This is a genomic window from Microbacterium sp. NPDC012755 (genome assembly GCF_042901325.1).
GTDB classification, from domain to species: domain Bacteria; phylum Actinomycetota; class Actinomycetes; order Actinomycetales; family Microbacteriaceae; genus Microbacterium; species Microbacterium natoriense.
Map to the genome: position 1 here is coordinate 2,548,957 of NZ_JBIBCT010000001.1, position 226,312 is coordinate 2,775,268.

The window sequence follows — 226,312 nt, forward strand, 5'->3', positions numbered from 1 at the left end:
ATCGGCCCAGGAGAGGGGCTCTCCTGATCCGGTGACGTTGTAGACCCCGTAGGCCGCACCTGCGCCCAGAAGGTGAGATACGGCACGGGCGATGTCGTCCGTGAACGTCAGCCGGCCCACCTGATCGTCGACCACCTTCGGATCGATCCCGCGTTCTGCAAGCGAGGCCATGGTGCTCACGAAGTTCTTTCCCTCGCCGATCACCCAGGACGTGCGGAGGATGTAGTGACGGGGAACGGTGCTCACGATCGCGTCGCCAGCGGCCTTGGTCTGACCGTAGACACCGAGTGGTCGTAGCGCGTCGTCCTCGACATAGGCCCCGTCCTTCGTGCCGTCGAAGACGTAGTCGCTCGAGACGTGCACGAGGGTGATGCCGTGCGCAGCGGCGACACGGGCGAGCGCGGCGACGCCGGTGACGTTCGAGGCCCAGGCGTCCTCACGGCCATCGGGCGTCTCCGCGAGGTCCACAGCCGTGTAGGCCGCGGCATTCACGATGGTGTCGTAGTCGCGCCAGCGCCGGGAGGAGACGAACGCGGGATCGGCCAGGTCGATGGAGTCGCGTCCCGCGTAGTCGTAACGGGGAGAGTCTCCGAAGAGGTCACGCAGGGCGAGGCCCAGCTGGCCGTTCGCTCCGACGATGAGGGTCTTCTTCGGAGGGATCGGGGTCACATCGGCCAGGCGCGGATGAGCGAGATCCTTCGCGGAGATCTCCACCTCGGAGAGCGGAATCGGCCACTGGATGGCGACCGTCTCGTCGGCGAGGTTGAGGAAGGAGTACTCGGCATCCGCCGACCAGTGGTCGTTCACGAGGTAGGCGTACGCCGTATCCGATTCGAGGGTCTGGTAGGAGTTGCCGACGCCTCTGGGCACGAAGATCGCGCGAGAGGGGTCGATCTCGGCGGTGAACACCGCGCCGAACGTCGGTCCCTCACGGAGATCCACCCAGGCGCCGAAGATGCGACCGGTCGCGACCGACACCCACTTGTCCCAGGGTTCCGCGTGGATTCCGCGGGTGGTGCCGATCTCATCGTTGAACGAGATGTTGTTCTGGACAGGACCGAAGTCGGGAAGGCCGGCGGCGACCATCTTCTCGCGCTGCCAGTTCTCCTTGAACCAGCCGCGGGAGTCGCCGTGAACAGGGAGCTCGGCGATGAGCAGCCCGGGGATCGTCGTCTCCGTGAAGGAGAGCGACTTGCCGAACTCGGTCATCACTGGCCCTTGGACGCGTAGAACGATTCGGTCGCGTCCTTCGACGGGGCCCACCAGGCCTCGTTGTCGCGGTACCACGCGATGGTCGACGCGAGACCGGACTCGAAGTCACCGAACGTCGGCGTCCAGCCGAGCTCCGTGCGCAGCTTGGTGGAGTCGATCGCGTAGCGGAGGTCGTGGCCCGCACGATCGGTGACGTGGTCGTAGGCGTCGGCGGGCTGCCCCATCTCGGTGAGGATGAGCTCGACGACGGACTTGTTGTCCTTCTCGCCGTCGGCGCCGATCAGGTACGTCTCACCGATCTCGCCCCGGTCGAGGATGGTCAGCACCGCGGAGGAGTGGTCGTCCGCGTGGATCCAGTCGCGCACGTTGAGCCCCGCGCCGTACAGCTTGGGGCGGATGCCGCGGATCACGTTGGTGATCTGACGCGGGATGAACTTCTCGACGTGCTGGTAGGGCCCGTAGTTGTTCGAGCAGTTCGAGATCGTCGCCCGCACGCCGAAGGAGCGGACCCACGCCCGGACGAGGAGGTCGCTGCCCGCCTTGGTCGACGAATACGGGGATGAGGGGTTGTACGGGGTCGACTCGGTGAACCGCTCGGGGTCGTCGAGTTCGAGATCGCCGTACACCTCATCGGTCGAGATGTGGTGGAAGCGGCGATCGTGACGACGTGCAGCCTCCAGCAGCGTGTACGTGCCGATGATGTTCGTGTCGAGGAAGGGCCTCGGGTCGTGCAGCGAGTTGTCGTTGTGTGACTCCGCGGCGTAGTGCACGACCGCATCGACATCGGCGAACAGGCCGTCGACCAGCTCGGCATCGGCGATGTCGCCTTCGACGAAGCGCAGACGGTCGTCTGGAAGTCCGTCGAGCGAGGCGCGGTTGCCCGCGTACGTCAGCTTGTCGAGGACAGTGACATGGGCGTCGGTGTTCTCGATGACGTGGTGCACGAAGTTCGAGCCGATGAATCCGGCACCGCCGGTGACGAGCAGTTTCTGCATGGGATCCAGCGTAGCGGGAGCGTGTCGCAAGACTCGGAGCGTTTGTTCAGGTGGGGACGATCAGGGAGACTAGTCAACATGCGTGGCATCATTCTCGCCGGCGGCACAGGCTCCCGGCTGCATCCGATCACCCTTGGCGTATCAAAGCAGCTGGTTCCGGTTTACGACAAGCCGATGATCTACTATCCGCTGTCGACGCTGATCCTCGCGGGAATCCGCGACATCCTGATGATCACGACGCCGCACGACGCCGAGGCGTTCCAGCGTCTGCTCGGCGACGGGTCGAAGTTCGGCGTGTCGATCACCTACAAGACGCAGCCCTCTCCGGACGGCCTCGCCCAGGCGTTCGTCCTCGGGGAGGAGCACATCGGTTCCGACTCCGCCGCGCTCGTTCTCGGTGACAACATCTTCTACGGCCAGGGCATGGGCACCCAGCTCCGCCAGTACACCGAGCTCGATGGCGGCGTCGTCTTCGGATACTGGGTCGATGACGCGACGGCCTACGGCGTCGTGGAGTTCGACAAGGCCGGCAAGGTGGTCTCCTTGGAGGAGAAGCCCGAGCGGCCGAAGAGCAACTACGCGGTGCCCGGGCTCTACTTCTACGACAACGATGTGATCGAGATCGCGAAGAACCTCAAGCCATCGCCTCGCGGAGAGCTCGAGATCACCGATGTCAACCGCGAGTACCTCGAGCGCGGCAAGCTCAAGGTGCAGCTTCTGACGCGCGGCACGGCGTGGCTGGACACAGGGACGTTCGACTCCCTCGCCGAGGCGACCGACTTCATCCGCACGGTCGAGAAGCGCCAGGGGCTCTCTATCGGCTGTCCTGAGGAGGTGGCGTGGCGTATGGGCTTCCTCACCGACGAGGAGCTCCGCGAGCGTGCCGAGCCGCTTCGCAAGAGCGGGTACGGCGAGTACCTGCTCAAAGCGCTCGCCCAGGGACGCTGAGTGGTGACGAACGGCGTGCTCGCAGCTCCTCGTAGAGCTGTTGTCTTCGCGCTCAGCGGTGACTCTCGTTCTCTCGAGGCGACAACGGTCTCTGCACTCGAGGAGCTCCGCGCCCTCGCGAGCACGGTGATCGTGACCGTGCCTCCAGGAGTGGTGGACGCGGCGTCGGCACTCGCTCACCTCGATGCCCGACTCGTGCCCGTCGAGACGCCTCGCTTCGCTCCGAGGAACTACCGTGAGGGGCTCCACGCGCTGGCGCCCTTCGAGGACGAGATCGACGAGATCGTGCTCACCGGTGACGGGTGGTTCGGCCCGCTCGACTCGTTCGACGCGATGATCGAGCGCATGGACGGCCTCCCGGGGGACGGCTGGCAGGCCGCAGAGATCTCCGGGGAGCTCGACGCCTCGTTCGACGACCAGGGACATCCGCTCCTGGCCATGCCCTGGGCGTGGTTCGTCGCGCGTCGGTCGCTCTTCGAGAGCGCAGACTGGAAGCGATTCTGGGAGGAGCTTCCGAAGCGTCCTCGCGAGGCCGAGCATGAGCGGCTGATCGCCCCCGTGCTCGCCGGGTCAGGGCACCGGATCGAGTTCGCCTTTCCTGCGTCGTCGTACCCCACGAAGAACGCCCCCGCGCACGTGCCGGATCTCCTGATCCAGGACGGCTATCCGTTCCTGGATCGAGGCGTGTTCGGCTGGTACCCCTCGTATCTGGACCGCCACGGGATCATCGGAAGCGACATCCTCGACATCGCGGAGAAGCACGGTCTCGACCGCGACGCCGCGCTCAGCGCCCTTGCGCGCACAGTGCAGCCGAGGACCCTCAATGCGAACGCCGGCCTGCTGGAGATACTCCCGCAGCAGAGCGTCGTACCGGGCACTCCCGTGAAGGGCCTTCGCGTCGCCGCGGTCGTGTACGCGCGCGACCTTCCTGTCTTCGAGCAGCTGTGCGATCAGCTCGCCCACATCCCGGCGGGTTTCGACCTCGTCGTCACGACCACCGACGGGCGAAAGGCCGCACGGATCGAGCGCTTCGTGGAGGCGAGGAGACTCGGCAACGCACGTCTCGACGTTCGGGTCACGCCGTCGCGCAAGGGGAGGGACATGGCCGACTTCTTCGTCGGATGCCATGATCTCCTGCTCGAGCGCGAGTACGACGTGCTCATCAAGGTCCACGCCCGCAAGCACGCGAAGAAGACGCTCAACGTGGTGCGCTACTTCACGCGCTACCAGACGGAGAATCTCCTCGCGTCACCTCACTACGTCGAGAACGTCCTGGGCATGTTCGCGACCAAACCGCACCTGGGAGTCGTCTTCCCGCCGATGATGCACATCGGATACTCGATCATCGGCACCGGGTGGGGAGGCGGACGCTATCGTCTGACGGCATCCCGATTCCTCCGGAGGATCGGTGTGCAGGTTCCTCTCGAGGACCTGTCGCCCCTGGCTCCTTTCGGAGGCATGTGGATGTGCCGCCCCGAGGCGCTCGCCTCGCTCGCCGAGAAGCGGTTGAGCTATCGCGACTACACGTCGAGCGGACCCATCAAGGATTTCGCCCGCGTGCAGGAGCGCGTCGTCGCGCACGTCGCCGGGGACGCGGGCTTCTACGCCCAGACCGTGCTCACCCCTGAGCACGCCGCGATCAGTCACACCGCGATCGACTACAAGGTCGACCAGCTCTTCTCCACGACTCGCGGGTATCCCGTGGATGCGATCCAGTTGATCCAGAGGGCCGGAAGGATGAGCGGAAGCGGCATCTTCGGCCTCTCCAGGATGTACCTCACGCTGAACCACCCCGTGCTCGCAGCCATCGCGAGCCCGGCCTACAAGGCCGCCTATCTGGCGATCCATGTCGCGAAGCTCGGCAGGCGTGCCGTGCGCTACGCCCGCCGTCGGATCAGCAACTACCGGGGAGGGTTCTGATGAGGACCGCCGAGCTCACGACCTACCCTGCCCGTGCGGCGGGGGTCTTCCCCCCCGGGGGACGACGGCTGCTGATCTACGTCGTCTACGATCGTCGCGGAGAGGTCGAGGACTACGTTCCGTACGCGCTCACAGATCTCCGGCGCTTCTGCGATCGCATCCTGGTGATCTCCAACGGCGCGCTCACCGCGGCCGGACGTGCGACTCTCGAGGGCGTTGCCGACGAGGTGCTCGAGCGGGAGAACTCCGGGTTCGACATCTGGGGTTACAAGCACGGGATCGATCACGTCGCGGACGGCATCGGCGAGTTCGATGAGGTGATCCTCGCCAACGACACCTGGTTCGGTCCCGTACGGCCGTTCGACCCGGTGTTCGAGCGCATGGACGGTCAGGAGCTGCACTTCTGGGGCATGACCGATCACCTGCGGGTCGAGCCGAACCCGTTCACCGGACGCGACTACCTCGCGTACCACCTGCAGTCCTACTGGCTCGTCGCCCGCAAGGAGCTCTTCTCCAGCACGGAGTGGATCGACTACTGGGCGAACCTCCCCGTGATGAACGGATACGAGGATGCGGTGGTGAAGCACGAGGCTGTCTTCACCGAGAAGTTCACGTCTCACGGCTTCGTGGGGGAGGTGGCGTTCCCCACGATCACCGACAAGATCGAGAACCATGCCGTCCTCTACGCCGAGCAGCTGCTCGACGCCGGATGCCCGACACTGAAGCGGCGGCCGTTCTTTCAATGGCCGCCCTATCTCGACCGACTCGCGGTCGTCGGACGGTGGACGCTGGAAGCCGCGGCACGATACGGCTACCCGATGCCGATGCTCATGCAGGATCTGGCTCGCAACGTCGAGCCGCGAACGCTGAACGCGGATGCCGCGCTCCTCGACGTGATCTCTGAGCACGACAGGGCCTACGACCCCACATCGCCGTTGCGTACGCTCGCGGTGGCGCACATCTACTATCCGGAGCTCGCTTCGGAGATGCTGGACGGTCTGGACCGGCTTCCAGGCCCCTATGACCTGATCGTGACGACCGCCGACGAAGGACGTGCATCGCAGATCCGTCAGGCGCTGGCCGAGCGGACGCCCCGAGGCAGCGTGGATGTGCGCGTCGTGGACTCCAACGACGGCCGGGACCAGAGCGCGTTCCTCATCGCGTGCCGCGCAGAGCTCCTGAGCGGCGAGTACGAGCTGATCGTCAAGATCCACTCCAAGAAGACTCCACAGGACGAGTTCAACCCCGGGCGTCTCTTCGCGCGTCAGCAGTTCGAGAATCTGCTCGCCGGCGAAGGACACGTGGCGAATGTCGTCGCTCTGTTCCAGCGCGAGCCTGGCCTGGGCCTGGCCTATCCGCCGATGGTGCACATCGGGTACGGAACCATGGGACACGCCTGGTGGGACAACCGCCCGCGCTTCGTCGAGGTGGCGGCCGAGCTGGGCATCCGGGTTCCGATCGATCAGCTCTCCCCGTTGGCGCCATTCGGGTCGATGTACTTCGCTCGCCCGGAGGCGCTGCGACTGCTCCTCGAGCACGAGTGGAGCTATGACGAGTTCGGCGGGGCCGACGCGTACAAGGACGGCGGCCTGGCGCATGTCCTCGAGCGCATGCCCTCGTATGCCGCGGGAGAGCTCGGGTACCACACGCGGACGATTGCGACGCCCGGATACCTCGCCAGAAGCTACACGGCGCTGGAGTACAACCTCGACCAGATGTCGAGCACGATGATGGACACGACGATGCAGCAGATCGAGCGGATGCGCGCGGCCGGCGACTTCGGCGAGGGACGTCTCGAGGACTTCGCGTACATGTACGCGCGGATGAACAGACCCGAACTGGAACCGCGCTTCCGCGCCGTCTTCGAGAGAGTCGCACCGTGGCGACGCCGTCTCGGAAGACTGCGCCCCTCGCGGATCCTGCGCAGACTCTTGCCGACACCCGGCAGCAAGGGAGCATGAAACGAATGACTGAGGCAACGCCGTCGGCGGCCAGCGCGAGGTTCGCGCGGATCGCCACGCTACCGATGCGGAGCATCGGAGCGGTGGGGAAGGGGGCTTCAGGAGGGTTCTTCGCACCTTTCCGAGAGCTCGTCGATCACCGTGAAATGCTCTCGCTCCTGGTGAAACGAGACCTCAAGGCGAGGTACAAGGATTCGGCGCTCGGCTTCCTCTGGGTGCTTGCGCGGCCGCTGATGCAGCTCGCGATCTACTTCGTCGTGCTGGGGCATTTCCTCGGGGCGGCCCGCGGCATCCCCGACTTCGCGATCTACGTGTTCGCAGGACTGACCGCGATGGGGCTGTTCCAGGAGATCCTGGTGGGGGGGACCGGTTCCATCCTCGCGAACTCCGGCCTCGTGAAGAAGGTGTACGTCCCGCGGGAGGTGTTCCCGCTGGCGAGCACGGGCGCCGCCCTGTTCAACTTCGGGGTCCAGCTCGTGGTGCTCGTGATCGCGACCATCGCCATCGGTAAGCCGCCGCTGCACAGCGGTCTCATCTACTTCCTCCCGGCGCTGGCTCTCATCGTCGTGTTCGGACTCGCGCTGGCGCTTCTGTGCGGTGCGATCAACGTCTACCTGCGCGACACGCAGTACCTGGTCGACGTTCTGACGATGATCCTCTTCTGGGCATCGCCTGTCGTGTACGCCTGGCAGATGGTCGCACAGCTCGTGAAGGTGCCGTGGCTTCTCGAGGCGTACACGAACAACCCCCTCACCCTCGCCGTCCTGGGATTCCAGCGCGCGTTCTGGGTGTCCGGCGACGCCGTGGCTTGGCCGGACAATCTGATGCTGAGGATGTTGGTCGCGCTGGCCGTCGGCCTCGTGCTGCTCTTCGTGAGCCACCGGGTCTTCCTGCGGCTGCAGGGCAATTTCGCGCAGGAGCTGTGAGCATGACGGGAAACAACATGGCTGAGATCGAGGTCGCTGCGCCCGAGGTGGTCAGGGTCGAACACGTCTCCAAGCGGTTCACCGTGCGGAAGGACTCCTCGCTCAAGGAGCGCGTCGTGACCCTGGGACGTGCGGGACGCCAGCATCGCCAGGATTTCTGGGGTCTCAGCGACGTCAGTCTCGGCATCAACGCGGGGACCACGATCGGACTCATCGGGCACAACGGTTCCGGCAAGAGCACACTCCTCAAGGTGCTGGGCGGGATCATCCAGCCCACGGAGGGCACCGTCGAGCAGCGCGGTCGAGTGGCGGCTCTCCTCGAACTGGGGGCAGGTTTCCACCCGGACCTCACCGGTCGGGAGAACGTGTACCTCAACGGCTCGGTTCTCGGCCTCAGCAAGGAAGAGGTCGATGAGCAGTTCACTGCGATCCTCGACTTCTCCGGGGTCGGCGACTTCATCGACACTCAGGTGAAGTTCTACTCCTCGGGCATGTACGTGCGACTCGCCTTCGCGATCGCGGTGCACACCGACCCCGACATCCTTCTCGTCGACGAGGTGCTCGCGGTCGGTGACGAGCAGTTCCAGGAGAAGTGCCTCGCCAAGATCAAGGAGTTCCAGGCCGAGGGGCGGACGATCATCATCGTGAGCCACGCGCTGGATCAGATCCAATCGCTGTGCGACCGCGTCGTGGTGATGGACAAGGGCAAGCTCGTCTACGACGGCATCCCCGTGACCGCCATCGAGCGGTTCCGGAAGCTGCTCTCGGAGAACACCGTCGGACAGGCGCGTCCTGACCAGATCTCGCGGGCGCTGGAGATCCGGTCGGTCGAGATCCTCGACGGCGGTGGCGGTCACGTCGAGCAGCTTCGGGCGGGAGAAGACGTGACGCTCCGCGTCCAGGTCGACATGCTCCGGCCCATCGAGCGGTGGGCTATCGGATTCAGCGTGGACTCGTCGCTCGGGCAGATCGCCCTCGCCTCGAACACGGACCTCCTGGACATCGTGCTCGCCCCCTTGAACGCGTCGCGAACCGTGGAGATCACGTTCACGACCGATGGTCTGAGCCCGGGCCACTACTCGGTGAACGTCAACGCCTCGGGAATCAGCGAGCCCACATCTCACGGTCTCATGAACGCCGCGGAGTTCGAGGTGCTCGGCGACACGACGTCCGTCGGACCTGTCGCGACATCCGTGCGGATCGTATGACGGGCGCAGGCCCGCTCGTCTCGATCATCGTCCCGGTCTACGACGCGGGGGAGCATCTCGAGCCCTGTATCCGCTCCATTCTCGAGCAGACGCACTCGGCTCTGGAACTGATACTCGTCGACGACGGCTCCACGGACGGATCGGGAGAGGTGTGCGATCGGCTTGCGGCGCAGGATGTCCGCATCCGCGTCATCCACCAGGAGAACGGCGGCATCGCCGTCGCGCAGAACGCCGGGTTGGATGCCGCCAGCGGGGACCTGATCACCTTCTGCGACAACGACGACCTCATGGCGCCGCGGATGCTGGAGCGGCTCGTCGAGCTGATCGAGTCGACGGGAGCCGACATGAGCTGCTGCCGATGGAAGAACGTCGGCGCGAGTCAGGGTGTCGCCGAGATGCGCAAGCACGCCGATGATCCGTTCGGCGCGTATGAGGTGTTCGATGATCCGGCACGGGCGTATCAGACCGTGTTCTCTCTCGCGCATCGAAAGCTCCTCCGCGTCGAGCTGCGCTACTTCAGCGAGGCGAACTGGGGCAAGATGTACCGCGCTCACCTGTTCGACGGCGTGCGCTTCCCTGCGGGGCGGTACGCACAGGACGTCGCTGTGGCCATGACGCTCTACGAGCGCATGTCATCGGTGGTGTCCTGCGAGGATGCGCTCTACTACTGGCTGCAGCGCGGAGACAGCGTGTCGCATGCGCTTCGCAGCGCGGCATACTACTCGGACATCGTCCATGCGCACGCGCAGTCCTTCGACGTGGCGATCCGTCTCGGGGTGCTTCCCGCTCGGGCGTACACCGGGATGACCGCTCTCCGTTTCGAACGCAGAGCGGCCGGCACGGCCGACGAGCTCCGTCGTCTCGAGGATGACCGGCGGGCGGTCCGCACGCGTGTGCGGCAGTTGAGCATGTGGCAGCGCGTGATCTGTCGCGCGCTCCATCTTCAGCGACTGCTGGAGATCCAGGTATACAACGTCACCGTCCACCGGCGACGTTGAGTCAGCGATCCGGGTTCTGACCGTATCCCGTGGGATTGCTCGACTGCCAGTTCCATGCGTCGCGCGCCATGTCGGCGACGGAGCGCGTCGCTCGCCATCCGAGCTCATCGAGGGCACGGGACGTGTCGGCCCAGGCACGGGGGAGGTCCCCTTGGCGGCGCGGCCCGACCTCGTACGGGATGGCTTCTCCGACGGCGTTCTCGAACGCCGTGATCAGAGCGAACACGGACGTCGGGGTTCCGGTGCCCAGGTTCCACGCGCGCACACCGGTCCTGCCCGCGATCTCCGCGAGGGCTGCTGCGTGACCCTCGGCAAGATCGACGACGTGGATGTAGTCGCGTTCGCCGGTGCCGTCCGCGGTGTCGTAGTCGTCGCCGAAGACGGTCACGTGAGACCGCCGACCGACGGCCACCTGCGAGATGTAGGGCGCGAGGTTGTTGGGCGGCCCCTGAGGGTCCTCGCCGATCAGGCCGCTCGGATGCGCGCCGATCGGGTTGAAGTAGCGGAGGAGCGCGATGCTCCAGCGCGGATCCGCTGACGCGACATCCGTCAGGATCCGCTCAAGCATCACCTTGGACTGACCGTACGGATTCGTCGAGTCCAAGGGACCGCCGTCCTCTGTGTACGGCGGCTCCTGCCCGTCGCCGTACACGGTGGCCGAGGAGGAGAAGACGAGGCGGTGCACGTCAGCGGCGTCCATCGCGCTCAGCAGCGAGAACGTGGTGTCGAGGTTGTGCGCGTAGTAGTGCAGAGGCTGTGCGACGCTCTCACCGACGGCCTTGAGGCCGGCGAAGTGGATGACGGCATCCGGCCGGGCTGTCGTGAGGATCGTGCGGAGCGCGTCCTGGTCCCGCAGATCTGCGGTGTGCGCAGCCGGGCGACGCCCGGTGATCTTCTCGATCCGGTCGAAGACCTCCGGGGAGCTGTTCGAGAAGTTGTCCACCACCGTGACATCGTGGCCGCCCTCCAACAGCGTGACGACTGTGTGGGATCCGATGTAGCCGGCTCCGCCGGTGACGAGGACGTGCATGGGTCTCCTTGCTGCGTGCGTTCCGGCGGATGCGTCAGGCCTGTGAAGGCTGCGAGGGTCGCGTCGAGGTGTCGATCCCATCCTCGACGGTGGCGTGCTCTTCGACAAGTGACGTCGGTGCAGCGTCCACCGACGTGGCGGGCGAGGGCGTGTTCGGTGCAACCGCGTCGACACCGTCTCTGGTGTGGTCGACGGCCCAGAGCACCGCAAGAACGGCGAAGGCGAGCGCACCGACGACGCACACTGCAAGCGGAGTGGGTCCGGCATCCCACCACCAGGCCGTCTTGCCGGCGAGGATTCCCGACCCGGAGTACCGCTTGGTGTTCGTGTAGATCGCCAGTGCCTGAGCGCCGCTGATCAGGGCGACGATCACCCAGAGCTGCATCCCGTTGAGGCGGACGGGCCCATGAGGCGGGCGGTTCTCCGAAACGGTCTCGCCATGGATGCTCGGCGCCAGTGCGGTCGCCAGAAAGAGCGTGAGAAGCGGCAGGAGGTAGCGGGGCTGGACGTTCTCGCCCACCATGGCATTGCCGGTGTAGAGGATGTAGAGGGGAATGACGATGACGGACGCGCCCGTTCCGATGAGGGCGATGAGCTTGCGCCATCCCTGCCAGCGCAGGGCTGCGAACAGCACCCCGACAAAGCAGAAGAGCGTGGCCGCCCAGAGGATCGCGGGCATGCCGGTGTCGAGCCAGCCGAGTCCCCAGCCCATTCCGAGCGCTCCGGTCCACAGGCTCGGGAGAGCAAGGAAATTGTTCACGATCGACATGAGGCCGCCTGACCCCGGTGCGTCATCGGTCCATCCCTCGAGGGCGCGCCCGGTCTGACCGGCGGCCAGGAACGCGATCCCTGCGGCGGCGATGAGTGCGGCCGGGACGATCGCCCGCAGAACGTAGGCCTTGGAGGGGCGGAAGGCGAGCACCATCGCTGCCGCGATCGCGACCGCCGCGTATGCTGCGCTGTCTCCTCGCGAGGAGAATCCGATGAGCGCCGCTATGGCCGAGATGACGGCGAGTCCCACACGCTGCGCTCCCCGTGTCGTGAAGTAGCCGAGCAGCGCGGGGAAGAGCACTGCAGTGGACAGCACAGCCCAGCTGCTCGGATTCGGCGATGCGATGACGAAGAGGCCGAGAGGAACCAGAGTCAGCAGGACGCTTGCGGACATCGTGAACCTGAGCCTGCGGGGCAGGAGCCACCAGGTGACCATGACCAGCACGGTGAAGATCGCCGAGTGGGCGAGCCGGATCGCGATCGTGGACACCGCGATGTTGTCGCTCGTGAAGAGAGAGGACACGAAGTAGAAGCCCGAAGGGTACTGGCCCTCCGAGTTGACGCGATCGGACTCGATGAGGGAGAAGCCCTCATCGAGGAAGTCCTTCCCCTGGCATGCCGCGCTGGTCTGAGGCTGGAAGGCGTAGCAGTTGGCTTCGAGAGCCTTGTCGGGGACGAGTCTCGTCTCGTCCTCATGGCCGGCCTCGCAGAGACCTTCGCGCTCGCCGTTTCCGCACCAGGCGCTGGCGAGGTGGAAGTCCTCGTCGGGGCTCGCGCCGACCGGGGAGGAGAACGCCCACATGCTGAGCGTGAGCATGAGCGCCAGACCGGCGACGATTGTTCCGATGATCTGTTTCGGTCGGCTCATGGTACGAGCGTGTCCTTTCGTTCGGCACTGGGGGCGGAGACCGGCCAGAAGGCGCAGACGCAGATCGCGATCGCGCCGCCTCCTCCACCCACGAGATAACCCATGAGCGCACCCCATTGACCCAGCGTCGGTGACAGAGTCACCATGAGAAGCATTCCGACGACAAAAGATACCAGCCAGATGCGGGCGTACGCGCGCTCGCGTCCGTCTGCCAGCAGCAGTGCGGAGGGCACCGCGGCGATGGAGAAGAGGAAGACGCCGATGATGAGCGCGCGCATGGGCACGTCGGCTCCGACGTACTTCTCTCCGTAGAACACGTCCACGATCCACGGCGACGCCGCTGCGAGCGCCCCGAAGACCAGCGTGAAGAGACCGAGGGTGAGGAGGAAGATCTGGCGGTGGGACGCCCGCCGGGTCACGTCATCGAGCCGAGCGAAGTGCGGGATCAGGACCTGATTCAGCGCGAGGGAGACCATGCTCGCAGGGGTGGCGAGCGTCAACGCGGCAGCGAAGAGACCGGCCGTGTGAGGGGACTCGAATCCGCGAACGAACACGATGGTGATCGGAAGCAGGCCTCCGCCCACCAGCATGCCCACGCTGGTGCGCCACGTGAACGTGAAGATCTGCGAGCGGATCGCGGGCGATGACGGCTCGCTCTTCGTCCGCGAGCGGCTCAGGACCGCGAAGAGAAGGTATCCCAGCGACAGAGGCAGGAGCAGTGCCCAGGAGAGGTGGAAGAGCATGGTCACCAGGAGCGCGGTGATCGCGAGGACGGATGACAGCGTATCCGCGATGACCGCCCACCCCAGCCGGTCTTCTCCGGTGAGCTCGCCGCGGGTGAACATGTACGCGCTGTAGGAGAACATCAGTACGGCGCTCGAGATCCCGAGCGCGACATCACCGGTCACCCACAACGTCATCGGCACGATGAGCGCGGACAGAGCGACGGTTCCCAGGAGCCACGCGCGTCGGATGGAACGCGCTGCCGGACCTGCCAGCTCGGGCGTCGCGTAGTAACGGGTCGCGGCCGTGGCGGCTCCGGCCGGCCACACCAGGCCCAGGTACACCGCGAGGGAGAGGACGGCGGTGATCTCGCCCATCGTCTCCGGACCCGCGAGCCGGCCGATGACGAGGGTGTAGCCGAAACGGGCGATGCCCTGTATGGCCATCCCTGTCGTGGACTGCGCAGCGCGGATGAGGACGGGACTGAGAGCCATCAGCGGTCGCCTCGACGACGCGGATCGTCGATGAGGGGCGCACGGCTCGCCGTCGCGCTCGTGGACTCTCGCAGCAAGGCGCCTCCTGGTCGGATCGGACATGACCGAGTGAGCGCGGCCACATCGGATACGCTCTACATAGTATCCGGGCGTCCGTCCTCGTCCCTGAGAGCGGCTGAGGGGGCGTCGACTCCGTCACGAGCGGCATCGTTCGCGCCGTCGAGATCAGGACGCATTCAGGGGGACAGATGAGATTCGCATTCGTCGTCAACAACTATCCACCGCGAGTCGGCGGCGTCGAGCTGCACGTGCGCAACCTCGCCAGGCGACTGCACGAGCAGGGGCACGATGTGCTGATCGTGACGCTGTCGGAGAGCACGGGGATCGCCGACGAGGACGGCATCGAGGTGATCCGCATGGCGGAGCACCTGCGGGTCGGGGGCATCCTCGGTTTCCCTTCGCCCGGAGCGACGCGACGGATCGCTCGGCTTCTGCGTGAGCGTCACGTGGATGTCGTCTCGATCCACACGCGGTTCTTCCCCATGAGCTGGGTAGGGCTGCGTGCGGCGAAGCGTGCGGGCGCCGCAGTCCTGCACACGGAGCACGGGAGCGACCACGTCGTCTCGTCGAGTGCCGTCGTCACGGTCGCGAGTCGTCTGGTGGATCACACCTTCGGCAAGGCGGTGCTCCGGGCGGCCGACGAGGTGCTCGGTGTGTCGGAGAACGTGGTCGCCTTCGTCGAGCGGCTCTCCGGCCGAGCCGACGCTCACGTCTTCTACAACGCCATCGACCCGGCGCCTGCCGAGATCGAACGCACGCAGCGCAGCCGTGTCGTCTTCGTCGGTCGCCTGGTCCCCGGCAAGGGCGCCGAGGTGTTCGTGGAGACCGTCGCCCGGCTCCGGGGCGAAGGTCGGGAGGTCACCGCCGAGATCCTCGGCGACGGAGTGAGCCGACCCGCGGTGGAGGAGGCCGTGACACGAGCCGGCCTCGGGGACCGAGTGGTTCTTCGCGGACGAGTGGACGTCGACGAAGTGAGCAGCGCGCTCGCCGGTTCGGTCCTCATCAATCCGTCGATCCTTGCAGAGGGCTTTCAGATCACTCTCCTGGAAGCGCTCGAGGTGGGAGGCAGCGTCGTCTCCTACGATCTGCCTGGCGTGCGCACTCTTCGCGAAGCCGGCCAGCCCGTTCGACTCGTCGAGCAGAAGACCCCCGAGGCATTGGCCGAGGCGGCAGGAGCGCTCCTCGACCAGGGGTGGACCGCTCTGCCCATGGACGACTGGCACTGGTCGGTGCGTGCCACGCAGTATGCGGATCTTGCCGGACGCGTCCTCCGGGACCGGTCCAGGAACCCTCGCTAGAATCAATCGATTCGAATGGACGTTGACAGGAACATGCTCGAAAAGTCAGACAACGCGGATACGTGGCTGATCATCCCGCTCTACAACGAGGCGACCGTCGTTCGCGATGTCATCCAGGAGGCGCGAGCCACCTTCCCTCACATCGTGTGCATCGACGACGGGAGCACGGACGATTCGGTCTCGGAGGCGCTCGCAGGCGGTGCAGTCGTGCTGCGGCATCCGATCAATCTCGGTCAGGGTGCCGCCCTTCAGACGGGCATCGAGTTCGCGAGAAGCCAGAAGGGCGCCGAGTACTTCGTCACATTCGACTCCGACGGACAGCACCAGGTGTCGGATGCTCTCGCGATGGTCGAGAGGCTGAGATCCGAGCCGTACGACATCATCGTCGGCTCGCGGTTCCTCGATGACCGCACCAATGCCAGCGCGCTGAAGAAGCTGGTGCTTCGAATGGCCGTGCTGTTCGAGCGCATGTCCACCGGCGTCCGACTCACGGACGCGCACAACGGGTTGCGTGCGTTCAACGCGGTCGCGGCGCGAGCCCTCAACATCCGCCAGAATCGCATGGCGCATGCGAGCGAGATCGTGGCGCAGATCGGTGAGCACAAGCTGCGATACGCCGAGCAGGCGGTCCACATCGTCTACACCGACTACTCCCGGTCGAAGGGCCAGTCCCTCTGGAACTCGGTCAACATCCTCAGCGAACTCTTCATCAAGTAGGACGGTCATGTTCGATCAGATCATCATCAAGGTCCTGCTGATCGGGGCCTTCGTCATCTTCGGCCTCATCCTGCTCCGGCCCGGCGGTTCGGCGCGCACGCAGGCGATCCGCACCATCACGCTGCTGCTCCTGCTCGCCGGGGGCGTGTACGCCGTGCTCTTCCCGGGTGTGATCGACGACCTCGCGCACACGGTGGGCGTCGGTCGCGGCACGGACCTCCTCCTCTACGCGTTCCTCATCGTGTTCGTCGCGAACGCGCTGTCCACTGTTCGCAAGCGTCGCGCTCAGGACGCCCAGATCACGCAGCTCGCACGACAGATCGCCGTGCGCAATCCCGAGTACCCGGAGAAGAACGACTGATGGATCTCCTCGTCGTCGGCTCGGGATTCTTCGGCCTCACCATCGCCGAGCGCGCCGCACAAGCCGGCCGCAAGGTCACGGTCATCGACCGTCGCCACCACATCGGCGGCAACGCCTACAGCGAGGCCGAGCCGGAGACCGGGATCGAGGTGCACCGCTACGGCGCCCACCTCTTCCACACGTCGAATCCCGCCGTGTGGGAGTACGTGAACCGCTTCACGTCGTTCACGAGCTACGTGCACCGGGTCTACACGACGCACAAGGGCACCGTGTTCCCGATGCCGGTGAACCTCGGCACGATCAACCAGTTCTTCCAGTCGGCCTACACGCCCGACCAGGCCCGCGCGCTCGTCCGCGAGCAGGCGGGGGAGTTCGATGCGAAGACCGCGACGAACTTCGAGGAGAAGGGCATCGCCCTCGTCGGCCGCCCGCTGTTCGAGGCGTTCTTCCGCGACTACACGGCCAAGCAGTGGCAGACCGACCCGCAGAAGCTCTCCGGTGACATCATCAGCCGGCTCCCGGTGCGGTACACGTACGACAACCGCTACTTCAACGACACCTGGGAGGGGCTGCCGACCGACGGCTACACCGCCTGGCTCGAGCGGATGGCCGATCACCCCAACATCGAGGTGAAGCTGGGCGTCGACTACTTCGACGAGTCGCAGCCGCTGAGCAGGAGGGTGACGGTGGGGCAGGTCCCGGTCGTGTACACCGGGCCGGTGGACCGCTACTTCGACTACGCCGAGGGCGCGCTCAGCTGGCGCACGCTCGACTTCGAGCAGGAGGTCCTGAACGTCCGGGACTTCCAGGGCACGAGCGTCATGAACTATCCCGACATGGACGTTCCGTACACCCGCATCCACGAGTTCAAGCACTTCCATCCGGAGCGCAAGGACGTCTACGACTCGGACAAGACGGTCATCATGCGCGAGTTCTCCCGCTTCGCCGAGCGCGAGGACGAGCCGTACTACCCGGTGAACACCTCCAGCGATCGCGAGGGACTGCTGGCCTACCGGGAACTCGCCAAGGGGGAGAAGGACGTCCACTTCGGCGGGCGACTCGGCACCTACCAGTACCTCGACATGCACATGGCGATCGGCTCGGCGCTGTCGCTGTGGAACAACACCCTCTCGTAGACTCGACACTGTGAGTCACACTGCGGTCGGGGCACCGGGGACGCCCCGGAGATACCTGCATTCACTGTGGCTGCTCTCGGCCAGAGACCTCAAGGTCCGCTACTCCACCAGCGTCCTCGGATACCTCTGGTCGGTGCTCGACCCGCTGGTGATGAGCGCCATCTACTGGTTCGTGTTCACTCAGGTCTTCCACCGGGATGTCGGGGAAGAGCCGTACATCGTGTTCCTCATCAGCGCGCTGCTGCCCTGGGTGTGGTTCAACGCCTCCGTCTCCGACTTCACGAGAGCGTTCAAGAAGGACGCAAGGCTCGTGCGCTCGACGGCCATCCCTCGGTCGATCTGGGTCAACCGCATCGTGCTGAGCAAGGGCATGGAGTACCTGTTCTCGCTGCCCGTCCTCGTGCTCTTCGTCGTCGTCAACCTGCTCGTGGAGAAGAACCCCGACCAGGTCGTCCAGGTCGGCTGGGGCGTGCTCTGGGTGCCGGTGGCGATGCTGCTGCAGACCGTGCTGCTCGTCGGACTCGGCCTTCTCATCGCCCCCCTGTGCGTCATGTACGTGGATCTGGAGCGCACCACGGCGCTCATCCTCCGTGCGATGTTCTACGCGACGCCGATCATCTACAACGTGACGGACCTGCCGGGCATCGCCCAGATCCTCGGAGCCTTCAACCCGCTCGCCGGCATCTTCATGCTCTATCGGATGCCGTTCTTCCCCGAGCAGTGGAATCCGTTCACCCTCGCCATCAGCGTCGGGATGAGCCTGGCGTTCCTCGCTCTCGGCGCGTGGGTGTTCCGCCGGCTCGAGCGACCCGTCCTGAAGGAGCTGTGATGACGGCGGCGATCGAAGTCCAGGACCTCGGTGTCCGCTTCCGACGGAACCGTCGTGGACGTCGCAGCTTCAAGGATCTGTTCGCCGGGGCGGCGCGCCGGTCGCGCCCCGGTGAGTTCTGGGCGCTGCGCGGCGTCTCGTTCTCCGTGCAGCCGGGGGAATCGATCGGCGTGGTCGGCCGCAACGGCCAGGGCAAGTCCACGCTGCTCCGCCTCGTCGCCGGCGTCCTCCTGTCGGATGAGGGCACGGTCACGGTCAACGGGGGAGTGGCGCCCCTGATCGAGATCACCGGCGGCTTCGTCGGCGACCTCAGCGTCCGTGAGAACGTGCGCCTGACCGCAGGCCTGCACGGCATGTCCCGTGATGAGGTGTCCCGTCGGTACGACGGGATCATCCAGTTCGCGGAGCTCGCAGGCTTCGAGGACACGCCGTACAAGCACCTCTCCAACGGCATGAAGGTGCGCCTCGCGTTCTCCGTGGTGTCGCAGCTCGACGAGCCGATCCTCCTCGTCGACGAGGTGCTCGCGGTCGGCGACAAGGCGTTCCGTGAGAAGTGCTACAAGCGCATCGACGAGCTGCTCGCCGAGGGCCGCACGCTCTTCTTCGTCAGCCACAACGAGCGGGATCTGCGTCGCTTCTGCACCAGGGGGCTCTACCTCGACAAAGGCGCGCTCGTCCTCGATGCGCCCATCGCAGAGGTGCTCGACCGTTACAACAAGGACTACAACGCCGGCTGACGAGCGCAGCCTCGGTCAGGCGCCGAGGACGCTGTTCAGATTCTGAACGGCGCTGCGCGCGGCATCCACCGCTGCGGAGACGCCCGAGTCGGCGGAGATCGCGGAACGCAGTTCGGAGAGCTTCTGGGCGTAGGAGTCGACGGCGTCCCGCCACTGGGCCGAGATCGATGACGGCGCCTGCGCATCGGAGAGACGCTGAGCATCCTCTCGCATGGAATCGACGACGGAGAGCGCGTCCTGGCCGCTGGACCGGGAGATGATGTCCAGGCCGTTCGGTGCCGAGTCCAGCCAGACGCCCACCTTGCTGCGGAAGGCCTCGATGCTCGGGTCGGTCGATGGCGGCACGGTCTCGATCGGGGCCGTCGGCTCCGAGGAGGGCGACGGGGAGGCGGTCGGGGATCCGGACGGGGTCGGGGTCGTGCTCGACGACGGGCTCGGAGAAGCGGAGGAACCCGGTTCAGGGTTCTCGCCGCGGGGGAGGAGGAAGAACAGCAGAACGCCGACGATCAGGAGAGCGGCGACGACGAGGCCGATCACGAGCCACACGCGTCCCTTGCGGGACGGCTTGGGCGGGATCGGCGCCCAGCGGAGCTCGGGCTGCGGTTCTTCGCTCATCGTCATGCCTCCAGGGGTGCCATGGGCTGCCAGGAGCGATCGCGGCTGAGCCGGCCGCCCTCCTTCAACCCGCGGAAGAGGTTGCTGGTTCCGCGCACCGTGCGCTCGACGAAGAAGAGCCGGATGAGCTCCTTCGCGAACGTCATCGACGTGCCGAGACCGAAGAGCACGGGGTTGTAGTTGCCGTGCACGCGGTAGTACTTCTTGATGTACGCGCGGTTGCGCATGATGTAGAAGCGGTACGCGTTGCTCGAGGCGTTCATGTGGCGGATGCCCATGTCCCACTGCTTGATCTCGCGGGTGCGGCGCAGGACGAACTCGTCGACGATGACGGCAGTGGTCTTGCGGGAAGCGAGCCAGCCGTACATCTGGTCATCCCAGTAGATGAAGAACCGGGGGTCGGGGAGTCCGATCTGCGTCACGATCGAACGGTGGATGAACATGCCCTCGAAGCAGCCGCTGTTCATCTCCTTGAAGCCGGAGCCGTCGAATCCGGAGGGTGCGAACGGGATAGGGATGCCCATCCGCTCGGCGATGCGGTACTGCCAGTAGAACTCGCTGCCGTCGTAGTCGTAGCGGCGTCCCTGGATGCTCTTGAACCGAGGCGCCCACTTGCCCATCTTCGCCAGGCCGTCCGGCAGGACCTCGACGTCGTCATCCATCATCCAGATCCATTCGGACCCGAGTTCATACGCCGTGCGCATGCCCTCGCTGAATCCGCCGGATCCGCCGGTGTTGGTGTCGAGGCGGCGATAGACCAGTTCGGTGCCCAGCCGCGGACGGAAGGAGTCGACGACCTCGGTGGTGTCATCGGATGAGGCGTTGTCGATGATCACGACGTGGCCGGGCTTCGGATCCATCGTGATGATGCTCTCGAGCAGGCCGGTGAGGAGGTGCGAGCGGTTGAACGTGACGATGACGATCGTCGCGGATGCCGGGTCGAAGGGGACGTTGGTCACGAGTGGGATCTCCGAAAGCTTTCGGCCCGCAGGACGCCGCGAGCGACCTCAAGCCTACCCGGCGCAGTTCGGAATCCCCCGAGGGCGCGGCGGTGCACTCAGCCCTCGGCGCGCAGGGTGGGGATCACGCCGGTCTGGGCGGCGTCGATGTTCTCTCGCCAGGAGCGCGACTGCCCGGCGCGCAGCGCGCACAGGACGAGCATGAACCAGCCGGCCCCGACGATCGTGAAGCTCTCGAACATGGACTCGACCGCCAGAGTCACGAGCATGAGGGGCGTCCAGGCGTACACGACCGAACGACGCACGCTGGCCACGAGCCAGGAGCGCACCAGGGCGACTCCGCCGAGCAGCAGGAACAGCACCAGACCTGCGGCGCCGAGCTGCAGCAGCACATCGAAGTAGGAGTTGAGGGCGCTCTGGTGGTGGTCGTCGAGCTGGAAGTTGATGTAGGTGAAGGGGTACTCGCCGCGTGCCCAGGAGCCGAACCAGCCCCAGCCCTGGATCGGCTTCACCGCGCTGAAGTCGAGGATCGTGTTCCACAGCGTCGCCCTGATGGAGAAGTCGGAGCCGGCGTCCATCAGCGCGATGATCGGATGCCGCAGCGCGAATGCGGCGGCCAGCGCCAGCGCGACGAGGACGCCGAGCACCCACTGCACGACGTTGCGTCGCTCTGCGGGGGCGTGCCGCACGATCGTGAGCGCGACGGTGACGACGCCGACGGCGAGGGCGAGGACCAGCACGGTGGGGGACGCCGAGAGGATGGCCAGCATGGCCGCGAGGGCGATGGAGGGGATCGCGATACGCGACGTGAGCGACTGGGAACGCCATTCGATCACGAAGGTGATCAGGGCGATGACCGTGACGAAGCCGAGCATGTTGCGGCTGCCGAAGATGCCCTGCACCGGCCCGCCGATGGCGAGGTCGCCCTGGATGCCGAGGAACGTGAACGGGATGTCGAGAAGGACGCCCGACAGGATCTCCAGCCCGAGCGAGATGAGGAGCAGCACGCGCAGCGTGTCTCCGAGCGCCCGCACGGTCTGCAGGGTGTCCCTGATATGCCCGACCGTGATGGCGAGGAAGCCGTATCCGAACAGCGCCATCCAGCCGAACAGCGTGTCGGACCGGTCGGTGGTCCAGACGACGCTGACGAGCGCCCAGGCGAGGAAGACGAGAAGGGAGGTGGGGGCGAGTCGCAGCAGCGACAGCTCCTCCCTTCGCACCCAGAGGATGGCCGCGCCGATCGCGCACAGCACGGCGAGGATCGTCGCCTGGGTCACCGGCGACGACATCCGCTCGATCGTGAACGCCGAGAACACGGCGGCCAACACCGCGATCGTGAAGGCCCTGGCCATCTCGGCCGAGGCGAGCAGCCGCCCCATGCGGTGACCCGGCGTCACGGCACCCGCCGGCGCCGCTCGCCCCGCTCGATCACGTGCTCCCGCTCGCCGATGCCGACGAGCGGCGTCGTCTTGATCTTGAACGACAGCAGGATGAGCAGCATCCACCCCCAGAGCATGATCGGGGTCGACTCGGTGAGACCCTGCACGAGCAGCGCGACGGTGAGCAGGCTCGGCAGCAGCGTCAGGGGAGAGTACTCGCGGTCGGACGCGAGATCCCACCGCGGGCGGTCGATCGCGAAGAACCAGGAGCGCCAGAGCAGGCTGAGGAACGCGATCGCCACGAGGATGAGACCGACGACGCCGAGCTGCATGAACACGTCGAGCCACATGTTGTGGGCGTGGAACACGGTGATGTCGTGGTCTTCGATCCACCCCGCGAATGCGGGATCGGTGGGGAGCCAGGGGCTCGAGAAGCCGTTGCCGAAGACCGGATGCTCGGACGCGCGCTCGATGACGGCGGTCCAGATCTTGTTCGAGCGTCCGGTGAGGTCGGAGTCGCGGCCGAGGAGGGCGAGCAGGGGCTTCTGGAGGAACCAGACCGCGGCCGCCGCGATGGCCCCGCCGCCGAGGAAGACCACATAGAGCCGGGTGCGGGCGCCGGGGGACTTCGCACGACGCATCAGAAGCGCGACGACGAGGACCACGGCTGCGGCAGCGGCGCAGGCGAACGCCGTCGCCGACGAGGCGCGGAGCAGGAAGAAGGCGGCCAGCAGCATCCACAGGGCGAGCGTGGTGCGCCAGCGGGCCCGAGCGGCGAACAGGACGCCGAAGGTGAGCAGGGCGAACAGGCTGATGATTCCCAGCAGGTTCGCGTTGCCGACGATGCCCTGGAGGCGCCCGCCGTCGAAGAGGTTGCCGCGCACCCAGTACCACTGCGGGTCGAGCTTGCCCTCTGGCAGGTCGGCGAAGTTGGGGAGAAGCGGAGCCTTGACGACCAGCGACACCCAGAGCTCCAGGAGGAGCGAAAGCCCGAGGATCCACTTGAAGGCGGACGCCATCGCACGGATGATCTCGCGCCAGGTCAGGACATGGGCGATGAAGAGGGCGTTCACCGTCACCGTGGCGAGCAGGACCCAGGTGATCGCCGTCGCGAAGGGCCAGCGCGACCACGCGAGCGAGGCCAGGGCGAGCACGGTGTAGCCGATCGCGGACCAGGGGAGCCGTCGCCAGGCGAACGTCTGCGGGCGATTCCTCGCGAGCATCGGGATGCCGATCGCGAGCGTCGCGACGAGGAACACGCCCAGCGTGATGCCTGCTCCCTCCATGCCGAGGAGGTTGTACACCGCGGAGTGCGCGAAGGTCGCGAACATCACGAGGATGATGTAACCGCGCAGCAGGAGATGCCCCGTCGACTCGCGCTCTGGCGCGGTGGGCGGGGCGGAGATCGGGTGCTTCGTGTACTGCGCCATCGCGTTCAGGCTACCGCCCCGGGCTGGACTCTCACCTGAGCGCGGCGTCCTTTCTCGCGAGCGGCATCCGTGGCTCTACGCTGGGGGCATGCTGCTGAGCCTGTCGAACACGCCCCGCGACTACGCCTGGGGATCCCGCACTCTCCTCGCCGCTCTCGAAGGCCGTGACCCCGCTGCAGGTCCCGAGGCCGAGGTGTGGTTCGGCGACCACCCCGGCGACCCTGCTGACGTGGCAGGCGGAGGGACGCTCGACGCCGTGACCGGCGGTTCGCTGCCCTATCTGCTGAAACTGCTGGCCGCGGCTTCGCCGCTGTCGATCCAGGTGCACCCCACGATCGCGCAGGCGCAGGCGGGGTGGGCGAGGGAAGCCGGGATGGATGCCGCCGACCCGCGACGCAACTACCGCGACGACAACCACAAGCCGGAGCTGATCGTCGCGCTGAGTGAGCGTTTCGAGTCGCTGAGTGGGCTGCGTCCCGTGGGCGACACGCTGCGGCTGCTCGCGCTGCTCGGCGACGGCTCCGGCGTCGCCGCGCTTCGGGCTCGGCTCCTCGCCGAGGGTGACGTGCTGCGCGACGCGATCGGATGGCTGCTGTCGGGTGACGCGCGCACCGAAGTGGACGAGATCATCGCGGCGGTGCGCGACGCCGCCGCGACGAGCACGGGGGAATGGGCCGAGGGACTGCGTGCGATCGCCGGGATCGCCGACAGCTACCCCGGTGACCCGGGTGTGGTCGTCGCGCTGCTGATGAATCACGTCGTGCTCTCCAGGGGTGAGGGTCTCTTCCTGAGAGCGGGGCTCCTGCACGCGTACGTCTCGGGCCTCGGCGTCGAGATCATGGCCGCGAGCGACAACGTCCTGCGCGGCGGCCTCACGCCCAAGCACATCGACGTCGCCGAGCTGCTGTCCATCCTCGACACGACGCCGGGGGAGGTGCCCGTGCTTCGTCCCGAATCCGACGGAGCGATCACCGACTACCCGGTCGACGTGCCGGACTTCGCCCTGCGTCGTGTCGTGCTGAGCGGAACCCCGGTGCGCGTCGAGGTGTCGGGTCCGACAATGGTGCTCGCGACCGGCGGTCGGGTGTCGGCGAGCACGGCGGACGGGGAGAGCGTCGACGTCGCTGTCGGCGCCGTGGCATTCGCAGGCGTCGAGGAGACCGCCCTGACGATCTCGGGCGATGGTGAGGCCTTCATCGCGACCCCCGGGCGCTGATCGCGACACGCCGATGCGCCGTCAAGAACCTTCAAGATCTGATTGAGGGTTTACCATCCGCGACTTGACCGCAGCGAATGACACGGGTGTAATTAGTTGAGCACGGCCCGCCGGGGGGCGGAGACAAGGGTTGGAGGGATCGACATGACGGGATACCGTTCCGAGGTACCGGAGAACTGGTTCGTCGACCCGGTCAACCTCGGTGTTCCAGGGGTTCGCAGCGTCCAGACCGACGACGACAACGCCCTCGCCTGGCAGAGCGACGCACTGTGCGCGCAGACCGACCCCGAGGCGTTCTTCCCTGAGAAGGGCGGATCCACGCGTGACGCGAAGAGGATCTGCACCTCCTGCGACGTCCGCGGCGAATGCCTCGAGTACGCGCTCAACAACGATGAGCGCTTCGGCATCTGGGGTGGACTCTCCGAGCGCGAGCGCCGGAAGCTCAAGCGCCGCGCCAGCTGATCCACCGCATCGCGCATCACCGCTTCGCGGGCGCGCCGCACCCGCTGCTCCAGCCGCCCCTTGTGCGCGCTTAGGCTGACCACGTCATGCCAGCCCGAGTACACGCCATCATCGTCGCGCGCCCCGGATCATCGGCCCGTGCCCAACTGCTCCGCACCCTGGACGCACTGCGCGCCCAGTCGACCCCGCCCGCGGCGATCACGCTGGTCGTGTGCGGTGATGCGGGATCCATCCGCCAGAGCGAGGTCGTCGCGGCCACGGTCGAGGGGATCATCGCAGCCCGCAGCGGCACGTCGTTCGCCGACGCCGTCGAGCTCGCACGTCCTCGTGTACTGGAGGGCAGCGCGATCTGGCTGCTCGCTCAGGACACCGCGCCCCACCCCCGTGCGCTCGAACGCCTCGTCGGCAGTCTCGAGCGCTCGCCGTCGGCGGCGATCATCGCGCCGAAACTGGTGCAGACCGACAACGATCGGGAGATCGTCTCGCTCGGAGTGAGCATGACCGCCCTCGGGCGCTCCGTGGAACTCGCCGCGGGCGAGCTGGATCAGGGGCAGCACGACGGCAAGGACGATGCGCTGGGGGCCGACATCCGCGGCATCCTGATCCGCGGCGAGGTGCGGGACGCCCTCCGGCCGGATCGTGCGCTCGCGGGGGCGGATGAAGGCCTCGACCTCGGCGTGCGCGCACGCCTCGGCGGGGGCCGTGTCGTCCTCACACCCTCCGCGCGCATCGCCGTCTCACCCGACGGTCCCGCCGCATTGCCCGCAGGGGGCGCCCGTCGCGCGTACGCGACCAGGACGGCCCAGCTGCATCGTCGTCTCGCCTACGCGCCGGCGATCGCCCTCCCGCTCCACTGGCTGACCCTGCTTCCTCTCGCTCTCTGGCGGTCGATCACCCATCTCATCGGGAAACGCCCTGAAGCCGTGGCTCCGGAGTGGGGAGCCGCACTGACCGCGATGTTCCGCTTCGGCGCCGTCAGCCGCTCGCGGCGCGGCATCCGCTCCTTCCGCACATCGAGCTGGGCGAGCGTCGCCCCTCTCCGCGTCACCCGTGGCGACCTCCGGCGCAGGCTGGACGACGGCCACGGAAGCGAGGGCGGCGCAGTCAGCGAACTCCGCTTCTTCTCGGGGGGTGGGGCCTGGGCCGTGCTCGCAGCTCTCGTGGTGAGCATCGCGACGTTCACGACCCTCCTCGCCTGGCCCGTGCTGGGCGGCGGCGCCCTGCTGCCCTTGCGCACGACGGTCGCGGCGCTGTGGGCGGATGCGGCGTGGGGTCTGCGCGGCGTCGGCGTCGATCTGATCGGACCGGCGGATCCGTTCGCGGCCGTCGTCGCCGTCCTCGGCTCCCTGTGGCCGGCCGGACCGTCCTTCTCGCTCGTGCTGCTGTGGATCCTCGCTCTGCCGCTCGCCGTCCTCGGCGGCTGGTTCGCGGCCACCCGGGTGACGGATCGCTCAGGGCTGCGGATCTTCGCCGGCGTCGTCTGGGCGCTCGCGCCCACCTTCCTCGCCGCGCTCATGGACGGGCGTCCCACCGGCGTCCTGGTCCACCTGCTGCTTCCCTGGCTCTTCCACTCCGCCGTCGTCGCGCACCGCTCCTGGGGAGCAGCCGGCGCGGCCTCCCTCCTCTTCGCAGCGGTCGCCGCCTGCTCGCCCTCTCTCGCCCCGGCCCTGCTGCTGCTCTGGGTGGTCGCGATCGGCATCACCCTCGGCGGCGCACGCATCCGGGGCGCGGTCCGGCTGCTCTGGCTGCCGGTGCCCGCGATCGCACTGTTCGCGCCGATCGTCATCTGGCAGCTCCGGCACGGCAGCCTCCTCGCTCTCCTCGGCGATCCCGGTCAGATCTGGGCTGGTTCGCAGGCCGCCGCCGATGCCGCAGGGCGCCTCGCCCTCGCCACAGGCTTCCCGACGGCATCGTTCGGAGACTGGACCGCCGTGGTGGGCACGCCGCTGGGCACATGGGCGGGCGTCCTGCTCGCCCCGCTCGCGCTCCTGGCGCTCGCCTCGGCCGTGGCACCGCGATGGCGGGCCGGGATCACGCTGCTCGTCGTCTCGCTGGCGGGGCTCGCGACCGCGTTCCTGGCCGTCGGCGTCGCCGTCTCCTTCGCCCAGGGGACTCCCGTCGCGATCTGGCCCGGGGCCGGACTCAGCCTCGCCTGGATCGGCCTGACCGGGGCCGCTCTCGTCACGCTCGACACCATGCTCACGATGCCCCGCGTGCGCGTCGTCGCCGCGGTCGTCTCCGCCCTCGCCGTCCTCGTCTGCGCCGTACCGTCGCTGCTCTCGTTCCACGGCGTCCTCGGCGAGAAGCCGGTGCTCACGGACGGTCCCTCCTCGACGCTCCCCGCCTACGTGGCGGCGCAGGCGGAGGGCGAGAAGCCGGTCGGAACGCTCGTCCTCACTCCACAGAACGACGGAGGTCTCGCGGCGGAGGTCGCCTGGGGCGTCAGCGAGACGCTCGGAGCGCAGAGCACGATGCTGACCACAGCGACCGACATCCGCGGAACCGACATCACCACGCTCTCCGTCGATCTGCTGTCGGCACGCGATTTCGACGCGGCGGGGAAGCTCGGTGAGCTCGGGATCGGCTACGTCCTTCTCGCGAAGGTCGCAGACGGGGAGGGGGACCGCGCGCTCACGCTTCGCACGTCGGCGGTCACTGCCCTCGACCAGCGGGCGGGCTTCGTGCAGGCCGGCAACACCGCGCGCGGTGTGCTCTGGCACCTCGAAGCGGATGCCGCCGAACGGGCCGAGCTCTCCGCAGGCGAGCATGCGACGGCGCGCCTCGTCACGACGGTGCAGCTGGTGCTGGTCTTCGCTGCACTGCTGCTCTCCATCCCCACGCGCTCCTCCCGCCGTGCTGCCCGAGCGCAGTCGCGCATCGTGGGACGCACGCCGGACGAGCCGATGGTTCTGCCGCGACACGCGGAGGACAGGGAGTTCGAAGACGCCTACCCCGCGGGCGACCCCGCATTCGATGATCGCGCGACTCAGGATCCGGAGCCGGTCGATGACCCGTCGCCGACGGATGCCGGTGCAGAGGCGGCGTCGACGGATGCCGGTGACGAGCCGGAGCCGGACGAGCCGGTGGTGCGGGATCGCACCGAGACGCCGGAGGAGGAACGATGAGCGGCAACCGGACGATCCGCGTGGTGGCGACGAGCGCCCGCCTTCTCACAGGGGCCGCGGTGGCCGTGGCCTGCGTGGCCGGGGTGGTCGTGGCGATCACCGCGCCCTGGCCGTCGGTGTCCGCCCGACCCGCGCAGGCGGAGGTGACGCCGCTGCCCGGCGACACCGTGCTCGTCTGCAACGGCGACTTCCGCGCGCTCGGGCGTGACACATCCGATCCGCTCCGCATGGACTCCGCGGCGAGCCCCCGCTTCACGATGGAGGGCACGGAGGGCGAACCGGAGATCGGTTCGCTGACCGCGGGAGACCTCGCGGGCGCCGGCGAGGTGCGCCGTCTGACCGGGGCCGTCGAGGGGCGGAAGGCGCCGCTCATCGGCGCGACGGAGTCGGTGACGCTCCAGGCGGAGGATCTCTCCGGGTTCGCGGCGGCGCCGTGCCGCGAGGCGAGTACGGAGTCCTGGCTCATCGGCGGGGCCGTCGTGACGGGCGCCGAGGATCTCGTCGTTCTGACGAACCCCGGTGCGGTGCCATCCACCGTGACCCTCACCGTGTACGGGGCCACGCGCACGTCGACGACGTCGATCGTCCCCGCAGGAGCCCAGGTCGCTCTTCCGCTCGCGGCGATCGCCGGCGGCACCGCTGCTCCCGTGGTCAATGTCACGGCCACCGGGTCTCCGGTCCGTGCGGTTCTGCAGTCGTCGCTCATGCAGACCCTCGACCCCGTCGGCGTGGATCTCCAGGACGCGGTCTCCGCCCCGCAGCAGCATCCGGTGATCCCCGGGGTGCAGATCTTCCAGAACGAGGGCGACGACAGCTCCGCCAACATGCTGCGGCTCTTCTCGCCGGAGACCGAGACCCAGGCCACCGTCACGATCCGTGCGGTCGGCGACGTCGAGGCGTCGGCGGTGTTCCAGATGGACATCCCCGCAGGGGTCGCGACCGATGTCGGGCTCCCCGACCTCGACCCGGGCCTCTACACCGTGCAGGTCGACGCGGAGTCCGCGGTCCTGGCCGGTGTGCGCGTGCAGGACGGTGCGGGTCCTGGCAGCGACTTCGCCTGGGCGATGCCCGCGCCGGAGTTCACCGGTGAGACTCTCGTCGCCGTGCCGTCAGGCCCTGCCGCCGTCCTCGTCCTCACGAATGACGAGGCCGAGGACGTGCAGGTCACCGTCGGCCCGGTGGGCGGAGGCGGAGGGGAGAAGCAGGTGACCGTGCCCGTTGGCTCTTCGGCGTCGGTCGATGTGACCGACGGCACCGTCTACTCGGTTCGCAGCGCGGCGCCCGTGCACGCGTCGGTCTCCATGACCGGTGACGGCGCGCTGGCGGTCTGGCCCGTGTGGCCTCCTGCGGGGGCGGAGAAGAGCGTCGTCGTCTACCCCTGAGCCGCGTGCTCAGTGGTCGTGGCCGAGGTCCCAGGGCTCGCGGCCGACGTACTCCGCCGCTGCGCGGAACACGGCGCCTTCTATGGCCATGCGCCGATGGGCTGCGTCGTCGTGACCGGGCGGCAGCAGCCGTTCGATCGGCAGCCGGAACAGAACGATGCGCCGGTTGTCGCGGTCGAGGTACCAGCGGGGCACCTCGTCTCCCGATTCGTACAGCGGCATGGCGCCGATCTCGAAGCGCACGTCCTGCAGTTCGCTCCACGTGCCGCGCAGGAACTCCACCGCCGTGCCGACGGTGAGGTCGAACCGGTCGATCCGCCCGTCGAGCGGGGCGAGAGGAGGCCGGACCACCTCACTGCGGCCGAGGCGGCCGTGTCGGCCGTGACGGGCGCCCCTCCGCGGAGCGGCGGAGGCGCGATCGGCGCGACGACGGGGCATGTTCAGAAGTCTAGGCGGTGTGCCTCCGCATGCGGCGCGGCATCCCCCGACCGGCGTCCGCCGGACGTAGCCTGGCGGTGATGGACGGAAGACTCTGCTCGAAGGTCGGCTGCGCTCGCGAGGCCGTGGCGACGCTCACCTACGACTACGGCGATCAGATGGCGGCTCTGGGGCCGCTCGGCATCGCGCACCACGCCAACGCCCACGACCTGTGCGCGCCGCATGCCGACAGGCTGTCGGTCCCCGCAGGCTGGCTCGTCGTGAGGCACGAGGCTCTTCGCGCCTGAGCTTTTCTCTATACCCGGAAACCATTTTCTGGTTATGCTGACTCCGGGCGCGCCAAGGTGGCGTGGCCGGAAAGGCAGCCGTGATCGTCTGGCGTCGCTGGATCTTCCCTCTCCTTCTCGTCATCGTGCTCGGCGCGACTGCCGTGGCGCTCGTGAAGATCGCGTTCTTCCCTGACCAGACCGTGACGGCGGTCGTACCCGAGGCGGCGATCACCGATCCGGTCATCGCGGTCGAACGGGGATCCGTCGTCAACGAGCTCTCGCTCAGCGGCAACATCGCGCGCGACGACGCGTTCACCGTGCGCAGCGAGATCACCGGGGCCGTCACCGCCGTCCACGTCGGCGAGGGCGCGACGGTCGCCGCCGGCCAGAAGCTCTTCACGATCACGCAGGACGACCCGAAGAAGGACATCGACGTCCTCGCGCCCGAGGCGGGCGAGATCTCCGAGATCGCGCTCGTGAAGGGGCAGCCCACTAGCGTCGGGACCGAGATCTACAAGATCACCCCGGCCCGGTATCACCTGCTCGCCACCGTCGAGCCCGTGCAGCTCTACCGGCTCGTGAACGCGCCGACCGAGGCATCCGTCACGATCACCGGAGGACCCGCGCCCTTCACCTGCACCGGAGTGCGAGTCGAAGTGAGCCCAGAGGGCACGGCGAGCGTGCGATGCGCGATCCCGACCGATCAGATCGTGTTCGCCGGACTCCCGGCCACGCTCGATCTCGCACTCGGGAAGGTCGATGACGCCCTCGTGATCCCGGTGACGGCGGTGCAGGGCGGAGCGGGCAGCGGCAACGTGTGGGTGGATGCCGGAGACGGCGCCGACCCCGAGGAGCGCGCCGTCACGCTCGGCGTCAACGACGGCACCATCGTCGAGGTGGTCTCGGGTCTCGATGAGGGGGAGTCGATCAGGCAGTTCGTCCCCGGCTTCGTCGCCCCCGTGCAGGAGAACTGCTACGAGGTCGCACCAGGGGTGGAGCAGTGCGACAGCGGGACGAACTGGTGACCCTCGTCAGGCTCGACGACGTCACCAAGAGCGTGACGCTCGCCGACGACTCGACGCTCGAGATCCTGCGCGGCATCAGCCTCGAGGTCGGGGCGGGCGATCACGTCTCGATCGTCGGGCGCTCCGGCTCGGGGAAGTCGACCCTCCTGAACATCCTCGGGATGCTGGACGCCCCGACCGCGGGAACGGTCGCCTTCGAGGGCACGGAGGTCCGGCGCATGCGGGCGGGAAGGCTCGACCGGCTGCGCGGGAACAACGTCGGCTTCGTGTTCCAGCAGTTCAACCTGCTCCCGGGGCGGACGGCGCTCGACAACGTGATGATGCCGCTCGGGCACGCACGCGGTCATCTGTTCTGGAACCGCCGCCGGATCGCGGCCGATATGCTCGAGCGCGTCGGACTCGGGCATCGCACCGGACAGATCGCCGACCGGCTCTCCGGCGGCGAACAGCAGCGGGTGGCGATCGCCAGGGCGCTGGTGCGCAGGCCCGTGCTGATCCTCGCGGACGAGCCCACCGGCGCGCTCGACATCGACACCGGGGCGTCCGTCATGGCGCTTCTCGACGAGGTCGCCACCGAGACGGATGCCGCGCTCGTGACGATCACGCACGATCTCCACGTCGCCGCACGCGCGCGGCGGCACTATCGACTCGATGCCGGACGCCTGGAGACGGCCGATCTCAGCCTCGCGTTCGAGGCGTCGACGCTCGCGGCGTCCGTGCCGTCGTCCGCCTCCGAACCGGAGGAGGCATCGTGACCGGCATCCTCGGTGCTCTGGCCGACGCCTGGGCGGAGATCAGGGTTCACAAGCTGCGGGTGCTGCTCAGCCTGATCGGCATCGCCGTCTCGGTCGCGGCGCTCACCGCGGTCTTCGCGTTCTCGGAATATCAGCGCCAGTATCAGACGGAGCAGTCGGACAGATCCGGTGGGCGCGCAGCGACCCTGGTCGTCAGCCAGATGAGCGAGGACGGCGCACCCGTCGACCTGGACGCCTTCGACGCACGCGTCGCCGGCGCCGCCGCGCGGTTCGACTTCAGTCACGCGGCGAGGGTCGTGCAGGGGCTCAGCGTGCCCGTGGCGCTGCCCGACGGCATCGTCGACGTGTACGCACGGCTGTACGACCCCGTGTACCCGCAGATCCACCGAGAGGAGCTGCTCGACGGGCGCTGGCTCGCCGACGCGGACGTCGAGGCCCTCGCGCCACCGGTGATCATCACGGAGGCGCTGTGGGAGAGGATCGGCAGGGTTCCCCTGGCACAGCATCCGACGCTGTCGCTCGCGGGTCCGGCCGGCGGCGCCTACCAGGTGGTCGGTGTCGTCCCGCGTCAGGGATACATGGACGACTCGCTGCGGGTGGACCTCCTCTTCGACTCCTACCGGGCGAGGGTCGACGCCCTCCCGGAAGGCGCCCAGGTGCAGTACGAGGTGTGGGTCTCGCAGAGCAGGGTCGACGAGATCGCGCCGGTGTTCGCGATGGATCTGCGGGCCGGTCTCCCCGAGGGTCAGACCATCACGGTGAGCCGTTCGGACTGGGCCGCGCAGCCGGGGAACGTGAACGCGATGGCGACGTTCGAGATGGTCGTCGGAGGCATCGCCGGGGTCATCCTCGCGCTCGGCGCCCTGAGCCTGATCAACATCCAGCTCGTCGCCATGCGGCAGCGCGTGCGTGAGATCGGGGTGCGCAGGGCGTTCGGGGCGACCTCGGGGCGGGTGTTCGTCTCGGTGCTGCTGGAGAGCCTGGTCGCCACGACGGTCGCCGGCGTGATCGGGATCGCGATCGTCGTGGCCGTCCTGCGATCGGACTGGGTGGTCACCTCGATGTTCTACGGGATCCAGGACATCCCGCCCTTCCCGATGCGCGCGGCCATGATCGGCCTGATCGCCTCGGTCGCGGTCGGCGCCGTGGCCGGATTCATCCCGGCGATCGTCGCGCTGCGGGTGAAGGTCATCGATGCGATCCGGTTCTGACGGGATGACAGAATAGGGGCATGCCCGAGCTCGAGTACCGCGTCGCCGATCTATCCCTGGCCGAAGCCGGCCGCCACCAGCTGCGGCTTGCAGAGAACGAGATGCCGGGGCTCATGGCCCTGCGCGCCGAGTTCGGTGCGGCGCAGCCGCTCAAGGGCGCGCGGATCGCGGGTTCCCTGCACATGACCGTGCAGACCGCCGTGCTGATCGAGACCCTGACCGCTCTCGGCGCCGAGGTCCGCTGGGCGAGCTGCAACATCTTCTCCACGCAGGACGAGGCCGCCGCTGCTGTCGTCGTCGGCCCGACCGGAACCGTCGACGCCCCGGCCGGTGTGCCGGTGTTCGCGTGGAAGGGCGAGACGCTCGACGAGTACTGGGCCTGCACGGAGCGGATCTTCGACTGGTCGGCATCCGGATTCGACGGACCGAACCTCATCCTCGACGACGGGGGAGACGCGACGCTCCTCGTGCACAAGGGCGTCGAGTTCGAGAAGGCCGGAGCCGTGCCCGCTGCGACGGATGCCGACTCGCACGAGTACACGATCATCCTCGACGTGCTCCGCGCCTCGCTCGCCGCGTCAACCGACCGATGGACGAAGATCGCCGCCGGACTCATCGGCGTGACGGAGGAGACGACGACCGGCGTCCACCGCCTGTACGAGCTCGCGGCCGCCGGCGATCTCCTGTTCCCGGCGATCAACGTCAACGATTCGGTGACCAAGAGCAAGTTCGACAACAAGTACGGCATCCGCCACTCGCTGCCCGACGGCCTGAACCGTGCGACCGATGTGCTGATGGGCGGCAAGGTCGCTTTCGTCTGCGGCTACGGCGACGTCGGCAAGGGCGCGGCGGAGGCCCTGCGCGGCCAGGGCGCCCGCGTGATCGTCAGCGAGGTCGACCCGATCTGCGCCCTGCAGGCCGCCATGGACGGCTTCCAGGTGGCGCGTCTCATCGACGTCGCGGGCGCCGTCGACATCGTCGTGACGGGCACGGGCAACCGCGATGTCGTCACGACCGAGCATCTGCTGGCGCTCAAGCACCTCGCGATCGTGGCCAACGTCGGTCACTTCGACAACGAGATCGACATGGCGGGTCTCGAGGCGCTCGACGGAGTCTCGAAGGTCGAGATCAAGCCGCAGGTGCACGAGTGGCGCCTCCCGAACGGACGCAGCGTGCTGGTGCTCAGCGAGGGCCGTCTGATGAACCTGGGCAACGCCACGGGGCACCCGTCCTTCGTGATGAGCGCCTCCTTCGCCAACCAGGTGCTGGCGCAGCTCGAGCTGTTCACGAACATCGAGGCGTATCCGACCGGCGTCTACACGCTGCCCAAGGCTCTCGACGAGAAGGTCGCCCGTCTGCACCTGGATGCTCTGGGCGTGCAGCTCACGCGACTCAGCGACGAGCAGGCCGCCTACATCGGCGTCCCCGTCGAGGGGCCGTACAAGCTGGAGCACTACCGCTACTGAGCGGGATGCTCAGACGCCGACGCGCCGACCGGTCAGCTTCTCGGCGCGCGCGCCGGCGTTCTCCAGCGCGCGGCGCTCGCGCTCGCGGCGCAGCACGGTGACGCCGACGAGGACGACCTCGGGCGGTGCAGCGGGGATCGGCGAGACGAACGGCGAGGCTTCGGCCAGCAGCTCCCCGGCGACGCGCTCGCGCGCGGACGGCGTGAGTCGCGGAGCGCTCACCAGGAACTGCGAGATGCGGCGGGCGAGTCGATCGGGGAGACGCGCGACGTCGGCGATCTGCGCCCAGCCCGCGAGCATCGGCGGAAGGACGGGCGCCAGGGGGACGAGCTTCGGGGTGCGCACGCGCTGACTGTACGTGCCGGCCACCATGTCGCCCAGGCGCTGCGACCGAGCGCTGAACGCGCCGGCGAGGACGGCGACGCCGCCGAGGGTCATGTAGATCTCCAGCACGCCGAGCAGCGCGCGGATGAAGGCGTGGCGGAATCCGGTCGCTCCGCCGTCGAGGCGCACGATGCGCCCTCCGACGGCGAGCTTCCCGAGGCTGCGTCCCTTCAGGACGACCTCCATCGTGATCGGCAGCACCGCGAAGCTCACGATGATCGCCATGATCGAGGCGATCGTGTCGGTCGCCTCGTCGAGCACGCCGATGCCGAGCAGCCACAGCCGCAGGAAGATCCACATCACGTACACCGCGACGCTGACGAGGATGTCGATGACGGCTCCGGCCGCCCGCAGCACGAAGCCGATCGGCTGCACATCGATCGCCACGGCTTCGCCGGAGAGCATCTCGTCTGACGTATCGAACGGCACGGACATGAGTACAGTAAATCAGGTGGATGCCGATGCGCTGACCGATGCACGCCGCGCCGAGTGGGAACGACTCGACGACCTGAGCCGTGCGCGGCTGGACGGCGCCGGCGTCGACGAGCTCATCGTGCGCTACCGGGCGGCATCCGCGGATCTCGCCGATCTCAAGACCTCGGTCGGAGAGTCCCCGCAGGGCGCGTACCTGTCGACGATCCTGATCAGGGCGCGGCTGCGGCTGACCGGAGCGTCCGACAACGTCCTGACCCTCGCCGCCCGCTTCTTCTCCAGGCAGCTTCCCGCGGCGCTGTACCGGCTGCGCTGGACGACGCTCGTGATCGCCCTGTCGTTCATCGCGATCGCCGTCGGCACCGCCGTGTGGATCTCCAGCGACCCGGCCCTGATCGCGACGCTCGGCACTCCGGCTGACCTGAAGCAGTACGCGGATGAGAGCTTCACCGGGTACTACACCGAGAATCCTGCTGCCGTGTTCATGGGCATGGTGTGGTGGAACAACTTCTGGATCGCCCTGCAGTGCGTCCTGTTCGGTATCACGGGGATCTGGCCGGTCTACGCGATGGTCCAGAATGCGATGGGCCTCGGCGTCTCCGGCGCGGTCATGGCCGCGCATGACCAGGTCGACGTCATGATCCTCTACATCCTGCCGCACGGGATGCTGGAGATGACGAGCATCTTCGTGGCCGGCGCGGGCGGGCTGCACCTGTTCTGGGCGTGGGTCGCGCCGGGCCATCGGACCAGGGGGGAGTCCCTCGCCGCCGAGGGACGGTCTCTCGCGACCGTCGCGATAGGCCTGATCTTCGCGCTGTTCCTCGCCGGTCTGATCGAGGGTTTCGTCACGGGATGGTCGCTGCCCTGGCCGGTCAAGATCGGCATCGGCGCCGCGGCGCTCGCCGTGTTCCTCATCTACATGCTCGTCATCGGAGGTCGCGCCTACCGTCGAGGCGAGACCGGAGACCTCGTGGAGTACGAGGCCGGCACTCCGCGGCTCGTCGCCGGCTGAGTCGACTCCTGCGCGCCGGGCGAAGGCCCCGACGTGCGAGGGATCGACGCGCGGCCGCGCGGCTCAGAGCCGTCCGGCGGCCTTCAGTTCGAGGTAGCGGTCGGCGATGCGCGGGGGGAGCGTCTCGGGATCTGAGGCGATCGCCTCGCCTCCGGCGCGTCGGATCGCGTCGGCCACGTTCTCGGCGTCGCGCATGGTGCGCTCGGCCGCTGCGGCGAGGTAGACATCCTCGCGCGAGTCGCGCCTCCTGGCGAGGTCCGAGATGCCGTCATCCGTCACCGAGCCGACGAGGATCGAGGTCGCCCGCGACGCATCGGGGAAGGCGCCGAGGAAGCCTCGGGCAGACTCCGCGGCATCCTGTGCGGTGAGTACGACGATCAGCGAGGGGCGCGTGGTGAGCGTGCGGACGGCGGCGAAGGCGCTCGGCCAGTCGGTGTCGACGAGACGCGCGTGCACGGGGGCCATCGCGTCGGTCAGCGCCGGGAGCAGCGCGGCGCCGTCGACGCCCGTTACCCTCGCGCGCACGACGCGGTCGTACATGAGCAGGTGCACGTGGTCTCCGGCGCGCGTCGCCAGGGCGGCGAGCAGAAGCGCGGCCTCGAGGGCCGCATCCACCCTGGTGCCGTCGCCGACGCGTGCGGCGGCCGTGCGGCCGGTGTCGATGATGATGACGACGTGACGATCGCGCTCGGGGCGCCACGTCCGCAGCATCGTCGTGCCCGCGCGTGCGGTCGCCCTCCAGTCGATCGAGCGCACGTCGTCGCCGCGGACGTACTCGCGCAGCGAGTCGAACTCGGTGCCCTGCCCTCGGACCTGGATGCTCGTGTTGCCGTCGAGCTCCCGCAGTCGTGCGAGCCGCGAGGGCAGATGCTTGCGGGAGGAGAACGCGGGCAGCACGCGGATCGCACCGCGAACTCGGTGCTTCGACTGCCGGCCTGCGAGGCCGAGGGGGCCGCGCGAGCGGATCACCACGAACTCGCTGACGAGCTCGCCGCGCCGGCGGGGGAGCAGGGGGATGTCCGCGCGGCGGCGTTCGCCCGCAGGGATGTTCAGGCGCTGCCGCTCCGGCCCGGCGCCGGCGGTCGGCTGCCAGGCGTCGCGGATGAGGGCGTGCAGCGTGCGCGAGCCGAGATTGTGCACCGCGACGCTCACCGGGACCTGTTCGCCCAGTCGTGCTCGCGCGGGCACCCGGCGCGTCACCACGGCTCTTGCGGGGCTCGCCGCCGTGAGCACGTCGACCGCGACGAGAACCGCGCACAGTCCCGCCCAGATGCCCAGCGCGGCGTACCCCGAGTAGCCCGCGAGTCCGGCGAGGACCAGCGGGATGATGCCGATGCCGAGAGCGACGGCGAGGCGACCGGTGACGAACACCTAGATCGGCACCCTGGTCTGCTGGACGACGGAGGTGAGCACGGCATCCGCCGAGACGCCTTCCATCTGCGCGTCCGGGCGCAGCTGGAGCCTGTGCCGCCAGACCGGCACCAGCATGGTCTGGATGTGGTCGGGGGTGACCGCGGTGGAGGAGTTCAGCCAGGCCCACGCCTTCGCCGCCGCGAGCAGGCCGGTGGATGCACGAGGGCTCGCACCGAGCTCGACCGACGGGGACTGCCTGGTCGCCCTGGCGAGGTCGACCACGTAGCCGAGCACGTCGTCCGTGACCTCGACGAGGGCGGCCGCGGCCTGCGCGGCGCGGATCTCGTCGGCCGTCACGACGGACTCGACGCCGGTGAGCTCACGCGGCGAGAACCCCGAGGCGTGCCTGCGGAGGACGGAGACCTCCGCGTCGCGCTCCGGCATGCCCACCACGAGCTTCATGAGGAAGCGGTCGAGCTGTGCCTCGGGCAGCGAGTACGTGCCCTCGTGCTCGATCGGGTTCTGCGTCGCGGCGACGAGGAACGGGTCGGGCAGGGCGCGGCTGACGCCGTCTGCGGACACCTGGCGCTCCTCCATGGCCTCCAGGAGCGCCGCCTGCGTCTTGGGCGGAGTGCGGTTGATCTCGTCCGCGAGGAGGATGTTGGTGAACACCGGGCCCGCGCGGAAGTCGAACTCGCCGGTGCGGGCGTCGTAGACGAGGGAGCCGGTGACATCGCCGGGCATCAGGTCGGGGGTGAACTGCACGCGCTTCGTGTCTAGGCCGAGGGCCCGTGCGAACGATCGCACGACCAGGGTCTTCGCCACGCCGGGCACGCCCTCCAGGAGCACGTGCCCGCGGGCCAGCAGTGAGACGAGCAGGCCCGTGACCGTGCCGGCCTGGCCGACGACGGCCTTGTCCACTTCCGCGCGCACGCGATGCATCGCCTGCCGCAGCTCGGCGTCGTTGAAGTTCTCAGCGGTCACGTGTCGTCCTCGGCTTCCGTCGGTGTGGAGAGGGTCATTCCGGCGTGCGCGGGCTACGGGTCGAGTCGTCGACCGAGGTCTCCAACTCGTCGAGCTGACGCGCGAACAGGATCAGCGATGGGTCGTCTGCGGGCGGCGGTCCCGCCAGCAGGGTCTGCAGCGTGCCCCGGGGGATGCGCAGCCGGTCGGATGCGGCGTCCGCGATCTCGTCGGGGGTCGCGGTCACGGCGAGGCCGAGCCGTCGGGCGAGCCGACGTCGGCTTCCGTCGCGCAGCGCCTCGGCGGCGTGTGCGGAATCGGCCGCTTTGGCGGTCAGCCGCGCGCGGCCCTGCATGGTCTCGGATGCCCGCACCGTCACGGGAAGGGTCTCCGCCACCAGCGGGCCGAAACGTTGGCCCCGCCACCAGGCGGCGGCGGCGCCGGCGAGGAAGAGGAGCAGGATCGCCGGTGTCACCCAGCCGGGGGTCAGGGATCCGAGGGTGTCGGGCGACTCGCCCTGGATGTCGGAGTCCTCGAAGGAGGGCACGTACCAGACGACCTTCTCGCTCTGGCCGAGCAGGGCGAGCCCGAGCGCCGCGTTGCCGTCCTCGGCGAGGTACGCGTTGCTGAAGAGGCGTCCGGCCTCGACGACGGTCCGACGGATGCCGTCGTCATCGTCGACCAGCACGGCGGCGGCATCCGCGTCGCCGAAGCACCCCTCGACGCCGTCCGCGGGGGCGAACATCCGGTCGGGGCGGATGTCGCCGACCTTCGCGAACTCGGGAACGGTGCAGTCCGCAGATACCGGGGTGGAGGGGCCATTCGCGCTCGTGCCGATCCCCAGCACGCTGAGCAGGTGCGAGCTCGTCGAGAGGAAGACGACCCGGTCGGCCGGCTCGATCAAGCGCTCCAGCCCCTCGTCGGTGAGGGTGTAGGGGTTGGACATGACGAGAGTCGTGTTCTCGTCGAGTGCGGCGCGGGCGTCGTCGCGGGAGCGGGCGACGGTGACCTCGACCCCCTGGTCGCGGAGGAGTTCAGCCAGCGCCATCGCTCCGGAGTCGCCGACGCCCTGCGGGTCGAGGGATCCGCGTGACGACGGCATGGACACGCCCACCTGGATCGCGACGAACGCCCCGAGGATCACGAGGATCGCGACGATGGCCCAACCGCCCAGCGTGCGAAGACGGCGCCGACGTGGTGGGCGTTCCGCGGTGGACGCCGCAGACGCCGTCGCGGTGTCCTCTGCGACGAGGGTCATGCGGTCACCGCCTCGGGGTGCAGCGCGCAGAGCCGATCATCCACCGCGGCGAGCTGGGCGTAGCTGTCTGCCGTCGCCGGATGCCGCAGGTAGCGGACATCGTCGAAGGAGCCGGCGGCTGTCCGCACGGCGGAGGACTCGGACGCGAACACCGTTCCGACCTCGCGCGCGATCGATTGGGCCGTCGCCCCGGGGGCGGGGTCGATCAGGTCGCGTTCGAGGAGGCCGCGGGCGAGCGCCCGGAACCGGAGGACCGTGGCGTCGTCCCATTCGCCGTCGCGTGCGCTGCGCTCGGCGTCGGCCCGCAACTGCGCAGCGGTGCGGTCGTCGTCCGCTCCGAGCAGTCCGCCCAGGGCTCGCCGCACCGCTCGGGGGCGCTGCGGACGGCCCCAGATGATCAGCGCGGCGACGAGCGCGCCGAAGATCACGACGCTCACGACGATGAGGGCGCTCGGCCCGATGGCGTTCGAGTTGTCGGAGGAGAACAGGTCGGCGAGGAAGCGGCCGATGTCGCGCGCCATGAGATCGAACCACGTCGGCTTCGCATCCGCGTAGCGAGGGTTCGAGAGCTCCTGCTCGGCCCACTGTCGCGCGTCATCCCCATCGGGGACGACGACGTCGTCGAACGGACGGATCATGCCGCCCCGTCGGAACCGGGAGCAGCCCACCCGGTCTCCGGGGCGCGGTCGGACGGAGCGGCTCCCTGTGCGGGCGCGGCGGGCGGCTGCGGCGCCGCGGGCGTCGGATACGCAGGTGGCTGCGACGTCGGAGCAGGTGGCTGCGGTGCGTATGCCGGCGGCTGCGGCGCATAGGGTTGCTGCGGAGCGTAGGCAGGTGGCTGCTGCGGTGCGTATGCGGGCGGCTGCGGGGTCGCCGCGCCGGTCTGCGGGTACGGCTGCGCCGGGGCGTACTGCTGCGGAGCCGGGTATCCCTGACCCGGGTACGGAGCGGTGGGGTTGCTCTGCACGGGATACTGCGCTGCGTACCCCTGTGCGGGGTACCCCTGACTCGCGGCATAGGTGGCCTGCGCCACCGCCCATTCCGGCGGCTGCACGGGCGGGGGAGCGTCGGTGACGGCACGCGCGGGGTCGACGACGAAGGGATCGCCGAGCTGATCCTCTGTCCAGCCGAGGTCGCGCCTCTCGACATGGGCGATCAGCGTCTGATCGAGGCCTTCGTAGCGCATCCGACTGTCGACGTAGACGAGCGTGCCCGCCGTGCTCTGCACGACCAGGGTGATCGCCTGGAGGATCAGGAGGAGGATCTGCGGCACCAGCAGAGCCAGCACGAAGCCGAACACGGCGCCGGGGTCGGCCGAGCTGCCCGTGGGCATGATGACTCCGCCCAGAAGGCCGGAGAACAGGGAGACGGGGATGCTCACCACCTGGGTGGCCACACCCATGATGATGCCGATGAGGATCGTCACGCCCCACGCGACCCAGAAGCGCCCGCGCGTGAGTCGCCAGGAGCGCACGAGGGCGCCACGCAGGGTCGCGCGCTCGAGCACGAGCACGGACGGCACCAGCAGGAGCTTGGTGCTCAGCCAGACCGAGAGCGGGATCATCGCGAGGATCAGGATGATGACGACCGCCACGATGATGCCGATCTGGTCGGTCCCGTTGCCGCCCACGGCGACGATGATCCCGGCGATCACGGCGAACACGACGGCGATGACGCCGAAGACGGCGAGCACGGCCAGCATCGAGAAGCCGGCGAGACGCCAGAAGGACGGCGCCATTCTGCGCCACAGCGTGCCCAGCGACGCCTTCACGCCGACCGCGCCGTATCCGACCTCGGCCGCGACGACGCCCTGCATCATCGCGGTGAAGGCCACCGAGGCCAGCCCGACGGCGATGCCGGCGACGAGATTCATGGCGATGGTCCCCGCGAAGATCGACTCGAAGTCGGGGGACGAGATCGACACGGACTGCAGGCGCGCGAACGTGGTGAAGAACACGTAGCCCATCACGACGGAGCTCAGCACGACGACGAACAGCTGCACGACGACTCCGAAGCCGAACAGCACCTTCGGATTGTGGCGCAGTGCCGAGAACGATCGCCCCAGCAGCATCCCGAACGTCAGCGGATGCAGGGGGATGAGCCCCTTCTTCGGGGCAGGGGTCCAGGTCTGGCCACTCACAGCACTCCCTCCGTCGTGCGCTCCCATCGTGTCACAACACGTCCAAGATGCGCAGACACCGGATCGGTGGTACCGAGTGCCATAAGGTAACTGTTATGACCTCACGCATTCTTGTGGTCGACGACGACACCGCGCTCGCAGAGATGATCGGCATCGTGCTGCGCACCGAGGGCTTCGAGCCGGTGTTCTGCGCCGACGGTGCGCGGGCGGTCGAGGAATGGCGCACCCAGCGCCCCGATCTCGTGCTGCTCGACCTCATGCTCCCGGGTATGGACGGGATCGAGATCTGCACCCGTATCCGTGCGGAATCCGGCGTGCCGGTGATCATGCTCACCGCTCGCAGCGACACCGCCGACGTGGTCCGCGGACTGGAGGTCGGCGCAGACGACTACATCGTCAAGCCCTTCAATCCGAAGGAGCTCGTCGCGCGCATCCGCACGAGGCTCCGTCCGGCCCCGCAGCAGACCAGTGAGCAGTTGCGCGTCGGCGACCTCACCGTCGACGTCGACGCGCACGAGGTGCGCAGAGGAACGGCTCCGATCGCCCTCACTCCGCTGGAGTTCCAGCTCCTGGTCGCTCTCGCCTCCAAGCCGCAGCAGGTCTTCTCGCGCGAGATGCTCCTGGAGCAGGTGTGGGGCTACCACTACAAGGCAGACACCCGTCTGGTGAACGTGCACGTGCAGCGACTGCGCGCGAAGGTCGAGGTCGACCCGGACAACCCCAAGATCGTCATGACGGTGCGTGGCGTCGGCTACCGCGCCGGGAGCGTCGGCTAGGCGCATCATGGCCGCGACGACAGCGACCACCACGGCGGTCGCTGTCCTTCGCGACTGGCGCGGCTGGCCGTCCTCCCTGAGCCTGCTCTGGCGGCGCTCACTGAGGTTCCGGACCCTGACCGTCACTCTTCTGCTGACGTCGCTGGCTATCCTCGTCACCTGCGTCACGATGGCGCTCGTCATCCAGGGGGATCTCTTCGACTCGCGGAAGAACGAGGTGCTGGAGGACGCGCGCAGGGCGGTCGATCAGGCCCAGGCCGTGCTCGACTCCGCGGCGATCAGCGACGACCCCGCTGCGCTGTCCGAGCTGTGGGACAGCGTGCAGAGAGACCTCGCACGCAACTCGACCGCGGAGGGGATCGCGGGCATCCGGATCAACGCGAAGGCCGGGACGGACACGGCCGCCGTGCGCCTGAACGGGTTCACGGCGGGACTGAGCGAGAACCTCATCACGCAGGCGCTGCGCTTCCGCGTCGTCGAGTTCGACGACAGGCAGACCTGGCAGTCCGTCGCACTGACGGTGTCGGGCAGGGAGGTGCCGGGGATCATCGTCGGCCAGCAGATCAAGGTGCCTCAGGCCGGTCCGTTCCAGATGTACTTCTCCTACGATCTCTCCGACGCCGATCAGACGCTGTCCTTCGTGCAGCGGACGCTGTGGATCGCCGGGATCGGCCTCGTCGCGATCGTCGCCGTGATCTCCTTCGTCGTGCTCAGGACCGTGTCGACGCCGATCGTCGAGGCCGCGGAGACGAGTGCCCGGCTCGCCTCCGGTGATCTCGGCGTCCGCCTCGAGGTGCGAGGCGAAGACGAACTGGCGACGCTCGGCCGCTCGTTCAACGCCATGGCGGACAGCATCGAGGCGCAGATCAAGGAGCTCGGTGAGCTCTCGCTCGTGCAGCAGCGGTTCGTGTCCGACGTGTCGCATGAGTTGAGGACGCCGTTGACCACGATCCGCCTCGCGGCGGACATGCTCAACGACCAGCGTGACGAGTTCGACCCCGTGATGTCGCGGACGACGGAGCTGCTGCACACCCAGGTGCAGCGGTTCGAGACCCTGCTCTCCGACCTGCTCGAGATCAGCCGCTACGATGCGGGCTCCGTGCAGCTCGAACTCGAGGCGACGAGTCTCGCGCACCTCGCCGAGGACATGATCGATCAGATGCGACCGCTCGCAGAGGGGCACGACACCGAACTGCGTCTCGTCGCCCCCGGCGGATACTCTCCCGTGGACATGGATCCGCGCAGGGTGCGGCGCGTGCTGCGCAACCTCATCGGGAACGCGATCGAGCACGGCGAAGGACGCCCCGTGGTCATCACGGTGGACAGCAATCAGCACGCCGTCGCCGTCGGGGTCAGGGATTCCGGCCTCGGGATGGAAGCGGACGACGCAGAACGCGTGTTCGACCGGTTCTGGCGGGCCGACCCCTCGCGCCAGCGCACGATCGGCGGGACGGGTCTCGGCCTGTCGATCGCGCTGGGCGACGCGATGCTGCACGGCGGCACCCTCGCGGTGTGGTCGGAGATCGGTGTGGGCACCAATTTCGTCCTCACGCTGCCCCGTCATCAGGGAGTGATCGACGGGCCGTCCCCGGTGCCGCTGGAACCGCAGGAGCCCCTGGCCGAGCTTACCGATGCGACCCAGCCGATCGAGCTCGCCGACCTGCCCCCGCATCTGTTCGACGAGGGGAGCCTCTGATGGCGCGGCGCACGTCACGCATCCTGCGCACGATCGTCGCTGCGGCGGCGGCCGTCCTCCTGCTCTCGTCGTGCACCGGCCTGCCGACCAGCGGAGACCCGAAGCAGGGACTCGCGCTCGGGGAGTCGTCCGAGGTCCCCGAGATCCTCCTGCTCGCGTCGGATCCGCTTCCCGGGGCGAGTCCGAGGAAGATCGTCGACGACTTCCTCGAGGCCGCGGTGACGCCGACCGACGTCTGGGCCGTGGCGAGGAAGTTCCTCACGCCTGAACTCGCGGCGACCTGGCGCCCCAGTGAGGGCGTCTCCATCGACGAGAGCTCGTCCTCGCGGACGTTCGTCTCCGATGCGGAGGACGTCTCCGACGCGAAGAACGGCGACACCGTGGAGATCCAGGTCGGGATCGACATGGTCGCGAGCGTGGACGGAACGGGCGCGTACTCGGCGGCCACGGGTACCTCCTCCCTCACCTTCTCCGTCGTCAAGACCGAGGGCGAATGGCGCATCTCGAAGGCCCCGAACGGCATCGTCATCGACCAGTCGCGCTTCCCGCAGGTGTTCGGCGACTATCCGCTGCAGTACTTCGACGAGGGCTGGTCGCGGCTGGTCCCCGACGTCCGCTGGCTTCCTCGACGCGAGAGCATCGCGACGGCGGTCACGCAGACCCTGATCGAGGGCGCACCCAGCCCGTGGCTGGAGCCGGCGGTCCAGAGCGCGTTCCCGTCCGATGTCAAGCTCGCCCGCGATGCCGTGTTCATCGACGCCGAATTGGTCGCGGACGTCGCATTGAACCGGGACGCGCAGGGACTCGACCCGACGACGCTCTCGCGCATGCGCACGCAGCTCCAGGCGACGCTCAAAGCGGCGGGCATCCACGTCAGTCAGGTGCGGTTCACCATCGACGGACGCACCCTCAACGCCGGAGTGGTGAAGGTCGTCGAAGAGCCTGCGGATGTGGGGAGCATCGTGCTGAAGGACGGCGCGTTCGGGACCATCGTCGGCACCGAGATCACCCCGCTCGCCGGGATCAGCGGGGCGGTCCTCGGCCTCCCGCTGCCCGCGACGGCGATCGACGTGTCCGTGGACGAGTCCCACGCGGCCATCCGGCTCGCAGACGGAAAGGTGTTCCTCGCAGGAGGTGGCAGTCTCGACGAGCTCGACGCGAGGCCGGGGCTGATCGCGCCGTCTCTCGACCCCTATGGTTACACGTGGTCCGTGCCGGCGAACGCGCCGGGACAGCTGTTCGCGGTGGGCGACGACGTCGTGCGTCATGATGTCGCCGATGCCTGGCCGGGCGCGTCCGAGGTGTCGGCGATCCGGGTCTCCTCCGATGGGGCTCGCGTGGCCGCGATCGTGGTGGTCGGCGGGGAGCGGTGGGTCGTCGTCTCCGCGGTGGTGCGGGACGGCAACGGCATGCCGACGAGTCTCGGCGACGCCCTGCAGGTCGCTCGGCTCGACGGACCCGCGAACGACGTGGTGTGGCTCGGTTCCGATCGCCTCGGCATCCTGACGGAAGCGGATGGGCCCAAGATCCTGACGCAGATCGTCGGGGGCCCGGGGACCATCGAGACCGCGCCGGCCGGCGCCGTGTCGATCGCAGGGGCGAAGGGCTCATCGGGCATGCGGGTGCTCGCCTCGAGCGGCTCGCTCTTCGCGCGCAGCGGGTCCGCCTGGCGGGAGTCGACCACGGGCATCCTGCTGCTCGCAACGCGCGCAGGGCGCTGAGAGACTTCTCCTCCCCAGAGTGAAGCGGGATGCAGAGTCTCCACCGATCTCGGTGACCACGACCGCTCTCAGGTCGTCTCCGTGCCGAAGGACGGCAGGATCGATGGATGCATCCTCCACGCTGGCGCGCGATCGGCGCCGAGATCGGGGCGTTCCTGCTCGCCGCCTCGTGCGCCGGCTGCGATCTGCCGGGCGTCTTCCTCTGCGAGGGATGCCGCGAAGCGCTGACGCCCGCTCCGCACGAGCTCCGGACCCCGGCCGGGCTCCGAGTGCGCGCGGCGTTGCCGTTCGAGGGGGTGGCGGCGCGCTGCATTCGCAGCCTGAAGGGAGAGGGCGCAACGGTGCTCGCGCGCCCACTCGGCATCGCGCTGTCGGGCGCTCTCCTCGATGAGCTCGACGAGGGCATCCGTGCGTCGCCGATCCCGACCTCACGCGCGGCCTTCCGCCGTCGGGGGTACCGGGTGCCCGACATGCTCCTCGCGCGTGCCGGTGTCGCTCCGTGGCGCCTGCTGAGGCACGCCGGTGCACGCGCCGACCAGCGCGGGCTGGGGAGGGCGGAGCGCGCGCAGAACGTGCGGGGGAGCATGCGCGCTCGGCGGCGGGGTGAGGGCGCACGCGTCGTGCTGGTCGACGACGTCGTCACGACGGGGGCGACGTTCGACGAGGCCGCGAGAGTGCTCGGTCAGGCTGGGTTCGAGGTCGTCGCGGCCGTGGCGCTCGCGGCGACGGCGCGTCACAGCGGGCTCAGAGGAGACGCACCGACGACACGGAGCAATTGAGTGGTGACAACGGCCGACGAGCGGACTACGGTTGGGCAGAACAAGGCGACCACGGTCCGCCCTTGGCCGGGTGGACCGGGACAAGGAGGCAGCAATGGAAACAAGCATCGTTGGCGTCGGAGTGGGTATCACCGATCGCTTCCGAACCGTTGTCGAAGAGAAGATCGCCAGGATCCAGATGCTCGCGTCCCGAGCGCAGCGGCTGGACGTGAAGGTCACCCACCGTGTGTATCGGAACGGGCACGTACCTGACGAGACCGTCGAGCTGACGCTGGTCGGCAAGGGACCAGTGGTCCGTGCCGAGGCCACGGACGGCGACAAGTTCGTCGCCCTCGACCTCGCGGTCGACAAGATGTCCGAGCAGCTGCGTCGGGCGAAGGAGAAGAGGGTCGACGGGCGCCAGCACCCACGAGGCGCGCACTTCGAGAAGGGCAGCGGAGCCCTGGAGGGAATCGACGTGCAGCCGGCATCCGTCGACGTCCTGCACGCCGTCGCCACCGGGAGCGTCCCGGTGCAGAGCGAGGAAGAAGACGTCTACTCGCCCGTCGTCATCCGCACCAAGAGCTTCGACGCCGAATGGATGACGGTGGAGGAGGCGGTCGACCGCATGGAGCTGGTCGGACACGACTTCTTCCTGTTCGTCGATGTGCGCACCGACCACCCGAGCGTCGTGTATCGCCGCAAGGGATGGGACTACGGCGTCATCGCGCTGAGCACCCAGGCGCCGCCGTCCGAGGCACTCGCCTCCTGAGAGGAATGCGAAAGGCCCGGTCCCTCCACAGGGGCCGGGCCTTTCGGCGTGAGAAGACGCGTCGCCGTGTCAGTCGAAGATCCCGTCGAGGATGCTGCCGATCACGAGTCCACCGAGGATGCCGGAGGCGATGTCGCCGCCCCCGCCCCGACTGCCGCCGCGGGGTCCACCGCCCCATCCGCCGCCGCCCCAGCCCTGATCCTGCGGGCGGGAGGAGTCGATGTCGCGCTGAGCGAGCTGCAGCGCCTCTGACGCCAGGTGGGCCACGCGGCGGGCGCCGGTGAGCGCCTCCTCGCGCGTCTCTTCGGCGGGAAGCAGGTCGGAGAGATCGACGCGCAGACGCTCGGCTTCGGCGAGCCGTGTGCGTGCGTCCGCGCCGATCCAGCCGCGGTGTCCGGAGATGAGACCGCGGGCGACGCCGAGCTGACGATCGGCGTCATCGATGGCGTGCTGCACCTGCTGGATGCTGGGGAGCGGGTTCTCGGCGCGGTACCGTGCCTTGGCGATGGCCTCGTCGAGCGCCGTGTTGGCGGCGCGGAGCTGGGAGAGCTCGCCGAACGGGTCGCCGGGGGTGCCGGCGGGGGTGAGCGCGTCCAGGGCCCTCTGAAGCGCGGTGACGGCGGAGGCCACCGCGGGGACCTGAGGGGCCGTACGCGCTGCGATGAGGTCGGAGCGGGAATCGGCGACGACCTCGGCCAGCGTCGACTCGGCGCGAAGGGCCTCGATCTCGAAGTCCTCGACCGCGTCGAGCAGTGCGGACGCGCGCCGCGTGGCCTCGGTCGCCGTCTCCAGCGCGAGGTTGGCCTCTTCGTTCTGCTTCGACGCGCGGCGTCGCTCCGACACATCGGCGCCGTGAGTGGCGAACGCGATGAGCTGCTCCGCCTCGGCCGCGCTCGCGGTGATCTGGTTCATCGCCGAATCGGCGTATCGGGAGTTCAGGCGCTTGACCGTGTCGTTCGTCTGCGGGATGCGGGCGCTGAGGGCGGCGGCATCCGCGCGCACCTGCGCGATCACCTCGGGAGCTCGCCGCACCTTGGCGATCGACTCCGCCAGCACGGACGTCTTCTCGTCGAGGAGATCCTGAGCCCAGTCGCACAGCTGTGCGATGCGCGCGTTGCGTGTGCGCAGCTCCTCTGGCGTGTCCGGGATCTCGTCGTGGTTGAGCTGGTGCAGCTGGAACGCCTCGCGCAGGTGGGTGCGCACGGCTGTCAGCGCTGCCTTGAGGTCGGCGGTCAGCGACTCGCCGAGCTCTGCCTCCGCGAACGACAGCTCATCGGAGGTCGAACGGATCCGCTCGTCTGTCGCGACCAGTGCCTGTTCCGCCCGCCGTGCGAGATCGGCGTCCTGAGCCGCCAGCTCTTCCTGCTCGCGCTTGCGTCTGCCCCAAATTCCAGCCATGATCCGATCCTAGTAATCCGTGCGAATGCGCAGGCTGTGCATCCGCCTGAGAGCGCGCCGGTTCGCTCACAGCGTGTGTCAGGCGATCGAGGTTCGCCGGATCAGCTCTGGTCTGCGGGGAGGCACGAGCCAGCTCACCAGCGCGATGCCCACCGGCAGAGCGAGCACGAAGAGCGCGAGCACGGTCCAGGGCGCATCAGCCAGGAGAAGGTCGCCGCGCGACTGGATGGCGAACCCGATCGGCGGGAGCACCCCGGCCGCCGCTCCGGCGATCGTGCCGAACCCGGCGATGATCAGGCCCTGCCAGAATCCGATGCGGCGGCGCAGGCCCGCCGTCCCTCCCACAGCGGAGAGCGTGGCGTCATCGGGCCGGCGTTCGACCCGCGCGAGGCTGAGCGCCACCGCGCTGGCGCCGAGGACCAGCGTCGCGACGGCGGCGATGATCGGCGCCATCCACATCGCATCGTCGGGGGGACCCTGCTCCCATGCGGCGGTGAGCGCCCAGGAGGAGGTGCTGAGCGTGTCCGCCTCCGACATGATGCGGTCGCGGGTCTCGGCCGACGGCGGCGAGTCGAAGGACGCGACGAGAGATCGCGGCTGCCAGGCGATGCCGAGCGACGCCGCGGTGTCGGGTGTGATCGCGATCAGGGTCGGCTGAAGGGGGAGCGGCACCGAGATCGCCGGGATCGTCTTCTGCCAGACAGGGGCGTGATCGATGGATTCCGCGGAGATCCAGATGTTGTCCGGCATCCCTCCCTCATACGCCTGCGCGCCCGTCCACGCGGCGAGTTCGACGGACCCGTCGGTGACGAAGCGCGGATCGGCGGAGAGCGCGGCGCCGTCGCGGTAGTCCCGCAGCTGCTGCGGGGTCAGTCGGACACCGAGAGCCGTCTCGATCTCCTCCGGCGCGATCACCGAGAGCGGGTTCGACGGATCCTGTCCGCGAGACGTGTAGGAGTCCTGCTCCGTGGGGTCGATGAGATGCTCGTCGGGCAGCAGGGCGATCGCCGAGACGACGTCGTCGGGTACGTCGTCGGCTGACGGGTAGATCCAGACGGGCACCTGGGCGCCGATGGTCGCGATTCCGGTGGCGCTCGCCGCGTGCGCGAGCTCTCTGGCCGCCGTCTCGGCATCGGCGGCCTGCTCCGTGGTGAGCGCGAAGGGACCGGCCGTATCCGAAGGCTGGAAGGCGACGGACATGCTCCCGACGGGCGCCTGGTAGAACCAGTTCCGCGCGGACTGCGCGTTCTGCATCGAGTACGCGCCGAGCGCGAAGACGCCGATGAAGACGGTCGCGGCGATGGCAGCGAACGCCGGAACGGTGCGCGAGGCGTTCGTCGAGGCGTCCCGCGCGGCGAGACGGGCGGCCAGCCCGATCCGGGACATGGCGCGCGCGGTGATCCAGAGCAGCCAGCGCCCGGAGAGCAGGATGCCGATCTGCGCGACGATCGGGCCGACCACGATGCCGACCGGCGGGATCGTGCGCAGCGGCGAGTCCCACGGGAGAGCCGAGGAGGTCACCGCGACGACCGCGAGTGCCGAGCCGATCGTGACGGCGACGCCGAGGAGCATGAGCGCGGACCCGAGCACCGGTCGGGATGCTCGGGGCGTCTGAGGGCGGCGAGAGCCGCGCAGCGCGCCCAGGACGTCGGAGCGCGCCACGGTGTGCGCAGGAGTCGCGGCAGACACCGTTCCCACGATGACGGCGAACACGAGGATCGCGAGGAGGAACTCCCAGGGGAGGTGGAACCCGGGGAACGCGGTCGCGGATCCGTCGTCGAGCATCCCCAGGATCAGGGCGGCGGCGCCGACGCCGATGACCGCCCCGACGACGCCCCCGATCGACCCGAGCGTCGTGCCCTGCAGGAGCACGATCCTGCGCAGGTCGCCCGACGAGGCGCCGACGCTCGCCGCGACCGCGAGTGCATGCTGCTGGCGCCGGGCGGACACGGCGAACGCTGCGCCCGCGAGCATGACCACCACGTAGGCGGCGAACACCCCGGCGGCGGAGAGGATGATGAGCATCGAGTACCGCGCAGACCAGTACTCGTCGTAGGGGAGCTCCGCGTCCGTGCCGCGGAGGTCGGGCGGGTCCAGAACCACCGCGCGGGAGAAGGCGACGATCCCCTGCTCGTTCAAGGACGTGACGTCGCTCCAGCCCAGTTCGTGCTCGGGGAGGTACCAGCGCTTCTCTCCGGCGAGAGCGTCGGACGATGGTAGGAAGAGAGCGGGGACATCGTCTGCGAGAGGAGCGGCGCTCATCGTCCCGACGACCGTGAACCTCGATCCGCTCTCCGCGAGGGTGACGGCATCTCCGACGGAAATCTGCAGCCGAGTCATCGTCGCCGGTGTCGCAAGAGCCTCCTGGGCGCCGTGCGGCCTCCGTCCGTCGACGAGGTCGAACCGCCCCGACAGTCGCGGATCCCAGGACTCCCCGGACCAGGCGGGCATCCCGGTCACGCCGTCGGGGGTGACGACGCGCACCGTGCCCTCGACGAGGGGGATGGCGGCGGTTCCCTCCGGCAGGAGAGCCATCGGGTCGGCGACGGCGGTCCCGGACGGGGCGTCGACGAGATCCGACGAGTAGCCGGTCCAGTCCGGCTGCGTCGGCGACTGCCAGAAGCCGTCGCCGGGGAGCCCTTTCACCGCGATCCAGGCCTCGGTGCGCCCCAGCTCGCTGGTGACGCGCTCCTGGGGGGTGGCGATCGTGCTGGCCGCGATGATCGCGTACGCGGTCATCGCGGCGATCGGCAGCATGATGAGCACCCCGATGAGGATGCTCGACAGCATCGCCCTGCGCACCTGACGCCGGGCCAGTCGCGCGGCCACGCGCCAGCGCGCACCGGATCCGCCGCGGGTCATCTCCCGCTGCCCGCGAGCAGGACCTCCGCGCCCTGACGTCTGGTCTCGTCCACGATGCGTCCGTCGCGGAGGAACACGATCCTGTCGGCGAACGCCGCGTGGCGGGCCTCGTGGGTCACGAGGATGCCGGCGGCGCCGGCGTCGATCCTCTCCCGCAGCATCCTCAGCACCAACTCGCCGGTGACCGAGTCGAGGGCGCCGGTGGGCTCGTCGGCGAGGATCAGCCTGCGTCCTCCGACGACGGCCCTGGCGATCGCGACCCGCTGCTGCTGACCTCCGGAGAGGTCGTCAGGATAGGCGTCGATCCTGTCGGCGAGGCCAACGGAGAGCAGCGCCTCCTCCGCGGCCCGCCTGGCCACGCCGTTGCGGAACCCGTCGAGCTCGAGCGGAAGAGTCACGTTCTCGATCGCGGAGAGGGTGGGGATGAGGTTGAAGTCCTGGAAGACGAAGCCGAGCGACCGGCGGCGGAGCTGCGCGAGCTCCTTCGGCGACTGCTCGCTGAGGTACGCACCCTCGATGATGACCTCTCCGGTCGTCGGCTTCGCCAGGCCCCCGGCGATCGAGAGAAGAGTCGACTTCCCCGATCCGGAGGCGCCCATGACCGCGACGAGCTCGCCGCGGGATACGTCGAGATCGACGCCGGACAGGGCCGACACCGCGGTCGCTCCCTGTCCGTACTGCTGGGTCACTCCGACGAGTCGGAGCACCGTCTCGGTCATCAGCTCTGCTCGGCGCCGGCGAGTGCGGCATCCGTCTTCGCCGGACGGCCTCGCTTGGGCCGATCAGCGGTGAGCTCGAGTCCCATGGTGTGCCGCGGGTGCAGCGCGAGCCGCTGCTCGGTGTGGTCCAACCAGCGCACCTCCGCCTCGGCCGCGAAGATCATCGAGTCGATGACGAGAGCCCAGGACAGCTCCTCCGGTCCCTCGGGGTCGCCGCCGGCGTACTTCGCGCGCTGCAGGGTCTGCAGCTGCGTGAGCGATGCGGTGCGCTGGGTCTGGATCACGCCGGCCACGTCGACCCCGGGGAGGGTCGCCGCCACGGCCAGCTTGATCGCGAGCTCGTCCCTCGTCGCCTGTGCGCGCACGACCGGGGAGGACAACCAGTCGGCGACCTCCGCCGAGCCCGCCTCGGTGATCTGCCAGTAGATGTGCCCCTGCTCGTCGGCGTCGCCGCGTTCGACGAGGCCGTCGCGTTCGAGTCTCTCCAGGGTGTTGTAGATCTGACCGACGTTCAGCGGCCAGGTCGACCCGGTGCGACGATCGAACTCATGGCGCAGCTGGTAGCCGTAGCAGGCGCCCTGATCGAGGATGGCGAGCAGGCTCTGACGAACCGACATGGGGGACCTCCCTGAGCGTGATGCGGGCATACCGAGTATATGGATACCGGGTATGCAGGGGAACCCCCGCGTCGTCAGGACGTGCGGTTACGCGGTGCGCGGTCCTTCGGGAGTCGGAGCGCCGCGATGATCAACCACACCATCGAGGGGAACCGGGCGATGGGCAGGAGCACGGCGAGAGCGGGCACGGCGACGGCGAGCGTGCCGAGGACGGCGATCCCCGCGAGGACGAGCCCGGTGATCGCGAGCCAGCGGGGGAGCAGTCCTGCGAGCAGCCCCGGAACGGCGATGCCTGCCACGAGAAGGCCCAGAGGGACGACGGCGCCGGGGCCGCCGGAGATGAAAGCGAGGTCGTGGAGCGTGCGCACGAGAGCGTCGTCCGCGAGGGTCGCCGGTCGTGTGAGGCCCCAGGATGCGAACGCCGAGATCGTCATGGCTGCAGAGGAGAGGATGCCGCCGGCGAAGGCGATCGAGACTCCCGGCGCGCGGATCCCGAGACGGTTCAACCGTGTCGTCGAGACCGCCGCGTAGATGGCGAGGGGCAGGGCGGCGGCGAACTGCAGGAGCGCGGTGATGGTCGTGGCGGCGGTGTTCTGGCGGAAGTAGTCCAGGATCGCCCGATCATCGCCGAACGGGGAGGGGTAGGTCGTGCCTGCGAGGAGCAGCGGGATCGTGAGGGACATCATGAACAGCGCCATGGTGACGATGGCGATCGGTGCGAGAGGCGGGCCGGGCTGGCGACGGGTGGATGCCGTCGAGGGTTCAGTCGAAGTCATGAATCATTCATAGCACAGAATGATTACTGTGGGTGGATAAACTGTCGTCATGCCCGCATCCTCCACCCCGCCGTTCCGACGCATCGCGTTCCTGCTCTCCCAAGTGGGATCCGCCGTCGGCCAGCGATTCGCCGAGCGGGTGGCGCCGCTGGGCGTGCAGCCGAGCGATCTCGGCATCCTGCGCCTCATCGCGCAGTCGGACGGGCTCAGTCAGCAGGAGCTCGCCCGCCAGCTCGGCGTCGTGCCGAGCCGCGTGGTGGCGCTGATCGACTCCCTGCAGGAGAAGGGGCTCGTGCGGAGGGTGCGCAGTCAGTCCGATCGGCGGGTCCAGCGGCTCGAGCTGGACGCCCGAGGGCGAGAGGTACTCGCCGAGATGCGCACGGTCGGCGCGGCACACGAAGCGGCGACGATCGAGGTGCTGACGGAGCAGGAGCGCGCGACGCTCGCGGAGCTCCTGGGCAAGCTCGCCGAGGCCCACGGGGTCGACCGCGACGTGCATCCGGGGTACCGTGCGGGCCGCTGAGACGGCGTGCAGACGATCTGCAGGTCACAGACCGGTAACATGAGCACGTATGCCTGCTGTTCGCCGTGCGGCGAGCGGGCTGTTCACCCACTGACAGGGAGATGACATCCGTGGCCAATCCTCTTGAGAAGCTGCTGCGCGCCGGTGAAGGGCGGGTCATCCGTCGTCTGAACCAGGTCGTCAAGGCGGTGAATGCGCTGGAAGAGGACATCTCCAAGCTCACCGATGACGAGCTGCGCGACGAGACGACCGTGCTGCGCGAGCGGTACGCGGCAGGCGAGACCCTCGACCAGCTCATGCCCGAGGCGTTCGCCGCCGTCCGCGAGGCGGCCAAGCGCACACTCGGCATGCGCGCGTACGACGTGCAGATCATGGGCGGCGCGGCCCTCCACCTCGGCAACATCGCCGAGATGAAGACGGGTGAGGGCAAGACCCTCGTCGCCACGTTCCCCGCCTACTTGAACGCGATCGCCGGCGAGGGCGTGCACGTCATCACGGTGAACGACTTCCTCGCCTCCTATCAGGCCGAGCTCATGGGCCGCGTGTACCGCGCGCTCGGGATGACGACGGGCATCATCGTCTCCGGGCAGACGCCTGCCGTGCGCCGTGAGCAGTACGCCGCCGACATCACCTACGGCACGAACAACGAGTTCGGCTTCGACTACCTGCGCGACAACATGGCGTGGCGCAAGGAAGACCTCGTGCAGCGCGAGCACTACTTCGCGATCGTCGACGAGGTCGACTCGATCCTCATCGACGAGGCGCGCACGCCGCTGATCATCTCCGGTCCGTCGTCGGGAGAGGCGAACCGCTGGTTCGCCGAGTTCGCGAAGATCGCCCGGACCCTCGAGGTCGGCGAGGACTACGAGGTCGACGAGAAGAAGCGCACCGTCGGTGTCCTGGAGCCCGGCATCGAGAAGGTCGAGGACTACCTCGGCATCGACAACCTGTACGAGTCCGCGAACACCCCGCTGATCTCGTTCCTGAACAACTCGATCAAGGCGCTCGCCCTGTTCAAGAAGGACACCGACTACGTCGTCATGAACGACGAGGTCATGATCGTCGACGAGCACACCGGCCGCATCCTGGTCGGACGCCGTTACAACGAGGGCATCCACCAGGCCATCGAGGCCAAGGAGGGCGTCCCCGTCAAGGCGGAGAACCAGACCCTCGCCACGGTGACGCTGCAGAATTACTTCCGCCTCTACGACAAGCTCGCAGGCATGACCGGTACCGCCGAGACCGAGGCGGCGGAGTTCATGTCGACCTACAAGCTCGGCGTCATCCCGATCCCGACCAACAGGCCGATGATCCGCAAGGACCAGGCCGATCTCGTCTACAAGAACGAGACCGCGAAGTTCGCGCAGGTCGTCGAGGACATCGCCGAGCGCCACGCCAGCGGTCAGCCGGTGCTGGTCGGCACGGTGAGCGTCGAGAAGAGCGAGTACCTCTCCCGCCTGCTCGCCAAGAAGGGCGTCAAGCACGAGGTCCTCAACGCGAAGAACCACGCTCGCGAGGCCGAGATCGTCGCCCGCGCCGGCCGTCTGGGCGCCGTCACCGTCGCCACGAACATGGCCGGTCGCGGTACCGACATCATGCTCGGCGGCAACGCGGAGTTCCTCGCCGTGCAGGAGCTCAAGTCCAAGGGACTCGACCCGGTCGAGACCCCCGAGGAGTACGAGATCGCCTGGGACGAGGCGTACGCCGCGACCAAGGCCGTCGTCGCCGAGGAGGCCGAGAAGGTCATCGAGGCCGGCGGGCTCTACGTCCTGGGCACCGAGCGCCACGAGTCGCGACGGATCGACAACCAGCTCCGAGGCCGCTCCGGCCGCCAGGGCGACCCCGGTGAGAGCCGTTTCTACCTGAGCCTCACCGACGACCTCATGCGCCTGTTCCAGTCGGGGGCGGCGGAGGCGATCCTCAACCGCACCAACTTCCCCGACGACGTGCCGATCGAGTCCGGCCTGGTGTCGCGCGCGATCCGCAGCGCGCAGTCGCAGGTCGAGGCGCGCAACGCCGAGATGCGCAAGAACGTCCTCAAGTACGACGACGTGCTCAACCGTCAGCGCGAGGCGATCTACGCCGACCGTCGCCACATCCTGCAGGGCGACGACATCGCCGACCGCGTGCAGCACTTCATCGAGGACGCGATCACCGGCGTCGTGAACGACCACACCGGCGAGGGCCACAACGAGAGCTGGGACTTCGACGCGCTCTGGACCGAGCTGAAGACGCTCTACCCGGTCAGCGTCACGATCGATGAGGTCGTCGCCGAAGCGCAGGGGCGCAAGGGCGGGATCACGGCAGACGGGCTGACTCGCGAGCTGCTGTCCGACGCGAAGATCGCCTACGAGAAGCGGGAGGAGTCCCTCGGCGAGGCGGCGACCCGCGAGCTCGAGCGCCGCGTGGTGCTGCAGGTGCTCGACCGCCGTTGGCGCGACCACCTCTACGAGATGGACTACCTCAAGGACGGCATCGGCCTCAGGGCGATGGCGCAGCGCGACCCGCTGATCGAGTATCAGCGCGAGGGCTACGCGATGTTCCAGTCCATGATGGGGCAGATCAAGGAGGAGTCGGTCGGCTACCTCTACAACCTCGAGGTCGAGGTCCGTCGCGCGGGAGACGCCGAGACCGCAGAGGTCGAGGCCAAGGGTCTCTCCGAGGGCGGCGGCGAGCAGCGACTCGAGTACTCCGCCGCGAACGACGCCGGCGAGGTCGAGGTGCGCAACGATCGAGGGCAGGTCCAGCAGGCTGCGACCGAGCGTCTCCGCCAGGCCGCGGCCGCACGCGCAGCGGCGGAGCAGCCCGAGGCGGAGGCCGAGGCCCCGCGCGGCGCCTTCGGCCAGAAGACGGATGCCGCCGCCCCGGCGCCGGCTGCGGGCAACCGCGAGCAGCGCAGGGCACAGGGCAAGAAGAAGAAGTAGCCCACGATGACGAAGGGCCGATCCGCACGGATCGGCCCCTTCGTCGTGGGAGGGCGCGGGGGATCCGCGCCGGGGTCGCTTCGAGGCTCTACGAGGGCATCGTCAGAGCCGGCGACGTCGAGTGGAGGACCCGCGCACCGCTGATCGGGTCTCGACGGAACCCGGTGGAAGAATGACGGGGTGAGCACTGCAGAAGAGCGCGTCCTCGAATCGACCAGAGTCGCGGACTGGATCCGCGGAGCCATCCTCGACGGCGTGCGCGAACCGGGAAGCAGGCTCATCGAGCGCGACCTCGCTGCGGAGTTCGGCGTGAGCCGCGTGCCTGTCCGCGACGCCCTGAAGGTGCTCGAGGGGGAGGGGCTCGTCATCCTGCGGCCCCGTACCTGGGCGGTGGTTCGCGAGTTCACCTCCGCCGACATGACGGATCTCGACGAGGTGCGTGCGGTGCTCGAACCGCTGGCCTTCCGTCTCGCCGCGGAGCGCCATCGCCGAGACGGACTCGAGGAGCTGCGAAGGGCGCTCGAGGCGGAGAAGAGCAGCGCCGTCATCGAGGATCGGATCACCTCCCGACGCGCCGCCGCGGACTTCCACGAGACCGTCACCGCGCTCGCCGAGAACCGCCTGCTGCAGGACCTGATGCGGAGCATGCGCAGCAGGCTGCGCTGGGGACTCTCCCAGCACGACGACCTCGTGCATGTCACCGACGAGCACGAGGCCCTGTTCCAGGCGATCAGTGACCGGGACGGCGAGCGGGCGAGCGCACTGGCTCTCGCGCACATCGACACCAGCCGACGCGAGCGAGAGGCGCATGAGGCCGCGCTGCGCAGCGCGGCCTCGCGAGCGTGACGAGGAGGTCTCGAAGCGGCGCTAGGCTTGGGCGATGACACCATCGCGCCACTTCGACCAGTCGTCGAAGCTCAAGAACGTCCTGTACGAGATCCGCGGAAACGCCCTCGTCGAGGCGGCGCGGCTCGAGGCGGAGGGCCATCGGGTCCTCAAGCTCAACACGGGCAACCCCGCGATCTTCGGGTTCGAGGCTCCGCATCAGATCGTCCGCGACATGCTCGCGGCGCTTCCCACCGCCCACGGCTACAGCGACAGCAAGGGCATCGTCTCGGCCCGTCGTGCGGTCGTCAGCCGGTACGAGGAGATCGAGGGCTTCCCGCGTTTCGATCCGGATGACGTCTACCTCGGCAACGGGGTCTCCGAACTCATCACCATGACCATGCAGGCTCTCCTCGACGAGGGTGACGAGGTGCTGATCCCGGCCCCGGACTACCCGCTGTGGACCGCGATGACCAGCCTTGCCGGCGGCACCCCGGTGCACTATCTGTGCGACGAGGACGACGAGTGGCAGCCGTCGCTCGAGGACATCCGCTCGAAGATCACGCCGCAGACCAAGGCGCTGGTCATCATCAATCCGAACAACCCGACCGGCGTCGTGTACTCGAAGGAGATCCTCGAGGGAATGGTGCAGATCGCGCGCGAGCACGAACTGCTGCTGCTGTCGGACGAGATCTACGACCGCATCCTGTTCGACGACGCCGTGCACATCCCCACGGCCACGCTCGCGCCGGATCTTCTCTGCCTCACGTTCAACGGGCTGTCCAAGACGTACCGCGTGGCCGGCTATCGCTCGGGGTGGATGGTGATCACCGGACCGAAGTCGCATGCCAAGGGGTTCATCGAGGGCATCACGCTCCTCGCCTCCACGCGGCTGTGCCCCAACGTCCCCTCGCAGTACGCGGTGCAGGCGGCGCTCTCCGGAGTGCAGTCGATCGACGCGCTGATCGCGCCGACCGGGCGCCTGCACGAGCAGCGCGACGTCGCGTGGGAGGGGTTGGAGTCGATCCCCGGGGTCTCCTGCGTGAAGCCTCAGGGCGCTCTCTACGCCTTCCCTCGACTCGATCCGAACGTGCACGAGATCCGCGACGACGCCAAGCTCATCTACGATCTGCTCGTCTCGGAGCACATCCTGCTCGTGCAGGGCACGGGCTTCAACTGGCCGACGCCCGATCACCTCAGGGTGGTCACGCTTCCCGAGCCGCGCGTGCTCGCCGAAGCGGTCGAGCGGCTGGGGAACTTCCTCTCGAGCTATCGGCAGTAGTCGCCGCTGACGGGGAGAGCGACGTCGCGAGGCGGCGGACGGCGGCGACGAGCGTCGAACGAGGGACGACATCGGCGACGGGTCCCGCGTGGAGCAGCGCGGCGTCGGTGGAGCGCCGATCGAACGGCAGGAACGAGACGTCGGTGATCCCGGCGAGGCGGTCGAGCGTGCGCCGGATCTGTCCGCGAGCATCGATGCCCAGAGGGCCGGGGCGCACCTGGTTGACGACGACCGTGACAGGCGTGGGCGACGTGAGTCGACGCAGCTCGGCATGCTCTCGCAGGAAGCGGCTGATTCCGAGCGGGTCGGCCGCGGCGACGGCGACGATCGCATCGGCCTCCTGGAGCGCGGCCATGGTGGCGGCGTGGCGACGCGGCCCGACGAGGTCGTAGGTCGCCTCCTCATCGGCGTCGAAGGCGGCGGCCACGTCGACGATCGTCTCGTCGGCCCAACCGCGGCATGCCTGCAGCGCCCCGCGAAGACGCGCAGCGGAGAGTTCCGGCCATCGGCTGGGGCGGTTGATACCGGACAGGACGTCGATCTCCCCGCCGCTCGTCTCGATGGTGCTGCACAGTCTGGTCAGCTCGGCGCCGTCGAGGGCTCCGAGCTCCGCACGGCGACATGCGGCGGCGATACCGGGAGCATCGTCGCCGAGCCCGAGCAGGAGCGCGATCGACGGCGCGACGGTGTCGGCGTCGATGAGGGCGGTGCGGCGCCCCGTGCGCGAGATCTCGACGGCGAGCTGCACCGCCAGGGTAGAGCGGCCGGGCGCCCCGGGAGGACCCCAGATCGTGATGACTCGACGCGGACGTTCTGCGGGTCGCGGAACGACCTCCGGAGCATCGGCGGCGAGTGCTTCGGCGATCTCCCAGCCGGCGGAGGCCGCCGGGAGCGCGGGAGGCAGACCGTAACGGGAGAGAACACGATCGTCGCCGTCTCCCACGGGGATGATGCGCACTCCGGCCCGGTCGCATGCGGCGATGAGAGCAGGACTGAGCACCGCCCGCGTGCCGGGAGCGATCACGGCGATGACGCCATCGGGTAGGGGCAGGATCGCTCCCGGCTCGCTCACCGCGGCGACACGCACGCCCTCGAGCTCGAGCTCGGTCGCGAGGATGCTCGCCCTGGGCTCGGCGATCGCGACGACGACCGTGCTCACGGCGTCGCTCCGATGGGTACGACGGACAAAGCCGCGCCGCCCGTGATCGCGGCGAGGACGTCGGCCACGTCGGAGCGGTCGATGACGACCTCCACCATCGCCGTGTCCGAGGCCAGCATCCCCTCCGCCTCGACGACCGTGCCGATGACGACGTCGGAGACGAGGATGCGCGGGACGTCGAAACCTCGGCCGTCAGGCAGCGGAGGCGCCTGCCAGAGGTCGACGAGGGTTCCGGCCGAGACGTCTTCGGGGATGCCGGTGCCGCTCTCGACCACGATCGTCGTGCGTCGGCTGCTCTCGGCCGTGGCGATCGCGGTGGCGGGGACGAGCTCTCCCTCGGCGAGGGTCCGTGCCGCCACCTCGCCGGGCTTCAGGTCCTGCGGTGCGAGGTAGTCATCGGTGAGGGCTCCCAGACTCACGTCCACCGCCTGGAAGTCCGCGGAGGACAGCGCCTCGCCCTCGACGATGGTGCGATGGGCCTGGAGCACCGGTGTCGTGCGCCCGGATGAGGACACGATCGCCCAGACCCCCGCAATGGAGATCACGACGAGCGCTATGCCGATCAGGAAACGCACATCGCCCCAGAAGGCGCGGCGGGATCGTGTCAGGGATGTCATGGCCATATGGTCACAGAATCCGGACGAGAGCCTCGAAAGTTCTCCACAGGTCGATGTCGAGGGGAGGTTCCTCCTCGGTCCGGTGGAGAATGGACGCATGGTCGACTCCGATGCTCCCGCGCCGCGCTTCCTGGCGCCCGCCCAGGTGGCCGAGCTGCTGAGCATAGAGGTCGACGAGGTGGTCGCGCTGATCTACGCGGGGAGACTGCGGGGGTCGCAGCTGGGCTCGCCCGCGCGCTGGCGCGTCGAGGAGCCGAGCCTCGCCGAGTATCTCGCCGAGCAGTCGGAGGAGGCCAGGCGCATGGCCCTGTGGCGTCAGTCGAACGAAGCGAGCTTCCCTGAGGTCTGGGGGACGTCGTCCGCTCAGGGCAGCTGATCCCCTGAGAGGTCCACGGCGGAGAGCGCCGTGAAGGGCACGATGCGGAATCCGTGCACGGCGCTCGCTCGTCTGGCGGTCCCGCGATCATGCACGGCGAGATCGAGATGGTCTGAACCAGCTCGATCCACGGTGCCGTGCAGCCGCTCGCCGTCGATCGTCGTGAGGTGCACGGGCACCCGACGACGGGCGAGATCGCGGAGGATGAAGCCCAGAGTCATCCGCTCTCGCATTGACCGCTCCTGCCCGGCCGAGTCGTCGAGGCTTCCGAGCAGCGAACCGTGGTCCGTGGCGAGCCCGCGGATCGCATGCAGGGGAACGATCCGCACCGTCGCCGCTGCAGACGCGCCGTCGGCGGCCGTGACGGTCGCCGCCGTCCAATCCGCTCCCAGCGAGCGCAGGAGCAGACCGCATCGGCCGATGCCGGGGAGGTCCAGGGTCACCGCGGTCCCTTCCGCGCACAGCAGCCGCAGCCGGCTGCGCAGATCGAGGCGGGAGATCCGCAGCCGTTCCGATTCCGCATCAAGCGTCGCCCGCTCCGCCTCCCACTCCGCGGCGAGCTGGCCTTCGAGGTCGTCGAACAGTCTGTCCCAGTGCATCTGACCGAGACTAAAGGACCCGTCAGAAGTGCGTACGAGTTATCCACATTCATCATGAGGCACGGGGTGAAGGCCGCAGCCGCCGTGCTCTACTTGCCGCAGTCTTTCCCCGATCGAGAGCACGACGATGACGCTTCACGAGTACTTCGCACCGCAGCCGACGCCCCGCGCCGAGCTGCCGGACCCCGTTCCGCTGCTGCGCAGTCTCACCCAGGGCGTCCTCGAGGTTCTCGCCGGGGTCAGAGAGGTCGATCAGCTCGCCCGCTGGTTCAGCGAAGACGCATTCCGGAGCCTGGTGGCCAGGGCGAACCTGTCGGCAAGGGCGCGCAGCGCGAGGGGGGTTTCGCCTGCGCGCCCGACCTTCGACATCCGATCGATCCGCACCGCCGAGCCGGTCGACGGCGTCGTGGAGGCCGTCGTGGTCGTGGCGGGCCCCGGGCGGACACGCGCCGTGGCCATCCGCCTCGACGGGGTGGATCGCCGCTGGCGAGCCACCTCCCTCGCTGTGCTCTGATCTGCCGGGGACGAGGCGCGGTCCCAGTAGGCTTGGGGGGTGTCAACCCTCAGTGATCTCGCCCAAGCGCAGGGCCGCCTGACCGACAACGACGTCGAATGGCTTCACCGCCTCGCCGGCGACGGTCAGCTCCTCGCGGACCTCGCCTCCGCCGACATCGTCGTCTGGATCCAGACGGAGGACGGCTCCTTCATGGCCGTCGCGCACGCACGTCCGAGCGGCGCGGCCACCCTGTTCTACCGTGACATCGTCGGCGAGCGGGTACGACCGCAGTGGCGCACCCAGGTGCAGGGCGCGTTCGAGTCGGGGGAGATCGTCGACTCCTCTTCTCCCGATTGGTTCGAGGAGACGCCGACCCGCGTCCGCGCGGTGCCTATCCTGAACGACCGCCGGGGTGCGGAGCGTTCGACATCCGTCATCGGCGTCGTGACCAGGCACACCAACCTCGGAGAGGCGCGCACCCCCTCGCGTCAGCAGATCACATTCGACGAATGCGCGAACGATCTGTTCCGCATGATCGCCGACGGGAGCTTCCCCGACCTGGCCGCACCCACGTCGCCGCGCCGCGGAGCGCCGCGTGCGTCCGACGGGCTCATCAGGATCGACGTCGACGGCATCACGACGTTCGCGAGCCCCAACGCGCTGTCGGCCTTCAATCGCATGGGCTTCGACGACGAGCTCGAGGGCGAGTCGCTCGCGGAGGTCACGACGCGCCTGGTCCCGCCTTCTCGTCAGGTCGACGAGTCGCTGCCCGTGGTCGTCACCGGCCGAGCGCCGTGGCGCACCGACATCGAGGCGCGCGGCGTCACCGTGTCGTTGCGGGCGATCCCGCTCAAGGACCACGGCACCCGCATCGGCGCCATCGTGCTGTGCCGCGACGTCTCCGAGCTGCGCCACCAGGAGCAGGAGCTCATCACCAAGGATGCGACGATCCGCGAGATCCATCACCGGGTGAAGAACAACCTGCAGACCGTCGCCTCTCTCCTGCGCATCCAGGCGCGTCGCACCCATTCGGACGAGGCGAGGGACGCGCTGACCCAGGCCATGCGCCGCGTCGACTCGATCGCCGTCGTGCACGACACGCTCGCCCAGGGGCTCACCCAGAAGGTCGATTTCGACGAGGTCTTCCATCGGGTGCTGAAGCTCGTCGCGGAGGTCGCCTCGGCGCCGAACACGCGCGCCCGCACTCAGTCGACAGGCCGGTTCGGGGTGCTGCCGAGTGAGTACGCCACCCCGCTCGCGCTCGCGCTCACCGAGGTCGTCACGAACGCGGTCGAGCACGGTCTCGCCGGGCAGGAGGGCATCGTGACGATCGACGCCAGCCGCACGGAGGAGAATCTGAGGGTGACCGTCCGAGACACGGGACACGGGCTTCCGGAGGGGCGGATCGGTCAGGGCCTCGGCACGCAGATCATCCGCACGCTCATCCAGGGCGAACTCGGCGGCACCATCGAGTGGCGCGGCAGCGAGGGGGAGGGGACCGAAGTGGTCATCGACATCCCGCTGCGCTGGCTGACGAAGTAGTCCGCGACACGACGAAGCGGCCCGAGATCCGGGGGATCTCGGGCCGCTTCGTCGTCGGTCTCAAGACGCGCGGCGGGCGCGGGCGGCGCGGCGCTTGAGGGCGCGGCGCTCGTCTTCGGAGAGGCCGCCCCAGACGCCCGAGTCCTGGCTGGTCTCGAGGGCGTACTGCAGGCAGATCTCGGTGACGGTGCAGGTGGCGCAGACGGTCTTCGCCTTCTCGATCTGGTCCACGGCCGGTCCGGTGTTCCCCACGGGGAAGAAAAGCTCGGGGTCGACAGTCAGGCAGGCGGCTTTGTCGCGCCAGTCCATGGGGGCTCCTCGGTGTGGATTTCAAGAGATGTCGCAGTGCGACGTCTCGGATTCGGGCGGCCATTCGGGGATCGGCTACCCTGTTCAGATGCGGGCGGATGCTCGCTGTTTGTGATGCGGGCAGGAAGCCCGCCCCACGCCGCTGTGGGAGCACATGACTGTTTCTATTCTGTTACATGAAACAATCGAAATCAAGAACTTTTCTCCTTCTCATTCGATTCTCAGGAGACGTCGTGCGTGCACCAGGACTCGCTCTCGCCGCCGCTGCGGTACTCGCCGTCGAGGGACTCGCGCTCGTCGTGTTCGCCCTCATCGAGCTGGTCGGCCTCGGCGCGGGGGACGCGGCATCCCTCCCCACCGCGCTCGCCCTCATCGTCCTCACGCTGATCGGCGCAGTGGCCCTCATCGCGTTCGCCTTCGGCACGCGGGCGGGGCGCTCCTGGGCGCGCTCGGGAGGAGTCGTGTTCCAGGTGCTCGCCATCGCCCTCGCGCTGGCGTCGCTCACCGTGCAGCCGATCTCCTGGACCTTCGTCGCCGGGGTGGGGCTGCCGGGACTCATCGGCTTCGCACTGCTCATCGCCAGCGCGCGCGCTGAGGGCGGGCGTCCTCAGGAAGACTGACGCCGCGCCCGCAGGGCCGGGGCGCCTGTCAGTGTCCGATCAGGCGTCGATGCCGAGGAGCTTGCGCAGCCGGGCGACGTGCCCTGTGGCCTTGACGTTGTAGAGCGCGAGTGTGATCGTGCCGTTCTCGTCGAGCACGAAGGTCGAGCGGATGACGCCCTCGATGACCTTTCCGTAGTTCATCTTCTCGCCCCACACGCCGTAGGCGGTGTGGACGGCGTGGTCGGGGTCGCTCAGGAGCGTGAAGGTGAGTCCATCGCGCTCACGGAACTCCGCGAGCTTCTCCGGGGTGTCGCGGGAGATGCCGACGACGCGGTACCCGGCGCCCTGGAGGGAGGAGATGCTGTCGCGGAAGTCGCACGCCTGGGTCGTGCACCCGGGGGTCATCGCCGCCGGGTAGAAGTAGAGCACGGTCTTCTCGCCGCGGAGGTCCGCGAGACGCACGGTCTCGCCGTCCTGGTCGAGGAGGGAGAAGTCAGGGGCAGCGGTTCCGGGTTCCAGTCGCACAGTCACCCGATCAGCCTACCCGCCGTCACGTCGGCGAACCGGGTGGGCGACGGCATGACGCGTCCACGCGGTGGACGCGAACGGCGTCACCGTCCCGGTGTCTGCTCCGCCTTGTCGGCGAACGTCTGCAGCAGGCGCTGCAGCGAATCCAGGCGAGCTCGGCCGGTCTCGCCCAGCTCCCCGCGCTCCGCCGCCTCGATGAGGGCGCAGTCCGGCGCATCGGCCAGGTGCGTGCATCCACGGGGGCAGTTCTCGGCGATCAGCGCGAGCTCGGTGAAGGCCGCGAGGATGTTCGCGGGCTCGACGTGCCCGAGGCCGAACGACCGCACGCCAGGGGTGTCGATGACCCACCCGCTGCCCTCGGGAGTCCGATAGCGCAGGGACACGGTCGACGACGACGTGTGCCGTCCACGACCGGTCACCTGGTTCACATGACCGGTGGCGCGGCCCGCGGTCGGCACGAGAGCGTTGACGAGCGTCGACTTGCCCACGCCCGAGTGGCCGACGAACACGGTCGAGTGTCCGATGAGCGCCGCGCCGATCTCTTCGACGGGCATGGTCTCCTGGGCGCTCGTGAACACGCGCAGGTCGTCGAGGCCGTCGAAGTGCGAGAGGAACTCCGTGGGGTCGGCGAGATCGGTCTTGGTCACGACGAGCAGAGGCCGGATGCCGGCATCCAGGGCGGCGACGAGATATCTGTCCACCAGCCGCGCGCGCGGCTCCGGATCGGCGGCGGCGACCACGACGAGCATCTGGTCGGCGTTGGCGACGATCACCCGTTCGACCTGATCGGTGTCGTCGGCGCTGCGCCGCAGCAGCGAGGTGCGCTCGACGATGCCGACCATCCTCGCGAGGGTCCCCTCGTCTCCGGAGGTGTCGCCGACGACGCGTGCCCGGTCGCCCGTGACGATGGGGGTGCGCCGCAGCTCACGCGCCCTGGTCGCGGTGATCGCGCGCTCCTCCGGCGTGTCCTCGCCCATCAGCACCGAATAGCGGCCGCGGTCCACGCCCAGCACCCGTCCGATCTGCGCGTCGTCGTGCGCCGGCCGGCGCTTGGTCCGCGGACGGTTGCCCTTGGGGTTGGGACGCGTACGGATGCTGCTCTCGTCGTAGTCCTCGAAGTCGTCCTCGAGGTCGTCGTCGTCGGAGAGCCAGCTCACGCGGAGTCGCCCCGCAGCATCCGCTCCCACAGCACGGTGAACTCGGGGAGCGTCTTGGCCGTCGTGCCGATGTCGTCGATCTCGACTCCGGGCACCCGGAGTCCGATGAGCGCTCCGGTCGTCGCCATGCGGTGGTCGTGATGCGCGGCCCAGACGCCGCCGTGCAGGGCGCTCGGGATGATGCGCAGCCCGTCGGGCAGTTCTTCGGCCTGACCGCCGATAGCACGGACGTTCCCGATCAGGGCGGCGATCCGATCGGTCTCGTGAAGGCGAATGTGACCGATGCCGCGGATCGTCGTGGGGGAGTCCGCGAATGCGGCGAGTCCGACGAGAGTCGGGGTGAGCTCGCTCGCCGCCGACAGGTCGAGATCGAGGCCGCGGATGCCGGAGCCCGCGCGCACCGTCAGCGTGCCGCTGTGCCGGCCGACGTGGGCGCCCATCGCCTGGAGGATCTCGGGCAGCAGGTGGCCCGGCTGCGTCGAGTGCACCGGCCAGCCGGTGACGGAGACGGATCCGCCCGTGACGAGGGCAGCGGCGAGGAAGGGCGCGGCGTTGGAGAGATCCGGCTCGATCGCGATCTCCTTGGCGCGGGGCACCCCGGCCTCCACGAGCCATTCGCCGGTGGCCGGTCGCTCGATGCGGATGCCGCGGCGGCTCAGCGCCTCGATCGTCATGTCGATGTGCGGAAGGCTCGGCAGGTGGGTGCCGGTGTGGACCAGGTGCAGGCCGACGTCGAAACGGGGGGCGGCGAGCAGGAGGCCCGAGACGAACTGGCTCGACGCGGAGGCGTCGATCTCGACCCGTCCGCCGCGGATGCGGCCGTGGCCGCGGATCGTGAAGGGCAGCGCCCAGGTGCCCTCGTCGTCGATGTCGACGCCGAGATCGCGCAGCGCGCTGATGAGTCCGCCCATGGGGCGGTGCAAGGCCGTCTCGTGGGCCGTGAGGTGCACGTCGTGCTGGGCGAGGCCGGCGAGCGGGGCGATGAAGCGCATCACGGTGCCCGCCTGGCCGCAGTCGATGGTGGAGCCGCCGGTGAGCTTCGCGGGGGTCACGACGAGGTCGGGGCCGAACTCGCCGCCCGTGTCCTCCTCTTCGATGCCGACGCCCAGTGCGCGCAGCGCCTCGACCATGCGGCGGGAGTCGTCGGAGTGCAGCGGGGCGATCAGACGCCCTGGTCCGTCGGCGATCGCGGCGATGATCAGCTCGCGGTTCGTCAGCGACTTCGAGCCGGGAATGGTCACCGTCGCATGCACGGAGCCGTCGATGGCGGGCGCGGCGTAAGAGCCCTGGACGAGGGGAGGGGAATACCTGTTGGCGCTCATCGGTTCCCACTTTAGTGAACACCGATGTGCGCCCGACCGAACGGGAGCCGCATTCGGGGAGAAGGAGAGAGGATGCTCGCAACGCTTGAGCGCGAGTTCGTCGACCTCAGCGGCCTAGACTGGCCCGTGATGGATGACACCGCAACCGCAGACACGGTCAGCGACCCTCGGCGCGAGTTCGAGGAGCAGGCGATCCCCTTCATGGATCAGCTCTACGCCGCCGCCATGCGCATGACCCGCAACCCCGCCGACGCCGCCGACCTGGTGCAGGAGACCTTCGTGAAGGCGTACGGCTCGTGGGCGACCTTCTCGCAGGGCACGAACCTCAAGGCGTGGCTCTACCGCATCCTCACGAACACATACATCAACATCTACCGCAAGAAGCAGCGCGAGCCGTTCCAGGGCACGATCGATGAGCTCGAGGACTGGCAGCTGGGCGGCGCGGAGTCGACCACGGCGTCGCACAGCCGGTCGGCGGAGGCGGAGGCGATCGACCGCATGCCGGCATCCGTCGTCAAGGACGCGCTGCAGGCGGTGCCGGAGGACTTCAGGCTGGCCGTCTACCTCGCCGACGTCGAGGGATTCGCCTACCAGGAGATCGCCGACATCATGAAGACCCCCATCGGCACCGTGATGAGCCGTCTGCACCGTGGCAGGCGGATGCTGCGGGAGCTGTTGGCCGACTACGCCGCAGAGCGGGGCATCGCCGCGGCTGACACGAGGAGCAGGAAATGAGCGACTGCGGCTGCGACAAGGCCCGTCAGGATCTGGAGGAGTACCTCCGCAACGAGGTGTGCAAGACCGAGCACACCGAGATCCGCGAGCATCTCGAGAACTGCCCGTCGTGCCGCGATGAGGCTCTGGTCGCGACCACGCTCACCGAGGTCGTGGCCCGTGCCTGCAAGGAGTCCGCTCCGGAGGAGCTGCGCGATCAGGTGTTCGCGCGTCTCCGCGAGGTGCAGGCGAGCGCGCACTGACCTGATCGGCGCCGCACCGTATGCGAGCGGTGTCGACCGATCCGCGCGTCGGAACCCCCGGCTACGGTAGAGGCATGACCACCCTCGATGCCCGAGACGTCCCTACCGAACCGATCTCCGCAGAACGACTCGCCGCCGCAGGGCTCGAGTACCGTCTCGTCGACTTCGCAGACGAGAGCGTCGCGAAGAGCTATCAGCGCGCCGTGTCCCGCGGCTTCCTGGGCGGAGAGCCCACGGCCGAGGCGCTCGCGTACGGGAAGACCCCGTTCGAGACGCGGCGCAACACGGCGGTGTTCGACCCCGCCTCGCCGACGGCGGAGTTCCCCGTCGCGACTGTGAACTCCTGGGTCGCCCCGCTCACCGTGCCGGGCGGCTCCGAGATCGACATGTGGTCGATCAGCGTCGTCACGGTGGCCGCGACACACCGACGTCGTGGCATCGCCAGAGCGCTGCTCGAGGGAGAGCTCCGCGCCGCGGCGTCCGCGGGGGCGCCGATGGCCGGCCTCACCGTCTCCGAGGCGACGATCTACGGGCGCTATGGATTCGGCTCGGCCATCCCGATGTCGCGCTTCGAGGTCGACACGCGCCGTGCCGGCTGGGCGGGGCCGTCTCCCGCAGGGCGCATCCAGTACCGCGAACGCGAGGAGCTCGCCGACGATCTCGGCGTCGTGCATGACCGCGTGCGGCGCACCCGTCCCGGCCAGGTCTCGGGCTGGCGCACGCGCTGGGAGGGCTTCGCAGGCGTGTCGCCGTCCGATTCCGAGCGCGACAAGGTCCGCGGCGTCCGGTACCTCGATGAGAGTGGCGCGGTCCGCGGCGTCCTCGTCTACACGCTCGGCGAGAAGGGCGGCACCTTCCGCTTCGGACTGCACGTGAGGATGCTCGTCGCCGAGACCCCGGATGCGACGGCCGCGCTCTGGCGGTTCGCCCTGCAGCACGACCTGGTCGACGAGGTCACCGCGGAACTGCGCCCCCTCGACGATCCTCTTCCCTGGCTGGTCGCGGACCCGCGCGGTGTGGTGCAGACGGTCCACGACCACGGCTGGCTGAGGATCCTCGACGTCGCCGCCGCGCTGTCGGCGCGGCGCTTCTCCGCGCCGCTCGACGTCGTGCTGCGCATCGAGGACGCACTGGGCTTCGCGTCGGGAGACTGGCGTCTTCGTGTCGCCGAGTCGGGAGTCGCGACCGTCGAGCCGGCGTCCGCCGCCGCCGAGGTCGACGCGACGATGGACGTCGCCGTGCTGTCCACCCTGTACGCCGGGGGAGTGCGCGTCTCGACGCTCCACGGGGCGGGCCTGATCGCGGCCGATGCCGACGTCGCAGAGCGTCTGGATCGGGCCTTCGCCTCGTTCCCCGTGCCTGCGCTCGACATCTGGTACTGACCTCGCACGAGTGGTCCGCTCGTCGTCGATCCCTGTGATCGAGGGCGTGGCGGTCGCTCGCCGTCATCAATCGGAAAGAATCTTCACAAAATAATTGGAAAGGTCTTTACCGGAAAGGACCTTTACTATAACCTCGCTTCGAGGGCGGATCCCCCTTCCGCTCTGCTCGACAAGCCAAAGAAGCTCTTGAGACGAGGTTCCCATGCACGACAACCGCTGGAGGAAAGCACTTCCTCTTGTCGCCGGCGCCGCCGCACTCGCCATCACCCTGGGCGGGTGCGCGCCGGCTGGATCCACCTCAGCCGGTGACCGCCCGCTGCGGATGTGGTCCGGATCGATGACGCCGATCACCAACAACTTCAACCCGTTCGCCGTCGACACCGCCACGCACATGACCTACGGTGCGATCTACGAGCCGCTGTTCTTCTTCAACCAGCTCTCGGCGGACGCACCGGTCGGATTGATCGGCGACTCGTACGAGTTCAACGAGGACGGCACCGTCCTCACCATCAAGATCAAGCCCGACCTCAAGTGGTCGGACGACAAGGACCTCACGTCCGAGGACGTCGCCTTCAGCCTGGGATACGCCTCCAACCTCGACCCCGACATGGTGTCGGCCGAGGCTCCGGACGCCACGACCGTCGTCGTGACGTACTCGACGCCCAAGTTCACCGCGACCTCCATGATCCTCGGGTCGACGTGGATCATCCCGAAGCACATCTGGTCGGACATCACCGACTACATGACCGAGACCAACACGGACCCGGTCGGCTCAGGGCCGTACACGCTCAAGTCGTTCACCGACGCCGCCTACACCCTCGAGGCGAATCCGCTCTTCCGCGAGGGCGCACCCGATGTCAAGGAGGTGCAGGACATCGGCATCGACTCGAACCAGTCGGCCGAGGACCTGCTCAAGACCGGCAAGCTCGACTGGGTCGGCCAGTTCATCGCGAACCCCGACGGCGTCACGTCGAACGGGCGGATCAGCACCATGAACCAGCAGCAGGACCCGACGGTGATCACCACCTGCTCCGACGTGTCCCTCGGCTGCGAGGGCGCCCAGACCGACCCCGCAGTGCGTCAGGCGCTGAACCTCGCCATCGACCGCAGCGCCATCACCTCGAAGGCCTTCGCGGGACTCGCCGGTGAGGCGTCCCCGAGCTTCGCGCTGCTTCCGCGCGACGAGAAGTGGCTCGGCGACCCCGAGCTCGCGACCAGCCCGCAGAAGCCCGACGCCGCATCGGCGGCGGAGATCCTCGAAGCGGCCGGCTACACGAAGGACAGCGACGGCTTCTACGGCAAGGACGGCACGCCGATCGAGCTCGACCTGTTCTCGCCGGACGGCTGGACCGACTACAACGACGCCGCGAAGCTGATCAGCTCTCAGGCCGCGAAGGCCGGAATCCGGGTGACCGCCCGCACCGTCTCGGAGACCGAGTACTGGAGCCAGGTCGCGAACGGCCAGTTCCAGCTCGCGCTGTACGGCCTCACCCAGTCGCTCGTCGCCGATCCCTTCTCGAACTACGACCAGTACTTCGCCACTCCCGCCACGGCCAAGGTCGGCGAGACGCCGACGAAGGGGCAGAACTACGCCCGCTACAGCAACGCGACGGTCGACGCCGCGGTGCTCCAGGCCGGAAGCACGCTCGACGAGGCGACGAAGCAGCAGGCCTACGCCACGATCCAGACCGAGATCGCGAAGGATCTGCCCTACATCCCCGTGGTGCTGAACGCCTCGCAGTCGTTCTTCAACACGGCGGACTTCACGGGCTGGCCGACCGAGAGCGACATGTTCGCGGCGCCGCTGCCGTACCTGTCCACGGCATCCGCGGTCATCCTGACGCACCTGCGTCCGGTCAAGAAGTAAGGCCGGTTCCATGGTTCGATCCTGCGAGAGGAGGACGGCGTGAAGTTCTGGATCCGCCGCATCGTGTTCTACGTCGTGACGCTCTGGGCAGCCGTCTCCCTCAACTTCCTGTTGCCCCGGATGCTTCCGGGCGACCCTGTCGCGATCATGCTCGGCAAGCTCCGCCGTGGCGGACGCCAGCTGTCGCAGGAGACGGTCGACGCCGTCACCGCTCTTCTCGGCGGTGACAAGGGATCGAGCCTGTGGGACCAGTACATCGCCTACTGGGGCCGGATGCTGCACGGAGACCTCGGGGTCTCCCTGACCAAGTATCCGGTCCCGGTCAGCGACCTCATCGCCGCGGCGCTGCCGTGGACGGTGACGCTCGTCGGAGCGGCCACCGTCATCTCCTTCGTGCTCGGCATCATCGGGGGCGCATGGGTCGGATGGTTCCGCGGCACCTGGGTCGACCAGCTCGTGCCGATCACGACCTTCCTGCAGTCGATCCCGTACTTCTGGCTCGCCCTCGTGCTCGTCGCCGTGTTCTCGGTGCAGCTGGGGATACTGCCGATCATCGGCGCCTACGACGTCTTCGAGTACCCCGGAGGCCCCGAATGGAGCCTGCCGTTCTTCGGGAGCGTCTTCGTGCATGCGCTGCTCCCCGCCGCGACGATCGTCATCTCCTCGGTCGGCGGCTGGCTGCTCGGCATGCGCAACATGATGGTGCAGACCATGGCGGAGGACTACGTGCTCACGGCGGAGGCGAAGGGACTGCGTCCCTCCCGCATCCGCGGCGCCTACGCGGCCCGCAACGCGTCGATCCCCAGCCTCGCGGGCTTCGGGATCGCGCTGGGCTTCGTCGTCGCCGGCTCCATCGTGACCGAGCAGGTCTTCAGCTACCCGGGCATCGGCAAGCTCATGATCCAGTCGGTGCAGAGCCTCGACTACGCCCTCATGCAGGGAGTGTTCCTCGTGATCACCCTCACGGTGCTGGCGGCGAACTTCCTCATCGACCTTCTGTACGGCTTCATCGACCCGAGGGTGCGTCGCAATGGCTGATCTGATCGAGGCGCCCGTCGCCGACTCCACGCATGCCGTCGCGGTCTCCCGGGCGGACCGCCCGCGCCGCGTCTTCCCCAAGCTCTCGGGCAAGCTGCTCTCGGGCATCGTCATCATCGTCGCGATCGTCCTGTTCGGCCTGCTCGGGCCGCTCTTCACGGGAGACCCGAGGAACGCCGACTTCGATCCGCTGCTCCCGCCCAGCCTGGAGCATCCGTTCGGCACGACGAAGCTCGGCTACGACGTGCTCGCGCAGGTCGCCACGGGTACGCAGGGGTCGCTGTTCGTCGGCGTCGTCGCCGGCGTCGTGTCGCTCGTGCTCGCCCTCGTCTTCGGTGTGCTCGCCGGCTACTTCGGCGGTGTCCTCGACGAGACGCTGATGCTGCTGACGAACATCATGCTCGTGATCCCCGGTCTGCCGCTCGTGATGGTCATCGCGGCCTACGTGCAGCACACCGAGGGCCTCGGGGCGCTCGCGCGCAGCTCGCTGCTCGTGGCCCTCGTGCTCGGGGTCACCGGGTGGGCAGGATCCGCCGTGGTGCTTCGGGGCACCGCACGCTCGCTGCGGACGCGCGACTACGTCGCCGCCGCCGTGGTCGCCGGGGAGCGGCCGATGCGCGTGATCTTCGTCGAGATCCTCCCCAACCTCGTGCCGCTGCTGGCGGCCCAGCTCATCTTCGGCGTCATCTTCGCAGTGCTGGGGGAGGCGGGTCTTTCCTATCTCGGTCTGGGGCCGACAGGATCGATCACGCTGGGGACCGTGCTCAACGACGCCCAGACGGGCCAGGCCGTCGGCAGCGGTGCGTGGTGGTGGTTCGTGCCGCCGGGCGCGATCATCGCCCTGATCGGCACCGGTCTGTCGTTGATCAACTTCGCGATCGACGAGATCGTGAACCCGAAGCTGCGCCTGGCCCCGGCCGCTGCGCGGCGTCAGCGCCGCGCACGCCGTTCCGGCCGCGGCATCGGCGGAGAGGGAGCTGTCGCATGAGTGTTCCGGTGCTGTCGGCGCGCAACGTGTCGATCGAGTACGAGGTGGATCCGCCGGTGCGGGCGGTGCGGGATGTGTCGCTCACGCTGAACCGCGGGGAGATCCTGGGGCTCGCGGGGGAGTCCGGCTGCGGAAAGACCACTCTCGCGTACGGACTGAACCGGCTGCTGAAGGCCCCGGCGCTGATGACGAGCGGCGAGATCGTGTTCCACGACCGCGACGGTCGCGACATCGACATCGTGGCACTCGACGGTGAGGGCCTCAGGGCGTTCCGCTGGGACAAGATCTCGATGGTGTTCCAGGGCGCGATGAACTCCCTGAACCCGGTGATCGACGTGCGGGCGCAGATCTTCGACATCTTCGACACGCATCGTCCGGGGATGGCGCGGCGGGACAAGCAGGCCCGCGCGGAGGAGCTGCTCACCCTGGTGGGTGTGGATCCCGCGCGTCTGACGTCCTTCCCCCACGAGCTGAGCGGCGGCATGCGGCAGCGCATGATGATCGCGATGGCCCTCGCGCTGGACCCGCAGGTGATGATCATGGACGAGCCGACCACGGCGCTGGACGTGGTCGTGCAGCGGGGCATCATCCGCGAGATCATGCGGCTGCGCGAGCGGCTGGGGTTCGCGGTGATCTTCATCACGCACGACCTGCCGATGCTGATCGAGATCAGCGATCGGATCGCGGTGATGCTGCAGGGGCAGATCGTGGAGGAGGGGACCGCGGAGGACATCTACCGGTCTCCGCAGCACGAGTACACGAAGCGGCTGCTGTCGAGCTTCCCGTCGCTGACGGGTGAGCGCGGGGACTTCGTGCGCACAGGCGCGAGCCAGGAGGGTGTCCGATGAGCGGGGAAGCGGTGGCGTCGCTGGAGGCGCGGAATCTCAGCAAGGACTTCCATCTGCGATCGGGGTTCCGCTCGACCGTCCTCCACGCGGTGAAGGACGTGTCGTTCACCGTCGAGGCCGGGCGGACCGTCGCTCTGGTGGGCGAGTCGGGGTCGGGGAAGTCCACGATCGCGCGGATGCTGATGAAGCTGGAGACGCCGACGTCGGGGAGCATCCTGATCGACGGGGTCGAGACGCCCACCAGGGGACGGGCTCTGGCCGCGTACCGGTCGGACGTGCAGATGGTGTTCCAGGATCCGTTCGCGTCGTTGAACCCGTTCCACACGATCGGTCACCACCTGGAGCGGCCGATCCGCCTGCACCACCCCGGTCTGTCGTCGGCGCAGGTGCGGGAGCGTGTGCTCGGGCTGCTGGATCGCGTGCGCCTGTCGCCCGCCGCGGACTACGTGGACCGGCGTCCGCACGAGCTGTCGGGCGGGCAGCGGCAGCGCGTCGCGATCGCCCGCGCCCTCGCCCCCGGCGCCCGGTTCATCGTCGCGGATGAGCCGGTGAGCATGCTGGACGTGTCGATCCGGCTCGGAGTCCTCAATCTGCTCGCGGATCTGCAGCGGGAGGAGAACCTCGGCGTGCTGTACATCACGCACGACCTCGCGACGGCCCGCCACTTCAGCGACGAGATCATGGTGCTCTACAAGGGCGATGTCGTGGAACGCGGTCCCGCGGACGACGTGATCCTGCACCCTCAGCACGAGTACACCCGCACCCTCCTCGCCGCCGCCCCCGAACCCGACAACCTCGGCCGGCTCCGCGATGAGGTCCGCGCCGAGCTCGGCATCCACTGACACCGTTCGCACCGCCTGCCACCCCGCACGAGCGGGGAGGCGGATCCGGCGACCCGAACGACCATCCTGATCAGCGAAAGGAGCATCCATGTCACAGATCGACCCGGGCACCTCGTCCTGGTTGCGCACCAGGAACGACCGCGAAGCCCTTCGTCTGTTCCTCGAGCACGGCGCGCTCACGCGCACGCGCCTCGGAGAGCTCTCGGGGATGTCGAAGCCGACGGCGACGCAGATGATCGCCCGTCTGGAGCGCGCCGACCTCGTCGCCCCGGTCGGCGAGGTCGCCGGCAGCAGAGGGCCGAGCGCCGTCAGCTGGGGCGTCCGCAACGATCGGATCAACGGAGTCGCCGTCAACATGCTCGACGACGGCATCCAGGCCGTTCTCGTCGATGCTCTCGGCACGCCGCATCCGATCATCGAGCTGCCGGTCCACGACGTGGAGCGGTCGCCGGAGAGCGATGTCGGACGGGCCATCGAGGCGGCGTGCGCGGCATCCGGCGCCGAACGGAGCACGGTCGAGGCCGTGACCGTGGGACTGCAGGCCGCCGTCAGCAGCGGCTCCGACACGCTGTCCCTGACCGACACGCTGCCCGGCTGGCCGTCGGAGGGGTCCCGAGAACGGATCGAATCGAGCCTCGGCGTGTCGGCGACCCTGGAGAACGACGTCAATCTCGCCACCATGGCCGAGCGGGCCTTCGGCGTCGCTCAGGATGCCGGCAGCTTCGCTCTCCTCTGGATCGGCGTCGGACTCGGCATCGGGGTCGACCTCGGCGGCTCCATCCATCGGGGCGCTCATGGCGGAGCCGGTGAGATCGGCTACCTGACCGTGGCTGGGAGACCGGGGGAGCCGGGTGCCGTGACCACCGCCCTGCTCGGCTCCGCGTACGTCATGAACCTCGCCGGAGCGCCGTCGACGGCACGCTATCCGCAGGGCGTCGCCGCGATCGCAGCGGACGAGCGGGCACTGCGGGAGATCGCCGCGCGGATAGCCGTGACCATCGAGCCCGTGCTGGCTGTGCTCGATCCGCAGCTCGTCGTGCTCGGCGGTCCGACCTCACTCGCGGGCGGGGATCGCCTCGCCGAGCTCGTCGGCGAGATCGTCCTCAGCGAGGAGCGGCCGACTCCCTCCGTCCGACTCAGTACGACCGGCGACAGCGCCGTTCTCGCCGGGGCCAGGCGTCTGCTCGTGGAGCAGATCCGCAGCCGGCTCGAAGACCGAATCCCCACACAGTGACCCGCACGGGCGCACAGAAGAAAGCACAAGGAGAGCAGATGAAACTCGCCATCGTCGGCGGTGGATCGACTTACACCCCGGAGCTGATCGACGGCTTCATCCGACTTCAGAGGGAGCTGCCCATCGAGGAGCTCGTGCTCGTCGACACCGACCGCGCGAGGCTCGAGCTCGTCGGAGGCATGTCACGTCGCATGCTGCTCCGAGGCGGACACCCTGCCCGCCTCACGACGACGGACGACCTCGTCGCCGGCGTCTCCGACGCGGATGCCGTGCTGATCCAGCTGCGCGTCGGGGGCCAGGATGCCCGTGAGCAGGACGAGTCCTGGCCGCACGACGTGGACTGCATCGGTCAGGAGACCACGGGCCCCGGGGGACTCGCGAAGGCGCTGCGCACGGTTCCGATCGTGCTGCGGATCGCCGAGGTGGTCCGCACGCACGCGAAGCCCGACGCCTGGATCGTCGACTTCACGAACCCGGTGGGCATCGTCACCCGTGCGCTGCTGCAGGCAGGGCACCGCGCCGTCGGTCTGTGCAACGTCGCCATCGGCTTCCAGCGCCGGTTCGCCTCGGAGGCCGGAGTCGCCCCCGACCGTGTCGCGCTCGCGCACGTCGGGCTGAACCATCTCACCTGGGAGCGCGGAGTGTTCGTCGACGGCGTCGACATGCTGCCGAATGCGCTCGAGACGCGTCTGGGCGAGCTCGCAGAGGACGTCGAGCTCGCACCCGCGTTGCTCTCGCAGCTCGGTGTCATCCCCTCGTACTATCTGCGCTACTACTACGCGCACGACGAGGTGCTGCACGAGCAGCTGCACGCATCCACCAGGGCGCAGGAGGTGCGCGCGATCGAGCAGGAGCTGCTGGGCATCTACGCCGACGACGCCATCGACACCAAGCCCGAGATCCTGGAGAAGCGCGGCGGCGCGTTCTACTCGGAGGCGGCGATCGAGCTGCTCATCGCGATCCGCGGTGGCACCGAGCTGCCCAGGGTGGTCAACCTCCGGAACGACGGCGTGCTGCCCTTCCTCCCCGACGACCATGTGATCGAGGTGCCGGCCAGGCACATCGACGGGCGGTTCGTCGCCGAGCCGGTCGCCCCTCTTCCCGATGACATCAGCGGACTGATCAGCGCCGTCGCCGGGTACGAGCGCCTCGCCCTCGACGCCGCGGTCCACGGGGGCCGCGACCGAGTGCTCCGCGCGATGCGCGCGCACCCGCTCGTCCTGCAGCACGACAGAGCGGAGAAGCTCACCGATCTGCTGCTGGCGGCGAACTCCCGGTTCCTGGAGTGGGCGTGACCGCGGCATCCGATCTGGTCCTCGCCGTCGACGGAGGAGGCTCCAAGACGGATGTCGTGCTGCTCGACGTGACCGGCGCCGTGATCGCCTGGGAGCGTGGCCACGGCTCGAGTCCGCAGCTCGAAGGCCTCCACGAGTCCGTGAGGATCATCGACGAGCTCGTCGTGAAGGCTCTCGGCGATCGAGATCCGCAGCGGCTCGTCCACGTCGGCCTGTACCTCTCCGGGCTCGATCTGACCGATGAGATCGAGGCCTTCCGGTCGGCGATCGCCCCGCTGCCCTGGGCGGTGGGATCGGTCATCGCCGAGAACGACCTGCATGCCCTGCTGAGGGCGGGCACCGATTCGGGTGACGCGGTGGCGGTGATCTGCGGGACGGGCATGAACGCGATCGGGGTGCGGGCGGACGGCGCCGCGGTGCGGTTCCCCGCGCTGGGCCCGCTGTCCGGCGACTGGGGCGGCGGGAGCGAGCTGGGCGACGCGGTGGTGTGGCATGCGGCACGCGCCGAAGACGGACGGGGGCCCGCGACCGCGCTGCTTCCGCTGCTGCTCGACGCGGTCGATGCGCCGAGCGTGAGCGCGCTGATCGAGGACGTCCACCTCGGACGCCGGGCCGACGAGGGCTTCGCCCGACTGGCGCCGCTCATCTTCCAGGCCGCTCACGCCGGCGACGCCGTGGCCCGCTCCGTCGTGCAGCGGCAGGCGGAGGAGGTCGTCGCGTACGTGGTCGCGTGCATCGACCGGCTCGGACTCCTCGATGCCGACGTCCCCGTCGTCTTCGGCGGGGGCGTCGCGAGAGCGCGCGACCCGCTCCTGCTGGCGGGCATCACCGAGGGGCTCGCCGCGCGGGTCCCGTTCGCGAGACTGTCGATCGTCGACGCCCCGCCGGTGCTCGGAGCCGCCCTGCTCGCGCTCGGCGACGCGGGAGCGGATGCCGCAGCACTCGCGCGGGCGAGCACGGGGCTCAGCACGGACGAGCGCTTCGCACAGCGGATGCCGGCCACGGCATCCCTCCGCTGAATCCGGAGAGAGACGCGAAAGGGCGCCCCGACCGACGTCGGGGCGCCCTTTTCACATGCTCAGACGGTGAGCGCCTCGCGGATCAGCGTCGCCTGCTCGGCCGCGTGGACCTTCGACGAGCCGGTCGCGGGGGAGGCCGACGCCGCGCGCGCGACCGGGCGGAACGTGCGGTCTCCGGGGACGTCGGCGAAAGCCAGAGCCAGGAACGGCCAGGCTCCCTGGTTCTCCGGCTCCTCCTGCACCCACACCAGCTCGGCGTTCGGGTAGGAGTCGGTGATCGCCTTCAGCTCGTCGATCGGGGTCGGGTACAGCTGCTCGAGACGGACGAGCGCGACCTCCGGGTTCGGGTTCTTCTCGAGGTCGGCGCGGAGGTCCCAGTGGACCTTGCCCGAGTGCACGAGCACCCGCTTGACGGCGCTGCGGTCGAGACCGCGGTCGTCGTCGATGACCGGCTCGAAGCGCCCGCTGGTGAACGCCTCGACCGGGCTGGTGGCGCCGCGCAGACGCAGCATCGCCTTCGGCGTGAACACGATCAGCGGCTTGCGCGGACGTGCGTAGGCCTGACGGCGCAGCAGGTGGAAGTGCGAGGCGGGGGTGGAGGGGCGAGCCACGATCATGTTCTCCTGCGCGCACAGCTGCAGGAAGCGCTCGATGCGCGCCGACGAGTGGTCGGGTCCCTGGCCCTCGTAGCCGTGCGGGAGCAGCAGGGTCACACTGGACTGCTGGCCCCACTTCTGCTCCGCGGCGGAGATGTACTCGTCGATGACGGACTGGGCGCCGTTGACGAAGTCGCCGAACTGCGCCTCCCACAGCACGAGCGCCTCGGGCGCCTCGACGGAGTAGCCGTACTCGAAGCCGAGGGCGGCGTACTCGCTGAGCAGCGAGTCGTAGACGAAGAAGCGGCCCTGGGCGTCGGAGAGGTTCGACAGCGGCAGCCACTCCTGGCCGTTCGCGCGGTCGTGCAGAGTCGCGTGGCGCTGCACGAACGTGCCGCGACGGGAGTCCTGACCGGCGAGACGCACCGGGGTGCCCTCCACGAGCAGGGAGCCGAAGGCGAGCAGCTCGCCGAAGCCCCAGTCGATGCCGCCGTTGCGGCTCATGTCGAGACGCTTATCGAGCAGCTGCTGGATCTTCGGGTGCACCGTGAAGCCCTCGGGCTTGTTCACGAAGGCGTCGCCGATGAGCTGGATGACCTCCTTCGCGACGCCGGTGACCTCGGGCGCGCCGATCTGCTCGTCGACGGGCAGCAGATCGGGGGCGATCGGGGTCGCACCGGTCTCGGCGGCGTGCGTCTCGGCGAACGCGATCTCCAGACGGTTCTGGAAGTCGGCCTTCGCCTGGTCGTACTCCTCCTCGGTGATGTCGCCGCGTCCAACGAGGGACTCGGTGTAGAGCTTGCGCACCGAGCGCTTCGCCTGGATGAGGTCGGTCATCAGCGGCTGCGTCATCGAGGGATCGTCTCCCTCGTTGTGTCCGCGGCGGCGGTAGCAGACCAGGTCGATGACGACGTCGCGGTGGAACCGCTCGCGGTACTCGAACGCCAGCTGTGCGACGTGGATGACGGCCTCGGGGTCGTCGCCGTTCACATGGAAGACCGGCGCCTGGATCGTCTTGGCGACGTCGGTGGAGTACACCGACGTGCGGCCGTCGTTCGGGGTGGTGGTGAAGCCGACCTGGTTGTTCACGACGACGTGGATGGTGCCGCCCGTGCGGTAGCCGCGCAGCTGCGACATCTGCAGCGTCTCGACGACGACGCCCTGTCCGGCGAACGCGGCGTCGCCGTGCACGAGGATCGGCAGCCAGGTGAAGGTGCCGATGGGCTTGCGGTCCTGCTTCGCGCGCACGATGCCCTCGAGCACTCCGTCCACGGTCTCCAGGTGCGAGGGGTTCGCCGCGAGGTAGACGGGCAGCTGAGCGCCGTCCTCGGCGATGAAGGTGCCCTCGGTGCCGAGGTGGTACTTCACGTCGCCGGAGCCGCGCTGGTTGCCCGGGGTCTGGTGTCCCTCGAACTCCTGGAACACCTGGCCGTAGGTCTTGCCGGCGATGTTGGTGAGGACGTTCAGGCGGCCGCGGTGGGCCATGCCGATCGCTGCGCCCTCGAGCCCCGCGTTCGCGGCGCCCTGGAGGATCTCGTCGAGCAGGGGGACGAGGGACTCGCCGCCCTCGAGGGAGAAGCGCTTCTGGCCGACGAACTTGGTCTGCAGGAAGGTCTCGAACGCCTCGGCCTCGTTGAGCTTGCGGAGGACGCGGAGCTGCTCGTCATGACCGGGCTTCTGGTACTTGACCTCCACCTTCTCCTGGAACCAGCGGCGCTGCTCCGGGTCCTGGATGTGCATGTACTCGATGCCCAGCGTGCGGCAGTACGAGTCGCGCAGCACGCCGAGGATGTCGCGCAGCTTCGCGATGCGACGTCCGCCGAATCCGCCGGTGACGAACTCGCGGTCGAGGTCCCAGAAGGTGAGGCCGTGGTTCTCGATCTCGAGGTCAGGGTGCGAGCGCTGCACGTACTCGAGGGGGTCGATGTCGGCCATCAGGTGTCCGCGGACGCGGAACGAGTTGATGAGCTCCTGCACGCGAGCCTGCTTGTCGACGCGCTCGGCGAGGTCCACCGCGATGTCGGCGTTCCAGCGGATCGGCGCGTACGGGATGCGCAGGGCGGCGAAGATGTCGTCGTAGAAGCCGCGCTGCCCGATGAGCAGCTCGTGCACCTTCTTCAGGAACTCGCCGGATCCGGCGCCCTGGATGACGCGGTGGTCGTAGGTGCTGGTGAGGGTGATCGTCTTGCCGATCGCCAGCTCGTTCAGCGTCTTGTCGCTCGCGCCCTGGAACTCGGCCGGGTACTCGAGCGCGCCGGCGCCGATGATGCAGCCCTGGCCCTTCATCAGACGCGGCACGGAGTGCACGGTGCCGATGCCGCCGGGGTTCGTGAGCGAGACCGTGGTGCCCTGGAAGTCGGCGGCGGTGAGCTTGTTGTTGCGAGCGCGGGTGACGAGGTCCTCGTACGCGACGAGGTACTCGCTGAACGTCATCGTGTCGGCGCGCTTGATGCTCGGCACCATGAGGGCGCGGGTGCCGTCAGGCTTGGGAAGGTCGATCGCGATGCCGAGGTTGACGTGCGCGGGGGCGACGACCGAGGGCTTGCCGTCGATCTCGGCGTAGAAGACGTTCTGGCTGCGGAACTCGTCGAGCGTGCGGATGAGCGCCCAGCCGATGAGGTGCGTGAAGCTGATCTTGCCGCCGCGGGTGCGAGCCATGTGGTTGTTGATGACGATGCGGTTGTCGATCATCAGCTTCGCGGGAACGGTGCGGACGCTGGTGGCGGTCGGAACCGTCAGCGACTCGTCCATGTTCGCGGCGAGGGTCTTGGGCAGACCGCGCAGCGGGGTGACCTTGTCCTCTTCGGCCGCGTCGACTGCCGCATCCTTCGCCTCGGGCTTCGGCGCCTGGGCGGGGATCGGGGCGGCTGCTGCGGGCTTGGCCGTGGTGCGCGCGACGGGCTGCGCGCCGATGACGGGGATCGGAGCCGTCACAGGGTGCGCGGGCTGAGCGGGAGCGGGAGATGCGGCTGCGGCGGTGCCGGTCGCGGCATCCGACTGGTACTTCTCCAGGATCGGCCACCACTCCTTGTCGACGGAGTCGCGGTTCACCTTGAACTGCTCGTAGAGCTCTTCGACGAGCCAGGAATTGGCTCCGAACCCCCCGTCGCCCCCGACGCCGGTCACCTGGTTCGACACGCTCGATCGCCCTCTTTCATCGCTGAATCTCAACGTGTGCTCACAAGGACGCAGGATGCGCCCGGGTCTGCACACTCTCGACCCACAAGCCTAACGTGTTTCCCCCGGGGATTCGTCGTCGCGGCGCGCCAAGATGCCGACGATCTCGGTACCGTGGAGTCATGGAGTTCGCAGGCAAGCAGCCCACCGTCGATCTGACCTATTCGGACGTGTTCCTCGTGCCGCGCCGATCCGGCGTGGCGAGCCGTCTGCAGGTCGATCTCGCTCCGAACGACGGCACCCCGGCGACGCTGCCGCTGGTCGCCTCGAACATGAACTCCGTGACGGGGCCGCGGCTCGCCGCGGTGCTCGCGCGACGCGGTGGGCTCGGGGTGCTTCCGCAGGACATGCCGCTGCAGGATCTGGATGCCGCGATCCGCGACGTCAAGGACCAGCCGGTGCTCTGGGACACGCCCCTCGTGCTCCCGCCGACGGCATCCGTCTCCGAGGCGCTCCGGCTGCTCCCCGCGACCGCGGGGCACGGCATCGTCGTGGCGAAGGGGACGGCCCCCTACACGGTCGAGCAGATCCTCGGCATCCTGCCCGCCGCACGCCTTGCGACCGCGCTGACGGACGCTCAGCTCGGGGATCTCGTGCACACGGGCACGCCCTCGCTCGACGCGGACGACATCGGCTCCGAGCGGCACGCGTTCGACGTGATCACCGACGCCGGTGTCGAGATGGTGACGATCGTCCGCCACGGACACCTGGTCGGCACCCTCAGCGCTCGCAGCGCGCTGCGAGCGACCCTGTACCGCCCCGCCCTCGACGCGGACGGCCGTCTCGCGGTCGCCGCGGCTGTCGGCATCAACGGCGACGTGGCGTCCAAGGCCCGCGCGCTGGCCGCCGCCGGTGTGGACGTGCTCGTCGTCGATACCGCGCACGGGCACCAGGAGGGGATGCTGCGCGCGCTGCGCGAGGTGTCGTCGCTCGACCTCGGACTGCCGATCGTCGCCGGCAACATCGTCACCGCCGACGGCGTGCGCGACCTGGTCGACGCCGGAGCGACGATCCTGAAGGTCGGGGTCGGCCCCGGCGCGATGTGCACGACGCGCATGATGACCGCCGTCGGGCGTCCGCAGTTCTCCGCCGTGCTCGAGACCGCGGAAGCAGCGCGGTCGCTCGGCGCCCACGTCTGGGCCGACGGGGGAGTGCGCTACCCGCGCGACGTGGCGCTGGCGCTCGCCGCGGGGGCCGCGTCGGTCATGGTCGGGTCCTGGTTCGCGGGCACGATCGAGGCGCCGGGCGAGCTGCAGCGCGATGCGGACGGACGGATCTTCAAGGAGTCCTGGGGCATGGCGTCGACCAAGGCCGTCCAGGCCCGATTCGGTCGTCTGGACGCCTATGAGCGCGCGCGCAAGGAGCTCTTCGCCGAGGGCATCTCCTCGTCGAAGATCTACCTCGACCCGCTGCGTCCGGGCGTCGAGGATCTGCTCGACATGATCACCTCCGGTGTCCGCTCCTCGTTCACCTACGCCGGCGCGTCGTCCGTGCCGGAGTTCCACGACCGCGCACTCGTGGGTCTGCAGTCGGCAGCCGGCTACGAGGAGGGCAAGGCTCTGCCCGTCAGCTGGTAGTCGCTCCGCGAGAACCCCCGTCGCGCGGGGTGCTGCGCCCGAGCCGCACTCGGCGCGAGGGATTCAGGAGAGGGTGGGCGTCACGGGTGCGCCTGACCCTCAGCCGGATTCTGTACAATCGTGCTCACCATGGACGACCCTCCCAGTTGCAGTACATCGCCCCACCGCCCGCCTCTCGATAGCGAGAGGAACCTCTGATGGATTACATCCTGTTGGGCGTGGGGCTCCTGCTCACAGTCGGGACCGGCCTGTTCGTCGCGAGCGAGTTCGCGCTGGTCAACCTCGACCGTGCCGAACTCGAAGCGCGTCAGGCTCGCGGCGAGACCCGGCTCTCCCTCACGATCCGTGCGCTCAGGCACACGTCGACGCATCTGTCGGCGGCGCAGCTCGGCATCACGCTGACGACGCTCCTCACCGGATACACGATGGAGCCTGCGCTGTCGAACCTCCTGCGTCCGACCTTCGTCGCGTGGAGCATCCCCGAGGCGGCGATCGCGCCGATCTCGACCGTCGTGGCGATGGTCGTGGCGACTTCGCTGTCGATGATCCTCGGCGAGCTCGTCCCCAAGAACTTCGCCCTCGCGCTGCCGCTGGCGACGGCGAAGATGGTCATCCCGTTCCAGGTGGCGTTCACGACCGTGTTCAAGCCGGCCGTGGTCGTGCTCAACGGGAGCGCGAACGGCGTGCTGCGCAGCATGGGCGTCGAGCCCAAGGAGGAGCTCTCCGGCGCCAGGACCGCCGAGGAGCTCTCCTCGCTCGTCCGCCGCTCAGCCATGGCCGGCCTGCTCGAAGAGGACACCGCGACGCTGCTCGACCGCACTCTGACCTTCGCGCGGCTCACCGCCGCCGACGTCATGACGGCACGACCCAGCATGCACGCGATCGCCGCGGGTGATTCGGCCGATGACGTCATCCAGCTCGCTCGGCGCACCGGGCACAGCCGCTTCCCCGTGTACGACGACGATCTCGACGACATCACCGGCGTGGTCCACCTGAAGGCCGCCATCTCCGTGCCGCGCGACCGTCGCTCCGAGGTGCCGGTGGGCGCGCTCGCCACCGAGCCGCTGCGCGTGCCGGAGACGGTGCACATCGACGGACTCATCTCCGAGCTGCGGGCCCGCGGCTATCAGCTCGCCGTCGTCGTCGACGAGTACGGAGGCACCGCGGGTCTGGTCACTCTCGAGGACCTCATCGAGGAGATCGTCGGCGAGGTGTCCGACGAGCACGACCGCACCCGCGCGGGCGTCATCGTCGGTCGCGACGGCGTGACCTTCCCCGGCGAGCTGCGACCGGACGAGCTGCGCAGCCGTGCGGGCGTCGAGGTTCCGGAGGGCGATGTCTACGACACCGTCGCCGGCTACGTCATGAGCGTCCTCGAGCGCGTGCCCGCGGTGGGTGACGAGGTGCCTCTCGAATCGGGTGTGCTCCAGGTGGTGCGCATGGACGGTCGCCGTGTCGACCGCATCCGCTACGTCCCGAGATCCGAGGACGCGGATGAGGAGGTGACCCGATGAGCGATTGGGCGGGAATCGTCTGGCTCGTGGTGCTGCTCATCGGCAACGCCTTCTTCGTCGGCGCCGAGTTCGCCGTCATCTCGGCTCGCCGTTCGCAGATCGAGCCGCGCGCGGAGCAGGGCTCCCGCTCGGCCAAGACGGCGCTGTACGCGATGGAGCACGCGACGCTCATGCTCGCGACGTCCCAGCTCGGCATCACGATCTGCTCGCTGCTGATCCTGAACGTCTCCGAGCCGGCGATCCACCATCTGCTCGCCGCTCCGCTGCATGCGTTCGGGTGGACGGATGCCGTCGTCGACGCCGTGTCCTTCACGATCACGCTGCTGATCGTGTCGTTCCTGCACGTGGTGTTCGGCGAGATGGTGCCGAAGAACCTCGCGTTCTCGCTGCCGGACCGCGCCGTGCTGCTGCTCGCCCCGCCGCTGGTCTGGGTGTCGAAGGTCTTCATGCCGGTCATCTGGGTGCTCAACGCCGCCGCGAACGGCGTGCTGCGGCTGTTCCGCGTGGAGCCGAAGAGCGAAGCCGCGTCGACGTTCACCCTGGGCGAGGTGGCGACGATCGTCGACCAGTCCCGCCGCGAGGGCGTGCTGGCCGACTCCGCGGGCACCGTGGCGGCCGCCGTCGAGTTCACCGACAAGAAGGCGCGTGACGTCGCCGTGCCGCTGAGCGATCTGGTGACGCTGCCGCAGTCGACGACGCCCGACGACATCGAGAAGGCGGTCGCCCGCTACGGGTTCTCCCGCTACGTGATCGTCGACGCCGAGGACACCCCGATCGGGTACGTCCACCTCAAGGACATCCTGCGCGCCTCCGAGGGGCCGAACGCCGAGGTGAGGATGGCCGAGCCGCTGCCGGCGAAGCGCATCCACCACATGGTGCCGGTGCAGGAGGACACAGACCTCGAGGATGCGCTCGCCGTGATGCGCCGCGCCGGACGCCACCTGGCGAAGGTGCGGAACGCCGAGGGCGAGACCACCGCCGTGCTGTTCCTCGAGGACATCCTCGAGGAGCTCGTCGGAGAGGTCCAGGACGCGACCAGGAGGGTGCGCGGTCACTGACCGCGCGCCCTCCGGGGCTCAGCGCCAGCGGGCGCGCTCGTACTGCGGCGGCCAGGTCGTCTGCGCGTCGAGCTCGTGCGCGGCGCGGAGCCCGAAGTGCGGATCGCGCAGCCACTCCCGGCCGGCGAAGATCGCATCGGCCGCACCGTCGACGAGCACCTGCTCCGCCTGCTCGGCCGCGGTGATCAGTCCGACCGCCGAGACGGGGACCCTCCCGCCTCGGCGCACGGTCTCGGCCAGCGCGACCTGGTAGCCGGGGAAGACGTCGATCCGCTGATGAGAGACGAGCCCGCCGCTGGACACGTCGATGAGGTCGGCGCCGTGCTCGGAGCACCAGGTGCCGACGGTCGTCGCCTCCTCGGCGGTGAAGCCTCCGTCGGCGTGGTCGGTCGCCGAGATCCGCACGAACACGGGCACGTCGGCCCCCGCCTCGGCGCGGACGGCGTCGATCACACGGAGCAGCAGCCTCGCCCGGTTCTCCAGCGAGCCGCCGTACTCGTCTTCCCGGAGGTTCGACAGGGGGGAGAGGAACTGGTGCAGCAGGTAGCCGTGCGCGCCGTGGATCTCGAGCACGTCGAACCCGGCGTCGAGCGCGCGACGAGCGGATGCCGCGAAGGCCTCGACCACCGCGTCGATCCCGGCGCCATCCAGAGCGCGGGGCTCGGCGAAGCCGTCGAAGGCCACGGCGGAGGGCGCGAGAGTGGTCCAGCCGCCCTCTGCGGCGGGCACCGAACCGCGCTCCGCCGCCCACGGCCACCACGTCGACGCCTTGCGTCCGGCGTGGGCGAGCTGGATTCCGGCGGCGGCGCCGCGGTCGTGGATCGCCTGCACGATCGGCGCCCACGCATCGCGCTGCTCGTCGTTCCACAGGCCGGCGTCGCGCGGCGAGATCCGCCCCTCGGGGACGACCGAGGTCGCCTCGGCGATGATGAGCCCGGCCCCGCCGGACGCGAACTGGGCGAGGTGCGTGTGGTGCCACTCCTGCACGACGCGGTCGACCGCGCTGTACATGCACATGGGTGAGACCCAGAGCCGGTTGCGGAGGGTGACGGATCGGACGCTCAGGGGAGAGAAGAGGATGCTCACTCCTCCGACGCTAGCCGCTGCGGGAGGTACCGAGGGTCGTCGCACTAACGTGGAGTCATGGTCGATGTCCGAGAGTGGTCGCGGAGCGATACCGCGCGCTTCCTGAGGGCGCCCTCGGACGCCGACGACAAGTACTCGCGCGGCGTCGTCGCCCTGCGCACAGGGTCGGACGCCTACCCCGGCGCGGCCGTGCTGGGCGTCGAGGCTGCGTGGCGGGCGGGGGCCGGTTTCGTGCGGTACGTCGGTTCGGGCCGGGCGGCGGATGCCGTGCTCGCGCGCCGCCCTGAGACGGTGATCGCCCAGGATGCCGGTCGGTCGCGCGTCGGCGCGTGGGTGATCGGGTCCGGCACCGATGCCGCTCTGCGCACCGAGGAGGAGACGACCGCGCTGCGGGAGATCCTCGCGGACGCCGCGCCCGTCGTGGTCGACGCGGGTGCTCTCGATCTCGCTCTCGGCGCGGCGGCGCCCTTCGTGGTCACCCCGCACGCGGGGGAGTTCGCGCGTCTTCGGGAGAGTCTGCGGCTGCGCCCTGCAGATCAGAGCCCTGAATCGGCGGTCGCCGAGGTCGCTGCAGCGCTCGGCGGCACCGTGCTGCTCAAAGGCGCCCGCACGCTCGTCGCCGATCGCGACGGGGTCGTCCTGAGCGTCCGCGAGAGCACTGGCTGGCTCGCCACGGCGGGCACCGGCGACGTCCTCGCGGGGGTCATCGGCGCACTGGTCGCTGCGTGCCCTGAGGCTCCGATCGCGGAGATCGCCGCCGCCGGCGCCTGGCTGCACGGCCGCGCGGGCAGGCTCGCCGCGGGAGTCATCGGCACGGAGGCGACCGGTCAGGGGCATCCGATCGTCGCCCTGGACGTCGCCGCCGCGCTTCCCCGTGCGATCGGGGACCTGCTCTCGTGAATCGCTCCGGCGACGTCCGACTGGTCGGGCTCTGGACGGCCTTCCTGCTCGTGCACCTGTTCACGGTCGTCGTGGGCTGGGTGTACCCGAGCCAGCCCATGGGCGACGTGGTGCTCGTGTACGAGCCGTGGGCGGCATCCGCCCTGTCGGGTGGACCGATCGTGGGCGTCACGGAGACCTGGGTGTATCCGCAGCTCGCCCTCCTGCCCATGCTGCTGGCCAAGGCGCTGTCGCTGCCGCTCATCCCGGCGCTCGGCGCATCGAGCGCCTATCTCCTCGCGTGGGCGGCGATGGTGACGGCCCTCGACGCGATCGCCTTCGGCGTGCTGCTCGGGCGCTCTCCGGCACGACCGCGACGTGTCGCCGCGTGGTTCTGGATCCTGGCCCTGCTCCTTCTCGGCCCCATCGCGCTGTACCGCATCGATGCCGTGACGGTGCCGCTCGTGGTGATCGCCGGGCTCTGGCTCACCCGTCGCCCCGCGCTCGCCGCCGCGCTGCTCACGGTCGGCGCGTGGATCAAGATCTGGCCGGGAGCAGTGCTGCTCGCGGCCGTCGTGGCGTTCAGGGTGCGGGTGCGGATGCTCCTCGCCGCCGCATCCGTCACCGCCGCGGTGATCGTCGCGCTGTACCTGCTGGGCGCCCGGCAGGAGATCCTCGGGTTCCTCACCGAGCAGACCGGCCGCGGCCTGCAGATAGAGGCGGTGGCGGCGACGCCGTTCCTCTGGCTCGCCGTCGCCGGTTCGGCGCGTATCGAGTACAGCTACGACATCCTCACGTTCCAGATCTCGGCGCAGGGGGCGGATGCCGTCGGCGCCGCGCTCACCCCGCTGATGGCGCTCGTCGTCCTCGTCATCGCCGCGATCGGCGCCGTCACGGCCATACGGGGGGCGGATTTCTCCCGGCTGTTCCCGCCGCTCGCGCTGTCGCTGGCGACGACGCTCATCGTGATGAACAAGGTGGGGTCTCCGCAGTTCCAGACCTGGCTGCTCGCGCCGGTCATCCTCTGGCTCGTGCTCGATCGCGTCAGAGCGAAGGCACCAGCGGGGGTCGTGCTGGCTCTGGCGCTGCTGACCTGCCTCGTGTACCCGCTGAACTACGACGCCCTGCTGCGCGCAGAGCTGCTGCCCGTCGTCGTGCTGTCGCTGCGCAACGTCCTCCTCGTCGTCCTCCTCGTCCTCGGCATCCGCGCGCTGCTGCGGGTGCCGGCCCGCCCCACATCGAACACCAGGGAGTGAACATGCTCATCGCCTTCTCCGTCGCCCCGAGCGGCACACCGTCCGGAGGATCAGAGCGCGACGACGCGTCGGTGCACGACGCGGTCGCCGCCGCCGTCCGCGTCGTGCGCGAGTCGGGACTCCCGCACCGCACCACGAGCATGTTCACCGAGATCGAGGGACCGGACTGGGACTCCGTGATGGATGTCGTCAAGCGCGCCACCGAGGCGGTGATGCCGTTCGGCTCCCGCGTCTCGCTCGTGCTGAAGGCGGACATCCGCCCCGGCTACTCCGGCGAGCTCGACGCCAAGATCGAGCGCCTGGAGGCGGCGATCGACGAGTCCGCCGAATAGCAGCCCGCCAGACGCCGCGCTCCGAGGGGTCTCGGAGTCTCAGTCGATGTCGCGGAGATAGCCCGTGTAGGCGTCGATCACGCCCGGAGCGAGGAGAGCCCTCGGCCACACCGTGCCGATCAGCGTTCCGACGAACGCGTCGTCTTCGACGATCGGACGCGCCAGGGAGTGCGCCGAGTCGACCCGACGCACGCTCAGCATCGAGCCGAAGACGTCGCGGTAGACGCGCTCGGTCTCATCGACGTCGACGTTGCGGTCGTGCTCTCCGATGAGAAGGAGGATCGGGATCTCCCGCATCGCAGAGGCGCGGAGGTCCGCGGTGGCGTCGGCGTACATGTTGCGGGCGACGAATGCCCATCGCGCGGCGGTCATCGGTGGATCGTCGGTGGTGATCTCGCGATACTCCTCGTACGAGGCGCCGCGGTCGAGGAGCCCGCGCACGGCGTCGCTCTCGGCGATGGCCTGCGTGCGGGCGGCTTCGGTCGCGTGCTCGTGGTCGAGGTCGGCGAGGAGATTGAATCGGCCCTGCGTGAGCCAGTTGATCGCCGTCCCCGCCGCGACCACGCCGTCGATGTCGTCGCGCGCGGCGACGACCTTCGGCATGACCCACCCCGCCTGGCTGGCTCCCCACAGGATGATCCGCTCGGTCGGGATACCGGCCTGTCCCAGGGCCCAGTCGATGGCGACGCTCACCTCGGCGGCGCGATCGTCCATCGACTGGTCCAGCCAGTCGCCGGTCGATCCGCCGACTCCCGGTTTGCTCCAGGAGAGGGTTGCGAATCCCGCGTCGGCCGCGCCCTCGAACCAGGGGGAGTACAGGCCGTCCTGCGTCGCGTCCACGGCGCTGTCGCCGTGCACCATGACGACGAGGCCTCGGGGCGAGTCGGTGGGCGGCATGGTGAGCACGCCGTCGAGTCGACCGTCGGTGGTCGGGATCTGCACGGCGGTCTGGGTGAAACGGTAGTCGTTTCCGAGGAGCACCACACCCGCGGCGGCGAGCGCCACGGCGAGGGCGATGCCGGCGATGATGACGGGCTTTCGCCAAAAGTTCAAATTGCGCACGAACGTAGCCTATCTGATAGAACTGAACCATGAGCGCTGTGCAGATCGACCTCGGATTCGACGAGTCCGAGCGGGAGCACATCGGCGCGCTGTACTGGGGGGCGTTCCGGAGGAAGCTGCGTCCCGCCTTCGGCGACGATGCCGTGGGGCTCCGCGTGATCCGTGCGGCGATGCGCTCGGATCGGATGCTCGTCGCGCGATCCGAGGGAGGCGTCGTCGGCGTGTGCGGCTTCCACGCGGATGGCACCGGCGCCGTGGAGCTGAGCATGAAGTCCCTGCGCAGCCACCTCTCGATCGGGGGAGCGCTGCGCGCGGCACTCGTCCTCAGCGTGCTCGCTCGCGAAGATCATCCCGGCTCGCTCGTGCTCGACGGGATCTGCGTCGACGCCGACCAGCGCGGTACAGGCATCGGCACCTCGCTTCTCGATGCCGCAGAGCGTCTTGCCCGGAACAGGGGTGCGACGTCCGTGAGGTTGTCGGTGGTCGACAGCAACCCCCGCGCCCGCGCGCTGTACATGCGTCGCGGCTTCGTGCCGATCGAGTCGGGCGCTCTGGGTCTCCTGGGGTTCGTGTACGGTTTCGATCGATACACGGTGCTGACCAAGGAGCTGTCTTCATGACCGACCAGATCTCGCCGCGCACCCTGATCGAAGCGCACCTGCCGTTCGCCGGCGAGGTCGACCTCGCTCTGATCTATGCCACCGCCAACGAGCTGGGGATCGAGGACCAGCCCGTGAGGCTGGCGCTCAGGCGCCTCATCTCCGCCGGTGAGCTCGAGCAGCGCGGTCGCGGGCGTGCGGGAGTCGTCGAGCTCACGGAGTCCGGACGAGCACGGCTGGACATCGACCGGATCGCGGTCCGGCTGGCCTTCGCCCAGGACGCGGGGCAGGCGCCCTGGGACGGATTCTGGCGGCTCCTCGGCATCAGCGCACCGGAGTCGCACCGTGCGATCCGCGACGCGTTCCGCAGAGACATCGTGAGTCTCGGTGCCGCTCCCTTCTCCACGGGCCTGTACGTGACGCCGCACGACCTGACCGCGTTCCTTCCGGCCGGCGCCGGTCCGTATCTCGTGACAGCCGCATCCGGCGACCTCACGATGAGGGGGATCACGGATCCGCAGGAGATCGTGGAGTCGCTGTGGCCGGCGCAGCCCACCCTCGCTGCGTACGCGGAGCTCGATCGCGCGCTCGTGGCCCTGCCTGCGGGGTTGTCGCCGGTCGCCCGCCAACTCCGCCTGGCCGATGCGTTGGAGCTCGCGCTCCGAGACGACCCGCTGATCCCGAGCGAGCTGCGTCCCGATCCGTGGAGACCCGCAGGGGCGAGGCGCCGCTGGCTGGATCTCTGGGACGCCGCTCGCGGCCACGACGGCACGGAGCTGATCTACCGCGGCTGGCTGCCCGAGTGATCGCGCGCGACCGGTAGTCTTTACGGGTGAATCCCTCGACTGACACGAGGGGTGCGGCGAAGAGGGCGCTCCTCTCTCTCGCCATCGGCAGTTTCGGCATCGGCATGACCGAGTTCGTCGTGATGGGCCTGCTCCCTGACATCGCCGGCGACCTTCTGCCGACCCTGTGGGCGTCGAGCCCGGAGGACGCGCTGAGCCAGGCCGGCTGGCTGATCTCCCTCTACGCGCTCGGCGTGGTGGTGGGTGCGCCGACGATCGCCGGGTTCGTGGCACGCTTCCCTCGGCACCGTGTCATGATCGGCCTCGCCCTGGCCCTCACCGTCTTCAACGCCCTCACCGTGGTGCTGCCGACGTTCGAGCTCGTCGGGGCCTCGCGCTTCCTCGCCGGTCTCCCGCACGGAGCCTATTTCGGCATCGGCGCTCTCGTGGCGGCCGACGTCATGGGCCCGGGCAACAGGGCCAAAGGCGTCGCCTTCATCCTGACCGGCCTCACGGTCGCGAACGTCGTGGGCGTGCCGCTCGGGACCTTCCTCGGCCAGCAGTGGGGCTGGCGCGCCGCGTTCGGCGTGGTCGCCCTGGTCTTCGCCCTCGCGACGCTGTGCATCTCGTTCTTCGTGCCGGAGCACCCGGGCGAGCCGGGGCGCACGATGCGCTCCGAGCTGCGGGTGTTCCGCATCCCGCAGGTGTGGTTCGCCCTCGGCGTCGGCGCCATCGGCTTCGGCGGATTCTTCGCGGTCTACAGCTACATCGCCCCTCTCGTCACGGAGGTCGCCGGTTCGCCGGAGTGGGTCGTGCCCATCGTGCTCGTCCTGATGGGGCTCGGCATGACCGGAGGCAACATCGTCGGGGGCCACCTCGCCGACATCGACCTCCGGCGCACCCTGCTGTTCGGCCTCGCGATCATGGCGGCCGTGTTCGCGCTGCTCGCCGCGCTCTCGTTCTGGATCGTGTCTCTCGCCGTGCTCGTCTTCGTCGTCGGATTCGTGTCCTCGGTCCTCGCTCCGACGATCCAGACCCGCCTGATGGACGTCGCCGAAGACAACCAGTCGATCGCCGCGGCGCTCAACCACTCGGCGCTCAACATCGGCAACAGCATGGGGGCGTTCCTCGGCGGCCTCGTGATCGCCGCGGGCTGGGGCTTCACCGCGCCGTCGTGGACCGGCGCTGCGCTCGCGGTGGCCGGACTGCTGATCGCCCTGCTCTCCTTCCGCGTGGAGTCGCGGAAGACGGCGATCGTCCGGTCGTAGAGTGTGGGGGTGGACGCCCCCGAAGACCTTCCCGTCGCCGGCACCGTCGTGCTGCTGCGCGACACCGATGCCGGTCCGGAGACGCTGCTCATGCGCCGCCCTGACCGCGGCTCGTTCGCCGGTGCGTGGGTGTTCCCCGGTGGGGCGGTCGAGGCATCCGATCGGGCACCCGGCGCGGCGGAGCAGGAGGACGCGCGCAGGGCGGCCGCCCGCGAGGCGTTCGAGGAGGTCGGGGTCGTCATCGACGATCTGACGGTGCTGTCGTGCTGGACGCCGCCCGCCGAGGCCCCGAAGCGCTTCCGCACCTGGTTCTTCCTGGCAACGTCCCTCGACGGCGCGGTGCGGCCCTCTGCCGCCGAGGTCGCAGACGTGGCCTGGGTGCGACCTGCGGACGCGCTCGCGCGGCACGGCGCGGGGGAGTTGTCCCTGTTCCCTCCGACGTGGATGACGCTCCACGGTCTGCTCGGGTTCGCACGAGCCGCGGAGGCGATCACGACCGCGGAGGTCGCGTTCTACCGCACCCGGATCGAGGGGTCGGCGTTCCGGTGGGACGGGCTCGCCCTCGAGACCAGGACGCTGCCCTGGACCCTAGCTGCCGAGCAGCCGGCGTAGGTGGCGGCCGACGGCATCCGTCTCGATGAGGAAGCCATCGTGGCCGAAGTCGCTGGTGAGCACGACGGCGTCGTTCCCGTCGAGCGTGTTCGGGATGCTGCGCGCGATGCGATGCTGCCCGTCGACGGGGAACAGCCGGTCGCTGTCGATCCCGAGGACGAGCGTCGTCGCGGTGACCGTGCGGAGCGCCTCCTCGACGCCGCCGCGGTCGCGACCGACGTCGTGCGAGTTCATGGCCTCGACGAGAGTGATGTAGCTGTTCGCGTCGAAGCGGCGCGTGAACTTGTTGCCGTGGAAGTCGAGGTACGACTCCACGGCGAAACGTCCGCCGTGGCCGAGCGGCGACACATCGGACTGCCACGAGCGCTGGAAGCGCTGATTGAGCTCGATCGGGCTGCGGTAGTTCAGCAGAGCCATGCGACGCGCGAGGGCGAGCCCCCTGTGCGGTCCGTCGCCGTCTGCGAGGTCGTAGTACTCGCCGCCCTGGAACCGCGGATCCATCCGCACGGTCTCGAGCTGGACCGTGTTCAGGGCGATCTGGTCGGCCGTGGTGACCGGAGGGGACGAGAGCACGGCGAGGCGATCGACGCGCTCGGGGTGGGAGATCGCCCATTCGAGCGCGTGCATCCCGCCCATCGAGCCGCCGATGACCGCGGCCCAGGTGTCGATGCCGAACGCGTCGGCGAGGCGCACCTGCGCCGCCACCTGGTCGCGGATCGTGAGGTACGGGAACCGCGAGGCCCACTCGTAGCCGTCGGGGGCGATGCTCGCCGGGCCCGTCGAGCCCTGGCACCCGCCGAGCATGTTGGGAGCGATCACGAACCACTCGTCGGTGTCGAGGGCAGCGCCGGGACCGACGATGTCCTCCCACCAGCCGGCGGTCGGATGCCCTGCCCCCGCGTCGCCGCGGAGGTGGCTGTCTCCGGTGAGGGCGTGCAGCACGAGGATCGCGTTGCTGCGCGCGGCGTTCAGCTCGCCCCAGGTCTCGAAGGCGAGTCGGATGCCGGGCAGCTCCACGCCGCTCTCCGTGCCGAACGCGCCGAAGGACGCGAACCTGCGTCCGCCGATCGCGTCGCCGTCGCGCCAGGCCCCGGTCGCCGGGGGGCGCGCGCGCAGAAGGCGGACGTCGGCCTCCGTCACCGGCGCCGACGGCACCGTGTCCTCAGAGGTCGTCTGCCAGTCCATGGTTCCATTCTCGCCCGGGCGGCGGGCCCCGCGGCGAAGGTTACGCGGAAGAGTCGCGGCTATCGGCCGAGAACGGTCTTCGTCGCGAGGTGATCGCTGTTGCCCGCCGGGAGTGTCGTGGACGAGATCGTGCTCAGCCCCCGGGTGAAGACCTGATCGATGCGGGTGAGGGGGAAGGCGGCGGGCCAGGTCAGCCCCAGGCTCGCATCGGTGGGGCGCACCCAGTCCAGCTCTCCGCGCAGGGGGTTCAGCGCGGGATCCGTCGACGCCGCGTTGAAGTCGCCGACGACGACGAGAGATTCCGCCGGGTCCGCGGCGACGGTCGCCGCCAGCCCCGACAGCATGGTGTCGCGGGCGTCCTGATGCCCCGGTCGCACGGATGCCGCGTGCAGCACGTAGACCTCGGTGGGGGCATCCGGAGCCTCGACTGTGACCCTGATCGCCCGCTTCCATCCGAGACCGAGGGTGAGGGGCTCGGCATCCGCGAGCGGATACCTGCTCCAGATCCCCACGGTGCCCACCGCGTAGGAGTGCGGATAGCGTTCGGCGAGCGCGCCCTCGGCGACGGCGAGGCTGTCGCCGTCGAGCTCGACCAGCGCGATCACGTCGGCGCCGGTGTCGGCGAGCTCGTCGGCGGATGCCGCCGCGCCGCCGGAGTGCGCACGGACGTTCTGGCTCACGATCGTGAGGGCGGGAGTGCCGGCGGCCCCGAAGGAGGGAAGGGCGGGCGCCATCGCCATGGCCCAGACGACGACGGGGACGAGCAGGACGAGGAGCACGCGGCGGGCGAGCAGCAGCGCCAGCACCGCCACGACGAGCAGCGCCGCGCCGAGCCACGGCAGCGCTGCGGCTCCGGCCGTGCCGATCGGCCCGGGAATCCATGTGCACACGACGGCGACGAGCAGGACGAAGCCGGCGACGGCGAGGGTCCGTGCGGCCCGCGTCCGGGGTCTCCGGACCACGGCGGTCCGGGTGTCGGCGTCGATCATGTGCTCCTCACGGCAGGGCGGGGTCTTCCATTCTCGTGGGCCCCGCCTGTGCGCCTGCCGAGCAGAGGTCGGCGCGGCCGCACGCAGAGATGCCCCGAGCCGAAACCCGGGGCATCTCTGCGTCTGTGGAGGCGATCAGGCGCGTGCAGCCTCCGACACGCGGCGAGCCGCGGCGAGGGCCTGGTCGAGATCGGCCTTCAGATCGTCGATGTTCTCGATGCCGACGGACAGGCGCACAAGACCCGGCGTGACGCCAGCGGTGAGCTGCTGCTCGGGGGTGAGCTGCGCGTGCGTGGTCGATGCGGGGTGGATGACGAGCGAGCGCACGTCGCCGATGTTGGCGAGGTGGCTGAACAGGGACAGGCTGTTCACGAACTCGCGACCGGCCTCCACGCCGCCCTTCAGCTCGAAGGAGAGCACGGCGCCGACGCCCTTGGGGGCGTACTCGTTCGCCTTGGCGTACCAGGGCGACGACGGCAGCCCAGAGTAGTTGACGGTCGCGACGTCATCGCGGTTGTCGAGCCACTCGGCGATCTCCTGTGCGTTCTGCACGTGGCGCTCGATGCGCAGCGACAGCGTCTCGACGCCCTGGATGAGGTTCCAGGCGCTCTGCGGGGCGATGGCCGAGCCGAGGTCGCGGAGCAGCTGCACGCGGGCCTTGATGATGTAGGCGAGGGCGTCGCCGACCGCGGCCGTGTAGCTCGCGCCGTGGTACGAGGGGTCGGGAACCGTGAGGCCGGGGAACTTCTCGACGTTCTTCGACCACTCGAACTTGCCGCCGTCGACGATGACGCCGCCGATGGTGGTGCCGTGGCCGCCGAGGAACTTCGTCACCGAGTGGATGACGATGTCCGCACCGTGCTCGAACGGGCGGATCAGGTACGGCGTGGCGATCGTGTTGTCGACGATGAGCGGCACTCCGCTCTCGTGCGCGATGTCGGCGACGGCGCGGATGTCGAGGATGTTGATCTGCGGGTTGCCGATCGTCTCCGCGAAGAACAGCTTGGTGTTCGGGCGGACGGCGCGACGCCACTCCTCGGGGTCGTCCTGGTTCTCGACGAAGGTGACCTCGATGCCGAGCTTGGCGAGCGTGTACTTGAAGAGGTTGTAGGTGCCGCCGTAGATCGAGCTGGAGGCGACGAAGTGGTCGCCGGCCTCGGCGATGTTCAGGATGGCGAAGGTCGACGCCGCCTGGCCGCTGGAGAGCACGAGGGCGCCGGTGCCCCCTTCGAGGGCCGCGAGGCGCTGCTCCAGGACGTCCTGGGTCGGGTTCTGGATGCGGGTGTAGATGTTGCCGAACTCGGCCAGGGCGAAGAGGTTGGCTGCGTGGTCCGCGCTGTCGAACACGTAGGACGTGGTCTGGTAGATCGGCGTGGCCCGGGCCTTGGTGACGGGGTCGGGTGCGGCGCCGGAGTGGATCTGCTTGGTCTCGAAACGCCAGGTCTCGGGTGCGGACATGTGTTCCCCCTGGAACTGTTGAAGAGGTCTGTGGCGAATGCCGTTGCTGAGACAGTACGGAATATCGGCCATTGTCAACAAGGACGGGGAAATGTGACGTAACACCCCGGTGGCCCTCGGGTGCAGACTGACGTCCATGACCGATATCGCAGAGACGCTCGGCGACCTGCCCGCGATCAGCGCCCGCCCGACGCCGTCGATGACCTGGCATCAGGCGGCCTCGACGGAGCTGACGTTCGGAGAGCGAGCCGCAGACGGAATGAGAAGGGCGATGGGGAGCTGGGGCTTCGTCGGCGCCTTCGTCCTCGTGATGGCGGTGTGGTGGGTGCTGAACTCGCTGCACGGCCTCGCGTGGGATCCCTACCCCTTCATCCTGCTCAACCTGTTCCTGAGCATGCTCGCCGGCCTGCAGGGGGCGATCCTGCTCATCGCGGCCAAGCGGCAGGATGCGATCGCCGCGGCGCTCGCGCAGCACGACTTCACCACCAACCTCGCCGCGAAAGCCGACATCGAAGCGCTCCTCGAGATCAATCGCCGTCAGCTGGCGATGATCGTCGAACTGCGTCAGATCGCCGCGGCGGTCGACGAGGGCAGGGGAGCGGCTCCCGCTCCCGACGCGCAGTGACGGCAGGGAGACACGGTCTGAGGGTCCTGCCGCACGATCCGCGCGTCCCGGATACGGTGGAGGCATGACAGGCAGACGTGCAGTGGTGACGGGTGCGAGTTCGGGGATCGGCGAGGCGACGGTGCGTGTGCTCCGCGCCCGGGGCTGGGAGGTCGTCGGCGTGGCGCGACGCGCCGACCGGCTGGCGGCGCTCGCCGCGGAGACCGGTGCGCAGGTGATCCCGTGCGACCTCACCGATCCGGATGCCGTGGCCGCGCTCGTCGCGGATGTCGAGGCGAGCGGCCCCGTGCATGCCCTCGTGCAGGTCGCGGGCGGCGCCAGGGGCACCGACCGCATCGAGGACGCCTCGACCGAGGACTGGCAGTGGATGTACGACGCGAACGTGCTGTCCACGCAGCGCCTGGTCAAGGGCCTGCTGCCGCTCCTGCGGCGAGCCGCCGCGGTCGACGGGCACGCCGACACGGTGTTCGTCACGTCGACGGCGGCGCAGCTCGCCTACGCCGGCGGAGGTGGCTACAACGCCGCGAAGGCAGCGGAGGCGATGCTGGTGCACGCGCTGCGCCTGGAGCTGAACGGCGAGCCGATCCGCGTCTCTGAGGTGGCGCCGGGCATGGTGCAGACCGAGGAGTTCGCGCTGAACCGTCTCGGCGGTGACGCCGTCGCCGCGGAGGCCGTCTACTCCGGAGTCGTCTCGCCGCTCGCCGCGAGCGACGTCGCCGACGTGATCGCCTACGCGCTCGATGCTCCTGGGCACGTCAACCTCGACCTCATCACGATGCGCCCCGTGGCCCAGTCTGCGAACCACCTGCTCGCGCGCGGCCCGCTGCGCGTGCGCACGGACGACTGATGCCGGCGCGGACCCTCGCGCAGCTCGCCGCCGACGGTGAGATCGATCCCGGCTGGGCCGAGGCGCTGTCGCCCGCGCAGGACGTGATCACGGAGCTGGGGGAGCGGCTGCGCGCGGAGCAGGCCGCCGGCCACGGATACCTCCCCGCGGGGGCGAACGTGCTGCGCGCCTTCCGCCGCCCGCTCAGCGAGGTGCGCGTGCTCATCACGGGTCAGGACCCCTACCCGACCCCCGGGCATCCCATCGGGCTCTCCTTCGCGGTCGACCGGGACGTCCGTCCGCTGCCCAGGAGCCTCGGCAACATCTACAAGGAGCGCGAGAGCGACCTCGGCATCCCCCCGGCCCCGCACGGCGACCTCACGGCCTGGAGCGATCAGGGCGTGCTGCTGCTGAACAGGGTGCTCACCGTGCGACCGGGCCTCGCCGCATCCCATCGGGGCTGGGGCTGGGAGAAGGTCACCGAGCTCGCCATCCGCGCTCTCGTCGCCAGGGACCGCCCGCTCGTCGCGATCCTCTGGGGACGGGATGCCGCGAACCTGCAGCCGCTCCTCGGCAGCACGCCGGTGATCGCGTCGGCGCACCCGTCTCCGCTGTCGGCGAGCCGGGGCTTCTTCGGCTCCCGCCCGTTCTCCCGCGCGAACGCCCTGCTGGAGGAGCAGGGGGCGGATGCCGTCGACTGGCGCGTCGACGGAGAGCAGCCTCTAGGCTGAGCGCATGCAGTTCGAACCGGGTGACCGCCGACGTGTTCTGCCGCGCCACCTGCGTCCGACTCCGGCCCCCGAGGTGTTCTCGTACTCGATCCGCCCCGCACGCGCCTCCGATCTCCCGCACGTCAGGGAGATCTACAACCACTTCGTGAGCAACTCGGTCGTCACCCTCGACGAGCGGCGCAGCTCCATCCCGTACTGGCGCGAGAAGTTCGCCATGCTGACGAGGCTCGGGCTGCCCTTCCTCGTCGCGGTGTCGCCGTCGGGTGTGGTCCTCGGGTACGCCCTCGCTCAGCCGTGGGCGGGCAAGAACGCCTACCGCTACACCGTCGAGGACTCGATCTACCTCGGCCCCGGGGCGGGCGGCAAAGGACTCGGGGGTGTGCTCCTGCAGGCGCTGATCGACGCCTGCCAGCAGCTCGGCATCCGTGAGATGGTCGCCGTGATCAGCGACAGCAAGGCGGAGGCGTCGATCAGGCTGCACGCGAAGCTCGGCTTCGTCGAAGCCGGACGGATGGGACGGGTCGGCCACAAGTTCGGGCGCGAGCTGGGCACGGTGTACATGAAGAAGGCGCTCACGCCGACGGGGCGACGGCGTCTGTTCGGACGCTGAGCGGCGCAGCGCGGGTCAGCGGTCGGGGTGCGGGATCACCGGTATGGCCGCCAGCAGGGTCCTGGTGTACTCCTGCGTCGGCGACAGCAGCACCTCCGCCGTGGTGCCGCGCTCGACGACCGCTCCGTCCTTCATGACGACGACCGTGTCGCACAGGTTCTGCACGACCCCGATGTCGTGCGAGACCGTGATGAGCGTCAGCGACGTCGTGCGCCGGAGCTCGACGAGGAGCTCGAGGATCTGCGCGCGCACGGTCACGTCCAGCGCCGACAGCGGCTCGTCTCCCACGAGGATGCGCGGGCGGTGGACGATCGCGCGTGCCAGGGCGATGCGTTGACGCTGGCCTCCGGAGAATTCGTGCGGGTACCGGTTGGCCATGTCGGGCTCGAGCCCCACCTGCTCCAGCACCTCGCGAACCCTCGCGCGTCGGTCGCCCTCGATGCCGAGAGCCCACAGCGGCTCGCCGATGATGCGCCCTGCGGTCATCCGCGGGTCGAGGGAGGCGTAGGGGTCCTGGAAGACGAGCCCGGTCTGTCGCCGCAGCCAGTGCAGCGAGGTGGCGGACGCCGTGGCATCCACGGCGCGTCCGTCGACGGCGACCGTGCCCGACGTGGCGCCATCGAGGCCGAGCAGCAGACGGATCAGGGTGGACTTGCCGGACCCGGACTCCCCGATGATGCCGACGGAGGAACCTTCGACGACGTCGAGGTCGGTGGGCTGGAGCGCCGTCTGGGTGCGCGTGCGCTCGAACGCGGACCTCTTCGGCACCACGAAGTCGCGGCGGAGCGCGCGTGCTTCGATGAGGCTCACGATGCTGCTCCATCCGGTCGCCAGAGCGTCGCGGTCGCATCGCGCAGCAGCCCCTGCGTGATCGGCGAGCGCGGTGCGCTGAGCAGGGTCGCCACCGGGGCGGACTCCACCACGCGGCCGTGCTCGAGCACCACGCCGTCGACGGCGACCTGTGCGAGGACGGCGAGGTCGTGCGTGATGAAGACCAACGACATGCCCTGCTCCTCGACGAGGTCGAGGAGCAGAGAGAGGATCTCGGCCTGGATGGTGACGTCCAGGGCGGTGGTGGGTTCGTCGGCGATCAGCAGACGTGGTCGGCAGGCGAGGGCCATCGCGATCGCGACGCGCTGGCGCTGCCCTCCGGAGAGCTGGTGCGGATAGCGGTCGACGATCGTCTCCGGATCGGGCAGCCGCACTCGGGCCGCCTCGGCGATCGCACGCTCCCTGGCCTCGCGACGTCCGATGCGCTCGTGGATGCGGATCGACTCGGCGATCTGCCGTCCGACGGTGCGGATGGGGTTGAGAGCGGTGCGGGGCTCCTGGAAGACGATGCCGATCTCATCCCCGCGGAGCCGTGCGAGGTCCCTGTCGGGCATCCCGATCAGCTCGACGCCGTTCCAGCGGATGCTGCCCGATGCCGTCGCCCCGTCGGGGAGCAGACCGAGGATCGCCAGGGCGGTGAGCGACTTGCCCGAGCCGGATTCGCCGATCAGCCCCAGACGCGATCCGTCGGGGACCTCGAAGGACACGCCGTCGACGACGCGGCGACCATCGATCTCGACGACGAGGCCGTCGACGCTCAGGCTCATGCGACCACCGCCGGGGTGTGGACCTCGGCCGCGCGGTGACGCAGCGTCGGATCGGTGGCCTCGCGGAGCCCGTCGCCCAGGAGGTTCAGCGCCAGCACGGTGATGGTGATCGCGAGACCCGGCCAGATGACCGAGAGCGGATGCACGCCGATGTAGCGCTGCAGGTCGGACAGCAGGATGCCCCAGCTCGGCTCGACGACGGAGGCGCCGAAGCCGAGATACGACAGCCCCGCCTCGGCGAGCACGGCGACGGCCATCGACCACGACAGCTGCACGATGAACACGGGAGCGACGTTCGGCAGCAGGTGCCGTACGAGGTTCTGCCCCGTCGTGAGCCCGGATGCTCTGGCCGCGAGCACGAAGTCGCTCTGCTGCACACGGCGCAGCTCCGGGCGGGTGACGCGGGCGATGTTGACCCCGAAGCCGATGCCCACCGACCAGATCACGACCCACAGCGAGCCGCCCCACACCGACGAGATCATCATCGCGATCAGCAGCACGGGGAAGGCGATGAGGATGTCGACGAAGACGGCGACGGTCTCGCGGAGCCAGCGCGCGGTGAGCGCGCCGAGGGCCGCGAGGGCGACGCCCACGAACGTCGCCACGAGTCCGGCGCCGACGCTCACGAACACCGTCGTGCGCGCCCCGGCCATGATCAGGCTCAGGATGTCCCGCCCCGTGTCATCCGTGCCGAGCAGGTGCGGCCACCCCGGTGGCATCCACCGGTCTCTGATCTCCGAGGACTGGGGGTCGAAAGGCGTCCAGAACAGCGAGACGAGCGCGAGGAGCGCGACGACGGCCACGACGACGAGCCCGAAGCGTCCCGTGGAGGTTCTCCAGAGCCTGCGGAGCCACTGCGGGGTCATGCGGCCTCCCGCTGCCGAGGATCGATCGCACGGTGGGCGAGGTCGACGAGGAAGCCGACGACCAGCACGAAGCCGGTGAGCACGAGCAGCTCGCTCTGCACCTTCACCAGATCCCGAGTGCCGACGTCGGCGACGAGCATCCGCCCGATCCCGGGGAGGGTGAACAGCTGCTCGATGACGACGGAGCCCACGATGATGCCGGCGACCTGCAGGCCGAGGACGGTGATGATGGAGAGGCCGACCGCGGGGATGCCGTGCTGGATCAGGGCGCGCGTGCGGGTGAGCCCCTTGGCTGCCGCGGTGCGGACGAAATCCTGCCCCGCGGCCTGGAGGGTGGCGCTGCGGACGAACCTCATGAGCATGGCGCCCTCGACGATGCCGATCGTGAGCGCGGGGAGGAGCAGCGACTCGATCGCCTTGCCGGGGGTCGACCAGCCGGTGCGGGGGAAGCCCTGAGGGGGCAGCCACCCCAGCCACACCGAGAACACGACGATGAGCATCATGCCCGCCCACACCACGGGGACCGCGGCCAGCGCCTGCGCCCCGACGCTCAGGGCGGTGCCGCCGCGACGGCCGCGCTGCAGCGCGGAGAGCACGCCGAACGGCAGCGCGATCAGGACGGCGATGGACAGGGCCATGAGGCCGAGGGGGACCGTGACCTGGGCCTTGAGGGCCAGCTCCTCGCCCACGGAGGCGCCGGAGAGCAGCGAGGTGCCGAGATCGCCGCGGAGGATGCCGCCGATCCACTCGACGTACTGGGCCGGCAGCGGGCGGTTGAGGCCCAGAGACTCACGCAGGGCCTCGACCTCGGCGGGCGACGCCTGGGTACCGGCGATGAGCTGGGCGACGTCGCCGGGGAAGACCCGCAGCGTCAGGAAGATGAGCACGCTCGACACGAGGAGCCCTGCGATGAGCAGGGCTCCTCGGACGAGCGCATAGCGGATCACGGAGCGGAGGCCGCCGTCACTTCTCGGTCGCGACGGTCACGCCGCTGAGGTCGATACGCGAGTTGATCGAGTCCTTCGGGAAGCCCGAGACCTGCGGGCTCACGGCGGTGATGGTGGCGCCGTTGTAGAGCCAGTCGGCGGCGTGGTCCTCGGACACGATGCGAGCGGCCTGCTCGAGGAGCTTCGCGGACTTGTCAGCGTCGACCTCCTTCAGCGCCTGGGCGTAGAGCTCCTGCACCTTGGTGTTGTCGTAGCCGAAGTAGTAGTCGGGGTTCGCGAAGTTGCCGAAGTCGCGCGGCTCGACGTGCAGCACGAAGCTGAGGTCGTAGTCGTGGTTCGTGTAGACGTCCTCGAGCCAGGCGGGGAACTCGACGGAGTTCACGTCGAGGGTGACGCCGACCTTGGCGAAGTCGGAGATCAGCACCTTCGGCACGGTCGTTCCGTAGAAGTTCGGGATCGTCAGGGTGAGCTCGAGCTTCTCCTGGCCTGCCTCCTTGAGCAGGGCCTTCGCCTTCTCGGGGTCGTAGGAGATGACGTCGGAGAGGTCCTCGTAACCGGGATCGAGCTCCGGGATCGGTCCGTACAGGGTGGAGCCGGCGCCCACGGCCTCGACGAGCGCCTCGTGGTCGATGGCGAGGCGGAGGGCCTCACGCACCCGCACGTCGTCGAGCGGCGCCTTCTTGTTGTTGAAGGCGAGGGTCGCCTTGTCGGTGGTGCGACCGGTGGTGAGGGTGAAGTCGGTGCCCTCGAACTGGGAGACCAGGTTGGGGTCGACCGCCGTCAGCACCTGCACGCCGCCGTCGAGAGCGGTGTTCACACCGGCGGTGAAGTCGGGGATGTAGAGGAACTCGACGGTCTTGACGCCGGCGGCTTCGCCCCAGTACGCGTCGTAGCGTCCGAAGGTGATCGAGCTGCCCTTGCTCCAGCGGGTCAGGGTGAACGGACCCGTGCCGTTCTCGGCGGTCTTGAGGTCGGTCGCATCGCCGGCCTGGAACACGAGCCCTGCGGGGCCGGTGAGCGCGAAGAGGAAGTTCTGGTTCGGCTCGGTGAGCACGATCTGCACGGTGGCGGCGTCGGGCGCCGAGATCGAGGCGACCGAGGCGAAGTCGGAGTTGCCCTGCAGGGTGGCATCCGTACGCACGGCCTCGTAGGAGGCGACGACGTCGGCGGAGGTGAGCGCCGCGCCGTTGTGGAACGTGATGCCGTCGTTCAGCGTGAACGTGTAGGTCAGGCCGTCAGCCGAGACCGTGTGCTTCGACGCCAGCCGGTCGACGATCTCGTTGTCCTGCGTGCGGCTGACCAGTCCCTCGTAGATGTTGTCGATGAGGACCTGCTCGAGGGCGGCGCCGCTGGTGTGGCGGATGTCGAGGTTGGTCGGCTCGAGGACGAGCCCGACCTGCAGGGTGGCGTCGGGGTCGGGCTTGCCGGTGGCCGTGGCGGTGGGCTCAGGGGAGCTGGTGCCGGTGCAGGCGCTGAGGATCACGGCGGTGGCCGCGATCGCGGAGATCAACGCGAGTCGTCGGGTGCGACGGAACATGGATTTTCCTCTCGGTGCGGCAGATGCTGTGTGCCGGTGGATCGAGCCTAGGGATCAGTCGGGTGGGTCAGGGTCGTCTGTGGAACGGAACGTCACAAAGCGCGGGTGAGGAACTCGGCGAGCTCCTTCGGCGCCGTCTCCTGGACGTTGTGGGTCGCGTCGATCGCGATCGCACGCGCGCCGGGCACGCGACGCTCCCACTCGTCGGCATCCGCTTCGCTGACGAAGCCCCGCGTCGCTCTGACGAGCGTGATCGGGGCGGTGACTGCGGCGAGGTCGTCCCAGCCCGTCTCGTGCAGGACGGACGGGGATGCCGCGGACCCGGGGTCGTGCGCGGCCAGTGCCTGGGCGGCGAGGTGCGCGAAGTGGTGCTTCCACTCGACGCGGCCGTCGGAGCGCACCCGTGTGTTCAGGAAGACGCCGCGCTCGGTCTCGGGACGCGTGCCGCCGAACCCGAGGGAGATGGCCTTGTCGACGAGCTCGTCCCGCGTGGCGAAGTGGGTCGGGCCGGCGTAGAACTCGCGCAGAGCCGCGGGGCCGGCGGTGACGTCGATTCCCGGTGTGATGTCCACGACGATCACCGCGGCGACGAGCTCGGGATGCGCGGCGGCGAGGGCTGCGGCGGTGAGGCCGCCGAGCGACTGGCCGACGACGAGCTGAGGGGTGTCTGTCCATGCCTGGAGCGCCGCAGCGACGTCGGCGGCGAGCGGCCGTGGCGTGTAGTCGAGGTCGTCGCGCCAGGACGAGTCGCCGTGGCCGGCGAGATCGATGGCGAGGAGAGGCTGCTGGAGGGCGAGAGCCGTGGTGTCCCAGGTATGGGCGTTGAGGCCGGCGCCGTGCAGGAGCGTCACCCGGGGGGACTCCGTGCCGAAGCGGAGGGCGCTGAGCTCGCGTCCGTCGGGAAGGGAGAGGGTGAGTCGCTCGACACGGGGGAGGGGAACCCCGAGCGCTTCGGCCTGTGCGGGAAGATAGCTGAACTCGCTGATGTCGATCGCCACCTGCATATTCTGCTCCCGCTTCGGGGCTGCACGGAAACTCGGGAGCATATCGACAAGCAGAAGATGACCTTGTGTTGCAATTTCGGTCTTCATGTTGCGCTTTGATCGAGCAGTCTGCATTCGGCGACGGAATCGCCGCTCGCCGCAGTCGCTCTCGCAGCGAATAGCATGGAGTCATGAGCGAGACGCGAGTGCACCTGTCCAAGACCGAGCCGACCGCGTACCGGGCGCTGGACGAGTTCTCCCGGACCGTCGGCGACATCTGCGCCGCGAACGGCATCGACGAGCGGCTCAAGGAGCTGGTGATGATCCACTGCTCCCAGCTCAACGGCTGCGGGTACTGCACGCGCATCCACGTCGACCGCGCGCTCAAGGCCGGGATCGACACCGACACGCTCATGCAGATCGCGACGTGGCGCGAGAGCGGCGTGTTCAGCGAGCGGGAGCAGGCGGCGCTCGAGCTCGCGGAGGCGTTCACCTTCATCTCCGAGGAGGGCATCTCCGACGAGGTCTACGACCGCGTCGGAGGGGTCTTCACCGAGAAGGAGTACGCGGCCCTCAGCTGGGCCTGCGTCTCGATCAACGCCTTCAATCGCATCGTGATCGCCGGCCGCTACCCGGTCCCGCCTCGCACGCCGCAGGCTCAGGCATGACGGTCATCGACGTCGAAGGCGTGAACAACCTCCGCGACGTGGGCGGGATGCCCGCGGCCGGCGGGAGGATCCGTTCCGGGGTGCTGCTGCGCTCAGGACAGCTGTCGACGGCGACCCCGCGCGGCGCAGACGCGCTGGGCGAGCTGGTGAGTCACATCGTGGATCTGCGCGACGGCGAGGAGGTCGCCGCGGAGCCGACCGAGATCGCGGGACCCGACACCACGCACCTTCCGCTCTTCCTCGGCTCAGTGCGATCGTTCTTCGAGGCGGACACGAGCCTCGACGGCCTGTACCTCCACCTGCTCGAGGAGAGCGGCGAACGGCTGGTCGCGGCCGTCCGCATCATCGCCGCCGGTCACCCCACGCTCGTGCACTGCACCGTCGGCAAGGACCGCACCGGGGTGACCGTCGCTCTCGCGCTCGCCGCCGTCGACGCCGACCGCGAGGCGATCATCGCCGACTACGCGCTCACGGAATCGCAGCTGCCACCAGAGCGCTCGCAGCGGATCGCCGCGTATCTGCGCTCGCAGCACCCGGAGGCCGTGCATGCGGTCGCCCTGGCGACGCAGTCGCCCGCCCCTGTCATGCGCCGCCTGCTCGAGCGCGTCGACGAGCGGTGGGGGTCTGCGGCCGACTACCTGCGTGCGAACGGGTTGACGGATGCCGAACTCGACGCGCTGCGGGCTGCGCTGGTCGAACCTGCCGACCAAGGTTAGGCAAGCCTTCACTGGGTGATACGATGGAGGGACGATGAACACCTCCCTCGACACTCGCAGCACGCGCGCAGAGCGCCGCGCGGCTCGTCGGCGTTCCCACCACCTCGTGACGGCGGATGAGAACTCGCTCGCCGAACTGGAGGTCTTCCTCACCACGCTGCCCCTGTGCGCATCGGGGCGGATCTTCATCGAGGTTCCTCAGGCCTCCGACATCGGCGTGATCGAGGCCCCCGGTCGGATGACCGTGACGTGGCTCGCCCGCGGCGACCGCAGCGGCGCACCCGGCACAGGTCGTGCATGCGCACCGGGGCAGGCGCTCGCGCGCGCCACCTGCGCCTGGGCCGACGAGATGCTCATCGACGACGAGTTCGAGACGCACGTCACCCTGCTCGGCGGATTCCTCGGCACAGCCGACATCATCGAGCACCTGACCTCGACGCTCGACGTCGAGCCGACGCAGATCCACGCGCCGGAGCGCTTCGGTCTGCTTCCGATCGAGCGTTGATCCCCGACTGCTGACCAGGGCTGCACAGCGGCCTCTGCCGTCCGAGCGGCAGAGCCTACGCGGGGGAGCGATCTGCGCTGCGCGCTGCGGTGCGCCGAGCAGGACTGCGACGCACGTAGTTGCCGTCCTCGAGACCGGCTTCGATCTCGAAGCGGTTGCGCAGCGGGTCCCGGCCTGCGAACAGGTAGAGCACGGGCATCAGGAAGCCGTACCGCAGCCATTGCGCCTTGTGCACGGCTTCGTGACGCAGCACGGCGTCGCTCGGGTCGTCATCGCCCGTGAGGAAGCAGCCGCCGACGCACACCCCGCCGCGATTGAACGTCCAGCTCGGCATCCCGCGGAACACCCAGAGCCCTGCGCGGCGTTCGACCGGTCCCGTGCTCCACAGGGATCCCCAGAGCCAGCCGACGGACGTCCCCCACCAGTAGCCGATGCGGCTGACGGGGGAGCGGAGCAGGAACGACGGGATGCGTCGATCGAATCGCCGCCCGCGCTCCAGCGCCGCCTCGGCGGCGGGCCGCCAGTCGTCGATCACGCGACCGCGCCGACGAGCCGCAGCAGCGCGCCGAGGTCGTCGACGGCGTCGGCTGGTGTCCGCGGCGCGAAGCCGGAGATGGTGGCGCCGGCGAGCGGCACGCTCTCACGGAGCCGCCGGATCGCCGCGCTCAGCGTGGCCGTGGCCAGGCCGAACGGCGCGGCCTCGGACACGCCGGAGAGCTCCGAAGGGTCGAGCACGTCGACGTCGATGTGCACCCAGACCCGTGCGGCTCCGGTCGCCCGGACGGCATCGGCCAGCGCGTCGGCGGATTCGAGGTCGTCGGCGGACAGGATGTTCAGGCCATCGGTCTCCGCGACCTCGGAGTCGTCGAGGTTTCGCAGGCCCACGGCCACGATGCGCTCGCGCGGGATCCCGGGGGAGAGGGCGAGCTGAGGCTCGCCGTCGCCGATCACGGCGCGCAGCGCCATACCGGAGAAGGCGCCGGACGGCGAGGTCTCGGGGGTGTGCATGTCGGGGTGCGCGTCGCACCACACGACGGCGAGGTCGTCGGTGCCTCCGGGCAGTGCCGCCAGGGCGGCGACGGTCACGCTGCAGTCGCCGCCGATGACGACCGTATCGGGGGTCATCGCATCGCGGACGAGGTCGCGGGTGCGCAGCAAGGCGCTCAGGCGCCGGACGCCGGTGCCCAGCGACTCGCCGGCTTCGACCGGGACGTCGAGCACGGTGGTCGCGGCGCGGGGGAGATCACCCGCGATGGCGGTGGCGCCGTCGATGAGGAGCATCGCGCGGGCGGCGGGAGAGCCCTGCCACTGCGGGACGACGAGGAAACGCACCATGGGTGCCTCCAGAGAGGAAGGAGCGGATGCTCCGGACCGGGAGGGTCCGGAGCATCCGCGGGTGTATCAGGAGCCTTCGATGGCCGTGCGGGGGGCGGAGCCGCCCGCCTTCAGCTCGGCGAGGCGCGCCTCGACCTCGGTGAGCTCGCCGAGGTCTTCGAGGCTCTCGAACTGGGCGTCGAGGCTGGATGCCGCGAGCTCGGCCTTGCCCTGCGCAAGAGCCTCCTGGCGGCGGACCTTGTCTTCGAACCGGCCCAGCTCGCTGGTGGGGTCGAGCACGTTGATCGAGCCGATCGCGTCCTGCACCTTGGTCTGCGCCTCGGCGACCTTGGCGCGGGCGAGCAGTTCGCTGCGCTTGTTCTTCAGCTCGCCGAGCTTCTCCTTCATGCCGTTGAGGCCGGTCTTGAGCTTGTCGACGATCTCGGTCTGAGCGGCGATCTGCGGCTCGGCCGCAGAGGCCTCGCGCTCCGAGCTGATCTGACGCTGGAGGGCGATCTTGGCGAGGCTGTCGAACTTGTCTGCATCCGCACCGTTTCCGGTCGCGCGCATCTCGTCGGCCTTGCGGCTCGCGGCCAGAGCCTTGTTGCCCCACTCGGTGGCCGACTGGACGTCTTCCTCGTGATCGCGCTCGAGCAGGCGCAGGTTGCCGATGGTCTCGGCGATCGCGGACTCGGCGTCGGCGATGTTGTTGGTGTAATCGCGAACGAGCTGGTCGATCATCTTCTGCGGGTCTTCTGCAGAGTCGAGGAGCGCGTTGATGTTCGCGCGGACGAGCGTCGAGATTCGTCCGAAGATGGACTGCTTGGTCATGCGGTTTTCCTTTCAGAGGGTCCTGATCGAGATCTTCACTTATGCGTCTATGAGTTTCAGAAGCGTCGTCCGCCCGAGCGTCCGGAGCGTCCGCCCCCGCTGGAACGTCCGCCGCCGCCACCGAACCCCGAGCTGCGGAAGCCGCCGCTGCCGCTGGATCGCCAGCTGCTCCGTGAAGAGCCGCCGCCGCCACCGCCGCCTCCGGACAGGAGACCGCCGATGATGCCGCCGAGGATGTCTCCGCCGAGACCGGAGCCGCCGGAGCGGGAGCCGCCATAGGGACTGCCGCCCCAGCTGTCGTCGGCGACGTACGACGAGACATCCGACTGCGCGGAGGAGCTGGCCTGGCGTGCGAGCTCGACGGCGTTCTGCGCGGAGGCGAGGGCCTGCTCCGGACTGCTCGCGCGCAGGCTCAGCGCCTGAGTGAGCTCCGCCTCGGCCTGAGAGAGCCGGGTGCGCGCGGTGCTGCCGACGCTGCCGCGCCTCGTCTCGATGAAGTCCCTGGTCGCGCGGATCTGGGAGTCGGCCTGCGCGAGGGTCTGCTCGAGCATCTGCTGTGCGCGGCGCGCGCGCTCGACGGTCTCCCTGCCCTGCGCGATCGCCGCGTCGATCTGCGAGTTCGCCGCGGTGAGGGCCTCCAGAACCCGCTGAGGGCTGCGCGTGGCACCCGTGAGGTTCGCCTGGGCCTGCTGCAGCTGCTGCTGCGTCGCGGCGGCGGCCTGCGCGATCGTGCCGGAGCCGTCGGGGAGCTGCTGCGCGGTCGCGATGTCGCCCTGCAGCTCGGTGATGAGAGCCTGGGCCTGCGTCTCGATGGATGCGAGCTCGGCGCCGAGCGAGGTGATGGCCTGGACGAGCTGGGTCGCCTGTGCGACGGACTGCTCCGCCGTGCGGATCGCGAACGCGGCATCGCCCGTCTTCGCCGCGGCGATGGCCGCGGCGGCGGCCTCGATGGAGTGGTCGGCCAGCGCAGCGCGCTCCTGAGCCTGCGCCGGGTTGTCCGCGACCGTGCTCAGCGCCGACGGATCATAGGCCGCGGCGAGCGAGGCGAGCGCGGGAGCGGCCCCCGCGAGCACCGGAGTCAGCGCCGCGCGCTCTGCGCGCACTCTCTCGAGCTCCTGGGGAGCGTTCTGCTCCAGTTTGCGGAGCTCGTCGAACGCATCGGTGTTGGCGTCGAGGACCGCGTCGATCTCGGCGCAGAGCTGGATGATGCGGATGTGCCACGCGCGACGATCGAAGACCGTGTCCTCGATCTCGTCGTCGAGCTTCTGCTTGAGGTCGAACGCCTCCGACATCTTCGCCTTCGCGGCGTCGATCACGGCCGTGAACTCGGACGTGGGGCCGTCGCCGAACTGCGCGACGGCGAATCCCAGCTCCTCCTTGCTCGAGGTCAGCGCATCGTCGGCCTGGACGAGTGCCGCGCCGGCCTGGGTCTGCACCTGCTCGTCGGTGAGCGTCGAGAACGGGTCGTTCGGGTCGGGCTTCTCGGGCATCGCTCCGCGTTCGCGGATCGCTGCGGCGCGGCGCGACCGCCGCACGAGGAAGATCACGAGCCAGATCAGCAGCGCGGCGGCGATGACGGCGAGGACGATGAAGAAGGTGCGCAGGGCGCCGGCGCCGCCGTCGCCCTGGATCTCGTCTGCGGCGAGGACGATCGCGCCCTCCCAGTGGTTCTGGCTCGCGAGGGGCTGGATCTTGTCTTCGACGTCATCGAGCTTGTCGTTGCTGAGCGGACCGCCGGGGGCGGCGGAGATGTAGTAGCTGCGCCCCTCCACGGCGATCGCGAGGAGGTACTGCGCGGTTCCGAGGTTGTTGTTCTCGGCGACGCGATCGGCCCATTGCGCGTTGTCCGACGGGGAGGTGAAGTCGTCGACGAGCACGACGAAGAGGTCGGCCGACGAGTTCTCGGAGAGGGTCTGCAGCCGCGCCTCGATCGCGCTCTCCTCGTCGGCGCTGAGCACTCCCGCGGCATCCGTGACGTAGCCCTGGTCGAGCGTCAGCGGATCGGTCGCGTACGCGGCTCCAGACGAGATGAGTCCGGCGGTGGCGGCGAGCACCAGCGCACCGAACGTCAGCCAGCGAGTCTTCATGCCTGTCCCTCCGACCGGTGGCCGTGCCCCATGGGTCGAGTCTATGCATACGAGCCGACACGCGACAGCACTCGGGCGCTGATCGCCGTTCGCCCTCAGCGGAGACACATACGCTGGATGGCATGGATGACAGATACGGATCGGATGTGCTCGCCGCGGGATGGCGCGAGCGCGCGGCGAAGCCGGTGCCCGAGGTGCCCGCCGACCTCGATCTGGTCGTCGAGGTCGCCGACGACGGCTACTGCGGCGCGGTGACGAAGGTGCAGGGCGGCACCGTGGAGCTCGAGGACTGGAAGGGGCGCAAGCGTCTGTTCCCGCTCGGCGGCGGCTTCCTGATCGAGGGGCGCCCTGTGCGGCTGACGGTGCCGAAGGCGGTGGAGCAGGGACCCCGGCGCACGGCATCCGGTTCGTTCGTCGTGGCCGACCAGCGCGCCCGCGTGGCGCTGCCCAGCCGCATCCTCGTCGAGGGCAAGCACGATGCCGAGCTCGTCGAGAAGGTGTGGGGCGCCGACCTCCGCGTCGAGGGCGTCGTCGTCGAGTTCCTGCAGGGCGTCGATCTGCTCGACGAGCTGCTCGCCGCCGAGCCGCCGAGCGCGGACCGTCGCTACGGCGTGCTCGTCGATCACCTCGTGCCGGGTTCCAAGGAGTCCAGGATCGCCGACGCCGTCTCGCGCGGCCCGCACGGTCGTCACGTGAAGATCGTGGGGCACCCTTTCGTCGACGTGTGGCAGTGCGTCACCCCTCGGGCGCTCGGCATCGCGAAGTGGCCGGAGATCCCGCGAGGCACGGACTGGAAGACCGGAATCTGCCGCGCGTTCGGATGGCCGTACGAGACGCAGGCGGACACGGGCATCGCGTGGCAGCGGATCCTGTCGAAGGTGCACACCTATCGCGATCTCGAACCGGCTCTGCTCGGCAGGGTCGAAGAGCTCATCGACTTCGTGACGGCCCCCGCGCCGCGGTAGCCGGACGGGAGGAGCGGATGCCGCTGCGCCTCTCTACTACCCTGGAAGGATGCCCGAACCCCGCATCTTCCGCGACGAGCCGGTGTCCTTCGTACGCAGGAGCGGTCGGATGTCCGATGCGCAGGAGCGCGCCTTCGCAGAGCTCGCCCCGCAGTACCTGCTCGACGTCCCTCGCGACATCGCGTGGACCTCCGTCCACCCCGACGCTCGACTCGACCCGTCGTCCGAGTACGGCCGCGACGCCGATCTGTACGTCGAGATCGGTTCCGGCCAGGGCCACGCGATCGTGGCCGCGGCATCGTCGCGCCCGGAAGACGACTTCCTCGCCGTCGAGGTCTTCCGCGCAGGTCTCGCGCGCACCATGCTCGATGCGGACCGGGAGGGCGCGCGCAACCTGCGGGTCGTCGAGGCCAACGCACCGGAGGTGCTCTCGTCGTACCTCCCCGACGCAGCGGCGGCCGAGGTGTGGATCTTCTTCCCCGACCCCTGGCACAAGAAGAAGCACACGAAGCGTCGGCTGGTGCGCCCCGGGTTCGGAGACGCAGCGGCGCGAGCGCTGCGCGATGGCGGACTGCTGCGGCTCGCCACCGACTGGGAGGACTACGCGCTGCAGATGCGCGAGGTCCTGGATGCCGAGCCGCTCTTCGAGCGGGCCTTCGAAGGGGAATGGGCCGAGCGTTTCGACGGGCGCGTCATGACCGCCTTCGAGCGCAAGGGCATCGCCAAGGGGCGGGACATCCGTGACCTCGTGTACCGGAGGCGAGACCGCGCATGAGCGCGGACGGGCGCGGCACGGCGGTATGGCCCGGCATCGCGCCCGCCGTTCTCGTCTGCGCGGCCGCGCCGGCGTTCTTCGTGCTCCAGATCGCATGGCTCGGCTGGCTGCTCCTCGCGCTCGGCATCGGCACGGCCTGGCTGAGCGAACGCGGGAAGGCCGTCGACGACCAGATCGTCAGCATGGGAGCGCGGCGCGAGACGGCGCGGCAGATCGGCATCCGTCGGCAGCCCTCTCTCACGCGCGACCTGTCCCTGATCGCGATCGGACTGTTGATCGTCAGCGTCATCCCCCTCGCCGCCGAACTCGACAACCTCGCCATGCTGCGCTTCACCCTCGCCCTCGGCGGGGCGGTCGCTGTGCCTTACGTCGTGTCGCGATACCTGTTCCGCGACCGCGCGATCGCATTTCCCTGGCGCGCGCATCGTCGCTGGGGGCGTCTGCAGTGGGGATGGCTCGTCGCCGTCCTGGTGCTCGGATGGCTGATCCTGCCGTTCTACTTCATCACCAGCGGCGTCTACCAGAACTGGCCCGTGGTGGACTCGCCCGAGCTGATCGCCCGACTGTTCGTCGGCGTCGGGGCCGTCGGCATCTGGGACGAGCTGTTCTTCATCTGCACGGTCTTCGCCCTGCTGCGCCGGCACTTCCCCGATGCCGTCGCCAACGTGCTGCAGGCGATCGTGTTCGTGTCCTTCCTCTGGGAGCTCGGGTACCGCGCCTGGGGACCCGTCCTCACGATCCCTTTCGCCCTGCTTCAGGGGTTCATCTTCGTCCGCACGCACTCGCTCGCCTACGTCGTCACGGTGCATCTGCTGTTCGACGCGGTGGTCTTCGGCGTGCTCGTGCATGCGCACAACCCTGGGCTGCTGCCGATCTTCCTCGTCTGACGACGTCTCCCGGCCCCGCCGGTGGGAGAATCGAGTCATGATCATCGCCGGACTCGTCCTCGCCGCCGCCGCGGCGGCCTTCCACGTCTTCATCTTCGCGCTGGAATCGCTGAAGTGGACGGAGCCGGAGACGCGGAAGATCTTCGGCGTCGCCAGCGAAGCGGATGCCGTCACGATGAAGCAGCTCGCGTTCAACCAGGGCTTCTACAACCTCTTCCTGGCGCTCACGGCGCTGCTCGGGGTGGGCCTGTACATCATGGGCAGCGCGACCGTCGGGCTCACTCTCGTCTTCGCCGGTACGGGCATGATGCTCGCCGCCGCGCTCGTGCTCGTCCTGTCGGACCGGTCGAAGACCCGTGCCGCGCTCATGCAGGGCACGCTGCCGCTGCTGGCCGTCGTCGCCACCGCGATCGGCGTCGCCGTCTCCTGACGTCGTCGCGTCCCCGGGGGTGACACCGCGGCTCGCAGCCGTCACACTCGTGTCATGGCCGACTGGGTGCTGCACGTGGACATGGACCAGTTCATCGCGGCCGTCGAGGTGCTGCGCCGCCCCGAGCTCGCCGGCCTCCCGGTCATCGTGGGAGGGCGGGGGGACCCCACGGAGCGCGCCGTCGTGTCGACGGCGTCGTACGAGGCCAGAGCCTTCGGCATCGGTTCGGGAATGCCGCTCAGGATCGCGGCGAGGAAGGCTCCGGATGACGCCGTCTTCCTCCCCGTCGACCATGAGGCCTACGAGGCCGCCTCGCACGAGGTGATGACCGCGTTGCGTTCGCTGCCGGGCGTCGTGCTGGAGGTGATCGGCTGGGACGAGTGCTTCCTCGGCGTCGAGTCCGACGATCCGGAGCAGGTCGCACGCGATGCGCAGACGGCGGTGCGGGAGGCCACAGGGCTGCATTGCTCGGTGGGCATCGGCGACAACAAGGTGAGAGCCAAGATCGCAACGGAGTTCGGCAAGCCTCGCGGCATGTTCCGCCTCACCGCCGCGAACTGGTTCGAGGTGATGGGGAAGAAGCCCACGCGCGACCTCTGGGGCGTCGGACCCAAGGTGCAGAAGCGGCTCGCGACGCACGGGATCAACACCGTGCGTCAGCTCGCGGATGCCGATCAGCAGGATCTCGTCGCGGAGTTCGGGCCGAGAATGGGGGTCTGGTATCGCGATCTCGGCGAGGGGATCGGCCCCGCGATCGTCGACGACACTCCCTGGGTGGCGCGCAGCCACAGCCGCGAGACGACCTTTCAGCGGAATCTCACGACGGCGGAGGAGGTCGAGGCGGCGATCCGCGAGCTCGCCGCCAGCGCCTTCGACGACTGCGCGGCCGAGGAGCGTGCGGTCGTGCGGGTGCACCTGAAGGTGCGGTACGCGCCCTTCGAGACGAAGACGTTCGGACGCAAGCTCGCCGAGCCGACCCTCGACCGCGACCAGGTGGTCGCCGCTGCTCTCGAGCTGGGCGGCACGCTCGATCGAGACCGCGAGGTCAGGCTGCTCGGGGTCCGCGCGGAGATGACCATGCCCGATGACGCCGACACCGCGGAGCGGACGCCGGTGCGCGGCAGGATCTGACGTCGGGAGGCGAGGCCCGGCGCGCTCAGTCGCGGAACACCGCGGCTACGGCACTGACCTCGATCACCGCACCGGGGACGCCGAGACCCGCGACGAGCGCCGCGGTCACGAGGGGAGGGGCGCCCTCGCGTGCCAGCTTCGACGCCACCGCGCCGTACGCGGCGCGCAGATCCGCGTCCTGCTGGATCAGCACCGTCCAGCTGACCACGTCGTCGAGACCTGCCCCGGCGGCCTCGAGCGCGACGCGGGCGTTCTCCACCGCACGGAGTGACTGCTCGCCGGCGTCTGCGGAGACGACGGCGCCGGTCGCGTCGACGCCGTTCTGGCCGCCGACGTAGATCGTCGTCGCGCCGGGTGGGACGACGGCGACGTGGCTGAACGCGGGACTGACGACGAGGCCGTCCGGCTGCAGGAGAGTGATGGTGTACATGGCCCCAGTGTGGCACTGGGCGCGGACATCGCGTGAAGCACGAGAAGGGGCGGAGCGCTGTGCGCCCCGCCCCTCGACATCGCAGACGCTCAGAACTTCAGGAGCACCTTGCCGACTCGGCCGGGCGTGTTGCTCGCGCGGACGGCATCCGCGGCGTCGGCCGCGTCGAAGACTCCAGCGACGGGCAGGGTGAGGGTGCCGTCGGAGACGCGCTGGATCAGCTCTCCGAACAGGGCGCCGCGCGTGGCAGCACCCATCGCCTGACTGACCTTGCTTCCCCAGAAGCCCTTGACGGTGGCCTGCTTGAAGATGACGTCGCCCGAGGCGATCTCCATCACGGGCGAGCTCATCGCGCCGAAGGCGACGAGCGTGCCGTTCTCGGCGAGCAGTGAGAGCACGTGTCCCGACGCGGCTCCGCCGACGGAGTCCACGCCGGCGACGATCGGGGCGCCGCCGGTGAGCGCCGTCGCCTGCTCGCGCCAGTCGTCCTGGTCGGTCGCGACGACGTTCTCGATGCCCTGGGCGCGGAGCTCCTCCACGCCTTCGGTGCGGCGCACGAGACCGAGCACGTTGACGCCGCGCGCAGCCCCGAGCTGCGCCAGCATCCGGCCGACTGCGCCGTTCGCGGCGTTCTGGACGATCCAGTCGCCCTCGCCGACCTCCAGGAACTGCAGCAGGCTGATCGTGCTGAACGGCATGGAGATCAGCTGTGCGGCGCTCTCGTCGGGGATCGCGTCGGACACCGGCACGAGGCCAGCGGCCGTGGTGACGATGTACTCCGCCCAGGCTCCGAAGGTTCCGCCCGTCGCCACGCGCTGGCCGACCGTGAGGTTCTCGACGCCGTCGCCGAGCGCGTCGACGATGCCGAGTGCCTCGGTGCCGGATGCCGCCGGCAGCTCGGGCTTGAAGCCGTAGGTGCCGCGGATCGTCCACAGATCGTGGTTGTGGATCGGGGAGAGGAGGATGCGCAGGCGCACCTGCCCCGGGCCGGGCTCCGGAAGCGGGCGGTCTTCGACCGTGAGGACCTCTTCGGGCTCGCCGAAGGTGTGGTGGATGAGTGCACGCATGTCTGTTTTCTCCTTGTGGGATCAGTCGTCGGAGACGGTGATGTCGACGTCGATGTTGCCGCGGGTGGCGTTCGAGTACGGGCACACCCGGTGCGCGGCATCCGCCAACGCCACGGCCTGCTCGTGGGGAAGGTCGGGGATGACCACCTCGAGCTGCACGGCGAGCCCGAACCCGCCCTCGCCGTTGGAGCCGATCTGCACGCGCGCCCCCACCGAGGAATCGGTGATCGCGACCTTCTGCGCGCGGGCCACGGTCTGCAGTGCGGAGTGGAAGCAGGCCGCGTAGCCGGCGGCGAACAGCTGTTCGGGGTTCGCACCGTCTCCGCTGCCGCCGAGCTCCTTGGGCACGGCGAGGTCGAAGTCGAGTCGACCCTCTGACGTGGCGACCCGGCCGTTGCGGCCTGCGCCCGTCGCCAGGGCTTCTGCGGTGTAGAGAGCGTCCATCGTGTGGATTCCTTTCGAGTGGTCAGTTCGCGGTGCTCTTCTGGAGCAGCGCGGTGAGTTCCTGGAGCTCGGCGATCAGCCGCCGGCGGCGGTCATCGTCGTGCACGCCGGCGAGATCGGCGATCTGCGCACGGATCGGGGCGACCTCGGCGCGCAGCGCGCGACCGGCTTCGGTCAGCTGTACCGTGACGACGCGCTCGTCGGCCGTGCTGCGCTGCTTCGTCACGAGGCCCGCCTGCTCGAGCCTGCGCACCAGGGGGGAGAGGGTGCCGGAGTCGAGCTGCATCGCGTCGCCGAGGGATCCGACGGTCTGCTCGCCCTCGTTCCAGAGGATCGCCAGCACGAGGTACTGCGGGTAGGTGAGCCCCCACGGGGCGAGCAAGGCGCGGTAGGCCTGTGTGGTGGCGCGTGCCGCCGAGTAGAGCGAGAAGCACACCATCTCTTCGGTGATCGGCATGAGGTGAGTCTTGCACACAATTCAATTGTGCACAATTTATCGTCGTTCACCGGCGACGTGACGGATGCACCGATCCTCGGAACCGGCCTCTCAGACCCGAGGTCCGCCGGTCGGCAGGGCCGCCACGATCATGAGATGCGCCCCTTGAGCGCCCGCAGCGCGTAGAGGATCGTCGCGAGATCGACGAGCTCCTGGACGAGCGCGCCGGCGACTGCCGGGATGAGGCCGGTCATCGCGACGATCATGAGCGCGATGCTCAGCCCGATGCCGATCCAGATGGACGCCAGCGCCACTCGCATCGTATGGCGCCCGATCGCGACCGCGTCGGTGACCCTGTCGAGCGAGTCGACGAGGATCACGACGTCGGCGGCGTCCCCGGCGGCGGTCGCGCCCTTGGCACCCATGGCGATCCCGATATCGGATGCCGCGAGAACGGGTGCGTCGTTGACGCCGTCGCCGATCATCATGAGCGGGCGCGGCTGCATCTCGGAAGCGATCCCGACCTTCTCCGGGGGGAGCAGCTCGGCGTGCACCTCGTCGATCCCGAGCTGCTGCGCGATCGATTCCGCGGTGGAGCGCACGTCGCCGGTGAGCATCGCGATCCGCTCGACGCCGTGGCCGCGCAGCCACGAGACCACCGCCGCCGCCTCGGGGCGCGCATCGTCGGCGAGCACGAGCGCCCCCGCGTACCGACCGTCCACGGCGACATAGGCCGCGGCCTGACCCGGCGCGAGTGTCTCCCGCCGCGTGTCGGCTGCGACGCGCGCGACGTATGACGGCTTTCCGACGACGACGGCGTGGCCGTCGATCGTCGCCGCGACCCCGTTCGTCGCGATCTCGGCAGCGTCGCCCGCCGCATGCAGCGTGAGGCCCCGGTCCTCTGCGGAGCGGCGGATGCCGTCGGCGAGCACGTGCGACGAGTACTGCTCTGCGGAGGCGGCGAGACGGAGCACCTCATCGGCGTCGAATCCTGTTGCGGGTCGTACGTCGACGAGCTCCGGACGCCCCTGGGTCAACGTGCCCGTCTTGTCGAATGCCGCGGTGCGCACGCGTGCGAACTGCTCGATGACCGCGCCGCCCTTGATGATGACTCCGGCCTTGGCAGCGCGGGAGAGTCCGCCGAGGAAGGCGACCGGTGCGGCGATGAGCAGCGGGCAGGGCGTCGCGAGCACGAGGACCTCGGCGAAGCGGAGGGAGTCGCCCGACAGCGCCCAGGCCGCGCCGGCCAGCACCAGCGACACGGCGGTGAACGGGATCGCGAAGCGGTCGGCGAGCCTCACGACGGGCGCGCGCGACTCCTCCGCGGCATGCACGAGCGCCACGATCTGCTGATACTGGCTGTCCTCGCTGCGGCGGAGCGCGCGGATCCGCACCGCACGATGCCCGTTGATCGCGCCGGAGAGCACCTCCTCGCCTGAGGCGCGGGTCACAGGCATGCTCTCACCCGTCAGCGACGACTCGTCGAACGAGGCGGAGTCGGTGAGGAGCGCGCCGTCGACGGGGATGATCTCGGCCGGCCTGATGAGGAGGACGTCGCCGACGCCGACTTCTCCGACCGGCACGTCGCGGACCTCGTCGGTGTCGGACGAATCCGGGTCGACGAGGACGTGCGCGATCCGCGGCGAGCGGTCGAGGAGCGCCGAGAGGTCCCGCTTCGCCCTCCTGCTCGCGTACTCCTCGAGAGCTTCGCCTCCCGACAGCATCAGCACGATGATGAGGGACGCGAGGTACTCGCCGACGGCGAGCGTCGCGATCATGGCGACGAGTGCGAGGATGTCCAGTCCGACGTGGCCGCGGATCACGTCCTTCACCATCCCGACGAGAGTCCACGCGATGAACGCGCCAACGTAGAGGGTGGACGACCCCCGGGCGACTCCCTCCTGACCCGTGGCGAGGAGGGTGAGCACTCCGGCGAGGCAGACGATGGTGAGGGCTATCTCGGGGTATCGCCGAATCAGCCGGAACGCTCGCTTCCCCTCTTCTTTCCGTGGATGTCGGGTGCCGGCCTGGTCGGTGCGCCCCTGGTCCCCTCGATGAGCGGAGAGCGGGGCGACGGGAGCGGATTCGCCGGGCGGGAGAGCAGGCATCACGCGTCGATCGACGCCGTGACGTCTCCGGTCTCCGGCTCCTCGTCGCGCACGATCAGCACCGGGCAGTGCGCGTGAGCCACACAGGCGGCGCTGACCGAGCCGAGGAGAAGTCCGACGAAGCCTCCGTGCCCGCGGGTGCCGAGGACGAGCATCGCGCACCGGGCGCTCACCTCGATGAGCGAGCGGGCGGGGGAGCCGGGGAGGACGACGCTCGTGATTCCGGCGGGCGGGTCGTCGCCGAACGCCTCGTGGATCGACGCGTCGAGGAGCTCGCGCGCCTCCTGGTCCGGAGACCATTCGATGGCGAGACGCGGGACGAGCGGAGGCGACGTCCACGCGGTGACGACTTCGAGGGGCGCACCGAGCGCGTGGGCGAGCGTCGCGGCATAGCGCAGGGCGACGACCGAGGACGGGGATCCGTCGACGCCGGCGACGATCGGAGCAGGTTGTTCGAGTGTCATGTCTCCACACTCCCGCTGTCCGCACCCGGTGCGCGGGACGAAAGTCACTCGGGGCGCGACTCGTGCGCGAACGCTCTGCCGTCCACGCTGGTCGGGAGGATGCGCACCCAGCGGTCCTTCTCCTCCGGCGCCCACGGCCGAACCCCCAGCCGCTCGGCCGCGATGACCTCGGCGTCACGGTCGAACTCCTCGGCCGTGCCCTTGACCACCACACTGAACGCCTCCTCGCCCGTGAGCCCGTCCACCTCGAATGCGATCGAACTGTGGATCGTGAGCTCGAGCAGCTTCGTCCCCGCAGCCGTGCGGAACACGATCGAGCGTCCGTCGACGCGGTGGTTGATCGGGAAGATGTCCACGTGTCCCGCTGCCGCCGCGGCGATGCGCCCGTACGGCGCGTCCTCGATGCGCTGCCAGCACTCGTCCTCGGCGAGCCTCCGAGTCTGCGCGCTTTCGATGTCCGTCATGACCGTTCCTTTCCTCGTGGAGGGGCCGGTGTCGGCGATACAGGGCATCGTGCCTCGGTCATGCGGTGCGTGCAGGGTCGAAGGTCCTGCGAAGACGGGCGTGGGGCCGTTCCCGCTGGCTGGTTCCTCGTGAGGGAGGGAAGGAACCCTCCGTCGTGCCCGCGGGACCTTCGGCTCTCCAGCGTCGCGTTCCGAGGTGTGTGATGGCGGCATGACGACCGCTTCCGCCCCCGCCTCCGATTCCGTCGCCCCCGCCCCCGATGTCCCGAGAGGCACCCCGATCTGGCCGCATCGCGCCGTGCAGGAGCCCGACGCGGTGACGCTGCAGGGGCTGGACGCGTGGTGGAGGGCGGCGAACTACCTCTCCGTCGGCCAGATCTACCTGCTCGACAATCCACTGCTCCGCGCACCTCTCGAACGCGAGCACATCAAGCCGCGGCTTCTCGGTCACTGGGGCACCACGCCGGGACTCAACTTCATCTACGCGCACCTCAACCGGGTCATCCGGGAGCGGGAGCTCCGCGCGATCTACGTGACGGGCCCTGGGCACGGCGGCCCCGGCATGGTCGCGAACGCCTATCTCGACGGCACGTACAGCGAGGTGTACCCGGCGATCGACCGGAGCGCGGAGGGGCTCAGACGGCTGTTCCGGCAGTTCTCGTTCCCCGGCGGCATCCCGAGCCATGTGGCGCCCGAGACCCCCGGTTCGATCCACGAAGGAGGCGAGCTGGGATATTCGCTCTCCCACGCGTACGGCGCGGCCTTCGACAACCCCGACCTGCTGATCGCGGCCGTCGTCGGCGACGGCGAGGCGGAGACGGGGCCCCTGGCGACCAGTTGGCACTCGAACAAGTTCATGGACCCACTTCACGACGGAGTGGTTCTGCCGATCCTCCATCTGAACGGGTACAAGATCGCCAACCCCGCCGTGCTCGCCCGGATACCGGAGGACGAGCTGATGAGCCTCATGCGCGGCTACGGTCACACGCCCTATCTCGTGTCCGGCGGGTTCGACGGCGAGGATCCGATGGCGGTGCACGCGCGCTTCGTCACCGTGCTGGACACGGCGCTCAACCAGATCGCCCGCATCAAGGCGGATGCCGCAGCGGGTTCTCTCCGGGGGAGGCCGGCCTGGCCGATGATCGTGCTCCGCACGCCGAAGGGATGGACCTGTCCGCCCGAGATCGACGGCCATGCGGCGGAGGACAGCTGGCGCTCCCATCAGATTCCGCTCCACGACGCCCGCGGCACCGAGGCGCACAGGAGGGTGCTGGAGTCGTGGATGCGCTCGTATCGGCCGGAGGAGCTCTTCGACGAGAGCGGGGCCGTGTCGGAGTCCGTGTCGGCGCTGGCCCCCGCGGGCGATCTGCGCATGAGCGCCAACCCCGTCACGAACGGCGGCCTTCTGCGCACGGAGCTCCGGCTGCCGGACTTCCGGCGATACGGGGTCGATGTCCCCAGCCCCGGAGCGACGACGAGCGAGGCCACACGCGTGCTCGGAGGATGGCTGCGCGACGTGGTCGCGGGCAACCCGCATGACTTCCGGATCTTCGGCCCCGACGAGACCGCATCCAATCGTCTGGACGCGGTGTTCGAGGTCACAGACAAGCAGTGGAACGCCGCGCTCCTGCCCGCGGACGAGGACAATCATCTCGCCGGGACCGGACGGGTCGTGGAGATGCTGAGCGAGCACCAGTGCCAGGGGTGGCTCGAGGGATACCTCCTCACCGGACGGCACGGGATGCTGAACTCCTACGAGGCCTTCGTGCACATCGTCGACTCGATGTTCAACCAGCACGCCAAGTGGCTGAAGACCATGAGGAGCATCCCCTGGCGTCGGCCGATCGCCTCGCTGAACTACCTGCTGAGCTCGCACGTCTGGCGGCAGGACCACAACGGTCTGTCGCACCAGGACCCGGGCTTCATCGATCACGTCGTGAACAAGAAGGCGGATGTCGTCCGCGTGTACCTCCCGTTCGACGCGAACACCCTGCTGTCGACCTACGATCACTGTCTGCGATCCGTCGGCTACGTCAACGTCGTCGTGGCAGGGAAGCAGCCGGCGCCGAACTGGTTGACGATGGAGCAGGCCGTCGAACACTGCACCAGGGGGCTCGGCATCCTGGACTGGGCGGGCACCGAACAACAGGGTGACGAACCCGACGTGGTCCTCGCGGCAGCCGGCGACGTCCCGACTCTGGAGGTCCTCGCCGCCGCAGCCATCCTGCGCACCAGGGTCACCGGGTTGCGGGTCCGCGTCGTCAACGTCGTCGATCTCATGCGTCTCCAGAGCGCGGACGAGCATCCTCATGGCCTCGACGATCGTGAGTACGACGCCGTCTTCACGGCAGACAAGCCCGTCGTGTTCGCCTACCACGGGTATCCCTGGCTGATCCACCGGCTGACGTATCGACGGCACGGCCATGCGAACCTCCACGTCCGCGGCTACATCGAGGAGGGCACGACGACGACGCCCTTCGACATGGTCATGATGAACGGGATGGATCGGTACCGCCTCGTCATGGACGTGATCGACAGGGTGCCGGGGCTGGGGGCGCGAGAGGCGGTGCTCCGGCAGGAGATGCAGGATTCGCGGGTGCGTGCGCGCGCCTACACGCGCGAGCACGGCGAGGACTCCCCGGAGGTGGCGGACTGGGCGTGGGGGAACGCTGCCGAGGTCACCGACTCCTAGGGGCGCGTGCCGGCAGGGCGTGCGGCGTGCTCGACCTGGAGGATCGCCGCCTGCGTGCGTCGCTCGAGACCGAGCTTGCTGAGCAGGGAGGACACGTAGTTCTTCACCGTCTTCTCCGCGAGTCCGAGCCGATCGCCGATCTGGCGATTGGTGAGACCGTCGGCGATCAGCGCGAGGATCTGCTTCTCCCTGAGGTTGAGCGAGCCGAAGCGGGGATCGTCCTCCACGGCATCGCTCACGCGGCGATGAGCCTGCTGCACGAGCGAAGGGTCCAGCAGTCGGCGACCCTGCCCGACCGCGCGCACGGCATCCACGAGCTCTGCGGTGCGCACGCTCTTGAGCAGATAGCCCGCAGCGTCACCGACGATCGCGGCGAACAGCGCCTCGTCGTCGTCGTAGGCCGTGAGCATCAGGCAGCGCACGCTCGGATGGTCCTGTCTGATCTGGCGGCACAGGTCGATCCCGCTCCCATCCGGGAGGCGGACGTCGAGGATCACGACGTCGGGCATCGTGGCGGCGATCCGCGGCGCGGCCTCCCGGCAGGTGGATGCCTCGCCGATCACGGTGAGATCCTGCTGGACCTCCAGGAGGTCGGCGAGACCGCGGCGGACCACCTCGTGATCGTCGACGAGGAAGATTCGGAGCATGCCTCACCTCAGCCTTCTCGCGCCGCGACCGTGGCGCTGCGCGTCTCTTCTGATCGATCGCTCGCGTTCATCGTCAGCGTACAACCGAGGCATTCCGGTGTCAGGGGAACTCGCGGGCGCTGTGCGCGTCGACAGGGGCGGGACCTTGTACCCGGGATCGACGTGTGTCGCGTCGTTGACTGGGATGCGAGCAGGCCGCCGTGGCGCGGCGGGATCAGGAGGTCGATCATGGTCACGATGGACAACCGCGGCGGCGGAGCGGACTCCGACGTGAGCGGGGGCGGTGCACATGGCCGGACGCCGGGGGTCGAGGCGCTCAGCACCGCCGCATGCTGGAGGCTCGTGGAGTCGAGCACGATCGGCCGTCTCGCGGTGGAACGGGCGGACGGCGGCCCCGACGTGTTCCCGTTGGACTTTCTGGCCAGGGACGGTCGGGTGTACATGAGGACGGCGCCGGGGTCGAAGCTGCGGAGCATCGTCTCGCGCCCCGCGGTCGCATTCGAAGTCGACGGCGAAGACCGCAGGGGCTGGTGGAGCGTCGTGCTGCGCGGGACCGCGCGGCGGATGGACAGCCAGGCGGAGATCGATTCGTCCGGCGTTCGCGATCTCGTCTCTCACGCGCCACACGAGAAGCTCGTCTACATCTGCCTCGAGCCGGATATCGTGACGGGGCGGAGGGTCCACACGGTCGACCCGAGGGCGGATGGGGACACGGGGGACGACCCCGTCAACGGCATCGGCGGTCGGCGAACGTCGCCCGTGCAGGAGGATGCCGACGGCGCCGTGCACGGCAAGGCGGAGAAGCCCACGCCGATTCCTCACCTCAGCCCGCCGAGGGTATGACCGCCGGAGGGCTGGCGCCGCTCAGCCCTCGGTCGCCGGTGCGTCACGGACGACGAGGACGGGACAGGCGGCGTGAGCGGCGCACGCAGCGCTCACCGAGCCGATGAGCATGCGCGCGAACCCGCCGAGTCCACGGCTTCCGACGACGAGCATGCGCGCGTGCGCGCTCTCCTCGATGAGCGCCTTGGCCGCCGGGCCGGCGATCGTCCGCTGCTGCAACCCGGCGGGCGGGTCGCCGAGGAACGCCGCCGCCACGGACTCGGCGAGGGCGCGCTGCGCCTGCTCCTTCGGTGACCAGTCGACATCGGGGGAGAACGGATCGAGCATCACCGGGATCGTCCACGCGCTCACGGCCTCGAGAGGCGCGTGCAGCGCGGCGGCGATGCGCGCTCCGTGGACGAGCGCCGACACCGACGATGCGGATCCGTCGACGCCGACGATGACGGGCTGCGTGTTCGTCTGTGCTGTCATGCTCTCAGCATCGGGCGCCCCGACCGAGGGATGCGGGACGAAAGTCACACGGTGCGGGTTTCAGCTGCGCTGCGGTCGGCGGACGATCAGCACGGGGGCGTTCAGGTTGATGAGAACGTCGTGGGCGACGGATCCGAGGGCATGGCGTGCACTGGCCCCGAGGACCAGCAGGGCGCAGTTGCGCGAGGCGTCGAGGAGCGCTTCGGCGGGGCGCCGCTCCGACGTCCGTGAGCGGATGCTCAGCGAGGGCCACCGTGCCGTCGCCGTCGCCAGAGCCCGTGCGAGTACGGGACCTTCCGTCTCCACAGCGCCGGGGATGAGCCCCTCGAACGTGGAGTGCACGAAGAGCAGAGGCTCTGCCCTGGACGCGGCTTCCCGAGCGGCGGCGTCCACGACCCGGGTCGCGTCGTCGCCGTCGACGATCCCCGCGACGACCCCGGAGCGGAATCGCAGATCCACCTCGGGGATGACGGCGACGCTGCACGGCACGGCCGCGGCGATCTGAAGTCCGCGGGTGCCGTAGACGCGGCTGTGGATGAATCCCGTCTTCCCCGAACCGATCACGAGGACATCGTCGTCGGCCACGAAGCGGGCGAGCGCATCGGGCGCCGATTCGCCCTTGATCGTCGTCATGCCGTCCCGCACCAGAGGCCCGAGGTCCTGACCCGGACGATCGACATGCACCGTGACGAGAGGGACCCCATCGGACGCCGCATGCGCGGCGGCCCATTCCCTGGCCGTCTCGGCGCTGTCGGTGCCGCCGACGGCGAGGACGTATCGTGTGGGCATCCGATGACCGCCTCCCTGGATCGTGCGTGTCCATGCTCTCCCGCCAGCGATGCGCGGGAAGGGTCCAAGGTCCCGGCGTGAGCGGCGCGCAGTAGACTCACTGTCACGGCAGCCCGAAGGCGGGAGTCATGAACGAAGAGTCCCTCAGCTTCCCCGACCATCGGCGCTCTGAACTCGAGAGCACCATCGGCGAGCTGCTCGACCGTGCGCAGATGGTGTTGAATGCGCAGGGACGCCTGCGCAGCCTCCTTCAGGCGAGTCGCTCCGTCGTGACGGGGCTCGAGCTGCCCCAGGTGCTGCGTCACATCGCGGAGGCCGCGGTCACGCTGGTGGACGCGCAGTACGGAGCGCTCGGGGTCGTCGACCGCGACGGTCGGCTGGAGCAGTTCATCCACGTGGGAATGCCGGAGGACACAGCCGCTCTGATCGGTGATCTGCCCGAGGGGCACGGCATCCTCGGCGCTGTGATCCAGAGTGAGACCCCCATCCGGCTGGACGACCTCGGGGCGGACCCGAGATCGGCGGGCTTCCCGCCGAATCATCCTCCGATGCGGACCTTCCTCGGTGTGCCGATACGCGTGCGCGGCGAGATCTACGGCAACCTCTACCTCACCAACCGGGTCGGCGGGACGTTCACGGACGAGGACGAGGAGCTGGTGCTCGCTCTCGCCTCGACCGCGGGCATCGCGATCGACAACGCGCGCAGGTACGAGGAGACCCGGAGACTCCAGCGGCTCAGCAGCTCCCTCGCGGAGGTCACGGCCGCCCTGCTGTCTCCGGACTCCGCCGACGCGTTCGGGGTCGTGGCGGAACGCGTCGGAGTGCTGATCGAGGCTGACCTCGTGTGTCTCGTCGTATCCGCCGTGGACGAGGAGGAGGGCTACAGGATCGAGGCGGCACGAGGCGCCGGGGCGCAGTCCATCGAAGGGGCGGAGCTGCCGGGCGACCATCCGCTCGTCTCGCGCGCGATGCAGGGCGGGATCGCCATGGGGTCGGGCGGCATCCTGGACGCTTCGGTCGAGGGAGATCCCGGAGCGGGAGGCTCGACCATCGCCGTGCCGCTCGTGGTGGCGGGGGAGCCGTCGGGGGCACTGTGCGCGAGCCGCGCGGCGGGCGGCCCGCGATTCTCCTCCGACGATCTGTCGACGCTGTCGGAGTTCGCCGCGCAGGCGGGTCTCGCTCTCGCTCTCGCCCGGGCGCGCGCCGACCGCCATCGGCTCGACGTGATCGAGGATCGGGCGCGCATCGCCAGAGATCTCCACGACACCGTCATCCAGCGGCTCTTCGGCGCGGGGCTCGGTCTGCAGGCGCTGGCTGCGTCGTTGCCGACCCATGCGGCGGCGATCCTCGCGCACGTCGATGCGATCGACGCGGCCATCGCGGATTTCCGGACGGCGATCTTCTCGCTGCAGACCTCGCCGGGCGACTCCGTCAGGCACCGCGTCCTCGATGTGGTGACTGATCTGACCCCGAGTCTCGCGGCGATGCCCCGACTGGCGTTCGACGGTCCCATCGACCTCCTGGTCACAGGGGTCATCGCCGACGACGTCGTCGCGGTCGTGCGCGAAGCCCTCAGCAACGTCGCCCGTCACGCGCAGGCCGCGACCGTGGAGGTGAGCGTCTCCGCCACGCCGTCGGAGGTCACGGTCACCGTGCGCGATGACGGGAAGGGGATGCCGGACGGCCCTTCACGGTCCAGCGGCACGGCCAATCTCGCGGCGCGCGCACGCAACCACGGCGGCGCCTTCGTCATCGAATCCGGGAGCACCGGTGGGGTGCTCGTTCGGTGGCGCGTCCCCCTCGTTGCGAACCGACCCGATCCGCACTGACGCGTCGGCCGTGATCGGCTCCGTGCCCGGGTGACCTTGGTCCCCCTCGGCGCCCTCGACGTCGTCGAGAGTGGCGTGATGGACGAGCAACGTGATCGGACGCGGACGATCCGCGATGGCTTCGGGAAGAACACCGCTCACTCCTCCGAGGGGAGGGCGGCACCTGCGACCCTGACCTTCCTGGGGGCGGCGGACACGGTGACGGGTTCGCGCTACCTGCTCAGCGGCGACGACGCGCGGGTGCTCGTGGACTGCGGTCTCTTCCAGGGGTACAAGGTGCTGCGGGCGCGAAACCGATCGCCTTTCCCGGTACCTGCCTCGTCGATCGACGCCGTGGTTCTCACACACGCCCACCTCGACCACTCCGGGTACGTGCCCGCCCTCGTGCGCGGAGGGTTCCAGGGCCGCGTCTACGCGAGCGAGGGCACGGTCGAGCTGTGCCGGATCATGCTCCTGGACAGCGCCCACCTGATGGAGGAGGAGGCGAGGCACGCCGCGAGGCACGGCTGGTCCCGGCATGCGGACCCGCAGCCCCTGTACACGGTCGAGGACGCGACCAGGGCTCTGGAGCACTTCGTCGCCGTCCCGGAGGACGAGGAGTTCTCCGTCGCCGATGGCATCAGCGCCAGGCTGGTCCCCGCCGGACACATCCTCGGAGCGATGAGCGCCTACGTCGGCATCCAGGGGCGCACGGTCTGCGTCTCCGGTGATCTCGGGCGCCCCGACGATCCGTTGATGAGGCCGCCCCGCCCCTTCGAGGGCGCGGACATCCTCATCGCCGAGTCCACCTACGGGAATCGCGCGCACGTCGCCGAGGATCCGGAGGACCGGCTGGGCGACGTCGTGCGACGCACGCTGCGGCGTGGCGGGGTGGTGCTGATACCCGCCTTCGCCGTGGGGCGCACCGAAACTGTTCTTCTCCACCTGTCGCGTCTGCGCGACAGCGGCAGGATACCGGAGGCCCCGATCTACGTGAACAGCCCCATGGCGGTGAGTGTCGCCGATGTGTATCGGCGGCACCCGGCCGAACATCGACTGGATGCGCAGGAGCTCGAGCGCCTGTACTCGATCGCCGACGAGGTCCGCAGCGTGGACGAGTCGAAGCTCCTCAATCTGCGGGGCGGACCGATGATCATCGTGTCGGCGAGCGGCATGCTCGCGGGAGGACGCATACTCCACCATCTGCAGGCCTACGGTCCCGACCCGCGCAACGCGATCGTGCTCACCGGCTTCCAGGCCGCGGGCACGAGAGGTTCGCATCTCCTCGACGGCGAGCGCACACTGCGCATCTACGGGCAGGACGTGCCGATCAGAGCGGAGGTCGTCGACATCGGCTCGATGTCGGCGCATGCGGATGCGGATGAGGTCATCGGATGGATGAGAGGAGCACCGCGCCCTCCCGAGACCGTCTACGTGACGCACGGTGAGCCAGCCGCGGCCGACGCGCTTCGGCTCCGCGTCGAGCGTGAGCTGGGGTGGCGCGCCCGCGTCCCCGAGCACCTGGAGGAGATCCGGCTGGAGCCAGGGTCCTCCCGCTGATCGACGGCGACAGGGGAGGAGGGACCGCCCCGGGGGACCTTCGGCCCACGCCAGGAACACGCACCACGAGAGAGTCGGTGCAGACAGGGTGGCCGCGTGGCCCCGTCGGCAGAACCTCATCCGTCACGCGGGCACCCTGAAGGAGCAGAACGTGAAAGCCGCAGTCGTCACCTCGTTCACCACACCGCTGGAGATCCGCGACCGGGAGGTCCCGGAGCCGGGACCGGGAGAGGTCCTGGTCAGGCTCGAGACGTGCGGCCTCTGCCACACGGACATCCACGCCGCACACGGGGACTGGCCCGTCAAGCCGGAGCCGCCCTTCATCCCCGGGCATGAAGGGGTCGGCATCGTCGAGAAGCTCGGGGAGGGCGTCATCAACCGGGCTCTCGGCGAGCGCGTCGCCATCCCGTGGCTCGGGTACGCGTGCGGCGAGTGCCGGTTCTGCATCGACGGTCGTGAGACGCTCTGCGAGAAGCAGCGCAACAGCGGCTACTCGGTCGACGGTGCGTTCGCCGAGTACGCGGTCGCCGCAGCGCGGTTCGTCGTGCCGGTGCCGGACGGGGTGTCGTCGCTGGATGCCGCACCGCTCACGTGCGCAGGCGTGACGACGTACAAGGCCTTGAAGGTCGCCCGCATCGTCCCCGCCGAGAGCGTCGCCGTGTTCGGCATCGGAGGACTGGGGCACCTCGCGGTGCAGTACGCACGGCTCCTGGGCGGTTCGGTGATCGGCGTCGACGTCGAGGACGACAAGCTCGATCTCGCGCGCGAGCTCGGCGCCGACCACGTCGTGAACGCCGCGAAGGTCGATCCCGTGGAGGCGATCCGCGAACTCGGCGGCGCCGACGTGGCCGTCGTCCTCGCCGCATCTCCCCGGGTGTTCGAGCAGGCGTTCTCGTCGCTCAACCGCGGAGGGCGACTGATCTGCGTCGCGCTGCCGGCCGATCAGAAGATGACGGTGTCGATCTTCGAGACCGTGCTCAAGGGCATCTCGATCATCGGATCCATCGTCGGGACGCGTCAGGATCTCGCTGAGGTGTTCGCCCTCCACGCGGCGGGGCGCACCAGGATCATCGCCGAGCCGCGGCGGATCGAGCAGGTCAACGACGCGATCGCCGACGTCCTGTCGGGGAAGGTCCTGGCCCGCCTGGTGTTCGACTACCGCACCTGAGCCGTCGCCTCGTCGTGCATCCGACCGGCGCTCTCCCCTGTGGAGGGCGCCGGTCTCTCGTCGTCGGGCTACGGTGACGAGCGGGACGGCGCAGGCGTGGTGAACCGCGCGGAGCGGCGATGCAGCCGGCGCTCATACCGATGCATCGGAGTGATGACGGGGCCGCGGATGACAGGGCGGCGGAGCTGCCGCGCGAAGAACCGCGACGTCGCGAGTTCGACGCGACCGCGGTAGAGGACGACCGTGGCGACGAGTGCGAGGAAGAACGGCCAGGGAAGCGGGCGGAACTCCTCGGCGGTCAGGCCGGAGGGCGAAGACCGCAGGGCGGCGAGAACCTCGGCGCCCGAACGGGTCGCTGCGTCACGGATGTCGGAGGGGACGTTCTCGTGGGTGATCGAGGGAGTCGTGGGTGATCGAGGGAGAGTGCATCTGCGGAGGAGCAAGCCTCTGGGGCCCGCGGCTCAGGCGGCTTTCCCGGCGGGCGCAGAAGAACCGTGCACGATCAGCACGGGGCAGTGTGCATGCTCCGCGCAGGCGGCGCTGACCGAGCCCAGGAGGAGTCCGACGAACCCGCCGTGCCCGCGGCTGCCCAGCACGAGCATCCCGCTGGTCTCGCTGACGTCGATCAGGGTGGCGGCCGGGGGACCCTGCAGCACGGTGCGAGTCAGCCCCGACGGCGGTTCTTCGCCGAAGGCTGCAGTGACGGCATCCGCGAGAATCTGCTCCGCGTCCTGCTCCGGATGCCATTCGGCGAGAAGATCAGCAGGGGTGAAGGGAGGATACGTCCAGGTGATGACCGCCTCCAGAGGGGCGTTCAGAACCTCGGCGAGGGGTGCGGCGTAGCGCAGAGCCTCGACGGAGGACTCGGAGCCGTCGACGCCGACGACGATGCGATCTGCAGATGTGTGCTGTTCCATCCCTCCACGCTCGACCACGACGAACTGCGAGGAGGGGACGAAGGTCACACGGATGTCGCGGCGCACTCCCGACTCCGCGGGACCTTCGTCCTGCCCTGGGCGCACGGCGGGCGGAAAGGTGTTCGACAGGTCCGATGCAGATGGGACGCGGTGAAAGTTGGGGCTTCGGAACGCGACCATTCCCGGACCCGCCCTGTGACGGGCCGGTGCGCGTGCTGTCTCGAGTCGACGCGGACCGGCGTACAGGGGCGACGGGGATGCCGCCTTTCGGGAGGCGGCATCCCCGATCCGCCGGCAGCTGCGGTCTCCTGGTCGCCCGTGCGCTGCGAGGTCCGTCATTGGTCCGACATGTACGCGATCTGGAGACGGAGCCGCAGACGCCCTAGGGTGGCCCCATGAGCACAGTCGCCGTGGATGCCCCCGTCGTGTCGACGATGCCGCGCTGGTGGCTGCGCCGCCGCTTCGTGCTCCTGATGAGCGTGCTGGTGCTCCCCGCTGCGCTGGCGGCCCTGCTGAACAGCTACGGCGCGCTCACGGAGGAGTCCGCGATGCGCATGGCGTTCGCGACCGTGGCCGGGCAGACCGTCGCGATGCTCGGCGCGCTCGCCGCGGTGGTGCTCACGATCGTGCAGAGACGAAGGGGGCTCGTCCTCTTCGTCCTGATCGGCTTCGTCGTGATCGTGAACGCGGTGGCGGCCATGGGGTCGGCGGGGGAGCTCCTCCTCTCCCGTCTCGACCTGATGGCGGAGACCGCAGCTCTGAACTGACGGTCCGCGGGTCCGGAGATCGGTGATTCCGGGTTTCCCCCGGGAGTCGTCGGGTTTCCCCCGTTCCTGCCGTCGAGCGCCCTCGCCTACGGTGCCAGAGGCGACGAAAGTTCGCCCGCTCCCGTCGACGAACAGAGGTCTCCATGAAGGTGTCTCCCGCACGCAGCCGACCCGCCGGTCCCATCGGCGCCGATGTCGCCTGGTTCTTCACGATCGCGATCCTGTTGTGCTTCGCGATCTCCGTGCCGATGGTCTTCCGGCTCGTCCCGACAGACCTCTACAACGTGATCACACCGATCATGCAGATGACGCCGCTGCTGGCCGCGATCATCATGTGGCTCATCCGGAGACCGGGGACCTTCCGGTCGACCTTCGCTACCGGCTGGCGCGGAACGTTCGGCTGGATCGGCATCGGCATCGGCCTCATCGCGGCGATCGCGGCGATCCAGACCGCCATCGCGGTGGCCACGGGGATCTGGACGCTCAACCCTGTGGATCAGATCATCGGGACCGCGGTGTGGATACTCCCGGTGTTCGTGATGCAGTCGGTCTTCGCCATCGGCGAGGAGTTCGGCTGGCGGGGCTGGCTGGCCACGCGCGCCGCATCGTGGGGCTTCTGGCCGCTGGCGGTCGTGAGCGGCCTGGTGTGGATCGTCTGGCACCTGCCCGTCCTCGCCGTCATCGGCGACCGACCGTTCTGGGACATCGTGATCTACTTCGCGGGGATGCTGCCGTGGGCGCCGCTCCTGCTCGCGCTGCGCTGGCGGTCGGGCAGCGTGTGGCCCGCCGTCCTGACGCACGGGGCGATCAACAGCATCCGGGTGTACCTGCTGCAGTCGGTGCCGAACGCGACCGATCACCTGCTCATCGAGGTGATCGGCTGGGTGCTCACGCTCGCCGCGGCCGTCTGGCTGATGCGCAAGGGCGGTGCGCCCGTCGTCCGCGCCGCCGTTCGGCGGGCGCAGGTCTGAGACGACGAAGGGCCCCGCCTGCTCAGGCGGGGCCCTTCCGTGTCTCTGGGTTCACATCGCGACGCTCTCGCTCGCACTTCTCAACCCGTGTGTGTGCCCCCGGAGGGATTCGAACCCCCGACCTACGGTACCGGAAACCGGCGCTCTATCCCCTGAGCTACGGAGGCGTACCGATCGACAATATCACTGCTCGGGGGTGGTCTCCGAACCACCCGCCACCGTCACCGGCGCGCCGCCCAGATCCGCGAGCGCGGCGGCGAGTCGCTCGGCCAGGTAGCGGTGTCCTGCGGTGGACGGATGCTTGCGTCCGAGGTCGACGTCGATCACGTCGCGGTAGTTCTGCGGAGTGATCCAGCCGTCTGCGACGGGGGAGATGTACCACCAGCCGCGCGCGGCGGCGAGCGCGGCGAGATCCCTGTCGATGCGCGCCGTCGCGGCCCCCACCGGCAGCTCGTGCGGTGCAGGGCCCAGGATGACGATCTGCGCCTCGGGGTACTTCGCCGCCATCGCGTCCCACGCCGCCGTCACCGCCTCGCGATACCCGGCCGCTCCCTGAGCCCTGTCGTTGATCGAGCCCTGGATGATGATCAGGTCCGGTGTGAGAGCGGGGTCGAGCGCGGCGATGCGCTCGCCGAAGGCGGGGCCGTCGATGCCGGGCTTGAGATAGCCGCTCCCGCGGACGCCGTTCACGATCGTCGTCCCATGCACGAGGTCCGCCAGCAGGTAGGCGTAGCCGAGAGTGGGCTCGCTCGCGGCGGAACCGTACGTCCAGGAATCGCCGAAGACGAGGACGGTCGGATGCTCGGGCAGCGTCAGCGGTGCAGGGGCGATCGTCACCGCATCATCGTGTCCGGCGCCCGCCACGGCTGCGCTCGACGGCCCTGGAGACCACGGCTTCCACACGCCGAGGACCACCGCCGCGAGGACGAGCACGGTTCCGACGGCGAGCCCCGCGAGGAGCAGACGACGACGGTCGAACACCGGATTCATGGCATGACTGTAGATCACGCCGGGTTCGGCGCAAATTCCGACCCGTCGACGCGCCGTAAACTGGGGAGCCTATGAATCCTGAAACGCTCGCCCAAGCCCTCATCGCCGTCCTCGCACCGATCGCCGAGGAACGACGTCCGGGCGAGCCGCTCGGGCTCTCGGCATCCGACATCGTGCTGGATCGCCCCCGCAACCGCGACCACGGCGACTGGGCGTCGAACATCGCCATGCGCCTCGCCAAGCCGTTCGGCACGAACCCGCGGGAGCTCGCCCAGCAGATCGCCGACGGCCTCGCGCAGGTCGAGGGCGTCGCGAGCACCGAGGTCGCCGGCCCCGGGTTCATCAACATCCGCCTGGACGCTGCCGCGGCCGGAGCGCTCGCGAAGGTCATCGTCGACGCCGGCGACGCCTACGGGAGCAACGAGTCGCAGCGCGGCGTGAGCGTGAACGTCGAGTTCGTCTCGGCGAACCCGACCGGGCCGCTGCACATCGGGCACACGCGCTGGGCCGCCCTCGGCGACTCGATCGTCCGGCTGCTGCTCGCCAGCGGCGCGAACGCGGTCCGCGAGTACTACATCAACGACGCCGGGGCGCAGATGGAGCGCTTCGCGCTGTCCGTCGTCGCCGCGGCCAACGGGCGCCCGACGCCGGAGGGCGGGTACCCCGGCGAGTACATCACGACGCTCGCGGGGCGCGTGCTGGAGGCTCGTCCCGACCTGCTGGGGCTGCCCGAGGACGAGCAGCTCGTCGTGGCGCGGGACCTGGCCTATGCGTTCCAGCTCGCCGAGATCCAGGCATCCCTCGGCCGCTTCAACGTGCCGTTCGACGTCTGGTTCTCGGAGCGCACGCTGCACGCGAAGGGCGAGGACGGCACCAGCCTCATCGACCAGGCACTCGACCGTCTGCGCGAGCAGGGGCACGTCTTCGACGAGGACGGCGCGGTCTGGGTGCGCACCACCGACTTCGGCGACGACAAGGACCGCGTGATCCGCCGCTCCAACGGCGAGTACACCTACTTCGCCGCGGATGCCGCGTACTACCTGAACAAGGGCGACCGCGGCTTCGAGAACAAGATCTACCTGCTCGGCGCCGACCACCACGGCTACGTGCACCGGCTGAAGGCCGTCGCGGGGGCCGCGGGTGAGGACCCGGAGAAGAACATCCAGGTGCTGATCGGCCAGCTGGTGTCGATCCGCGGCGCCCGCCTGAGCAAGCGCGCGGGCAACATCATCGAGATGGACGACCTGCAGTCCTGGATCGGCACCGATGCGCTGCGGTACGCTCTCGAGCGCTCGCCCGCCGACTCGCCGCTCGACCTCGACCCCGAGCTGCTGCAGAAGCGAACCAACGACAACCCGGTCTTCTACGTGCAGTACGCCCACGCGCGCACGCACAACGTCGCCCGCAACGCCGCCGACTCCGGTGTCGACCGCTCCGAGTTCGCACCGGAGACGCTCACGCACGAGTCCGAGAGCGCTCTGCTCGGCGCGCTGCAGGAGTTCCCGCGCATCGTCGGCTTCGCGGCAGAGGTGCGCGAGCCGCACCGGGTCGCGCGCTATCTGGAGGAGCTCGCCGGGCTGTATCACCGCTGGTACGACAACTGCCGTGTGATCCCGCAGGGCGACGACCCGATCGAGAGCGTGCACCGCACCCGCCTGTGGCTGAACGACGCCGCAGGGCAGGTGTTACGCAACGGCCTCGACCTCCTCGGAGTCTCCGCGCCCGAACGGATGTGACCTCCCGGGTACGGCAGGATTGGGGCATGAGCGATGAGAACCCGACCCTGCCGTATCCCGAGGCCGATGCCGAGCATCCCACCCTCGTGATCCCCGGAGGGGAGCAGACGGCGGATGCCGCCGCCCCGGCCAGGCGCAAGCGGTGGCCGTGGGTGCTGCTCATCATCGTGGTGGTGCTCGCGCTCCTCGCCGTCGCGGGGGAGCTCCTCGTCCGGGCGATCCTTCCCGGCGTGGTGCGCTCCATCGTCGTGGAGCAGCTCGACCTCCCCGCCGACCAGCAGCTCGACGTCGACGCCGACGGCATCCTGCTGCCGCAGCTCATCGGGGGCCGTCTCGACAGCCTGCACCTCTCGACGGACTCCGTGACGATCCAGGGGATCACGGGCGCCGCCGACGTCACGGCGAAGGGCGTCCCGCTGCGCGGCGGCGATCTCGCCGGAGCCTCCGGCACGATCACCGTCGACGAGAGCCAGTTCACGACGCTGCTCGCGTCCACCGACCTCCCGGTCGATCAGGTCGCTTTCGACGCACCGGACGCCACGGTCAGCGGCAGCGTGCAGGTGCTCGGACTCGCGCTCCCGGTCTCGGTCACCGTGACCCCCGGCGTCGTCGACGGCGACCTGCAGCTGACGCCGCAGGGGATCAGCGTGGGCGGCATCGTGCTCGACGCCGACCGGGTCCAGGACACGCTCGGCTCCGTCGGCGCCGCCCTCACCAAGACGCAGACGATCTGCATCGCCGATCAGCTCCCGGCGGGCATCACGATCACGGGGCTGAAGATCACGGGCACCCGTGCGGTCATCGACGTCGACGTGAACGGCGCCATCGTCACCGACGACAGCCTGCAGCAGCCGGGAACCTGCCCCCGGGGCTGACCCCGTCGGCGCCGCGGTGGTCCGTCAGGGCTTCGCGGAGGAGGCGGCGTCCTGCGCCGCACGGAGCGCCGCGGTCGCGATGGCGAGGTCGACCTCTGCGCGCTGGACCCGCCGCGCCTCGAAGGTCGTGGCGCCGTAGCGGGAGCGCACCCTGTCGCCCTGCTCCTCGTGGAGGGTGACGATGTACGCGCACGCGATCAGGATGACCTGCGCCGACAGGTTGAGCCAGATCAGCAGCGCGAGCAGCGAGGCGAAGGACGCGAGGAGGGGATTGCTCCCGGCTCCGCCGACGAAGAGGCCGGACAGCTCCTGCAGCACGAGAAGACCGACGGCACCGAGCAGGGATCCCGTCCACAGCGTCCGCCTAGAGACCCGCAGTCCCGACAGCAGTCGGAACACGGCCGCGATGAGTGCGGCGTCCATCGCGAAGACGACGAGCAGGGACACCAGCCTGACGCTCCACTCCGCGACCGCGGAGTCGGCGGGGAGGCCGAGCAGGCCGCTGATCCACGTGATGCCGACGCGGCCGGTGACGGTGAGGAAGGCCGCGAGCACGAAGGCCGCGCCGATGCCCACGGCGAGGAGCAGGTTGCGCAGCATCACCCAGATCCAGAGGATGTCGTCCTGCGCCGTGCCGGCGAGAACGCGGACCGCCGTGCGCAGCGAACCGATCGCACCGAGGGCGGAACCGGTCAGCGCGACGATGGAGACGGCGCCCGCGATCGAGAACGAGAGGGGGCGGCGCAGCTCGGACGGCTTCACGACGGCCTCCTCGCCGATCAGGCCGGGCACGACCGCCTGCACGGCGTCGATGATCGCCTTCCACGCGACCGGGTTGCCCGCGAGCCACAGCGCCGCGATCGAGAACCCCAGCAGCACTCCGGCGAACACGCTGAAGAGCGCGCGGTAGGTGACGCTGTCTGCCAGCATCGGGCCCCGGCGCTCCACGTAGAGGAGCGCGGCGCGGACCGGGGCGAGGGTGAGCGCCCCGCGCACGACCGCGGCGACGGCGCGGGGGATCGGACCGGGGCGGGCGGGGCCTGGGGTGTGCTGTTCGGTGCTCATCACGCCCCACCCTACGAGCCGCGGGTCGGTCGGTGCAGGGGATTGACTCGGCACGTCTCCGTGACGGAGGCGATCCGGGGCTTGCCTTAGAATCGGGTCAACTCGACGCGCGCATCCCGTGACGCGCTCCATCCCACGATTGGTGCTCCGTGCTTTCCCCTGCCGACTCGCTCGCCCCTGAGTGGCTCGTCGTCCCCGACGACGCGAACGACCTCGTGCCCGCCGTGTGGCCGTCATCGGCCCGCCGCGACGTCGACGGAGCGCTCACCATCGCCGGACTGTCAGCGACGGGACTGGCCCGGACGTTCGGAACCCCGCTGCTCGTCCTCGACGAGGACGAGGTGCGCTCTCGTGCGCGTGCGTTCCGGCTCGCCTTCGACGCCGCGGCCGGAGAGAACGGCACGACCGCCCAGGTGTACTACGCGGGCAAGGCCTTCCTGTGCACGACGGTGGCCAGGTGGGTGGTCGACGAGGGACTCCGCGTCGACGTGTGCACCGGAGGGGAGCTCGAGGTCGCGCTCGCGGCGGGTGTCGCTCCTGCGTCCATCGGGTTCCACGGCAACAACAAGTCCACGGCCGAGCTGGAGCGCGCCGTCGAGGTCGGCGTCGGATCGATCATCGTCGACAGCGCCATCGAGATCGAGCGCCTCGCGGCCATCACGGCGCGGACGGATGCCGTGCAACGGGTGTTCGTGCGGGTGATCAGCGGCGTGCACGCCGAGACCCACGACTTCCTCGCCACGGCTCACGAAGACCAGAAGTTCGGATTCCCCCTCGCCGAGGCAGAGGTCGCTGTCGCCCGCATCCGCGAGATCCGCGGGCTGGAGTTCGCCGGACTGCACTGCCACATCGGCTCGCAGATCTTCGGCGTCGCCGGTTTCCGCGAGTCGGCCTCCCGTGTGCTGGAACTGCACGCGTCGCTGCTCGAGGGCGGGCCCGTGCCGCAGCTGAACCTGGGCGGCGGCTTCGGAATCGCGTACACGCGGGTCGACGACCCGACCCCGATCGAGACGCTCGCCGGAGAGATCGTGGCGGCGGTCGCCGAGGGGTGCGCCGCTCGCGGCATCGAGATCCCCGCGCTGTCCTTCGAGCCCGGTCGGGCGATCGTCGGCACCGCCGGTGTGACGATCTACGAGGTCGGCACCACGAAGGACGTCGAGCTGGAGTCCGGGGCGGTGCGCCGGTACATCAGCGTCGACGGCGGCATGAGCGACAACGCCCGCCCTGCGCTGTACGGCGCGCAGTTCTCCGCCCGCCTGGCGTCTCGATCGGGGATCGGCGCCCCGCAGCTGAGCCGCGTCGTCGGCAAGCACTGCGAGTCCGGCGACATCGTCGTCGACCACGAGTACCTCCCCGACGACCTCGTGCCAGGAGACCTGCTCGCGGTTCCCGCTACCGGCGCCTACTGCGCGTCGCTCGCGAGCAACTACAACCATGTGCCGCGCCCGCCGATCGTCGCCGTCCGCGACGGCCGCGCGCAGATCATCGTCCGCGGCGAGACCATCGCCGATGTGCTGGCACGGGATGCCGGGATCGACCCGGCCTCCGCCGACGACATCGACATCGAGCGCTGATCCTCCCGGCGCGCGGGCGCGCGACGGCGGACGGCGAGCGAGACACCTCTGAAAGACACCCATGACCACCAGCGACGCAGGAGCGGCGAAATGACAGAGTACAGACGACTTCGGGTGGCGCTTCTGGGCGCCGGAGCCGTAGGGTCCCAGGTCGCGGCGCTGCTGCTGCGTCACGGCGACGAGCTCGCAGACCGCGCGGGCGCCGAGCTCGAGCTCGCCGGCATCGCCGTGCGCAATCTCGACGCCCCTCGTGACGTCGACCTGCCCAAGGAGCTGTTCACGACCGATGCGGAGTCGCTCATCCTCGGCTCCGACATCGTGATCGAGCTCATCGGCGGCATCGAGCCGGCCCGCACGAACATCCTCCAGGCGATCGGCTCCGGCGCCGACGTGGTCACCGCCAACAAGGCGCTGCTCGCGACGCACGGACCCGAGCTCTTCGAGGCCGCCGATCGGGTGGGCGCCTCCGTCTACTACGAGGCCGCCGCCGCGGGAGCGATCCCCATCATCCGCCCCCTGCGCGACTCCCTCGCGGGCGACCGCGTCGTGCGCATCATGGGCATCGTCAACGGCACGACGAACTACATCCTCGACCGCATGGACACCGAGGGCGCCGACTTCGGCGACGTCCTCGCCGACGCGCAGCGGCTCGGCTACGCGGAGGCCGACCCGACCGCCGACGTCGAGGGGTACGACGCCGCGCAGAAGGCGGCGATCCTCGCCAGCCTCGCGTTCCATACGGCCGTCCCGCTGGAGGCCGTGCACCGTGAGGGCATCACCTCCATCACCGCCTCGATGATCGAGGAAGCCAGGGCCGCCGGGTTCGTCATCAAGCTGCTCGCGGTGTGCGAGCGCATCGAGGCGAACGGCGCCGAGTCGATCTCGGTGCGCGTCTACCCGGCCCTGGTGCCGCAGTCGCACCCGCTCGCGAACGTGCACGGCGCGAACAACGCCGTGTTCGTCGAGGCCGAGGCCGCAGGCTCGCTGATGTTCTACGGCGCCGGCGCCGGCGGCGTGCAGACGGCATCCGCTGTGCTCGGCGACGTGGTCTCCGCTGCTCGTCGTCACATCGCGGGCGGCGTGGGCGTCGGCGAATCGACCAGGGCGAACCTGCCCGTCGTCCCGATCGGCCACGTCACCACGCGCTACCAGATCACCCTGCAGGTGGCGGATGCCGCGGGCGTCCTGGCCACCGTCGCCGGAATCCTCAGCGACGGCGGCGTCTCTGTCGCTACGGTCGTGCAGACGGTCGAAGGGGAGTCGGAGCCGACGGCGCGCCTCATCATCGGCACGCATCGCGCCACCGAGGAGGCTCTCAGCGCCACCGTCGACGCTCTGGCCGGCAGCGCGGTCGTCGAGCGCGTCGTGTCCGTGCTGCGCGTGGAAGGCGAGTGACGATGCCCGCCGGCCGCGCCGTCGAGGTCACCGTTCCGGCGACCAGCGCCAACCTCGGCCCGGGGTTCGACACCCTCGGTCTCGCGCTCAGCGTCTACGACTCGCTGCTGGTGACCGAGCTGCCCGCGGGCGAGCTCGAGATCGAGGTCAGCGGATCGGGAGCCGCCGAGATCCCGCGCGACGACTCGAACCTCATCGTCCGCACGATCCGGCACGTCTACGCCGACCTCGGGCGCCCGATGCCCGGACTGCGCATCGTCGCCGAGAACGGCGTGCCGCACGGGCGCGGACTCGGCTCATCGGGTGCCGCGGTGACCGCCGGCATCCTCGCCGCCAAGGGGCTGCTCGCCGGAGACGTCGAGATCGACGACGCCGACCTGCTGCGCCTGGCCACGGAGATCGAGGGGCATCCGGACAACGTCGCGCCCGCGCTCTTCGGGGGCCTCACGATCGCCTGGATGGGGGAGCGGGGTCCGCAGCACAAGAAGCTCCTCGTGCACCGGGGCGTGTCTCCGCTTGTGCTGGTGCCCTCGTACACGATGTCGACGTCGAAGGCCCGCTCGTTGCAGCCTCCGCAGGTGTCGACGGAGGACGCGGTCTTCAACGTCTCGCGCTCGGCGCTGCTCATCGCCGCGCTCATGCAGAGCCCCGAGCTCCTCCTCGACGCCACCGCAGACAGGCTCCACCAGGACTACCGCGCCGAGGCGATGCCGGAGACCCAGCGGCTCGTGCAGGCACTGCGCGCCTCGGGGTTCGCGGCCGTGGTCTCGGGTGCAGGCCCCAGCGTGCTCGTGCTCGCCGACGGACCGGGCAGCCGCCAGGACGCCGTCGAACTCGCCAACCGCGTCACCGACACCCCGTGGGAAGCGCTGCTGCTCGCGGTCGACGTGCGTGGTGGTACAGTGGGGGATCGAGCGGAGGGCTCCACGTAACTGCGTGAATCTGGCCCCATTGCAACTCTGCAAGACCCGCACGCAAATCCTTCAGGCACCGCTCATCTGAGCATCCGGTGCCAAGGCCGGCCGGCGCCGAGCGTCAGCCCGTGCGATCGCGCGCAGCACCCGTTGTGCGCGAGACGCTCATGTCTCCGAGACCAAAGAGGGAGTACTCGTGGAGAATTTCTCCGAGACCCAGAACGACCAGGCGGCACCCGTCGCCGAGGCACCGGCGGCTGCGGCCGCCCCGGCTCGCAAGCGCGCACCGCGCAGGGCCACCACCGCGACCGCCGCGGCGAAGGCCGAGAAGTCCGCAGCGGAGGCACCCGCCGCCGCTGAGGCTCCGACCGCTTCCGAGGCGCCTGCGGCCGACGCCGCAGAGGCCGCTCCCAAGGCGAAGGCCCCTCGTCGCAGCCGTGCGAAGAAGGCCGACGCGGAGACCACCGAGGCTCCGGCCTCGGATGCTCCTGCCGCCGCGCCCGCTGCCGAGGCTCCGGCCGCCGCCGCGGATGCCGAGGCGCCCGCCGCGAAGACCACCACCCGCGCCCGTCGCGGCGCCAAGAAGCCCGCTGCGGAGACCGCCGAGGCGCCCGCCGCTGAGGCCGCTCCGGCAGAGTCCGCACCCGCCGCCGAGAAGCAGGCCGCTCCCGCCGCCGAGAAGCAGGCCGCTCCGGCCGCCGACGGCGCGCAGGGATCCGACTCGGCCGATGCCGCAGACGGCGGCGACGAGCAGGGCGGCCGCGGACGCAACCGCAACCGCAGCCGCAACCGTGGTCGCGGCCAGAACGGCAACGCGCAGGGCGCGAACGAGCCGCAGCAGCAGAGCGTTCCCGCCGACGACGAGCAGGGGTCGGCGAACAGCCGCAACCGCCAGCGCAACAAGCGCCGCACCAACGGCGCCCCGACCGACGAGTTCGAGACCGAGATCGGCGAGGACGACGTCCTCATCCCGATCGCCGGCATCCTCGACGTGCTCGACAACTACGCCTTCGTGCGCACCACCGGCTACCTCGCCGGTCCCAGCGACGTCTACGTCTCGCTCGGCCAGGTCAAGAAGTACAACCTGCGCAAGGGCGACGCGATCGTCGGCTCGATCAAGCAGCCGCGCGAGGGCGAGCAGCCGGGACGCCAGAAGTACAACGCGCTGGTCAAGGTCGACTCGATCAACGGCCTGTCGATCGACGATGCGGCGACCCGCGTCGAGTTCGGCAAGCTCACCCCGCTCTACCCGCAGGAGCGACTGCGTCTGGAGACGGCCCCCGAGAAGCTGACCCAGCGCATCATCGACCTGGTCGCGCCGATCGGCAAGGGGCAGCGCGGCCTTATCGTCGCGCCGCCCAAGGCGGGCAAGACGATCGTCCTGCAGCAGATCGCCAACGCGATCGCGCAGAACAACCCCGAGGTCCACCTCATGGTCGTGCTCGTCGACGAGCGTCCCGAAGAGGTCACCGACATGGAGCGCACCGTCAAGGGTGAGGTCATCGCCTCGACCTTCGACCGCCCTGCCGAAGACCACACGACGGTCGCCGAGCTCGCCATCGAGCGCGCCAAGCGCCTCGTCGAGCTGGGCCGCGACGTCGTCGTGCTCCTCGACTCGATCACCCGTCTCGGCCGTGCGTACAACCTCGCGGCTCCGGCTTCCGGTCGCGTCCTGACCGGCGGTGTCGACGCCTCGGCGCTCTACCCGCCCAAGCGCTTCTTCGGCGCCGCGCGCAACATCGAGAACGGCGGATCCCTCACGATCCTCGCGACTGCGCTCGTCGAGACCGGCTCCAAGATGGACGAGGTCATCTTCGAGGAGTTCAAGGGCACCGGCAACAGCGAGCTGCGTCTGTCGCGCGCCCTCGCCGACAAGCGGATCTTCCCCGCTGTCGACGTGAACGCCTCCAGCACCCGCCGCGAGGAGATGCTCCTCTCTCCCGACGAGGTGAAGATCACCTGGAAGCTGCGTCGCGCCCTCGCCGGCCTCGACCAGCAGCAGGCCCTCGAGGTCGTCCTGGGCAAGCTCAAGGAGACCCACTCGAACGTCGAGTTCCTCGTCCAGATGCAGAAGTCGATCCCCACGCTCCCGTCGGGTGCGCACGGGCACGACAACAACATCCGCTGAGCATCGCCGCCGTGTTCGAGTCCGTCCAGACTCTGATCGACGAGCATCGCCGGGTGCAGGAGGAGCTCTCCGACCCGGCGGTGCACGCCGACGCTGCGCGCGCGAAGCGGGTCAACCGCCGCTACGCGGAGCTGTCGAGGATCGTCGCGGCGTATGACGCATGGGTCGCGGCATCCGACGACCTCGACGCCGCGCGCGAGTTCGCCCGCGAGGACGAGACGTTCGCCGCGGAGGTGCCCGTCCTCGAGGAGGGGCTGCAGGCCGCGCACGAGAAGCTGCGTCGTCTGCTGATCCCGCGCGACCCCGACGACGCCCGCGACGTGATTATGGAGATCAAGGCGGGGGAGGGCGGCGCGGAGAGCGCGCTGTTCGCCGCAGACCTGCTGCGGATGTACGTGCAGTACGCCGCGTCCAAGGGCTGGAAGACCGAGCTGCTCGAGCGCAACGAGTCCGACCTCGGCGGCTACAAGGACGTCCAGGTCGCGATCAAGGGCTCGTCCTCCGATCCGGCGCAGGGCGTCTGGGCGCACCTCAAGTACGAAGGCGGCGTGCACCGCGTGCAGCGCGTGCCGGCGACCGAGTCGCAGGGGCGCATCCACACCTCCACGACCGGCGTGCTCGTGTTCCCCGAGGTCGACGAGCCCGAGGAGATCCAGATCGATCAGAACGATCTGAAGATCGACGTGTTCCGCTCGTCCGGGCCCGGCGGCCAGTCGGTGAACACCACGGACTCGGCCGTCCGCATCACGCACGTTCCGACCGGCATCGTCGTGTCGATGCAGAACGAGAAGTCGCAGCTGCAGAACCGCGAGGCGGCGATGCGCGTGCTCCGCGCCCGACTGCTCGCCAAGCAGCAGGAGGAGCTGGATGCCGTGGCATCCGACGCCCGCAAGTCGCAGATCCGCACGATGGACCGCTCCGAGCGCATCCGCACGTACAACTTCCCGGAGAACCGGATCGCGGATCACCGCACCGGGTTCAAGGCGTACAACCTCGATCAGGTGATGGACGGCGCTCTCGAGCCGATCATCGAGTCGGCCATCCAGGCCGATGAAGAGGCCCGTCTCGCCGCGGTGGGCTCCGAGTCCTGAGCGGGCGCGCCCGCCCTGGGCGTCAGGTGCGCGCTGCGTACCGGTGCTCGGGGCGCCCCGTGGCGCCGTAACGGAGCCGCACCTCCACGACGGTCCTCGCGGCGAGTGCCGCCAGATGCCGTTGCGCCGTCGCCCGCGAGATGCCGACGCGCTCGCCGACCTCGGCTGCGGAGGCCTCTCGGTCGCCGAGAGCGGCGAGCACGAGCTGTTCGGTCGCCGACCGCGACAGCGACACCGGCTCGCCGGCTCCGTGCAGGATCGCCAGAGCTCTGTCCACGTCCTCCTGGCGGAGCGCGCGGTCGCCGGCGAGCAGGTTGCGGTAGCGGACGTACCGATCGAGCAGGCCGGAGAGAGCGCGCCGCTCGAACGGTTTCCTCAGGTAGCCCACCGCCCCCGATCTCAGTGCGCGGCGCACCGTCGGGGCATCGTCGGCTGCGGAGATGAGGATCGCATCCACCCCTGATTCCCGTACGAGCGCGATGCCGTCGCCGTCCGGGAGGAACACGTCCGCCAGCAGGAGGTCGGGGCGGGAGGAGCGGATGCTGTCGCGGGCTTCGGCGAGCGAGCGCACCGTACCCGTCACAGTGAAGCCGGGATGCTCGTCGACGATGCCCTGGTGCAGCTGCCCGACGCGGAAGTCATCGTCGAGGATGAGCACGCGGAGGGGGTCGGTCATGGCTTCTCCTGCTGTTCTGTCTGGTCTGTGCGGGCGGGCTGCTCTGCGCGCGCGGGGTCCACGGCTCCGCCGATCCGGGCGGCGAACACCGCACCGTGCTCGTCGTCACCGGGGTCGATGACCCAGAGGTCCCCTCCGCTGCGGCGGGCGATCTCGGTCGAGAGAGGGATGCCGATGCCGTGACCGTGCACGCTGTCCGCGGCGCCGTCGGCCGACGTCGAGGTCGACAGGGGATCGACCCCGCGCAGACCGGGGCCCGAGTCCGACACCGTGAACACGAGGGCGTCACCGTCGTCCAGCACCGCGACCTCCACCCAACGCGGCGTCCGCTCTCCTGACACGGCTGCGGTGACCGCGTTGTCGACGAGGTTGCCGAGCACGGCGGCCACGTCTTCGGCGGCGCTCACGCCTCCGATCAGCTGGGTGTCCTCGGCGATGCGCAGGGCGACGCCGCGTTCTCCGGCCTCCGCGCCCTTGGCGCCGAGGAAGGAGTGCAGGAACGGGTCGCCGAGGAGGTCGAGTCCCGCGACGGGGAACGCCACCGGGCCGCGTGCGACGAGCTCGCCGAGGAAGGACCTGGCGTCGGCGACACGGTCGGCGTCGATGAGCCCGGCGGCCACGTGCATGCGGTTGGCGAACTCGTGCCGCTGCACGCGCAGCGCGGCCGTCATCGTCCTGACGGTCTCCAGCCGTTCCGTCAGCGCCACGAGATCGGTGCGGTCGCGCACGATCAGCACGTCGCCGAGCGCACGGCCGTCGCGGATGACCGGGCGCGAGTCGAGGTACAGCATCCGGTCTCCGACCAGGGCGCTCGACCGCGCGCGGGCGCCGGTCGTCGTGTCGAGGACCGCGGCGGGCAGGCCCAGCCCGTCGAGTGGGCGCCCGACGGGCGCGTCGAGCCCGAGGAGCCGATCCGCGGCGGCGTTGCTCACGCGCACGATTCCCTGCGGGTCGATCGCGAGCACGCCGTCGTCCACGCCGTCGAGCACCGCGGTCTGATTCTGCACGAGCGCCACGAGCTCCTCGGGCTGGACGCCGAGGGTCAGACGCTCCCACCGTCGGCGGAGCAGAAGGAAGGCGAGGATGGCCAGCCCCAGCGCCCCCGCCGCGGTGAGGGCGATCACGGCGAGCAGCGGCGGCAGATCGTCGAAGACGCCGGCGCGCTCGAATCCGACGCTGACCTCTCCGACGGGGGTCCCGCCCGCATCGCGCACAGGGACCTTCGCGCGAGCGGACTCGCCGAGGGTGCCGGTCTGCCAGTCCACGATCTCGCTGCCGGCGAGCACCTCCTCGTAGGGAGTGCTGACCTCCTCGCCGATGCGCGACGGGGTGGGGTGGGCGAGACGGATGCCGTTGTCGTCGGTGATCACGACGAACAGCGCCCCCGTGCGCGAGGCGACGTCGGTGGAGAGACGCTGCAGCTCGCCGTGACGGAGCGCCTCGGCATCCGGTTCGCGATCGGATGCGGAGATGCGGGCGACCTCTGAGCGGACCTGCGGATCCTCGGCCAGGGTCCTGGCGATGCCCAGCGCGGTGGACTCGGCCTCAGCCCGCAGCTGCTGCACCGCGAGCAGGAGATACACGCCGGTGCAGAGCGCGACGACGAGAGCGACGGTGGCGAGGTGCAGCAGGAGCGCACGCGTCGCGAACCGCGGTCTGGTCGACGTCGTCCTGGGCACTGTGCTCCTCCCGCGCAATATGCGCAGAACCCACGCTACGCGCACAACCGGAGGGAATGCGGGATACCGCACCCTGAGCGTGCCGATTCCCTAGTCTCATCAGGATCCGTCGCCGACGACGGAGCCATGACGAAGGAGTCACCGCATGTCCCACGCACTCACCGGCCTGCTCGCGGCCGCCGAAGAGGCGCCCACGTACGACGTGGCGTTCGTGCCGCCGGAGTGGGTGCTCGTGCTCCTCGGCTTCGCCATGGTGCTGGCGTTCATGACGCTCATCATGACGAAGCGCCTCACGCCCATGGTGGCCCTGATCCTCGTCCCGACGGCGTTCGGGCTGTTCGCGGGGGCCGGACTCGGGCTCGGGGACATGATCCTCGACTCGATCGGCAAGATGGCGCCCACGGCGGCGCTGCTCATGTTCGCGATCATGTTCTTCGGCATCATGATCGACGTCGGACTGTTCGATCCGCTCATCCGGGTGATCACCCGCGTGCTCGGCGACGACCCGGCGAAGGTGGTGCTCGGCACGGCCATCCTCGCCGGCGCGGTGTCGCTCGACGGCGACGGCTCGACGACCTTCATCATCACGACCTCGGCGATGCTGCCCATCTACCTCCGCCTCGGCATGAGCCCGGTCGTGCTCACCTGTGTGGCCGGTCTCATGAACGGCACCCTGAACATCGTGCCGTGGGGAGGGCCGACCGTGCGTGCGGCGACGGCGCTGGGACTGCAGCCGACCGACATCTTCGTGCCGATGCTGCCCGCGCTCGGCGCCGGGCTGATCGTGACCCTCGGCTTCGCCTGGATCCTGGGGCTGCAGGAGCGCCGCCGCCTCGGGCGCCTCGACTCCGACGGGCTGCTCACGGGCGGCGACGGCGGTGCGCTGGCCACGGTGCCGAAGATCTTCCGCGGTGCGGAGCCCAAGCCCGGCGCCAGGGCGGCGCTTCGCACCGGCAACATCGTGGTGGTGGCCGGTGGACACGGTCCGGTCGCCGCGGCCAGCGTCGACCCGGCTGACACGGCGATGGCCGACACGATGCTGGATCCCGCCAGGCCCACGCTCCGCCCGAAGCTCATCTGGTTCAACCTGGTGCTCACGCTCGCCGTGATGGTGCTGCTCGTGCTCGACATCATGCCGCTGCCGTACGTCTTCATGGTGGGCGCCGGGATCGCCCTGCTCATCAACTTCCGCGGGATCAAGGACCAGGCGTCGGAGATCGTCGCCCACGCGCCGAGCATCGTCGGCGTCGTCTCGATGGTCATCGCCGCCGGCGTCCTCGTCGGGGTGCTCACCGGCACCGGCATGGTCGACGCCATGGCGAACTGGATCACGAACGTGCTCCCGCCCGCTCTCGGCCCGTTCCTCGCCCCGATCACGGGCATCCTGTCGATCCCGTTCACGTTCTTCATGTCGAACGACGCCTTCTACTTCGGCATCCTCCCGGTGCTCGCGCAGAGCGCCGCGAACTTCGGCATCGATCCGGTGGAGATGGCGAGGGCCTCGATCACGGGGCAGCCGGTGCATCTGCAGAGCCCTCTCGTCCCGGCGATCCTGCTGCTCGTCTCCCTCGCGAGCGTGAACCTGGGCGATCACCACCGCAAGGTGCTGTGGCGTGCGGCGATCGTGTCGCTCGTGATGCTCGGGGTGGGCATCCTGACCGGCGCCATCCCGTTCTTCGCGGCACAGTGAGCGCGACGGCCGGTGGACGCGCAGACGCTGCGCTCCCACCGGCCGCGCGGGGGAGCGATATGCTCAGCCCGTGATCACGCTTCTCTTCCGCTCGCTCATGTACCTGGTCTCCGCGGGCATCGGCCTCATCGTCGCCGACCTGCTGCTCCCCGGATTCCAGATCCAGTGGGACAAGTGGTGGGGCTTCGTCATCTGCATCCTGATCTTCGCGATCCTGCAGAGCGTGCTCTCCCCGTGGGTCAGCAAGCTGGCCGACCGCTACGCCCCGGTGCTGATGGGCGGCATCGGCATCTTCTCGACGCTGATCTCCCTCATCGTCGTCGTGCTGCTGCCCATCGGAGGGCTGCGCATCGTCGACGCGACGGGCTGGCTTCTGGGCGCGGTGATCGTCTGGCTCGTCACCGCGATCGGCAGCGTCGTGCTGCCGCTGATCTTCCTCAAGAAGGAAGTGCGCAACCGCCGCCGCTGACGCTCAGATCGAGTAGTCGGGTGCGGTGAGCAGCGCCCTGGTGTCTTCGCCGGCCGTGCGACTGCGCGCCTTGGCGGGGACGCCGACGAGGATGCTGTCCGCCGGCGCGTCACGGGTCACGACGGCGTTGGCGCCGATGACCGACCCCGCGCCGATGGTGATGGGGCCGAGGATCTTCGCGCCCGCTCCCACCGCGACGCCGTCGCCGAGGGTCGGATGCCGCTTGCCCGAGTCCCGCGTGCGGCCGCCGAGGGTGACGCCGTGATAGAGCATCACGTCGTCACCCACCTCGGCGGTCTCGCCGATCACGACGCCCATGCCGTGATCGATGAAGAAGCGTCGGCCGATCGTGGCGCCGGGATGGATCTCGACGCCGGTGAGCCAGCGCGCGATCTGGGAGCCCGCACGGGCGGGCAGCCGCAGTCCGCGACGCCACAGCGCATGCGACACGCGGTGCGCCCAGATCGCGTGGAGCCCTGGGTACAGCAGCGCGACCTCGGCGGCGCTGCGGGCCGCCGGGTCGCGGAGCCTCGCTGCCGCGATGTCCTCGCGCATTCGGCCGATCATGCCCATCGGTGCGGGTCAGTCCTCGCGGAGGTCTTCGAACAGCGCCGTGGAGAGGTAGCGCTCGCCCGTGTCCGGTGCGACGACGACGATCGTCTTGCCCGCGTTCTCGGGGCGCGCGGCGACCTTGAGCGCCTGCGCGACGGCGGCGCCGCTGGAGATGCCGACCAGCAGGCCCTCCCGTGCGGCGAGTGCGCGCGCGGTCGAGATGGACTCGTCGAACTCGGCGGTGATGATCTCGTCGATCACATCGCGGTCGAGGATCGCGGGCACGAAGTTCGGGCCGATGCCCTGGATCTTCGCGGGTCCGGGGTGACCCTCGGAGAGCAGGGGGGAGTCCTTCGGCTCGACGGCGATGACCTTCACGTCGGGCTTGGCCGCCTTGAGCGCCTGGCCGGTGCCGGTGATGGTGCCGCCGGTGCCGATGCCCGCGACGAAGAAGTCGATGTCGCCGTCGGTGTCGCGGAGGATCTCCTGCGCGGTGGTCTCGCGGTGGATCTGCGGGTTCGCGGCGTTCTCGAACTGGCGGGCCCAGACGGCGCCCGGCGTGCTCTCGATGATCTCCTGCAGAGCTTCGATGGCGCCCTTCATGCCCTTGGTCGGGTCGGTCAGCACGAGCTCGGCGCCGAACGCCTTGAGCAGCACGCGGCGCTCCTTGGACATCGAGGCTGGCATCGTCAGGATGACCTTGTACCCGCGCGCCGCGCCGACGAGGGCGAGGGCGATGCCGGTGTTGCCGCTCGTCGCCTCGACGATCGTGCCGCCGGGCTTCAGCTCTCCCGATGCTTCAGCGGCGTTCACGATCGCGATGCCGATGCGGTCCTTGACGCTGGATGCCGGGTTGTACGACTCGAGCTTGACGAGGACGGTGGCGTCCAGCCCTTCGGTGAGGTGGTTCAGGCGCACCAGCGGGGTGTTGCCGAACGCCGTGGTGATGTCGGAGTGGATGCCGGGCATGGAAGAGCCTTTCCTGAGCGGGGTGACTGCCGACAGCCTAGGGGAGGGGTCTATGCGCCTCGCCTTTATGACGGTCGGTTGCACTCTACGCTGGAACCCATGCCCGACACCTCGCTCGCCGCCCTCATGCACGCCGCCGCTCAGCGTCTCGCTGAGGCCGGCGTCCCCGATCCTCTGGTCGACGCCGAGCTCCTCGCCGGGCACGTGCTCGGCCGGAGCAGGGGAGAGGTGCAGGCGGCGATCATCCGCGGCGATGCGCCGGGAGAGGAAGAGGCCGCGGCCATCGACGCCGTGGTCGTGCGCCGCGCGGCGAGGGAGCCGCTGCAGCACATCACCGGGACGGCGCCCTTCCGCCACCTCGAGCTCGCGGTCGGCCCCGGGGTCTTCGTGCCGAGGCCGGAGACCGAGACCGTGGTGCAGTACGCGATCGACGCGCTTCTCGCTGCGGCCGAGCCCGAGCCGATCGGCATCGATCTGGGCACGGGCAGCGGCGCGATCGCCCTCGCGATGGCGACCGAGGTGCCGCACGCTCGGGTCTTCGCCGCCGAGCTCTCGCCCGAGGCGTACCCGTGGGCGCGGAGGAACACCGAGGGCGTCGCGAACGTCACCCTCGTCAACGAGGACCTCGCCCATGCGTTCCGCGACCTCGCCGGCACGGCATCCGTCGTCATCTCCAACCCTCCCTACGTCCCCGACGCCGCGATCCCGCGCGATCCGGAGGTGCGGCTGTTCGATCCGGCCATGGCGCTGTACGGGGGAGAGGACGGCCTCGACATCGTGCGCATCCTCAGCACCAGGGGTCTGGAGCTGCTGCGAGGCGGCGGGCTCCTCGTGCTGGAGCACGGCGAGCTGCAGGGCGAGCAGATCCGCAGCATCCTGGCGGCCGACGGGTGGCGTGCGACGGCGACCCACCGTGATCTCACCCTTCGCGACCGCGTGACGACGGCCGTCCGCCCCTGACCGGTGGCCCCACAGCCATCCCCGACTAGAATCGACCCGTCATGTCTTCCATCTTCGACTGCGGCGATGAGTCGCAGCTTCTCGCCGGTATGCGCCACGCGCGTCAGGCGATCAGCCGCGGCGAGCTCATCGTGATCCCCACCGACACCGTGTACGGCGTGGCCGCCGACGCCTTCTCGCCGACGGCCGTGCAGCGGCTCCTCGACGCCAAGGGTCGAGGGCGCAACCAGCCCCCGCCCGTCCTGATCGGCTCGCGCAACACCCTCACCGCTCTCGTGGAGAGCGTGCCGGAGCCCGTCGAGCGGCTCGTCGAGGCCTTCTGGCCGGGCGGACTCACCATCGTGCTCCCTGCGCAGCCCTCGCTGGTGTGGGACCTGGGCGAGACGAGGGGCACGGTCGCGGTGCGGATGCCGGAGGGGCGGGTCGTTCTCGAGCTGCTCGCCGAGACCGGGCCGCTCGCGGTGTCCAGCGCGAACCTCACCGGCAAGGATGCAGCCGTGTCGGCCCTCGACGCGGAGCGGATGCTCGGCGACAGCGTCACCGTCTACCTCGCCGACGGGATGAGCCGCGACGGCATCGCCTCGACGATCATCGATGCGACGTCGCTGGTGACTCGCGGCGCCGAACCGGCCACGGGCGGCGTGCGGATCCTGCGTGACGGCGCGATCTCCCGCGCCCAGCTCGAAGAGGTCATCGGCGAACTGCTGGAGCCGGCCCTCGATCCGTCCGAAGAGGACGGGGATTCGTGAAGCAGTACCTCTTCACGATCATCCTCACCGCCGCGATCACGTTCGCACTGACCTCGGCGGTGTGGCGGCTCAGCCTCCGCTTCAAGCTCTACCCGAGCATCCGCGAGCGCGATGTGCACAAGACGCCCACGCCGCGCCTTGGCGGTGTGGCGATCTTCCTCGGCATCGCCGTCGCGATGCTCGTCTCCGCGGCCAATCCGTTCTTCGCCACGATCTGGACGCCGCCCCAGGCGATCTGGTCCATCCTCGGCGCCTCCCTGCTGATCGCGATCATCGGCGTCGTCGACGACCTGTGGGATCTCGACTGGATGATCAAGCTGGGGGCGCAATTCCTCGCGGCCGCGATCATCACCATCGGCGGCGGCCTGCAGATCCTCTCGCTGCCGTTTGGGGACATGCTCGTCTTCTCCAGCTGGCTGAGCATCACCATGACGATGTTCGCGATCGTGATCGTCATGAACGCGGTGAACTTCATCGACGGGCTCGACGGGCTCGTCGCCGGCGTCTGCCTCATCGCGAACGGCGTGTTCTTCGCCTACTCGTACATCGTGACCCGTGACACCGGCGCCTCGACGTTCTTCAACCTCTCCACCTTCATCGCCGCGGTCCTGATCGGCGCGTGCCTGGGCTTCCTGCCCCTGAACTGGAGTCCAGCGAAGATCTTCATGGGAGACTCCGGGGCGCTGGTGATCGGGCTCCTGATGGCCACGTCGGCGATCTCCCTCACGGGCCAGCTCGATCCGTCGATGATCGATCCGGAGCGCATCGGCCGCTCGGGCCTCCTCGGCGCGTTCATCCCGATCCTGCTGCCGCTGCTCGTGGTGCTGCTGCCGCTTCTCGATTTCGGCCTCGCCGTGCTCCGCCGCATGAGCGCCGGCCGGTCGCCGTTCTCTCCCGACCGCAAGCACCTCCACCACCGGATGCTGGACCTCGGCCACCGCGACCGCGACGCCGTGCTCATCTTCTACGCCTGGACCGCCGTGATCTCGCTCGCCGTGCTCCTCATGTACGTCGGCGCACGCGAGGACTGGCCCGGTCAGTACCTCCCAGGCGTGGCCTTCGGCGTCGTGGGCATCGCCGCCTGCCTCGTCATCACCCTGAACCCCTCCCGCCGCAGGACGCACGCGGCGGGCGCTGCACCCGACCCGACACCCGTGGAGTCCTGATGAGCCCGAGCCCCGTTTCCAGCACGCCGATCCTTCGGCGCACCCTGATCTGGTCGGCAGTGGCCACGGGCATCCTCGCGGTCATCGCCGGAGGCGTCGGCTACATCGTCGCGCAGGGGCAGGGTCTCGTGAGCGGACTGCTCGGCGTCCTGCTCGCCGCGCTGTTCCTCGCGATCACCGGCATCAGCATCCTCGTCGCCAACCGCTGGTACGGCGAACCCCTGTACGTGCAGCTGTTCTTCGCGATCGTCCTCGGCGGGTGGCTGCTCAAGCTCGGAATCTTCTTCCTCGTCATGGTTCTCATCAGCGGCCAGCCGTGGATCCACCCGACCGTCTTCATCTTCTCCTTCGTCGCAGGGGTGCTGATGTCGCTGGTGATCGACGCCGTGACCCTCATGAAGATGCGCCTGCCCGTGGTGAGCGATGCGTCACTGCCCACCGAGGTGCCGGAGGACCGGGCTCCCGGGGCCGCGAATAGTACTCCTGAGGGCGGCTCCGCGTCTTAGGGGACCCTCAGATTCTGATAGGGTTGACACGTGCCCGCCGCTCGTCCGCGAGCGCTTGCGCTGTGAAGCACACCGACCATCGTCGCCCCGGTTCTGACCGGTGCCCCGAAGCTGGAGCCCGCGCTGTTTAATCTTGCTGCGACCCTGATGCCACGACTCGCCACTGATGGCGAGTTCCACGGACCGTCGATCGATGAGTTCTTCCCTGACGCCGTCTTCCAGATCGGCGACCTGGTCATCCACCGCATCCACCTGATCCAGTTCCTTGCCACGGCGGTCGTCGTGCTCATCCTCTGGCTGGGAACCCGCAAGATGCGCGTCGTCCCTGGTCGTTTCCAGAGCGTCGTCGAGATGGGCCTGGACTTCGTCCGGGTGAACATCGCGGAAGACCTGCTCGGACGCAAGGACGGCCGCCGGTTCCTGCCGATCCTCACCACGCTCTTCTTCATGATCCTGTTCATGAACCTCACGGGAATCATCCCGGGTCTGAACATCGCCGGCACCAGCATCATCGCCGTGCCGCTGCTGCTCGCGGTCGTCAGCTACGTGACCTTCATCTACGCCGGCATCAAGAAGAGCCCGAAGAACTTCTTCAAGAACTCGCTGTTCCCGTCCGGTGTGCCGCCGTTCCTCTACATCATCGTCACGCCGCTCGAGATCATCTCGACCTTCATCATCCGGCCGGTGACGCTCACCCTCCGACTGCTGATGAACATGATCGTCGGGCACCTCATGCTGGTGCTGTTCTTCTCGGCGACGCAGTTCTTCGTCTTCACCCTGGGCAGCGGGTGGATCGCTCTCGGCGCGGGAACCCTCGCGTTCGGCTTCGCCTTCACCCTGTTCGAGGTCCTGGTGGCCTTCCTGCAGGCCTACGTCTTCACCATCCTCACCGCGGTCTACATCCAGCTCGCGGTCGCAGAAGAGCACTGAGCGGGTCGGCAACAACTGCCTTCCCACCCAACGAAAGGAAAAACCCGTGGACGCAACTACGGTTCTCGCTGAACTCAACGGCAACATCGCCACCGTGGGCTACGGCCTCGCAGCCATCGGTCCGGCCATCGGCGTCGGTATCGTCGTCGGCAAGACGATCGAGGGCGTCGCCCGTCAGCCCGAGCTGGCCGGTCGCCTGCAGGTTCTGATGTGGATCGGTATCGCCTTCACCGAGGCGCTCGCCTTCATCGGCATCGCGACCTACTTCATCTTCCAGTAATCCGACCTCTTCGATAAGGAGACAGGATGCTGAACGCTCTTGTCACGTACGCAGCGGAAGAAGCGCCTCACAACCCGCTGATTCCCGAGCTGTACGACATCCTCTGGTCTTTCGTCTGCTTCGTCGTCATCCTTGGCGTGGTGTGGAAGGTCGCACTCCCCAAGATGTATGCACTGCTCGACGCGCGCTCCGCCGCCATCGAGGGCAACATCGCCAAGGCCGACGAGGCTCAGAAGCAGGCCGAGGCCGCGCTCGAGGAGTACACGCGTCAGCTGGCCGAGGCTCGCACCGAGGCCGGTGAGATCCGCGAGGCCGCCCGTGAGGACGGCAAGAAGATCGTCGCCGAGGCGAAGGACGCCGCCTCCACCGAGGCCGCTCGCATCACGGCCACCGCGCACACGCAGATCGAAGCCGAGCGCCAGGCGGCGTTCGTCTCGCTGCGCAGCGAGGTGGGCTCGCTCGCCATCGACCTCGCCGGCGGCGTGGTCGGCGAGACGCTCTCCGACGATGCACGTGCGACGGCGGTCGTCGATCGCTTCCTCGCAGACCTCGAGGCATCCGAGAAGGCGGCTCAGTAATGGGCAGCGCGACCACTCAGGCACTCGCGGCATCCACTGAGGCGCTTGCCGCGGCGTCGTCCGTCAGCATCGACACTGCGCGCGAGCTGTTCGCCGCCGCGCACGCCGTTGGCGAGTCGTCGCATCTGAGCGGCGCGCTGGCCGACCCCGCGGCTCCGGCCGCGGCGCGACAGAACGTCGTGGCAGCGGTGTTCGGCGGGTTCTCCCAGGACGTGCAGAGCGTCCTGAAGACCGTCGTCGCCGAGCGCTGGTCGAACGCCGATGAGCTCATTGACGGCATCCAGGAGCTGGCCATCCGCGCAGCGGCGATCGCCGACCCGAAGGCCGACATCGAGGGCGAGCTGTTCAGCTTCTCCCGCGTGATCGCCCAGAACTCCGAGCTCGAGCTCGCCCTGGGCAGCCGTATCGGGGGAGAGGACGCCAAGGTCGCTCTCGTCGAGCGTCTGCTCTCCGGCGGCGTCAGCACGGGTACGTCGGTCATCGTGTCGTCGCTGGTCCGCCAGCCGCGCGACCGTCGAGTGCGTCAGCTGCTGAGCCGGGCGATGAACATCGTCTCCAGCCAGCGCGGACGCGTCGTCGCCACGGTGCACAGCGCCTCGCCGCTCAGCGAGGCTCAGCGCACCAGGCTCAGTGCGGCTCTCTCGAGCCGCTACGAGGGTCAGGTCTCGCTCAACGTCGTCATCGACCCTGCCGTGGTCGGAGGTCTGCGCGTGCAGATCGCCGATGACGTCATCGACGGCAGCATCTCCGCTCGACTCGCAGACCTTCGCCAGAAGCTCGCGGGCTAACACGACTTCGCGCGGGGAACCGCGCACCCAGATACAAAGGGAAGACAATGGCAGAACTATCGATCAGCCCCGACGTCATCCGTGACGCGCTGAAGGACTTCGCCGCAGCATATGAGCCCACCGGCGCCGCAGCGACCGAGGTCGGCACCGTCATCGACGCCGCCGACGGCATCGCGCACGTCGAGGGACTGCCGGGCGTCATGGCGAACGAACTCGTCACCTTCGCCGACGGGACCAAGGGCCTGGCCCTGAACCTCGAAGAGCACGAGATCGGCGTGGTCGTCCTCGGCGACTTCACCGGCATCCAGGCCGGCATGGAGGTCACCCGCACCGGTGAGGTCCTCTCGGTCCCCGTCGGCGACGGCTACCTCGGCCGCGTGGTCGACCCGCTCGGCAACCCGATCGACGGCCTCGGCTCGATCGCCACCGACGGCGTTCGCGAGCTCGAGCTGCAGGCGCCTGGCGTCATGCAGCGCAAGTCGGTCCACGAGCCGATGCAGACCGGCATCAAGGCGATCGACGCCATGATCCCCGTCGGCCGCGGCCAGCGTCAGCTGATCATCGGCGACCGCCAGACCGGCAAGACGGCCATCGCGATCGACACGATCATCAACCAGAAGGCCAACTGGGAGTCCGGCGACGTCACCAAGCAGGTGCGCTGCATCTACGTGGCGATCGGTCAGAAGGGCTCGACCATCGCTTCGGTGAAGGGCGCGCTCGAAGAGGCCGGCGCTCTGGAGTACACCACGATCGTGGCCGCTCCGGCATCCGACCCCGCCGGCTTCAAGTACCTCGCCCCCTACACCGGCTCGGCCATCGGCCAGCACTGGATGTACGGCGGCAAGCACGTCCTCATCATCTTCGACGACCTGTCGAAGCAGGCCGAGGCCTACCGTGCCGTCTCCCTGCTCCTCCGCCGCCCGCCGGGCCGTGAGGCCTACCCGGGTGACGTCTTCTACCTGCACTCCCGCCTGCTGGAGCGTTGCGCGAAGCTGTCCGACGAGCTCGGCGCAGGGTCGATGACCGGTCTGCCGATCATCGAGACCAAGGCCAACGACGTCTCGGCGTACATCCCGACCAACGTGATCTCGATCACCGACGGCCAGATCTTCCTCCAGTCCGACCTCTTCAACGCCAACCAGCGTCCGGCGGTCGACGTGGGTATCTCGGTCTCGCGAGTCGGCGGTGACGCTCAGGTCAAGTCGATCAAGAAGGTCTCCGGAACGCTGAAGCTCGAGCTGGCGCAGTACCGCTCGCTCGAGGCCTTCGCGATGTTCGCGTCCGACCTCGACCAGGCCTCGCGTCGTCAGCTCTCGCGCGGTGCGCGTCTGACCGAGCTGCTCAAGCAGCCGCAGTACTCGCCGTACCCCGTCGAGGAGCAGGTCGTCTCGATCTGGGCCGGCACCAACGGCAAGCTCGACTCGATCGAGGTCGAGGACGTGCTGCGGTTCGAGCGTGAGCTCCTGGACTACCTGCGTCGCAACACCAAGGTGCTCGACACGCTGCGTGAGACCAACGTCCTCGATGACGACACGGTCGCGGAGCTGTCGAAGCAGACGGATGCCTTCATCCTGGAGTTCCAGGGCGGCAAGGGCCACGCCATCGGCGCCCCTGGTCACGAGGAGCACGCTGCAGCCGAGGCTGAGGACGTCAACCAGGAGAAGATCGTCAAGGGTCGTCGCGCGTAATCGCGCGGGGTACTGAAACATGGGCGCTCAACTCAGGGTCTACAAGCAGAAGATCTCTTCTGCTCAGACGACCAAGAAGATCACGAAGGCGATGGAACTCATCGCGGCTTCGCGCATCCAGAAGGCGATGGCACGCGTCAAGGCGTCCAGCCCCTTCGCGCGGGCCGTGACGAGGGCTGTGTCCGCCGTCGCGACGCACTCGAACGTCGACCACCCGCTCACCCGTGAGCCCGAGAACATCCGCCGCTCCGCTGTCGTGATCTTCTCGTCGGACCGCGGTCTGGCCGGTGCCTTCAACTCGCAGATCCTCCGTGAGGGTCTCGAGGTGGCCGAGCTCCTGCGCGAGCAGGGCAAGGAGCCGGTGTTCTACCTCATCGGCCGCAAGGCCGTGGGCTACTTTCAGTTCCGCCGCCTCACCGCGGCGGCGGAGTGGACCGGCGACACCGACACCCCGACGTTCCACACTGCGGAGGAGATCTCGGCCACGCTGCTCGAGGCCTTCACCCGCGGGGGAGACGCCGGCGGCGTGGATGAGATCCACCTCGTCTTCAACCGCTTCGTCAGCATGATGACGCAGGAGCCGGAATCCGTGCGCCTGCTTCCGCTGGAGATCGCGGAGGCCGACGAGTCGGAGGCCGGGAACACCGTGTACCCGCTCTACGAGTTCGAGCCGGATGCCGAGACCGTGCTGGACGCGATCCTGCCGGTGTACATCCAGAGCCGCGTCTTCAACGCGCTTCTGCAGTCGTCCGCCGCGAAGCAGGCCGCGACGCAGAAGGCGATGAAGTCCGCCAGCGACAACGCCGACAAGCTCATCACCGACTACACCCGTCTGCGCAACAACGCGCGCCAGGCGGAGATCACGCAGCAGATCGCAGAGATCGTCGGCGGCGCCGACGCGCTCTCGTCGAGCAAATAGACCATCAGGAGAGAGACGAAAATGACCCCCACCGCCACGGCTGACAAGCCGGCGACCGCGGTCGTCGGGCGCGTCGCACGCGTCAACGGTCCGGTTGTCGACATCGAGTTCCCGCACGACTCGATCCCCGACATCTACAACGCGCTGAAGACCACGATCGTCATCGGCGAGGAGTCCACCGAGATCACGCTCGAGGTCGCTCAGCACCTCGGCGACGACCTCGTTCGCGCCATCGCCCTCAAGCCCACGGACGGCATCGTCCGCGGCCAGGAGGTTCGCGACACCGGAGAGGCCATCTCGGTCCCCGTCGGCGACGTGACCAAGGGCAAGGTCTTCAACGTGATCGGCGAGGTCCTCAACGGCGAGCCCGGTGAGACCATCGAGGTCACCGAGCGCTGGCCGATCCACCGCAAGGCGCCGAACTTCGACCAGCTCGAGTCGAAGACCACCATGTTCGAGACCGGCATCAAGTCGATCGACCTCCTGACCCCCTACGTGCAGGGTGGAAAGATCGGTCTGTTCGGTGGAGCCGGTGTCGGCAAGACCGTCCTCATCCAGGAGATGATCCAGCGCGTCGCGCAGGACCACGGTGGTGTGTCGGTGTTCGCCGGTGTCGGTGAGCGCACCCGTGAGGGCAACGACCTCATCCACGAGATGGAGGAGGCGGGCGTCTTCGACAAGACCGCCCTCGTCTTCGGCCAGATGGACGAGCCGCCGGGGACGCGTCTGCGCGTCGCCCTCTCGGCGCTGACGATGGCGGAGTACTTCCGCGACGTGCAGAAGCAGGACGTGCTGCTCTTCATCGACAACATCTTCCGCTTCACGCAGGCCGGTTCCGAGGTCTCCACGCTGCTCGGCCGCATGCCGTCCGCCGTGGGTTACCAGCCGAACCTCGCCGACGAGATGGGCCTCCTCCAGGAGCGCATCACCTCGACGCGCGGTCACTCGATCACCTCCCTGCAGGCGATCTACGTGCCGGCCGATGACTACACCGACCCGGCTCCGGCGACCACCTTCGCCCACCTCGACGCCACCACGGAGCTCTCGCGTGAGATCGCGTCGAAGGGTCTGTACCCGGCCATCGATCCGCTGACCTCGACGTCGCGCATCATGGACCCCCGGTACTTGGGCGAGGACCACTACCGCGTCGCGACCACCGTCAAGCAGATCCTCCAGAAGAACAAGGAGCTGCAGGAGATCATCGCCATCCTCGGTGTCGACGAGCTCTCCGAGGAAGACAAGATCGTCGTGGCCCGCGCCCGTCGCATCCAGCAGTTCCTCTCGCAGAACACCTACATGGCCAAGAAGTTCACGGGTGTCGAGGGTTCGACCGTCCCGCTCAAGGAGACCATCGAGTCGTTCGATGCGATCACCCGCGGTGACTTCGACCACGTCGCCGAGCAGGCGTTCTTCAACGTCGGCGGCATCTCCGACGTCGAAGAGCAGTGGGCCAAGATCCAGAAGGAGAATGCCTGACCATGGCGCTGCATGTCAGCCTCGTCTCCGCTGAGGCGGAGGTCTGGACGGGAGAGGCGAGCCTCGTGGTCGCCAAGACCGTCGAGGGTGAGATCGGCTTCATGACCGGCCACGAGCCGGTGCTGGCCATCCTCGCCGAGGGCCAGGTCCGGATCACCCAGGAAGACGGCACCAAGGTGCTGGCGAACGCTCAGGATGGATTCCTCTCCATGGAGGGCAACAACCTGACGATCGTCGCCGGCAACGCGGCTCTCATCGCCTGATCATCTTCACCGCGTCCGCCTCGGTCGCCGCGAGTCCTGCTCACGGCACCGAGGCGGACGTGTCTGTATCCACCGAGGTGTTCTCATGAAGATCCTTCTGCCGCCGTCGGAGACCAAGCGCGAGGGAGGGACGGGCGCCCCGCTCGACCTGGCCGAGCTGGCGCTGCCCGGACTGCACGACTACCGCAGCGCCGTCATCGACGCGCTCATCGACCTCTCCGCCGACGAGGCGTCGGCGAAGAAGGTGCTCAAGCTGAGTGAGCGTCAGGCGGGCGACATCGCCCACAATCGGATGCTGCGCACGTCCGCGACGATGCCGGCCGTCGACCGGTACACGGGCGTCCTCTTCGATGCTCTCGACGCCGGTTCGCTGAGCTCCGCGTCGCGCCGCTGGCTTGGCGCGCACGTCTGGGTCCATTCGGCGCCCTTCGGCCCGGTGGGTGCCCTGGACCCGATTCCCGTCTACCGCCTCGCCGCGGGGACGTCTCTCCCCGGTCTGAGCGCGCTTCGCCGGCACTGGGCGCAGGCGACGAGCGCCGCGATCGCCGAGGAGGAACCGCCGTTCATCCTCGACCTGCGCAGCGAAGCCTATGCCGCGCTCGGACCGATCCCGGCATCCGTCCCGGCGGCCTATGTGCGCGTGGTGACGCACGAGGGTCGCGCCCTCAACCACTTCAACAAGAAGTCCAAAGGGCTCCTGGTGAGGGCGCTCGCGGAGCAGCGTCCTCGTATCGGGTCTCTGCGGTCATTGCGGAACTGGGCAGGCCGAGAGGGCATAACGCTGCGCGACACCGAGGAGTCAGGGGTTCTGGAGTTCGTCGTCGAGGAATGACGCCACATGTCGGCGTCGAGGTCCGCTCCGCGTGGGCCGTTGCTCGTCGCTGACGACCTCGCTATGGTTGTGTCGCAGCGTATCTCGGCGACTGCCCATCGGATCCGGAGGGGATCATGAACTCACTTATCGGTGCCGCATCGACGGCCGCCGCATCCTCATACTTCTATGACGGCTACTACGACGGAGGAGGCGCCGCCGCTGCGGCAGGCCTCCTGATCTTCGCCTTCATCGGACTCATCTTCGCCGCGGGGTTCTATGTGATCTCCGCGATCTTCTTCATGAAGATCTTCGAGAAGGCTGGTGTCGAAGGCAAGTGGCGTGCCTGGGTGCCCGTGTACAACACCCTCATCTTCGCGAAGCTCGGTGACATCTCGCCCTGGGCCGTGCTCATCGCCTGGGCGCTGAGCTTCATTCCGTACCTGAACTTCCTCACCGGCATCGCGCTGGTCGTGCTGCTCGCCCTGGCGGCGTGGCGCGTGGGACTGAAGCTTCAGAAGGACGCGATCTGGGTCGTCCTCTACATCTTCCTGTCGCTCATCTGGCTCGGCATCAACGCCTTCGACAAGTCGCGCTGGAACCCGAACATCGCCCCGGCCCCGTGGGCGGCGAACAGCTTCCTCGCCGACTCGACCGTCTGGCAGGGTGTTCCCGTGCAGCCGCGTCCGGCCGCACCGGCACCCGGCTACGGCGCGCCCCAGGGATACGCTCCGCCCGCACCGCAGGGTTACGCGCCTCCCGCACAGCCTGGATACGCTCCTCCCGCACAGCCCGGCTACACGCAGCCCGCGCCGCCGGCGCAGCCCGGCTACGCGCCTCCGGCCGCTCCTGCGACCGGCGCACCTGTGCCCCCGGCCCCGCAGACGCCTCCGGCCGCTCCGCAGACGCCCCCGGCGCCCCCTGCGGCACCGCCGGCAGCTCCGCCCGCAGCGCCGAGCGACCCCACGCAGCCCCCTGCGTGACGATCTGATGCAGAGAGCCCTCGACTTCGGTCGGGGGCTCTCTGCCGTTGTCGGTGCCGGGTGGGGAAGGGCGTCGATAGTCACCGCCGTGCCCGTGCGCGTGGGTGAGATGGTGCCGAAGTCCACTACGATGTGTGTGTATCCTGAGGCCCCCCGATTCGCCGCAGGCAATCCGGAGGCAGCACGTGGCTGAGACGACAACGAAGACGCACAGCGTCACGGTCGCGCATCGGCAGCTGGCGCTGTCGTGGGCCGGAGTCACCGATGTCGGCCTCCGGCGCGAGACGAATCAGGATTCGTTCTACGCCGAGTATCCGCTCTTCGTGGTCGCCGATGGCATGGGCGGACACGCCGGCGGCGAGATCGCCAGTCAAAGCACGGTCACCCGTCTCGAGGCTCTCGTCTCCGCGGGCGAAGTCGGACGCGAGGCGATCGAGAACGCGCTGGAGCTCGCCGTGGGCGACATCGCCGCGCATCCGGAGACGACCGACGAGGGCACAGGGACCACGCTCACCGGAGTCTTCCTCGAAGTCGACGGCGATGATGCGCGCTGGGTCGCTCTGAACATCGGAGACTCGCGCGTGTATCTCCTGCGCGACGATCGGCTCGTGCAGGTGACGACCGATCACTCCGTGGTGCAGGAACTCATCACCGCGGGCAAGATCAGCCCCGAGGAGGCCGAGGGGCACCCCTACAGCAACGTCATCACTCGCGCGGTCGGAGCGAGCGAGCTGACGGCGCCCGACTACGTGCTGATCGACATCCAGGTCGGCGACCGGTTCGTCATCTGCTCGGACGGGCTGACCAAAGAGCTCACCGACTACGGCATCCAGCACTTCCTCCGCGAGCACAGCACCCCTGGTCCCGCCGTCGATGCGATGCTCGCAGCCGCGCTCGAGAACGGCGGCAGGGACAACGTGACGCTCATCATCGTCCAGGTGGACGACTCGTCCTCCACGGAATCGACTTCCGCGGAGTGATCGCCGCTCCACGGCCTTCGGCTGTGGAGAACGCTTCGGGCCCCGCACGCATGCGGTCCACTGGTCGGTATGGACTCCCTCCCGATCTCGATTCCCGCCGCACCCATCGACGGCCGGAGACCGCCGATCCCCTTTCTCGCGGCCCTCGTCCCCGTCGCGTCGGGTATCGTGCTGTGGCTGCTGACCGACTCCCTCTACGCGCTCTGCTTCGCGGCTCTCGGTCCGCTGATGATCGCGGCGTCGGTGATCGATGGGTCGCGGGTGCGCCGAAAGACCAGGCGCGACGCGGAGCGGGATGGAGAGCGCGACTGGCAGCGGGCAGAGGGAGAACTCGCGCGTCGTCACGAGGAGGAGCGGCGTCTTCTCGATCATCGTCATCCCGATGCCGCGTCGTGTCTGGTGCAGACGCCTCTCCGCGGAACCCATCCGGTGGACGCGGAAACGGAACTGGTCATCGGACGAGGAATCGTTCGCAGCGGCGTCCGCGCCGTCGGCGCCGATGACGCGAGGGCGAGAGACTTCCAGGAACGATGCGGCGTGCTCTCCGACGCTCCCATCGTGGTTCCTCTCGGCGGGGGAGTCTGTCTCCGTGGGGCGGAGCCGGTGGTCCTTGCGGCCGTGCGCGCCCTCGTCGTGCAGGTGCATCTGCGGTTCGGCGCCGGTCGGATCGCGCTCGCGGGTGAGCGACTCGTCGAATGGGGCCTCGGGGCATTCGTCTCCTCGGGGAGATCGCGCAGAGAGCTCTTCAGGCTCGGGGTCGCCCGCGAGGGCGATGCGCGTCCGCAGGCGGATGCCGTGCTCTGGATCGCTTCAGGGGACGGTGACGTCCCTGGGGGCGTCACGACGGTGCTGGACATCATCGAGCCGCGTCGAGCCCGCCTGCGGACGCCTCAGGGCGTGATGGAGGAGATCGCCGTCGAGGGGATCTCGTCGGCGCAGGCGGAGGCGATCGCGGTGGCGGCGGCAGACGACGAGACGGGAGCTCTGCCCGATGAGGTGATGCTGTCGGAGCTGACGTCGTCTGCCGAGGGGCGAGGTCTGTCTGCGGCCGTCGGCGTCGGAGAGCAGGGGGCTGTCGTCCTCGACATCGTCGAGGACGGACCGCACGCGATCGTGACCGGGACGACCGGCACGGGCAAGAGCGAACTGCTGGTCTCCTGGGTGACGGCGATGGCGGCGGTGCACGGACCGGACCGCGTCGTCTTCGTCTTGGCGGACTTCAAGGGCGGCACCGCTTTCGAGCCCCTGCGCGCGCTCCCGCAGGTGGCGGCCGTGATCACGGACCTGGATGAGGCGGGCGCACGGCGCGGAGTGTCCAGCCTGACCGCAGAGCTCCGGCGTCGAGAGGGCGTCCTCGCCGCGGCGGGCGCCCGCGACATCGGCGCCGTGGGGATGCCGCGCCTGGTGATCGTGATCGATGAGTTCGCGGCGATGCTGCAGGAGCACGCTGACCTGGGAGCGGTGTTCACCGACATCGCCGCCAGAGGCAGAGCGCTGGGGATGCACCTGATCATCGGCACGCAGCGAGCGTCGGGCGTGATCAAGGACGCGCTGGCGGCGAACTGTCCGCTCCGACTGAGCCTGCGTGTCGGAGATCCGGCCGACAGTCGCATTGTGATCGGCACGGATGCCGCGGCCGAACTGCCAGGAGGTGCGCTGTCGAGAGGCTTGGCGTTGGTACGCCGGCCGCAGGACTCCGAACCGGCGGTGATGAGAGCGGCGCTGACCGGTGTCGCCGACCTTCGCGCGGTCGCGATGCGGTGGTCGCAGGCTGAGCGTTCTCCCAGCCCGTGGCTGCCGGTGCTCACCTCCACGATCCCTCTCGAGACTCTCCGTGGTGAGGAGGAGAGCGGCGCAGTCCTACTGGGACGATCGGACGATCCCGCGCATCAACGCCAACCGGTGGAGACGCTGCGGGTCGGCACGGAGCGCGGACTCGCCGTGCTCGGCGCCGCGGGTTCGGGGCGCTCCTCACTGCTGCGCCTGCTCCGGCATCAGCGACCCGATGCGTTGTGGATCCCCGATGATACGGAGGGCGCATGGGATGCGGTGACCGAGCTGGCACGAACCGGCGGAGCGGATCTCGTGCTGTGCGACGATCTCGACGTCAGAGCGTCCGAGCTGCCGCCCGAGCACTCTCAGCTGTTCGTGCAGCTGTGGGACAGGATCCTTCGAGGAGGTTCGGGCACGACGTTCGTCCTCACCGCGACCAGAGCATCGGGACCGGTCGGGCGCCTCCTGGACGCCCTCCCGAGGCGGGCCCTCCTGCGGATGCCCAGCAGGGTCGAGCACCTCGCGGCGGGCGGAGACTCGGCGACGTTCGATCGCGATCGCGGCCCTGGGCGGGCGTGGATGGGAGAACGTGAGACGCAGTTCGCCTGGGTGCCGGAGGAGGCGCCATCCGAGTGGACTGCGCCCATCGCGTCTACTGGCTGGACTCCCACCGCCGACGTCACCGCGATCGTCACATCGGGGCCGCACTCCGTGGCGCGGGTTCTCGGTGAGGCCTATCCCGACTGCGAGGTGCTCCTCGCTCCGACCCCTCCGTCGTCGTCGCGGCCCGCCATCCTCGTGGCCGACGCCGACACGTGGCAACGCAACTGGTCGCTGTGGCAGACGGTGCGCACGCGCGGCGAGGTTCTGATCAGGGCCGAGAACCCCACCGACCTCCGTCAGCTCGCAGGGGTCAGGGAGACACCGCCGTTCGCCCGCACCCATGCCGGGCGGGCGTGGTCGCTGCGTGAGGCCGAAGGGCCGCGCAGGGTGATCGTACCCGTGCTGGACGGGCGGTGACGGGTGGGCCGCTCAGATGCCGCTTCCGAGCCGGATGGCGCCGACGTCCTTCCCGCCGCCGAGAACGGCGAGCGGAAGGGCCTCGGCAAGAGCGGCGACGTCGGCTTCCTGCAGGGCGCCCGCACGAACGAGGAGAGTCGCGGCGACGAGAGTGGAGGCGCGTGCGGATCCGTCGAGCATCTTGAGGGCGACGGTGGTCCCGTTCGGAGCGACCATCACCATGATGCCCTCGGCGCCGCCCTTGGCGAAGACGCCGAGCTTCTCGATCGCGAGGGTGTCCGGCCGTCCGGGGCCCTCGATGGTCCACGGGCTCTCCTTCACCGCACGGACGAGCGAACCCGCGACGCGGTGCAGTGCGAAGGGAGAGCGCTCGGAGGCGCTTCCGATCCGGTGGATCGCGCGGGCGAGGCCGGTCAGGGTGATCGCGTGCACGGGAGCTCCGCATCCGTCGACCGACGTGTGGGCGACCCTCTCGCCGGTCAGGCGCTCGACGACCTCGCGGATGTGCACCTGCAGCGGGTGCGCGGGGTCGAGGTAGCCATCGGTCGGCCAACCCGTCGCCACGCAGGCGCGGAGCATCGCGGCGTGCTTGCCGGAGCAGTTCATGCGGATGCGGGTGGGGACGCCGTGCTCGCGCACGAGCTCGTCACGCGTCGACGTGTCGCTCGGCCAGGATTCGGGGCAGCCGAGGTCGTCCTCGGTGAGCCCGCCCTGGGTGAGCACTTCGCGGACGACCTCCGCATGGCGATCGGTGCCCACGTGGCTTGCCGTGGACAGAGCGAGCTGTTCGCCTTCGAGGGGAGCTCCCGCGGTGATGCAGGCGATCGCCTGCAGAGGCTTGAGGCTGGACCGCGGGAGGATCAGCGCGTCGATGTTGCCGTGTCTCGCGACGACCTCGCCCTCGGGGGACAGCACGACGGCAGCGCCCGCGTGGCGGGACTCCACGAAGCCGCTTCTTTCCACGACGGCGAGTTCAACGGCATCCTGAACGGTGAGAGTCTCCAGCACCACCCAAGACTACCGTCGGTGCGGGCGCGCTCGCGGTCACCCGCCGTCGGGGCGCACGTCGGGGCATGTGCCGGGGTGACGCTGGCAGACTGTATCCATGGCACTCGGCGAGCACAGGTACGCACTCACCTCGACGTGGACGGGCAACACCGGCACGGGCACCAGCGGATACCGCGACTATCGACGCGACGTCACTCTCGAGGTCCAGGGAAAGCCCGAGATCCTCGCATCGAGCGACAAGCCGTTCCGCGGGGACGTCTCGAGATGGAACCCCGAGGACCTCCTTCTCGCGTCGCTCTCGGAGTGCCATCTGCTGTCGTATCTGCACGCCTGCGTGACCGCCGGAGTCGTCGTGGTCTCGTACCGCGATACGGCGTCCGGTCTGATGACGGAGGACGGCCGCGGCGGGGGCGCTTTCGTCGAGGTCGTGCTGCGGCCGGAGGTCGTGGTGGCGGAGGTCTCGATGGTGGAGGCAGCCAAGCGGGCCCACGCTCAGGCGAACGAGTGGTGCTTCATCGCGAACTCGATGAACTTCCCCGTACGTCACGAGGCCACGGTCACGGCTGAGCGGGCCTGAGCTCAGCGTGAAGCGTCAGCGGCGCTCGTGGGGGAGCGCCTGCTTGATCTTCTCGATCGCGCCCTGCGCGGGCGCCTCGTTGTAGGCTCCAGCGAGCTCCTGCCCGGAGAGCGCGTGGATGGCGGCCATGATCTCGTCGGTGGCGAGACGCCGAGCCTTGCCGCTCGTCGCCGGGCCGTGCGGGGAGAGATCCAACGGCTTTCCGAACTTCACCGTGATGCGCTCAGAGAGGGTGGGCATCTTCGCGCCGACCGGCATGACCTTGTCGGTGCCGATCAGTCCGACCGGCACGACGGGGGCGCCCGTCTGCAAAGCGAGGAAGGCGACTCCGGTGCGCCCCTTGTAGAGGCGGCCGTCGGTGGAGCGGGTGCCCTCGGGGTACAGCGCGACAGCAAGCCCTTCTTCGAGGAGCTGACGCTGCAGGTCCAGCGCGTCCAGAGCGGCCTGGCCTGCTCCGCGGCGAACGGGGATCGCCCCGATGGACTCGAAGAAGGTCTTGCTCAACCAGCCCTTGGCGCCGGTGCCTTCGAAGTAGCTCGACTTGGCGAGGAAGTGCACGGGGCGGGGCGCGGCGACCGGGATGGCGATCGAGTCGATGAACGACAGATGGTTGCTCGCGAAGATCACGGCGCCGTCGAGGGGGACGTTCTCCCTTCCTTCGATGCGAGGGCGGTAGATGAGACGGGCGAGCGGGCTGATCAGGCTGCGGCCGAGCGCATAGGTGAACCCTGCGTGACGCGGCTTCGCGGTCTCCGCGGGAGAGGAATCGGGCTCCACGGACTGCTCAGAGGTCATCAGAGAAGGCTACTCCCGATCCCATGCCGTTACCGGAATGCAATGCGCAGCCCCCGCGCCTCCCAGCGCGGACCAAGCCGCGTACGAGAGTATGGGATGTCCCACCAGAGATCCTGAGGTCTTCACTGTGCGCAAGCGTCCGCTCATCGTCCTGTCCACCGTCGCCGCGGCGACCCTGCTCCTGGCCGGATGCTCCGGCAGCTCGAAGCCAGAGTCGTCGAGCACTCCGAGCCCCACGGCGTCGAGCTCCTGCCTCGCCGAACTGAAGTCCGGCGCCGGTTCCGATGCCGTCACCGTCGACGGCACCGGCGCCGCCGCGAAGGTCACCGTCCCCGAGGGCACGGAGATCAAGGAAGCCGAGCGCTCCGTCGTGGTCAAGGGCGATGGCGACGACGTCAAGCCCGGCGACCTCGTCTCCCTCCGCTACCAGCTCGTCGATGCGACGACCAACGAGGTGCTCAGCACCTCGGAGCGCGGTCCGGACGGCGTCCTCTCCGCTCTGCTGGCGACCCAGCAGTCGCAGCAGATCGTCGACCCCACGCAGTCCACAGTGTTCACGGTGGCCGCGGAGTGCCTGCCGATCGGCTCGAGCGTCGTGCTGACGCTGCCGGCGTCGGGGGAGGGGATGCACCCGAGCGTGCTCTACGTCGAGACCATCGACGAGCTGCCGACGACCGCGTCCGGCACCGCCGTCGACCCGACCGAGGGCATGCCCGAGGTCAAACTCGATGACGACGGCGCGCCGACGATCACGGTTCCGAAGAGCGATGCACCGACCGAGACCGAGGTTGCCGTCCTCAAGCAGGGCGACGGTGCGGTCGTCGCCTCTGGCGACCTGGTCACCGTGCAGTACCGCGGTGTGAAGTGGTCGGATGGCAAGGAGTTCGACTCGAGCTGGAGCCGTGGTGCGATGCCGGCGCAGTTCCAGACCACGAGCGTCGTCACCGGATTCAAGACGGCCCTCGAAGGCCAGAAGGTGGGCTCGCAAGTCGTCGTCGTGATGCCCCCGAAGGACGGCTACGGCGCGTCTGAGGGCAACGAGCTGCAGAATGAGACGCTCGTCTTCGTCGTCGACATCCTCGCGACCACCCCGATCGAGGTCGCGCAGTAACACGGGACGAGCCGAGGGCGTGACATAGGCTGGCGGCATGCGTCGCATCATCGTCCTCGGCTCCACCGGTTCCATCGGCACTCAGGCGCTCGACGTCATCCGGGCGAACCCACGACGGTTCGAACTCGTGGGCCTGGCGGCAGGCTCGAACGCCACGATGCTCGCCGAACAGGCGGAGCGCTTCCAGGTCGATGCGACCGCTCTGGGCGCCGCCGAGGCGGAACAGCTGGTGCGCGACGTCGATGCCGACGTCGTGCTCAACGCGATCACCGGGTCGATCGGCCTCGGGTCGACGCTCGCCGCGCTGAAGGCCGGACGCACGCTCGCGCTGGCGAACAAGGAGTCGCTGATCGTCGGAGGAGAGCTGGTGCTCGCCGCCGCCGCGCCCGGTCAGATCGTGCCGGTGGACTCCGAGCACTCCGCCTTGGCGCAAGCGCTGCGCAGCGGAACGCACGATGAGGTGCGTCGACTCGTCGTCACGGCATCCGGCGGTCCGTTCCGAGGCCGCAGTCGTGGCGAGATGGAGACCGTCTCCCCGCAGGAGGCTCTCGCTCACCCCACCTGGGACATGGGGCGCATGGTCACCACGAACTCCGCGACCCTGGTCAACAAGGGACTCGAGGTCATCGAAGCCCATCTGCTCTTCGACGTCGCGTACGACGACATCGACGTCGTCGTCCACCCGCAGTCGATCGTGCACTCCATGGTCGAGTTCATCGACGGCTCGACGATCGCCCAGGCCTCGCCGCCCGACATGCGCCTGCCCATCTCCCTCGGCCTCGACTGGCCGAACCGCGTCGGCGGTGTCGGGCGACCGCTGGACTGGACGAAGGCATCCTCCTGGACGTTCGAGCCGCTCGACGACGTGGCGTTCCCCGCCGTCGCTCTCGCGAAGGCGGTGGGGCGCGCCGGTCGCACGTTCCCGGCGGTCTACAACGCGGCGAACGAGCAGGCGGTCGACGCGTTCCACGAAGGACGGCTGTCGTTCCTCGGCATCGTGGACACCATCGCCAGGGTGGTCGATGCGCACGAGCCGCCGGAGACTCTCACGGTGGAGTCCCTGGCCGAGGCGGAGCTCTGGGCGCGCCGCACCGCAGACCGGTTCATCGCCGCAGGCGCGGCCGCCTAGCCCCGTCGATCCGGCATCAGATCGCGGAGCCTCGGCGAGACCTCAGTCCTCGTCGGGGTACGGCACGGGCCAGTGCGAATCGGGTACAGGCCACCCCGCAGCCTTGAGAGCGCGACGGGCGAGCTCGCGGGCCGAGTACGGAGTGCGCATCCCGCGGATGTCGCGGTAGTCCTGGTGACCCGGACCGGCCCACAGGATCGCGTCTCCTTCGCCGACCAGGCCGACGGCGGCGACGATCGCCTTCTCGGGCGGTGAGTACTCATGGATCTCGGCATCCGGACGTGCGGTGCGCGCGCCCTCCACGAGTGTGGTCCTGATCGAGTCCGGGTCTTCGAAGCGCGGATGGTGATCGGTGATGACGAGGATGTCGCTGCCCTCGACGGCGGTGCGCGCCATGTCGAAGCGCTTGCTCGCGTCGCGGTCGCCGTCGGCGCCGAACAGCATGAGGACGCGGCCCGGCGTAACCCGGCGCACGGCGGCGAGGGTCTTCTCGAACGCGTCGGGCGAATGGCCGAAATCGACGAAGACGGCGGGGCCCGCCGCGCCCGAGACGAGCTGCGTGCGCCCGGGCAGATAGGCCTCGATGCCGCCGTCTCGCTCCAGAGCCGTGACGATGCGGTCCCAGTCGTAGCCGCCCTCGAGCAGCATCACGATGGCGAGAGCGGCGTTCGCCGCCATGTGCGGTCCGATGACGGGCACGGTCGTGGTGAGGACGCCGGCCGGGCCGGTCATCGTGAACGTGGTGCCCGCGGCGCGCTCGTCGTCGATCGACACGACCCAGTCGGCGCGCGCAGCGGCCTCGGGATCGGCGGCGATGGAGGGGGTGCCGACCGTGACCACGGGGATCTCCGCGCGTGCGACGACGGTCGCACCCGAGGGGGAATCCAGGCAGACGACCCCGCGGCGCGCCCGGTCAGGACGGAACAGAGGCAGTTTCGCCTCGAAATACTCCTCCATGTCGGCGTAGTCGTCGAGGTGGTCGTGGCTGAGATTGGTGAAGCCGGCGACGTCGAAGAGGATGCCGTCGACACGATGACGGGAGAGGGCCTGTGCGCTGACCTCGACGGCCACGGCCTCGACGGCCCGCTCGCGCATGAGGGCGAGCAGCGCGTGCATCTCCGAGGCCTCGGGGGTGGTCAGACGGGAGACGATGACCTCGCCGGCGATGTGACGCTCGGCGGTGGAGGAGAGCCCGGTGACGACGCCGAGCTGATCGAGGATGCCCTCGAGCAGGTGCGAGACGCTGGTCTTCCCGTTCGTGCCCGTCGTCGCGAAGAGCAGCGGCAGCTCGTCGTCCGCGCCGGTGCCGTACACCCAGGCGCTGAGAGCGCCGAGGACCGCTCGCGGGTCATCGACGATGACGGTCGGGAGTCCGACGGGCTCGGCGATCACGGCGCCCGCAGCATCCGTGATGATCGCGACGGCGCCCTTCTCGGCGGCGGTGGCGGCGAACTCGGCGCCATGGCGGTTCACGCCCTGGATCGCGACGAACGCCTCGCCGGCGCGGAGGTCGGCCGTGGCGAGGGTGATCCCCGTCAGGGCGACTCCGGTGAGATCGCCGCGGACCTCGCGGGCGAATCGGGTGGCGAGTTCGGACAGCTCGCGCCGGGGCGGGTTCGCGGGGCGGAGCACGGGAGGCAGGCTCGGTTGTTGTTCAATCGACATGTCCCCACCATGATCTCATGGCTCGATCCCGTTGCCGGATGCGGCACGGCCCCGCCTTCGTCGCACAGGCCTCCCGATGCGGGCGGACGGCGCGACGAAGGCGGGGTCCTGAGCTCAGGCCCTGCGGCGGTACGCGAGCACCGCGACGACGAGGGCCGCGAGGCCGGCGAACAGACCTCCTGCTCCCAGAGCCACCGGGAGGGGATCGGATGCCGTCGCCGTGGCATCCGACGTCGCGGACGTCTCGGCGTGTCCGTCTGGCATGTCGTGTCCGCCCTCGGCCGAGGCGGGGGCGACGGTCACGACCGGCGCCGGGGTGTCGAGACTGTGCGGGTCCTCCCCGTCCTTCGCGAGCTGGGTCCACTCCGTGCTGCCCTCGACGCACGTCTGCACGACGGGGAACGCGAGAGTGTCGGGCGTGTCCTCATCGAGGCCGACGCCCATGCTCACCGCGCCCCGGAGGTCGATCGGCACGGGCGTCAGCGCGGTGTACGTGACAGCGCTGACGAGACCGTCGCCTCCGCGTTCGACGTCGATCGTCCAGTCGCCGTCCGCGGTCGGCGACACGGAAGCGAGGCCCTTCGGGATGGTGACCTTCAGCGCGGTCGTCGGGGACGTCTCGCATCCGTGGGAGAAGGAGAAGGTGAGGACGCCGTGGTCTCCCGCGACGAGTTCGTCGGGGGAGACGCTGACGTGCGCGCTCGCGGCGAGCGGGAGGACGACGGCGAGGACGGCGCCGCCGATGATGCCGGCGGTGATGGTGGTGGTGGAACGCATGAGGGAACTCCTGTCTGTGGACTGCATGATCTGCGGGCGCGCCGGTGAGCGCGGGCACCCCGCGGGGTCGCCTCGTCGAGGCGGTTCGGAGATCAGGCGGAGACAGGCGGCCCGCGCCGGCAGACCGCGGCGATGGGCACGGCGTCGGCCAGCGGGCGGACCTCGGCGCGGAGCGGAGCGGGGCGCTCGTGGAGCACGGGGGCGGCAGCGGCGGCGCGGCGGAGCATGGCGCGGACCCAGCCGGCGATCGCGCGGACCGTCGACTCCCCGCGCCAGAGCAGGAGCACGGTGACGACGGCCGCTGCGGCATGGCCGAGGAGCATCGTGGCGTCGGGGAGCGCGGCGACGGCGACGGGTCCGAGCGGCAGGAGATGGTGCGTGTGTCCGGCGGCGCCGATGACGCCACCGCCCACAGGTGCGCCGAGGACCTGGAAGAGCAGATGGAACGCGGCCTGGCTCACGAGCACCGTAACGGCGACACGCAGCCTCGACGGCGCTGCGCCGATCATCACCGCCGCCGGCGGCACCAGGAACGCGGAGACGGCGAGCACCAGCAGCGGATGCGGGGCGGAACCGCCGGCGAGAGTGTGCGAGACCGCCGCGAGGAGCGTGGCGATCGAGGACGCCGATGCCGCGCGCAGAAGTCGCAGCTGGCGGGAGGTCACATCCTCAGCCTATCCTCGGGGCGGTGCCGGGCTGATTCCTAGGCTGCGACCAGTAGCGTAGGCACGTGGAAACACTGCTCTATGTGGGCGGCATCCTGTTCATGCTGATCGGCCTCGGCCTCTCGATCGGACTGCACGAGATCGGCCACCTCCTCCCCGCGAAGCTCTTCGGCGTGCGCGTCGGCCAGTACATGATCGGTTTCGGTCCGCGGATCTGGTCGAAGCGGATCGGCGAGACCGAGTACGGATTCAAGCTGCTGCCGCTGGGCGGCTTCATCTCGATGTCGGGCATGTACCCCGACTCGAAGGGCTCGGGTCCGGCCAAGGGCGTCTTCCGCACTCTCATCCAGGACGCCAGGTCGGCGAACGACGAGACGATCGCGGAGGGGGCGGAGGAGCGCGTCTTCTTCCGGCTCCCGGTATGGAAGCGCGTCATCGTGATGCTCGGCGGCCCGCTGATGAATCTGATCCTCGCCGTCGTCATCTTCACCGTCCTCGTCTCGGGGATCGGCGTGCAGCAGGGCACGACCACGATCGCCTCGGTGAGCCAGTGCGTGCTCCCCGCCGGTTCCACGGCGACCGAGTGCGGGGCGGATGACCCGGAGGCGCCCGCTGCCGAGGCGGGCATCAAGCCGGGAGATGTGCTGGTGTCGCTCGACGGACAACCCGTCTCCGACTTCGCGGAGGCGACCTCGATCGTGCAGGCGTCTCCCGGAAAGACCCTGGATCTGGTGGTGCTGCGGGACGGCGCCGAGAAGACGCTGGAGATCACGCCGGTCGCCGCCGAGCGCAAGCTCACCGACGCGAGCGGTCGGCCCGTGCTCGATGCGAAGGGCGAGCAGGTCGTGAAGACCGTCGGCTATGTCGGCATGGGAGCCCAGATGGGCTTCGTACAGCAGCCGCTGACGGCGGGGCCGGAGATGGCGGCCGACAGCGTCGCACGTGTGGCGTCGCTGATCGTGACGCTGCCGGTGAAGCTGTGGGACATCGGCGCCTCGCTGGTCACCGGAGGCGAGCGTGACCCGAACGGCCCGCTGAGCGTCGTCGGCGTCGGGCGTCTGGCCGGAGAGGTCGCGGCGACGGATGCGCCGATCCTGAACCGGTTCTCGGTGCTGCTCGGGCTGCTCGGATCGTTGAACGTCGCGCTGTTCGTGTTCAACCTGATCCCGCTGCTTCCGCTCGACGGCGGCCACATCGTGGTCGCGCTGTGGGACGGCATCAAGCGGGCCTGGGCGAAGCTCTTCCGACGGCCCCCGCCCGCGCCGGTCGACGCGACGAAGCTCGTGCCGCTCACCGTGGTCGTGGCGACGCTGCTCATCGCGATGGGCGCGCTTCTCCTGGTGGCCGACCTGTTCAACCCGGTGAACCTGCTCGGAGGCTGAGCCGCCGACGATCCCCGTTGCTGTTGCGCGCTCGCGGGACCTGTCAGGCCAGGGCGTGCGTGACGAGCCGATCGAGCGTGCGGATGCCGTCGCGCGACAGGATCGATTCGAGGTGCCCCTGCACGGAGGAGAAGCGCTCTCCGCGCAGCGAGTAGACGTCGCCGGACGCGGCATCCGCCGACACCTCGGCCCCATCCACGCTCGTCGTGCCGGGATCCACTCGCGCGGTGAAGGTGTTGTAGAAGCCGATCGAGGCGTTCTCGCCGAACACGGGCACCGACTTCTGCAGCCCCTGGTGCGGTGTCGCGAGGGGAGTGAGAGCGATGCCGAGCCGATCGGCGAGGATCTGGTGGCTCAGGCACACGGCGAGCAGCGGAGCCCGGGCGTCGAGACGGCGCGCCACGACCTCCCGCATCCGCGAGATGCGGGGGCTGGACAGGTCCCGCGGGTCCCCGGGGCCAGGCCCCGCCACCACGAGGTCCGCCGCGTCGACCGCGGCATCCTGTACCTCGTTCCACGGGGCGATCGTGACGTCGAGGCCGAGATGGCGCAGCTGATGGGCGAGCATCGTGGTGAAGCGGTCCTCGGCATCCACAACGAGGGCCGTGCGTCCCGTGAACGGACCGGTGAACTCCTCGCCCTGCGGGTTGAGCCAGAACTCGGCCAGTCGCGCATTGCGGGAGGAGAGCAGCTCGGCGACGGTCGGGTCCTCGGCGAGAGGGCGCGGCTCGGTCGGGGCGTCGGCATCGCTGCGCGCCTCGGCGACCCGGTCGCGATCGATGGCGCCGATCGCCCCCAGTACGCCGGCGGCCTTGCCGTGGGTCTCGCTCACCTCGCCGTACGGGTCGGAGTGGCGCACGAGGGTGGCGCCGACCGGAACGCTGAGCGCACCGTCCTCGAGGTACACCGTGCGGATGAGGATGGGCGCGTCGAGGTCGTGACCGCCCTCGGCGTTCGGCGTGAACAGGGCGGCGACGCCGGAGTAGTAGCCGCGGGGCTTGCGCTCGTGACGGCGGATGACCGCGCAGGCGTTCTGCATGGGGGAGCCGGTCACCGTGGGGGCGAACATCGTCTCGCGGAGGATGTCGCGCGGGTCGAGGCGGCTGCGGCCGCGGAGCATGTACTCCGTGTGCGTGAGGCGCGACATCTCCTTGAGGTGCGGCCCGGTGATGCGGCCGCCGTCGGAGCAGACGGCGCTCATCATCTTCAGCTCCTCGTCGACGACCATGAAGAGCTCCTCCGTCTCCTTCGTGGAGGAGAGGAAGTCCACCAGGGTCTCCTTCGTGGCTCCGCCCGCGGGGTGGCGGAAGGTGCCGGAGATCGGGTTCATCGTGACGATGCCGTCGCGGGCGACCACGTGCGCCTCGGGGCTCGCGCCGACGGCGATGTGGCCCGGTGTGAAGACGGCGAAGGTCCAGTAGGCGCCGCGCTCATGCGTGAGCAGGGCGCGGAACCAGGTGAGAGCGGCGGTGCGGTCGTCGACGTCGATGTTCGCGGTGAAGTCGCGGCGGATCACGAAGTTCGCGCCCTCTCCGCGGCCGATCTCGTCGGCGATCACGCGCTCGACGATCGCGGCGTACTCCTCGTCGTCGATGTCGAAGCCGTCGTCGCGGAGCGGGACGGAGGCCGACGGAAGTGCGGAGAGCACCTCGGGGGTCGGCAGGTGCAGGTGCTCGTCGACGACGATGCACCGCAGCGGGGCGCCGTCATCCTGAGCGACGAAGCCGCGTTCCCGCACCTGGCGATAGGGCACCATCGCGAAGACCTCCCGTGCGGCGCCGTCGACGATCAGCGGGATGTCGGCGAGCAGATCGACGTCGACGACGTCGCCGGTGAGCAGCTCGACCGTGTCCGCTCCGTCGCGCGCGATCAGCACGAAGGATGCCGCCGGGTCTGCGCTGAGCTCGGCGAGGCGTGAGAGGGTCATCGATGTCTCCTGTGCGAGGTATCGGGCGCGGCTCAAACGAAAAGACCGCCCCTGGAGGCGGTCTGGATTCGTGGGAACGCGAACACACCGCCTAGGAGGCGGGCCACCAGGTGAGGTTCGCGAGCATGTGGTGAAAACTATCACAGGTGATCGGACCAGGGCGGGCCGATGACGTGGGGCTGTCATCCAGCCCCGGCGCGTGCGGGCGGCGTAGGCTTGAGAGGTGCCAGCAGTGAACCTGGGAATGCCGAAGCTCCCCGAAGTCCTCGCCCCCCGCCGCAAGTCCCGCCAGATCAAGGTGGGCAAGGTGCTCGTGGGCGGCGACGCTCCGGTGACCGTGCAGTCCATGACGACCACGAAGACCACCGACATCAACGGCACTCTCCAGCAGATCGCCGAGCTCACGGCATCAGGGTGCGAGATCGTCCGCGTGGCCGTGCCGCACCAGGACGACGCCGACGCGCTCAAGATCATCGCGATGAAGAGCCAGATCCCGGTGATCGCCGACATCCACTTCCAGCCGCGCTACATCTACACCGCGATCGACGCGGGGTGCGGCGCCGTCCGGGTGAACCCGGGCAACATCCGCGAGTTCGACGGCAACGTCGGCAAGATCGCGGAGGCGGCCAAGGCCGCCGGCGTGTCTCTCCGCATCGGGGTGAACGCGGGCTCGCTCGACAAGCGGATCCTCGCGAAGTACGGCAAGGCCACCGCGGAGGCTCTCGTGGAGAGCGCCGTCTGGGAGGCGTCGCTCTTCGAGGAGCATGACTTCCACGACTTCAAGATCTCCGTCAAGCACAACGACCCCGTGGTGATGGTCAAGGCGTACCGTCAGCTCGCCGAACGGGGCGACTGGCCCCTGCACCTCGGCGTGACCGAGGCCGGTCCCGCGTTCCAGGGCACGATCAAGAGCGCCACCGCGTTCGGCATCCTCCTCGGTGAGGGCATCGGCGACACCATCCGCGTCTCCCTGTCGGCCCCGCCCGCCGAAGAGGTGAAGGTCGGTCACCAGATCCTGCAGTCGCTGAACCTCCGCGAGCGCAAGCTCGAGATCGTCTCCTGCCCGTCGTGCGGACGTGCGCAGGTCGACGTCTACACGCTCGCCGAGAACGTCACCGAGGGCCTCAAGGACATGACGGTCCCGCTGCGGGTCGCCGTCATGGGCTGCGTCGTCAACGGTCCGGGTGAAGCCCGTGAAGCAGACCTCGGCGTCGCCTCGGGCAACGGCAAGGGCCAGATCTTCGTCAAGGGAGAGGTCATCAAGACCGTGCCCGAGGCCGAGATCGTCGCCACGCTCATCGAAGAGGCGAACCGCATCGCCGCGGAGATGGGGCCTGACGCCCCGCTCGGCGCCGCTCAGGTCGTCACGGTCTGACCGAGAACCGCAAGGAGACGAAGATGTCGCAGCTGCCCACACCTGTCCAGGCGATGATCGACGCGATCAACGCGGCCGACACCGACGCCTTCGTCGCGGCCTTCACCCCCGCCGGCTTCGTGAGCGACTGGGGAACCGTCAAGGCGGGTCCCGACGGCGTCCGGGGGTGGGCTGACAGCGACGCCATCGGCGCAGGCGCGCGCATGACCGTGCTCTCGTCCGAGACCGAGGGCGACACCACGCGCATCCGCTTCGGCTGGGCGAGTCGCGTCTTCAACGGCGAGTCGGACGGCATCTTCGTGGTCGACGGCGACAGGCTCGCCAGCTTCACCATCCCGCCCGGGCACTGAGCGTTCGCTCGTCCCTCGGCTGAATCCCTAGGAGAACCATGTCCTCGTCCACTGTCGTGTCATTCGCCGCAGGTGCGCTCGCGGGCGACGGCATCGTCACCCGCGTCGAGCGCGGCGGAGCCGACGGCGCCGTGGTCGTGGTGGACGCGACGCCGTTCCACCCGGTCGACCACACCTGGCCGGACCAGCCGGGAGACGCCGGCACGATCTCTCACGGCGGCGACACCGCGAGTGTGGCCGAGGCCGTCATGGCGGCGGCATCCGATGACGGCGCCTTCGCGGTGGGGGTCGACATCCCGGTCAAACGCGGCGCGGAAGGATGGACCTGGCTCGTCGCCCATCGGCTCGACGGCGCAGCTCCGGATTGGCTGGTCGAGGGGGCTGAGGTCACGCTGGCGGCGGATGCCGGTCGACGCGCGGGGCTGAGCCGCGGACACACGGCATGCCACCTCGCCTCACTGGCGCTGGATCTCGCGGTCGCTGACCTGTGGCGCAAGGACCCGGGGGCGGACGCCCTCGGGACGCCCGACTTCGAGGGGCGCGCGAATCAATCGAGCCGAATCCACGAGGACGGCGCCGTCGACGAGTACCGGCTCGGCAAGAGCCTGCGCAGGGCAGGCTTCGACACGGAGACGTTCTCGGCGACCCTCGCCGATCGTGAGGCGAGCATCAACGCGCAGCTGGCCGCGTGGGTGGCGGCATCCGCTCCGAGCCGCATCGTGACCGACGGCCCGACGATCGTCGACCGCCGCACCTGGGTGTGCGAGCTCCCGGAGGGCACGGCGGAGATCCTCTGCGGAGGCACCCACGTCTCATCGCTGGCGGAGTTCGCCTCGATCTCGGTGACGCTCGACCTGAGCGATCCGCAGCTCCTCGTGATGACGACGACCGCCGTTCCCGCATCCTGACGCCGTAGCCCGACGGGCAGGCGCTCGGCCGCGTCATATGTTCACGCGTCGGCGGTCTCCGGCCTGTGCGCGGCATCCTCGAGGATCCGATCGACCCAGGGGTCCCGGGGCAGCGTCGCGACCTCTTCTCGGGTGAACCAGCCGGTCTCGACGAGCTCGTCGTCGACGAAGGAGATGTTCGCGCCCGCAGGCAGCCGGCACTCGTAGGCGATGCTGACGTAGCTCACACGGTCGCCGTTCGCGTATTCGAAGACGAAATCGCTTCCACCGTACGCGCCGACGATGCCGCCGACGATGGGATCGATGCCCAGTTCCTCCCGCACCTCCCTGGCCACGGCCTCCTGCGGTTCTTCTCCTGGCTCGATGCTCCCGCCCACTGTTCCCCAGCTCGGCGATCCGTGCTGTCGCGCGAGGAGGAAGCGCGAGCCGTCGCGGATCACCGCGGTCACGCCGGGCAGGAGAAGGAGGTCGTGTCCGACTCGGCTGCGGAGATCGCGCACATACGGGGAGATGGCCATGCCGCCGAGCCTACGTCGGCAGGCCTCGTCTCGCGTGAGTTCAGCGGACGAACCCCGCGCGCACACGCCCTCCCGCGCGCTCCAGCTCGGCGTCGACACGGTCGGCGAAGCTCCTGTGGTCTCCTGAGAGCAGGAGCAGATCGATGTCGCTCGACGCGGTGCGCTCGCCGCGGGCGGTGCTCCCTCCCACGACGGCGATCGTCGCGTCGGGATAGTTTCGGGCGTTGAAGCGCTCAGCGAGAGTGAGAAGGTCCATGTCTGGAAGCCTATGCTCGGCGTGGAACAGATCAGAGCCGGTCGCTGAACGCGTCGAGGGCGTCTCGCAGCATCCGATGTCCGTGGGCTTCGAAAGCCGCGTCGTTCACCTGATACGCCCAGCACGCGGTTCCGATCGCTTGCCTCAACATCTCGCGTCGCCAGGGCTCCGACTCGCGCGGATCCTCTCCGTATCCTTCGAAGAACGCCCGCTCCAGTGCAGGGTGTGTGCGCCACGTTCCGGCGGCGAGCCGGGTGAAGTCGGCGATCGCGGGACGGAAGTCGAAGCGGCCGAAGTCGATTGCGCGCACCACGCCGTCGTGGAGGAGCCAGTTCCGTTCGTGCCAGTCTCCGTGCGTGGGGACGAGACCGACGTCCGTGGTGACGTCGGCCGAAAGGATGCCGCGGGCCCGTTCTTCGAGTTCGGGAGCGATTCGATGAGGACGGTCCAGCCACTGAAGCGACTTCGCCGACGCACGGGAATCGAAGGTCTCATCGATCAGCGTCGCCTGATCGTGGAAGAGACGGAGCAGCCGACCGGCCTGACGGTGGATGTCGGAGTCGAGTCTCGCAGCGGAGTCCTGGACCAGGGTTCCCGGCAGGTACTCGAGCAGGAGGACCCTGTGCCCGTCGTCCGCGTCGATCAGGCGCTGAGCATGCCCGGAACGGGTGAGCACATCGGTCCAGGTCCGATGCGCGATGAGCTCTCGCGGGATGTGGTGGTTGTCGGCTCCGCCGGCCTTGACGACACGGTCGCGGCTGCCGCTGCGATCGCGTACATGCAGCACCGCGGTGTCGATGAGGTTCCACGACATGTCGGCGACGAGCACCGGATCGGCGAGATGTCGTGCGACCCACGCGTCTTGCCCTGGGGTCAGGCGCCCGGCATGCCAGAGGGTCACAACGCGAACTCGACCTCTCCGCGGGCGATGTCCGCGCGCACGACGGTGAGGCGCACCGTGGAACCGGGGGTGGCGTCCGCGGGGAGCGGCGCCGTCGCCGTGACGGCCGGCTCGGCGATCTGCACCCTGCCCTTGGTGCCGTGCACGGCGATCACGGTCGCCTCGATCGTCGAGCCGACGAGCGGCGTCAGGAGGGCGGCCTCGACGCAGTTGATCGTCGCGGCGTCGAGCTTCGACGCACGCTGTCCGGACTCCTGCATGAGCGCGGGAAGCTCGGCGAACGAGTCGCGCGCCCAGGACGGCGTCTCGGCGCCCCGTGAGATCGCGAGGCAGATGACGAGAGACCAGCGGTCGACCAGGCGTCGCAGCGGAGCGGTGGTGTGGGCGTAGGGGGCCCCGATCGCCGCCTGGGTCACGTCGTCGGGAACGGCGCCGTCGAAGGTGACGTAGCCCGCTCCGCGGAACAGCGAGGCCGCGGCTTCGAGGATCGGCAGGGTCAGCGGATCCGCACGGTCGAGCCCGCGCAGATAGTCGCCGTAGCGCCCCGTCGTCCACGGGCGACCCAGCGCGGCCGTCTGATGGCGGAACTCGTCGAAGGACCTCTCGTCGGGCTGGGGCATCGTGCGCAGCACCCCGACTCTGGCGTCGAGCATCAGGGATGCCGCGGCCATGCCCGTCATGAGCGACAGCTGCGCGTTCCAGTCCTCGACGGGAAGCGGCCGACGTCTCTCGATCGCGTATGCGCCGTCGGGGGCGCGTACCACCTCCTCATCGGGAAGGTTGAGGCTGGCGCCACCGCGCAGCCTCTCCTGCTCGATGCGCAGCGCGCCGATCTCGGGGAGCAGCGAAGCGGGGCCGTCGTCTCCACGGTCCAGGGACGCTTGGGCGCTCACATAGTCCAGCTGTGCTCGCGAGCGGATGAGGGCGCGCTCCAGGCGGAAATCGCCGACGATGCCCGCCTCGTCCAACGAGAACGTCCACACGAGGGCGGGGCGATCGACATCGGGGAGCAGGGATGCCCGGTCCTCGCTCAGCACGCGCGGATGCAGCGGGATCGTGCCGTCCGCGGCGTACAGCGTCTGTCCGCGACGACGTGCTTCCGCGTCCACAGCCCCGCCCGGAGCGACGAACGACGGGACATCGGCGATCGCGTATCGGACCGTGTAACCCGATCCGTCGCGCTCCAGCTGGAACGCCTGATCGAGATCGCGCGACCCGGCGGGATCGAGCGTCGCGAAGGGGATGTCCCTCAGATCCAGGTCCGGCTCGGAGCCCGAGACGCGCTCGGCCTCGGCGAGGGCTTCGGGGGAGAAGTCCTTCGGCGCATCCGACTCCTCCCTGAGGCGTGCCAGCGCTGCGGCCAGCTCGGTCTGCGCGGCGGACGGGGCGACATGCGATCGACGCTGGGGCATGCCCCCACACTATGCCGCGGCGATTCCGAGGCTTTCAGCGACGCGTCATCCGACGCGATCCACAGGCCCCTGTGTCCGTTCGCCGCACTAGCGTGGTCTCATGACCACTGCTGCGAAAGCCCAGACCCTCATCGGCCTCTACGAAGCCCCCGAGATCCTTCGCGTCGTGAACGTGTGGGACGTCGTCTCCGCGCGCGCGGTCGCCGCGCTGCCCGAGACGAGAGCCATCGCCACGGCCGGCCACGGCGTCGCCGCGTCCTTCGGCTACGACGACGGCGCGACTCCCCGCGAGACCATGATCGACATGGTCGGCCGCATCGCGGCGGCCGTCGACGTCCCGGTCACCGCCGACCTCGACGACGGGTACGGCGATGCGGGGGAGACCACGCGTCTCGCGATCGCCGCCGGCGTCGTCGGCGCGAATGTCGAGGATCGTCTCCGGCCTCTCGACGAGTCGGTCGCGGCCGTCGCGGCCATCGTGAAGGCCGCGGAGGCCGAGGGTGTGCCGTTCGCTCTCAACGCCCGCACCGACGCCTTCGTGCGCGGGGGAGGTCGTCCGGTGGAGGAGAGCATCGCCGACGCGATCCACCGCGGGCGCGCCTATCTCGACGCCGGCGCCACCGCCGTCTTCGTCCCCGGAATCCTCGACGAGGCGGTGACCCGTCAGCTCGTCGAGGGCATCGGAGAGCGCAAGGTCAGCGTGATCGGCCTCCCCGGCGCGCTCACCGCGGCCCAGTACGAGTCGTTGGGCGTCGCCCGCATCTCCTACGGTCCGCTGCCGCAGCGCGTGGCGCTGACGGCCGTACAGGAGCTCGCGGCGAGCCTGTACGCGGGCGGCGTCATCCCCTCTGGTCTCCCTGCGCTCAACTGAGCCCGTGAAGGCGGGCGACCACGGGTCACTAGACTGGGCCCGTGGTCACTCGTCTCTCCAATTTCTTCCTCCGCACACTCCGTGAAGACCCGGCTGGCGCCGAGATCGCCAGCCACAAGCTGCTGATCCGCGCCGGATACATCCGACCGCAGGCGGCCGGCATCTTCGCGTGGCTGCCGCTCGGTCTGCGCGTGAAGGCCAGGATCGAGACCGTCGTCCGAGAGGAGATGGCCGCAGCGGGCGCTCAGGAGGTGCACTTCCCGGCGCTCATGCCGCGTGAGGCGTACGAGGCCACCGGCCGCTGGGAGGAGTACGGCGATCTGCTGTTCCGCCTCCAGGACCGCAAGGGTGGCGACTACCTGCTCGCCCCGACGCACGAGGAGGCCTTCACCCTGCTCGTGAAGGACCTCTACTCGTCCTACAAGGACCTGCCCCTCACGATCTACCAGATCCAGGACAAGTACCGTGATGAGGCGCGTCCGCGCGCCGGCCTGCTCCGCGGACGCGAGTTCACGATGAAGGACGCCTACTCCTTCGACTCGTCCGACGCCGGTCTCGACGTGAGTTACCAGGCCCAGCGCGACGCCTACGAGCGGATCTTCCAGCGCCTCGGCCTGGAGTACGTGATCGTGCAGGCGGATGCCGGTGCCATGGGCGGTTCCCGCAGCGAGGAGTTCCTGCACCCGACTCCCGTCGGCGAGGACACCTTCGTGCGCAGCGCCGGCGGCTACGCGGCGAACGTCGAGGCCTTCACGACGGCGGTTCCCGCCGCCGTGCCGTTCGACGCCGATGCGTCCCCCGTGATCTTCGATTCTCCGAACACCCCGACGATCGAGACGCTCGTCGCGCACGCCAATGCGAACCTCGACGGCGAGTACTCCGCCGCCGACACGCTGAAGAACGTCGTGCTCGCCCTCACCCACCTCGACGGCACCCGCGAGCTCGTGATCGTCGGCATCCCCGGCGACCGTGAGGTCGACGAGAAGCGCGCGGAGGTCGCCTTCGCACCCGCCGAGGTCGAGACCGCCACTGCGGACGACTTCGAGAACAACCCGCTGCTGGTCAAGGGCTACATCGGCCCCTGGTCGGAGACCGGCGCGATCCTCGGTGAGGAGTCTGCCACCGGCATCCGCTACCTGGTCGACCCGCGCGTCAGCGAGGGCACCAGCTGGATCACGGGCGCGAACATCGATCAGAAGCACGCGCACTCGGTCGTCGCGGGACGCGACTTCACCGCGGACGGCGTCGTGGAGATCGCGAACGTGCGCGAGGGCGACCCCGCTCCCGATGGCTCCGGCCCCGTGGAGCTCGCGCGTGGCATGGAGATCGGTCACGTCTTCCAGCTCGGTCGCAAGTACGCGGAGGCGCTGGGGCTCAAGGTCCTCGACGAGAACGGCAAGCTCGTGACCGTCACCATGGGCTCCTACGGCATCGGCGTGACCCGCATCCTCGCGATCATCGCCGAGCTGAACAACGACGACAAGGGCCTCATCTGGCCGGCATCCGTCGCGCCCTTCGACGTGCAGGTCGTGGCGGCGGGCCGCGATCAGGTCGCCTTCGACGTGGCCGCCGACATCTCGGCGCAGCTGGAGTCCGCAGGACTCGACGTGCTCTACGACGACCGGCCCAAGGTCTCTCCCGGCGTGAAGTTCGGAGACGCCGAGCTGGTCGGCGTGCCGAAGATCGTCATCGTCGGTCGGGGTGCCGCAGACGGCCAGGTCGAGCTGTGGGACCGTGCCACCGGCGACCGCGACACGGTCTCCGTCGACGACGCTCTCGAGCGGCTGTCGCGCCGCTGATCACGACGAGAGCCGCGTCCGTCCTTGAGGGCGGCGCGGCTCTCTTCGCGTCTAGAGCGTGAGCTCGCAGCCGAGCGCGGTCTGCGCGTACGACACGATGTTCGCCCGGTAGGTGGCGGCGCCGTGCTCCAGCCCGATCAGCGGGTAGAGGTCGTAGGCGTCCTCGAGAGCGACGATGTTGCGTGCGATCACGGTGAGATCGGCCGTGGGGCGGAACACCCCGATCGCGGCGCCGACCTCGATCGTCGAGCGGTACAGCGACACCTGTCGTTCGACGATGGAACGGTGCAGCGGGCGATACTCCGGCTGCTCGCGGAGCAGGGGGATGCTCTCGTACGCCATGCGCAGGTGATCGCTGATCTCATCGGGCACGCCCGCGGTGATCAGCGCGACGAGCCGCTTCGCCGGATCGGGTTGCCCCTCGGCGATCATCCGCCTCTGCTCGTACATCTCCTCGAGGACGCCTTCGACGGTGGCGTACATCAGCTCGTCGAAGCTGGGGAAGTAGTAGAGCACGCTCCCCGTGCTCACCGCGGCCTCCGCGGCGACGGCCCGCACGTTCGTGCCGCCGATGCCGCTCCGGCGGGCGACCCTCCTGGTGGCGGAGATCAGCTCCGCGCGACGGACGGCGCGTCCTCGCTGCTCGGCCACGTCCTTCTCCTTCTCGCCCGACGTCACTCGTCGTCGGGAACGAGCGTGGTCAGTTCAGCATAGTGCTGGGGGCGGCGGCTCCTGAGGATGAAGCCGGTCACGATCCCCGCCAGGAACAGCACCGGCGTCGGGGCCAGCAGGGCGAGGTTGATCGGCCCAGTGAGGCCGGTCACGAGGTCGAAGTTGATCGCGATGAGCACCCAGCCGACGATGAGCCCGAGGGCGCCGAGGGCAGGGGCAACGATCACGCGCCACGCGCTGTGGTCCCTCCTGTCCTTGAGGAAGAAGCCCACCACGGCGATCGCGGCCACCGCCTGTGCGAAGACGAGACCCGCGACGCCGATCGAGTACACCGGCAGCGCGAAACCCAGGAAGGGATCGGCCCCTGTGACGAGAGTGACGAGCACGGCGACGAGGGAGACGATCGACATGACGAGACTCGCGTGGTGGGGGGCCTGAGTGGTGGGCTGCGTCTGAGCGAGCCATGACGGCAGCAGCCGCTCGCGGCCGAGCGAGAACAGGTAGCGGGAGCTGGCGTTATGGAAGGCGAGGAGGCAGGCGAAGAAGCTCGTCACGATGAGGATCCGCATCGTGATTCCGGCCCAGGCGCCGAGGTACTGGTCGCCGGCGTGGAACACCATGTCCTGGAAGTCGTCCTGCAGCGCGAGCTTGAGCACGCCGTCCACGCCGAAGGCGACGGTGAGGATCCAGAACGTGAAGGCGTAGAACACCGCGAGGAAGGCGATGGAGATGTAGGTGGCGGCGGGAACGGTCCGAGCCGGATCCTTCGCCTCCTCGGTGTAGATCGCCGTGCTCTCGAACCCGAGGTAGGCGCCGAAGCCGAAGACGAACAGGGCACCGCTGCCCGCGGCGAAGAAGACGTTCTCGGGAGCGAATGAGGCGAACGAGATCGGCTCGGGCCCTCCCTGCGCGAGGACGGCGATCGCGAGGATCAGCAGGATCGCGACCTCCGCGGTGAGCAGCACGGCGAGGACCTTCGCGCCGACGTCGATCTTGCGATAGCCGAGCACGCCGACGATCAGCAGAGCCACGATCGCGTAGACGGTCCACGGCAGCTCGATGCCGAAGAGCGCAGCGAACGTCATCTCGCCGAAGAAGCCGACGAATCCGTAGAAGCAGATGCACAGCGCCGCGTACGAGAAGATCGTCACGAACACGATGCCGATCCCGATCGGCTTACCGAGACCGCGCGCGCCGTAGACGTAGAACGCACCGGTGTTGCGCACGTAGCGCGACATCGCCGTGAATCCGAAAGCGAAGAGGATGAGGACGACGCCGCTCGCGAGCATCGCCCCTGGCCCTCCGATGCCGGCGAGGCGGAAGTCGGTCGCCGCTGCGCTCGCGACGACGGTCAGGGGAGCGGCGGCGGAGACGACGAAGAACACGATCGCCCACACGCCGAGACGCCTCTGTGCGAGTGTGGTGGTGGTCGTCGTGGGCACGGACGGAGGATTCGGGTGAGACATCTGCGGCTCCGGAATCTGACGGGTCGGGTGTGAGGATCGTATGCGATCTTCTGAACAGTGATTCAAAAGGGTTAACCTGTGTGTGTCAAGCAAAACAGGGAAATCGGTGACTAGAATCTGAACAATCGTTCATAGTTGATCGGAGCAGTGATGGAGTCATCCGCGGAGACGGCGCGCACGGAGCGCCCCGTCAGGGCACGCGACCTCGGCATCGGATTCGCCGGGAGGAGCGGCCCGCTCAACGCGATCACCGACGTACCGGGGCTCGCCGTCGGTCAGCGGACGCTGATCGAGGGGGAGGGTGCAGGCGCGGTGCGGACCGGCGTGACGGCGATCCTGCCGCGAGGGCGTTCCGGAGTCGGCGTGCCCTGCGCCGCCGCCGTCCACTCCTTCAACGGCAACGGAGAGCTCACCGGACGCGCGTGGATCGACGAGTCCGGCGCGCTGTCCATGCCGATCGGGATCACGAGCTCGCACTCCGTGGGTGCGGTGCACAGCGGCATCGACCAGTGGGTGGCCGAGGTGGCGCCGCACGTCGCCGCGCAGTGGATGCTGCCGGTCGTGGGGGAGACGTGGGACGGCTACCTCAACGACATCAACGGCGGCCATGTCACGGCGTCGACCGCGCGGGAGGCGCTGGATTCCGCGTCCGAGGGGCCAGTGGCCGAGGGCAGCGTCGGCGGCGGAACCGGGATGAACTGCTACGGATTCAAGGGCGGGACGGGCACCTCATCCAGGGTCGTCCGGCACGGCGATGACGAGTACACCGTCGGCGTGCTGATCCAGGCCAACTTCGGCTCGCGCGACGAGCTGCGCCTGGACGGCATCCCGCTGGGGTCGCGCTCTGCCGCGCCGAACCCGATGGAGCGCGACGACTGGTTCCATCGGGACCGGGAACGACTGCGCGCCCCCGGTGGGGCAGGATCGGCGATCGTCGTGATCGCCACGGATGCGCCCCTGCTGCCCGGTCAGTGCGGCGCGCTGGCACGGCGAGGAGCGATCGGTCTCGGACGCAGCGGCACGGCCGGAGGGCACTTCTCCGGCGACATCATGCTCGCGCTGTCCACGGCGAACGAGGGCGCTCTCACCTCCTCGTTCCCCTCGGACGACCGCGCAGAGTACGAGACCCTGCGCTTCATCCCGTGGGGGCGCATCGACCCGTTCCTCACCGCGGTCGCCGAAGCCGTCGACGAGGCGGTGTGGAACACTCTGGTCGCGGCGGAGGACATGGTCGGCCGTGACGGACACGTCAGCCACGCGCTCCCGCACGAGGAGGTCAGGGCGGCGGTCGCCGAGGTGAACGCTCGCTGACCGGCGGCGTTGCGTCGGCTGTGCGGCGGTTCGCGTGACACGCTGGACGCATGACTGAGGAACCACTCCCCGAAGCGCTCAGCGCCGAGATCAACAGAGTGCTCGACGACGCCGGAGTGCGGTCCGACCGGCGACTGGTGATGCGGATGCTGCGCACGGCCATCCTCCTCGGAGAGGACGGCGCCGACCGCCTCGACCTCAAGATCGCCTCGGCTGCGCTCGCCGAGATGCGGGATGCGTTCCGCCTGTTCGCCCCCTACGGCGGAGTGCCGAAGGTCACGGTGTTCGGATCGGCCCGCACGAGGCAGGACGATCCGCTCTATCGCCAGGCGCGGGACGTGGCGTCGGCGCTCGCCGCCGACGGCTGGATGGTCGTCACCGGGGCGGGCCCCGGCATCATGCAGGCGGCGGCCGAAGGAGCGGGTCCTGCCCTCTCGCTGGGCGTCTCGATCCGTCTGCCCTTCGAGGAGAAGGCGAACGCGATCATCGAGGCCTCGGACCACGTGGTCGCGATGAAGTACTTCTTCACCCGCAAGCTCATGCTCATGAAGGAATCGCGCGGCTTCATCTGCCTGCCCGGCGGCTTCGGAACGCTGGACGAGATGTTCGAGCTGCTGACCCTTCAGCAGACGGGCAAGGCGGAGCCGATGCCGATCGTGCTGCTCGATGAGAAGGGCGGCACCTTCTGGACCGGACTCAAGCGGTTCATCGACGAGGATCTCGCTCCGACCGGAGTCATCTCCGAGGGCGACTTCGATCGTGTCGTCATCACCGACTCGATCGAGGCCGCGACGGCGGAGATCACCGGGTTCTGGCGCAACTACGACTCCCTGCGCTGGGTCGGCGGCACGCTCGTGCTCCGGCTGAGGAACGCGCCCACCGACGCCGAGATCGAGGATCTCAACGAGCGGTTCGCCGGGATGCTGATCTCAGGTCGCATCGAGCGCACCGCGCCTCGCCAGCCCGAGGTCGCCGACGACGACCTTCTCGATCTGCCGCGATTGTCCCTGCACCTCGATCAGTACCGCGTGGGGGAGCTGTTCCGCCTGATCCGCGCGATCAACGATCTGCCGTCTGCTCCCGCTCCCTGATCGCGGCGGCGAACGCCGCGAGGTCCACGGGGCGGCCGAGGATCCTCTCCGCGGCCCTGTGGCCCGAGTAGAACGCGGCGCCCACGGTCGCGGGCTCGTCTCCCCACGTCGCCTCGCCGGCGAAGTGGAGGACGTCGTCGACCGGGCCGGCGAGAGCATCGTGGTCGTGGTGCGACGAACCGACGGCCAGGTGCGAGTAGGAACCGTCCGAGAAGCGATCCTGCCCCCAGCGGGTGATCCAGTGCGCCGTCGGTGCGGGGACCCTCGTGCCGTACAGCGCACGGAGGGCGGCGACGGAGTCGGCCACGACATCCTCGTCTGACAGCTCCTGCATGCGCCGGCCGAACGGTCCGGCGGCGAACGTGAGGAGTGTCGGCAGACCGCTCACCGCGGAGACGTCGTACCAGGAGTGCCAGTGCTCGCCCGCTTCGCCGAGCGCTCGGATGACATAGCTGTCCTCGTTCCAGAACCGTTCGGGGAACTGGACGAACACCTTGTTGAACACACCCATGCCCAAGCGCTCGATCGGGCCGGACACCTCGTCGGGGAGCGGTGGGGTGAAGGCGATCCTCCCGGTCTTGAGCACGCCGAGAGGCACCGTGACGATGACACGATCGGCCGTGAAATCCTCGCCATCCGCGGTGACGACGACGCCGCTCGCGGAGCGGGACACCCCGGTGACGATGCGGTTCAGCCGCACGTCGAGTCCGGCGCCGATCCGGCGCGGGAGCTCGTCGTAGCCGCGCGGGAAGATGACCTCGTCGCCGTCGATCGCATCCTCGTCGAGTCCGTGCGCGTCGAGATCGCCGATCCAGGCGCCGCACTGCTCCTCGACGCGATGGCGGAAGAACTCGCGGATCTCGTCGATGCGCTCCGCGTCGAGTCCTGAGCGGTCCAGCGCGCGCTCGGTCACGTCGAGGTAGGTGTCGCCGGGAGCGGAGGAAGCGATCTCCTCGACGAGCAGGCGATCGGCCTCGTCGACGTCGGCGATCCACTGCGCCGTGGCGGCGGCATCCATCGCCGCGCCGTCCCCGTCGAAGTTCTCGATCGGGCGACCGCCCGCCTGGAAGCTGCCGACCGTGTACTCGAGGGTCGGGATGCCGAGGGCCTGTGCGAGATCCCACAGCGGCGACCCGTCGATCCCGTGTATCCACGAGGCGCCGAGGTCGACGGGGAAGCCGGCCGCGCGGTCGGTGTTCATCCGTCCGCCGATCCGATCGCGTCCCTCGAGCACGACGACCCGCTGGCCGGCATCCGTCAGCATCCGTGCACTCGTCATCCCCGACATGCCTGCACCCACAACGATGGTGTCGAACCTGGTCACGCGTTCCTCCTGCGTTCCGTCGCCGCAGCGGTGCGGCTCGCCGCATTCCGGCGTCGCGCCCAGGCTATCGCTGCACGCCCCCCGCGTCGCCCTGACCGGCTGAGAGGGCGGGATGCCGCCCGCTTCCGGTATCCTGGACCGATGCCCGCGGTCGATTGCGCGAGGCGAGAGCTGAATAGAGAGGCCGTCATGGACATCGAACTGAGTCTGCTGCGTGGGATCGAGAAGGAGAAGGCGATTCCCTTCGACGAACTCGTGTCGATCATCGAACAGGCCATCCTGACGGCGTACAACAAGCACGTCGCCGGAGACGGCCCCGCGCCTGAGGGCGTCCGCGTCTCCCTCGACCGCAAGACCGGTCACGTCGACGTGCTCCAGGTCGTCACCGACGAAGAGGGCGCCGTCATCGGCGAGGAGGACGCGACTCCCGACGACTTCGGCCGCATCGCCGCCTTCGCCGCGAAGCAGGTCATCAGCCAGCGTCTGCGCGACATCGCAGACGACGCGGTGCTCGGCGAGTTCCGCGGCAAGGAGGGCGACATCGTCGCCGGCGTCATCCAGCAGGGGCCGAACCCGCGGATGATCCACGTCGACCTCGGCTCCGTCGAGGCCATCCTCCCGCCAGAGGAGCAGGTCCCTGGCGAGGAGTACACCCACGGCTCGCGCCTCCGCGTCTATGTGACCAGCGTGGCCAAGGGACTCAAGGGCCCGCAGATCACGGTCTCCCGCACGCATCCCGGTCTCGTGCGCAAGCTGTTCGCGCTCGAGGTGCCGGAGATCGCCGGCGGACTCGTGGAGATCGTCTCGCTCGCCCGTGAGGCCGGGCACCGCACCAAGATCGCGGTGAAGGCCAACGACCCGGCCATCAACGCCAAGGGCGCCTGCATCGGCGAACTCGGCCGTCGCGTCCGCGCGGTGACCGAGGAGCTCGCGGGGGAGAAGATCGACATCATCGACTACAACCCCGAGCTCGCGGCCTTCGTGGCGAACGCGCTGTCGCCGGCCAAGGTGACGAGCTCGTTCATCCTCGATGCCGGCACCAAGGCCGTCCGCGCGCTGGTCCCCGACTACCAGCTGTCGCTCGCGATCGGCAAGGAGGGGCAGAACGCCCGTCTGGCCGCGAAGCTGACCGGCGCCAAGATCGACATCCAGCCCGACAGCGTCCTGGACTGATCCGCTTCCCGGACTCGCCCCCTCGGGCGGTGAGTCCGGGTGAAACGCAGGTGTAAGATGGAACCCGTACGAACGTGCGTCGGCTGTCGCGCGCGTGCTCCCCGCTCCACTCTGCTCAGGGTGGTGTCCCAGAACGACATCCTCATCATCGATGAGAGTGCTGTGCTGCCGGGGCGTGGCGCGTGGGTGCATCCGACGCGGGAATGCATGGACGCCGCACTGCGGCGCCGCGCTTTCGGACGAGCACTGCGTGTGTCCACGATTCTGGACACGCAGACCATCGAAGATTATTCGCCAAGAAACAAAGGCTGAACAGCTATGGAAACAAAGTGAACGGCTCGAAATGAGACCCGTCCGCGACTAGTGGTCTGCCCTGTCTGGGTGGACCGAACCCGACAGGAGAATTGTGGCTGGTAAACCACGCGTACATGAGATCGCCGCCGAACTCGGCGTCGACAGCAAGATCGCACTTGCAAAGCTCAAGGAACTCGGAGAGTTCGTCAAGAGCCCCTCTTCGACCATCGAACCGCCGGTGGCGCGCAAGCTGCGCGCCGCGATCGAGTCCGATGCCTCGCTGAAGTCCTCGGCAGACGCCGCCCCGGCGTCGAAGCCCGCCGCAGCCAAGCCGGCAGCGGCCAAGCCCTCCGGCCCCACCCCGGGTCCGAAGCCCGGCCCCAAGCCTGCTCCGGCCCCTGAGGTCGCTGCTCCGGCCGCTCCCGCGGTCGCCGAAGCTCCGGCAGAGGCGGCTCCCGCGGCTTCCGAGGCCGCAGCCAAGCCCGGTCCCGCAGCTCCGAAGCCCGCCGATGGCGGAGCTCCGAAGCCCGGTGCGCCGCGCCCCGGAAACAACCCGTTCTCCTCCTCGCAGGGGATGGGTCAGCGTCCCGCGGGTCCGCGTCCTGGCAACAACCCGTTCGCTTCGGCGCAGGGCATGGGCCAGCGTCCGACGCCGGGCAACATCCCGCGTCCGCAGGCTCCGCGCCCCGGCGCGCCCCGCCCGGGCGCTCCGCGCCCAGGTTCCCCCCGTCCCGGCGCTCCGCGCGGTGGACAGGGCGGTCGTCCCGGCGCTCCGTTCCAGCAGCGTCCCGGTGGCCCCGGTCGTCCCGGCGGCGCCGGTGCACCCGGCGCCGGTCCCGGCGCACGTCCCGGCGGCGGCGGTTTCGCCGGTCGCCCGGGTGGCGGCGGTGGACGCGGTCGTGGTCCTGGCGGCGGTACCGCCGGTGCCTTCGGCAAGGGCGGCGGCAAGAGCAAGCAGCGCAAGTCGCGGCGGGCGAAGCGGCAAGAGTTCGAGATGCGGAGTGCTCCGGTCGTCGGTGGCGTCAACGTCACCCGTGGCAACGGGGAGACCATCCGCATGCGTCGCGGCGCATCGATCGCGGACTTCGCCGACAAGATCGAGACGCTGACCGGTTACACGGTGCAGCCGGGAACCCTGGTCACGATCCTCTTCAACCTCGGCGAGATGGCCACGGCCACCGAGTCGCTGGATGAGGCGACCTTCGAGGTCCTCGGCGCCGAGCTCGGCTACAAGATCCAGATGGTCTCGCCCGAGGACGAGGACAAGGAGCTCCTCGAGGGCTTCGGTCTCGACCTCGAGGCCGAGCTGGAGAACGAGAGCGAGGACGACCTCGAGATCCGTCCTCCCGTCGTCACCGTCATGGGTCACGTCGACCACGGTAAGACGCGACTGCTCGACGCGATCCGTCAGACCAACGTCATCGAGGGTGAGGCCGGCGGCATCACCCAGCACATCGGCGCCTACCAGGTCTGGACCGAGCACGAGGGCATCGAGCGCGCCATCACGTTCATCGACACCCCCGGTCACGAGGCGTTCACCGCCATGCGTGCCCGTGGTGCGCAGGTCACCGACCTCGCGATCCTCGTGGTCGCGGCTGACGACGGCATCATGCCGCAGACGGTGGAGGCCCTGAACCACGCCCAGGCGGCGAACGTGCCGATCGTGGTCGCGGTGAACAAGGTCGATAAGCCCGAGGCCAACCCGGCCAAGGTCCGTCAGCAGCTCACCGAGTACGGTCTCGTCGCAGAGGAGTACGGCGGCGACGTCATGTTCGTCGACGTCTCGGCCCGTGCGGGAACCGGCATCCAGGAGCTCCTGGACGCCGTGCTGCTCACCGCCGACGCCGGTCTCGACCTCACGGCCAACCCGAACAAGGGCGCTCGAGGCGTCGCCATCGAGGCGAAGCTCGACAAGGGCCGCGGTTCGGTCGCCACCGTGCTGATCCAGTCCGGAACCCTCCGGGTCGGCGACGCGATCGTCGCGGGCACCGCCTACGGTCGCGTGCGCGCCATGGCCGACGAGAACGGCGAGCAGGTCCTCGAGGCCTACCCGTCGCGCCCGGTGCAGGTGCAGGGTCTGAACTCGGTGCCCCGTGCCGGTGACGTCTTCATCGTCACCGAGGAGGACCGCATGGCCCGCCAGATCGCTGAGAAGCGTGAAGCGGTCGAGCGCAACGCCCAGCTGGCCAAGGCCCGCAAGCGCATCTCGCTCGAGGACTTCACCCGTGCTCTCGAAGACGGCAAGGTCGAGTCGCTCAACCTCATCATCAAGGGTGACGTCTCCGGTGCCGTCGAGGCGCTGGAGGAGTCGCTCCTCAAGATCGAGGTCGATGACTCGGTGCAGCTGCGCATCATCCACCGCGGCGTCGGTGCGATCACCGAGTCGGATGTGAACCTGGCGACGATCGACAACGCGATCATCGTGGGCTTCAACGTCCGCCCCGACACGAAGGCGCGCGAGCGCGCCTCCCGTGAAGGCGTCGACATCCGGTTCTACTCGGTCATCTACAACGCGATCGACGAGATCGAGAGCTCCCTCAAGGGAATGCTCAAGCCGGAGTACGAAGAGGTCCAGTCGGGTGTCGCCGAGATCCGCGAGGTGTTCCGCTCCTCGAAGTTCGGCAACATCGCCGGTGTCATCGTGCGGTCGGGAACGATCACGCGAAACGCCAAGGCTCGCGTCATCCGCGACGGCGTCGTGCTCGCCGATGGCCTCGCCATCGAGTCGCTGCGCCGCTTCAAGGACGATGTCACCGAGGTCCGCACGGACTACGAGGCGGGTATCGGCCTGGGCAAGTACAACGACATCCAGATCGGCGACGAGATCGAGACCACAGAGATGGTCGAGAAGCCTCGCGGCTGATCGAGTTCGATATCTTCGGGCGAGGATGCTGAGCGCATCCTCGCCCGAAGGCTTCGTAGAGGGAGAGAACAATGGCTGGTGAAAGACAGGCTCGTCTTGCGGACCGCATCCGCGTGATCCTCGCCGAGAGGCTCGAGAAGGGGCTGCGCGATCCGCGCCTCGGCTTCGTCACGATCACCGACGTCCGCGTCAGCGGCGATCTTCAGCATGCATCCGTGTTCTACACCGTTCTCGGCACGGAGGAGGAGCGTCTCGCCAGCGGCGCCGCTCTCACCTCCGCCACGGGGATGCTGCGCAGCGAGGTGGGCAAGCAGCTCAGCACGCGCCTCGTGCCGACGCTCGAGTTCATCCCGGACGCCCTGCCGGAGAACGCGGACCACATCTCCGCGCTGCTTCGCCAGGCGCAGGAGCATGATGCAGAGGTCGCCAGGCTCGCGTCCTCGGCATCGCACGCCGGCGACGCGGACCCGTACGTCCACGCGGACGACGACGCCGATCGCTGATCCCCGTCCGGGGTTTTGCTACCCTCGGCTGTGCGAGGAGGTTCTCGCACATCCGGGGGGAACAGCATCAACGTTTCGAGCAGTCGCTTCGCGGCGCCGGTCATCGAAGAGGTCCTCGCGGACCTTCGAGACGCGGCGCTGACCTGCGCACCACATGTGATGGCCCGCATCGCCGCTCAGCTGAACGGCGACCGTGAGGCGATCCGTGATGTCGTGCGCATCCTCGACCCTGCCGTGCGCACGGGGATGCGCCCGCTTCCTTCTCCGCTGCCGCTGGTCGCGTCGATCACGGCGCGATACGACGGCATCGAATGGAGCGACCGCGACCGCGATCTCCTCCTCGCCCTCGCTCTGCGCCTCGACGATGCGCTGGCGCCGCTGCTCGCTTTCGACGGCCGGAGCGCCGAGGAGCTGATGCGGAGTGCGATCGGCGCGCACCTCGTCGTGCGCGCGGGGCGGATTCGACTAGTTGATCCTCTTCTCGAGGTCTGGCTGCGGGCGACCGCGGACCCGGTCGTCGAGGCCTCGGTGCACGAGAGGCTCGCCCGCATCTTCGGCGCGCCCGGCGCCGGAGTGGACGCGGACTGGCATCGCGCGCGCGCCTCGTCGTACGGGATCCCTGAGACCGCGCCGGAGCTGACCCGCATCGCACGGAGACTCTCTGAGTCGGGACACCCCGATCGTGCACTGCTCCTCGCGGCGGAGGCCGCCGCGCACGCCACTGGATCGGATCTCGACGAGGCGCGTCAGGTCGCCGGCGCCGCCGCGATCGGTGCCGGATACGCCGCGGAGGCGGCGGCCTGGCTCGGCGCGCTGTTCCCGGCTGGAACGGAGCGCTTTCGCCTGCAGGGGCTCGGAGGACTCGTGGTCGCCGAGGCGTTCCTTCAGGGCGCGGTCCCCGAGGTGGAGCCCGGTTCGCTCCGGCCGCAGTCGGGTGACGACGAGGACTGGTATTCGTGGGCGCGAGCAGCCGCCTTCGCCGCCGTCCTCAGCGCGGAGCGCGGCGATCGACGGGGGATGCGGACCTGGCTGGAGGCTCTGCGTGAAGGTTGCGCGAGAGTCGGAGCCGAGAGCACGCTGCGCGACCCCGTCGTCACTCTCGCCTGGCTGATCGCCGGGGAGGACGAGATCGACGGCGAGGTCGGAGCCGGGCCGCTCACCGGAGGGATGCTCCGTGCTCTCCGCGCTTCGGTCGACGGCGACCTCGATCAGGCGCTGAGGTTCCTGGCGGCCGGTGGGTCCGGACTCGGGACCGAGGTCGACCCGTTCGTCGCCGGTTTCGAACACAGCCCGCTCGTCGCGGCGTACCGCGCCGTCGTCGAGGTGCTGCTTCTCGTCTGGCGGGGCGATCTCGGCCACGCCAGGGAGCGACTTCGGGAGGCGGCGCTCGCCCTCCCCGTCGCGATGCCCTTCGCCGGTCTCGGGGTGGTCCTGGCACGACGACTCGACCTCGCCGTGAGCGGACGCATCGGTCCGATCTCCGAGGCGCTGACAGCGTCGCTGCCGTCCGCTGTCCGCATCGACCGGCTCGTGGATCACGCCGTCGAGACGTTCCTCAGGGGAGAGGTCGACGAGGCGTCGTCGTTCTTGAGGCTCTGGGCGGACCGCGGCTCTCCCCGAGGACAGTTCTCCGTCCCCGAGCTCGACGAACTCGTCCGCGATGACGGAGCGCCCGCGTCCCCGTTGATCGAGCCGCCGGACGCCCGGCTGTCGCGTGAGCTCATGTCGCGCATCGCGGCGACGCCTGATGCGCGGTGGCGACGGGAGCGCGACGAGATCGTCCTCGCGACGAGGGCTCTCGCGTCCCCGTTCTCCCGTGCCAGGGTCGAGTCGATGCTCGGCACCCGTGCACTGGTCAGGGACGAGCCAGCCGTGGCCCGCGAGCATCTCCAGACGGCGCTGACCCTGTTCCAGACGGCCGGCGCCGAGGCGTGGGCCCGCAACGCCGAGGAACGTCTCTCAGCGGTGGAACGGGAGGATCGTGCGGCTGACGCGGAAGACAGCCTCGTCAGTGCGTGCCGCCGCGCCTGGGAGCCGGTGCTGACGTCGAGGGAGCTGGAGGTCGCGATGCGCGCTGTGACGGGAGGATCCAACCGCGAGATCGGCGACGATCTCCGCGTCTCGGTGCGCACGGTCGAGGTGCACCTCGGTCGGGTGTTCGTGAAGCTCGGCGTGCGCAACAGGGTCGAGCTGACTGTGTTGGCTCATCGCGCCGGACGGTACTCCTAGCCGGTGGCCGGCATCGGGCTCACCGGGGGAGGGAGAGCAGCTCTCCATCGGCCTCGGCGAGACCGTCTGCGATGAGCGAGTCGATCGCTCTGTCGCGCTGCTGCGGATCGGGCCACTCTGGCAGGATCGCGGGGATCGGCACCGGACGAGGGGCCGATTCCCGCAGCATCCTCAGCACGGCGCCCCTGGCCTGACGATCCGAGCCCTCGAAGGCAGCCTGCCGGCGACGCCGGTCGCCCGTGTCTGGTCGGCCGGCCGCCACCCACGCGCACCCGTCGAGAAGCGGACAGATCTCGCAGCGGGGCGCCCTCGACGTGCACACCGTGGCGCCGAGCTCCATCGCGGCGGCGTTGAAGATCGCGGATTCGGCATCCGAAGCGGGCAGCAGTGACTCCATGAGACCGAGATCGCGACGCGACGGGGGCGCGGGCTGGGCCTGTCCCTGGATCGCGCGGGCGAGCACGCGTCGTATGTTGGTGTCGACCACGGGATGCCGGTCGCCGTAGGCGAAAACAGCGACGGCGCGTGCGGTGTAGTCGCCGATGCCGGACAGCGCGAGCAGCGCGTCCACATCGCGCGGGACCACGCCGTCGTGGCGCTCGGTGATCTCGATGGCCGCCCTGTGCAGCCACAGTGCCCGACGCGGGTATCCGAGGTTCGCCCACTGGTGCACGACCTCGGCGGGAGAGGCCGCGGCCAGAGCGACCGGCGTGGGCCAGCGGGTGAGCCACGCGTTCAGGTGCGGGATCACACGGGTCACCGGTGTCTGCTGCAGCATGAACTCGCTGACCAGCGTTCCCCACGCCCCGTATTCGTCGTGGAACTCCGGTCGCCGCCACGGGAGATCGCGTGCGGCTCCGCGATACCACTCGGGCAGACGCGGCAGTCCCGCGCTCGCGGGAGAGGTCATCGCGGGCATCTCGCCAGCCTAGGCGACCGACGCGCGCCGTGCGTCCGTCGAGAGCTGAAGCGCAGCGTCCCTGACGGCCGTCGGTAGGCTGGGAGGATGGTCTCGCCCGGCATCCTCCTCGTTGACAAGCCCGCTGGGCTGACCAGCCACGACGTCGTCGCACGCACCAGACGCGCTTTCGGAACGCGCAAGGTCGGTCACGCGGGCACGCTGGATCCGATGGCGACTGGCCTGCTCGTCGTCGGCATCGAAGGGGCGACGCGTCTGCTGACGTACATCGTCGGGGCCGACAAGACGTACGTCGCGACGATCCGTCTGGGGCAGACGACCGGCACCGACGACGCCGACGGGGAGATCATCGTCCAGGCGCCGTCCGACGCATGGGCCGACGTCACGGAGGAGCGCATCGCCGACGGCATCCGCTCGCTCACGGGGCGGATCTCGCAGGTCCCGAGCTCGGTGTCCGCCATCAAAGTCGACGGCAGGCGCGCTTACGATCGCGTGCGCGCGGGTGAGGAGGTCGTGCTCGCCGCGAGAGAGGTGACGGTGTCCCGCTTCGACGTGCTGGCACGCCGTGACGGGGAGGGCGTCATCGACCTCGACGTGATCGTGGACTGCTCCTCCGGCACCTACATCCGCTCGCTCGCGAGGGACCTGGGATCGGGGTTGGGCGTCGGCGGCCATCTGACAGCGCTCCGTCGCACGCGGGTAGGCGACTTCGACGTCGCGGATGCCGTCGGCATCGATGCCCTCGAGGGGGCGCCGACCCTCACACCAGCGCAGGCGGCGGCGCGGGTCCTGCAGCCGCTCGACGTCTCGGCGGAGGATGCGAGGGATCTGCGCCACGGCAAGAGGCTGCCGGGACAGGCGTCACGACTCGACGGAGCTCTGGCCGCCGCGATCGATCACGACGGCGTTCTCGTCGGGGTCGTGGAGAAGCGCGGTGCAGACCTCAAGAGCGCGATGAACATGCCGGAGGTCGCACAATGATCCTGTGGCTGACCATCGTCCAGATCGTCGTCGCGATCGGCGCCGGCGTGTTCTGCGTCTCGGCCGGACTCGCGGGCCGCCGCCCCAGCGATTTCACGGTCGGCGCTCTCGCCGCCGTCGAGGCGCTGCTGATCGTGCAGGTCGTGGTCTCGATCGTGGCGCCGCTGGTGGGGAACCCGCCGACGGGAGATCTCCTCGAGTTCTGGGTGTACCTGGTGTCCGCCGTCCTCCTGCCGATCGGCGCCGTGCTGTGGGCCCTGATGGAGCGCAGCAGATGGAGCACGGTGATCCTCGGCGTGGCCGCGTTCGCCATCGCGATCATGGTGTGGCGCATGCACGCGATCTGGACGATCCAGGTCGTCTGAGCGCGAATCCCGACGCATCCACCCGCAACTAGGATGGATCGAGCTATGAGCACCACCGAACCCCCTTCTCGGATGACCGGCATCGGCCGTGTCCTCGTGATCGTCTACGCCGTCATGGCGCTGGCGGCGACCGGCCGCAGCTTCGTGCAGATCCTCCGCCGGTTCGACGAGGCGCCGTTGGCGTATTCACTGTCCGCATTGGCCGCCGTCGTCTACATCCTCGCGACGCTCGCCCTGGTGCTCGCCCAGAGGCGCGGGTGGTACACGGTCGCATGGATCGCGATCGTGTTCGAGTTGACGGGTGTCCTCGTCGTCGGCGCGCTCAGTCTGCTCCTGCCCGATCTCTTCCAGCACGAGACCGTGTGGTCCCTCTTCGGGCGGGGGTATCTGTTCATCCCGCTCGTCCTCCCCGTCTTCGGCATCTGGTGGCTGCGCACGCATCGACCGGCGCCGGTCGCCCAGGAGGAGTCCACCGAGGTGACCGCATGATCGTCTTCCGGGATCCGCTCGATGTGCCGGCTGATTTCGGCCCCTCGGCCGTTGCGATCGGCAAGTTCGACGGCGTCCACGCCGGGCACCGCGCGGTCATCCGCCGTCTGAAGCAGCAGGCCGAGGCCTCGGGGGCGCGCGCGGTCGCGGTGACCTTCGACCGGAACCCGCTCGCCGTGCTGCGCCCCGATCTCTGCCCGGAGAACGTCGTCACGATCGAGCGCAAGCTCGAGCTCCTGAGCGAGCTGGAGATCGACGCGACCCTGATGCTGACCTTCGACGCGGAGCTCGCCGCTCGGAGCGCGGAGGACTTCGTCGCCGACATCCTGGTGTCGGCGCTGAAGGTCTCCACCGTGCTGGTGGGAGACGACTTCCGGTTCGGACGCGGAGGGGCGGGCACCCCGGCCCTGCTGGCCGAGCTAGGCCCCCGGTTCGGATTCACCGTGGAGGTCGTCGACGACGTCTTCCTCGAAGGATCGGACCGTCGCGTCTCCTCGACCTGGATCCGAGAGCTCCTCATGGCCGGTGACGTCGCCGCGGCCGCCGAGGTGCTCGGCCGTCACGTGGACGTGCGCGGCGAGGTCGTGCACGGGCTGAAGCGCGGACGAGAGCTCGGCTTCCCCACGGCCAACCTGTCGACGATCACCGACGCCTTCGTCCCGGCCGACGGCGTCTACGCCGGATGGCTGGTCGACCACGACACCGGCATCCGCCACCGGTCGGCGATCTCCGTCGGCACCAACCCGACCTTCGACGATGTCCTGGTGCGTCAGGTCGAGGCTCATGTCATGGGGGAGACCGGGCTCGATCTCTACGGGCACGACGTCACCGTCGAGTTCGTGGAGCGCCTTCGCGGCATGGTCGCGTTCGAGGGCATCGAGAAGCTGAAGCAGCAGATGGCGGCAGACGTGGACGACGCGCAGCGGGTGCTCGACACCCGGGGCGCATGAATTCTCCGTGTCCTGCCGCGCCGACGTCGAGACGTATGGCGTAGACTGACGATCGGTTCCCGGTGATCCTCGCACGTCCTTCGTGCATCGACGGGAATCAGTACCACTGTTCGTACGGTCCTGGTAACGATTCGCCGACACCGGTGAGATCTCGCGCCACACGCGGACATCGAGACGGCTTCGGCGCACATCGGCACCGCGGCCCTCACGCTCAGGAGGAGCATGCCGACCACGGCAACCGCCGCCACGCGGCGAAGGAAGACGTCCCGTCGCGACGATGAGGCCCCCCTCATCCCGATCCTCGCGCGCAAGGTGCGCGAGATCGAGGCGAAGTCGCAGCGAGGGAAGCTCGGACCGACGAACCGCGTCAAGTTCCAGGTCATCGCCTTCCTGGTGCGCGAAGAGCGCGCCAGGGTCAAAGCGGATGCCGAGATCGGCGATGCCGCACGCTCCGAGCTGCTCAAGCGGCTCGACGGCGTCGCGACGATCCTCGCCAAGACCGCGGCGAGGGACACGTCGCTGATCCAGCTCCTCGAAGCGGACCAGGCCACGTCGCCGGTCGCCAAGCGCATGCGCAGGGACTGGCTGCTCGAGTCCGGCGCCGAGCTCGCTCCGGAGGAGCTCATCATCGCCGACGTCGCGCCCGTGCAGGCGCCGGTCGTCCCGGCCGCGATCGCGGAGCGTCAGGTGACTCCGCCGTCCGTCGAGTCGCGCCAGCTCGCGAACCCGTTCCTCGCTCCCGACCTCACGCCCCGTGTGACCACGACCCCGCGCCGCCGTCTGGACGGCTGGGAGCTGATGGGTCCGCTCTACAAGGCGTTCGAGACCGGTGCAGGCGGATCCGCCGCGTCCATGGACCTTCCCCCCGCGCCGGAGTTCGACCACCTGTCGCCCAAGGGCCTCGAGATCATGGTCCACCAGTCGCGGTTCCTCGAAGCCGTGCGCGCCGGGCACCGCAGCTTCCTGCTGGCCGACGAGCCCGGACTCGGCAAGACCGCGCAGTCCGTCCTCGCGGCCTCCGTCGCCGGTGCGTATCCACTGCTCGCCGTGGTCCCGAACGTCGTCAAGATGAACTGGGCGCGGGAGGTCGAGCGGTGGACTCCGCAGCGTCGTGCGACCGTCATCCAGGGCGACGGCGCCGACATCGACGCGTTCGCGGACATCTTCATCGTCAACTACGAGATTCTCGACCGGCATCTCTCGTGGCTCGCGTCGATCGGGCTGCGCGGCATGGTCGTCGACGAGGCGCACTTCATCAAGAACCTCTCGTCGCAGCGTTCCCAGAACGTCCTCTCGCTCGCGTCGCGCGTGCGGGAGCGGACTCCCGGCGGCAACCCGTTGATGCTGGCCCTCACCGGAACCCCGCTGATCAACGACGTCGAGGACTTCGACGCGATCTGGCGCTTCCTGGGATGGACCACGGGCGAGAAGCCGGGACCCGAACTGATGGAGAAGCTCGACGCGACCGGCTTCACGCCCGCCGACAAGTCGTTCTACCCCGAGGCCCGCGACGCCGTCATCTCCATGGGCATCGTGCGCCGCAAGAAGAAGGACGTCGCCGCCGACCTCCCCGACAAGCTCATCGCCGACCTCCCCGTCCAGCTGGACGACGAGTTCGGCCGCAGCATCCGCCAGGCGGAGCGCGAGCTCGGCGAACGGCTCGCCGTCCGCTACCGACGGATCATCGAGGCCCGCGGAGATCGCGGTCTCGCGCCGGGAGAGATCGACGACGACATCGTCCGTCTCGTCGCGCAGAACGAGCTCGAGGAGTCCAAGGCGGCGGGAACGGGCGGGGACAACGTCTTCACGATGGTCCGCCGCATCGGCCAGGCGAAGGCTCAGCTCGCCGCGGACTACGCCGCGCAGCTGCAGCGCTCGGTGGGCAAGGTCGTGTTCTTCGCGAAGCACATCGACGTCATGGACCAGGCGGAGGCGCACTTCGCCGCCGCCGGCATCCGCGCCGTCTCGATCCGCGGCGACCAGACCACCACCGCCCGTCAACAGGCGATCGACGACTTCAACGGCGACCCCGCCGTCGGCATCGCGGTCTGCTCGCTCACCGCAGCGGGCGTCGGACTGAACCTCCAGGCGGCCTCCAACGTCGTGCTCGCCGAGCTGTCGTGGACGGCGGCGGAGCAGACGCAGGCGATCGACCGCGTGCACCGCATCGGACAGGACGAGCCGGTCACCGCGTGGCGGATCATCGCCGCGCACACGATCGACACCAAGATCGCCGAGCTCATCGACCAGAAGCAGGGGCTCGCAGCCCGCGCGCTCGACGGCGAGGCCGTCGACGACGTGGCGGGGGAGCCCGTGCAGCTGGCGGCCCTGATGCACCTGCTGCGACAGGCCCTCGGCGCCGTCTGACGAATGGGCGTTAAGAATCTCGGTTCTTAACGCCCATTCGCGTCGTAATCGGCACAACTCTCGAACTTCTGCGGTTTCGTCTCGAATCGACCGTAAGATCCTCCGTTTTCACCGCCCGGAATGGCGCTCCATCGTTCTGGGGCGCTAGTGTCGTTCGCAGGCAACGTCGCCTTCCCCTCACTTACCCGAACAACCGAAGGCGGCAGCATGAAGATCGGCATCCTGACGAGCGGTGGCGACTGCCCCGGACTCAACGCGGTCATCCGCGCGATCGTGCTCAAGGGAACCCGTGCGTACGACCTCGAGTTCGTCGGCATCCGCGACGGCTGGCGAGGTGTCGTCGACGGCGACTTCTTCCCCCTGACCCGCCACGACGTGAAGGGCCTCTCGAAGGTCGGCGGCACCATCCTCGGGACCAGCCGGACCAATCCGTACGAGGGAGTCCGCGGCGGCGCGGAGAACATCGCCAAGACGCTGTACGGGCACAAGATCGACGGCATCATCGCGATCGGCGGCGAGGGCACGCTCGCCGCGGCCGACCGTCTCGCGAAGGACGGCATCAACGTCATCGGCGTGCCGAAGACGATCGACAACGACCTCCGTGCGACCGACTACTCGTTCGGCTTCGACACGGCCGTGAACATCGCCACCGACGCGATGGACCGCCTGCGGACCACGGGAGACTCGCACCGCCGCTGCATGGTCGCCGAGGTCATGGGGCGCCACGTCGGCTGGATCGCCCTGCACGCCGGCATGGCGGCCGGCGCCCACGTCATCTGCATCCCCGAGGTCCCGATGTCGCTCGAGGAGATCTGCGAGCTCGTCACGAGCGCTCACGACCGCGGCCGTGCTCCGCTCGTCGTCGTGTCCGAGGGGTTCAAGCTCCGCGACATGGACGAGGCCTACAGCGACAAGGGCCTCGACGCCTTCAACCGTCCGCGCCTGGGCGGGATCGGGGATCAGCTCGCCCCCGAGATCGAGCGCATCACCGGAATCGAGACCCGTGCCACGATCCTCGGGCACATCCAGCGCGGCGGTGCTCCGTCCGCCTTCGACCGCGTTCTCGCGACGCGCCTCGGCATGCACGCCGCGGATGCCGTCGTCGACGCCGCGTGGGGTCAGATGGTCGCCATGCAGGGCACCGAGATCGTGCGGGTTCCCTTCGCCGACGCTCTCGGCGAGCTGAACACGGTTCCCCAGGTCCGCTACGACGCCGCGGCCACGCTCTTCGGTTGAACCTGGGCTGGGTTCGGCCTGTCCGGTTCCGGCAGGCTGCCTGAGGTCCGGAAGATCGCCCGAGTTCCGGAAGATCGCCCGAGTTCCGGAAGAATGCGCTGCCGGCATCCGTATCTCGGGAGGGATGCCGGATCTGAGCGTCGTGTGGTCGGATGGGCCTGAGGTCTGGCGTCCGGGTCGTGGCTGGAGTAGCCCGTGGTGCCCGTGCTGAGTTGCGGCGGGCCTCCTGTGTTCCGGATGAATTCGTCGTCGGCATCCGGATCTCGAGAGGGATTCCGGAACTCAGCGCGTCAGCCGGTGAGGTGCAGCCCCTGGGCGATCGCCATCCGAACCACGTCGCGCACATACTCCGGTCGGAAGAACACCTGCTGATAGTCGAAGCGGAGCACCGTGTACCCGCGCAGCCTCAGACGGGCGTCGGCCTCGAGGTCTCTACGTCGTGCCGCGGCGCCATGGTGCGCGAAACCGTCCAACTGCACGATCAGCCGGTCGCCGATCAGCGCGTCGACGGGGTGACCGTCTATCCAGACCTGCTGTCGCACGCTGACCCCGATGCCCTTCATGATCTCGACGAACTCGGTTTCGAGCCCTGAGTCCGAGAGCGCCGTCGAGCGGGAGGCGAGGCTCCGCTCGAGCCGCCCCCGCCAGGCGACGCGTTCGAGCACCTGAGGGGCGATCAGCCTCTTGTTGAGGGCGGAATTCCAGATCGCCAGCGCGGCTGAGGGCTCCAGGCACTGCGCGACATGGTGCAGAACGTTGACGAGCGGTTCGGCTGGTGCGCGCCGACGAACGGGAGCAGGACCGTTCGACCAATGGATCCGGACGCCGTCGAGCGCCATCTTCCCCGATCCTGCGGGCGCCCTGACGTGCACGCGTGGGTCAGCCGACGGGACCCACAGGCCGAGGCGCCGCGCTTCGCTGATGCAGGTGAGACGCCCTCCCGCAGTGATCGCTCTGACGAGGTCGCCGTCGCAATCGGGGAGAGCGATCCAGGATCGGCGTACACGCAGCATCACACCTCGCTCGACGGCCGAGGCGAGCGCGTGCGTGCCGAACCCTGCGGCGTAGAGCTCAGAGGTATGTGCGATCGCGTCGTGGAGACGCAGCCAGTCTTCGAGGAGCATCCGCACAGTCTGCGGGAGCGGAGGTGCATCGCAGGGCCCATAGCGCCACCTGTGGACGGATCCGTGAATCGCCTCCATTGTGGAGGAGAAGTGCGATCCGGTCGAGGTGCGGCACCTCACCCGAGATCCGGATCGATCCGGCGGGGGCTTCCGCATTTCGGTCGGATGTGCGGATCTCGGACGCCGGGATGCCGTCGGCGTACGGGCATCCGGGCATCCGGCGTCCGGCGGCCGGTATCCGGGGTGCTACTCCGCCAGGCCGAGCACGTCCAGGATCCAGGCCAGCTCGAACGCGCGCTCGCGCCAGGAGTTGTACCGGCCGCTCACGCCGCCGTGGCCGGCGACCATCTCGCACTTGAGCAGGACGTCGGACGCTCCCGCCTCGCGCAGGCGCGCCACCCACTTCGCGGGCTCGACGTACATCACCCGAGAGTCGTTCAGCGAGGTGACGGCGAGGATGCGCGGATAGTCGACGCCGTCGCGGACGTTCTCGTAGGGCGTGTAGGACTTCATGTACTCGTACACGTCGGCGCCGTGCAGCGGGTCACCCCACTCGTCCCACTCGATGACGGTGAGGGGAAGCGAGGGATCGAGGATGGTCGTGAGGGCGTCGACGAACGGAACCCCGGCGAGGATGCCCGCGAACGACTCGGGGGCGAGGTTCGCGACGGCGCCCATCAGTAGACCGCCGGCGCTCGCACCCTCAGCCACCAGTCGATCGGGTGAGGTCACGCCGCTCGCGATCAGATGCTCGGCGCAGGCCACGAAGTCGGTGAACGTGTTGCGCTTGTGCAGGAGCTTGCCGTCTTCGTACCACTGGCGCCCCATCTCGCCGCCGCCGCGGACGTGGGCGATCGCGAAGATCACGCCGCGATCGAGCTCGGAGAGGCGTGCGACCGAGAAACCGGGGTCGATGGAGTGCTCGTAGGAGCCGTAGCCGTAGAGGTGGACGGGGCGGAGCGCCGCGCCGGGGTCGCCGAAGGACCTCTTCCACACGAGCGAGATCGGCACGCGGGTGCCGTCGGATGCCGTGGCCCACGCCCGCTCCTGTCCGTAGTCGGCGGGGGAGTAGCCGCCGAGCACGGCGACCTGCTTGCGCAGCACGAGTTCGCGGGTCGCGAGGTCGAGCTCGTACACGGTGCCCGGCGTCACGAAGGACGTGTAGCCGAGCCGCAGGAACGGCGCGTGCCACTCGGGATTGCCGCTGACGCCTGCCGAGTAGAGCGGCTCGTCGAAGGCGATGTCCTCGACGACATCCGTGCCGTAGTCGAGCAGCGCCACGCGCTCGAGGCCTTCGCTGCGGTACTCGACGGTCGCGAAGTCGCGGAACGCATCCATCCCCAGCAGCCGCCTCCCCGGACGGTGCGGGAGCACGACGTGGCGCGCGCCCTGCGGCGCGGATGCGGCGACAGAGACGAGCTCGAAGTCGAGGGCATCCTGATTGTGCAGGATGTAGAGCCGGTCCTCGCCGTCGACGACGGCGTGCTCGACCGAGTACTCGACGCCCTCGCTGCGGGGCCAGACGATGGTCGGCTCCGCGGTGAGGTCACCGGACAGGTCGACGAGGTACTCCTCGCTCGTGATGCTCGACCCGACGGCGATCACAAGGTACTTCCGGCTGCGCGTGATGCCCGCCCCGAGCCAGAACTTCTCGTCGGGCTCGTGGAAGAGGCGCAGATCGTCGGCGACGTCCGTGCCGAGACGGTGCAGCCACAGGGTGTCGGGGCGCCAGGCCTCGTCTCGGGTCGTGTAGAGGACGCCCGTGCCGTCGGGGGTGAAGAACGCACCGCCGGTGTTCGGGATCTCATCGGGCAGCGTCTCGCCGGTGACGAGGTCGCGGACTCGCACCGTGTACAGCTCATCGCCCTCGAAGTCGGTCGACCAGAGCAGCTTCGTCGCGTCGTCGGTGGTGTCGAACGCGCCGAGCGAGAAGAACTCGTGCCCCTCGGCTTCGACGTTCCCGTCGAGCAGGACGCTCTCGCCCGGTACGGGCACACCGGGCTCGAGCAGTGGGGGAGTCCAGTCGTCTGCCGCTGCGGCGGTGCGGCAGTGGATGCCGTACTGCGCGCCCTCCTCGGTGCGGCTGTAGTACCACCAATCGCCCCGGCGCGTCGGCACGGAGAGATCGGTCTCCTGGACGCGACCCTTGATCTCCTGGAACAGCCGCTCGCGCAGCGGCTCGAGGTGGGCCGTCTCGGCGTCCGTGTGGGCGTTCTCCGCCTCGAGGTGCGCGATGACCTCGGCGGACTCCTTGTCGCGCATCCATTCGTAGGGATCCTCGAAGGTGTCACCGTGGTGGGTGCGGAGTGTCGAGCGGCGGGCGGCGATCGGGGCATCAGTCACCGTTCCACGCTAGCCCAGGTCGAGTTGACCGGCCCCTGTGCGGGTGGGAGGATTTACCGGGGCCGGTTAACGGAAGTCAAACCCACGATGAACTCTTCGTTCGTCACGTCGATCCCGTCGACACGAATCTTCTTCCTCAACGACCGAAAGCGAACGGTGGAAACCGCAGCCCTCATCGTCGTGCTCGTCATCGCACTTGCACTGTTCTTCGACTTCACCAACGGGTTTCACGACACGGCCAACGCGATGGCGACGCCCATCGCGACCGGAGCCCTCAAGCCCAAGACCGCGGTGCTCCTCGCCGCTGGGCTCAACCTGGTCGGCGCGTTCCTCTCGACCGAGGTGTCGCAGACCGTCTCGCACGGCATCATCCGTGAGGAGGGGCTGCAGGATCAGGCGAGCATCTTCCTGCCGATGATCTTCGCCGGTCTCATCGGCGCGATCACCTGGAACATGCTGACCTGGCTGCTCGGCCTTCCGTCGAGCTCCTCGCACGCGCTGTTCGGCGGCCTGATCGGCGCGACCCTCGTCGGCGTCGGCGTCGGCGGGATCGACTTCGGAGCCGTGCTCTCCAAGATCATCCTCCCCGCGCTGATCGCCCCCGTCACGGCGGGGCTCATCGCGTTCGCCGCCACCAAGATCGCGTACTCGATCACGCGACGCTACGACAACAAGCCCGACGGACGCGACGGCTTCCGCTGGGGGCAGATCTTCACGTCGTCCATGGTCGCGCTCGCGCACGGCACGAACGACGCGCAGAAGACCATGGGCGTCATCACCCTCGCGCTCATCACCGTCGGCTGGCAGAGCCGCGACCAGGCGGACCCCTACCTGTGGGTCATCATCGCCTGTGCCGTGACGATCGCGCTCGGAACCTATCTCGGCGGCTGGCGGATCATCCGCACCCTCGGCAAGGGGCTCACGGAGGTCAAGCCCGCGCAGGGCTTCTCGGCGGAGAGCTCGACCGCGGCGACGATCCTCGCGTCGAGCTACTTCGGCTTCGCGCTCTCGACCACGCAGGTCGCCTCCGGATCGGTGATCGGGTCCGGCCTCGGTCGCCGAGGATCGACCGTCCGCTGGCGCACAGCGGGGCGCATCGCGATCGGCTGGCTGCTGACCCTTCCGGCCGCCGGCGCGGTCGGAGCCTTCGCCGCCCTGCTGATCACCTGGCTCGGTCCGTGGGGCATCGCGATCGACACCGTCCTCGCTCTCGGCGTGATCATCGGCCTCTTCCTGCGCTCGCGCAAGGACGCAGTGACACACGCCAACGCGATGAGCGATGTGGCGGAGTCCGGTCTCGCCGTCGAGCTTCCCGACACGCCGCCGCCCACGCGGAGGCAGCAGCGCATCGAGCAGGCGAAGGCGGAGGCCAAGGCGCGTGCAGCCGCCCGCGAGAAGGCGAAGGCCGACGCGAAGAAGGCCGCCGACGACAGGAAGAAGTCGTCGAAGGCCAAGTCGGCGAAGAAGGATGCTGCGGCATCGACCGGTGAGGAGTCGAAGTGAACGTCGTCATCGACTGGAACGCCTTCATCCTGGTGTTCGCCGCCGCACTGATCGGAGCGTGTGCGGTCGTCGGGTTCTACGCGATGGGCCTCCGTCTGCTCGTGCGCGGCGGGCATGCTCCCGTGGTGAGCCCCGCCGAGTTCACCGACGCGATCACGGTGATCACGGAGAAGGACCTCAAGCGCGCGGCCAAGCAGGCGGCCAAGGCGGCCAAGAAGAGTCCGCTCACCGACGCGCAGAAGCGCCTCTCCCTGGTCGGCGCCTACGCCTGTTTCGTCGTCTGCGCCATCGCGGTGATCGGCGGCATCGCGCTGATCGTCATCGGCGGGCACTGACCCGCCAGGAGGATCAGCCCAGCAGACCGGCGACGAGGTCGTCGATCACGTCGTCGGTCGAGGTGTCCGGATCGATCGGAGTGGTCAGTCTGTCCAGCAGGAGACCGTCGATCGCGTAGTGGAAGAGGGCGATCTCGCGTCGGCCGCCGGGGAGTCCGGCCGCGCTGTTGAAGGCGACGTCGCCATCGAAGCCCGCGCGCTGCCACGCGCCGAGGACGGCGGCGACCTCGGGCCGCCGGCTGCTCTCCAGGCGCAGTTCGAACAGGGCGATCGTGACCTCGCGATCGCCGGTGAGGCGGCGGACGATGTCGCGGACGTAGTCGGCGAACAGCGCCCGGCTCGGGGCCTCCGCGGCTCGTCGGTCGAGGTCCTGGGCGGTCGGGGCGAGACGCTCGCCGATGCGCTCGACGAGTCCGGCGACGAGGGCGTCTCTGCTCCGGAAGTAGTTGGACGTGGTGCCCGTCGGCGCGCCGGCCTCGAGGTCGACGGCGCGGTGCGTGAGACCCCGTGAACCCTCGCGTGCGAGCACGGTGAGGCCTGCATCCGCCAGAGACCGGCGGCGGGTGTCGTTCTTCGCCATGCGCTCACTGTAGCGCAACCACTACAGCTGATGTACTCTTCATTCACGACAGATGTTGTGATTGGAGTAGTGATGCGAGAACTGGTCTACTACGTGGCCGTGAGCCTCGACGGCTTCATCGCCGGGCCTGAGGGGGAGTTCGACGCGCTCCTCAGCGAGGGCGATCACATGGCGGCGATCAACGAGCGCTTCGGGGACACCGTTCCCACCGACATCGCCGAGGCGCAGGGGATCTCCCGCGACGGCGGAATGTTCGACACCGTGCTGATGGGGTGGAATACCTACGCCGTGGGCCTGCCGTTCGGCGTCACGAGCCCGTACCGGCACCTGCGCCAGATCGTGTTCTCCCGTTCAAACACGGCGAGCGGGGAGAGCCTCGAGGTGACGGCGGATGATCCTGTCCGCGTGGTCAGGGATCTCAAGCGGCAGAGCGGGGGCGCCATCTGGCTCTGCGGGGGAGGCGCTCTCGCGGCGACCCTCGCCGACGAGATCGATCGCCTCGTGCTGAAGCGGAACCCGCTGCTCTTCGGCAGCGGCATCCCGCTGTTCGGCTCGCGCCCCTACAGTCCGGAGCGGTTCGACGAGATCGGGACGACGGCGTTCGGGTCGGGTGTCGTGCTGTCCGAGTACGTCCGCGCGACCGTGGAGTGACGACGGGCGGCGGGGCGTCTGTCCCGCCGCCTAGGCTGGAGCCATGTCCGAGCCCCAGGGAGCCGAGTACGCGTTCGGCAGACACCGGCCCGCATCGCACGTGCTCATCCACGTCAGCGATCCGCACTTCCTCGCGGGTGGTGCGCGGCTGGGCGGGCGCTACGACGTGGAGGCGAACTTCGGGCGCACCCTCGACGCGATCCGCGCGGTGCACCCTCATCCGGCGGCCATCGTCATCACGGGTGACCTCGCCGACCTGGGGGAGCCCGACGCCTACCGCCGGCTCCGCGACGCCGTCGAACCGGTGGCGGAGGCGCTCGACACCACCGTCGTCTGGGTCGCGGGCAATCATGACGAGCGCCCCGCGCTGCGGGCCGGTCTCCTCGATCTGAGCCCCACCGAGGAGCCGGTCACCGGCGTGTGGGACCTCGACGGACTCCGGCTGATCGCTCTCGACACCAGCGTGCCCGGCTGGCATCACGGGGACCTCGAACGCGCGCAGCTCGACTGGCTGGCCGATCTGCTCCGCGAGCCCGCCCCGCACGGAACGCTGCTGGCCATGCACCATCCGCCGCTGCCGAGTCATCTGCCGCTCTTCGACATCCTCGAGCTGAGGCATCAGGACGAGCTCGCCGAGATCGTCCGCGGCAGCGACGTGCGCGGCATCCTCGCCGGCCACCTGCACTACTCCTCGCACGGGATGTTCGCGGGCGTTCCCGTGAGCGTGGCGTCGGCGACGTGCTACACGATGAACGTGGCGCTGCCCGCGGCGGAGGTCAACGGGATGGACGCCGCTCAGGCGTTCCAGCTGGTGCACGTGCACCCCGACACGATCACGCATGCGGTGGTCCCCGTGACCGATGCCGACACCGGCACGTACTTCTCGCCGGAGTGGCTGGAGCGGATGGCGCGCCTCTCGCCCGAGCAGCGACTCGAGGCGTTCTCCCGCAAACGCGGTCGCTGAACGGGCGCGGCCGTGGCGCAGGCGTAGACTTGTGGCATCCCCCATACTTCTCACTCGCCACGACCCACAAGGATGTGACATGGCTTCTGCCGCGCCCTCCCTCACCCGTACAGAGACCGATTCCCTCGGGAGCATGGAGATCCCCGCCGACGCGTACTGGGGCATCCACACCGCCCGCGCCGACGCGAACTTCCCGATCACGAAGCGCCCGATCTCGGTGTACCCCGATCTGGTGGTCGCCCTCGCGATGGTCAAGCAGGCCAGTGCCCGCGCGAACCGCGAGATCGGCGTCCTCGACCACGAGCGCGCAGACCTGATCGATCGTGCGGCGCAGCGGGTGATCGACGGAGAGTTCCACGACCAGTTCACGGTCGGAGTCATCCAGGGCGGCGCCGGCACCTCGACAAACATGAACGCGAACGAGGTCATCACCAACATCGCGCTCGAGATGGCAGGACGGGAGAAGGGCGACTACGCCTTCCTGTCGCCGATCGACCACACGAACCGCAGCCAGTCCACGAACGACGTGTACCCGACCGCCGTCAAGATCGGACTGTCGCTGACGCTGCGCTCGCTGCTCGAGGAGCTCGACCTCCTCCGTCGCTCCTTCCTCGGCAAGTCCCGCGAGTTCCACGACGTCCTCAAGGTGGGACGCACGCAGCTCCAGGACGCCGTGCCGATGACGCTCGGTCAGGAGTTCCACGGCTTCGCCACCACGCTCGGCTACGACCACTCGCGCCTCACCGAGAACGCGTCGCTGATGTTCGAGATCAACATGGGCGCGACCGCCATCGGCACCGGCATCACCACCCACCCCGACTACGCGCCCGCCGTGCTCAAGCATCTGCGCGAGATCACCGAGCTCGACCTCGTGACCGCCGGTGACCTCGTCGAGGCCACCAGCGACACCGGTTCGTTCATGTCGTTCTCCTCGACGCTGAAGCGCAACGCGATGAAGCTCTCGAAGATCTGCAACGACCTGCGACTGCTGTCGTCGGGGCCGCAGGCGGGTCTCGGCGAGATCAACCTCCCCGCCATGCAGGCCGGGTCCAGCATCATGCCCGGCAAGGTCAATCCCGTCATCCCCGAGGTCGTCAACCAGGTGGCGTTCGCCGTCGCCGGCGCCGACATGACGGTCACGATGGCCGCGGAGGCGGGACAGCTGCAGCTCAACGCCTTCGAGCCCGTCATCGCGCACTCGATCTTCCAGTCGATCACCTGGATGCGCCAGGCCATGTGGACGCTCCGCGTGAACTGCGTCGACGGCATCACGGCCAACCGCGACCGTCTCGGTGCGATGGTGGGAGCCTCGGTGGGCGTCATCACCGCCCTCACCCCGTTCATCGGCTACGCGGCGGCCGCAGCCCTCGCGAAGACGGCGCTGCTGACGAACCGCAACGTCGCAGACCTCGTCGTGGAGGCCGGGCTGATGTCGCGCGACGAGGTCGCGAAGCAGCTCTCCCCGGCGCGTCTGTCCGGGCTCGAGGCCGTGACGGCGGCGATCCCGATCATCACCCCGGATGACCTCGTAGAGATCTGATCCCCTCTCCTAACAGCCCCGGCGCACCGCGCCGGGGCTGTTCTGCGTTTCGGGAGCGGGGTGCGCGCGGCAGGGGTTGCCGATCGGGAATCTATGCGCTTAGATAGCAGGACATGCGAGTTTAAGCGCATAGATTCTGAGCGAGCGATTCGAGGAGGAAGACGTGAAGTTCACGAGCGTACTGGGGGGAGTGGCGGCTCTGACCGCTGCAACCCTGCTGCTGAGCGGATGCGGGCGTACGGATGACGCCGCATCCGGACCCGGCGAGACGACGACGATCGACGACGGACCCGCGACGGGAACGATCTCCATCTGGGCGATGGGAGCGGAGGGCGAGGCCCTTCCTGACTTCGTGAAGGCGTTCCAGAAGGAGAATCCCGATGTGAAGATCGACGTGACGCCGATCCCGTGGGATGCCGCGCACAACAAGATCCAGACCGCCATCGCCGGTGGCAACACCCCCGACATCGCGATGATGGGGACGACCTGGATGGCCGACTTCGCCGACGCCTTCGCGACGGTTCCGGAGCAGATCTCCACCGACGGCTTCTTCGAGGGAGCACTGAGCACGACGAAGGTGGGCGACCGCGCCGCGGGGGTGCCCTGGTACGTGGACACTCGCGTGCTCTACTACCGCACCGACATCGCGGAGAAGGCGGGCTGGACCGAGGCGCCGAAGACCTGGGAAGAGCTGTCGCAGATGGCCGCCGACATGCAGAGCAAGGGCGGCTCCACGTGGGGCATGCGCCTGCCGGCGGGCAACGACTCCTTCCAGGGCGCCATGTGGATGCCGTGGTCGGCCGGGGCCGAGCTCACCGACGGCAAGAAGTGGACTCTCGACACCCCCGAGATGACGAAGGGGCTGGAGTACTACCAGAGCTTCTTCACGGACGGCATCGCCGACCCGAACGTCGACACCTCTCCCGGCGCGACCGAGGCCGAGTTCGTCGACGGCACGGCGCCGATGGTCGTCGAAGGGCCGTTCCTGCGCGGCCAGCTCGAAGCCGTCGGCGGCGAAGGCTTCGCCGACAAGTACACGACGGCGGTGCTTCCGGCTCTCGACGGCTCCGTGTCCTTCAGCGGCGGAGCGAACCTCGTCGTGTTCGACGGCAGTGACAACGCGTCATCCGCGTGGAAGCTCGTCGACTGGCTGAGCCAGCCGAAGACGCAGGCCGCGTTCTTCGAGGCGACCGGTGACCTGCCCGCATCCACCGCGGCGTGGAAGGAGTCGGCCGTCGCCGGCGATGCCGGACTCGCGACGTTCGGCACGCAGCTGGAGACCGCCAAGGCGCCGCCGGTGACGACGAGCTGGGTCAAGGTCGCTGCCAAGGGCGACCAGGCGCTGGAGGCCCTCCGTCGTGGGACGGGCGACGTCGCCGACGTCCTGAAGACGCTGCAGGGCGAAGCGGACACCATCGGGCTGGACTGAGCCGATGTCCGCATCCAGCGCCACCGCCGCGAGGGCCGTCCGCGGCCCTCGCGGCGAGGGGAAGCGAAGCCTGGGCGCGGTGCGTCGCAGGCGTCAGGCCTTCGTCGCCTGGGGCTTCGCCCTCCCGTTCGTCGTCGTGTTCGCGATCTTCATGCTGTTCCCGATCGTCGGATCGTTCGCGATGTCCTTCACCGATTTCACGGCGCGCGACATCAGGTCCCCGTTCGCGGTGAACTTCGTGGGTCTCGAGCAGTTCTTCACCCTGTTCGCCGACTCCCGATTCCTCACCTCTCTCGGGGTCACCGGCATCTTCGTGCTCGTCGGCATCCCGATCACGATGATCGTGGCTCTCGCTCTCGCTCTCGCGCTCAACAACGGGCGCGGACGGATCGTCTCGTTCTTCCGCGTGGGCTTCTACGCGCCCGTGGTGACGAGCATCGTGGCGATCTCCGTGGTGTGGCGCTACATCCTGCAGCCGGACGGGCTGCTGAACTCGGCACTCGCGCTGGTCGGAATCGACGGCCCCAACTGGCTCAACGATCCCGCCTTCGCGCTGCCGTCGCTCATCATGATGGCGGTGTGGCGCAACGTCGGCACGCTCATGGTGATCTTCCTCGCGGGGCTCCAGGCCGTGCCGGAAGACGTGAACGAGGCCGCCACGATGGACGGCGCCTCGCCCTGGCGTCGTCTCATCTCGGTGACGCTGCCGCTGCTGCGGCCGACTCTGCTCCTCGGAGCCGTCCTCATCTCCGTCGGCTACCTCCAGTTCTTCGAGGAGGCCTTCGTGATGACCAAGGGCGGCCCGCTGGACTCGACGCTCTCCGTCGCCTTCTACACGTATCAGCAGTTCGGCTTCGGGGAGTACGGCCTCGCATCGGCGGCGAGCTACGTGCTCTTCCTCGCAATCGCCCTGATCAGCCTGCTGCAGTTCCGGCTGCTCCGTTCGAAGGACTGACGCCATGACGACCTCCACGCTCGCCCCCGCTGCGGATGCTGCGGCGCACCGCCGTCCGAAGCGGCGCCGCTCGACGGGCCGCAGCGGCCGCGCACTCACCTACACCGTCCTGGCCGTCGGACTCGTGCTGTGGTTGATCCCCTTCGTCTGGATGGTGCTGGGCTCCGTCAAGACGCAGGGGGAGATCCTCCGCCGACCGCCGACCTGGTGGCCGGAGAACCCCACGGGCGAGAACTTCGCCGCCTGGTTCGGTCCGCTCGACTTCGGGCACTTCTTCGTGAACAGCCTCGTCGTCGCGGTGGTCACCGTGCTCGGCAACATGGTGTTCTGCTCGATGGTCGGCTATGCGCTCGCCAAGATGGAGTTCCCCGGCAAGAAGGCGCTGTTCGGGCTCGTCATGGTCACCCTCATGGTGCCCGGCGTCGTCACGTTCGTCCCGCTGTTCGTCATGGTCTCCGCGCTCGGTCTGGTGAACACGTTCCCCGGACTCATCCTGCCCTTCCTGACGGCGCCGATCGGGGTGTTCCTCATGCGGCAGTTCATGCTCGGCATCCCCGAGCCGCTGCTGGAGGCGGCTCGACTGGACGGCGCAGGAGAGTGGCGCATCTTCACGCGCATCGTCATGCCGCTGTGCGGGCCGCCGCTGGCGACCCTCGGCATCCTCACGTTCCTGTCCTCCTGGAACAACTTCCTCTGGCCCCTCGTCGCGGCGCAGACGCAGGAGATGTACACGCTCCCCGTCGCCCTGTCGCTCTACTCGACGGGACAGAATGCGACCGACTACGGCCTGCTGCTCGCCGGCTCGGTCCTCGTCATCACGCCGATCCTCCTCCTGTTCGTCTTCCTGCAGCGCTGGTTCATCCGCGGTGTCGCGACGACCGGGCTGAAGTAGACGGCATCCCTCGTCATCTCCCCGTCCCACGGAAAGCAGGACACGCATGAACCCCCACCTCCGCACGTCGAGCGACGGCGTCGAGTACCGCGATCTCAACGGAAACGGGACGATGGATCCGTACGAGGATCCGCGTCTGTCTCCCGCTGAGCGCACCGAGGACCTGCTCGGACGCCTGTCCGTCGAGGAGAAGGCCGGGCTGATGTTCCAGACGGTCATCGAGATCGGGCCCGACGGCGAGGTGCTCGAGACCCCGGGCGCGATCTCCAAGTCGCCGACATCGGACGTCGTGCTCCGCAAGCACCTCAGCCACTTCAACGTGCATGCCATGCGGACGGCGCGCGACGGGGCGCGCTGGAACAACAACCTGCAGCGCCTCGCCGAGCAGACGCCGCACGGCATTCCGGTCACGATCAGCACCGACCCGCGGCACGCCTTCGTGGAGAACACGGGAGTCGCCTTCTCCGCCGGTCCGTTCTCGCAGTGGCCGGAGGCGATGGGGCTCGCCGCGATCGACGACATCGACCTGATCCGGCGCTTCGCCGACACGGCGCGTCAGGAATACCTCGCCGTGGGGATCCGTGCGGCGCTGCATCCGCAGATCGACCTGCCCACCGAAGCGCGGTGGGGGCGTCAGGCGCAGACCTTCGGCTACGACGCCGACCGCGTCTCCGAGATCACCGCGGCGTACCTGCAGGGCTTCCAGGGCGAGACGCTCGGCGCGCAGAGCGTGGCGTGCACCACGAAGCACTTCCCCGGCGGCGGACCGCAGCTGGATGGGGAGGACGCGCACTTCCCCTACGGGCGCGAGCAGGTCTACCCCGGCGGACGCTTCGAGGAGCATCTGAAGCCGTTCGTGGAGGCCATCAGGCAGGGCACCGCCGGCATGATGCCGTACTACGGGATGCCCGTCGATCTGGTGCGAAACGGCGAGCGCATCGCCGAGGTCGGCTTCGGGTACAACCGTCAGATCATCACCGACCTCCTCCGCGAGGAGCTCGGCTACGACGGCGTCGTCGTCACCGACTGGGAGCTCGTCAACGACAACCACGTCGGAGATCAGGTGCTGCCGGCGCGGGCATGGGGCGTCGAGCATCTCACGCCGATCGAGCGCATGCGGATGCTCCTCGACGCGGGCGCCGACCAGTTCGGAGGGGAGGAGTGCGTGGAGCTGCTCCTCGAACTCGTCGCGTCCGGTGCGGTTCCCGAGGCGCGGCTCGACGAGTCGGTGCGGCGGATCCTGCTCGTGAAGTTCCAGCTGGGCCTGTTCGACGACCCGTTCGTCGACGAGGACGAGGCCGAACGCATCGTCGGATCGGCCGCCTTCCGCGCGGAGGGCTTCCGGGCGCAGGCGGAGTCGGTCACCGTGCTCGAGAACCGCGACGGGATGCTGCCGCTCTTCGGCGGCGCGCGCCCCCGCGTGTACGCGGAGGGAGTGCGCGAGAGTGCGCTGGACGAGTACGCGGACTCGGTGCCGCGTCCGGAGGACGCGGATCTCGCGATCGTGAGGATCGGAGCACCGTTCGAACCACGCGACGACCTCTTCCTCGAACGATGGTTCCATCAGGGGTCCCTGGAGTTCCCTCCCGGACTGGTCGTGCGCCTGCAGCGCATCGCCGCGCACTGTCCGCTCGTGGTGATCGTGAACCTCGACCGCCCCGGCATCCTCACCCCGCTCGTGCCCTTCGCGTCCGCGCTGGTCGTCGACTTCGGGACCTCGGACGAGGCGGTGCTCGCGGCTCTCTCCGGGAGGATCGCGCTCCGCGGAACCCTGCCCGTGGAGATACCCCGGTCCATGGAGGCCGTGCGCCGATCGAGGGCCGATGTTCCCGGGGATACCGCTGATCCGCTGTACCCGCTGCGCAGCGGACTCACCCTGAGCTGACGGCGGCCGGAGTCTGCGGCCGTCAGTAGAATCGCCCAGAGAGCGAGGTGTCCATGGCGTCCAGCCGCCCCACCGTCTACGACGTCGCCGAACGCGCCGGCGTCTCCATCGCGACGGTGTCCTTCGCATTCCGCAGGCCTGAGAAGGTCCGCCCGGAGACGAGGGATGCCGTGCTGGAGGCGGCGCGGGAGATCGGCTACGTCCCGAGCGGTTCCGCCCGCAACCTCGCCAGGGGCCGCACGGGTGTCCTCGGTCTCCACCTGTTCGATCTGCTCCTCGACGGGCCGCAGGACGGCGCTCTGCCGCAGCAGCCGGGCGCCCACGAGAAGCGCGTCGACATCGAGACGCTGGATCTCGACGCGGGGCTCGTGCCCTGGGATGCCGCGGAGGACGCCCGCCTCAGCGAGCCCCAGACGTTCCCGCTCTACGTCGACGAGGTGCAGCGCGGCTTCGTGCTGGAGTGCAAGCGCAACGGCCGCGCCGTGCTGCTCAGCACGGGCGGGACGGGACTGTCCGACGTCGCCGACACCGCGGGCCGGGTGGACGGGCTCGCGGTGCTGCCGGGGAAGTCGGCGATGGCCTCTCTCGCCTCCGTGGCGTCGAACCTCCCCGTCGTGGTGCTCAGCAGCGAGACCGGCGACGGCCACCACGTTCTCGTGGACAACGTCGGCGGCGAACGACTACTCATCGATCACCTCGTCGACGTGCACGGCGCGTCGACGCTGGGGTGGATCGGCGCGCGCCTCTCGCACGACTACGCGGAGCGCGGGGACGCGTTCTTCCGGATCCTCGCCGAACGCGGAGACGCCGTGACGGGGGAGCAGCTCGACGAGGTCGATCTCGACATCGCGCCGGACTTCGCCGACGTCGTCACCCGTGCCCGCGCGGGCACCCTGCCGGATGCTCTCGTCTGCGCGAGCGACCAGGTCGCCATCGCCCTCATGGACGTGCTGCGCGCCGAGGGCGTCGAGGCGCCTCGCGATGTGCTCATCGTCGGATTCGACGGCATCCTCGCGGCTCGCACGACGACGCCGACGCTCACGACGATTCGACAGCCGATGGAGCTGATGGGCAGGATCGCCGCGCACCTTCTGTTGACGGACCCCGGCGACGGCTCGATGGCGCCGAGGACCGTGCGCCTCGGCGTCGGGCTCCAGCGCGGTGAGAGCTGCGGCTGCGCCGGCTGACGGCGACCGCGGTCAGTCGATCATGCGGCAGTGCGTGGTGAGTTCGCCGATGCCGTCGATGCCGACCGTGACCGTGGAGCGGTCGCGCAGGAAGATCTGCGGGTCACGCGAGTAGCCGGCGCCGCCCGGGCTTCCGGTGGAGATCAGCGTGCCGGGCAGCAACGTGAGCGACTGCGACAGGTGCGCGATGAGCTTCGCGACCGACCGCACCATCTGCCCCGTGGTGGCGTCCTGCACGGTGTGGCCGTCGACGACGGCCCAGATGTGGAGATCCTGCGGGTCGGGGATCTCGTCAGCGGTGACCGCGAACGGACCCGTCGGGGTGAACCCGTCGAAGGACTTGCAGCGAGACCACTGCGCCTCGGCGAACTGGACGTTGCGAGCCGTGATGTCGTTGACGACCGTGTAGCCCCAGACGTGGCTCAGGGCCTCGGCCTCGGCGACGTCCTTCGCCGGCGTGCCGATGAGCACACCGAGCTCCGCCTCGTAGTCGACCGCTTCGCTGAGCGCGCGCGGCCAGGTCGTCGTCTCTCCGTGACCTGTGAGCGAGTTGGGCCACAGAGTGAAGACGGTGGGGGCGGCATCGGTCTTCAGACCGAGCTCGCTGGAGTGCGCGGCGTAGTTGAGACCGACGGCCAGTACGGCCGGCGGCGCGAGGACGGCGGATGCGAACGCCCACTCGTCGAGCGGATGACGCGGCGCTGACGCCGACGACAGCGCGGAGCGCAGGGCGTCCAGGGTCTCGTCGCCTCCCTCGATCAGCTGCTGC

At 69.2% G+C, this 226,312-nt stretch carries 211 protein-coding genes and 1 tRNA gene (2 of these 212 running past the window's edge); 132 read left to right on the forward strand and 80 right to left on the reverse strand.

Annotated features, from left to right (window positions below; genetic code table 11):
* Positions 1-1,209 carry the 5' portion of a sugar nucleotide-binding protein gene (locus tag ACFY5A_RS11785; protein ID WP_387234198.1) on the reverse strand. The gene continues 204 nt to the left of window position 1, outside the view, so only the first 1,209 of its 1,413 coding nucleotides appear in the window; its start codon is at positions 1,207-1,209; its stop codon lies beyond the left edge, outside the window.
* Complete coding sequence (gene rfbB / locus ACFY5A_RS11790) at positions 1,209-2,207, reverse strand: dTDP-glucose 4,6-dehydratase (RefSeq protein ID WP_341942548.1); 999 nt, start codon at positions 2,205-2,207, stop codon at positions 1,209-1,211. The genes ACFY5A_RS11785 and rfbB overlap by 1 nt, the downstream gene beginning before the upstream one ends.
* Positions 2,208-2,285: 78 nt before the next feature.
* On the opposite strand from rfbB, the gene rfbA reads away from it, so the two are divergent.
* From rfbA to ACFY5A_RS11820, 6 genes are all read left to right on the forward strand, one after another.
* Positions 2,286-3,155: a glucose-1-phosphate thymidylyltransferase RfbA gene (rfbA, locus tag ACFY5A_RS11795; RefSeq protein WP_341942547.1), complete on the forward strand. Its 870-nt coding sequence runs from the start codon at positions 2,286-2,288 to the stop codon at positions 3,153-3,155.
* Positions 3,156-3,287: 132 nt separating this feature from the next.
* Entirely contained in the window at positions 3,288-5,075 is a 1,788-nt protein-coding gene (locus ACFY5A_RS11800) for a rhamnan synthesis F family protein (protein ID WP_387234202.1), read from the forward strand.
* Positions 5,075-7,036: a rhamnan synthesis F family protein gene (locus ACFY5A_RS11805; protein ID WP_341942545.1), complete on the forward strand. Its 1,962-nt coding sequence runs from the start codon at positions 5,075-5,077 to the stop codon at positions 7,034-7,036. Before ACFY5A_RS11800 ends, ACFY5A_RS11805 begins: the two co-directional genes overlap by 1 nt.
* Before the next feature lie 146 nt (positions 7,037-7,182).
* Positions 7,183-7,962 (forward strand): ABC transporter permease, encoded by a 780-nt coding sequence (locus ACFY5A_RS11810; RefSeq protein ID WP_387234206.1) that lies wholly within the window; start codon positions 7,183-7,185, stop codon positions 7,960-7,962.
* A 2-nt stretch (positions 7,963-7,964) separates the two neighbouring features.
* On the forward strand, positions 7,965-9,170 hold the full coding sequence (locus ACFY5A_RS11815; RefSeq protein WP_387234209.1) for an ABC transporter ATP-binding protein: 1,206 nt from the start codon (positions 7,965-7,967) through the stop codon (positions 9,168-9,170).
* On the forward strand, positions 9,167-10,168 hold the full coding sequence (locus ACFY5A_RS11820) for a glycosyltransferase family 2 protein (protein WP_387234211.1): 1,002 nt from the start codon (positions 9,167-9,169) through the stop codon (positions 10,166-10,168). The genes ACFY5A_RS11815 and ACFY5A_RS11820 overlap by 4 nt, the downstream gene beginning before the upstream one ends.
* 1 nt (position 10,169) lies before the next feature.
* Here the strand turns inward: ACFY5A_RS11820 and galE are convergent, their stop codons facing one another.
* The 3 genes from galE to ACFY5A_RS11835 are packed head-to-tail and all read right to left on the reverse strand — an operon-like array spanning position 10,170 to position 14,054.
* On the reverse strand, positions 10,170-11,198 hold the full coding sequence (gene galE / locus ACFY5A_RS11825; RefSeq protein ID WP_341942541.1) for a UDP-glucose 4-epimerase GalE: 1,029 nt from the start codon (positions 11,196-11,198) through the stop codon (positions 10,170-10,172).
* Positions 11,199-11,232: 34 nt separating this feature from the next.
* The gene (locus ACFY5A_RS11830) at positions 11,233-12,837 is read right to left on the reverse strand and encodes a DUF2142 domain-containing protein (RefSeq protein ID WP_341942540.1); all 1,605 of its coding nucleotides are present in this window, start codon (positions 12,835-12,837) and stop codon (positions 11,233-11,235) included.
* The gene (locus ACFY5A_RS11835; RefSeq protein ID WP_341942539.1) at positions 12,834-14,054 is read right to left on the reverse strand and encodes a hypothetical protein; all 1,221 of its coding nucleotides are present in this window, start codon (positions 14,052-14,054) and stop codon (positions 12,834-12,836) included. Before ACFY5A_RS11835 ends, ACFY5A_RS11830 begins: the two co-directional genes overlap by 4 nt.
* Positions 14,055-14,302: 248 nt before the next feature.
* Here ACFY5A_RS11835 and ACFY5A_RS11840 point away from each other — a divergent pair, with 248 nt between their 5' ends.
* The 6 genes from ACFY5A_RS11840 to ACFY5A_RS11865 are packed head-to-tail and all read left to right on the forward strand — an operon-like array spanning position 14,303 to position 19,192.
* Entirely contained in the window at positions 14,303-15,412 is a 1,110-nt protein-coding gene (locus tag ACFY5A_RS11840; RefSeq protein WP_387234216.1) for a glycosyltransferase family 4 protein, read from the forward strand.
* A 33-nt stretch (positions 15,413-15,445) separates the two neighbouring features.
* Positions 15,446-16,129 (forward strand): glycosyltransferase family 2 protein, encoded by a 684-nt coding sequence (locus ACFY5A_RS11845; protein ID WP_387234219.1) that lies wholly within the window; start codon positions 15,446-15,448, stop codon positions 16,127-16,129.
* 7 nt (positions 16,130-16,136) lie between these two features.
* Entirely contained in the window at positions 16,137-16,490 is a 354-nt protein-coding gene (locus ACFY5A_RS11850) for a DUF2304 domain-containing protein (protein WP_387234222.1), read from the forward strand.
* Complete coding sequence (gene glf, locus ACFY5A_RS11855; protein WP_387234225.1) at positions 16,490-17,626, forward strand: UDP-galactopyranose mutase; 1,137 nt, start codon at positions 16,490-16,492, stop codon at positions 17,624-17,626. The genes ACFY5A_RS11850 and glf overlap by 1 nt, the downstream gene beginning before the upstream one ends.
* Before the next feature lie 10 nt (positions 17,627-17,636).
* Entirely contained in the window at positions 17,637-18,455 is an 819-nt protein-coding gene (locus ACFY5A_RS11860; RefSeq protein WP_341942534.1) for an ABC transporter permease, read from the forward strand.
* On the forward strand, positions 18,455-19,192 hold the full coding sequence (locus ACFY5A_RS11865; RefSeq protein WP_341942533.1) for an ABC transporter ATP-binding protein: 738 nt from the start codon (positions 18,455-18,457) through the stop codon (positions 19,190-19,192). Before ACFY5A_RS11860 ends, ACFY5A_RS11865 begins: the two co-directional genes overlap by 1 nt.
* A 15-nt stretch (positions 19,193-19,207) precedes the next feature.
* Here the strand turns inward: ACFY5A_RS11865 and ACFY5A_RS11870 are convergent, their stop codons facing one another.
* The 4 genes from ACFY5A_RS11870 to ACFY5A_RS11885 form a co-directional block, all read right to left on the reverse strand.
* Positions 19,208-19,807, reverse strand: a complete 600-nt coding sequence (locus tag ACFY5A_RS11870) for a hypothetical protein (RefSeq protein WP_387234228.1) — start codon at positions 19,805-19,807, stop codon at positions 19,208-19,210.
* A gap of 2 nt (positions 19,808-19,809) precedes the next feature.
* Positions 19,810-20,766, reverse strand: coding sequence for a glycosyltransferase family 2 protein (locus ACFY5A_RS11875; RefSeq protein ID WP_105672480.1), 957 nt, complete (start codon positions 20,764-20,766; stop codon positions 19,810-19,812).
* A gap of 98 nt (positions 20,767-20,864) precedes the next feature.
* Positions 20,865-22,145 (reverse strand): O-antigen ligase family protein, encoded by a 1,281-nt coding sequence (locus ACFY5A_RS11880; RefSeq protein WP_387234231.1) that lies wholly within the window; start codon positions 22,143-22,145, stop codon positions 20,865-20,867.
* 14 nt (positions 22,146-22,159) lie between these two features.
* Positions 22,160-23,575 (reverse strand): O-antigen ligase family protein, encoded by a 1,416-nt coding sequence (locus ACFY5A_RS11885; protein WP_387234234.1) that lies wholly within the window; start codon positions 23,573-23,575, stop codon positions 22,160-22,162.
* Positions 23,576-23,663: 88 nt separating this feature from the next.
* On the opposite strand from ACFY5A_RS11885, the gene manA reads away from it, so the two are divergent.
* The 4 genes from manA (at position 23,664) to ACFY5A_RS11905 (ending at position 29,760) form a co-directional block, all read left to right on the forward strand.
* Positions 23,664-24,791, forward strand: coding sequence for a mannose-6-phosphate isomerase, class I (manA, locus tag ACFY5A_RS11890; RefSeq protein ID WP_387234237.1), 1,128 nt, complete (start codon positions 23,664-23,666; stop codon positions 24,789-24,791).
* Between the two features lie 144 nt (positions 24,792-24,935).
* Positions 24,936-25,253 carry a WhiB family transcriptional regulator gene (locus tag ACFY5A_RS11895; RefSeq protein WP_341942527.1) on the forward strand — a complete coding sequence of 106 codons (318 nt, stop codon included), beginning with the start codon at positions 24,936-24,938 and terminating at the stop codon, positions 25,251-25,253.
* A gap of 86 nt (positions 25,254-25,339) precedes the next feature.
* Positions 25,340-28,378 (forward strand): glycosyltransferase, encoded by a 3,039-nt coding sequence (locus ACFY5A_RS11900; protein WP_387234241.1) that lies wholly within the window; start codon positions 25,340-25,342, stop codon positions 28,376-28,378.
* Positions 28,375-29,760 carry a DUF5719 family protein gene (locus tag ACFY5A_RS11905; RefSeq protein ID WP_387234244.1) on the forward strand — a complete coding sequence of 462 codons (1,386 nt, stop codon included), beginning with the start codon at positions 28,375-28,377 and terminating at the stop codon, positions 29,758-29,760. Before ACFY5A_RS11900 ends, ACFY5A_RS11905 begins: the two co-directional genes overlap by 4 nt.
* 9 nt (positions 29,761-29,769) lie before the next feature.
* Here ACFY5A_RS11905 and ACFY5A_RS11910 read toward each other — a convergent pair whose 3' ends face one another.
* Positions 29,770-30,198: a hypothetical protein gene (locus ACFY5A_RS11910; RefSeq protein ID WP_341942524.1), complete on the reverse strand. Its 429-nt coding sequence runs from the start codon at positions 30,196-30,198 to the stop codon at positions 29,770-29,772.
* An 80-nt stretch (positions 30,199-30,278) separates the two neighbouring features.
* On the opposite strand from ACFY5A_RS11910, the gene ACFY5A_RS11915 reads away from it, so the two are divergent.
* From ACFY5A_RS11915 to ahcY, 5 genes are all read left to right on the forward strand, one after another.
* Positions 30,279-30,485, forward strand: coding sequence for a DUF3499 family protein (locus tag ACFY5A_RS11915; protein ID WP_105672472.1), 207 nt, complete (start codon positions 30,279-30,281; stop codon positions 30,483-30,485).
* A 62-nt stretch (positions 30,486-30,547) separates the two neighbouring features.
* Positions 30,548-31,492 (forward strand): HlyD family efflux transporter periplasmic adaptor subunit, encoded by a 945-nt coding sequence (locus tag ACFY5A_RS11920; protein WP_341942523.1) that lies wholly within the window; start codon positions 30,548-30,550, stop codon positions 31,490-31,492.
* A complete protein-coding gene (locus ACFY5A_RS11925; RefSeq protein ID WP_387234248.1) occupies positions 31,489-32,247 on the forward strand; it encodes an ABC transporter ATP-binding protein in 759 nt (252 codons plus the stop codon). The genes ACFY5A_RS11920 and ACFY5A_RS11925 overlap by 4 nt, the downstream gene beginning before the upstream one ends.
* On the forward strand, positions 32,244-33,458 hold the full coding sequence (locus ACFY5A_RS11930; protein WP_387234251.1) for an ABC transporter permease: 1,215 nt from the start codon (positions 32,244-32,246) through the stop codon (positions 33,456-33,458). The genes ACFY5A_RS11925 and ACFY5A_RS11930 overlap by 4 nt, the downstream gene beginning before the upstream one ends.
* A 20-nt stretch (positions 33,459-33,478) precedes the next feature.
* Positions 33,479-34,924, forward strand: a complete 1,446-nt coding sequence (ahcY, locus tag ACFY5A_RS11935; protein ID WP_387234254.1) for an adenosylhomocysteinase — start codon at positions 33,479-33,481, stop codon at positions 34,922-34,924.
* Between the two features lie 9 nt (positions 34,925-34,933).
* On the opposite strand, the gene ACFY5A_RS11940 is transcribed toward ahcY, so the two are convergent.
* Entirely contained in the window at positions 34,934-35,743 is an 810-nt protein-coding gene (locus ACFY5A_RS11940; protein WP_387234257.1) for an RDD family protein, read from the reverse strand.
* A 16-nt stretch (positions 35,744-35,759) separates the two neighbouring features.
* Between ACFY5A_RS11940 and ACFY5A_RS11945 the strand changes: the two genes are divergently transcribed.
* Complete coding sequence (locus ACFY5A_RS11945) at positions 35,760-36,752, forward strand: stage II sporulation protein M (RefSeq protein ID WP_387235940.1); 993 nt, start codon at positions 35,760-35,762, stop codon at positions 36,750-36,752.
* Between the two features lie 63 nt (positions 36,753-36,815).
* Here the strand turns inward: ACFY5A_RS11945 and ACFY5A_RS11950 are convergent, their stop codons facing one another.
* From ACFY5A_RS11950 to ACFY5A_RS11970, 5 genes are all read right to left on the reverse strand, one after another.
* Entirely contained in the window at positions 36,816-38,123 is a 1,308-nt protein-coding gene (locus ACFY5A_RS11950; protein WP_387234260.1) for a DUF58 domain-containing protein, read from the reverse strand.
* Positions 38,124-39,047 carry a MoxR family ATPase gene (locus ACFY5A_RS11955; protein ID WP_223587469.1) on the reverse strand — a complete coding sequence of 308 codons (924 nt, stop codon included), beginning with the start codon at positions 39,045-39,047 and terminating at the stop codon, positions 38,124-38,126.
* 76 nt (positions 39,048-39,123) lie between these two features.
* A complete protein-coding gene (locus tag ACFY5A_RS11960) occupies positions 39,124-40,326 on the reverse strand; it encodes a DUF4350 domain-containing protein (RefSeq protein WP_387234263.1) in 1,203 nt (400 codons plus the stop codon).
* Positions 40,323-40,964: a DUF4129 domain-containing protein gene (locus ACFY5A_RS11965; RefSeq protein ID WP_341942517.1), complete on the reverse strand. Its 642-nt coding sequence runs from the start codon at positions 40,962-40,964 to the stop codon at positions 40,323-40,325. Before ACFY5A_RS11965 ends, ACFY5A_RS11960 begins: the two co-directional genes overlap by 4 nt.
* Positions 40,961-42,466: a hypothetical protein gene (locus tag ACFY5A_RS11970; RefSeq protein WP_387234266.1), complete on the reverse strand. Its 1,506-nt coding sequence runs from the start codon at positions 42,464-42,466 to the stop codon at positions 40,961-40,963. The genes ACFY5A_RS11965 and ACFY5A_RS11970 overlap by 4 nt, the downstream gene beginning before the upstream one ends.
* A gap of 95 nt (positions 42,467-42,561) precedes the next feature.
* On the opposite strand from ACFY5A_RS11970, the gene mtrA reads away from it, so the two are divergent.
* The 5 genes from mtrA (at position 42,562) to hpf (ending at position 48,189) form a co-directional block, all read left to right on the forward strand.
* A complete protein-coding gene (gene mtrA, locus ACFY5A_RS11975; RefSeq protein ID WP_341942515.1) occupies positions 42,562-43,242 on the forward strand; it encodes an MtrAB system response regulator MtrA in 681 nt (226 codons plus the stop codon).
* Positions 43,243-43,249: 7 nt separating this feature from the next.
* Complete coding sequence (mtrB, locus tag ACFY5A_RS11980; protein WP_341942514.1) at positions 43,250-44,938, forward strand: MtrAB system histidine kinase MtrB; 1,689 nt, start codon at positions 43,250-43,252, stop codon at positions 44,936-44,938.
* A complete protein-coding gene (locus ACFY5A_RS11985; RefSeq protein ID WP_341942513.1) occupies positions 44,938-46,659 on the forward strand; it encodes an LpqB family beta-propeller domain-containing protein in 1,722 nt (573 codons plus the stop codon). Before mtrB ends, ACFY5A_RS11985 begins: the two co-directional genes overlap by 1 nt.
* 107 nt (positions 46,660-46,766) lie before the next feature.
* Positions 46,767-47,438 carry a phosphoribosyltransferase family protein gene (locus ACFY5A_RS11990; RefSeq protein ID WP_341942512.1) on the forward strand — a complete coding sequence of 224 codons (672 nt, stop codon included), beginning with the start codon at positions 46,767-46,769 and terminating at the stop codon, positions 47,436-47,438.
* Positions 47,439-47,532: 94 nt separating this feature from the next.
* Complete coding sequence (hpf, locus tag ACFY5A_RS11995; protein WP_105672456.1) at positions 47,533-48,189, forward strand: ribosome hibernation-promoting factor, HPF/YfiA family; 657 nt, start codon at positions 47,533-47,535, stop codon at positions 48,187-48,189.
* Between the two features lie 69 nt (positions 48,190-48,258).
* Here hpf and ACFY5A_RS12000 read toward each other — a convergent pair whose 3' ends face one another.
* The 5 genes from ACFY5A_RS12000 to ACFY5A_RS12020 form a co-directional block, all read right to left on the reverse strand.
* Positions 48,259-49,587: a hypothetical protein gene (locus ACFY5A_RS12000; protein ID WP_387234272.1), complete on the reverse strand. Its 1,329-nt coding sequence runs from the start codon at positions 49,585-49,587 to the stop codon at positions 48,259-48,261.
* A gap of 78 nt (positions 49,588-49,665) precedes the next feature.
* On the reverse strand, positions 49,666-52,449 hold the full coding sequence (locus ACFY5A_RS12005) for an FtsX-like permease family protein (protein WP_387234275.1): 2,784 nt from the start codon (positions 52,447-52,449) through the stop codon (positions 49,666-49,668).
* On the reverse strand, positions 52,446-53,168 hold the full coding sequence (locus ACFY5A_RS12010) for an ABC transporter ATP-binding protein (protein ID WP_223586683.1): 723 nt from the start codon (positions 53,166-53,168) through the stop codon (positions 52,446-52,448). The genes ACFY5A_RS12005 and ACFY5A_RS12010 overlap by 4 nt, the downstream gene beginning before the upstream one ends.
* Positions 53,168-53,785, reverse strand: a complete 618-nt coding sequence (locus ACFY5A_RS12015; protein WP_105672452.1) for a PadR family transcriptional regulator — start codon at positions 53,783-53,785, stop codon at positions 53,168-53,170. The genes ACFY5A_RS12010 and ACFY5A_RS12015 overlap by 1 nt, the downstream gene beginning before the upstream one ends.
* A gap of 74 nt (positions 53,786-53,859) precedes the next feature.
* Positions 53,860-54,561: a DUF4386 domain-containing protein gene (locus tag ACFY5A_RS12020; RefSeq protein WP_387234279.1), complete on the reverse strand. Its 702-nt coding sequence runs from the start codon at positions 54,559-54,561 to the stop codon at positions 53,860-53,862.
* Positions 54,562-54,610: 49 nt separating this feature from the next.
* Between ACFY5A_RS12020 and ACFY5A_RS12025 the strand changes: the two genes are divergently transcribed.
* The 4 genes from ACFY5A_RS12025 to ACFY5A_RS12040 all read left to right on the forward strand — a co-directional run bounded on the left by ACFY5A_RS12025 (position 54,611) and on the right by ACFY5A_RS12040 (position 60,115).
* Positions 54,611-55,084, forward strand: a complete 474-nt coding sequence (locus tag ACFY5A_RS12025) for a MarR family transcriptional regulator (protein WP_341942508.1) — start codon at positions 54,611-54,613, stop codon at positions 55,082-55,084.
* A gap of 110 nt (positions 55,085-55,194) precedes the next feature.
* The gene (gene secA / locus ACFY5A_RS12030; RefSeq protein ID WP_341942507.1) at positions 55,195-58,008 is read left to right on the forward strand and encodes a preprotein translocase subunit SecA; all 2,814 of its coding nucleotides are present in this window, start codon (positions 55,195-55,197) and stop codon (positions 58,006-58,008) included.
* A gap of 180 nt (positions 58,009-58,188) precedes the next feature.
* Entirely contained in the window at positions 58,189-58,854 is a 666-nt protein-coding gene (locus tag ACFY5A_RS12035; protein WP_387234283.1) for a GntR family transcriptional regulator, read from the forward strand.
* Positions 58,855-58,888: 34 nt separating this feature from the next.
* Positions 58,889-60,115, forward strand: coding sequence for a pyridoxal phosphate-dependent aminotransferase (locus ACFY5A_RS12040; RefSeq protein ID WP_105672448.1), 1,227 nt, complete (start codon positions 58,889-58,891; stop codon positions 60,113-60,115).
* Here the strand turns inward: ACFY5A_RS12040 and ACFY5A_RS12045 are convergent.
* Complete coding sequence (locus ACFY5A_RS12045) at positions 60,039-61,274, reverse strand: CpaE family protein (RefSeq protein ID WP_387234285.1); 1,236 nt, start codon at positions 61,272-61,274, stop codon at positions 60,039-60,041. The two genes, ACFY5A_RS12040 and ACFY5A_RS12045, sit on opposite strands and share 77 nt — an antisense overlap.
* A complete protein-coding gene (locus ACFY5A_RS12050) occupies positions 61,271-61,891 on the reverse strand; it encodes an SAF domain-containing protein (RefSeq protein WP_341942504.1) in 621 nt (206 codons plus the stop codon). Before ACFY5A_RS12050 ends, ACFY5A_RS12045 begins: the two co-directional genes overlap by 4 nt.
* A 97-nt stretch (positions 61,892-61,988) precedes the next feature.
* On the opposite strand from ACFY5A_RS12050, the gene ACFY5A_RS12055 reads away from it, so the two are divergent.
* Complete coding sequence (locus ACFY5A_RS12055; protein WP_105672446.1) at positions 61,989-62,267, forward strand: helix-turn-helix domain-containing protein; 279 nt, start codon at positions 61,989-61,991, stop codon at positions 62,265-62,267.
* Here the strand turns inward: ACFY5A_RS12055 and ACFY5A_RS12060 are convergent.
* Positions 62,255-62,866, reverse strand: a complete 612-nt coding sequence (locus tag ACFY5A_RS12060; RefSeq protein ID WP_341942503.1) for a hypothetical protein — start codon at positions 62,864-62,866, stop codon at positions 62,255-62,257. The two genes, ACFY5A_RS12055 and ACFY5A_RS12060, sit on opposite strands and share 13 nt — an antisense overlap.
* Positions 62,867-62,993: 127 nt before the next feature.
* On the opposite strand from ACFY5A_RS12060, the gene ACFY5A_RS12065 reads away from it, so the two are divergent.
* Both ACFY5A_RS12065 and ACFY5A_RS12070 read left to right on the forward strand, forming a co-directional pair.
* Entirely contained in the window at positions 62,994-63,380 is a 387-nt protein-coding gene (locus ACFY5A_RS12065) for an Rv3235 family protein (RefSeq protein WP_105672444.1), read from the forward strand.
* Between the two features lie 39 nt (positions 63,381-63,419).
* On the forward strand, positions 63,420-64,904 hold the full coding sequence (locus tag ACFY5A_RS12070) for a sensor histidine kinase (protein WP_105672443.1): 1,485 nt from the start codon (positions 63,420-63,422) through the stop codon (positions 64,902-64,904).
* A 60-nt stretch (positions 64,905-64,964) separates the two neighbouring features.
* On the opposite strand, the gene ACFY5A_RS12075 is transcribed toward ACFY5A_RS12070, so the two are convergent.
* A complete protein-coding gene (locus tag ACFY5A_RS12075; protein WP_017203224.1) occupies positions 64,965-65,213 on the reverse strand; it encodes a WhiB family transcriptional regulator in 249 nt (82 codons plus the stop codon).
* Positions 65,214-65,446: 233 nt separating this feature from the next.
* On the opposite strand from ACFY5A_RS12075, the gene ACFY5A_RS12080 reads away from it, so the two are divergent.
* On the forward strand, positions 65,447-65,833 hold the full coding sequence (locus tag ACFY5A_RS12080) for a hypothetical protein (protein ID WP_341942502.1): 387 nt from the start codon (positions 65,447-65,449) through the stop codon (positions 65,831-65,833).
* A gap of 39 nt (positions 65,834-65,872) precedes the next feature.
* Here ACFY5A_RS12080 and bcp read toward each other — a convergent pair whose 3' ends face one another.
* The 3 genes from bcp to aroA form a co-directional block, all read right to left on the reverse strand.
* Positions 65,873-66,346 carry a thioredoxin-dependent thiol peroxidase gene (gene bcp / locus ACFY5A_RS12085; RefSeq protein ID WP_341942501.1) on the reverse strand — a complete coding sequence of 158 codons (474 nt, stop codon included), beginning with the start codon at positions 66,344-66,346 and terminating at the stop codon, positions 65,873-65,875.
* 80 nt (positions 66,347-66,426) lie between these two features.
* Entirely contained in the window at positions 66,427-67,500 is a 1,074-nt protein-coding gene (gene rsgA / locus ACFY5A_RS12090; RefSeq protein ID WP_344010629.1) for a ribosome small subunit-dependent GTPase A, read from the reverse strand.
* Positions 67,497-68,822, reverse strand: a complete 1,326-nt coding sequence (aroA, locus tag ACFY5A_RS12095; protein ID WP_387234290.1) for a 3-phosphoshikimate 1-carboxyvinyltransferase — start codon at positions 68,820-68,822, stop codon at positions 67,497-67,499. The genes rsgA and aroA overlap by 4 nt, the downstream gene beginning before the upstream one ends.
* Before the next feature lie 72 nt (positions 68,823-68,894).
* Between aroA and ACFY5A_RS12100 the strand changes: the two genes are divergently transcribed.
* From ACFY5A_RS12100 to ACFY5A_RS12150, 11 genes are all read left to right on the forward strand, one after another.
* On the forward strand, positions 68,895-69,557 hold the full coding sequence (locus ACFY5A_RS12100) for a sigma-70 family RNA polymerase sigma factor (protein ID WP_341942498.1): 663 nt from the start codon (positions 68,895-68,897) through the stop codon (positions 69,555-69,557).
* Positions 69,554-69,799: a zf-HC2 domain-containing protein gene (locus ACFY5A_RS12105; protein WP_341942497.1), complete on the forward strand. Its 246-nt coding sequence runs from the start codon at positions 69,554-69,556 to the stop codon at positions 69,797-69,799. The genes ACFY5A_RS12100 and ACFY5A_RS12105 overlap by 4 nt, the downstream gene beginning before the upstream one ends.
* A gap of 74 nt (positions 69,800-69,873) precedes the next feature.
* Positions 69,874-71,181, forward strand: a complete 1,308-nt coding sequence (locus tag ACFY5A_RS12110; protein ID WP_387234293.1) for a GNAT family N-acetyltransferase — start codon at positions 69,874-69,876, stop codon at positions 71,179-71,181.
* A gap of 202 nt (positions 71,182-71,383) precedes the next feature.
* A complete protein-coding gene (locus ACFY5A_RS12115) occupies positions 71,384-73,048 on the forward strand; it encodes an ABC transporter substrate-binding protein (RefSeq protein WP_105672436.1) in 1,665 nt (554 codons plus the stop codon).
* A gap of 39 nt (positions 73,049-73,087) precedes the next feature.
* On the forward strand, positions 73,088-74,086 hold the full coding sequence (locus ACFY5A_RS12120) for an ABC transporter permease (protein ID WP_105672435.1): 999 nt from the start codon (positions 73,088-73,090) through the stop codon (positions 74,084-74,086).
* The gene (locus ACFY5A_RS12125) at positions 74,079-75,074 is read left to right on the forward strand and encodes an ABC transporter permease (RefSeq protein ID WP_223586674.1); all 996 of its coding nucleotides are present in this window, start codon (positions 74,079-74,081) and stop codon (positions 75,072-75,074) included. The genes ACFY5A_RS12120 and ACFY5A_RS12125 overlap by 8 nt, the downstream gene beginning before the upstream one ends.
* On the forward strand, positions 75,071-75,922 hold the full coding sequence (locus ACFY5A_RS12130; RefSeq protein WP_223586673.1) for an ABC transporter ATP-binding protein: 852 nt from the start codon (positions 75,071-75,073) through the stop codon (positions 75,920-75,922). The genes ACFY5A_RS12125 and ACFY5A_RS12130 overlap by 4 nt, the downstream gene beginning before the upstream one ends.
* The gene (locus tag ACFY5A_RS12135; RefSeq protein WP_387234297.1) at positions 75,919-76,764 is read left to right on the forward strand and encodes an ABC transporter ATP-binding protein; all 846 of its coding nucleotides are present in this window, start codon (positions 75,919-75,921) and stop codon (positions 76,762-76,764) included. The genes ACFY5A_RS12130 and ACFY5A_RS12135 overlap by 4 nt, the downstream gene beginning before the upstream one ends.
* Positions 76,765-76,852: 88 nt before the next feature.
* Positions 76,853-77,998: an ROK family protein gene (locus ACFY5A_RS12140; RefSeq protein WP_387234300.1), complete on the forward strand. Its 1,146-nt coding sequence runs from the start codon at positions 76,853-76,855 to the stop codon at positions 77,996-77,998.
* A 38-nt stretch (positions 77,999-78,036) separates the two neighbouring features.
* A complete protein-coding gene (locus tag ACFY5A_RS12145) occupies positions 78,037-79,293 on the forward strand; it encodes a 6-phospho-beta-glucosidase (protein WP_387234303.1) in 1,257 nt (418 codons plus the stop codon).
* Positions 79,290-80,312, forward strand: coding sequence for an N-acetylglucosamine kinase (locus tag ACFY5A_RS12150; protein WP_387234306.1), 1,023 nt, complete (start codon positions 79,290-79,292; stop codon positions 80,310-80,312). The genes ACFY5A_RS12145 and ACFY5A_RS12150 overlap by 4 nt, the downstream gene beginning before the upstream one ends.
* A 59-nt stretch (positions 80,313-80,371) precedes the next feature.
* On the opposite strand, the gene ACFY5A_RS12155 is transcribed toward ACFY5A_RS12150, so the two are convergent.
* Positions 80,372-84,046 carry a multifunctional oxoglutarate decarboxylase/oxoglutarate dehydrogenase thiamine pyrophosphate-binding subunit/dihydrolipoyllysine-residue succinyltransferase subunit gene (locus ACFY5A_RS12155; RefSeq protein WP_105676504.1) on the reverse strand — a complete coding sequence of 1,225 codons (3,675 nt, stop codon included), beginning with the start codon at positions 84,044-84,046 and terminating at the stop codon, positions 80,372-80,374.
* 161 nt (positions 84,047-84,207) lie between these two features.
* On the opposite strand from ACFY5A_RS12155, the gene ACFY5A_RS12160 reads away from it, so the two are divergent.
* From ACFY5A_RS12160 to ACFY5A_RS12170, 3 genes are all read left to right on the forward strand, one after another.
* Positions 84,208-85,662 (forward strand): GuaB1 family IMP dehydrogenase-related protein, encoded by a 1,455-nt coding sequence (locus ACFY5A_RS12160; RefSeq protein ID WP_387234310.1) that lies wholly within the window; start codon positions 84,208-84,210, stop codon positions 85,660-85,662.
* Between the two features lie 197 nt (positions 85,663-85,859).
* On the forward strand, positions 85,860-87,176 hold the full coding sequence (locus ACFY5A_RS12165) for a hemolysin family protein (protein ID WP_105676507.1): 1,317 nt from the start codon (positions 85,860-85,862) through the stop codon (positions 87,174-87,176).
* Complete coding sequence (locus ACFY5A_RS12170) at positions 87,173-88,234, forward strand: hemolysin family protein (protein ID WP_387234313.1); 1,062 nt, start codon at positions 87,173-87,175, stop codon at positions 88,232-88,234. Before ACFY5A_RS12165 ends, ACFY5A_RS12170 begins: the two co-directional genes overlap by 4 nt.
* An 18-nt stretch (positions 88,235-88,252) precedes the next feature.
* Here the strand turns inward: ACFY5A_RS12170 and ACFY5A_RS12175 are convergent, their stop codons facing one another.
* Positions 88,253-89,320 carry an NADH:flavin oxidoreductase/NADH oxidase gene (locus tag ACFY5A_RS12175; RefSeq protein WP_387234316.1) on the reverse strand — a complete coding sequence of 356 codons (1,068 nt, stop codon included), beginning with the start codon at positions 89,318-89,320 and terminating at the stop codon, positions 88,253-88,255.
* 57 nt (positions 89,321-89,377) lie between these two features.
* On the opposite strand from ACFY5A_RS12175, the gene ACFY5A_RS12180 reads away from it, so the two are divergent.
* From ACFY5A_RS12180 to ACFY5A_RS12190, 3 genes are read left to right on the forward strand one after another with little or no spacing between them, the layout of a single operon-like run.
* Entirely contained in the window at positions 89,378-90,220 is an 843-nt protein-coding gene (locus ACFY5A_RS12180) for an ADP/ATP-dependent (S)-NAD(P)H-hydrate dehydratase (RefSeq protein WP_341942488.1), read from the forward strand.
* Positions 90,217-91,455, forward strand: coding sequence for a hypothetical protein (locus ACFY5A_RS12185; protein ID WP_387234319.1), 1,239 nt, complete (start codon positions 90,217-90,219; stop codon positions 91,453-91,455). Before ACFY5A_RS12180 ends, ACFY5A_RS12185 begins: the two co-directional genes overlap by 4 nt.
* Positions 91,456-91,457: 2 nt before the next feature.
* Positions 91,458-91,787, forward strand: coding sequence for a thiamine-binding protein (locus ACFY5A_RS12190; protein ID WP_105676514.1), 330 nt, complete (start codon positions 91,458-91,460; stop codon positions 91,785-91,787).
* A gap of 39 nt (positions 91,788-91,826) precedes the next feature.
* On the opposite strand, the gene ACFY5A_RS12195 is transcribed toward ACFY5A_RS12190, so the two are convergent.
* Positions 91,827-92,849, reverse strand: a complete 1,023-nt coding sequence (locus ACFY5A_RS12195; RefSeq protein WP_387234322.1) for an alpha/beta hydrolase family protein — start codon at positions 92,847-92,849, stop codon at positions 91,827-91,829.
* Positions 92,850-92,878: 29 nt separating this feature from the next.
* Here ACFY5A_RS12195 and ACFY5A_RS12200 point away from each other — a divergent pair, with 29 nt between their 5' ends.
* From ACFY5A_RS12200 to ACFY5A_RS12215, 4 genes are read left to right on the forward strand one after another with little or no spacing between them, the layout of a single operon-like run.
* Entirely contained in the window at positions 92,879-93,469 is a 591-nt protein-coding gene (locus tag ACFY5A_RS12200; protein WP_387234325.1) for a GNAT family N-acetyltransferase, read from the forward strand.
* A complete protein-coding gene (locus tag ACFY5A_RS12205) occupies positions 93,466-94,254 on the forward strand; it encodes a PaaX family transcriptional regulator (RefSeq protein ID WP_387234329.1) in 789 nt (262 codons plus the stop codon). Before ACFY5A_RS12200 ends, ACFY5A_RS12205 begins: the two co-directional genes overlap by 4 nt.
* A 26-nt stretch (positions 94,255-94,280) precedes the next feature.
* On the forward strand, positions 94,281-95,501 hold the full coding sequence (locus ACFY5A_RS12210; protein WP_105676518.1) for an MFS transporter: 1,221 nt from the start codon (positions 94,281-94,283) through the stop codon (positions 95,499-95,501).
* Positions 95,502-95,510: 9 nt separating this feature from the next.
* Entirely contained in the window at positions 95,511-96,113 is a 603-nt protein-coding gene (locus ACFY5A_RS12215) for an NUDIX domain-containing protein (RefSeq protein WP_387234332.1), read from the forward strand.
* Here ACFY5A_RS12215 and ACFY5A_RS12220 read toward each other — a convergent pair.
* The 3 genes from ACFY5A_RS12220 to ACFY5A_RS12230 form a co-directional block, all read right to left on the reverse strand.
* A complete protein-coding gene (locus ACFY5A_RS12220; RefSeq protein ID WP_341942482.1) occupies positions 96,090-97,298 on the reverse strand; it encodes a homoserine O-acetyltransferase in 1,209 nt (402 codons plus the stop codon). The two genes, ACFY5A_RS12215 and ACFY5A_RS12220, sit on opposite strands and share 24 nt — an antisense overlap.
* 59 nt (positions 97,299-97,357) lie before the next feature.
* Positions 97,358-98,287: an endonuclease/exonuclease/phosphatase family protein gene (locus ACFY5A_RS12225; RefSeq protein WP_387234335.1), complete on the reverse strand. Its 930-nt coding sequence runs from the start codon at positions 98,285-98,287 to the stop codon at positions 97,358-97,360.
* A gap of 135 nt (positions 98,288-98,422) precedes the next feature.
* Entirely contained in the window at positions 98,423-99,745 is a 1,323-nt protein-coding gene (locus tag ACFY5A_RS12230) for a bifunctional o-acetylhomoserine/o-acetylserine sulfhydrylase (protein ID WP_105676523.1), read from the reverse strand.
* Between the two features lie 136 nt (positions 99,746-99,881).
* Here ACFY5A_RS12230 and ACFY5A_RS12235 point away from each other — a divergent pair, with 136 nt between their 5' ends.
* The 4 genes from ACFY5A_RS12235 to ACFY5A_RS12250 all read left to right on the forward strand — a co-directional run bounded on the left by ACFY5A_RS12235 (position 99,882) and on the right by ACFY5A_RS12250 (position 102,537).
* Positions 99,882-100,370 carry a DUF1003 domain-containing protein gene (locus ACFY5A_RS12235; protein WP_341942480.1) on the forward strand — a complete coding sequence of 163 codons (489 nt, stop codon included), beginning with the start codon at positions 99,882-99,884 and terminating at the stop codon, positions 100,368-100,370.
* Between the two features lie 64 nt (positions 100,371-100,434).
* A complete protein-coding gene (locus ACFY5A_RS12240; RefSeq protein WP_387234339.1) occupies positions 100,435-101,217 on the forward strand; it encodes an SDR family oxidoreductase in 783 nt (260 codons plus the stop codon).
* On the forward strand, positions 101,217-101,927 hold the full coding sequence (locus ACFY5A_RS12245) for a uracil-DNA glycosylase (protein WP_341942478.1): 711 nt from the start codon (positions 101,217-101,219) through the stop codon (positions 101,925-101,927). The genes ACFY5A_RS12240 and ACFY5A_RS12245 overlap by 1 nt, the downstream gene beginning before the upstream one ends.
* A 4-nt stretch (positions 101,928-101,931) precedes the next feature.
* The gene (locus tag ACFY5A_RS12250; RefSeq protein WP_387234342.1) at positions 101,932-102,537 is read left to right on the forward strand and encodes a GNAT family N-acetyltransferase; all 606 of its coding nucleotides are present in this window, start codon (positions 101,932-101,934) and stop codon (positions 102,535-102,537) included.
* A gap of 15 nt (positions 102,538-102,552) precedes the next feature.
* Here ACFY5A_RS12250 and ACFY5A_RS12255 read toward each other — a convergent pair whose 3' ends face one another.
* The 6 genes from ACFY5A_RS12255 to ACFY5A_RS12280 form a co-directional block, all read right to left on the reverse strand.
* A complete protein-coding gene (locus ACFY5A_RS12255; RefSeq protein ID WP_387234345.1) occupies positions 102,553-103,347 on the reverse strand; it encodes an ABC transporter ATP-binding protein in 795 nt (264 codons plus the stop codon).
* Positions 103,344-104,135, reverse strand: coding sequence for an ABC transporter ATP-binding protein (locus ACFY5A_RS12260; protein WP_105676528.1), 792 nt, complete (start codon positions 104,133-104,135; stop codon positions 103,344-103,346). Before ACFY5A_RS12260 ends, ACFY5A_RS12255 begins: the two co-directional genes overlap by 4 nt.
* A complete protein-coding gene (locus tag ACFY5A_RS12265; RefSeq protein ID WP_387234348.1) occupies positions 104,132-105,001 on the reverse strand; it encodes an ABC transporter permease in 870 nt (289 codons plus the stop codon). Before ACFY5A_RS12265 ends, ACFY5A_RS12260 begins: the two co-directional genes overlap by 4 nt.
* On the reverse strand, positions 104,998-105,948 hold the full coding sequence (locus ACFY5A_RS12270) for an ABC transporter permease (protein ID WP_105676531.1): 951 nt from the start codon (positions 105,946-105,948) through the stop codon (positions 104,998-105,000). Before ACFY5A_RS12270 ends, ACFY5A_RS12265 begins: the two co-directional genes overlap by 4 nt.
* A 16-nt stretch (positions 105,949-105,964) precedes the next feature.
* A complete protein-coding gene (locus tag ACFY5A_RS12275) occupies positions 105,965-107,485 on the reverse strand; it encodes an ABC transporter substrate-binding protein (protein ID WP_341942474.1) in 1,521 nt (506 codons plus the stop codon).
* A 92-nt stretch (positions 107,486-107,577) separates the two neighbouring features.
* Positions 107,578-108,489, reverse strand: coding sequence for an alpha/beta hydrolase (locus tag ACFY5A_RS12280; RefSeq protein ID WP_341942473.1), 912 nt, complete (start codon positions 108,487-108,489; stop codon positions 107,578-107,580).
* Positions 108,490-108,659: 170 nt separating this feature from the next.
* On the opposite strand from ACFY5A_RS12280, the gene ACFY5A_RS12285 reads away from it, so the two are divergent.
* The 3 genes from ACFY5A_RS12285 to ACFY5A_RS12295 are packed head-to-tail and all read left to right on the forward strand — an operon-like array spanning position 108,660 to position 110,357.
* A complete protein-coding gene (locus tag ACFY5A_RS12285; protein ID WP_341942472.1) occupies positions 108,660-109,136 on the forward strand; it encodes a carboxymuconolactone decarboxylase family protein in 477 nt (158 codons plus the stop codon).
* On the forward strand, positions 109,133-109,852 hold the full coding sequence (locus ACFY5A_RS12290) for a tyrosine-protein phosphatase (RefSeq protein WP_387234353.1): 720 nt from the start codon (positions 109,133-109,135) through the stop codon (positions 109,850-109,852). Before ACFY5A_RS12285 ends, ACFY5A_RS12290 begins: the two co-directional genes overlap by 4 nt.
* Before the next feature lie 34 nt (positions 109,853-109,886).
* Positions 109,887-110,357 carry an SIP domain-containing protein gene (locus ACFY5A_RS12295; RefSeq protein ID WP_105676538.1) on the forward strand — a complete coding sequence of 157 codons (471 nt, stop codon included), beginning with the start codon at positions 109,887-109,889 and terminating at the stop codon, positions 110,355-110,357.
* 55 nt (positions 110,358-110,412) lie between these two features.
* Here the strand turns inward: ACFY5A_RS12295 and ACFY5A_RS12300 are convergent, their stop codons facing one another.
* From ACFY5A_RS12300 to ACFY5A_RS12315, 4 genes are all read right to left on the reverse strand, one after another.
* A complete protein-coding gene (locus ACFY5A_RS12300; protein WP_341942470.1) occupies positions 110,413-110,892 on the reverse strand; it encodes a Fe-S oxidoreductase in 480 nt (159 codons plus the stop codon).
* Positions 110,889-111,692 (reverse strand): arginase family protein, encoded by an 804-nt coding sequence (locus ACFY5A_RS12305; protein WP_387234358.1) that lies wholly within the window; start codon positions 111,690-111,692, stop codon positions 110,889-110,891. The genes ACFY5A_RS12300 and ACFY5A_RS12305 overlap by 4 nt, the downstream gene beginning before the upstream one ends.
* A 66-nt stretch (positions 111,693-111,758) precedes the next feature.
* Positions 111,759-112,502, reverse strand: a complete 744-nt coding sequence (locus tag ACFY5A_RS12310; protein WP_341942468.1) for a PspA/IM30 family protein — start codon at positions 112,500-112,502, stop codon at positions 111,759-111,761.
* Between the two features lie 56 nt (positions 112,503-112,558).
* Positions 112,559-114,589, reverse strand: coding sequence for a TPM domain-containing protein (locus ACFY5A_RS12315; RefSeq protein WP_387234361.1), 2,031 nt, complete (start codon positions 114,587-114,589; stop codon positions 112,559-112,561).
* A gap of 122 nt (positions 114,590-114,711) precedes the next feature.
* Here ACFY5A_RS12315 and ACFY5A_RS12320 point away from each other — a divergent pair, with 122 nt between their 5' ends.
* From ACFY5A_RS12320 to ACFY5A_RS12340, 5 genes are read left to right on the forward strand one after another with little or no spacing between them, the layout of a single operon-like run.
* Positions 114,712-115,554, forward strand: coding sequence for a DUF3097 domain-containing protein (locus ACFY5A_RS12320; RefSeq protein ID WP_341942466.1), 843 nt, complete (start codon positions 114,712-114,714; stop codon positions 115,552-115,554).
* Between the two features lie 49 nt (positions 115,555-115,603).
* The gene (trmB, locus tag ACFY5A_RS12325; RefSeq protein ID WP_341942465.1) at positions 115,604-116,329 is read left to right on the forward strand and encodes a tRNA (guanosine(46)-N7)-methyltransferase TrmB; all 726 of its coding nucleotides are present in this window, start codon (positions 115,604-115,606) and stop codon (positions 116,327-116,329) included.
* Positions 116,326-117,216 carry a CPBP family intramembrane glutamic endopeptidase gene (locus ACFY5A_RS12330; protein WP_341942464.1) on the forward strand — a complete coding sequence of 297 codons (891 nt, stop codon included), beginning with the start codon at positions 116,326-116,328 and terminating at the stop codon, positions 117,214-117,216. Before trmB ends, ACFY5A_RS12330 begins: the two co-directional genes overlap by 4 nt.
* 37 nt (positions 117,217-117,253) lie before the next feature.
* On the forward strand, positions 117,254-117,646 hold the full coding sequence (locus ACFY5A_RS12335) for a DUF1304 domain-containing protein (protein ID WP_105676549.1): 393 nt from the start codon (positions 117,254-117,256) through the stop codon (positions 117,644-117,646).
* 54 nt (positions 117,647-117,700) lie between these two features.
* Entirely contained in the window at positions 117,701-118,777 is a 1,077-nt protein-coding gene (locus ACFY5A_RS12340) for a DNA polymerase IV (RefSeq protein ID WP_387234366.1), read from the forward strand.
* A gap of 25 nt (positions 118,778-118,802) precedes the next feature.
* On the opposite strand, the gene ACFY5A_RS12345 is transcribed toward ACFY5A_RS12340, so the two are convergent.
* The 7 genes from ACFY5A_RS12345 to ACFY5A_RS12375 all read right to left on the reverse strand — a co-directional run bounded on the left by ACFY5A_RS12345 (position 118,803) and on the right by ACFY5A_RS12375 (position 124,190).
* Entirely contained in the window at positions 118,803-119,207 is a 405-nt protein-coding gene (locus tag ACFY5A_RS12345; RefSeq protein WP_387234369.1) for a RidA family protein, read from the reverse strand.
* A gap of 89 nt (positions 119,208-119,296) precedes the next feature.
* Positions 119,297-120,274, reverse strand: coding sequence for a zinc-binding dehydrogenase (locus ACFY5A_RS12350; RefSeq protein WP_387234371.1), 978 nt, complete (start codon positions 120,272-120,274; stop codon positions 119,297-119,299).
* 21 nt (positions 120,275-120,295) lie between these two features.
* On the reverse strand, positions 120,296-120,718 hold the full coding sequence (locus ACFY5A_RS12355) for an organic hydroperoxide resistance protein (protein ID WP_105676554.1): 423 nt from the start codon (positions 120,716-120,718) through the stop codon (positions 120,296-120,298).
* Between the two features lie 22 nt (positions 120,719-120,740).
* Positions 120,741-121,175 carry a MarR family winged helix-turn-helix transcriptional regulator gene (locus ACFY5A_RS12360; protein WP_387234375.1) on the reverse strand — a complete coding sequence of 145 codons (435 nt, stop codon included), beginning with the start codon at positions 121,173-121,175 and terminating at the stop codon, positions 120,741-120,743.
* Between the two features lie 128 nt (positions 121,176-121,303).
* On the reverse strand, positions 121,304-123,082 hold the full coding sequence (locus tag ACFY5A_RS12365; RefSeq protein WP_387234378.1) for a heavy metal translocating P-type ATPase: 1,779 nt from the start codon (positions 123,080-123,082) through the stop codon (positions 121,304-121,306).
* Between the two features lie 179 nt (positions 123,083-123,261).
* Positions 123,262-123,726: a universal stress protein gene (locus ACFY5A_RS12370; RefSeq protein WP_387234381.1), complete on the reverse strand. Its 465-nt coding sequence runs from the start codon at positions 123,724-123,726 to the stop codon at positions 123,262-123,264.
* 44 nt (positions 123,727-123,770) lie between these two features.
* Positions 123,771-124,190, reverse strand: coding sequence for a pyridoxamine 5'-phosphate oxidase family protein (locus ACFY5A_RS12375; protein WP_387234384.1), 420 nt, complete (start codon positions 124,188-124,190; stop codon positions 123,771-123,773).
* 211 nt (positions 124,191-124,401) lie between these two features.
* On the opposite strand from ACFY5A_RS12375, the gene ACFY5A_RS12380 reads away from it, so the two are divergent.
* Positions 124,402-126,882 carry a phosphoketolase gene (locus ACFY5A_RS12380; protein WP_387234386.1) on the forward strand — a complete coding sequence of 827 codons (2,481 nt, stop codon included), beginning with the start codon at positions 124,402-124,404 and terminating at the stop codon, positions 126,880-126,882.
* Here the strand turns inward: ACFY5A_RS12380 and ACFY5A_RS12385 are convergent.
* Positions 126,879-127,529: a response regulator gene (locus ACFY5A_RS12385; RefSeq protein ID WP_387234389.1), complete on the reverse strand. Its 651-nt coding sequence runs from the start codon at positions 127,527-127,529 to the stop codon at positions 126,879-126,881. The genes ACFY5A_RS12380 and ACFY5A_RS12385 overlap by 4 nt on opposite strands.
* A gap of 228 nt (positions 127,530-127,757) precedes the next feature.
* Here ACFY5A_RS12385 and ACFY5A_RS12390 point away from each other — a divergent pair, with 228 nt between their 5' ends.
* The gene (locus ACFY5A_RS12390; RefSeq protein WP_387234392.1) at positions 127,758-128,372 is read left to right on the forward strand and encodes a pyridoxamine 5'-phosphate oxidase family protein; all 615 of its coding nucleotides are present in this window, start codon (positions 127,758-127,760) and stop codon (positions 128,370-128,372) included.
* Between the two features lie 21 nt (positions 128,373-128,393).
* Here ACFY5A_RS12390 and ACFY5A_RS12395 read toward each other — a convergent pair whose 3' ends face one another.
* Both ACFY5A_RS12395 and ACFY5A_RS12400 read right to left on the reverse strand, forming a co-directional pair.
* On the reverse strand, positions 128,394-128,843 hold the full coding sequence (locus ACFY5A_RS12395; protein ID WP_387234395.1) for a universal stress protein: 450 nt from the start codon (positions 128,841-128,843) through the stop codon (positions 128,394-128,396).
* 60 nt (positions 128,844-128,903) lie between these two features.
* Positions 128,904-129,632 (reverse strand): universal stress protein, encoded by a 729-nt coding sequence (locus ACFY5A_RS12400; RefSeq protein ID WP_387234398.1) that lies wholly within the window; start codon positions 129,630-129,632, stop codon positions 128,904-128,906.
* 128 nt (positions 129,633-129,760) lie between these two features.
* Here ACFY5A_RS12400 and ACFY5A_RS12405 point away from each other — a divergent pair, with 128 nt between their 5' ends.
* The 3 genes from ACFY5A_RS12405 to adhP all read left to right on the forward strand — a co-directional run bounded on the left by ACFY5A_RS12405 (position 129,761) and on the right by adhP (position 134,168).
* Complete coding sequence (locus ACFY5A_RS12405; RefSeq protein ID WP_387234401.1) at positions 129,761-131,461, forward strand: GAF domain-containing protein; 1,701 nt, start codon at positions 129,761-129,763, stop codon at positions 131,459-131,461.
* A gap of 78 nt (positions 131,462-131,539) precedes the next feature.
* Positions 131,540-133,000, forward strand: coding sequence for an MBL fold metallo-hydrolase RNA specificity domain-containing protein (locus ACFY5A_RS12410; protein WP_387234404.1), 1,461 nt, complete (start codon positions 131,540-131,542; stop codon positions 132,998-133,000).
* 151 nt (positions 133,001-133,151) lie between these two features.
* On the forward strand, positions 133,152-134,168 hold the full coding sequence (adhP, locus tag ACFY5A_RS12415; RefSeq protein ID WP_387234407.1) for an alcohol dehydrogenase AdhP: 1,017 nt from the start codon (positions 133,152-133,154) through the stop codon (positions 134,166-134,168).
* A 461-nt stretch (positions 134,169-134,629) separates the two neighbouring features.
* Here the strand turns inward: adhP and ACFY5A_RS12420 are convergent, their stop codons facing one another.
* Complete coding sequence (locus tag ACFY5A_RS12420; RefSeq protein WP_387234410.1) at positions 134,630-135,085, reverse strand: universal stress protein; 456 nt, start codon at positions 135,083-135,085, stop codon at positions 134,630-134,632.
* A 395-nt stretch (positions 135,086-135,480) separates the two neighbouring features.
* Here ACFY5A_RS12420 and ACFY5A_RS12425 point away from each other — a divergent pair, with 395 nt between their 5' ends.
* Both ACFY5A_RS12425 and ACFY5A_RS12430 read left to right on the forward strand, forming a co-directional pair.
* The gene (locus ACFY5A_RS12425) at positions 135,481-135,852 is read left to right on the forward strand and encodes a hypothetical protein (protein WP_387234412.1); all 372 of its coding nucleotides are present in this window, start codon (positions 135,481-135,483) and stop codon (positions 135,850-135,852) included.
* 143 nt (positions 135,853-135,995) lie between these two features.
* Positions 135,996-136,823 carry a CPBP family intramembrane glutamic endopeptidase gene (locus ACFY5A_RS12430; RefSeq protein WP_387234415.1) on the forward strand — a complete coding sequence of 276 codons (828 nt, stop codon included), beginning with the start codon at positions 135,996-135,998 and terminating at the stop codon, positions 136,821-136,823.
* A 94-nt stretch (positions 136,824-136,917) separates the two neighbouring features.
* Here ACFY5A_RS12430 and ACFY5A_RS12435 read toward each other — a convergent pair.
* Positions 136,918-136,990, reverse strand: a tRNA-Arg gene (locus ACFY5A_RS12435).
* A 16-nt stretch (positions 136,991-137,006) separates the two neighbouring features.
* Positions 137,007-137,813, reverse strand: coding sequence for an SGNH/GDSL hydrolase family protein (locus ACFY5A_RS12440; RefSeq protein WP_387234418.1), 807 nt, complete (start codon positions 137,811-137,813; stop codon positions 137,007-137,009).
* A 71-nt stretch (positions 137,814-137,884) separates the two neighbouring features.
* On the opposite strand from ACFY5A_RS12440, the gene argS reads away from it, so the two are divergent.
* Both argS and ACFY5A_RS12450 read left to right on the forward strand, forming a co-directional pair.
* A complete protein-coding gene (argS, locus tag ACFY5A_RS12445) occupies positions 137,885-139,549 on the forward strand; it encodes an arginine--tRNA ligase (RefSeq protein ID WP_387234421.1) in 1,665 nt (554 codons plus the stop codon).
* Between the two features lie 26 nt (positions 139,550-139,575).
* Entirely contained in the window at positions 139,576-140,424 is an 849-nt protein-coding gene (locus ACFY5A_RS12450; RefSeq protein ID WP_387234424.1) for a DUF2993 domain-containing protein, read from the forward strand.
* Between the two features lie 24 nt (positions 140,425-140,448).
* Here ACFY5A_RS12450 and ACFY5A_RS12455 read toward each other — a convergent pair whose 3' ends face one another.
* Entirely contained in the window at positions 140,449-141,489 is a 1,041-nt protein-coding gene (locus ACFY5A_RS12455; RefSeq protein WP_341942454.1) for a YihY/virulence factor BrkB family protein, read from the reverse strand.
* Positions 141,490-141,638: 149 nt separating this feature from the next.
* On the opposite strand from ACFY5A_RS12455, the gene lysA reads away from it, so the two are divergent.
* The 5 genes from lysA (at position 141,639) to prfA (ending at position 148,591) form a co-directional block, all read left to right on the forward strand.
* On the forward strand, positions 141,639-143,063 hold the full coding sequence (gene lysA, locus ACFY5A_RS12460) for a diaminopimelate decarboxylase (RefSeq protein WP_341942453.1): 1,425 nt from the start codon (positions 141,639-141,641) through the stop codon (positions 143,061-143,063).
* A gap of 90 nt (positions 143,064-143,153) precedes the next feature.
* The gene (locus ACFY5A_RS12465; protein WP_105674712.1) at positions 143,154-144,458 is read left to right on the forward strand and encodes a homoserine dehydrogenase; all 1,305 of its coding nucleotides are present in this window, start codon (positions 143,154-143,156) and stop codon (positions 144,456-144,458) included.
* 2 nt (positions 144,459-144,460) lie between these two features.
* A complete protein-coding gene (thrB, locus tag ACFY5A_RS12470) occupies positions 144,461-145,390 on the forward strand; it encodes a homoserine kinase (protein WP_387234428.1) in 930 nt (309 codons plus the stop codon).
* Positions 145,391-145,568: 178 nt separating this feature from the next.
* Positions 145,569-147,500, forward strand: coding sequence for a transcription termination factor Rho (gene rho / locus ACFY5A_RS12475; RefSeq protein ID WP_387234431.1), 1,932 nt, complete (start codon positions 145,569-145,571; stop codon positions 147,498-147,500).
* Positions 147,501-147,511: 11 nt separating this feature from the next.
* Complete coding sequence (gene prfA / locus ACFY5A_RS12480) at positions 147,512-148,591, forward strand: peptide chain release factor 1 (RefSeq protein WP_105674708.1); 1,080 nt, start codon at positions 147,512-147,514, stop codon at positions 148,589-148,591.
* A 22-nt stretch (positions 148,592-148,613) separates the two neighbouring features.
* On the opposite strand, the gene ACFY5A_RS12485 is transcribed toward prfA, so the two are convergent.
* Positions 148,614-149,267: a response regulator gene (locus ACFY5A_RS12485; RefSeq protein WP_387234434.1), complete on the reverse strand. Its 654-nt coding sequence runs from the start codon at positions 149,265-149,267 to the stop codon at positions 148,614-148,616.
* Entirely contained in the window at positions 149,264-150,946 is a 1,683-nt protein-coding gene (locus ACFY5A_RS12490) for an ATP-binding protein (protein WP_387234437.1), read from the reverse strand. The genes ACFY5A_RS12485 and ACFY5A_RS12490 overlap by 4 nt, the downstream gene beginning before the upstream one ends.
* A 145-nt stretch (positions 150,947-151,091) precedes the next feature.
* On the opposite strand from ACFY5A_RS12490, the gene ACFY5A_RS12495 reads away from it, so the two are divergent.
* Both ACFY5A_RS12495 and ACFY5A_RS12500 read left to right on the forward strand, forming a co-directional pair.
* A complete protein-coding gene (locus ACFY5A_RS12495; RefSeq protein ID WP_341942449.1) occupies positions 151,092-152,636 on the forward strand; it encodes a CitMHS family transporter in 1,545 nt (514 codons plus the stop codon).
* Between the two features lie 70 nt (positions 152,637-152,706).
* Complete coding sequence (locus tag ACFY5A_RS12500; protein WP_105674700.1) at positions 152,707-153,105, forward strand: phage holin family protein; 399 nt, start codon at positions 152,707-152,709, stop codon at positions 153,103-153,105.
* 3 nt (positions 153,106-153,108) lie between these two features.
* Here the strand turns inward: ACFY5A_RS12500 and epsC are convergent, their stop codons facing one another.
* Positions 153,109-153,678, reverse strand: a complete 570-nt coding sequence (epsC, locus tag ACFY5A_RS12505) for a serine O-acetyltransferase EpsC (protein WP_387234440.1) — start codon at positions 153,676-153,678, stop codon at positions 153,109-153,111.
* Between the two features lie 9 nt (positions 153,679-153,687).
* The gene (cysK, locus tag ACFY5A_RS12510) at positions 153,688-154,626 is read right to left on the reverse strand and encodes a cysteine synthase A (RefSeq protein WP_223586642.1); all 939 of its coding nucleotides are present in this window, start codon (positions 154,624-154,626) and stop codon (positions 153,688-153,690) included.
* A gap of 99 nt (positions 154,627-154,725) precedes the next feature.
* Here cysK and prmC point away from each other — a divergent pair, with 99 nt between their 5' ends.
* The 16 genes from prmC to ACFY5A_RS12590 all read left to right on the forward strand — a co-directional run bounded on the left by prmC (position 154,726) and on the right by ACFY5A_RS12590 (position 170,496).
* Complete coding sequence (gene prmC / locus ACFY5A_RS12515) at positions 154,726-155,586, forward strand: peptide chain release factor N(5)-glutamine methyltransferase (RefSeq protein WP_387234444.1); 861 nt, start codon at positions 154,726-154,728, stop codon at positions 155,584-155,586.
* Between the two features lie 41 nt (positions 155,587-155,627).
* Positions 155,628-156,335, forward strand: coding sequence for an L-threonylcarbamoyladenylate synthase (locus ACFY5A_RS12520; protein ID WP_387234447.1), 708 nt, complete (start codon positions 155,628-155,630; stop codon positions 156,333-156,335).
* Positions 156,332-157,501 (forward strand): glycosyltransferase family 4 protein, encoded by a 1,170-nt coding sequence (locus tag ACFY5A_RS12525; protein ID WP_105674690.1) that lies wholly within the window; start codon positions 156,332-156,334, stop codon positions 157,499-157,501. Before ACFY5A_RS12520 ends, ACFY5A_RS12525 begins: the two co-directional genes overlap by 4 nt.
* Positions 157,501-158,007, forward strand: a complete 507-nt coding sequence (locus tag ACFY5A_RS12530) for a hypothetical protein (RefSeq protein ID WP_387234450.1) — start codon at positions 157,501-157,503, stop codon at positions 158,005-158,007. The genes ACFY5A_RS12525 and ACFY5A_RS12530 overlap by 1 nt, the downstream gene beginning before the upstream one ends.
* 147 nt (positions 158,008-158,154) lie before the next feature.
* Positions 158,155-158,937 carry a F0F1 ATP synthase subunit A gene (gene atpB, locus ACFY5A_RS12535; protein WP_341942446.1) on the forward strand — a complete coding sequence of 261 codons (783 nt, stop codon included), beginning with the start codon at positions 158,155-158,157 and terminating at the stop codon, positions 158,935-158,937.
* A gap of 46 nt (positions 158,938-158,983) precedes the next feature.
* Complete coding sequence (gene atpE / locus ACFY5A_RS12540; RefSeq protein ID WP_105674684.1) at positions 158,984-159,217, forward strand: ATP synthase F0 subunit C; 234 nt, start codon at positions 158,984-158,986, stop codon at positions 159,215-159,217.
* A 26-nt stretch (positions 159,218-159,243) separates the two neighbouring features.
* A complete protein-coding gene (locus tag ACFY5A_RS12545) occupies positions 159,244-159,795 on the forward strand; it encodes a F0F1 ATP synthase subunit B (RefSeq protein WP_341942445.1) in 552 nt (183 codons plus the stop codon).
* Positions 159,795-160,583: a F0F1 ATP synthase subunit delta gene (locus ACFY5A_RS12550; RefSeq protein WP_341942444.1), complete on the forward strand. Its 789-nt coding sequence runs from the start codon at positions 159,795-159,797 to the stop codon at positions 160,581-160,583. The genes ACFY5A_RS12545 and ACFY5A_RS12550 overlap by 1 nt, the downstream gene beginning before the upstream one ends.
* A 47-nt stretch (positions 160,584-160,630) precedes the next feature.
* The gene (gene atpA / locus ACFY5A_RS12555) at positions 160,631-162,271 is read left to right on the forward strand and encodes a F0F1 ATP synthase subunit alpha (RefSeq protein WP_105674678.1); all 1,641 of its coding nucleotides are present in this window, start codon (positions 160,631-160,633) and stop codon (positions 162,269-162,271) included.
* 19 nt (positions 162,272-162,290) lie between these two features.
* Positions 162,291-163,190, forward strand: a complete 900-nt coding sequence (locus ACFY5A_RS12560; protein ID WP_105674676.1) for a F0F1 ATP synthase subunit gamma — start codon at positions 162,291-162,293, stop codon at positions 163,188-163,190.
* A 21-nt stretch (positions 163,191-163,211) separates the two neighbouring features.
* Entirely contained in the window at positions 163,212-164,666 is a 1,455-nt protein-coding gene (gene atpD / locus ACFY5A_RS12565; RefSeq protein WP_105674674.1) for a F0F1 ATP synthase subunit beta, read from the forward strand.
* A 2-nt stretch (positions 164,667-164,668) separates the two neighbouring features.
* Positions 164,669-164,929: a F0F1 ATP synthase subunit epsilon gene (locus tag ACFY5A_RS12570; protein WP_045258871.1), complete on the forward strand. Its 261-nt coding sequence runs from the start codon at positions 164,669-164,671 to the stop codon at positions 164,927-164,929.
* Between the two features lie 85 nt (positions 164,930-165,014).
* Positions 165,015-165,761 (forward strand): peroxide stress protein YaaA, encoded by a 747-nt coding sequence (locus ACFY5A_RS12575; RefSeq protein WP_341942443.1) that lies wholly within the window; start codon positions 165,015-165,017, stop codon positions 165,759-165,761.
* A 116-nt stretch (positions 165,762-165,877) separates the two neighbouring features.
* Positions 165,878-166,723 (forward strand): large exoprotein, encoded by an 846-nt coding sequence (locus tag ACFY5A_RS12580; protein WP_387234456.1) that lies wholly within the window; start codon positions 165,878-165,880, stop codon positions 166,721-166,723.
* A 185-nt stretch (positions 166,724-166,908) separates the two neighbouring features.
* Positions 166,909-167,703 (forward strand): PP2C family serine/threonine-protein phosphatase, encoded by a 795-nt coding sequence (locus ACFY5A_RS12585; protein ID WP_105674670.1) that lies wholly within the window; start codon positions 166,909-166,911, stop codon positions 167,701-167,703.
* A gap of 69 nt (positions 167,704-167,772) precedes the next feature.
* Positions 167,773-170,496 (forward strand): FtsK/SpoIIIE domain-containing protein, encoded by a 2,724-nt coding sequence (locus ACFY5A_RS12590; RefSeq protein WP_387234459.1) that lies wholly within the window; start codon positions 167,773-167,775, stop codon positions 170,494-170,496.
* A gap of 12 nt (positions 170,497-170,508) precedes the next feature.
* Here ACFY5A_RS12590 and ACFY5A_RS12595 read toward each other — a convergent pair whose 3' ends face one another.
* Complete coding sequence (locus ACFY5A_RS12595) at positions 170,509-171,504, reverse strand: asparaginase (protein WP_387234462.1); 996 nt, start codon at positions 171,502-171,504, stop codon at positions 170,509-170,511.
* A 97-nt stretch (positions 171,505-171,601) separates the two neighbouring features.
* Between ACFY5A_RS12595 and ACFY5A_RS12600 the strand changes: the two genes are divergently transcribed.
* Positions 171,602-172,081, forward strand: a complete 480-nt coding sequence (locus ACFY5A_RS12600; protein WP_387234465.1) for an OsmC family protein — start codon at positions 171,602-171,604, stop codon at positions 172,079-172,081.
* 15 nt (positions 172,082-172,096) lie between these two features.
* On the opposite strand, the gene ACFY5A_RS12605 is transcribed toward ACFY5A_RS12600, so the two are convergent.
* Entirely contained in the window at positions 172,097-172,876 is a 780-nt protein-coding gene (locus ACFY5A_RS12605) for a 1-acyl-sn-glycerol-3-phosphate acyltransferase (protein ID WP_105674664.1), read from the reverse strand.
* Positions 172,877-173,003: 127 nt separating this feature from the next.
* On the opposite strand from ACFY5A_RS12605, the gene ACFY5A_RS12610 reads away from it, so the two are divergent.
* Together ACFY5A_RS12610 and dxr are read left to right on the forward strand one after the other, a co-directional pair.
* Positions 173,004-173,987 (forward strand): FKBP-type peptidyl-prolyl cis-trans isomerase, encoded by a 984-nt coding sequence (locus tag ACFY5A_RS12610; RefSeq protein ID WP_386953165.1) that lies wholly within the window; start codon positions 173,004-173,006, stop codon positions 173,985-173,987.
* Between the two features lie 37 nt (positions 173,988-174,024).
* Positions 174,025-175,116, forward strand: a complete 1,092-nt coding sequence (gene dxr / locus ACFY5A_RS12615) for a 1-deoxy-D-xylulose-5-phosphate reductoisomerase (RefSeq protein ID WP_387234468.1) — start codon at positions 174,025-174,027, stop codon at positions 175,114-175,116.
* Positions 175,117-175,158: 42 nt separating this feature from the next.
* Here the strand turns inward: dxr and ACFY5A_RS12620 are convergent, their stop codons facing one another.
* The 3 genes from ACFY5A_RS12620 to ACFY5A_RS12630 form a co-directional block, all read right to left on the reverse strand.
* Positions 175,159-176,781, reverse strand: a complete 1,623-nt coding sequence (locus ACFY5A_RS12620) for a Mur ligase family protein (protein ID WP_387234471.1) — start codon at positions 176,779-176,781, stop codon at positions 175,159-175,161.
* A gap of 114 nt (positions 176,782-176,895) precedes the next feature.
* Positions 176,896-177,558 (reverse strand): YcnI family protein, encoded by a 663-nt coding sequence (locus tag ACFY5A_RS12625; RefSeq protein WP_341942435.1) that lies wholly within the window; start codon positions 177,556-177,558, stop codon positions 176,896-176,898.
* A 92-nt stretch (positions 177,559-177,650) separates the two neighbouring features.
* Positions 177,651-178,223, reverse strand: coding sequence for a hypothetical protein (locus tag ACFY5A_RS12630; RefSeq protein WP_341942434.1), 573 nt, complete (start codon positions 178,221-178,223; stop codon positions 177,651-177,653).
* A gap of 65 nt (positions 178,224-178,288) precedes the next feature.
* Here ACFY5A_RS12630 and ACFY5A_RS12635 point away from each other — a divergent pair, with 65 nt between their 5' ends.
* Positions 178,289-179,605, forward strand: coding sequence for a site-2 protease family protein (locus ACFY5A_RS12635; RefSeq protein WP_341942433.1), 1,317 nt, complete (start codon positions 178,289-178,291; stop codon positions 179,603-179,605).
* Between the two features lie 43 nt (positions 179,606-179,648).
* On the opposite strand, the gene ACFY5A_RS12640 is transcribed toward ACFY5A_RS12635, so the two are convergent.
* On the reverse strand, positions 179,649-181,532 hold the full coding sequence (locus ACFY5A_RS12640) for a chorismate-binding protein (protein ID WP_341942432.1): 1,884 nt from the start codon (positions 181,530-181,532) through the stop codon (positions 179,649-179,651).
* A gap of 223 nt (positions 181,533-181,755) precedes the next feature.
* On the opposite strand from ACFY5A_RS12640, the gene ispG reads away from it, so the two are divergent.
* Genes ispG through ACFY5A_RS12655 form a run of 3 tightly spaced genes read left to right on the forward strand, consistent with a single transcriptional unit; the run spans position 181,756 to position 184,165 of the window.
* Positions 181,756-182,907 (forward strand): flavodoxin-dependent (E)-4-hydroxy-3-methylbut-2-enyl-diphosphate synthase, encoded by a 1,152-nt coding sequence (gene ispG / locus ACFY5A_RS12645; protein WP_181155891.1) that lies wholly within the window; start codon positions 181,756-181,758, stop codon positions 182,905-182,907.
* A gap of 23 nt (positions 182,908-182,930) precedes the next feature.
* Positions 182,931-183,257, forward strand: a complete 327-nt coding sequence (locus tag ACFY5A_RS12650) for a nuclear transport factor 2 family protein (protein ID WP_387234476.1) — start codon at positions 182,931-182,933, stop codon at positions 183,255-183,257.
* Between the two features lie 38 nt (positions 183,258-183,295).
* Positions 183,296-184,165, forward strand: a complete 870-nt coding sequence (locus ACFY5A_RS12655) for a hypothetical protein (protein ID WP_387234479.1) — start codon at positions 183,296-183,298, stop codon at positions 184,163-184,165.
* Between the two features lie 41 nt (positions 184,166-184,206).
* Here ACFY5A_RS12655 and ACFY5A_RS12660 read toward each other — a convergent pair whose 3' ends face one another.
* The 4 genes from ACFY5A_RS12660 to ACFY5A_RS12675 are packed head-to-tail and all read right to left on the reverse strand — an operon-like array spanning position 184,207 to position 187,252.
* Positions 184,207-184,683: an NUDIX domain-containing protein gene (locus tag ACFY5A_RS12660; protein WP_387234482.1), complete on the reverse strand. Its 477-nt coding sequence runs from the start codon at positions 184,681-184,683 to the stop codon at positions 184,207-184,209.
* Positions 184,684-184,723: 40 nt separating this feature from the next.
* Entirely contained in the window at positions 184,724-184,939 is a 216-nt protein-coding gene (locus tag ACFY5A_RS12665) for a nucleotidyltransferase domain-containing protein (protein ID WP_387234485.1), read from the reverse strand.
* Positions 184,940-184,970: 31 nt separating this feature from the next.
* Entirely contained in the window at positions 184,971-185,840 is an 870-nt protein-coding gene (locus ACFY5A_RS12670; RefSeq protein WP_387234488.1) for a phosphotransferase, read from the reverse strand.
* On the reverse strand, positions 185,837-187,252 hold the full coding sequence (locus ACFY5A_RS12675) for an RNB domain-containing ribonuclease (RefSeq protein ID WP_387234490.1): 1,416 nt from the start codon (positions 187,250-187,252) through the stop codon (positions 185,837-185,839). Before ACFY5A_RS12675 ends, ACFY5A_RS12670 begins: the two co-directional genes overlap by 4 nt.
* Positions 187,253-187,352: 100 nt before the next feature.
* On the opposite strand from ACFY5A_RS12675, the gene ACFY5A_RS12680 reads away from it, so the two are divergent.
* Positions 187,353-188,123, forward strand: coding sequence for an isocitrate lyase/phosphoenolpyruvate mutase family protein (locus ACFY5A_RS12680; protein WP_387234493.1), 771 nt, complete (start codon positions 187,353-187,355; stop codon positions 188,121-188,123).
* 41 nt (positions 188,124-188,164) lie between these two features.
* Complete coding sequence (locus ACFY5A_RS12685; RefSeq protein ID WP_387234496.1) at positions 188,165-189,922, forward strand: proline--tRNA ligase; 1,758 nt, start codon at positions 188,165-188,167, stop codon at positions 189,920-189,922.
* A gap of 51 nt (positions 189,923-189,973) precedes the next feature.
* Here ACFY5A_RS12685 and ACFY5A_RS12690 read toward each other — a convergent pair whose 3' ends face one another.
* Positions 189,974-190,573, reverse strand: a complete 600-nt coding sequence (locus ACFY5A_RS12690) for a TetR family transcriptional regulator (RefSeq protein ID WP_105674722.1) — start codon at positions 190,571-190,573, stop codon at positions 189,974-189,976.
* Between the two features lie 23 nt (positions 190,574-190,596).
* Positions 190,597-192,036 (reverse strand): APC family permease, encoded by a 1,440-nt coding sequence (locus ACFY5A_RS12695; RefSeq protein WP_387234499.1) that lies wholly within the window; start codon positions 192,034-192,036, stop codon positions 190,597-190,599.
* A gap of 174 nt (positions 192,037-192,210) precedes the next feature.
* Here ACFY5A_RS12695 and ACFY5A_RS12700 point away from each other — a divergent pair, with 174 nt between their 5' ends.
* A complete protein-coding gene (locus tag ACFY5A_RS12700; RefSeq protein ID WP_387234502.1) occupies positions 192,211-193,371 on the forward strand; it encodes a P1 family peptidase in 1,161 nt (386 codons plus the stop codon).
* Between the two features lie 50 nt (positions 193,372-193,421).
* Positions 193,422-194,462 (forward strand): TIGR00730 family Rossman fold protein, encoded by a 1,041-nt coding sequence (locus tag ACFY5A_RS12705; protein WP_105674629.1) that lies wholly within the window; start codon positions 193,422-193,424, stop codon positions 194,460-194,462.
* Here the strand turns inward: ACFY5A_RS12705 and ACFY5A_RS12710 are convergent.
* Positions 194,431-195,786, reverse strand: coding sequence for a flavin monoamine oxidase family protein (locus tag ACFY5A_RS12710; protein ID WP_387234506.1), 1,356 nt, complete (start codon positions 195,784-195,786; stop codon positions 194,431-194,433). The genes ACFY5A_RS12705 and ACFY5A_RS12710 overlap by 32 nt on opposite strands.
* Before the next feature lie 189 nt (positions 195,787-195,975).
* On the opposite strand from ACFY5A_RS12710, the gene nusA reads away from it, so the two are divergent.
* From nusA to ACFY5A_RS12735, 5 genes are all read left to right on the forward strand, one after another.
* Positions 195,976-196,959 carry a transcription termination factor NusA gene (nusA, locus tag ACFY5A_RS12715; protein ID WP_105674625.1) on the forward strand — a complete coding sequence of 328 codons (984 nt, stop codon included), beginning with the start codon at positions 195,976-195,978 and terminating at the stop codon, positions 196,957-196,959.
* Between the two features lie 57 nt (positions 196,960-197,016).
* A complete protein-coding gene (locus ACFY5A_RS12720; protein WP_105674623.1) occupies positions 197,017-197,271 on the forward strand; it encodes a YlxR family protein in 255 nt (84 codons plus the stop codon).
* A gap of 94 nt (positions 197,272-197,365) precedes the next feature.
* The gene (infB, locus tag ACFY5A_RS12725) at positions 197,366-200,116 is read left to right on the forward strand and encodes a translation initiation factor IF-2 (protein ID WP_341942422.1); all 2,751 of its coding nucleotides are present in this window, start codon (positions 197,366-197,368) and stop codon (positions 200,114-200,116) included.
* Positions 200,117-200,187: 71 nt separating this feature from the next.
* Positions 200,188-200,619 (forward strand): 30S ribosome-binding factor RbfA, encoded by a 432-nt coding sequence (gene rbfA, locus ACFY5A_RS12730; protein WP_105674619.1) that lies wholly within the window; start codon positions 200,188-200,190, stop codon positions 200,617-200,619.
* A gap of 159 nt (positions 200,620-200,778) precedes the next feature.
* A complete protein-coding gene (locus tag ACFY5A_RS12735; RefSeq protein WP_387234509.1) occupies positions 200,779-202,848 on the forward strand; it encodes a response regulator transcription factor in 2,070 nt (689 codons plus the stop codon).
* Positions 202,849-202,867: 19 nt separating this feature from the next.
* Here the strand turns inward: ACFY5A_RS12735 and ACFY5A_RS12740 are convergent, their stop codons facing one another.
* Positions 202,868-203,767 (reverse strand): A/G-specific adenine glycosylase, encoded by a 900-nt coding sequence (locus tag ACFY5A_RS12740; protein ID WP_387234512.1) that lies wholly within the window; start codon positions 203,765-203,767, stop codon positions 202,868-202,870.
* A gap of 87 nt (positions 203,768-203,854) precedes the next feature.
* On the opposite strand from ACFY5A_RS12740, the gene truB reads away from it, so the two are divergent.
* From truB to ACFY5A_RS12770, 6 genes are all read left to right on the forward strand, one after another.
* The gene (gene truB, locus ACFY5A_RS12745) at positions 203,855-204,748 is read left to right on the forward strand and encodes a tRNA pseudouridine(55) synthase TruB (RefSeq protein WP_387234515.1); all 894 of its coding nucleotides are present in this window, start codon (positions 203,855-203,857) and stop codon (positions 204,746-204,748) included.
* A complete protein-coding gene (locus ACFY5A_RS12750) occupies positions 204,745-205,113 on the forward strand; it encodes a hypothetical protein (protein ID WP_341942419.1) in 369 nt (122 codons plus the stop codon). Before truB ends, ACFY5A_RS12750 begins: the two co-directional genes overlap by 4 nt.
* Positions 205,114-205,158: 45 nt before the next feature.
* Positions 205,159-205,602, forward strand: a complete 444-nt coding sequence (locus ACFY5A_RS12755) for a hypothetical protein (protein WP_387234518.1) — start codon at positions 205,159-205,161, stop codon at positions 205,600-205,602.
* Positions 205,599-206,552 carry a bifunctional riboflavin kinase/FAD synthetase gene (locus ACFY5A_RS12760; RefSeq protein ID WP_341942418.1) on the forward strand — a complete coding sequence of 318 codons (954 nt, stop codon included), beginning with the start codon at positions 205,599-205,601 and terminating at the stop codon, positions 206,550-206,552. Before ACFY5A_RS12755 ends, ACFY5A_RS12760 begins: the two co-directional genes overlap by 4 nt.
* Before the next feature lie 222 nt (positions 206,553-206,774).
* Positions 206,775-208,919 (forward strand): DEAD/DEAH box helicase, encoded by a 2,145-nt coding sequence (locus tag ACFY5A_RS12765; protein ID WP_387234521.1) that lies wholly within the window; start codon positions 206,775-206,777, stop codon positions 208,917-208,919.
* A 207-nt stretch (positions 208,920-209,126) separates the two neighbouring features.
* Entirely contained in the window at positions 209,127-210,155 is a 1,029-nt protein-coding gene (locus tag ACFY5A_RS12770; RefSeq protein ID WP_105674605.1) for an ATP-dependent 6-phosphofructokinase, read from the forward strand.
* A gap of 290 nt (positions 210,156-210,445) precedes the next feature.
* Here the strand turns inward: ACFY5A_RS12770 and ACFY5A_RS12775 are convergent, their stop codons facing one another.
* Entirely contained in the window at positions 210,446-211,279 is an 834-nt protein-coding gene (locus ACFY5A_RS12775) for a DUF559 domain-containing protein (protein ID WP_341942416.1), read from the reverse strand.
* Positions 211,280-211,525: 246 nt separating this feature from the next.
* Complete coding sequence (locus ACFY5A_RS12780) at positions 211,526-213,622, reverse strand: S9 family peptidase (RefSeq protein WP_387234524.1); 2,097 nt, start codon at positions 213,620-213,622, stop codon at positions 211,526-211,528.
* 156 nt (positions 213,623-213,778) lie between these two features.
* Between ACFY5A_RS12780 and ACFY5A_RS12785 the strand changes: the two genes are divergently transcribed.
* Positions 213,779-215,125 (forward strand): inorganic phosphate transporter, encoded by a 1,347-nt coding sequence (locus ACFY5A_RS12785; protein ID WP_105674718.1) that lies wholly within the window; start codon positions 213,779-213,781, stop codon positions 215,123-215,125.
* Positions 215,122-215,460, forward strand: coding sequence for a peptidase (locus ACFY5A_RS12790; protein WP_387234528.1), 339 nt, complete (start codon positions 215,122-215,124; stop codon positions 215,458-215,460). Before ACFY5A_RS12785 ends, ACFY5A_RS12790 begins: the two co-directional genes overlap by 4 nt.
* A 13-nt stretch (positions 215,461-215,473) precedes the next feature.
* Here ACFY5A_RS12790 and ACFY5A_RS12795 read toward each other — a convergent pair whose 3' ends face one another.
* The gene (locus ACFY5A_RS12795) at positions 215,474-216,040 is read right to left on the reverse strand and encodes a TetR/AcrR family transcriptional regulator (RefSeq protein ID WP_341942414.1); all 567 of its coding nucleotides are present in this window, start codon (positions 216,038-216,040) and stop codon (positions 215,474-215,476) included.
* Positions 216,041-216,112: 72 nt separating this feature from the next.
* On the opposite strand from ACFY5A_RS12795, the gene ACFY5A_RS12800 reads away from it, so the two are divergent.
* From ACFY5A_RS12800 to ACFY5A_RS12835, 8 genes are all read left to right on the forward strand, one after another.
* Positions 216,113-216,691: a dihydrofolate reductase family protein gene (locus ACFY5A_RS12800; RefSeq protein ID WP_387234531.1), complete on the forward strand. Its 579-nt coding sequence runs from the start codon at positions 216,113-216,115 to the stop codon at positions 216,689-216,691.
* A 43-nt stretch (positions 216,692-216,734) separates the two neighbouring features.
* The gene (locus tag ACFY5A_RS12805; RefSeq protein ID WP_387234534.1) at positions 216,735-217,655 is read left to right on the forward strand and encodes a metallophosphoesterase; all 921 of its coding nucleotides are present in this window, start codon (positions 216,735-216,737) and stop codon (positions 217,653-217,655) included.
* A 79-nt stretch (positions 217,656-217,734) separates the two neighbouring features.
* Positions 217,735-219,195: an aspartate ammonia-lyase gene (locus ACFY5A_RS12810; RefSeq protein WP_341942411.1), complete on the forward strand. Its 1,461-nt coding sequence runs from the start codon at positions 217,735-217,737 to the stop codon at positions 219,193-219,195.
* Positions 219,196-219,358: 163 nt separating this feature from the next.
* Positions 219,359-220,624, forward strand: a complete 1,266-nt coding sequence (locus ACFY5A_RS12815) for an extracellular solute-binding protein (RefSeq protein WP_341942410.1) — start codon at positions 219,359-219,361, stop codon at positions 220,622-220,624.
* Positions 220,625-220,628: 4 nt separating this feature from the next.
* Complete coding sequence (locus ACFY5A_RS12820; protein ID WP_341942409.1) at positions 220,629-221,579, forward strand: sugar ABC transporter permease; 951 nt, start codon at positions 220,629-220,631, stop codon at positions 221,577-221,579.
* Between the two features lie 4 nt (positions 221,580-221,583).
* Complete coding sequence (locus tag ACFY5A_RS12825) at positions 221,584-222,471, forward strand: carbohydrate ABC transporter permease (protein ID WP_105674584.1); 888 nt, start codon at positions 221,584-221,586, stop codon at positions 222,469-222,471.
* Between the two features lie 46 nt (positions 222,472-222,517).
* The gene (locus ACFY5A_RS12830) at positions 222,518-224,356 is read left to right on the forward strand and encodes a glycoside hydrolase family 3 protein (RefSeq protein ID WP_387234539.1); all 1,839 of its coding nucleotides are present in this window, start codon (positions 222,518-222,520) and stop codon (positions 224,354-224,356) included.
* Between the two features lie 53 nt (positions 224,357-224,409).
* Positions 224,410-225,543 (forward strand): LacI family DNA-binding transcriptional regulator, encoded by a 1,134-nt coding sequence (locus tag ACFY5A_RS12835; RefSeq protein ID WP_387234542.1) that lies wholly within the window; start codon positions 224,410-224,412, stop codon positions 225,541-225,543.
* Between the two features lie 12 nt (positions 225,544-225,555).
* Here the strand turns inward: ACFY5A_RS12835 and ACFY5A_RS12840 are convergent, their stop codons facing one another.
* A protein-coding gene (locus ACFY5A_RS12840) for a fumarylacetoacetate hydrolase family protein (protein WP_387234545.1) crosses the window boundary here: on the reverse strand, positions 225,556-226,312 show its 3' portion. 113 nt of this gene lie beyond the right edge of the window; only the last 757 of its 870 coding nucleotides appear in the window; its start codon lies off the right edge, out of view; the stop codon is at positions 225,556-225,558.

Bases quoted from the DNA above. Each gene is read 5' to 3' on its own strand.
- rfbA (WP_341942547.1), top strand. From the start codon at position 2,286: ATGCGTGGCATCATTCTCGCCGGCGGCACAGGCTCCCGGCTGCATCCG.
- ACFY5A_RS12575 (WP_341942443.1), top strand. From the start codon at position 165,015: ATGAAGATCCTTCTGCCGCCGTCGGAGACCAAGCGCGAGGGAGGGACG.
- ACFY5A_RS11960 (WP_387234263.1), bottom strand. From the start codon at position 40,326: ATGACCCTCGTCGCAGAGGACACCGCGACGGCGTCTGCGGCGTCCACC.
- ACFY5A_RS12110 (WP_387234293.1), top strand. From the start codon at position 69,874: ATGACCACCCTCGATGCCCGAGACGTCCCTACCGAACCGATCTCCGCA.
- aroA (WP_387234290.1), bottom strand. From the start codon at position 68,822: ATGAGCGCCAACAGGTATTCCCCTCCCCTCGTCCAGGGCTCTTACGCC.
- rfbB (WP_341942548.1), bottom strand. From the start codon at position 2,207: ATGCAGAAACTGCTCGTCACCGGCGGTGCCGGATTCATCGGCTCGAAC.
- ACFY5A_RS12280 (WP_341942473.1), bottom strand. From the start codon at position 108,489: ATGCAGGTGGCGATCGACATCAGCGAGTTCAGCTATCTTCCCGCACAG.
- ACFY5A_RS12750 (WP_341942419.1), top strand. From the start codon at position 204,745: ATGATCCTGTGGCTGACCATCGTCCAGATCGTCGTCGCGATCGGCGCC.
- ACFY5A_RS12015 (WP_105672452.1), bottom strand. From the start codon at position 53,785: ATGTCGGTTCGTCAGAGCCTGCTCGCCATCCTCGATCAGGGCGCCTGC.
- ACFY5A_RS12285 (WP_341942472.1), top strand. From the start codon at position 108,660: ATGAGCGAGACGCGAGTGCACCTGTCCAAGACCGAGCCGACCGCGTAC.
- ACFY5A_RS12530 (WP_387234450.1), top strand. From the start codon at position 157,501: ATGAGCCCGAGCCCCGTTTCCAGCACGCCGATCCTTCGGCGCACCCTG.
- ACFY5A_RS12025 (WP_341942508.1), top strand. From the start codon at position 54,611: ATGCCCGCATCCTCCACCCCGCCGTTCCGACGCATCGCGTTCCTGCTC.
- ACFY5A_RS12590 (WP_387234459.1), top strand. From the start codon at position 167,773: ATGGACTCCCTCCCGATCTCGATTCCCGCCGCACCCATCGACGGCCGG.
- ACFY5A_RS12600 (WP_387234465.1), top strand. From the start codon at position 171,602: ATGGCACTCGGCGAGCACAGGTACGCACTCACCTCGACGTGGACGGGC.
- ACFY5A_RS12390 (WP_387234392.1), top strand. From the start codon at position 127,758: ATGGTCACGATGGACAACCGCGGCGGCGGAGCGGACTCCGACGTGAGC.
- ACFY5A_RS12550 (WP_341942444.1), top strand. From the start codon at position 159,795: ATGGGCAGCGCGACCACTCAGGCACTCGCGGCATCCACTGAGGCGCTT.
- ACFY5A_RS11880 (WP_387234231.1), bottom strand. From the start codon at position 22,145: ATGGGGCGGCTGCTCGCCTCGGCCGAGATGGCCAGGGCCTTCACGATC.
- ACFY5A_RS12010 (WP_223586683.1), bottom strand. From the start codon at position 53,168: ATGACCGAGACGGTGCTCCGACTCGTCGGAGTGACCCAGCAGTACGGA.
- ACFY5A_RS12140 (WP_387234300.1), top strand. From the start codon at position 76,853: ATGTCACAGATCGACCCGGGCACCTCGTCCTGGTTGCGCACCAGGAAC.
- atpD (WP_105674674.1), top strand. From the start codon at position 163,212: ATGACCCCCACCGCCACGGCTGACAAGCCGGCGACCGCGGTCGTCGGG.
- ACFY5A_RS12810 (WP_341942411.1), top strand. From the start codon at position 217,735: ATGGCTTCTGCCGCGCCCTCCCTCACCCGTACAGAGACCGATTCCCTC.
- ACFY5A_RS11840 (WP_387234216.1), top strand. From the start codon at position 14,303: ATGAGATTCGCATTCGTCGTCAACAACTATCCACCGCGAGTCGGCGGC.
- ACFY5A_RS12680 (WP_387234493.1), top strand. From the start codon at position 187,353: ATGACCACTGCTGCGAAAGCCCAGACCCTCATCGGCCTCTACGAAGCC.
- ACFY5A_RS12060 (WP_341942503.1), bottom strand. From the start codon at position 62,866: ATGCACTGGGACAGACTGTTCGACGACCTCGAAGGCCAGCTCGCCGCG.
- trmB (WP_341942465.1), top strand. From the start codon at position 115,604: ATGCCCGAACCCCGCATCTTCCGCGACGAGCCGGTGTCCTTCGTACGC.
- ACFY5A_RS11895 (WP_341942527.1), top strand. From the start codon at position 24,936: ATGACGGGATACCGTTCCGAGGTACCGGAGAACTGGTTCGTCGACCCG.
- ACFY5A_RS12800 (WP_387234531.1), top strand. From the start codon at position 216,113: ATGCGAGAACTGGTCTACTACGTGGCCGTGAGCCTCGACGGCTTCATC.
- ACFY5A_RS12675 (WP_387234490.1), bottom strand. From the start codon at position 187,252: ATGCCCCAGCGTCGATCGCATGTCGCCCCGTCCGCCGCGCAGACCGAG.
- ACFY5A_RS12360 (WP_387234375.1), bottom strand. From the start codon at position 121,175: ATGCCGATCACCGAAGAGATGGTGTGCTTCTCGCTCTACTCGGCGGCA.
- argS (WP_387234421.1), top strand. From the start codon at position 137,885: ATGAATCCTGAAACGCTCGCCCAAGCCCTCATCGCCGTCCTCGCACCG.
- ACFY5A_RS12425 (WP_387234412.1), top strand. From the start codon at position 135,481: ATGAGCACAGTCGCCGTGGATGCCCCCGTCGTGTCGACGATGCCGCGC.
- ACFY5A_RS12665 (WP_387234485.1), bottom strand. From the start codon at position 184,939: ATGGACCTTCTCACTCTCGCTGAGCGCTTCAACGCCCGAAACTATCCC.
- ACFY5A_RS11900 (WP_387234241.1), top strand. From the start codon at position 25,340: ATGCCAGCCCGAGTACACGCCATCATCGTCGCGCGCCCCGGATCATCG.
- ACFY5A_RS12395 (WP_387234395.1), bottom strand. From the start codon at position 128,843: ATGACAGCACAGACGAACACGCAGCCCGTCATCGTCGGCGTCGACGGA.
- rbfA (WP_105674619.1), top strand. From the start codon at position 200,188: ATGGCTGGTGAAAGACAGGCTCGTCTTGCGGACCGCATCCGCGTGATC.
- ACFY5A_RS12370 (WP_387234381.1), bottom strand. From the start codon at position 123,726: ATGACACTCGAACAACCTGCTCCGATCGTCGCCGGCGTCGACGGATCC.
- ACFY5A_RS12145 (WP_387234303.1), top strand. From the start codon at position 78,037: ATGAAACTCGCCATCGTCGGCGGTGGATCGACTTACACCCCGGAGCTG.
- ACFY5A_RS12250 (WP_387234342.1), top strand. From the start codon at position 101,932: ATGCAGTTCGAACCGGGTGACCGCCGACGTGTTCTGCCGCGCCACCTG.
- mtrA (WP_341942515.1), top strand. From the start codon at position 42,562: ATGACCTCACGCATTCTTGTGGTCGACGACGACACCGCGCTCGCAGAG.
- ACFY5A_RS11905 (WP_387234244.1), top strand. From the start codon at position 28,375: ATGAGCGGCAACCGGACGATCCGCGTGGTGGCGACGAGCGCCCGCCTT.
- ACFY5A_RS12740 (WP_387234512.1), bottom strand. From the start codon at position 203,767: ATGCCCGCGATGACCTCTCCCGCGAGCGCGGGACTGCCGCGTCTGCCC.
- ACFY5A_RS12275 (WP_341942474.1), bottom strand. From the start codon at position 107,485: ATGTTCCGTCGCACCCGACGACTCGCGTTGATCTCCGCGATCGCGGCC.
- ACFY5A_RS12605 (WP_105674664.1), bottom strand. From the start codon at position 172,876: ATGACCTCTGAGCAGTCCGTGGAGCCCGATTCCTCTCCCGCGGAGACC.
- ACFY5A_RS12640 (WP_341942432.1), bottom strand. From the start codon at position 181,532: ATGACCCTCTCACGCCTCGCCGAGCTCAGCGCAGACCCGGCGGCATCC.
- atpB (WP_341942446.1), top strand. From the start codon at position 158,155: ATGCCACGACTCGCCACTGATGGCGAGTTCCACGGACCGTCGATCGAT.
- ACFY5A_RS12755 (WP_387234518.1), top strand. From the start codon at position 205,159: ATGAGCACCACCGAACCCCCTTCTCGGATGACCGGCATCGGCCGTGTC.
- ACFY5A_RS11835 (WP_341942539.1), bottom strand. From the start codon at position 14,054: ATGGCTCTCAGTCCCGTCCTCATCCGCGCTGCGCAGTCCACGACAGGG.
- ACFY5A_RS12580 (WP_387234456.1), top strand. From the start codon at position 165,878: ATGAACTCACTTATCGGTGCCGCATCGACGGCCGCCGCATCCTCATAC.
- ACFY5A_RS12230 (WP_105676523.1), bottom strand. From the start codon at position 99,745: ATGTCCGCACCCGAGACCTGGCGTTTCGAGACCAAGCAGATCCACTCC.
- ACFY5A_RS12340 (WP_387234366.1), top strand. From the start codon at position 117,701: ATGGCCGACTGGGTGCTGCACGTGGACATGGACCAGTTCATCGCGGCC.
- ACFY5A_RS12760 (WP_341942418.1), top strand. From the start codon at position 205,599: ATGATCGTCTTCCGGGATCCGCTCGATGTGCCGGCTGATTTCGGCCCC.
- ACFY5A_RS12420 (WP_387234410.1), bottom strand. From the start codon at position 135,085: ATGGAACAGCACACATCTGCAGATCGCATCGTCGTCGGCGTCGACGGC.
- ACFY5A_RS12400 (WP_387234398.1), bottom strand. From the start codon at position 129,632: ATGCCCACACGATACGTCCTCGCCGTCGGCGGCACCGACAGCGCCGAG.
- manA (WP_387234237.1), top strand. From the start codon at position 23,664: ATGCTGCTGAGCCTGTCGAACACGCCCCGCGACTACGCCTGGGGATCC.
- ACFY5A_RS12805 (WP_387234534.1), top strand. From the start codon at position 216,735: ATGTCCGAGCCCCAGGGAGCCGAGTACGCGTTCGGCAGACACCGGCCC.
- ACFY5A_RS12570 (WP_045258871.1), top strand. From the start codon at position 164,669: ATGGCGCTGCATGTCAGCCTCGTCTCCGCTGAGGCGGAGGTCTGGACG.
- ACFY5A_RS12545 (WP_341942445.1), top strand. From the start codon at position 159,244: ATGCTGAACGCTCTTGTCACGTACGCAGCGGAAGAAGCGCCTCACAAC.
- ACFY5A_RS11805 (WP_341942545.1), top strand. From the start codon at position 5,075: ATGAGGACCGCCGAGCTCACGACCTACCCTGCCCGTGCGGCGGGGGTC.
- ACFY5A_RS11915 (WP_105672472.1), top strand. From the start codon at position 30,279: ATGGACGGAAGACTCTGCTCGAAGGTCGGCTGCGCTCGCGAGGCCGTG.
- ACFY5A_RS12735 (WP_387234509.1), top strand. From the start codon at position 200,779: ATGGCCCGCATCGCCGCTCAGCTGAACGGCGACCGTGAGGCGATCCGT.
- ahcY (WP_387234254.1), top strand. From the start codon at position 33,479: ATGCCCGAGCTCGAGTACCGCGTCGCCGATCTATCCCTGGCCGAAGCC.
- ACFY5A_RS12405 (WP_387234401.1), top strand. From the start codon at position 129,761: ATGAACGAAGAGTCCCTCAGCTTCCCCGACCATCGGCGCTCTGAACTC.
- ACFY5A_RS12305 (WP_387234358.1), bottom strand. From the start codon at position 111,692: ATGGTGCGTTTCCTCGTCGTCCCGCAGTGGCAGGGCTCTCCCGCCGCC.
- ACFY5A_RS11810 (WP_387234206.1), top strand. From the start codon at position 7,183: ATGCTCTCGCTCCTGGTGAAACGAGACCTCAAGGCGAGGTACAAGGAT.
- ACFY5A_RS12310 (WP_341942468.1), bottom strand. From the start codon at position 112,502: ATGACCAAGCAGTCCATCTTCGGACGAATCTCGACGCTCGTCCGCGCG.
- nusA (WP_105674625.1), top strand. From the start codon at position 195,976: ATGGACATCGAACTGAGTCTGCTGCGTGGGATCGAGAAGGAGAAGGCG.
- ACFY5A_RS11850 (WP_387234222.1), top strand. From the start codon at position 16,137: ATGTTCGATCAGATCATCATCAAGGTCCTGCTGATCGGGGCCTTCGTC.
- ACFY5A_RS12410 (WP_387234404.1), top strand. From the start codon at position 131,540: ATGGACGAGCAACGTGATCGGACGCGGACGATCCGCGATGGCTTCGGG.
- ACFY5A_RS12835 (WP_387234542.1), top strand. From the start codon at position 224,410: ATGGCGTCCAGCCGCCCCACCGTCTACGACGTCGCCGAACGCGCCGGC.
- dxr (WP_387234468.1), top strand. From the start codon at position 174,025: ATGCGTCGCATCATCGTCCTCGGCTCCACCGGTTCCATCGGCACTCAG.
- ACFY5A_RS11965 (WP_341942517.1), bottom strand. From the start codon at position 40,964: ATGATCCGTCCGTTCGACGACGTCGTCGTCCCCGATGGGGATGACGCG.
- ACFY5A_RS12260 (WP_105676528.1), bottom strand. From the start codon at position 104,135: ATGAGCCTGAGCGTCGACGGCCTCGTCGTCGAGATCGATGGTCGCCGC.
- ACFY5A_RS12820 (WP_341942409.1), top strand. From the start codon at position 220,629: ATGTCCGCATCCAGCGCCACCGCCGCGAGGGCCGTCCGCGGCCCTCGC.
- ACFY5A_RS12005 (WP_387234275.1), bottom strand. From the start codon at position 52,449: ATGACCCGCGGCGGATCCGGTGCGCGCTGGCGCGTGGCCGCGCGACTG.
- ACFY5A_RS12220 (WP_341942482.1), bottom strand. From the start codon at position 97,298: ATGGACTGGCAGACGACCTCTGAGGACACGGTGCCGTCGGCGCCGGTG.
- ACFY5A_RS12385 (WP_387234389.1), bottom strand. From the start codon at position 127,529: ATGCTCCGAATCTTCCTCGTCGACGATCACGAGGTGGTCCGCCGCGGT.
- atpA (WP_105674678.1), top strand. From the start codon at position 160,631: ATGGCAGAACTATCGATCAGCCCCGACGTCATCCGTGACGCGCTGAAG.
- ACFY5A_RS12795 (WP_341942414.1), bottom strand. From the start codon at position 216,040: ATGGCGAAGAACGACACCCGCCGCCGGTCTCTGGCGGATGCAGGCCTC.
- ACFY5A_RS12190 (WP_105676514.1), top strand. From the start codon at position 91,458: ATGCTCATCGCCTTCTCCGTCGCCCCGAGCGGCACACCGTCCGGAGGA.
- ACFY5A_RS12560 (WP_105674676.1), top strand. From the start codon at position 162,291: ATGGGCGCTCAACTCAGGGTCTACAAGCAGAAGATCTCTTCTGCTCAG.
- truB (WP_387234515.1), top strand. From the start codon at position 203,855: ATGGTCTCGCCCGGCATCCTCCTCGTTGACAAGCCCGCTGGGCTGACC.
- ACFY5A_RS12315 (WP_387234361.1), bottom strand. From the start codon at position 114,589: ATGAAGACTCGCTGGCTGACGTTCGGTGCGCTGGTGCTCGCCGCCACC.
- ACFY5A_RS11985 (WP_341942513.1), top strand. From the start codon at position 44,938: ATGGCGCGGCGCACGTCACGCATCCTGCGCACGATCGTCGCTGCGGCG.
- ACFY5A_RS12450 (WP_387234424.1), top strand. From the start codon at position 139,576: ATGAGCGATGAGAACCCGACCCTGCCGTATCCCGAGGCCGATGCCGAG.
- ACFY5A_RS12105 (WP_341942497.1), top strand. From the start codon at position 69,554: ATGAGCGACTGCGGCTGCGACAAGGCCCGTCAGGATCTGGAGGAGTAC.
- ACFY5A_RS12290 (WP_387234353.1), top strand. From the start codon at position 109,133: ATGACGGTCATCGACGTCGAAGGCGTGAACAACCTCCGCGACGTGGGC.
- ACFY5A_RS12655 (WP_387234479.1), top strand. From the start codon at position 183,296: ATGTCCTCGTCCACTGTCGTGTCATTCGCCGCAGGTGCGCTCGCGGGC.
- ACFY5A_RS12430 (WP_387234415.1), top strand. From the start codon at position 135,996: ATGAAGGTGTCTCCCGCACGCAGCCGACCCGCCGGTCCCATCGGCGCC.
- glf (WP_387234225.1), top strand. From the start codon at position 16,490: ATGGATCTCCTCGTCGTCGGCTCGGGATTCTTCGGCCTCACCATCGCC.
- ACFY5A_RS12465 (WP_105674712.1), top strand. From the start codon at position 143,154: ATGACAGAGTACAGACGACTTCGGGTGGCGCTTCTGGGCGCCGGAGCC.
- ACFY5A_RS11990 (WP_341942512.1), top strand. From the start codon at position 46,767: ATGCATCCTCCACGCTGGCGCGCGATCGGCGCCGAGATCGGGGCGTTC.
- ACFY5A_RS12200 (WP_387234325.1), top strand. From the start codon at position 92,879: ATGAGCGCTGTGCAGATCGACCTCGGATTCGACGAGTCCGAGCGGGAG.
- ACFY5A_RS12345 (WP_387234369.1), bottom strand. From the start codon at position 119,207: ATGTACACCATCACTCTCCTGCAGCCGGACGGCCTCGTCGTCAGTCCC.
- ACFY5A_RS12660 (WP_387234482.1), bottom strand. From the start codon at position 184,683: ATGGCCATCTCCCCGTATGTGCGCGATCTCCGCAGCCGAGTCGGACAC.
- ACFY5A_RS12225 (WP_387234335.1), bottom strand. From the start codon at position 98,287: ATGATCGACGCCGACACCCGGACCGCCGTGGTCCGGAGACCCCGGACG.
- cysK (WP_223586642.1), bottom strand. From the start codon at position 154,626: ATGCCCGGCATCCACTCCGACATCACCACGGCGTTCGGCAACACCCCG.
- ACFY5A_RS12170 (WP_387234313.1), top strand. From the start codon at position 87,173: ATGAGCGATTGGGCGGGAATCGTCTGGCTCGTGGTGCTGCTCATCGGC.
- ACFY5A_RS12125 (WP_223586674.1), top strand. From the start codon at position 74,079: ATGGCTGATCTGATCGAGGCGCCCGTCGCCGACTCCACGCATGCCGTC.
- ACFY5A_RS12235 (WP_341942480.1), top strand. From the start codon at position 99,882: ATGACCGATATCGCAGAGACGCTCGGCGACCTGCCCGCGATCAGCGCC.
- ACFY5A_RS12335 (WP_105676549.1), top strand. From the start codon at position 117,254: ATGATCATCGCCGGACTCGTCCTCGCCGCCGCCGCGGCGGCCTTCCAC.
- ACFY5A_RS11910 (WP_341942524.1), bottom strand. From the start codon at position 30,198: ATGCCCCGTCGTCGCGCCGATCGCGCCTCCGCCGCTCCGCGGAGGGGC.
- ACFY5A_RS12115 (WP_105672436.1), top strand. From the start codon at position 71,384: ATGCACGACAACCGCTGGAGGAAAGCACTTCCTCTTGTCGCCGGCGCC.
- ACFY5A_RS12180 (WP_341942488.1), top strand. From the start codon at position 89,378: ATGGTCGATGTCCGAGAGTGGTCGCGGAGCGATACCGCGCGCTTCCTG.
- ACFY5A_RS12830 (WP_387234539.1), top strand. From the start codon at position 222,518: ATGAACCCCCACCTCCGCACGTCGAGCGACGGCGTCGAGTACCGCGAT.
- ACFY5A_RS12245 (WP_341942478.1), top strand. From the start codon at position 101,217: ATGCCGGCGCGGACCCTCGCGCAGCTCGCCGCCGACGGTGAGATCGAT.
- thrB (WP_387234428.1), top strand. From the start codon at position 144,461: ATGCCCGCCGGCCGCGCCGTCGAGGTCACCGTTCCGGCGACCAGCGCC.
- ACFY5A_RS11830 (WP_341942540.1), bottom strand. From the start codon at position 12,837: ATGAGCCGACCGAAACAGATCATCGGAACAATCGTCGCCGGTCTGGCG.
- ACFY5A_RS12075 (WP_017203224.1), bottom strand. From the start codon at position 65,213: ATGGACTGGCGCGACAAAGCCGCCTGCCTGACTGTCGACCCCGAGCTT.
- ACFY5A_RS12350 (WP_387234371.1), bottom strand. From the start codon at position 120,274: ATGCGTGCACTCATCCACCACACCTTCGGCGAGCCCGAAGAGGTCCTC.
- ACFY5A_RS12000 (WP_387234272.1), bottom strand. From the start codon at position 49,587: ATGGCTGGAATTTGGGGCAGACGCAAGCGCGAGCAGGAAGAGCTGGCG.
- ACFY5A_RS12295 (WP_105676538.1), top strand. From the start codon at position 109,887: ATGAACACCTCCCTCGACACTCGCAGCACGCGCGCAGAGCGCCGCGCG.
- ACFY5A_RS12620 (WP_387234471.1), bottom strand. From the start codon at position 176,781: ATGTCGATTGAACAACAACCGAGCCTGCCTCCCGTGCTCCGCCCCGCG.
- ACFY5A_RS12065 (WP_105672444.1), top strand. From the start codon at position 62,994: ATGACGCTTCACGAGTACTTCGCACCGCAGCCGACGCCCCGCGCCGAG.
- ACFY5A_RS12770 (WP_105674605.1), top strand. From the start codon at position 209,127: ATGAAGATCGGCATCCTGACGAGCGGTGGCGACTGCCCCGGACTCAAC.
- ACFY5A_RS11865 (WP_341942533.1), top strand. From the start codon at position 18,455: ATGACGGCGGCGATCGAAGTCCAGGACCTCGGTGTCCGCTTCCGACGG.
- ACFY5A_RS11955 (WP_223587469.1), bottom strand. From the start codon at position 39,047: ATGCATCGCGTGCGCGCGGAAGTGGACAAGGCCGTCGTCGGCCAGGCC.
- ACFY5A_RS11870 (WP_387234228.1), bottom strand. From the start codon at position 19,807: ATGAGCGAAGAACCGCAGCCCGAGCTCCGCTGGGCGCCGATCCCGCCC.
- ACFY5A_RS12100 (WP_341942498.1), top strand. From the start codon at position 68,895: ATGCTCGCAACGCTTGAGCGCGAGTTCGTCGACCTCAGCGGCCTAGAC.
- ACFY5A_RS12040 (WP_105672448.1), top strand. From the start codon at position 58,889: ATGACACCATCGCGCCACTTCGACCAGTCGTCGAAGCTCAAGAACGTC.
- ACFY5A_RS12485 (WP_387234434.1), bottom strand. From the start codon at position 149,267: ATGACCGACCCCCTCCGCGTGCTCATCCTCGACGATGACTTCCGCGTC.
- ACFY5A_RS11820 (WP_387234211.1), top strand. From the start codon at position 9,167: ATGACGGGCGCAGGCCCGCTCGTCTCGATCATCGTCCCGGTCTACGAC.
- ACFY5A_RS12455 (WP_341942454.1), bottom strand. From the start codon at position 141,489: ATGAGCACCGAACAGCACACCCCAGGCCCCGCCCGCCCCGGTCCGATC.
- ACFY5A_RS12650 (WP_387234476.1), top strand. From the start codon at position 182,931: ATGTCGCAGCTGCCCACACCTGTCCAGGCGATGATCGACGCGATCAAC.
- epsC (WP_387234440.1), bottom strand. From the start codon at position 153,678: ATGGGCATGATCGGCCGAATGCGCGAGGACATCGCGGCAGCGAGGCTC.
- ACFY5A_RS12135 (WP_387234297.1), top strand. From the start codon at position 75,919: ATGAGCGGGGAAGCGGTGGCGTCGCTGGAGGCGCGGAATCTCAGCAAG.
- galE (WP_341942541.1), bottom strand. From the start codon at position 11,198: ATGCACGTCCTCGTCACCGGCGGAGCCGGCTACATCGGATCCCACACA.
- ACFY5A_RS12160 (WP_387234310.1), top strand. From the start codon at position 84,208: ATGGAGTTCGCAGGCAAGCAGCCCACCGTCGATCTGACCTATTCGGAC.
- ACFY5A_RS12380 (WP_387234386.1), top strand. From the start codon at position 124,402: ATGACGACCGCTTCCGCCCCCGCCTCCGATTCCGTCGCCCCCGCCCCC.
- ACFY5A_RS12330 (WP_341942464.1), top strand. From the start codon at position 116,326: ATGAGCGCGGACGGGCGCGGCACGGCGGTATGGCCCGGCATCGCGCCC.
- ACFY5A_RS12375 (WP_387234384.1), bottom strand. From the start codon at position 124,190: ATGACGGACATCGAAAGCGCGCAGACTCGGAGGCTCGCCGAGGACGAG.
- ACFY5A_RS12165 (WP_105676507.1), top strand. From the start codon at position 85,860: ATGGATTACATCCTGTTGGGCGTGGGGCTCCTGCTCACAGTCGGGACC.
- ACFY5A_RS12055 (WP_105672446.1), top strand. From the start codon at position 61,989: ATGGTCGACTCCGATGCTCCCGCGCCGCGCTTCCTGGCGCCCGCCCAG.
- ACFY5A_RS12440 (WP_387234418.1), bottom strand. From the start codon at position 137,813: ATGAATCCGGTGTTCGACCGTCGTCGTCTGCTCCTCGCGGGGCTCGCC.
- ACFY5A_RS12020 (WP_387234279.1), bottom strand. From the start codon at position 54,561: ATGACTTCGACTGAACCCTCGACGGCATCCACCCGTCGCCAGCCCGGC.
- mtrB (WP_341942514.1), top strand. From the start codon at position 43,250: ATGGCCGCGACGACAGCGACCACCACGGCGGTCGCTGTCCTTCGCGAC.
- ACFY5A_RS11940 (WP_387234257.1), bottom strand. From the start codon at position 35,743: ATGTCCGTGCCGTTCGATACGTCAGACGAGATGCTCTCCGGCGAAGCC.
- ACFY5A_RS11845 (WP_387234219.1), top strand. From the start codon at position 15,446: ATGCTCGAAAAGTCAGACAACGCGGATACGTGGCTGATCATCCCGCTC.
- ACFY5A_RS12050 (WP_341942504.1), bottom strand. From the start codon at position 61,891: ATGACATCCCTGACACGATCCCGCCGCGCCTTCTGGGGCGATGTGCGT.
- ACFY5A_RS12495 (WP_341942449.1), top strand. From the start codon at position 151,092: ATGTCCCACGCACTCACCGGCCTGCTCGCGGCCGCCGAAGAGGCGCCC.
- prmC (WP_387234444.1), top strand. From the start codon at position 154,726: ATGCCCGACACCTCGCTCGCCGCCCTCATGCACGCCGCCGCTCAGCGT.
- ACFY5A_RS12700 (WP_387234502.1), top strand. From the start codon at position 192,211: ATGGAGTCATCCGCGGAGACGGCGCGCACGGAGCGCCCCGTCAGGGCA.
- ACFY5A_RS12775 (WP_341942416.1), bottom strand. From the start codon at position 211,279: ATGCTCCTCGAAGACTGGCTGCGTCTCCACGACGCGATCGCACATACC.
- ACFY5A_RS12765 (WP_387234521.1), top strand. From the start codon at position 206,775: ATGCCGACCACGGCAACCGCCGCCACGCGGCGAAGGAAGACGTCCCGT.
- ACFY5A_RS11885 (WP_387234234.1), bottom strand. From the start codon at position 23,575: ATGGCGCAGTACACGAAGCACCCGATCTCCGCCCCGCCCACCGCGCCA.
- ACFY5A_RS12130 (WP_223586673.1), top strand. From the start codon at position 75,071: ATGAGTGTTCCGGTGCTGTCGGCGCGCAACGTGTCGATCGAGTACGAG.
- hpf (WP_105672456.1), top strand. From the start codon at position 47,533: ATGGAAACAAGCATCGTTGGCGTCGGAGTGGGTATCACCGATCGCTTC.
- ACFY5A_RS12205 (WP_387234329.1), top strand. From the start codon at position 93,466: ATGACCGACCAGATCTCGCCGCGCACCCTGATCGAAGCGCACCTGCCG.
- ACFY5A_RS12265 (WP_387234348.1), bottom strand. From the start codon at position 105,001: ATGACCCCGCAGTGGCTCCGCAGGCTCTGGAGAACCTCCACGGGACGC.
- ACFY5A_RS11815 (WP_387234209.1), top strand. From the start codon at position 7,965: ATGACGGGAAACAACATGGCTGAGATCGAGGTCGCTGCGCCCGAGGTG.
- ACFY5A_RS12825 (WP_105674584.1), top strand. From the start codon at position 221,584: ATGACGACCTCCACGCTCGCCCCCGCTGCGGATGCTGCGGCGCACCGC.
- ACFY5A_RS12705 (WP_105674629.1), top strand. From the start codon at position 193,422: ATGACTGAGGAACCACTCCCCGAAGCGCTCAGCGCCGAGATCAACAGA.
- ACFY5A_RS12625 (WP_341942435.1), bottom strand. From the start codon at position 177,558: ATGCGTTCCACCACCACCATCACCGCCGGCATCATCGGCGGCGCCGTC.
- ACFY5A_RS12520 (WP_387234447.1), top strand. From the start codon at position 155,628: ATGTCTTCCATCTTCGACTGCGGCGATGAGTCGCAGCTTCTCGCCGGT.
- ACFY5A_RS12355 (WP_105676554.1), bottom strand. From the start codon at position 120,718: ATGGACGCTCTCTACACCGCAGAAGCCCTGGCGACGGGCGCAGGCCGC.
- ACFY5A_RS12720 (WP_105674623.1), top strand. From the start codon at position 197,017: ATGGAACCCGTACGAACGTGCGTCGGCTGTCGCGCGCGTGCTCCCCGC.
- ACFY5A_RS12320 (WP_341942466.1), top strand. From the start codon at position 114,712: ATGGATGACAGATACGGATCGGATGTGCTCGCCGCGGGATGGCGCGAG.
- ACFY5A_RS12240 (WP_387234339.1), top strand. From the start codon at position 100,435: ATGACAGGCAGACGTGCAGTGGTGACGGGTGCGAGTTCGGGGATCGGC.